Consider the following 202,479-nt stretch of genomic DNA (forward strand, 5'->3'; position numbering starts at 1 on the left):
CCCTCACCCCCTCCGAGACCCGCCACATCCTCACCCCGGCGCTGCGCGCGGCGCTGGCCCCGAGGCCGCGCACCGGGGCAACCACCCGAGCGGGCCGTCGGGGCTCGCCGACCTCTGGTTGAGGGCGGGTGGTCGCAGTGTGGCTGCAGCAGGTGCCATCGGCCGGGGCAGGTTGCCGCCCCGGCCGACGGTCCTTGGATCAGTCCTCGATTCGCGGCAGGAGCGAGACGATCCTGCTGTCGTGCCGGGCGACCAGAACGTCCTCGTAGAGCAGGAGCTGGGGCGGATTCCCGAAGGAGGGCTCCGGCTTCTGGCTGCCGGTGTCGGAGTGGCCGCGCCAGACCTGCTTGCCCGTGCGCACGTCGAGGCCGGACAGGTCTCCGGTCGGGCCCACGAAGTACAAGACCCACTGGCTCGCCGACAGGACGGGCGCCGCGAGGCCCGTGATCGCGTCCTTGCCGGGCATCTTGACGCCCACCGGGACGGTCCACAGGGTCTTTCCCGTGGTCAGCGAGTAGGCCGAGGCCTTGCCCTGCCAGGACACGGAGATCAGAAGATCACCGACGATGTCCGAGTTGGCCGGCTCTCCCTCGATCCGATAGGAGTGTGTGGTCTGCTCGCCGGAGCCGCTGACGTTGGTCAGCCGCAGGTCCTTGGTGCCCACGCTCTTCGCCGCGACCAGAACCATCCGGTCGCCCGAGGTCCCGACGAGCTGCTGCCTGCCGGGCATGGTCACGACCTTCTCGGCACTTCCGGTGGCGGGATCGAGACGGAAGATGTCGGTGTCGCCCGGCTTCTCGGTGTCCTGAGTGCACAGGAGATAGGGCACCCCGCTCAGCACCGCCCGCTCGCACACGATTCCCTTGTCCCAGGTGTGGCGCCACTTCTCCTCACCGGTCCGCGGATCGAGGGCCGACATGGTGCGGAGCGAAGGGGTGTTCGCCAGGACCGCGCCGTCGATGAGCATGGCGGCCTGGTCGGTGCGGTCGTCCTGCGGCATCTCGGCCGTCCACAGCACCTTGCCGGTGTCGGCGTCCACCGCCATCAGGTCCGTACCGCCGATGTAGTCACCGTTCGGCTCCTTGTCCGCGGTGTGATTGCGGTAGGCGTAGACCACGCCGTCCCGCACGGCGAACGCGTGGTCGGGCCCGTCGCCCTCGCGATTGACCTTGACGGTCCACAGCCGCTCGCCGGTGTTGGCGTCGAACTTCGCGACGTCGTACTTGGACCCGCTGCAGTACAGCGCGGAACCCTCCACCACGCAGCCCCGCTCGGCGGCGCCCGGGGCGCTGCTCTTCCATGGTTTCCAACCGTCCGGTGACGCCGCCGGCCGCGCGGGCCGGTCATGCTCGGCCGTACCGCCGCCGAAGCCGAACACCGCCCCCACGGTGATCGCGGCAACGGCCACCGCCGCCCCCGCGGCCTGCGAGTAACGGCGCCGACTGCGCCGCCGCACCACCGTTTCGGCCAGGTCCCCGGGCGCCCGTACCCGGTCCAGGGCGACCGCGCGCAGTGTCTCCCGGACCTTCTCCTCCACCTGCTCCGTCGTCATCCCTGGACCTCCTTCGGCGTGTAACTGAGCGACTGCACCTGTTCCGCGGGACTTTCGGGCCCGAGCTCCGGTACGAGCAGCCGGAGCTTGGCGAGCGACCGGTACGCCGTACTGCGCACCGTGCCGACCGGGCATCTCAGCAGCGCCGCGACCTCGGCCTCCGGCAGGTCCTCGAAGTAGCGCAGTACGACCACGGCCCGCTGCCGTTTCGTCAGCTTTCCGAGCGCCGCCCACAGCGCGATCCGCAGTTCGGTGTCCGACGCGGTGCCGGCGTCGCCGCCGGACTCGGGCAGTACGGGCACCGTCGTCTCGGCGCGGTGCCTGCGCAGCCGCCAGCGGTTGACCTGCTGGCGGTACATGACCTGGCGGACGTACGCCTCGGGCTGCTCGATATGAGCCCAGCGTCCGTAGGCCTTCATCAGCGCAATCTGCAGCAGGTCCTCCGCGGCATGCCGGTCCCCTCCGGTGAGCAGCACCGCGAGCTGCAGCAGCGCGGTGGAGCGCATCGCTACGAACTCCCGGAACTCGTCGTGACTTGTGGCCTCCATCGACCCTCCCCTTCTCGCAACCACCACGACGTGATGAACCACCCGTCGCTATCCCTCAGCGAGCGAGATTGTGTGTTCACACATGCCGTCGCCCCCGCGCGCGCCCCTGCCGTCTCCCGCGCCTTCGCCCAGGGCAAGATCGCACGTACCGTCACCGACGAACCGAAGACCCACGGGAATGGAGCCGCAAGCGTGACCGACCCGTTGCAGGACCCGCGGTTCTTCGCCGATCCGTACCCGGCCTACGCCCGGCTGCGAGAGGCGGCGCCGGTGCGGAAGGTGCCCACCGGTTCAGGAGGGCGCGACAGCTACCTGGTCACGGGCTACGCGGAGGCCCGGGAGGCGTTCGCCGATCCTCGGCTCTCGAAGGACACCGTGCGGTTCTTCGCCGGGCGGCCGTCGCAGCGCGACCTCCATCCGGCCGTCTCCCGGAACATGCTTGCCACCGACCCTCCGCGGCACGCACGGCTGCGGGCCCTGGTGACGAAGGCGTTCACCACCGGGGCCGTCGCACGGATGCGTCCGTACATCGCCGGCCTGGTCGACGAGTTGCTCGACGCCTGGCCCGACCGCGGACCGGTGGACCTCGTCGCGAGTCTCGCCGTCCCGCTGCCGGTCACTGTCATCTGCGAGATGCTGGGGGTACCCGAGTCCGACCGGCGGCTCGTGCGCACCTGGTCGAGCGAGCTGTTCGCCGCCGGAGATCCCCGACGGATCGACGCCGCCTCCCATGCCATCGGCGGCTACATGACCGACCTCGTCGCCGCCAGACGGAATTCGCCCGGCGAGAGTCTGCTCGACGACCTCATCGCCGTACGCGACGGCCAGGATCAGCTGACCGAGGACGAACTCGTGTCGCTCGCCGTGCTCCTGCTCGTGGCCGGCCACGAGACCACCACCAACTTCATCGGCAACGCGGCCCTGGCGCTTCTCCAACACCCGGAGTCCCTCGCGCGGTTGAGGGCCGGGCCGCAGCTCCTCGGGAGTGCGCTGGACGAGTTGCTGCGCTTCGACTCGCCTGTCGGGATCGCCACGTTCCGTTACAGCACCGAGGAGTTCACGCTCGGCGGGACCGTGATTCCCGAAGGCGTTCCGGTACTCATCGCTCCCGGCGCCGCCAACCGCGACCCGAACCGATTCCCCGCACCGGACCAGCTCGATCTCGACCGCGGTGCCGCTGGGCATCTGGCTTTCGGCCACGGAATTCACAGATGCCTGGGAGCACCTCTCGCGCGAGCCGAAGGCGAACTCGCACTCCGGGCTGTCATTTCCCGCTTCGACGACATTCGACTGGCCGTTCCCGCCGAGGAACTGGAATGGCGGCACACGCGATTGATGCGCGGCCTCGCGTCCCTGCCCCTCATCCTGTGAGGACGCGGGCGCGCGGGTTCACGTCGTGTCGAGCGAGCGGTAGAAGTCGAGGTGGCTGTGGGCCGCGGAGGCCCAGGTGTGGCGGGCGGCCAGGGCGCGGCCGGCCTCACGTCGCGCGGGGGCGTCCGTCGTGAGGGCGTGACCGAGTTCGGTGGCCAGGTCGTGGGGCGTGGCGGCGAAGCGGGCGGTGGGGCCGAAGACCTCGCGCAGGACGGGCAGGTCGCGTACGACGAGCGGGACGCCGGCGGCCAGTGCCTCCATCGCGGCCAGGCCGAAGCCCTCCTTGACCGAGGGGAAGGCGAAGGCATCCGCGGCGGCCACCAGCGACGGCAGTTCGTCCTCGGCGACCTGGCCCAGCACGAGCGGTTCGACGCCGAGTTCGGCCGCCCGGTTCTCCCAGCGGGTCCGGTAGTCGCGGTAGTCGAAGAGGGTCTCGCCGCCCGCGATCACGAGCCGTACGGCCGGGTGCTCGGCGCGCAGGAGGGCGTACGCCTCCAGCAGGTCGAGGGAGCCCTTGCGGGGTTCGATGCCGCCGACGGTGAGGACGTAACCGCCCAGGCGGGAGCGCCAGTTCGCGCGGGCGGCCGGATCGGTCGTGGCGAAACGGTCGTACGCCACTCCGTTGGGGACGACCTCCGCCTTGATGCCCCAGCCGTCGGTGAGTTCCGCGGCGACGGACGCCGACACGCAGATGTGCGCGTACGGCTCGACGATGGCGCGCTCGTGGCAGGCGGCCAGTTCGGGCGTGGTGAAGTGGTCGATGTGGTGGACCGTGCGGACGCAGCGGCCGTCCACCGCGTTGGCGCTGATGCAGTCCTGGGCATGGACGATGTCGTACGCCGCCGCAAAGGGCTCGAAGGCCTCGCCGAGTACGGCGATGGAGCGCAGGATCCGCTCGCCGACGGACTCCTGCGGTGGGCCGTCCGGGAAAGGGACGATCCGCAGCCGTACGGCGGGATCCACGGGCCGGAAGAAGCCCGAGTCGCCGCCGCGGCCCAGCGTCCACACCGTGACGTCCTGCCCGGTCGCGGCGAGCGCCTCGGCGAGGGCGAGGGTGTGGACGACACCCCCGCGAGGCTTGGTGGAGTAGCTGAGCAGGGCGATCCCGAGCCCCGTCACGAGGAGGTCTCCCGGTAGGCGTCCGGTCGCCGTTCGTCCAGGTGGCGCAGGATGCGGCGGGCGCGGTCGATCTCCTCCGCGACGTCGACCTCGGCGACGGCGAGGCCGGCCTTCGCCCAGGTGCGGGCGAGGATGTCGCCGCCGGGGCCGACCACCTTGGACTGGCCGAGGAAGCGCATGCCGCCCATCGCGCCGGTCTGGTTGGAGGAGGCCAGGACGACCTGGTTCTCGGCGGCGCGGGCCTGGTCGTACAGGTCGAAGAGCTTGGCCTGGCGGTCCTGCGCCATGCGCGGGGCGCGGTTGGTGATGCTGGTGGGCCAGGCGGACAGACAGGCGAGGATCTCGGCGCCGTCCAGGGCCAGGGAGCGGGCCGACTCGGGGAAGGTCTTGTCGTAGTCGATGAGCATGCCGAGACGGCCGACCGGGGTGTCGAAGGCGTCGAAGCGGTCGCCGGGGGAGTAGGCCGCCACCTCTCCGGCGGGCAGGTGGACCTTGCGGTGGCGGCCGAGGATCCCGTCGCCGCTGACACAGACGGCGGCGTTGTAACGCTCGGTGCCGCCGTCCTCGCAGTAGCCGACGCAGACCACCATCTCGGCCGCCAGGCGCGCGACTTGGAGGATCAGCGGGTCGTCGGGCTTCAGGGCCGGAGGCAGGGCCTCGGGGTCGGGGTGACGCAGGTCGGCGAGGTAACCGCCGAGGGCGGCGTCGGGCAGGACCAGCAGACCGGCGCCGGACCCCCTGGCGTCGTCGACGAGTTTCGCGATACGGGCCAGGTCGAACTCCAGGTCGCGGCCGAAATGGGCGGCCGCGGCCGCGATCCGGATGGTGCTCATGCGCTGACTGCTCCCGGGGAAAGGTCGTAGGTCTCGGGCCGCCGGTCGCGCAGATGCCCCATCGACCGGCGTGCGGTGTCCAGGGCCTGTACGACGTCGAGTTCGGCGACGGCGATGCCGGCCGTGACGCCGGTGTCGGCGAGGATCTCGCCGCCGGGGTCGACGACCTTGGCGCTGCCGACGAAGCGTAGCGACCCGAAGGTTCCCGACTGGTTGGCGGAGAGCCACACGATCTGGTTCTCCAGCGCGCGGGCCCGGTCGAACAGGTCGAAACGACGCTTCCACCGGTCCTCTTCGAGGCTGGCGGCCGCGTTCGTACGGGATCCGGGCCACGCGGAGACGCAGACCCCGAGCTGCGCCCCGTCCAGGGCCAGTGCGCGGGCGGACTCCGGGAACGCCTTGTCGTAGCAGATCATCATGCCGATCCGGCCGGCCGGTGTGTCGAAGGCGTGGAAACGGTCGCCGGAGGCGTAGCTGGCGTCCTCGCCCAAAGGCTGGTGCACCTTGCGGTGGTTGCCGAGGACGCCGTCGCCGGTGACGCAGACGACGCTGTTGTAGCGCCGCCCGTCCGCCCCCGCCTCGCAGTAGCCCGCGACGACCGTCATCTCCCCGGCGAGGGCGGCCAGTCGGCGGATCTCGGGGCCGTCGAGAGCGAGGGCCGGCGGGCCCCCGTCCAGTTCCGTGTCGTCGTCGAGGCTCAGCAGATACCCGCCCAAGCACGCCTCCGGGAGCGCGAGCAGCCGTACGCCCTCCTCCCGGGCCTCCTTGATCAGCCGTTCGGCGGTCTGGAAGTCCTCCTCCAGGTCGCGGCCGAACTCGGCGGCGACGGCCGCCATGCGCAGGGCGGTCATGCGGTCCCCATCCCGGTCACGCTGGACGCGACCACTTCGGTGATCTCTCCGTCGGGCCAGCGCAGCCCGACCCCTTGTCCTTCGGCGAGTTCCCCGCAGACGCCGCCCGTGGCGGGTCCGGCCGGCAGGGGCGGTGCGCCCGGCTCGTCGGCCGTGAGCATCGCGAAGCCCGGGAAACAGGTGAACCAGTCGCCCACGGTCGCGGCCCGCGGTCGGGGCACGGCCGCCACATCGAGCACCGCGCGACAGCCGCTCGCCTCCGCGAGCATGCCGAGCGTGCCGGCGATCCCGGCCATCGACACGTCCTTGGCGGCGGCGGGCCGGGCGGCGGCCACCGAACCGGTCATCGCGCGCAGTTCGTCCGTACGGCGGTGGGTGGACGAGTCCCACTGGCGGCCCCGGTATCCGGGGCGCCAGCCGCCACCGAGGTCGGCGGTCAGCCGAACGGCGTGTCCTGGGCGTCCGCCGCCGCCCGGAACCGGGCGGTCGGTGCGACCGAGAGCGGTCACCGACAGGGCGGCCGGGACGCCGAGCTGGGTGTGTCCGCCGAGCACCGGCACGTCGTACGACCGCGCTGCCCCGGCCAGTCCGGCGAGGACCCGAGCGGCGTGCGCCGCGTCGCGAGCGCCCACCGCGTCCAGCAGCCCGAGCGGTGAAGCACCCATCGCCGCAAGGTCGTTGACATTGACGAGGACCGCGCACCAGCCCGCCCACCCGGGGTCTCGCTCGACCATCGACGGCACGATCGCGTCGCACGCGGCGATCATGTCGGTGCCGGGGACGGGAGCCCCGTCGTCACCGACGAAGCCGGTACCTCCGAGGACGGCTCGCGCCGCGGTGCGCAGGGCCCCGCCGACAGGGTCCTGGGCGGCGGCGCGAACCGCCGGTTCACGGAGGGCCGTCAGGAGCGGCCCCAGGGCGGACTTCGTGCCCGCCGTGAGGGCGGCGATGCGGCCGATCGGCCAACGCATCAGTACATGCGGGGTGTTCGCGACCTCGACGTCCCGGACCCGCTGCCAGCCGAGGCGCCGGAACAGCGTCTCGCTCGGGGCCTGGACGGTCGCGTCGAACCGCAGCACGCCCTCCGCCTCCGCCCGGGCGCAGGCGGCTCGGACGAGCGCCGCACCGATGCCGTGCGGGCCGCGCGCCCGGCGGGCGACGACCAGGCGACCGCCCTGCCACCAGCCGATGTCGGGGCCGTCGTCGACCGGGCCGAGACGCACCCCGCCGACCACGGCGCCCGCCGGATCCTTCGCGACCAGGACGACGGTCCGGGGGTCGCTGTCGCGGTCGTCCAGATCATGGCGGGCGAAGAGCCCCTGCTCGTGGACGAAGGCGTCACGGCGCAGCTGCCGGTAGGCGGCCACGTCCGTCGTGCCCTCCGCCTCCTCGATGCGGAAGGTGGGCAGCCGGGCGAGCGTGCTGCGGTCGCCCAGCAGAGCCAGGATGTCCTGCGGCCCGTCCACGGCGGGCCCGACGACGGAACCGTCGAGGTACACGCCGCTCACCCGCCCGCGGCCCGGAGCACACTGCACGCCCCGCAGGCCGCGCAGCCGGCCTTCTGGTCGGCGCCGCTCATTCCGGCGGCACGCAGCTTCGCGGCGACGCCCTCGGTGACGTACGTCAGGAGTTCCGCGCCGGGCGCCGGGACGCCGTCGCGGGCGGCGAGCGTGCCGCTCATCGGGCGGAAGGGGACGACGAACGGATACACCCCTCGGTCGATCAACCTGCCCGCTCCCGCGATGAGTTCGCCGGGGTCCTCACCGAGGCCGACGAGCAGGTACGTGGAGACGCGGTTCGGTCCGAAGACACGCACCGCCTCGTCCCACGCCGCCTCGTACTCGGCCATCGGAACCGTGGACTTGCCGGGCATCCAGCGCCGGCGCACCTCGTCGTCGAGGGACTCGACGTGGATCCCGACGGCGGTGGCCCCGGCGTCGTGCAGGGCGCGGATCCAGGCCAGGTCGCCGGGTGGTTCGCACTGCACCTGGATCGGCAGACCGGGTACGGCCTGCAGAACCGCGCGGACCGACCGTACGAGGTTGCGGGCGCCGCGGTCGGGTCCCGTGGTGGTGCCGGTGGTCATGACCATCTGCCTGACGCCGTCCAGCCGTACGGCGGCCTCGGCGACCTCGGCGAGCTGTGCCGGGGTCTTCGCGGCCACGGTGGCGTCGGAGCGCAGGGACTCCTCGATGGTGCAGAAGCGACAGCGGTCGGACTCGACGTAACGGATACAGGTCTGGACGACGGTGGTGGCCAGGACGTCCGAGCCGTGCAGGCGGGCGATCTGTTCGTAGCGGGTGCCGTCGGAAGTGGTCAGGTCGTAGAACCTCGGTCGCTGGACGGGGGTGAGGGAGATGCCGGTGTCCTGGAGACGGCCGTCCTCGTCCCCCAGCCACACCTTGCCGTCGCGTACGGAGAAGGGGCTGTCGGGGTTGCGGGGGAGTGCGGCGTTGACACCGTCGGCGTGACCGTGCCCGATCAGGAAGTGTCCGTCGTCGCTGGGCCCCGCGCCGTCCGGCCGCCGCACGGGCGCGTCCGACGCGACGCCGCGCAGGGCGAGTTCGGCGCGGGTCATGATCCGCACATCCACCGCCGTACTGCTGGTACCGGTGCCAACGCTCACGGCGTGCTCCCTACAGCTGGTAGGTGGAGTTGATGATGGCGCCCTTGCGCGCGTAGTGGATCAGCGCGTCCTGGACGTCGAGCGGATGGGTGGGGATGACGCCCTCGATGAGGTCCTCCTCGCGGGCGCCGTGCAGGGACAGACCGAAGCGGCAGCAGAAGACCTTGCCGCCCTCCGCGATGAACGTCTTGAGCTGGTTGTTGATGTTGTGCTCGCCGGGGAACGCGGAGTTGCCGACGGTCGGAAAGCCGCGGGTGGCAAGGCAGTTGAGCGAGCCCGGCCCGTAGAAGTAGATGGCGGTCTCGAAGCCCTTGCGCAGGGCGCGGGTGGCTTGCAGGACGGCGACGAAGGACACCGACGACTCGTGGGCTATGCCGTGCACGAGGGTGAAGTAGGTCTCCCCGTCCTCGGCCCGGTAGTCGGGGAAGACCTTGGTGGAGCCGTAGATGCTGGTGCCCTCGGGGAGCGAGGGGTGCGGGATCTCGTCGAGGGACTTCTGCTCGACGTCGGAGAGTTCGGCGGTGACGACGGATTCGGACATGGCTGTCTCCCTGTACGTGGTGTGGTCGTACGCGGTACGTGGCGTGGTCGGGATCGGTGGTCAGTCGTAGAGCGCGGCGAAGGTGTCCCGGAAGACCAGGTCGCCGAGTTCGCCGTCGCCGGTGGCCGCGGCGAGGCGGGCGTACTCGCCGGTGAAGTCGCCCCACGGCTGGTCGCTGGCGAAGAGCACCCGGTCATGGCCGATGCCGCGGCGCTCGATCTCCTGGGCCAGCCAGCGGGGAGTGAAGCCGATGGCCCAGGAGAGGTCGGTGTAGACGCGCTTGCCGGCGTCGATCCAGTCGAAGAACCGGGAGCCGGCGAGCTTGATGTGGCCGCTCATCCCGCCGCCGAAGTGCACGAGATGGACGGGGACCCGGTCGGCGTACCGGTCGACGAGGTGACCGACCTCGTCGATGTCGGAGGCGGCGCCGGGGGAGGTGTGGACGTGGACGACGAGGTCGTGCCGGGCGGCCTCGGCGAAGATGCGGTCGAGCAGGGGGCGGCAGTCGGCGTCCGTGGGGGCGCCGCCCAGCAGGAAGCTGAGCTTGAGCGCCTTCACACCGGGTTCCCCGGCCAACTCCAGTGCCTGTGCGGTGCGTTGTTCGTCCTCGGGGCGCGGTGAGACCCACAGTCCGGCGCGGATCCGGTCGTCGGTCTGCGCGGCCTCGATCGCCAACTCGTTGAAGGAGAAGGCGATGGCGGGATCGGGGACGCCGTAGTTGGGGATGACCAGGGCGCGTTCGGTGCCCTCCGCGTCCAGGTCGGCGATGAGCTGCTTGACGGTGGCGCGGGCGGTGGTGTCGGGGTTGACGGGCGGGCCGCCGTAGAAGGGGTACGCGGGCAGGACGCCGATGTGGCGGTGTGCGTCGTGGACCATGTCTCCTCTTCCTCCCCCTCAGCCGATCGGGAGGGCGGAGGCGAGTTCGCTGGGTGCGCCGGTGAGCGTGCCGCACACATCGGCCAGGCGGCGCGAGGCGTCGATGTGGTCGGCGAGGAACCCGGCGTCGCGGCCCACCGCCTCGAAGCGGCCCGAACCCCACGAGTGCTGCCAGGGCAGACCCAGGAAGTGCAGACCCGGCGTGCTCGTCGCGCCGCGCCAGTGCATCGGGTAGCCGCGGCCGTCGAAGACGGGTGCCTCGATCCACCGGTGGTCGCGACGGAAACCGGTCGACCAGACGACGGAGGTGATCCCGGCGGCCTCCAGACCGAGAGAGCCGGGCTGCTCGGCGGGCTCCCACACGGGTACGTACCGGGGCTCGTCGGGGGCGGCGATGTCGTGTGCGCCGATGTACGCGTCGATGGCGTCCTTGATTCCCTCGGCGACCGCGTCCGCGTGGTCCAGGTTCACCTTCAGGTCGTCGGCGAACTCCAGTCCCGTACCGCTGATGCCGGTCAGCCGCCCGTACAGTCGCATGCCGTCGCGGGCGAAGGCGCGCAGGTCGATGTCGCGGCCACCGTCGCGCCCGGTCACGTAGTGGTTGACCCGCATCCGTACGGCACCGGCGTCGTCGAACTCGTCGATGCTCCTGTCGTAGTGGCCCATCTCGTCGAGCCAGGCCACACAGTCGCGTCCGCGGTAGAAGCGGGCCACGCGCGGGGCGCTCCCCACGGCCAGGTGCACGGGCCGCCCCGCCAGATGCAGGTCCTCGGCTATCTGGCACCCGGACTGGCCGGTGCCGACCACCAGGACCGCCCCGTCGGGGAGTTGGGCCGGGCCGCGGTATCGGGAGGAGTGGACCTGGACGACGTCGTCGGGCAGGCGCTGGGCCATCGGCGGGACGGACGGCGTGTGGTACGGGCCGGTCGCGACCACCACCTGATCGGCGGTGAAGTCCCCTGCGGTGGTGGAGAGTTCGAAGACCCCGGCCGGTGTGCGCCGCAGCCGGGTGACCGACACCCCCTCGACCAGCGGCGGTTGGAAGAAGGCCACATAGTCCTCCAGGTACCGGACGATCTCGTCGCGGACCATGAAGCCGTCCGGATCGTCGCCCCGGTACGGGTAACCAGGCAGCTTGCACTGCCAGTTGGGGGTCACCAGACAGAAGGAGTCCCAGCGGCGCTCCCGCCACTCGTGCCCGACCCGGTTCGCCTCGATGACGACGTGCTCGACACCGCGCTGCCGCAGGCAGTAGCTCATCGACAGGCCCGCCTGCCCGCCGCCGACCACGGCCACCGGGAAGTGGGCACCGGCCGGCCGTATCGCCCGGCTCACCGGGCCCTCCCGTCGGCGCCGGTCAGGGACTCGACCGCGACCTTGGCCCCGCCGACGGCGCTGTAGGAGGCAGCGGTCCGCTCGATCTGCGCGAGCTGGTCGGAAGCGCCGGTGCAGAAGAAGCCGAACTTCTCCTTCACCCGCTCCCCGGCGATACCGAGTGCCGTGCGGCTGCGCTCGACGAATTCCGCGAGCTCGTATTCATCGCCGGGGGTGAAATAGTCTTCGACTACCGTGGAGGGGGAATAACAGCGCTGTGTCACGCCGTCGGGCCAGCGCACATGGAAATACATCTCGGGCATGACATCCTCCATGCCGGGCGCCGAGGTCTTGACACCTCGCCGCTGTCCGTGGAGAACAACTCCAGCCCTCGGAGATTTCCGAACGAAGTCATCCGGAATAAAGGGGAGTTGCCAGAATCTCACGCCGCAATGGAGATTGAGAAGCTGTGTCGGGGCCCGAGTTCGCGTGCCGGGCATCGGTTCATACGGTCGCGAGGGACACCTCGGTCGACTTGATCAGGGCGATGACGGCGGTACCGGTTCCCAGACCGAGGTCGGTGACGGCGTCCTTGGTGATCGCCGAGGTCAGGTTGCCGCCTTCGACGCTCACCTTCACGGAGGCCATGGCGCCGCCCGTGGCGATACCGGTGACCGTGCCCGGGAGCCGGTTGCGGATGGACAGGCCGTCCACCGGGCCGGTGGCCAGCGAGATCTCGGTGGACTTCACCAGGGCGCGGACGGCGGAACCCTCGGCGAGACCGAGTTCCTCGACGGCCTCCAAGGTGATCGCCGCGGTGAGCTCCTGCCCGCCGTCGAGACGTACTTTGACGGTCGCCATGGCCTCGCCCGGGGTGACGGCGGTGACGGTGCCGGGGAGCTGGTTGCGGATGCTCAGACTCATGACGGGATGCCTCACAGACTGCGTAGTTGATATGTCTCACTTTGCGGTGGTTGTGGGTTTCACCGTAGCCGGGTGGGGCGTGAGCCGTGGTGAGGCAGGTCGCATCCGCCGGGCGAATGACGTCGAAGACCTCGCGTGCCGTGGTGAGCGGGGGAGTGTCAGGCCGGGTAGGCGTGGGTCTGGGCAGCCTTGACCGTGGCCCAGACGATGGCCCCGGGGTGGAGGTCGAGTTCGGCGGCGGCGACGGTGGTGAGGTCGGCGGCGAGCGGGAGTTCGCCGGTGAGGGCGGCCCGGATCTGGTCGCCGTGGGTCTCCAGACCGGCGACCTCGCACTGCCAGAGGTTGCGGGCGCTGGAACCGGTGGGGCGGTCCCTGTGGAGGGTGACCGCGCTCGGCGGGAAGGCGACGAAGACCGGGCCCGTCAGATCCTCCGTGGTGGTGATCGCCGGGCCGTCGTCCACGTGGACCGTGTGGTCCTCGGCCCGTCCCTTGTAGAGGTTCAGACCGACCAGGTGCGCGATGTAGTCCGTGCGCGGGTGGCGTGCGATGTCGGCGGGGGTGCCCTCCTGCACGACGCGGCCGTCCTCGATGACGACGAGACGGTCGGCCAGCACCATGGCGTCGAGCGGGTCGTGGGTGACGAGTACGGCGACGGCCTCGAACTCGGCCAGGTGGCGGCGGAGTTGGGTCCGGACCTCCAGGCGGGTGCGGGCGTCGAGGGCGGCGAGGGGCTCGTCGAGGAGGAGCAGCCGGGGGTTGGTGGCGAGGGCGCGGGCGAGGGCGACGCGCTGGGCCTGACCGCCGGAGAGGCGGCGGGGCTTGGCACCGGCATGCTCGGCGAGGCCCATCCGCTCCAGCCACTCGGCGGCCTGGGCGCGGGCCTCCGCCTTGGTCGCGCCGTGGCAGCGCGGGCCGAACGCCACGTTGTCCAGGGCCGTGAGGTGCGGGAAGAGCAGGTAGTTCTGGAAGACGACACCGACCGGGCGCGACTCGGGCGCCGTACGCTCCAACGCCGCACCGTCCAGGCGGAGATGGCCGCCGTTGAGCGGCGTCAGGCCGGCCAGCGCGCGCAGGGCGGTGGTCTTTCCGGCGCCGTTGGGGCCCAGCAGCGCGACGACGTCGCCGGGTGCGGCGGTGAGCGCCACGTCGAGCCGGAACGAGCCGCGGTCGACGACGAGATGGGCGTCCAGCCCCGCCGGAGCCCCTGCCGGAACCTCCGACGGACCCGGGCCGGGGACGCCCGTGGCCTCGTACGCGCCCTTCTCGCCCTTTTCACCCTTCTCGGCCTTCTCGGTGTTCTGAGTCTTCTGGGCCTTCTGGGTCTTCTCGGTGTGGGTCATGAGGCGGTCATCCAACGGTCGCGCAGCCCGGCCAGGACCGCGACGGACACGGCGAGGAGCACCAGGCTGAGGGCGATGGCCGCCTCGGGATCGCTCTGCAGGGCGAGGTAGACGGCCAGTGGCATGGTCTGCGTACGGCCGGGGAAGTTGCCGGCGAAGGTGATCGTCGCGCCGAACTCGCCGAGCGCCCGTGCCCAGGCCAGGACCGCGCCCGCCGCGATACCGGGCGCGATCAACGGAAGCGTGACGCGGCGGAAGGCGGTGAAGCGGGAGGCGCCGAGGGTGGCGGCGGCCTCCTCGTAGCGGGGGTCGGCGGCGCGCAGGGTGCCCTCGACGCTGATGACGAGGAACGGCATCGCCACGAACGCCTCGGCGATGACGACACCGGTGGTGGTGAACGGCAGCGTGATCCCGAACCACGCGTCCAGCCACTGCCCGACGATGCCGTTGCGGCCCAGCGCCATCAGCAGTGCCACACCGCCCACCACCGGGGGCAGCACGAGCGGCAGGGTGACCAGGGCCCGTACGAGCCCGCGTCCGGGGAACTCGACCCGGGCCAGCAGCCAGGCCAGCGGCACCCCGATCACCAGGCTCACCGCGGTCGCCGCCGTGGCGCACAGCAGGGACAGCTTCAGCGCCTGCCAGACCTCGGGGCTGGTCAGCTGGTCCGGCAGGCTGTGCCAGGGGGTGCGGACCAGCAGGGCGATCAGCGGCAGCACCAGGAACGCCAGGCCGAGCAGCGCGGGCACCAGCAGGGGCAGCGGTACGCCCCGGCCGAAGCCCTTCCGGACGCGCCCGCGCCCGCGCCGCGGCCCACCCCGGAGGGTGTCGGCCGCGGCGGCGGGCGTGTCGGGCGCGTCGGTCGGGGAGCTCACGGCTTGAGGAACCCGGCCTCGGTCAGGACCTTCTGGCCGTCGGCGGACTGCACGAGTGCGATGAACGCCTTGGCCGCCTCGGCGTTCGGGGCGTCCTTGAGCTGGACGATCGGGTAGTCGTTGATGGCGTCGGCCGACTCGGGGAAGTCCACGCCCTCCACCTTGTCACCGGCGGCGTTCACATCGGTCTTGTAGACGACGGCCGCGTCGGCCTCCTTGAGTTCGACCTTGGTCAGGGCGGCCTTGACGTCCTGCTCGTACGAGACCGGTGTGAGTTTGAGCTTGCTGGCATCCAGCGCCTTCTGGGCGGCGGCGCCGCAGGGCACGGTCTTGTCGCAGAGCACGACCTTCAGGCCCGACCTGGTGAGGTCCTTGAGGGAGGCGATCTTGTCCGGGTTGCCGGGCAGGGTGGCGATCTCCAGTTGGTTGCGGACGAAGGTGGCGGGCGTGCCCGACGCGTCGCCCTTGTCCGTGACGATGGCCATCGTCTTGGGGCTGGCGGAGGCGAACACGTCGGCCGGGGCGCCGCCGGTGATGCTCGCGGCGAGAGAGTCGCTGCCGCCGAAGCTGAAGGTCACCTTCGTGCCGGGGTGCTCCTGCTCGAACTCCTTGCCCAGCGCGGTGAAGCTCTCCTTCAGGGAGGCCGCGGCGAACACCGTCACCGTGCCGGACAGCTTGTCCGACGAGGACGCCGACGCGGAGGAGCCGGACCCCGTCGACGAGTCGTCGGAGGAGGAGCAGGCGCTCAGAGCCAGCAACGCGGCGGCTCCCGCACCGGCCACCTGCAGGGTCCGGCGGGTCCGGCGCGCGGAACGAGTCATCACGGATCTACTCCCTCTATTACTGGCATGGGCGGCGAGGACCGGCCCGGGGATGATCCGGCGGCCCGTCCCGTCGCGCTCGGCGGCGAGCTTCCCACCGTCGACCAGGCGCCTCACGGTGTCGGCGCTGATACCGAGCAGGGCGGCGGCGTCCCCGATCCGGTAGACGTGCAGTGCAGATGATACTGCCGCAAATGCAAGGCCAAAGCCTACTGTCTCATTGCATGAGCCGGATCATTGATTCGCAGAGCTGGAATGTGCGTTTGTACGAGACGGCTGCCCGGGCGCGGTCTTCCGGGAGCCGGTCGCCGTGACGAATCCGGTTGCCGGACGAAGATCCACCCGCCTACGGTCGGACGCATGGCGGACGACGAATCCACGCGCGCGGCGCGCCTGCTGGGCGCCCAGGCGAAGGCCGAACGGCTCTTCGCGGAGATCGAGGAGCGCGGGCTCATCGCGCCGGGACAGGGGGAGCGGGCGGTCAGCGACCGGGTCCGGGACCTGGCGAACGAGCTGTTCGGCACGACCCGCCACTGGCACAAGCGGATCGTGCGCTCCGGCCCGAACACACTGAAGCCCTACCGGGAGAATCCCCCGGACCGCGTGATCGGCGCGGACGACATCGTGTTCGCCGACTTCGGACCGATCTTCGAGGAGTACGAGGCCGACTTCGGGCGCACCTTCGTACTGGGCGACGATCCGGTCAAGCGGCGGCTGAGGGACGATCTGCCGAGGCTCTTCGCGGCCGGGCGGCGGTTCTTCGAGAGCGAGCCCGACATCACCGGCAAGCGGCTGTACGCCGAGGTCGAGCGGCTCGCCACCGACGCCGGGTGGGAGCTGGGCGGCTGGCACGCCGGCCACCTGGTCGGCGAGTTCCCGCACGAGTGGATCGACGGCGCTGACGTGGAGTCGTACATCGCGCCGGGCAACGACACCCCGATGCGGCGCACGGACAAGGCCGGGCGCCGCTGCCACTGGATCCTGGAGATCCATCTCGTCGACCAGGAGCGCGGGTTCGGCGGCTTCTACGAAGAACTGCTCGACCTGGGCTGATCCGTCATGCCAGCGACGCCGCGGGGTTCCCGCGCCTCGGCCCGTCGAATTCGGACGCCGCGCGGTGTCAGCCGCCGCCGTCGAGGTCGGCGCGTCGACGGAGCACCCGTAGCTCGTGGCCGCTGAGTTCCATCTCGTACAGCTTGCCCCGTGCGTTCTCGAAGGGGCGGTGGAGGATCATCATCAGCCGGCCGTCGAAGGTGTGGAAGAGCATGCCGTGGCCGCTGTCCTCGCGGACCAGCGGCCGGTGCTGCTGCCACGGCCCGGTGATGCTGCCGGACCTGGAGGTCGCGTAGGTCTGCACATAGCCGCCGCTGATGGACCCGTCCTGGCCGACCACGTTCTTCTCGTACGTCGACCACAGCATGAGCAGGGACCCGTCGGGGGTGCGGTGGAGCTGGGGGCCGTCGGTGACGTAGGGCGGGAGCTGGTTCGGCAGGCCGGCGGGGATCTGCTCGGTGATCCAGGACGCGTCCGAGGCCTTGAACAGGAGGACCGGGTCGCCGATCGTCCGGGTCAGGTCCGGGGCCAGCCGGATCGCCTCCATGGTTCCGTCGATGGTCTGCAGCCACTCGTGCGCGTACACCATCCAGGGTTGTCCGGACGGGTCGACGTGGAGCGTGCCGTCGAGGGTCATGAGGTTCTCTGGCGGGGTGGGGCGTGCGGGGTCGACGACGGTGAAGGGGCCCAGCAGCGAGTCGGAGACGGCCGTGATCGTGCCGCGCATGTAGGCCGGGATCTGGAACGGCACACCCCACTGGTTGGGCGGAGGCACCGGAATCGACCGGTCCTGGTTGTGCAGCGTGGTGAACAGGTAGTACCTGCCGCCCCATTCGTGCACTTCCGGCGCCCAGCCGCCGTCGGTCGCCCAGAGTTCCCGCTGCTCGGCGGCCAGGAAGACCACGACGGGACGTGTCCAGTCGCGCAGGTCGTCGCTGCGGTAGACCATCGTGCCGGTGCCGTCCACGCCCGATACGGAAGGGTCGTTGGACGTGTAGAGGTGGTAGGCGCGCGTCTTCGTGTCGGCGACGACGAAGGGGTCGTGCAGCGGCATGTCGGGAAGGCGCATCAGTTCGCTCTCGGCCACGGCCGAAGACTACGTCGACAGGAGCCGAGAGCGGCCGGTTCGCCGGACGGACTCGACGCCGTCAGCCGAGACACACCACGAGCAGGCATATCTGCGACGGCGAGGTCGCGGTCGGCTCGGGGCTCGTCGACTGCGGCGGCTGCGAACTCGGCTCGGTGGCAGAGGGCGTGGGCGTCTGACTGGGCTGCGCCTCGTTGCGGTCGGAGGGCGTGTCCTCGGGGGCGGGCGAGGTCGGGGACGTCGTCTGCGGCTGAGCGGCCGACTCCGTCGTCGTACGCGGCGGCGCGGCCGAGTCGGTTCGCAGGTTCGAGGGCGTGCTCTGTGGCGGGGCGGCGGTGCGCTGTCGGCTGGGGCGCTCGGGCGCGGCCGATGTGGGGGAGGAGGCGCCGGTGTCCGGCCGTGTCCCGGTCGACGGCGTGTAGGGCGTCGACGGTTCGTCCACGGTGTCCGTACTCGTGCCGGCCGACTCCGGTGCCGTGGCCGCCTGTGCGCGGTCGCCGGACTGCTGGTTCATCGCGGACACCGTCAGGCCGCCACCGACGAGTGCGACGGCGGTCGCCACGACGGCCCGGCGCTGGTTCTTCTTCCAGCGGGCCCGCTGGCGACGCCGTGCCGCCCGTCCCTGCGGGGCGGACGGCACGGGTACGAGGTCGTCGCCCGGGTCGGTCCGCGGGGCCTCCCAGACTGGCGCCGTGCCCGTCGTCGCCGAGGTGGGCGGGGCCGGGACGGTGTGACCGCCGGCGGTGATCGGGGCGATGTCCGGGGCGTAGGCGCCGCACCCGGGACACACCAGGGCGCCGTTGAGATGCCGGCGGCAGGAGGTGCAGTAGTCCATCTGGGGTCTTCCTGGGTTGACGCACCGTCGACCCTCCGGGCCGCGGCCCGGGCACGTTCGTACGTGGGATCGAGCGGCCTGCAACGCTAACGAGGCTTTCGAGGGACTGTGTGCAGTCTGTGTGAGACTCCTGCACGGGTTCTCCGGGGGGTGTGTGGGTTACAGCGGTGTGCTCCGCCCGGCCGGAGCGGGCTCACCGGGGACCCTGCTCCGGCTGAACTGCTTCGTGCCCGTTGAGTGCTTCGGCCATCTGGCGCTGCGTCTGCTCGGCCGCCACGCGGGCTTCCTCCACGACGTCACCGCGCTCACGCACCAGGCTCTCGTAGACCGGCAGATGGTCGTTCCGGGTTGAGCTGGGTATCACAGGGCTGGTCCTTCTTCGTGTCGTACCCGGGTGAACGAGCGGTGTCGATGGAGCCATTCAACCGGCCGGACTGAGATTCGCACGCAATTATGCCCGCCAATTGGTGAGGCAATCCCATGGCCCGGCCCGGTGGACAAATCGCGGTGGGCGGAACGCAATTGAGGAGAACGCGAAACAATTCTGTGCCCGTGGTGAAAACATTCTGCGGTGGTCCATTCCGCGTGTGCCGCCTCTGACGTGTCTGCCGCCTCTACCGCGTGTACCTGACGCGCCCCGGTGGCGGTGAGGGAGGCGCCACCGGGAAGTACCGGCGCGCACGCGGGCGTACGGCGGCACACCGGTAGGCGGCGGGCCAATGGCTGAGAAAAACGCTTGGACTCCGGGGGTTCCGGCGCGGGACGATTTGGTTCCAGTCGGCACACAACACCACAGGGTTGGAATGGGATCGCCCGAATCGCGAGAGGTTCCGCGGAGCAAGGGGTCGGTGCTCCTTGCACTCCGATACTACGGACGGGAGTTGGCCCGGCTCAGATGGCTGACGGCACCCGCGATGCTGCTGCCCGCACTGGGCAACATCGGCATCAACTACATCGCGCCGCTGATCGTCGCGAAGCTCGTCGGCCGCATCGCCGGTGACGCAGGTATCGACCTCGGCTCGACGCTGCCGTACGTTCTCGGCTTCGCCGGTGTCCTGCTGCTCGCGGAAATACTGTGGCGCATCGGCCTGCACTGTCTGAACCGCCTTGCCGCCCGCGGTATTGAGCGGCTGTACGTGGTCGGCATGGACGAGTTGTTCGCCAAGGACGCGGCGTTCTTCCACGACAACTTCGCCGGGGCGCTGACCAAGCGGGTGCTGAGCTTCGCGTCCCGCTTCGAGGAGTTCGTCGACACACTGACGTTCCAGGTCGTGGGCAGTCTCGTGCCGCTCGTGTTCGGGTCGGTGGTGCTGTGGCGCTATGAACCGCTGCTCGTCGTCGGCCTGTTGACGATGATCGCGTTCACGGCGCTGATCGTGGTGCCCCTCATCCGCCGCCGTCAGGTGCTCGTCGACAAGCGCGAGGAAGCGATCGCCAGGGTGGCGGGCCATGTCGCCGACAGCCTGATGAACATGGACACGGTCCGGGCGTTCGCGGCCGAGGAACGTGAGGCCGCCGAGCACCGCTCCCGCGTCGCGCAGTCGCGACGGCTCACGCTGCGGTCGTGGGACTACGGCAACCTGCGCATCGACACGCTGGTCGCGCCGATGTCCGTACTGACCAACGCGCTGGGCCTGCTGCTCGCGGTCGCGCTCGGCGGGGGCAGCCTCGGCGTGGAGGCGGTCGTGGTCGCGTTCACGTATTACACGAACGCGACGCGGATCATGTTCGAGTTCAACCAGATCTACCGTCGCCTGGAGAGCTCGATGACGGAGGCCTCGCAGTTCACCGAACTGCTCCTTGCGCCGCCCACCGTGCTCGACCCGCCGTCGCCGGCGCCGCTGCCCGGGGCCGCCGACGTCCGCTTCGAGCAGGTGACCTTCGCCCACGGGGGTGGGCGGCCCCTCTTCGAGGACCTGGACCTGGCCGTGCCCAGCGGGACGAAGATCGGCCTCGTCGGACGGTCCGGCGGCGGCAAGACCACGCTCACCCGGCTGCTGCTGCGGATGACGGACATCGAGGCGGGCCGGATCCTGATCGGGGGCCAGGACATCAGCAGGCTGCGCCAGGCCGACCTGCGCGGTCTGATCGCCTATGTGCCGCAGGACCCGGCGATGTTCCACCGCACACTGCGGGAGAACATCGCGTTCGCCCGGCCGGACGCCACCGACGCCGAGATCCGCCGGGCGGCCGAGGCGGCGCACGTCGCCGAGTTCGCCGACGCGCTGCCGGACGGCTTCGACACGATGGTCGGCGAGCGCGGCGTGAAGCTGTCCGGCGGACAGCGCCAGCGGGTCGCTCTCGCGAGGGCGATCCTGCGCGACGCGCCGATCCTGCTGCTCGACGAGGCCACCAGCGCGCTGGACTCCGAGAGCGAGATCCTCGTCCAGGAGGCGCTGTGGCGGCTCATGGAGGGACGGACGGCACTCGTGGTGGCGCACCGGCTGAGCACGGTCGCCACCATGGACCGGCTCGTCGTCCTCGACCGCGGACGCATCATCGAACAGGGCACACACCAGGAACTGCTCGCCTCGGAGGGCGCCTACGCGAAGCTCTGGCAGCACCAGTCGGGCGGCTTCCTCGACGAGGACGCCATCGACCCCGCCGACGACCCCCTCGACGGCAGCCCCGCCCGGGCCGACCTGCTCTGAACGTGATGTGGTCGGATGCTCTGAATACGAGCCGGTCGGTGCTCTGAAGGCGTGCCGGTCGGGCGTCAGGCGGCGAAGACCTGGGAGTCGTCGGCGAACGCCTTGAACTCCAGGGCGTTGCCGGCCGGGTCGAGGAGGAACATCGTCCACTGCTCGCCGGTCTGCCCCCGGAAGCGGACGTAGGGCTCGATGACGAACTCTGCGTCCGCCGCGCGCAGCCGGTCCGCCAGCTGCTGGAACGCGGGGACCGTGAGGATCAGCCCGAAGTGCGGCACGGGTACGTCGTGGCCGTCGACCGGGTTGTGTATCCGCTGGGCACGCTCCGGCGCGAGGTGCGTGACGAACTGGTGGCCGTGCAGGTTCCAGTCCACCCAGGTGCCCGAGCTGCGGCCCTGCTCCAGGCCCAGCACCTCGCCGTAGAAACGGCGGGCGGCCGTCAGGTCGTCGACCGGCATGGCCAGATGGAAGCGCGGGACCGGGGAGTCGAGAACGGTCATGGACGTCTCCTGCCTCTCAGCGACGCGGGTCCGGCCCGCGCCTTCGAAGATTGTCCAGGGTCTCGTCAACGGCCCGGCTGCGGATGGGCAGCCGTATCGGTCGCCTGGATGACGCCTGGACGAGCAGCCGTGTCGCCTGCCTGTAGGCGGCTGACGGCATCTGTCGGTGATCTGTCGGAGGCCGTCGGGATCTTGGGGATGTGGGTGACGGGCCGTGAACGTACGGCCCGTCCGCCACCGCCAGATCGTCCCGAGCGCAAGGAGCGTGCCATGTTGTCCGCAGTCCAGTCCCGACCGTGGTCCGTTCACCGGCTGCCGCGTGCCGACGGCAAGACCTTCCTGGTCACCGGCGGCAACGCGGGCATCGGGTACTTCGTCGCCGAGCAGCTCGCCGGCACCGGCGCCACGGTGGTGCTCGGCAGCCGCGACGCGGCCAGGGCCGAAGCGGCCATGGTCTCCATCCGCTCCCGCGTCCCCGACGCGCGCGTACGTCGGCTGAGGCTGGACCTCGCCGACCTGTCCTCACTGCGGGCCTGTGTGGACGCCCTGGAGGTGGACCGCCTGGACGCGGTGGTCCACAACGCGGGGGTCCTGATCGAAGAGCCGGAGCGCCGGGAGACCGCGGACGGCAATGAGTGGATGTTCGGCATCAACCACCTCGGGCACTTCGCGCTGACAGGATGGCTCGCGCCCCTGCTGGAGGCCGCGCCCGCCGGCCGTGTCGTCACCACCGGAAGCTTCACGGGCAAGTCCGTGCGGCTGGACCTCTCCGACCTGCAGAGCACCCGGGACTACCGGCCCAAGCGCACCTACTCCCGCTCCAAACTCGCGCAGATGCTCTTCGGCTTCGAGCTCGACCGCCGGCTGAGGGCCGCCGCGAGCACGGTGTCGAGCGTGGTGACCCACCCCGGCGGCGCGCTGGACTCCCTGACTCCCGAACGCGCGGACGTGCACCGGCGCACCACCGGCGAACGGCTGCGCGGCCTGCCCGCGGGTCTGCTCGTCCAGGGCAAGGAGCACGCGGCCTGGCCTGCGGTACGGGCCGTTCTCGACCCGTCCGTGAGCGGCGGGCAGCTGTGGGGACCCCGGGTGCTCGGCCTGCGAGGCGCGCCCGGACTCGAACCGGTCGGCGACCGGCTGGCCGACCGGGACACCGCGGCACGACTGTGGGAGGCCAGCCGCGACCTGACCGGGATCGATCCGACCTTCGGGCCCGCGTGACTGTGCACCCCGTATCTGGGTAGCCGCCCGACCGCTCAAGAAGTTGACCGGTGGCCCGCTGTGCCACTCACCGGGCGTCCTGCCCGGGTATCCGGCTGCTCCGGCGGCCGGAGGCATCCGGACGAGTGGCCCGGCTCACATGGCGCGGGGCGGGCGGGGCCGACACGATGGTGCGCGTCACCGGGCAGGCTGAAGGGATCCAAATGTTCCGCAAGGTGCTGGTCGCCAACCGTGGTGAGATCGCTATTCGTGCGTTCCGTGCCGGCTTTGAGCTGGGCGCGCGAACCGTGGCCGTCTTCCCGCACGAGGATCGCAATTCACTGCACCGGCTGAAGGCGGACGAGGCTTATGAGATCGGGCAGCCGGGACACCCGGTCCGGGCCTACCTCTCCGTCGAGGAGATCGTCCGCGCGGCGCAGCGCGCGGGAGCGGACGCGGTCTACCCGGGATACGGGTTCCTCTCGGAGAACCCCGACCTGGCGCGCGCCTGCGAGGAGGCCGGCATCACCTTCGTCGGCCCGAGCGCGGACACGCTGGAGCTGACCGGCAACAAGGCGCGCGCGGTGGCCGCCGCCCGCGCGGCAGGCGTGCCGGTGCTCGGCTCCTCCGCCCCCTCCAACGACGTGGACGAACTCGTCCGCGCCGCCGAGGACATCGGCTTCCCGGTGTTCGTCAAGGCCGTCGCGGGCGGTGGCGGGCGTGGCATGCGGCGGGTCGAGGAGCCCGCCCAGCTGCGCGAGTCCATCGAGGCGGCGTCCCGCGAGGCGGCGTCCGCGTTCGGCGACTCCACGGTCTTCCTGGAGAAGGCCGTCGTCGAACCCCGCCACATCGAGGTGCAGATCCTCGCGGACGGGGAGGGCAATGTCATCCACCTCTTCGAGCGCGACTGTTCGGTGCAGCGCCGCCACCAGAAGGTGATCGAGCTCGCCCCCGCGCCGAACCTCGACCCCGAGCTGCGCGACCGGATCTGCGCCGACGCCGTACGGTTCGCCCGGGAGATCGGCTACCGCAACGCGGGCACCGTGGAGTTCCTGCTCGACCGCGAGGGCAACTACCACTTCATCGAGATGAACCCGCGCATCCAGGTCGAGCACACGGTGACCGAGGAGGTCACCGACGTCGACCTCGTGCAGTCGCAGCTGCGCATCGCCTCCGGCCAGACCCTGGCCGACCTCGGGCTCTCCCAGGAGACCGTCACCCTGCACGGCGCCGCACTCCAGTGCCGTATCACCACCGAGGACCCGGCCAACGGCTTCCGCCCCGACACCGGGAAGATCAGCGCCTACCGCTCGCCCGGCGGTTCGGGCATCCGGCTGGACGGCGGCACCACCCACGCCGGTACGGACATCAGCGCGCACTTCGACTCGATGCTGGTCAAACTCACCTGCCGGGGACGCGACTTCAACACCGCGATCGGCCGCGCCCGCCGTGCCGTGGCCGAGTTCCGCATCCGCGGTGTGGCCACCAACATCCCCTTCCTGCAAGCGGTGCTGGACGACCCGGACTTCCGGGCCGGCCAGGTCACGACGTCGTTCATCGAGAAGCGTCCGCACCTCCTCACGGCCCGTCACTCCGCCGACCGCGGTACGAAGCTGCTCACCTACCTCGCCGACGTCACGGTGAACAAGCCGCACGGCGAACGGCCCGAGCTGAGCGACCCCGTCACCAAGGTGCCGCCCGTGTCGGCCACGGAGCCGCCTGCCGGGTCCCGGCAGCGGCTCGTCGAACTCGGCCCCGAGGGATTCGCCCGGTGGCTGCGCGAGTCACCGGCCATCGGCGTCACCGACACCACGTTCCGCGACGCCCACCAGTCGCTGCTCGCCACCCGGGTGCGTACCAAGGACATGCTCGCCGTCGCGCCCGTCGTGGCGCGGACCCTGCCCGAGCTGCTGTCCCTGGAGTGCTGGGGCGGCGCCACCTACGACGTCGCGCTGCGCTTCCTCGCCGAGGACCCCTGGGAACGCCTGGCCGCGCTCCGCGAGGCCGTGCCGAACATCTGTCTGCAGATGCTGCTGCGTGGCCGCAACACCGTGGGCTACACGCCGTACCCGACCGAGGTGACCGACGCCTTCGTGCAGGAGGCCGCGGCGACCGGTATCGACATCTTCCGGATCTTCGACGCGCTGAACGACGTCGGGCAGATGCGCCCCGCCATCGACGCCGTACGGGAGACGGGAACGGCGATCGCCGAGGTCGCCCTCTGCTACACCTCCGACCTGTCCGACCCGTCCGAGCGGCTCTACACGCTGGACTACTACCTCCGCCTCGCCGAGCAGATCGTCGAGGCAGGGGCTCACGTCCTGGCCGTCAAGGACATGGCGGGCCTGCTGCGCGCTCCGGCCGCCGCGACCCTCGTATCGGCGCTGCGCCGCGAGTTCGACCTGCCGGTGCACATCCACACCCACGACACCGCGGGCGGTCAGCTCGCCACCTACCTCGCCGCGATCCAGGCCGGCGCGGACGCGGTCGACGGCGCGGTGGCCTCGATGGCGGGCACCACCTCGCAGCCCTCGCTGTCGGGCATCGTCGCCGCGACCGACTACACCGAGCGGTCCACCGGGCTGAGTCTCCAGGCCGTGGGCGACCTGGAGCCGTACTGGGAGAGCGTCCGCAAGATCTACGCGCCCTTCGAGGCGGGGCTTGCCGCGCCGACCGGGCGGGTCTACCACCACGAGATCCCCGGCGGGCAGCTCTCCAACCTGCGCACCCAGGCGGTCGCGCTCGGCCTCGGCGACCGCTTCGAGGAGATCGAGGCGATGTACGCAGCCGCCGACCGCATCCTCGGCCATCTGGTGAAGGTGACCCCGTCCTCGAAGGTGGTCGGTGACCTCGCGCTCCACCTGGTGGGCGCCGGCGTCTCACCGGCGGACTTCGAGGCGACCCCGAACAGGTTCGACATCCCCGACTCCGTCATCGGCTTCCTCCGCGGCGAGCTGGGCAACCCGCCCGGCGGCTGGCCCGAGCCGTTCCGCACCAAGGCACTTGAGGGCCGCGCCGCCCCCAAGCCGGTCGAGGAACTGACCGCGGACGACCGCGAGGGGCTGGTGAAGGAGCGCCGCGCGACACTCAACCGGCTGCTGTTCCCCGGCCCGACGCGCGAGTTCGAGACACACCGTCAGACCTATGGCGACACCAGCGTGCTGGACAGCAAGCACTTCTTCTACGGGCTGCGTCCGGGGAAGGAGTACGCGGTCGACCTTGAACAGGGCGTACGGCTGCTCATCGAGCTGGAGGCCGTGGGCGAGGCCGACGAACGCGGAATGCGTAGCGTGATGTCCACCCTGAACGGCCAGTTGCGGCCGATCCAGGTGCGCGACACCTCGGTCGCCTCCGACGTCCCGGCCACGGAGAAGGCCGACCGGGCCAACCCAGGCCATGTCGCCGCGCCGTTCGCCGGAGTCGTGACCCTCGCGGTCGCCGAGGGCGACGAGGTGGCGGCCGGTGCCACGGTGGCCACCATCGAGGCCATGAAGATGGAGGCCTCGGTCACCGCCTCGAAGGCCGGAACAGTGTCCAGGCTGGCCATCAACAAGATCCAGCAGGTGGAGGGCGGCGACCTGCTCGTCGAGATCAGCTGAGCCTCCCGGCGGTCCCGGTCGGCGAGTTGGGTGAGCTTGGAGGGTCGGCGGGTTCGGCGGGAATCGATGGGTCCCGGGGGCGGTTCGCCGTCGGGCATGATCAGCGGCGAACCCGTGGGCTCGTACCTCCACCGGCCGCTGGGATCACTGCCGGGCCGTGAGCCAGCCCGTGTCCGACCAGACCGCCGTCGACGGGATCCGGTCCGCGTAGCCCGCGTCCTTCTCCAGCCGCGCGCGGACGCTCTCGTGCACGTGCGCGCCCTGGGGGAGTCCGCGGCGCCGGTAGGTGAGCAGGGCCCAGATCCAGCCCATCCGGTGCACGTTGCCCAGGGCGTCCTCGGGCACGAGGGTCACCTCGCGCTCGTAGGCCCGGGGTTTGAGGAGGAGGCGCGCTTCGGGCTCGCCGTCCCGTTCTTCGAGGGCGCCGTCCACGACCCACTTGAGGGTGATCGTCGGGAGCCGGGGATCGTCGTCGAAGGTCCCGCCGACGTCGGAATGGACCCCGGCGAACCACACCTGCTCGACCGTCGACGGCACGGCCGGCTTCCTGTCCCCGTCGGCGGGGGTGACGAGGTACTCGCGGTAGGGCCTGCGCTTCTCGTCGATGGACACGGCGTGGCGGATGCGGCGGACGTTCGGGGCCTGTCGGGTGTACGGCCACCGCAGGTTCCAGCGCAGGAGGCCCGCGGCCTTCACGGAGTCCCAGATCCCCAGGTACTCGACGCGGATGCCGACCCGCCCGTCGACCGCGTTGCTGAACGCGCCCGCGAATCGGTGGAGTTGGTCCCAGTCCTGTCGCGTCCAGTCCTTGTTCCTCGCGTAGACGGACACGGCGTACGGGACGAGGTTCTCCATGCCGGGCCGCATCAGGCCGACCGCCTTGAGCATGCCCACGAGGGCGCGGGCGGTGTAGGCCCCGCGGCTGAAGCCGAACACGTAGATACGGTCGCCCGGTTGGTAGTGCCGCATCAGATACGTGTAGGCCTCGGCGAGGTTGGCCCGCATTCCGGAGCCGAAGGCGAGACCGAGGAGTTTCGACAGATGCCGGCCCACAGGTGTCCAGGCGCCCGCGGCCGAGAACGTGCCGACACCGGGGTCGTAATAGGCGATCTGCCGGGCGGGATCGCTGAGGTCCAGCATTTCGTAGAGCCGGACGACGTTGGTGTTCCCTTTCGCCTTCAACTGATTGCCCGTGCCGTCCAGACAGACGACGAGATTCTTGGCCATGAGGGGCCTCACGTTCACCGGGGAACACGGTCACTGGTGACATCTCGGGACATATTGGATGTCTCAGGAATATAATAGGGAAAATGCTGCCTGCGGGCATGCTCCGGTGCGGTAGTAGGGGTTCCGGAGGATCCATGGCCGGTTCCGTGGTCCACCTCGATGAGCACGCCGGTTCTCCGTGCACCCACGCACTGGTCATCGGCGTCGGGAAGTATCCCCACCTCGCCGGGGGCGAGGCACCGGTCGCCGATTCCGACGGAATGCGGCAGCTCAGTTCGCCGCCCATCTCGGCCCGCACTCTCGCGACCTGGCTGCTGGCCGAGTACCACGACCCCGGGCGACCGCTCGGCAGCGTCGCCCTGCTGCTCAGCGAGGAAACGCCGGCCCCGTTCGTGAACCCCCGCACCCAGCAGGCCCACGAGGTCGAGACGGCCACCATCGACAACATCCTCACGGCGGTCACCGAGTGGTACGACCGCGGCGACAGCCATGTCGACAACCGGCTCGTCTTCTACTTCTGCGGCCACGGCGTCTCGCAGGGCGACGACATGGCGCTCCTGGCCGCGGACATCTTCGCCGACGAGCACAACCCCCTCAACAGCGCACTGGACTTCGCGGGCCTGATGAACGGCCTCAAGCGGTGCAGGGCCAGCGAGCAGGTCTTCTTCGTCGATGCCTGCAGGTCCAACTCCGATGTCCTCATCGAGCGTTCGGGCGCGCGCTTCGCGGGGCGCTCGCCGCTCGGCGCCGGGACACGGCCCCTCGATCTGCCCCGCCGCTTCCACATCCCGTACTACGCCACCCTGTCCGGCGACCGCTCGCACGCGCGGCCCGGTCAGGTGAGCCTGTTCACCGAGGCCCTCCTGAAGAGCCTCGACGGCGCGGCCAGCGACGATCCCGAGGGCGACTGGCGCGTCGACACCTCCGACCTGCTGAAGGCCATCGACCACTTCATGCGCCAGCCCCGGTTCGCCGGGGCGGTCGCGGGCGTCCAGGTCCCCTCGGTCGGCGAACTGCCCGTGTTCGTCCTCCACCAGCTGCCAGGTCCGCCGGTCGTCCCGGTGTACGTCGGCTGCGATCCCGCCGAGGACAACGCCGAGGCCGAGTTCGTCTGCCGTGAAGACGGTCTTGAACGGCTGCATCGGGCCGCGGGCGACATCGACGGCGAGGACCCCCAGAGCGAGTGGGCCATCGAACTGCGCTTCGGGGACTACGACTTCGAGGCCAGACTCGGCGACCAGGACGTGCGGACCAAGTCCGTCACCGTACGTCCGGTGTTCCGCCGCGTGAAGTTGGAGAAGCCATGAGCGCGGGCCTGAGCGTCAACGTCGAACTGAGCCTCCACGAGGCCGACCTCGCCGACGGGGCCAAGGTGGTCGGCAACATCTACCCGTCCGAGGGCAGCGGCCCCGGCCACCGCGCCGTCCTCTTTCCCTGCGGGACCACGGCTCCTCCGGCGCGGTTCGAGGTCGCCCCCGGCCACTACATCGTGTCCGCCACACTGCCCTCCGGTGTCGTGCTCTCCAAGGACGCCGAGGTGGCGGACGGCGAGGAGAAGCAGGTGACGCTCCGCCCGGCGGCCTCGCCCTTCGAGTCGCACTCCTGGCAGCACCTCATGGGCAACATCGAGTCCTACGGCGCCTACCACGACGGGGCCCCGATCCCCGTGCCCCGCTCCCTGGGCTCGCGGTCCGGGACCTGGGAGCGCGGCGCGTTCGTCGAACCCGGACACGCGGCCTGGGTCGGCGACCCGAAGCCGACGAGCTGGCAGTTCCCGTCGATGCTCCGGCTGACCGACGGGCCCGCGAAGCAACTGGTCGCGTTCGAGATCGCCCGCTCCGAACCGCACTCCGTCGCCAGTCTCGAACTGGGCGACGCCGCCGCGCGGCTGTACCGCTTCGGCGAACACGGCCCGGTCGACGAGCGGGGCAGGCCGGTGCTCGACGTGCCCCTGGGCCCACGCCAGTTCCTGGTCGTCTCGCTGGCCGGCACCGAGTACGTCGTGACCCTGCCCGCGCCCTGGGGTGCCGCGCAGATCGAGGTCCTGGTCAACGAACGGCAGAGCCCGACCGGCAGCGCTGTCTCGGTGTCCGTACGCGACAGCCGGGTGGGGCCCGCCCTGGCGTACATGGCCCGGGGCGCCTTCGACGCGGCGGCGACGCTGGTCAGGGACGCGGAGGCCATGCTCTACGACGGCAGGATGACCAACCCGCTCGCGGCGGTGGCGGGCGCCTACGTCCTGGTCGGCAGCGAGCTGACCGAGCAGCCGCACCGCTGGGACCCGTGGCTGTCCCGGCTGAGGCACGAGTTCGACTGGATGAGCGACGGATCCCTGCTCTGGGCCATGCGGCACCTGCGCCGGGCCCACACCGAGCCGGAGCGGGAGGCGGCGCGGGACGCCCTGGTCGAGGCCTTCGACCGCGGAGTGCCGGTCTTCACTCTGGGGCTGAGCCGCCTCATCCACGGACTCTCCGAGTTCCCCGACGACCCCGGGTGCGCCGCGCGGCTCGAACAGGCCCGCCGCCTGTCGTGGCGGGTCGACATGCGCGAGCCGTTCGTGATCGCCGCTCTGCGAGGGAGTCAGCAATGATCCGGTTCATGATGATGCCCGGGGAGGACGGCGACTGCCTGCTCCTGGAGTACGGCGACGGCGGCTTCGTACGCCGGATCCTCGTCGACGGCGGCCGTTCGGGCACGTACCCGCTGATCAAGCCCACGCTCGCCGGGCTCGACGGTCAGGTCGACCTGCTCGTCGTCACCCATGTCGACCAGGACCACATCCTCGGGGTGCTCGCCCTGCTGGACGACCCGGACCGGTCGGTGGAGTTCGGGGACGTGTGGTTCAACGGCTTCGACCATCTCCTCGACGCCGAGGGGTTCGGCGCCCAGGACGGGGAGAAGCTCACCAGCGCCCTGCTGGAACAGAAGGTGCCGTGGAACGACGCGTTCGGCGGACGAAGTGTCGAGGTCGGCCGGGAACTCGCGTGGTTCGACGACGGATCCACGATGGACGTGCTCTCACCCGACCGCAGGCAACTGGAGAAACTGGCGCCCGCCTGGACCGCGGAATGCGCCAGACACGGTCTGATCCCCGGCAGGGATCCCGAGGAGAACGCCCCGGTCCCGGGCTTCGAGCACTTCGGCGGCGTGAACGTGGACCGGCTGGCCGCGTCGGTGTTCAAGCCGGACACGTCGAAGACGAACGTGTCGAGCATCGGTCTGCTCTTCGAGTTCGAGGACAAGCGGGTCGTCCTCACCGGTGACGCCGACGACCGCCGGCTCGTGGCGTCGATACGGCCCCGGGCCGAGGCGGAGGGCGGACGGATGCACGTCGACCTCCTCAAGGTCGCCCACCACGGCAGCGACCACAACCTCTCGAACGATCTCCTCGACCTGATCGACTGCGACCGCTACCTGATATCGACCAGCGGCGCGCGGCACGACCATCCCAACGAGATCGCGATCGCCCGGATCCTCAAGCACGGCGGGGTGGAGAAGGAGCTCGTCTTCAACTACCGCGACCGTGCGGCGCTGTGGGACGTCACGGGCCTGAAGGATCGCTTCGGCTACACCGTGAGGTCCCCGGCACCGGACGAGCCGGACGGGTTCGTCACTCTCGAACTCTGAGGACGGGCGCCCGCCGTCAGGACAGGTGGCCGATGTGCGCGAGGGCCTGCTTGAGGAGGGCTCCGGTGCCGCCCGGCATCTCGTTGATGACCACGGGCGACGCGGCCTCCTCGGGGCTGAACCAGACCAGGTCGAGAGCGTCCTGCCGCGGCCGGCAGTCACCGGACACCGGGACGATGTAGGCGAGGGACACCGCGTGCTGGCGGGGGTCGTGGAACGGCGTGACCCCGAGCGTCGGGAAGTACTCGGCGACGGTGAAGGGCTGCAGCGAGGCCGGGACGCGGGGGAGTGCGACCGGGCCGAGGTCCTTCTCCAGGTGGCGCAGCAGGGCGTCCCGCACCCGCTCGTGGTGCAGCACCCGGCCGGAGACGAGCGCGCGGCTGACCGTCCCGTCCGACCCGATGCGGAGCAGCAGTCCGATGCTGGTGACTTCGCCGCTGTCGTCGACGCGGACGGGTACGGCCTCCACGTACAGGATCGGCATGCGTGCGCGCGCCTGCTCCAGTTCGTCGTGCGGGAGCCAGCCGGGCGTGGTTTCGGTCATGTCAGACATTGGTTGATCATACTTTCAGGGTCTCGTGTCGCGAGCGTGTCGCGTGACACAGCCGGGGCCGGGGTCACGTGCGTGCCACAGCGGGTCCGGGGCCACGGATCGTCCGTGGCCCCGGACCTCTGTATACATGCGCCGGGTGTCCGTGCGGACGTCGTCAGGACGTCGGCTCGGTGACCTTCGTGGCCGTGTCGCCGTCGACCGCCGCGCTCAGCTGCGGGACCAGGCGCTCCAGCATGTACGGCAGGCTCAGCACCGACACGAACGAGACGGCGTTGCCGTAGTCGCCCGCCTCCTTGACGAAGACCTCACGCCCCTGCTTCACCACGTTCAGGTCGGCGTAGAGGGCGTTCTTGTGAAGCGTGGCCGCGTCCTTGGTGGTGTCGCCGACGATCCACACGATCGCGTCGGTGTCCAGCAGGTCGGTGCGCTCCTTGCTGATGTTGGCCCCGAACTCGTCACCGATGACCTTGTCCAGGTCCTTGGGCAGCTCGAAGCCGAGGTCGGTCAGGATCCGCGAGCGCGGGTCCTGGCTGCCGTAGACGAAGATGCCCTCGTACGGGGTCGCCATCACGCCGGTGGACTCGGCGAACTCGGGATTGTCCTCGGCCGTGGTCGCGATGTCGTCCTGGACGCCCTTGACCAGGTCCTTTGCCTTGCTCTCCTGGCCGAGCGCCTTGCCGATGATCCCGGTCTGCTTCTGCCACGGCACACCGAAGTCGTTGTACTCCTTCGGCTGGGCCACGACCGGGGCGAACTTCGACAGGGTCGTGTACTGGTCCTTCGTCAGACCGCTGTAGACCGCGAGGATCAGATCGGGGCGGAGCGCGGCGATCCTCTCCGTCTGCGGGCCCGTGCCGGTGTCCTTCAGCACGGTCGGGGCCTCGGCGCCTCCCAGTTTGCCGGCGGCCCAGGGGCCGATGGCGCCCTTGTAGTCGCCGAGCCACTGGGTGGTGCCGACGGGCACCTTGCCCAGCGCGAGCACGGGGTCCTGGTCGGTCAGCCCGACCGTGACGATCCGCTTCGGCTCGGACTTGATGGTCGTGCTGCCGTACTTGTGGGCGATGGTCACCGGGAAGGCGCTGTTCGCGGACGCGGACGAGTCCGGGCCCGCCTCGGAGCTGTCGTCCTCGGAGCCGCAGGCCGCGGCGGTGGTGAAGAGGAGGAGTGCCGACGCGAGCGCCGCGACGAGGCGTGTGCCTCTTCTGGAAGAGCCGGGCATCAGTGGTCCTTCAGGGTGGTGGTGTCAGGGCGGTGGTGCGTGGGGGTCTGGTCGGCCGTGGCGCGGGTGCCGGACCACGCCTCCCACAGGGAGGCGTAGACGCCGGCCGCGGCGCACAGCTCGTCGTGGGTGCCGCTCTCCACGATCCGGCCGCCGTCCATGACGACGATCCGGTCCGCGGTGGCGGCCTGGGTGAGGCGGTGCGCGACGACGAGCGCCGTACGGCCGTCCACCGCCCGGTCCGCCGCCTGCTCCAGGAGACGGGCGCCGGTGCTCCCGGCCTCGGCCGTCGCCTCGTCCAGCACGGCCACCGGCGGATCGGCCAGCACGAGCCGCGCCAGGGCGAGTTGCTGGACCTGCGCGGAGGTGAGGCGGTGTCCGCCCTCGCCCACGACCGTGTCCAGGCCCTCCGGCAGCGCCACGACCCAGTCCAGAGCGGACACCGCTGTCAGTGCCGTGCGCAGTTCGGCGTCGGTGGCGCCGGCCCGCGCCAGGCGCAGATCGTCCGCGAGCGGTCCGGCGAAGACGTGCGTCTCCTGGGTGACCAGCGCGACCGGCACCCCGTCGCGGGACTCCCCGGCGCCGTTCGTCGTCACGCGCACCGAGCCGGCCGTCGGACGGTGCACGCCCGCTATGAGCTTGGCCAGGGTGGTCTTGCCCGCGCCGCTCGGGCCGACCAGGGCCACGCGCTCGCCCGCCCGGAGTGTGAGGTCCACGTCGTGCAGGACGGGGCGGCCCGGCTCGTACGCGTGATGGATGCCCGTCACGGTGACCGTGCCGCCCGCCTTCGCCTCGGCCTCAGCCGCTGTCCGGGGCCGCGGTGCGTGGGCCCGCTTCTCCGCTTCGGACTTCCCTGCTTCGGGCTTCTCCGGTTCGGGCGACGGCTGGTCGGCGACCCCGACGAGACGGGCCAGCGCCGCGGTCGCCGACTGCGCGTCGTCGAGGAGGACGAGCGCCGCGTTGACCGGCGTGAACAGGCTGTGGAAGTAGAGCGCGGCGGCCGTCGCGGTGCCGATGGACACCGACCCGCCGCGCACGAGCAGGAACCCGGTGACGAGGACGGCCGCGAGCCCCGCGTACTCGGCGATGTGCAGCCGGTTGTAGAAGTCCAGCACCAGCCGCACGCCACGCAGCGTCAGTTCGACCGCCGCCGACGACCGCCGGGTCACCCGCTCGGTGTGCTCCTCCTCCAGCCGGAACGCCCGTACGGTGCCGGCGCCCGCGACGGTGTCCAGGAGCTGCTGTTGCTGGGACCCGGTGGCGATCCGCTGCCGGCCGTAGAGCGGCACGGCGTTGCGTACGTACCACCGCGCGGTGGACGCCTGGACGGGCACCGCGATGAGCGCGGCGAGGAAGAACCGCCAGTCCAGGGCCGCCATCGCGGCCAGGGTCAGCGCGATGGCCAGCAGGGAGCGGGCCAGTTCGGGCAGCGCGTCGCGCACCGCCTCGCCCACCACCGAGACGTCCCGGGTGACCCGGGCGGTGAGGTCTCCGGCGCCCGCCTTCTCGACCTGTTCCAGGGGCAGCCGCAGCGCCTTCTCCACGAAGCGTTCGCGCAGCCGCGCCAGTACGGTCTCGCCGAGCCGGGAGACGAGGGACAGGCCCAGCGCGGTGGTCGCGCCCTGGGCGAGGGCGACCAGGACCAGCAGGACGACCGGGAGAGTGATGTCCCCCGGCGGGCGGTGGTCGGCGACGATGTCCACGATGCGGCCCAGCAGCGGCTGGACCAGCAGGCCCACACCGGTGGCCACGATCATCGCCGCGAAGCCGGCGACCGCCAGGCCCCGGCGCGGACGCACGAGTTCGCGGACCGCGGCGCGGGTGCGGGCCGGGGTCGCGGTGGGGAGCAGCTCGCGGCCGGCGGGCTCCGAGCCGAAGTCAAGCGCCGAGCCGTCGTCGGGGGCCGCGCCGGTCGGGCCCGTGGCCGGTGTGTCGGGGGAGTCGCTCATGCCAGCACCGCCGTGCGGTAGGTCTCATGACGGGCTATCAGGTCGGCGTGCGGGGCGGTGTCCGTGACCCGGCCGTCGTCGAGCAGCACCACCCGGTCGGTGACGGAGAGCAGCGCGGGACTGGTGGTCACCAGGACCGTGGTGCGGCCCTTGCGGATCTCCCGGATGCCGGACGCGATGCCCGCCTCGGTCACCGCGTCGACCGCGGTGGTCGGATCGTGGACCACCAGGACGGGCCGGTCGGCCGCCAACGCACGGGCCAGGGCGACCCGTTGGCGCTGTCCGCCGGAGAGCGAGCGACCGCGTTCACCGACCGCCGTGTCCTCGCCGCCGGGCAGTGTCTCGGCGACCTGTGCCACCCCGGCCGCGGTCATCGCGGGTTCGGGATCGGCGGAGTCGGGGGCGCCGGCCGTGACGTTGTCGCGGACCGTGCCCTCGAAGAGGTCCGCGTCGTGCTCGGCCACCAGCATCGCCGTACGCAACTCGGCGGGATCCAGGTCCCGCAGGGCCACGCCGTCCAGCTCCACCGTGCCGCTGTCCGGGTCGGCCCGCCGGGCCAGGCAGCGCAACAGGTCGGTGGCGTGCGCGGGGTCGGTCGCGACCACGCCCAGCAGCTCGCCGGACGCGATGTCCAGGTCTACCTCGCGCAGGCCCCCGTGGCTGACACCGGTCAGCCGCACCGCGCCGCGCACCGGCTGAGCCAGGATCCGGTCTCCGGCCGTGACGGTGTGCGGGGTCGCCAGGACCTCCGCGATCCGGGTGGCCGAGGCGCGGCCCTGGGCGAGCCCGGCGTTGACCCACGCGAGCACCTGAAGTGGTCCGAGCAGGAAGAGCGCGAGCCCCACCGCCGACACCAACTGGCCCAGGCTGATGGTGCCCTGCGCGGCCAGCCGCCCGCCGACCAGGGCGACGACGGCGATCAGGCATCCCGTCAGGGTGAGCACCATGCCGCTCTGGAAGGCCTGCGCGCGAGCGGCCTTGAGTGTGGCCTGCAACGAGTCGCGGCTGGTGGTGCGGTAGCGGGCGATGGCCGTCGACTCGCCGCCGATGCCCTTGAGAATGCGCAGCCCGGCCACCAGATCCGCGGCGACGGCCGAGGCGTGCGCCGCGCGCTCCTGCTCGGTCGCGCTGCGGGTCTCCAGCGGCTTGCTCAGCAGATGCCCCAGCCAGAGCAGCACGGGCGTGCCGAGCAGGACGACCAGGCCGAGCGTCACCGACGTACGCAGCAGGACGACAGCGGTGGTGAGGATGCCGACCAGGGCCGAGATCCCGTACATGACCGCCATGTTGACGGCGCCGACGCGCTTGGCGTCCTCGGTGGCGATGTTGGCGAGGGCGCCGGGCAGCCGGCCTTCCTCGGCCCCGCCGCCGGGATGCAGTACCCGTCGTACGAGGGCGATCCGCAGGGTGTGTTCCGCCCGGGCGGCGGAGCGGTCGCCGGACCAGGCGCCGAAGCGCCAGCTCAGCGCCAGCCCCACGTAGACCACGGCGAGGACGCCGAGCCACAGGACGAGGGCGCCGGTGTCGGACTTGGTGACGGCACGGTCGATGACCACACCGATCAGGACCGGGACCAGCGCCTCGCCCAGCTGATGCCCGGAGCCGAGGAGCGAGCCGAGGGCGACGTCCCGCCGTTGCCCTCTTACCGATTCCCGCAGGACGTCCCGCCCCGACGGAGTTGAAGGACTCACCCGTATCCCTCCGGGACTAGGACGCAGAAAAGTTAGGTGAGGCTACCTTAAGTTAATCGGTATTGCCCGGTGAGGGGGCGTGGAGTCGACGGCGGCCGTGCGGGTGGGACGACACATGGATCCGTGCCGTCCCACCCGGCCGTCGAGGGCGTCCTCAGCCGGTTCGCGCGGTGAGGTCGTCCGCCAGGTCGGCCGTGCGGTGGGCGAGCAGGGAGTCGAGGATCTCCCCGGACCGGACCGCCGTGGTGGACAGCAGGGTCGAGGTCAGTCCGTGCGTGTGCTCGGTCGCGCCCTGCAGATAGATGCCCGCCGTGACGTCGGGCGTGAGCTCGACACGGTGATCGCGGCCGACGCGCACGGCGTCCTTGTCGTCCCGCAGGCAGAGTTTCGCGGTCCTGCCCAGGAGGGTGTCGAGATCCCTGGGGCGGTAGCCGGTCGCGTGGACGAGCAGGTCCGCGGAGATCACCTCCCGTTCCCCGGTGGGGAGATACTCGACGGTGACCTCAAGGTGGTCGTCGAGACTGCGCACGTCCCGGATGCGGGACACGTTCCGCAGGCGCAGCCGCTCACGGCCCTGCACCTTCTCGCGGTACATCGTCGCGTACAGCGACTCGATGAGATCCATGTCGACCACCGAGTAGTTGGTGCTGCGGTGGTAGTCGACCAGGGACTGCTTCACCTCCGGTTTGGAGCGGAAGTAGACGTCCACCGCCTCCGGGTCGAAGATCCGGTTGGCGAACGGGCTGTCGTCGGCGGGCGTGTACCCGTACTTGGCGAAGATCGCGCAGATCTCCGACTCGGGGAAGGACTGGTGCAGATAGTCCACGGCCTCGGCCGCGCTCTGGCCCGCGCCGAGCACCAGGACGCGGCCCACCGGGGTACCGGACTCGTTCAACTCGCGTACCCGCGGAACGAGTTGGCTGTTGTGCCAGATGCGGTCGGACAGGGCGGTGTCCGGTGGCAGGTGCGGCTCCAGACCGACGGCCACCGAGATGTTCCGGGCCCTGCGGGTGATGGTCCGCTCGGGGGCGCCGGGCACGCGGCTGACCACATCAAGCCAGCGGACCTCCCCGTCGGGTCCGGCCACCGGGTCGACCGACACGACCTCGTCGGAGTAGTCGACGAGGTGGGCGACCCGGGCGGCGGCCCACTCGAAGTACTCGTGGAACTCGATCCGCAACGGGAACAGCGTCTTCGCGTTGAGGAAGTCGACCATCCTGCCCCGCTCCCGCAGGAAACACAGGAAGCTGAAGTCGCTGGTCGGGTTGCGCATGGTGACCAGGTCCTTGAGAAAGGACACCTGCATCGTGGCGTCTTCGATGAGCATTCCCCGGTGCCAGCCGAACGACGGCTGGCGCTCCAGGAATCCCGCGCGGATCCGGTGCTCCGGAGCGACTTGGGCGTTGTGTTCCTCAACCGCAATGGCCAGTGCGAGATTTGACGGCCCGAAACCTATACCGAGCACGTCAAGGATGGCGTCCGGCTCGTCATGCAGTGCGTTCACCGCAACTTTCCTTCCCCTAGGCGCCACTGATGTTAAATAAGGTTAGCCTTACCTTGCAATGGTGTGTCCTAGGAGAGGATCGACGATGCGGGTCGTCATGTTCGGCCATCAGACATTGGGGCGCCGCACGCTCCAGGCTCTGCTGGACTCCGGCCACGAGGTGGTCACGGCCGTGGCCCACCCGAAGAGCGACCACGTATACGAGAAAATCTGGGACGGCTCCGTGGCGGCCGACTGTTTCCGCACCGTGGGCGGCCACCTGACGGCACGTCCGTGAACGGGGCCGTCGTGGCCGAATCGGCCACCTCCCTCGATGCCGCGTCTTCCGAGGTCACGTCCTCCGCGGCCGATCTCACCGATCGCCTCGCGGCGCTGGAACCCCTGCGCGGACACACGGTCGTCGTCAAGTACGGCGGCCACGCGATGACCGACGACACGCTCCGGCGGGCCTTCGCACAGGACGTCCTCACCCTGCGGCGGGCCGGTGTCAGACCGGTCGTCGTGCACGGCGGCGGTCCGCAGATCGGCGCCCACCTGGACCGGCTCGGCCTCAAGTCGTCCTTCCTGAACGGGCTCAGGGTCACCACTCCGGAGACCATGGAGGTCGTCCGCATGGTGCTGTCCGGCAAGGTCCAGAAGGAACTCGTCGGCCTGCTGAACGAGGACGGCCCGTACGCCGTCGGCCTCAGCGGCGAGGACGGGCGCACCCTCACCGCCGTCAAGCGGTATGCCGAAGTGGCCGGTGAGCCCGTCGACATCGGGCTCGTCGGGGACGTGGCACGGGTGAACACCGCGGTCGTACGCATCCTGCTCGACAGCGGTCACATCCCGGTGGTCTCCTCCGTCGGCCGGGGCGAGGACGGGCAGGTCTACAACGTCAACGCCGATACGGCGGCCGGGGCGTTGGCGGCGGCCCTGGGGACGCGGATCCTGGTCGTCCTCACCGATGTTCCCGGGCTGTACGCCGACTGGCCCGAGAGCGACCAAATCGTCGACCGGATCGGCGCGGGTGAGCTGGAGCGGCTGCTGCCGGGGCTGAACGGCGGCATGGGACCCAAGATGGAGGCCTGTCTGAGGGCCGTCAGGGGCGGGGTCGGAGCGGCCCGGGTGCTCGACGGGCGTGCGCCGCACGCGCTGCTCGACGGGCTGGCCGGTGTCGTCGGAACGGGGACGACGATCCTGCCCTGAAGCTCCGCAGGGAGCGGGGCTGTTCGGCTGCGGGTGTGTGGGGCCGGCCACGCCCCGCGGCGGAGCCGCACATCGGCACAGCCCCGCGCCCCTAACGGGCCCGGGCTCCATGGTGGCGCCCTATCGGGATCACCAGCGGGGTGCCGCTGACCGGGTCCGTCGTGATCTGGCAGGTCAGGTCGAAGACGTCCTCGACGGTGGCGGCGGTGATGACCTCCGCGGGACTGCCTTCGGCGACGATCCGTCCGGACTTCATCGCGACGACGTGATCGGCGTACCGGCAGGCCTGGTTGAGGTCGTGGAGCACCATGACGACCGTGCGGTTCTCGCGCCGGTTGAGGTCGGTGATCAGGTCCAGTACGTCGATCTGATGGGCCAGGTCCAGATACGTCGTCGGCTCGTCGAGCAGCAGTACGGGGGTGCCCTGGGCGACCGCCATGGCGATCCAGGCACGCTGGCGCTGGCCGCCGGACAACTCGTCGACGGGCCGGTCCGCGAGGTCCGTCATGCCGGTGGCGTCCAGGGCTCGGCGCACGGCCTGCTCATCGGCCTTCGACCACTGCCGCCACCAGGTCTGATGTGGTGAACGGCCGCGGTTGACCAGGTCGATGACGGTCAGCCCCTCCGGCGCGAGCGGACTCTGCGGCAGGATGCCGAGGCGCTGGGCCAGCTCCCTGCTCGGTATCGACCGGATGGCCCGGCCGTCGAGGTGGACGGCTCCCTCTTTGGGCGCCAGCAGCCGGGCGAGGGCGCGCAACAGGGTGGACTTGCCGCACGCGTTGGCGCCGACGATGGCCGTGATCCGGCCCGGTGGTACGGCCAGGTCGAGGCCGTCCACGACGAGCCGGTTGTCGTAGGCCAGCCGCAGACCGCTCGCGCGCAGGTCCGGGTCGGGGGCCGGCACGCGGCCGGCCGGCCGGGGATCGGCCGGCGTGGGATCAGCCGACATGGGTTCAACCTCCTGAACCCGCGCGGTTGGCGCGGGCGAGCAGCCAGAGCAGGACCGGTGCGCCGAGCACTCCGGTGACGATTCCGACCGGCAGTTCCGTGCCGGGGACGAGCGTACGGGCGACGAGGTCGCCGCCGAGGACCACCAGCGCCCCGGTCAGTCCCGAGGCGACGGTCGGCGGCCAGGCCGTACGGGCCAGCCGCTGGGCGATCTGCGGCGCGGCGAGCGCCACGAACGCGACGGGACCCGCGGAGGCGGTGGCGAACGCGATCAGTCCGACACCGGCGAGCAGGATGGCGAGACGGACGGGCTGTACGCGCGTACCGAGGCCGGTGGCCACGTCGTCGCCGAGCTGGAGGGTGCGCAGCAGCCGGCCGAGCAGCAGTGCCGTCGGCAGCAGCACCGCCAGCGCGACGGCGAGCGGGCCGACCTGGTCCCACGTACGGCCGTTGAGGTTGCCGACCAGCCAGCCGAGGGCGGCCTGTGCCTGGAAACGTCCGCCCTTGGCCACCAGGTAGTCGGTGGCGCTCGTGCAGATCCAGGCCACGCCGATGCCGACCAGGATGATGCGGTATCCGGTGGTGCCGCGCCGCCAGGCCAGCGCGTAGACGATCAGGGCCGTGGCCAGGGCGCCGAACAGTCCGAGGGCCTGGGTGCCGAGGCCGCCGTCCCAGCCCAGCACGATGCCCGCGACCACGGCGGTGCCCGCGCCCTGGGTGAGGCCGATCATGTCGGGGCTGGCCAGCGGATTGCGGGTCATGGTCTGGAACAGGGCGCCGGAGACACCGAAGGCGATCCCGGCCAACAGTCCGACCAGGGCGCGCGGCAGCCGCAGTTCCCGCACCACGAGGACGGTTCCGGGGTCGCCGGAGCCCACCAGGGCTCGTACGACGTCGGTGAAGCCGATCGGATAGTCGCCGGTCGTCAGGCCCCAGCAGAACAGCAGGAAGGTGGCGGCGGTCAGCACCGCGCACAGGGCCACCAGCCGGGGGCGGAAGACACCGGAGACGGGCGGCAGGGTCAGCCGGTAGGTGCGGAAGCGGGGGCCACCGGGCGAATCGTCGGGAACCGGGCGGGATTTGAGCGCCTGCTTCGGGTTCGGCACGTTCACACCTCCGCCAGATTGCGTCTGCGGACCATGGCGATGAAGAACGGGCCGCCGATGAAGGCGACCAGTACGCCCGCCTGGATCTCGGTGGGCCGTGCCACCAGGCGTCCGAGGATGTCGGCGGTGAGCAGCAGGCTGGGGGCGAGCATCGCGGACAGCGGCAGCAGCCAGCGCTGGTCGGGGCCGATGCCCGCCGACTGGGCGAGCACACGCGCGACATGGGGGACCACCAGGCCGATGAAGACGACCGGGCCGATGACCGCGACCGAGGCCCCCGTCAGCAAGGTGACCGCTGCGACGCCCGCGAGCCGGACCAGGCCGAGGCGCCGGCCGAGCGAGGCCGCGACGTCGTCGCCGAGGGCGAGGCTGTTGAGGGCCGGAGCGCAGGCGAGCGCCAGCACCGCGCCGATGACGAGGAAGGGCAGGACCCGCCACACCATGCCGTTGTCCGCGTCCGCGAGCGAACCCGCGGACCAGAAGCGGAACTTGTTGAGCGCGTCCACGTCGGTGAGCACGATGGCCTGGGTGAACGACCACAGCATCGAGGTGACGGCGATTCCCGCGAGCGCCAGTTTCACCGGGGTCATCCCGGACCGCCCGAGACCGCCCAGCAGATAGACGGCCACCGTGGCGATCAGCGCTCCCGCGAACGCGAACCACACATACCCGTACAGCGAGTTGATCCCGAGCACGCCGACGGCCAGCACGATGGCGAAGGAGGCGCCGGCGCTGACCCCGAGCACCCCGGGGTCGGCGAGTGGGTTGCGGGTCAGGGCCTGCATCAGTGCACCGGCCAGGCCGAGAGCCGCGCCCGCCGCGAGCGCGAGGGCGGTACGCGGGACGCGCGCGGTCCAGACGACGTTGTCCACGAAACGGCTCGGAGCGTCGCCGAACAGGGCCCGGATCACCTGGTCCGGCGGGATGTTGGCCGCGCCGAGCGCGAGCGACAGCAGGCAGAGGACGGCCAGGACGACACCCAGCAGCGCCACGAGAAGGGCAGGGCGCGCTCTCTTGCCTGTCACCTTGCTGTCTTCTCCAACGGCCGACTCCCTTGGGTGGGGCGGGCCCGAATCGTAGAGGGAGCGCCCCCGCCGTGCGGAGACGGGAAGTTCCGCACGGCGGTGGCGTCCGGCCGGCCCTCGGGACCGTGCTGGGGCCGGGGTATCAGGGGCGGGTGGTGAGGTAGCCGCCCATGGAGGTGAAGTACTGCGTCGCGGGCAGCTCGCGGCCGTCCTCGGTCCGTACGCGAGTGATGGCCAGGCCGTGGTTGCGGCCGGTGCGGGCGTCGGCTCCGGCGACGATCACCACGCCCTCGCCCTCGCGGTAGAAGATGCGGCCGGGCGTACCGCCGTAGCGGCCCTGGGACACCACGGCGGCGAGGACCTCGATGCGCTTGCCCTTGTGGAAGGTGAAGGCGCTGGGGTACGGCTCGGACTGGGCGCGGACCAGGCGCTCCAGGTCTTCGGCCGGCCAGGCCCAGTCGATGCGGATGTCCTCGGCGGCCCGCTTGTGGAAGAAGCTGGCCTGGGACCGGTCCTGCTTGGTGAACTCCGTCTGCCCGGCGGCGATGAGGTCGAGCGCGCCGACGGTGACCGGGGCGATGAGGTCGACGGTCTTGTGGAAGAGGTCGGTGGCGGTGTCCGTCGGTCCGACCGGAACGGCCTCCTGGCGGACGATGTCACCCGCGTCGAGTTCGTCGTTCATCATGTGCGCGGTGACGCCCACTTCGGGCTCGCCGTTGATCAGGGCCCAGATCAGCGGGGAGAAGCCGGCGTACTTCGGCAGCAGCGAGTCGTGGACGTTCAGTGTGCCGTGGCGCGGCAGGTCGAAGATGCGCGGAGGGATCCAGGTCCGCCAGTTGTTGGCCACAAGGATGTCCGGGTCGGCCGCCTTGAGGCGCTCGAACAGCTCGTCGTCGTCGGGGCGGTTGCGGATCAGCACCGGGACGCCGTGCTCCTCGGCGAGGTCGGCGACGGAGTCGCTCCAGATTTTCTCGTACGCGTGCTCGCTCTTGGGGTGGGTCACGACCAGCACCACGTCGTGTTCGGAGTCCAGGAGGGCTTGCAGGGTGCGGTGCCCCCAGGTCTGGTAACCGAACATGACGACCCGCATGGGGTTCCTCCTCGAAGGCAGGGGATGGACCGGGGTCAGTAAAGCAAGGCTTACCTTAGTATGCAACGGGGGTGCGTACTGCCCCAGTTGGCGACCGCCGGTGCCGGATTGCCCGGTTCGTCCGGTCGACAGCCTTATGAGATTAGCTTAGGCTAACCTAAATTCCCGGTGGGCTCGGCCCGTTGGCATGCCCGCCTTTCGCACCTCGTACCTTCCCCCCCGCCTGACAGGCGACTGCCCCGCACGATGGGAGTGACATGTCACAGGTTCTTCCTGATGACGCACCACTGGTCCACGACCTCATTGGCATCGGTTTCGGACCGTCCAATGTGGCCATGGCGATCGCACTCGGCGAGCACAACGCCCGAGCCGGCGAGCAGGAGGCGATCACCGCTCACTTCTTCGAGCAGCAGCCGTGCTTCGGCTGGCACCGGGGCATGCTGATCGACGACGCGACCATGCAGGTGTCCTTCCTCAAGGACCTGGTGACGCTGCGGAACCCGGCCAGTGAGTTCAGCTTCCTCTGCTACCTGAAGAGCAAGGGCCGGCTGATCGACTTCATCAACCACAAGAACCTCTTCCCGCTGCGGGTCGAGTTCCACGACTACCTGGAATGGGCCGCGGCCCAGGTCGAGGACGCGGTCTCCTACGGCCACGAGGTCGTCGGCGTCGCGCCCGTCGTCCGTGACGGAGTCGTGGAGCACCTGGAGGTGACGGTCCGGTCGGCGGAGGGTCTCGCGGTCCACCGGGCCCGCAACCTGGTCCTCGGCACAGGGATGCGTCCGCTCATGCCGGAGGGTGTCGAGACGGGCGACCGGGTCTGGCACAACTCCGAACTGCTGGCGAAGGTCGACCAATTGGAGGGCACCTCGCCCTCCCGGTTCATCGTCGTGGGCGCCGGTCAGAGCGCCGCCGAGAACGTCGCCTACCTGCACCGCCGCTTCCCCGAGGCCGAGGTCTGCGCGGTCTTCTCCCGCTACGGCTACAGCCCCGCCGACGACAGCAGCTTCGCCAACCGGATCTTCGATCCCGCGGCGGTCGACGAGTACTTCGCGGCGCCCGAGAACGTCAAGCGGCGCCTGATGGACTACCACGGCAACACCAACTACTCGGTGGTGGACATAGACCTGATCGAGGACCTGTACCGGCAGACGTACCAGGAGAAGGTCCTCGGCACCGAGCGGCTGCGCTTCCTCAACGTGTCCCGGCTGACCGACGTCAAGGAGACCCAGGACACGGCCCGTGCCACCGTGACGTCCCTCGTCACCGGCGAGGAGACCGTCCTGGACGCGGACGTCGTGGTCTTCGCCACCGGCTACAGCCCCGCCGACCCCCTCGGACTCCTCGGCGAGGTCGCGGACCACTGCCTGCGCGACGACGAGGGCCGCGTCCGCGTCGAGCGCGACTACCGCATCGTGACGGACCCCGAACTGCGCTGCGGCATCTACCTCCAGGGCGGTACGGAGCACACGCACGGCATCACGTCGTCCCTGCTGTCCAACACCGCGACCAGGGTCGGGGAGATCCTGGACTCGCTCCTCGCCCGGGGAGTGAAGTCCCCCTCGGACGAGGCCCGGACGGTCGCCGCGTGAAACGCCCAGGCCATGCTTCTCCGGTGGATCAATAGGGATAACGTACTTCGCCATGGGCACGACTGCGGTTGAGCGCCCCGCGCCCAGGGGCACAGACGCCCGCCGGCGGCGGGTGGTGGGTTTGGGCATGCTGGTGGTGGTCCTCGTGGCCGCGGGGGTGGTGTCGTTGGCTGTCGGTGCGCGCGCGTTGACCCCCGCCGAGGTGTGGCACGGGCTGTTCGCGGCGCCCGACTCCGACCAGCGGCTCACCGAGATCAGGCTCATCGTGCGGACCGTGCGGGTGCCCCGGACGGTGCTCGCGATCGTGGCGGGCATCGCGCTGGGGGTCGGCGGAGCGCTGATCCAGGGGTACACGCGCAACCCCATCGCGGACACGGGCCTGTTGGGCGTGAACGCCGGTGCCTCGTTCGCCGTGGTGTCGGTGATCGCCGTGTTCGGGCTCTCCAACCCGTTCCAGTACGTCTGGTTCGCGTTCCTGGGAGCGGCGGTCGCCGGCGTCGTCGTGTTCGGCCTCGCGAGCATCGGCCGGGGCGCCGGCAATCCCCTGACGCTCGCGCTGGCCGGGCAGGGGATCACGGTGTTCCTCGCGGCGATGACCACCGCGGTCGCGCTGACGGACCTGGCGTCGCTGAACGCGCTGCGGTTCTGGAACGCGGGCTCCGTGGCCGGCGTCGGATTCGACGTCATCTGGCCGGTGACCGCGTTCATCGCGGTCGGGCTGGTGCTGGCCCTGGCCATGCTGCCCTCCCTCAACCTGCTCAACCTGGGCGACGACGTGGCGCGGGGCCTGGGAGTGAACATCGCGCTGAGCCGGACCGTCGGCATCGTCGCCATCACCCTGCTCGCGGGCGCGGCGACGGCGGCGTGCGGCCCCATCGCGTTCCTCGGGCTCATGGTGGCCCACGTGGCCCGGTACCTGACCGGTCCTGACTACCGCTGGCTGGTGCCGTACGCGGGACTGCTCGGCGCCATCGTCCTGCTGGTCTGCGACATCGTGGGGCGACTGGTGGTGCGGCCGGGCGAGTTGGACGCGGGTGTCCTCGTCGCCCTCCTGGGCGCTCCGTTCTTCGCGGTCCTGGTGTGGCGCGGAAAGTTCAAGAACGCATGAACGGGCCTGATGTGAAGAAGCCTGACGTGAAGCCAGACGTGAATCCATCGGTGGCGCCGGGTGTGCGGCTCGGCCAGGTCTCGTTCGTATGGCGGCCGTTGATCGTGTTCGTCACGCTGCTGCTGGCGGCGGCGACCTTCCTGGTGTTCTGCGTGTCCATTGGCGTGGGGGACTTCCCCATCGGCCTGAACCGGGTGATCGCCACGATCCTCGGCCGGGGCGAACGGGTCGACGAGTTCGTGGTCATGGACCTGCGGATGCCGCGCGCCCTGGCCGGGCTCGTCGTGGGCATCGCCCTCGGGGTGTCCGGCGCGATCACGCAGTCCATCGCGCGCAATCCGCTGGCCAGCCCGGACATTCTGGGGGTCACCGGGGGCGCCAGCGCGGTCTCGGTGTTCCTGGTGACGGTGTCGGGCGGGACCGCGACGGCGATCGTCAGCTCCGTGGGCCTGTCCGCGGCGGCGCTCCTGGGCGGGCTCGGCACGGGTCTGCTGGTGTACTTCCTGGCGTGGCGGCGCGGGGTCGACGGCTTCCGGCTCATCCTCATCGGCATCTCGGTGAGCGCGGTGATGGAGGCGATCACGACCTGGCTGTTGGTCACCGCCGACATCCGGGATGTGGCCAAGGCCCAGGCGTGGCTGGTCGGTTCGCTGGACAACCGGTCGTGGGGCGAGGTCCGGATCGCGCTCTGGTGCACGCTCGTCCTCCTGGTCGTCGTGGCGAGCGTCGCGTTCCAGTTCAAGCCGATGCACTTCGGCGACGAGATCGCCGCGGGCCTCGGCGTCCGGTACTCGATGGTGCGGGCCGTCCTGCTGCTGTGCGCGGTACTGCTGGCCGCCGCGGCGGTGAGCGCGGCGGGCCCGGTGCCCTTCGTCGCGCTGGTGGCGCCGCAGGTGGCGATGCGGCTGGCGAGATGTCCGACGCCGCCGATGGTGGCCTCGGGGCTGGTCGGGGCGCTGCTCCTGATCGGTGCGGACCTGGTGGCACGTACGGCACTGCCCATCAGTCTCCCGGTCGGTGTGGTGACCGCCGCGATCGGCGGCCCCTTCCTCGTCTATCTCCTGGTGCGGGCGAATCTCAGATAACTGGTACAAAGAGTTAGGCAGACCTAAGTAGGCAGAGGGGGATTCGTGGCCGCGCAGCACATCGCCGAGGTCGAGGCCGGGGTCGGTGACACCTCGCGGCTGGCAGCAAAGGGCGTCACGGTCGGGTACGGCGGCCGGATCGTCATCGACGAGCTCGACGTGGCCATACCCCCAGGGGTGATCACCACGGTCATCGGCCCCAACGGCTGTGGGAAGTCGACCCTGTTGAGGACCCTGTCGCGACTGCTCAAGCCGACCAGCGGGACGGTCGTGCTCGACGGCGACGACATCGTCAAGCTCAGGACCAGGGACGTGGCCAAGAAGCTCGGGCTGCTGCCCCAGGCGCCGGTCGCGCCCGAGGGGCTGACGGTGTCCGACCTGGTCGCCAGGGGCCGCCATCCGCACCAGAGTTGGCTGCGGCAGTGGTCCTCGGACGACGTCGCCGTCGTGGAGCGCGCGCTGGCCATGACCGGGGTGTCCGACCTCGCCGACCGTCCGGTCGACTCGCTGTCCGGCGGACAGCGGCAGCGCGTCTGGATCTCGATGACCCTGGCCCAGGGCACCGACCTGCTGCTGCTCGACGAGCCGACCACGTACCTGGACCTGGCGCACGCGATCGACGTGCTCGACCTGGTGGACGACCTGCACGAGTCGGGGTGCACCGTGGTCATGGTGCTGCACGACCTCAACCTCGCCACGCGCTACAGCGACAACCTCGTCGTGATGAGGGAGGGGGCGATCCTGGCGCAGGGGCATCCGCGTGACGTGATCACCGCCGAACTGCTCCATGAGGCGTTCGGACTGCGCGCCAAGGTGATCGACGATCCGGTCGGCGACCGGCCGCTCATCGTGCCGATAGGCCGCGCTCACGTCCAACTCGACTAGATCCGCATAAAGATGATGAAGTTAGGCTAGGCTAACCTCACTTCGCCAGGATAAGGTTTGCCTGCCCTAAGACAGGGTGCAGCGGACGGCGCTAAAGCAAGGGATCTGGGATGTTCCTCCTTCGAACGACGCGTATGAAGCCCTGGCGGCGGTTGGCGGCGACGGTTTCCGCGGCGGCGCTCGGCGTCGGTCTTCTCGCGGGATGTGGTTCCGACTCGAAGGACGAGTCCGACGACAGCGCCCCGGCTGCCAAGTCCGGCGCGTTCCCGGTCACCGTGGAGCACGCGTTCGGATCCACGAAGGTCGCCGAGGCCCCCAAGCGCGTGGTCACCGTCGGCTACACGGACGACCAGAGCGTCCTGGCGTTCGGCATCAAGCCGGTCGGCATGGTCGACCAGTACCCGAACCCGGCGGGCCAGAGCCCCGACATCAACACCCAGTGGCCCTGGGTGAAGGACAAGTGGGGCGACACGAAGCCCGAGGTCATCATGAAGAACGGTGACGCCGGCCCCAACTACGAGAAGATCGCGGCCCTGCGGCCGGACCTGATCATCGCGGTCTACTCCGAGGTCGACAAGGCCGCCTACGACAAGCTCTCCCAGATCGCCCCGACGGTGGGCCGTACCAAGGCCGAGAAGGAGCCGTTCAGCGCTCCGTGGCAGGACAACGCGCTGCAGATCGCCAAGGCGCTCGGCAAGGCCGACGAGGGCGAGAAGATGGTGGCGGCTATCCAGGCCCAGCTCGACACCGCCAAGAAGGAACACCCGGAGTTCGCCGACCAGAAGGCCGTCGCGCTGTCCTGGTACAAGGACGCGGTCAACCCCTTCACCTCCACCGACGTGCGCGGACAGCTGCTGACGGGCATCGGCTACAAGTACCAGACCGAGATCGACAAGGTCGCGGACGGCAGCTTCTCCGTCGCGCTGTCCCCCGAGCGCATCGACCTGGTCGACGTCGACCGCATCTTCGTCATCAACGACAAGGCGGACACGGCCGCCCTCAAGAAGTTCAAGCTGTTCACCAACCTGGACGCCGTGAAGAACGGCAAGGTCACGTACCTGCTGGACAGTGAGGGTCCGGCGATCGGCGCGGCCATCTCCCAGGGCACCCTGCTGTCCATGCCGTACGCGGTCGACGAGCTCGTCAAGTCGGCGGCCGGCTAAGGATGTCGATGGTCAACGGATCCCGTCCCCGACCCGATCTGGTTGTGGTGTGAGCACTACCGACACACGCGTCGCCCCGGCAACTCTGCGTACGGCGACCGGGGGTGAAGCCTCCCGCTGGGTCGCGGCACACTGCCGCGAGGTGCCGTGGCTGACCCTCTCCACCGTGCTCACCACGGTGGTGGGGGCGGCGCTCCAGGTACTCCCGGTGCTCCTGCTCGGCCGGGTGGTCGACGGGGTGGTCGGGGGCGAGTCCCGCTCGATCCTGGTCAGGATCGGGGTGTTGATGGTGGCCGCCGCGGTGTTCGGCGCGGTGGCCACCGCGGTCTCGACGTATCTGATCGGGCGGCTGGGCGCGGATCTGCTCGCGCGGCTGCGCGAAGGGGCCGTCCGGGCGGTGCTCGGGATGCCGAGCGAACGGATCGAGCAGGTCGGCCGGGGAGACGTACTGTCCCGGGTCGGCGACGACGTCGCCGTGATCTCCAAGGGCATCCGGACGGCCATCCCCACGGTGTTCTCGGCGGGAGTGCTGGTCGCCATCGCCACGGTCGGCATGTTCGGCCTCGACTGGCGGCTCGGCCTGGCGGGCGCCGGCGCACTGCCCGCGTACGCGCTGGCCCTGCGCTGGTATCTCCCGCGGTCCGCCCCGCTCTACCGGAAGCAGCGGGTGGCCCAGGCCGACCGCGCGCAGGCGTTGATCAGTGGCCTGAACGGGATCGACACGGTCCGGGCGTACCGCCTGGAGGGTGCCGTCCGCGAGAAGGTCACCAGCGAGTCGTGGCGGGTGCGCGAACTCGGCATCGAGGTGTTCCGGTTCTTCGGCCGGTTCGTCGGCAGGGAGAACCGCGCCGAGTTCATCGGCCTCGTCCTGATCCTCGTGGTCGGGTACGCCCTGTTGGAGGCCGATGCCGCCACCCTGGGCGAGGTGTCGGCGGCCCCGCTGATGTTCCACCGGCTGTTCACCCCGTTGGGCGCCATCATGTTCACCTTCGACGAGGCGCAGAAGTCGGGCGCGAGTCTGACCCGGCTGGTCGGGGTGCTGGGGGAGGACGCGGAGGACCGGCTGGTGGGCGACGAGGCCGTCACGCCCGCGGACGCCGTGTCCTACCAAGTGACGGTGGAGGGGCTGACGTTCAGCTATCCCGACACCGAGGAACCGGTCCTGAGGGATGTCGGTCTGACGATCCCGGCCGGTGGTTCGCTCGCGCTGGTGGGGGCCACGGGCGCGGGCAAGTCGACCCTGGCCGCGCTCATCGCCGGCATAGGGACCCCGCAGGCCGGGTCGGTGCGCGTCGGCTCGACCGACCTCGCCGGTCTGGACGAGGCCGGGGCGCGGGCCCTGGTGAGCATCCTGACGCAGGAGACACATGTGTTCTCCGGTCCGCTCGCCGACGACCTGCGGCTGGCCGCGCCGGAGGCGACCGACGCCGAGCTGATGGACGCGTTGCGCACGGTCGGCGCCGGCGGCTGGGGCGACGCGCTGCCAGAAGGGCTGAACACCCTGGTCGGCGAGGGCGGCGAGCGCCTGGACGTCACCAAGGTCGCCCAGATCGCCCTGGCCCGCCTGGTGTTGGGCCGCGCGCCGGTGGTCGTGCTCGACGAGTCGACCGCGGAGGCGGGCAGTGAGGGCGCCGCAGAGCTGGAGCGGGCCGTGCTGGCCGCGTGCGCGGGCCGGACCACGCTGTTCGTGGCGCACCGGCTGACCCAGGCGATGGCGGCGGACCGCATCGCCGTGCTGGACGCGGGACGCGTCGTTGAGCAGGGAACTCACGAGGAGTTGGTGGCTCTGGGCGGCCGCTACGCACGACTGTGGCGGGCCTGGCGCGAAGGCAGTTAGGTAAACCTAATTTAGGTTAGGCTAACTTTCATTACCTGGAAGGGACGCTGAGTCTTCGATGATGGAACCGAGTGCTCGTCTCGTACTGCTTTCTCCCACACGCCTTGCCGACGTACGCAGGCGGACCGGCGACTTCTCCGACCGGACCATCGTCGAGGCGTGCGCCATCGGCCTGTCGTACTGGGCCACGGGTCAGAGCCCCGACGGCATCGACCTCACCCCCGGCACGCTGTTCGCCGACGTGCTCGCGTGGGTCGACAACGGCGGGGACGCCCCCGGCGGTGGGGAGAGCGGCGCTTGGGAGGCCGGCAGGGACGGCTGGAGCATCGCCGTCCCGGCGGGCACCATGCAGACCGACGCGCAGCTCGCGCTCGACGACCTGGCCGACTTCCCGGACCGGCCCATCGGCACCATCGGCCCGTCCGGCGTGGCGGCGCGGATCGAGGCCCTGGCCGAGTGGAACGACACCGAGGCCGACCGGGTCCGCCCGACCATGGTGGAGATGTTCCGCGAGCAGGCGCGTACCAGGCCGGACGCCGTTGCCATCGTCGACGAGCACCGCTCCCTGACGTACCGTCAGGCAGCTGAGCTGTCCAGCCAGTTGGCGCACCACCTGATCGAGCGCGGACTCACCGCCGAACAGGTCGTCGGCATCTCGCTGGGCCGCTCCGCCGACATGGTGATCGGGCTGCTCGGTGTGCTCCAGGCCGGGTGCGCGTTCGTCCCGCTCGATCCGCAGTGGCCCGCCGCACGCCGGGCCGTCGTCATCGAGGACGCCCGGGTCGTGCTGCAGCTCAACGACTCCGGCGAGCAGGCCCCGGGCGAACCCGACGCCGTGCCCGTCGACCTCGGTGACTGGAAGTTCGGCGCCTATCCCACCGACGGGACCGGGATCGCCGTCCAAGGCGACGCCCTGGCGTACGTGATCTTCACGTCCGGTTCGACCGGGCGGCCCAAGGGCGCGATGATCCGTCACGAAGCCATCAGCGAGCGCCTGTTGTGGCAGGTCGACGAGATCCTCGGCTTCGGCCACGACGACGCGTCGCTGTTCAAGGCGCCGCTGTCCTTCGACATCTCCATCAACGAGATCTTCCTGCCGCTGGTCAGCGGCGGCCGGCTGGTGGTCCTGCGGCCGGGCGGCGAACGCGACCCGCACCACCTGCTCGGCGTCATCGCCGAACACCGCGTCACCTTCACCTACTTGGTGTCGTCCATGCTCGACGTACTCCTTGAGATCGCCGGCGACTCCGGAGACCTGGACAGCCTGCGGCACGTGTGGTGCGGCGGCGAGGTGCTGACCCCGGAGCTGTACGAGCGGTTCCGCACCCGGCTCGACATCCCCATGTACCACGGCTACGGCCCGGCCGAGACGACGATCGGCGTCTCGCACGTCATCTACCGGGGCGAGGCGGAACGCCTGTCGACGTCCATCGGCAAGGCCAACCCCAACACCCAGTTGTACGTGCTGGACGACGAACTGCGCCCGGTCCCGGTCGGAGTCGGCGGCGAACTGTACGTGGGCGGGTTCCTCCTGGGACGCGGCTACGTCAACGCGCCCGGCCTGACGGCCTCCCGGTTCGTCGCGAACCCCTTCGCCGCGGACGGGTCCCGGCTGTACCGGACCGGTGACCTCGCGAGGTTCGCCCCGGACGGTTCGCTGGACTTCCTCGGCCGGGCCGACAACCAGATCAAGATCCGCGGTATGCGGCTGGAGATCGAGGACGTCGAGGTCGGTCTCGCCGAACACCCCGGCGTACGGCACACCTGCGTCGTCGCGAAGAAGAACGCGGCGGGCGGCACCTACCTCGTGGGGTACGTGATCCCGGCCGCCGGGAGCGAGACCCTGCGCGCGGACGAGGTCAAGGCGTGGGCCACCGAGCACATGGTCGAGTACATGGTGCCCGCCCATGTCGTCGTGATGAAGGAGTTCCTGCTCACCGCGAACGGCAAGCTCGACCGGAACGCGTTGCCCGAACCCGCCGTCGGGACGGGCTCGATCGTCCCGCCCACCACCGAGAACGAGCGCGCGGTGTGCGCGGCGATCGCGGCGCTGCTGCAGCTGGACGAGGTCGGGGTCGACCAGGACTTCTTCCAGCTCGGCGGCGACAGCATCCTGGCGATCTCGCTGCTCAGCGCGCTGCGCGACGCCGGTCTCTACGTCACGACACGGCAGATCTTCACCCACACCCTGGTGGGGGCACTGGCGGCGGTGGCGAGCCGTGAGGACGTCTCCACCGTGGACCACGGGGATGTCGCGACCGGTGCAGTCGTGGGATCGCCCATCGTGCAGTGGCTCGGCGAGACCACGGACGCGATCGACGGCTTCGTCCAGTCGGTGGTGCTGAACACCCCGGCGGACCTGACCGGCGACGCTCTCGACGAGATCCTCGCCGCCGTGGTCGGCCGGCACGACATGCTGCGCGCCGTGCTGGTGCACGGCGAGCGCTGGAGCTTCGAGATACCGGAGGCGGGCCAGGCCGCCCCGGGATGGCAGGAGAGCGACCGGCCGCTCGACGAGTGCGTCTCCCTCGCCACCGACGGACTGGACCCGGCGAACGGCGCGATGCTGCGTGCCGTCTGGCGCCGCGAGGCCCGCCAACTCGTCCTGGTCGCCCACCACGTGGTGATCGACGGTGTGTCCTGGCGTGTCCTGATGGAGGACCTGGCCACGGCATGGCGGCAGTTCTCCTCGGGCACGCCGATCGACCTGCCCCCGGTGGGTACGTCCTTCCGGCGCTGGACGCAGCTGCTGGACCGCGCCGCCTTCGACGCGGACAGCGCCTACTTCCGGCGCCCCCTGCCGGGAGCGGACGAACCGGTGGGCAGGCGCGCGCTGTCCGAGGCCGACACCGTCGCACGCGAGCGGCTCCGGACCGTCTCGGTCGGCCCCGAGGTCACGGCCGCGCTGCTGGGCGAGATCCCCGCGAAATTCCACGCGGGCGTCAACGACGTACTGCTGACCGCACTCGCCGTCGCCCTCGCCCGCCGTCGCCGCGACCTCGGGCAGGACCAGACGTTCGCGCACATCGAACTCGAAGGCCACGGCCGCGAAGGACAGTTCGTGGCAGGCAGCGCCGGCTTCGAACCCGAACTGTCCCGGACCGTGGGCTGGTTCACCACGCTGTTCCCGGTGACCGTGGACCCCGGCGCGGCGAGCGACCTCACCGCACCCGAGTACCTGGCCGCCGCACTCAAGGCGGTCAAGGAGGACCTCGCCCGGGTGCCGGACAACGGCGTCTCCTACGGCGCCCTGCGCTACCTGGCCCAGAGCGAGTTCGACGCGCCCGCACCCCAGGTGCTGTTCAACTACCTGGGCCGCTTCGACGCGGGCTCCTCCGGCGACTGGCAACTCGCGGGCACCACGGGCCAGTTGGGCGAGAAGCGCGACCCGAGGATGCGCCTGCCGCGCGCCCTGGAGTTCAACGCGATCGCCGAACCCGCCGCCTCGACCGGCGAGTACGAACTGGGCACCACCATCTCCTGGCCCGACGGGATGTTCACCGACGAGGACATCACGACGCTCGGCGAGTACTTCCGGCTGGCCCTGGCTGGACTGGCCGCGCTCGACCAGGGCGGCCACACGCCCAGCGACTTCCCCCTGGTGCCTCTGACACAGGCCGACGTCGACGCCCTGGACGGCCCGGAGCTGCGGGACATCCTGCCGTTGACCCCGCTGCAGGAGGGCCTGTACTTCCACTCGGTCTTCGACGACGACTCCGCGGGCAGCTATGTCGAGCAGCAACTGCTCACGCTGGACGGCGAGGTGGACGCCGACCGGCTCGCCGCGGCGGCCACCCGCCTGCTCGCGCTGTACCCGAACCTGGCCGCACGGTTCGTGGCCCTCACCGACGGCCGCGTGGTCTCCGTACTGGACAGCGGTGTCGAGGCGCCCTTCACCACGCTGGACCGCCCCGGCATCACCGACGACGAGATACGCGACCACGCGGAACGCGACCGCCGCGCCGGGTTCGACCTGGCCACCGGACCGCTCATGCGGTACACGCTCGTCCGCGCGGGCTCCGGCCGCAGCGTCCTGGTGCAGACCGTGCACCACATCATCGCCGACGGCTGGTCGGTGCCGCCGATGCTCCGCGCGCTGCTGGCCGAGTACCACGCGCCGGGGACCGTGTACGCGATCGGCGGCTTCCCCGACTACGTGCGCTGGCTCGCCGGACGCGACGCCGACGAGAGCGACCGGGTCTGGCAGGAGGAGCTCGCCGAGCTGCCCGGCCCCTCCCTCGTCGCCGAGGGACACACCCCCTCCGACCGGTTCGACGACACCGCGGTGGAGCCGACGGACGACATCGACGCGGCCGTCCGGTCCGCCGGGGTGCCGCTGAGCGCGGCCGTGCACAGCGCCTGGGCTGTGACGTTGGGCGGCATCCTGCACGGCAAGGACGTCGTGTTCGGCTCCACGGTGTCCGGGCGCGACGCTGAGGTGCCCGGCATCGAGAACATGGTGGGTCTGTTCATCAACACGATCCCCGTACGCGCCCGTTGGGCCGGAACCACCACGGCGCGCGACCTGCTCACCTCGGTACGGGAACACCAGAGCGCGGTGCTGCCCCACCAGCATGTCTCGCTGGCGAGGATCGGCCGCCAGGCCGGTGCCGGCTCCCTGTTCGACACCCTGGTGGTGTTCGACGTCGCGACCGACGTGGACGCGCTGCGCGGGCCCGACGACGACCTGGTCATCACCGACATCGTGAACGAGGGCGCCCCGCACTACCCGTTGACCCTGGTGGTGGAGCGCGCGCTCGACGGCCGCCCGCGCTTCAACCTGATCTACGACGGCGAACTGCTGCGGGAGGCGAGCGCCCAGGCGATCCTGCGTACGTTCACCCGGACCCTCACCGACCTGCTCACCCGGCCCGACGCCCTGGTCGAGGACCTGGCGCCCGAGGACGGCAGGCGTCCCGCGCGCATCACTCCGACCACCCTGGGCGGACTCTTCGACGCCGCCGCGCGCCGGGACCCGGCCGCCACCGCCGTCACCCAGTGCGGTCTCGACGGCGGCACCAGGTCACTGACATACGGCGAACTGTCGGACGCGAAGGACGAGTTGGCCTCGGTGCTGCGTGCGTCCGGGGTCGGCCCGGGCAAGCGCGTCGCCGTCGCCGTGCCGCGTTCTCTTGAGCAGGTCGTCGCCCTGGTCGCGATCGTCGGCGCGGGCGGTGCGTATGTGCCGCTGGACCTGGCGTACCCGGACGAACGGCTGGAGTACATCCTCGCCGACTCCGCTCCGCAGGTCGTTCTCGTGGACCGCGAGCAGCGGGAACGCTTCACCCAACTGCTGGCCCGGGCGGGCGTGCCGGCCCGCGTGCTCGTACAGGGGGACAAGTCACAGGGGGATCAGCAGGCGCAGGGAGATGGGCAGGCGCCGGGCCCCAACGAGCCCGTTCCGGCGGTCAGTTGGCGCGACCCCGCGTACGTGATCTACACGTCCGGATCGACCGGTCGACCCAAGGGGGTCGTCGTCCCGCACTCCAGTGTGGTGACGCTGCTCGCGAACACCCGGCCCGACATGGGCTTCGGTCCGTCCGACGTGTGGGTCCAGTTCCACTCCTTCTCCTTCGACTTCGCGGTCTGGGAGCTGTGGGGGGCGTTGGCCCATGGCGGTGAGCTCCTTGTCCCGGAGTACGGGCTGACCCGCTCCCCGGTCGACTTCCACCGGCTGGTCCGCGAGCGCGGAGTCACCGTGCTCAACCAGACTCCGTCGGCGTTCTACCAGTTCATCGAGGCCGACCGGCATGCCGGCGAGCCCGTCACCGCACTGCGCCGGATCATCTTCGGCGGCGAGGCGCTGGATCTCGGGCGGCTGCGCGGCTGGGTCGAGCGGCACGGCACCGGTTCGCCCGAGCTGGTCAACATGTACGGCATCACCGAGACCACCGTCCACGTCACCCACCGGGTGCTGACCGACGAGGACTTCGGCCTCGGCGACGACATCAGCCCCATCGGCGGTCCGATTCCCGGCCTCGCCACCTACCTGCTCGACGACCGGCTCCTGCCGGTGCCGCCGGGCCGGGTGGGTGCCATCTACGTGGCCGGCGACCAGGTGTCCCTCGGCTACCTCGGCAGGCCGGGGCTCACCGCGGGCCGGTTCGTGGCGAACCCGTTCGCCGACGACGGCTCCCGCATGTACCACACGGGCGACCTCGCCCGCCGTACGCTCGACGGCGAGCTGGAGTTCGCGGGCCGAGCCGACGACCAGGTCCAACTCAAGGGCTTCCGGATCGAGTTGGGCGAGGTCGAGTCCGCGATCAGGGAACTCGACGGCGTGGTCGACGTGGCCGTCACCGTGGCGGACAGCGGCGACCATCTCGTCGCGCACGTCGTGGGTTCGGTGCCCGGTGACCTCACCGGCCTCCTGTCCACGAAGTTGCCCGTGCACATGGTGCCGGGGCGGGTGCTGTCGGTCGACGCGCTGCCGTTGACGGTCAACGGCAAGCTGGACCGCAAGGCCTTGGCCGAGCGCGCGGGTGCGCCCCTCAGTGGCGCGGGGCCGCATCGATATGTGGCTCCGCCGCGGGGCGCGACCAGCCACGACGCACTCGCGGACAGCAACTCCACGCTCACCGAACTGGTCGGCATCTTCGCGGAGGCCCTGCCCGGCTCCGCCGCCGACGCCGTGGACGCCGACACCGACTTCTTCATGGCCGGAGGCGACAGCATCGTCGCCATCACCGTGATCAACCGGGCCAGGGCGCTGGGCCTGCCGATCGCGCCCCGGGACGTGTTCCTGTTCAGGACTCCGCGCGCGCTCGCCGAGCACGTGGGCACGCGCACACCGCAGGCCACGGCGACGGACCCGGCACCCGCCCGCCGCGAGGACGGCCCGCTGACGCCGACGCCGATCATCCTGCGCCAGCGCGAACTGGGCGGATCGCTCGCCCGGTTCGCCCAGGGGAGGACGCTCGTGGCCCCCGAGGGCACCGGTTTGGCCGATGTCGAGCGCGCCGCGAACGCCGTAGTGGCCGCGCACCCGGCCCTCCGCCTGCGGCTGCGTGCCGAGCACGGGGTGTGGGCGCTGCGCACCGAGCCCGCCCGCGAGGTCACCGTCGTGGAGTCGGACGCGACCGACACGAAGGCCGCGACGACCGCGGCGAACGAAGCCGCCGGTCGGCTCGATCCCGAGTCCGGGGACGTCATCGCGTTTACGTGGCTGGCGGCGAGCCGGACCCTGGTCGTCACCGTGCACCATCTCGCCGTCGACTCGGTGTCCTGGCTGATCCTCCTCGACGACCTGGCCGCCGCCCTGCGCGGGGCGCCCCTGGCACCGCCGACCACGTCCTACGCCGAGTACGCCGAAGCACTGACGCTGCAGGCCACCTCGGCGATCGACGACCTCGGGCACTGGGTCACCACGCTCCAGGCGCCCGAACTGCTCCCCGCGGTAGAGAGGTTGCGCGAGATCACGGTCGTACTCGCGCCAGACGTGAGCGACCGCGTGACCCGTACCGCGCCCGCCGCACTCGGCGTCGGTCTCACCGAGCTGCTGTGCGGCGCCCTGCGCACCGCGCTGACCCGCGTCCAGCCGTCACCCACCGACCTCGCGGTCGAGCTGGAGCGGCACGGCCGGGTCCCGGCCCTCGACCACCACGACTACACCCGTACGGTCGGCTGGTTCACCTCCATCGCGCCCGTGCGGCTCACGGCGCACACCGACCCCGTCGCGGCGGCGCGCGAGCTCGCCGAACGCCAGCCGGACGAGTGCGGACACGTCGCCTACGGCGGGCTCAGGTACCTCAACCCGCAGACGGCACCGCTTCTGACCGCCCGCCCGCAGGTGCTGTTCAACTACCTCGGCCGGGGCAGCGAGTCCCAGGCGCTGCACATCACCGGCGGCGATCAGGGCAGCGCGTACGCCGTCGAGGTCAACGCCTGGATCGACGAGGCATCCGGGAGCCTGCGCGCGGAGTTCGTCCTCGCCGAGGGCGTACCCGACGAGATCACCGAGCACTGGCTCGGCGCGCTGAAGGACATCGCGGACGCCTCCGTGACGGCCGAGCGCACGGCACCGGTCACTCCGCTCCAGCGGGGCCTGTTCTTCCAGGCCCAGATGGCGGGTTCGGCCGGACACTACGTCGCGCAGAGCTGGTTCACCTTCGACCGGCGGCTGGACACCGACGCGCTGGCCGAGGCGATGGCGTACGTGATCGGGCGCCACCCGGTCGTGGGCGCCGGCTTCTCCACCGACGACGACGGAAACCCGGTCCAGGTCCTCAGGGCGGGCCGACGGGTCGACGTACACACGGTCGAGCTGGCGACGGACGCCGAGGTCGACGCCCTGCGTGCCCGGGACCGGGACACGGGATTCGACCCGGGGGAGCCGCCGCTGATCCGGCTGACCGTGGTGCGGCTGCCCGACGGCCGCGACGGTCTGCTGCTGAGCTACCACCTGCTGCTGTGGGACGGCTGGTCCCGCGAGATCATGCTTCGGGACCTGTTCGACGCCTACCGGGCCGTCGTCGCGGGCGAGCCACTGGACGCGGCTCCGGCCACTCCGAGCTTCGAGGACTACGCCCGGGCGCTCGGCGCCAAGGACCCCGCCGTTTCGGAACGCTTCTGGGCGGAGCACCTGGCGGGCCTCGCGGGCCCGACGCTGCTCGCCGGACCGGCGCCGTCCCTCTCGGACGACCTGCCGCAAGCGCTCGTGCACCAGATGTCCGAGGAGCAGTCGGAACTGCTGCGGGAAGCGGCCAGGACGCACGGCGTCACGCTGAACTCGGTGCTGACCGGCGCGTTCGGCCTCCTGCTCGGCGCCCGTACGGGCCGCAGTGACGCCGTGTTCGGCGTGACCGTCTCCGGCCGGGAGGGCGAGGGGCTGTCCGACATCGTCGGCGTGCTGCTCAACACCGTGCCCATGTGGACTCGGGCACGGCCGGACGACACGGTCCGCCAGTACCTGTCGGCCGTGCAGACGGCCAGGGTCGAGGCGATGGAGCACGAGCACCTCGGCCTCGGCGAGATCCAGCGGGCCAGCGGGCACGACACCCTGTTCGACAACCTGTTCGTGCTCCAGAACTTCCTGGACATGGACGCGTTCGCCGAGATGAACGCCAGACACGGCATCACCTCGGTGAAGGCCGACGACTCCACCCACTATCCGTTCACCTGGGTCGTCACGCCCGGCGACCGGCTCACGGTCAAGCTGGAGCACCGCTACGGCGACACCGACAACGCCCGCCGTCTCCTCGACGACTACCTGAGCGCCCTCGAAGACCTGGCCCGGTCGACCGGACCGGTGGGTGCACTGCGGGGCTTGGGCGCGGAGCCCGAGCCGGGCGAACGTACCGACGTCGGCACGGACACCGTGGTCGACCGGTTCGACCGGGCGGCCGACCGCGACCCGGAGCGGGTGGCGCTCGTCGCCCATGGCTCGACCATGACCTTCGCCCAACTGCGGGACCGCAGCCGCGCGGTGGCGGGCGTGCTCGCCCAGCGGGGCATCGGCACGGAGACGAACGTGGGGCTCGCGATCCCGCGCTCCCTCGACTCGATCGTGGCGCTGTTCGCCGTGCTGCGCGTCGGCGCCGCGTACGTGCCGCTGGAACTGGACCACCCGGACGAGCGGATCGCCGCGATCGTCGAGGACGCCCGCCCGGACGTGATCCTCACCGTGAGCGCCGTCTCGCCCCGGCTGACCGGCGACCTGATCGAGCTGGACCGACCCCTGCCGGAGGCCGAGCCGTTCGTGACGTTCGCGCCGGACGACCCGGACCGGCTGCGGCACCCCGCGTACACGATCTACACCTCCGGTTCGACCGGGAAGCCCAAGGGCGTGGTGACCGAGTACGCCGGGCTCACCAACATGCTGATCAACCATCAGCGCCGCATCTTCGAGCCGGTGTTGGCGGAGCACGACCACCGGGTCTTCCGGATCGCGCACACCGTTTCGTTCGCCTTCGACATGTCGTGGGAGGAGCTGCTGTGGCTCGCCGACGGGCATGAAGTTCACATCTGCGACGAGGAGTTGCGCCGCGACGCGCCCCGACTGGTCGAGTACTGCCTCGAATTCGGGATCGACGTCATCAACGTGACCCCGACCTACGCACAACAGTTGGTCGCGGAAGGGCTGTTGGACAACCCGGACCGACGGCCGGCGCTGGTGCTGCTGGGCGGCGAGGCCGTCACCCCGACGCTGTGGCAGCGGCTCGCCGAGACCGAGGGAACCGTCGGCTACAACCTGTACGGGCCCACCGAGTACACGATCAACACCCTCGGCGTCGGCACCTTCGAGTGCCAGGACCCGGTCGTGGGCGTGGCGATCGACAACACCGACGTGTACGTACTGGACCCGTGGCTGCGCCCGCTTCCGGACGGGGTTCCCGGTGAGCTGTACGTGTCGGGCATCGGCATCGCGCGCGGCTATCTCGGGCAGCCCGCCCAGACCGCGCACCGCTTCGTCGCCTGCCCGTTCGGCGAACCCGGCGAGCGCATGTACCGCACCGGGGACCTGGTGGTCAGGCGGCCCGACGGCAACCTGATGTACCTGGGCCGCACCGACCAGCAGGTCAAGATCCGCGGACACCGGGTCGAACTGGGCGAGGTCGAGGCCCTGTTCGCGGCCCACCCGGCGGTGCGGTTCGTCGCCGCGGTCGCCCAGCCCGACCCACAGGTCGACGGGGCGTACCGGCTGGCCGCCTATCTCGTGCTCGACGGCTCCGACCTGGCGGCCGTCGCAGCCGAAGTGGGCACCGGGCTCCCGGACTTCCTGCGCCCGACGCACTACGCGGAGGTCGACAGCATCCCGCTGACGGTGAACGGGAAGGCTGACACCAAGGCGCTGCCGGAGGCCAAGCCGCTGGGCGCGCTGACCACGGCGGGGGAGCGCGGACCGGAGACCGAGACCGAGACCACGGTGTGCGAGTTCTTCGCCGAGGCACTGGACCTGGACGACGACGAGGTGAGCGCTGTGAGCGACTTCGTGTCCCTCGGAGGGCACTCCATGCTGGCGGTACGGCTGATCGGGATGCTCCGCCGGGAGTACGGTCCTGTGATCACCATCCGAGACCTGTTGACCCTGCGAACCCCGGAAGCGATTGCCCACCATCTCGATGACAACTCCTGACACGCAGCGGCCCCGACCGGGGTCCGACATCCTCCGTACCGCTCTGCGCCGCAACATCGGCGCCATGGTCTGGGGCACCGTCCTCATGGGCCTTTACCAGGCGGGTGAGACGGCCTTTCCCATCGCGCTCGGCCTGATCGTCGAACACACGATGCAGGGCGACCGGACCCTGGGCGCGCTCGGCCTGTCGATCGGCGCGCTGGCCGTGATCATCACGACCGTGTCGCTGTCGTGGCGGTTCGGGATGCGCGTCCTGCAGAAGGCCAACACGACCGAGGCACACCGCTGGCGGGTGCGGGTCGCGGCCTGCGGACTCCAGCCGGTGGCCAGGGACGTCGACCTCAAGTCCGGCGAGATCCTGACCATCGCCACCGAGGATGCCGACCAGACCGCCGACATCATCGAGGTGGTCCCGCTGCTGATCAGCTCGCTGGTCGCGGTGGTGGTCGCGGCGGTCGCGCTGGGCCTGGCCGACATCCGGCTCGGTCTGCTGGTGATCGTGGGAACCGTCGCGATCCTGTCCGTCCTGAGCGTGATGTCCAAGCGGATCGGCGCCAGCACCCAGGAACAGCAGGCCCGGGTCGCACGGGCCGGGGCGAAGGTCGCCGACCTGATCATCGGCCTCCGCCCGCTGCACGGCTTCGGCGGCAACCACGCGGCGTTCCGCTCCTACCGGAAGGTCAGCACGGAGGCCAAGCACCAGGCGATCACCGTCGCCAAGGTGAACGGCGTCTACGCGGGCACCGCGCTGGCCCTCAACGCGGTCCTCGCCGCCGCCGTGACCCTCACGGCCGGCTGGCTCGCGTTCGGCGGCGAGATCACCATCGGTGAACTCGTCATGGCCGTGGGCCTGGCGCAGTTCATCATGGAACCCCTCAAACTGTTCTCGGAGATGCCGAAGTACGTGATGATCGCGCGCGCGTCCGCCGAGCGGATGGCGCTGGTCCTGACCGCGCCGCCGGTGACGACGCCGGGCCCGGAGCGCCCGTCCGAGGGCGGAGCCCTGGAGATCGACTGTGTCCGGTACGGGACCCTGCGCGACGTGAAGTTCCAGGTGCCGGCCGGCGAGTTCGTGGCGATCGCCGTCTACCAGCCCCGCTCGGCGGCCGACCTCGCGTCGGTCCTGGCCGTGAACGTCCCGCCCGAGGCGTACGAGGGAGCCGTGCGGGTCGGCGGGCAGGAGCTCGCGGACCTGTCGGTCGAGGCGGTGCGCGAGCACATGCTGGTGAACCCCTACGACGGGGAGATCTTCGCGGGCACCCTCCGCACGAACATCGACCCGTCCGGCACCAGCCGGACCGTCCCCGAGGCCGTCGAGGCGTCCCTGCTGACCGATGTCGTCGCCCTACACCGCGAAGGCCTCGACCACGGCGTCCGCGACCGCGGCGCGAACCTCTCAGGAGGACAGCGCCAACGCCTGTCCCTGGCCCGCGCGTTGGCCGCCGACACCGACGTCCTCGTCCTGCACGACCCGACGACGGCCGTCGACGCGGTCACCGAACAACTCATCGCCCGCAACATCGCGAAACTCCGCCGAGGCCGCACCACCGTCGTCCTCACCAGCAGCCCGGCCCTCCTCGACGCCGCCGACCGAGTCCTGGTCCTGGACGACGGCGTAATCACAGCAGAAGACACCCACCGCAACCTCCTCGCCAAGGACGAGACCTACTGCTCGGCGGTGGCCCGGTAACTTCCTGACAGGCCTGCGGCTTTCTAGGGGCGCGGGGAACGGCGCAGTCTTTTGCCTTTAGGGGCGCGGGGAACGGCGCGGTCTTTGAGGGACGCGGGGAACGGCGCGGTCTTTTAGGGGCGCGAGGAACTGCGCGGCCAGCCCCCGCCGACCCCGCAGAAAATCACGGCGCTCACCGCGGAGCGTCAAGCGCCCAGGCCACATCCCTCAACAGGGCATGTCGCCAGCCGGCCCGATCGTGCCCCGCGGGCGATCGCGAAACCCGTACGGTCGCCCCGGCTTCAGAGGCCAACGCCTCAACCACCTCACAGTGCGGCAACATCCGCCCCTCGTGCTCCCCCACATCGAACGCAACCCGCAGCCCAGTCAGTTCGGCCCCCCGGTCCCGCAACCGCGCCGCGATGGCCCCACCGAGCGGCCCGCCGAACGGATCCGCCAGACCCATCGCGTCGGGCGTCCACCAGAACGACCCGGACTGACAGGCGACGCGCGACACCAACTCCGGGAACTCCAGCGCCGCGTACACCGCGCTGAGCCCGCCGAGGCTCTGCCCGGCGACCACCAGCCGATCCGGGTCGGAGGGGACGTCGGACTCCGCCACCAGCGGCAGCAGTTCGTCCCGGACCGCCTCCCAGAGCTCGCGCCCGCACGCGAACTCGGCCGCCCTGTCCTTGCTCGGAAGGAAGACGAGGGTGACGGGGGGCATCTCACCACTGGCGACGGCCGAGTCGAACGCGGTCATGGCCGGGTGAAGGTAGAGCCAGTCGTCCCCGTCGAGCAGCAGGACCACCGGTCCGCCGCCGCCCACCGGATGGATCCGTACGGTACGCCGCCCGCCGAGCCGTTCACTGGTCCAACGGAGCCGGGTGAGCGGGAGGGGCAGTACGACATCGGCGCCGATGACGGGCCAGTGCGGCTGGGCCGGGGCGTCCGGGGTCGCGGCGATGGACCGGTCACCGCCCGCACCGACCGGGTTGAACGGGTCGGCGTACGCCTCGTCGCCCGAGAGGAACCGGTAGGTCACCCGCAGCCGCGCGGGCATGGGCACCTCGGCGTACCAGCAGTCCGTGTCGCCCCACTGGCGCAGGGGTACGGGCTCCGACCAGCTCTCGAACTCGATGCTCGCCGGAGAGCCGCGCCACAGGAACAGGGTCACCCAACTGCCGTTGTCGTCAGGGACCGACGCGGGTGAACCCGCCGCCGCCCAGAACTCGTCGGAGCCGGGTTCGCCGGGCAGTCCGTACGCGACGAAGGCGCTCTCCCTGTCGGCCGCGAGGCCGGGAACGGCATCGGTCACGGCCGGACCCCTTCGATCGCCAGGCGCATGCAGGTCTCCTTGTGAGAGGGAAGGGGAGAAGGATAAGCTCGCTTCTAATTAGGCGAGCCTAACCTAATCATGGCATTCCTCTCCATCCCTGATTCCACCCCGGCTCCCTCCCCGATGCGCTTCCTGAAAGGGCCACCGAACATGAGCACCAACCCTTTCGACGACACCGAAGGCCGCTTCCTGGTCCTGGTGAACGACGAGGGCCAGCACTCGCTCTGGCCGTCCTTCGCCGAGGTGCCCGGGGGTTGGACGGTCGCCTTCGACGAGAACACCCGAGAGGCGTGCCTGGACTACATCGAGGCGCACTGGACCGATCTGCGCCCCCGGTCCCTCGCGACGTCCAGGGACGCGTGACCCTGCCGACCACTCCGGGGGGACACCGCTGATGCTCTGCGCCAGACTGACGAACGCCCGCTTCCTCACCATGGATCCGGACCACCCCGTCGCTCATGACCTGGGCATCTGGCGGGGCCGGATCGTGGGCCTGGACGAAGCCGTGACCTCCCTGCCGGCCCGTGAGGTGATCGACCTTCAGGGTGCCACCGTGCTGCCCGGGTTCATCGACAGTCATGTGCACCTGGCCTGGACCGGCTTCAAGGCGGGGACACCGAGCGTCGCCCCGTGCTCCTCGGTCGAGGACGTGCTCGCCGCCGTGGCGGAGGCGGTGGCTCGTACGCCGGAAGGGGGCTGGGCGGATCTCGCGGGGTACGACCAGCGTGGCCTCGGGCGCCATCTGACCGCCGCCGAGCTGGACAAGGTCAGCGCCGGGCGAAAAGTCTTCATGATGCACGACTCCGGACACGGCTGCATGGTCAACACGGCCGTCCTGGACCTGCTGCCCGCCGAACTCCCGCATGAGGAAGGCTTCCTGGCAGAGGGTGCCATGGGAGCGGCGCGGGCGCTTCGACTGCCGTTCTCCCAGCAGGAGTTGGCCGACGCGATCGGGCTGGCCGCCCGGACCTGTCTGGCGGAAGGGGTGACGGCCTGCGCGGAGGCGGGTATCGGCGGCGTGCTGTTCGGTCACAGCCCGGTCGAGCTCGGCGCCTATCAACTCGCCCAGGAACAGGGCAAGTTGCCGCTCCGGGTGCAGCTCATGGTGTCCGCGGACCGGCTGCGCCCCGTCACCGCGCACGCCGACGACGGCATTCCCCGCGCCCTCGACCTCGGGCTGCGTACCGGGTTCGGCGACGACCGGCTCTCCGTGGGCGCGCTGAAGATCTACACCGACGGCGGCATGATGGCCCGTACGGCCGCGCTGACCGCCCCGTACCAAGGACTCGACCACACGGGCCAGTTGCAGGACGACCCCGAGACCCTCGCCGACACGATCGTCGACGGCCATCTCGCGGGCTGGCAGCTCGCCGTGCACGCCATCGGCGACCGGGCGGCCGATGTCGCCCTGGACGCCCTGGAGCGGGCACAGCGGATCCGGCCGCGACCCGGCGCCCGGCACCGCATCGAGCACGCGGGCCTGATCCGGCCCGACCAGCTGGAGCGCTTCGCGCGGCTGGGCGTGACGGCCGTGATCCAGCCGAACTTCCTGCGCTACTTCGGCGACGACTACGCGGCGATCATGGGGGAGGAGCGGGCGCCCTGGCTGTACCGGGGGAGGGGCTTCCTGGAGCACGGGATCACGCTCGTGGGCAGCTCCGACCGGCCGGTCGCGGACGGATCGCCGCTCAGGGCCGTGCAGTTCATGGTCGAGCGCGCGTCCACGTCGGGTCAGGTCATCGGTCCGGACGAGGGCATCACGGTCGACGAGGCCCTGCGCGCGTACACCGTGGCCGGCGCCTTCGCCTGCCACTGGGAGGACAGCGCGGGGAGCCTGACCCCGGGGAAACGCGCCGACCTGGTCGTCCTGGGCGACGACCCGAGGAGCGTCGACGTCTCGGGCATCGGCGACATCGAGGTGGTCGCGACGTTCGTCGACGGCCGTGACACCGAGGAGGCCGCGTCGTGAGCACGCGGACGGACAACGACAACACCCGGTACGCCCACCTGTGGCAGGGGTCGCCCTACCCGCACCGGTGGGTCCTCTGGGACACCGCCGACGACATCCTGGTGTTCGACCGGGACGCCAACGGCCTGGTGGACATCGACGACGAGCGTGTCCGGCAGGAGGTCGTACGCAGGATGCGCGAGGCGGGCGTACCGGAGAGCGACGACTACCCGGGTCGCCCCTGCTCGTGAACGACCCGCGTCGGCGAAGGTGAGGGCGAGGGCAGACGCGAGGGCTAAGGCATCACATGCTCCGTGCCGCGGCATCACATGCTCTGTGCCGCCCTGCCGTGCAGGAGCTGGCGGATCAGCTGGTCGGTGGTGCACACGACGCTGGTGCGTCCGATCCACCGCAGCGCCATGGAGTGGTCCTCGGCGGAGAAGTCGGCCACCGCGTCGGCCACGACGAACGGCTGGATGTCGTTCATGAAGGCGTCCGCGGCCGTCAGCAATATGCCGAGATGTGCCCGCACCCCGCAGAGGATCAACTGGTCGCGCCCCTCGGAGCGCAGCAGCCGGCCCAGATGACTGCGGAGGAAGGCGTTGTGGCGGACGTTCACCAGCACGTGTTCTCCCACTCTGGGCGTGAGTTCCGTGACGATCGCCGCGTCGTCGCCGGGCTCCTGACCGATGCCGGGGCCCCAGATGTCGGTCATCAGCCCTCGCTGGCCCGGGCGTTGGGCGGCCGGCTCGGCGCTGAACACCACCGGCATGCCGAGCGTCCCCGCGAGCTCGCGCAGGGTGGCGCTGTTGTCGAGCAGCTCCACGACGGGCGAGCAGTCCGGCGGGAAGGCCTGGACGAAGTGGTTCTGCATGTCGTGGATCAACAGCGCGGCCCGTGCCGGATCGATCGTCCAGGGCGGGCCCGACGGGGGCACCGCGGAACGGTCGGGCATGGGATAGGAGTTGATGACCGGCAAGCCCATGGGCGGACTCCTCCCTGATGGCGTGTGCGCCGAGTCCGATTGAGGGAAGTTAGCTTAGCCTAAGCTAACTTGATGAGTGGTGGATCGTCAGGTGGCCGGTTCGGCCCAGTTACCAGGAGTTCGAGGAGCGAGGATCATGGCGAGCAGTACGTACCGGGACGCCTGGGGCATCCCGCATCTCCGTGCCTCCGATCCGCTGCGACTGGCCTTCGCCCAGGGGAGGAACGCGGCGCGCGACAGGGCCTGGCAGATCGAGACCGAAAGGCATCGCTCGCAGGGCACCACCGCCTCCTTCCTCGGGCCGTCCGCCGTCCCCTGGGACCGTTTCGTCCGCCGGGCCCGGCTCGACGACACGGCCCGGCGCTGCTTCGAGACGCTGGAGGAGGAGACGGCGGCCTGGGTGTCGGCGTACGTCGACGGCGTGAACGCCGGCCTTGAGCGGGGAGCCGCCGAAGCGCCGGAGTTCGCGGCCACGGGACTGACCCCGGGAACCTGGCAGAAGTGGACACCCCTCGGCGTCTGGCTCGCCCACCACATCCTCTTCGCCGGATTCCCGACCAAGCTGTGGCGCGAGGAGGTGGCACGCCGGCTCGGCGACGAGGCCCTCGAACTCTTCGCCGCGGACGGCCCCGCCACCTCGGGCTCCAACGGCTGGCTGGTCGCGGGCGACCGCACCGCGTCCGGGGCCGCGCTCATCGCCGGCGACCCCCACCGCTTCATCCAGGACCCGGGCTTCTACCAGCAGATCCACCTCTCGTGCCCGGAGTACGACGTCGTCGGCTTCGCCGTCCCCGGAGTGCCCGGCATCGCGCACTTCGGCCACACCGGGACCGTGGCATGGGCCATCACCAACGCCATGTCCGACTACCACGACCTCTACCGGGAGCGGCTGCGCACTTCGGACGACGGCATCGAGGCGCTGGGGCCCGAAGGCTGGCGGCCGGCCGCCCATCACCGGGAGACCATCGAGGTCGCGGGCGGCGACCCGGTCGAGATCGACGTGATCGAGACGGAGCGCGGGCCGGTCATCATCGACGGACCCGCCGAGGGGGCCGAGGGCGACTCGGGACCCACCGCGCTCTCCGAAGGCATCAGTCTCCGCTACCCGCCCCGCGTCACCGAGGACCTGGGGTTCGACGTGCTCCCGGCCCTCCTCCGGGCCCGAACGGTCGCGGACGTGGACCGGGCGCTCGACCGCTGGATCGAGCCGGTGAACGTCGTGCACGCAGCGGACACGTCCGGCGGGCTGCTGCACCGCGTTGCCGGATACGTGCCCGTACGCCATCGGGAGAACGGGCTGCGAATCGTGCCCGCCTGGCGGGGCGGGCGCGAGTGGCAGGGCCGCCACGACACACCTCGCGCCGAGGTGGACGGCATCGCGGTGATGGCCAACGAGCGTGGCCTCGCGGCGCCGTTGGGCACGGAGTTCGCCCCGCCGTACCGCGCCGACCGTATCCAGCACCTGCTGCGCGCGTCACGGCAGTGGGAGCCCCACGACATGGCCGCCATCCACATGGACACCCAACTCGCTTCCGCCGCGCCCCTGTTGGGGCGAGTGGCACGGCTCGACGGACTCGGCCCCGAGGCGGAGCGGCTGAGGGCTCGGCTGCTGGCCTGGAACCGGCACATGGACGCCGACAGCACCGCCGCCGCGGGCTACGCCCGGCTGCGCTCCGCGGTCGTACAACGGGTAGCGGCAGCCCCCGAGTTGAAGAGTCTCGCCGTGCCGCCCCTGCCGTATCCCGTGGTGTTCGAGCCATGGCTGAACCTGACCGCGAAGGTCGCCTCCGCGCTGGAGAACCTGCTGGCCACCGAGCTGCTCCCGGGGCTGGACAGCGAGGCGGTGGTCCGGGCGGCTCTGGAGGAGACGGCGCGCCTGGAGCCCGTCACCTGGGGCGAACTGCACCGGCTCGCCCCCTCCCGGATCCTCCCCGTCGCTGAGGGCGAGGAGTGGCCCGGCCTCGGCGGGGACCACGACTGCGTGCTGGCCACGTCGAGCACGCCAGGCCTGACGGATCTCAGCTCCCGAGGGCCGTCCGCCCGGTACGTCTGGGACCTCGCCCGCCGCGAGAACAGCCTCTGGACCGTGCCCCTGGGCGCACGCGGAATTCCCGGAGATCCGCACCGGCGGGACCAGCTTCCGCTGTGGCTGACCGGTCAACTCGCCCCTGTCGTCACCGATTTCGCGCTCCTCGTCGAAGAACCGGAGCACGGTTCCCGAAGTCTCGGAATGTGATCGTCCGTTCTTCATGCGGACGAATGAAAGGCGAAGCACCCTGGTTTTTCGCTCTCCCCGCTCGGACAGACCGGGGTCATGGTTCACGGGAATTGGGCGGAGACTTCAGATGTGTCCGGGATCGGCGACCCGGAACTCCATGAATCCCAGGAGGAGTTACAGAGGGCCTTGTCCTGGGAGGTGATCGCCGGCCACCGGGAGCGGCTGATGGGACTTGTCCGCCGGCGGCTTCCGAACACGCAGGACGCGGAGGACTGCGTACAGGAGGCGATGCTGAGGACGGCCGCCTGTGGCGATCTGGACCGGGAGCGGATCGGTCCCTTTCTGACCTCGGTGGCTCTGCGCCTCTGTGCCGACAACCACCGCGAACAGGAGCGCAGCAGACGGCTGTTGCACCACACCGCCGATGTCCGTACGCCCGAGACCCCGGACGAGGGCGTCTGCGACCGGGACTTCGGGCGCTGGCTGCTCCGCCAGGTACACCTGCTGCGGGGCCGGGAACGGCAGGTCGTGCTCGCCCGCGCCCATGGCATCTCCACTCTGGAATTCGCCCGCATCCACCAGATCTCGGTCAAGGCGGCCGAGGGCGCGTTCACCCGCGGTCGGGCGCGGCTCCGCCTGATCTGCGCCAGGGCCATGGACGGTGTCGTGGCGTAGTCGGCGTACGCCGATTTCGAGCAACGCTCCCGATTTCTCCCGTCACGCTGTTCAATGAGCGTGAACGTATCTGTGAAAGGAGCCGTCCGTGTCCCCTGTGGTCGTGCCGCCCGTCGGCGCGCGCATCCGGCAGGCGCGCACGGCGCGGGGGATGAGCCTGCGCGGCCTCGCGCGGGAGATCGGGGTCTCCGCGAGCCTGATCTCCCAGATCGAGACCGGCAAGAGCCAGCCCTCGGTGAGCACCCTGTACGCGATCACCACCGCGCTCTCCATCCCGGTCGAGTCGCTCTTCGACGCGGAGGGGGAGACGGCCCGGACCCCGGCGACCGCGGCCGTGGGCACACCGCCCGACACCGTGCTGCACGCCCTCGCCGCCTTCGCCGCCGACCCCGGTCGCAGGATCGGACCGCTGGTCGGAGGTGGTGAGCGGGAGGTGCTGGAACTGGACTCGGGTGTTGTGTGGGAGCGTCTCGGCCATGTTCCGGGAGCGGACGTCGACTTCCTGCGCGTGACCTACCGGCCCGGCGGGACCTCATCCAGCGCGGGAGGCCTGATGCGGCACCCCGGGACGGAGTACGGCTATCTGACCTCCGGCGAACTCGTCCTCACGCTCGGCTTCGAGGAGCATGTGATCCGGCCCGGCGACGCCGTCTGCTTCGAGTCGACGACCCCGCACCGCTATCGCAACGACGGCAGCGAACCCGCTGTCGGCGTCTGGTTCGTGTTCAGTATGGGTTGACACTTTCCCCGGACGGTCGTTCACTCCGGATGAGGGTGGTGGTCGTCATGGCAATCCGCACATTCGGACCGAACGCCGTCGACTGGGAACAGCGCATCGACCTCGACCGGCTGCGCGGGCAGCGGCTGGCCCGGCTCCACGAGGCACTGAACCGCTCCGAGCTGGGAGCGCTGCTCAGCTTCGACTTCGCCAACATCCGCTACATGTCGTCCACCCACATCGGCACCTGGGCGATGGACAAACTGATCCGCTTCGCGCTGCTCGTCCGCGGCGGCGAACCGATCGTCTGGGACTTCGGCTCGGCCGCCCGCCACCACCAGCTCTACAACCCCTGGCTCGACTACGGCGACGGCAAGGAAGGCAGCCCGCCCACCGGCGCCCGCGCCGGCATCTCCACCCTCCGCGGCGCCTTCCACCCGGACGCCGGCATCGGCGCGGACGTCGCGGCGAAGGTGGCCGCGGAACTGCGCGAACACGGCCTGGCGGGCGAGCCGTTGGGCGTCGACCTCGCCGAGATGCCCGTCCTCCACGCCCTCAAGGAACAGGGCATCGACGTCGTCGACGGCCAGCAGGTCTTCCTGGAGGCCCGCCGCGTCAAGACGCCCGACGAGATCTCCCTCCTCACCCAGGCCTGCTCGATGGTCGACGCCGCCTACGAGGAGCTCTACGCCCACCTGCGACCTGGCATACGCGAGAACGAGTGCGTCGGACTCGTCAGCAAGGTCCTCTACGACCTCGGCAGCGAGTACGTCGAAGGCGTCAACGCCATCTCGGGCGAGCGCTGTTCACCGCATCCGCACGTCTACAGCGACCGGCTGATCCGCCCCGGCGACCCCGCCTTCTTCGACATCCTGCACAGCCACCTCGGCTACCGCACCTGCTACTACCGCACGTTCGCCGTCGGCAGCGCCTCGCCCGCCCAGCGCGACGCGTACATCCGCTGCCGCGCCTACATGGACGAGGCCATCTCCCTGGTCCGCCCCGGCGCCACGACCGCCGACATCGTCCAGGTCTGGCCGCGAGCCGAGGAGTTCGGCTTCCCGGACGAGACGGCCGCCTTCGCACTCCAGTACGGGCACGGGGTGGGCCTGTCCATCTGGGAGAAGCCGATCTTCAGCCGACTCGTCTCGCTCGACCATCCCGAAGTCCTCGAAGAGGGCATGGTGTTCGCCCTGGAGACCTACTGGCCGGCGGCGGACGGCTGGTCGGCGGCGCGCATCGAGGAGGAACTCGTCGTCACGGCCGACGGGTGCGAGGTGATCACCAAGTTCCCGGCCGAGGAACTCCTCGTCGCGGGCCGCAAGTACTGGACCGTCGGCGGCGAGCTCAACACCCGGCGCGAGTCCCAGTCCCACCTCAACACCCGCGAGGGCAGGGGGGAACGATGACGCACGCCCCTCATCCGGACGCCTCCCGGCCGGAAGCCCACCAAAAGAAGGCCGGCGGCCCGGACGCCGCCCAACTCCTCTCGCTGTACGAGCAGATGGCCGTCATCCGGCGTACGGAGAAGGCCGCCCACGACCTGTTCATGTCCGGCCTCGTCAAGGGAACCACCCACCTCGCCGCCGGACACGAGGCCATTGCCGTCGGCGCGAGCGCGGCCCTGCGCGACGACGACTACGTCTTCGCCACCTACCGCGGCCACCACCACGCACTGGCCCGCGGTGCGACCCCCGAGGAGTGCCTCGCCGAACTCATGAGCCGCGCCACCGGACTGTGCGGGGCCAAGGGCGGCTCGATGCACCTGACCAAGGCATCGCGGAACATGCTCGGTTCGTACGCGATCGTCGGCGCCCATCTCCCGATGGCCGTCGGCGCCGCCTGGTCGGCCCGGCTGCGCGGCACCGAACAGATCGCCGTGGCCTTCTTCGGCGACGGCGCCACCAACATCGGCGCGTTCCACGAGGCGCTCAACCTCGCCGCCGTGTGGAAGCTGCCCGTGCTGTTCGTCTGCGAGAACAACCTCTACATGGAGTACACCCCGATCGCCGACGTGACCGCGGTGGCCAACCCCGCGGCCGACCGGGCGCCCGCCTACGGCATCCCCGGTGAGATCGTCGACGGCAACGACGTGGTCGCCGTCCAGGAGGCGGTGATCCGGCTCGCGGGTCGGGCCCGGGCAGGAGACGGGCCCAGCCTGCTGGAGGCGCAGACCTACCGGCACTTCGGCCACAGCCGCGCCGACCCGGCGACGTACCGCCCGGCGGAGGAGGTCGAGCGCTGGCTCAAGCACGACCCGCTGGACGTGGCACGCGGCCGGCTCGCCGAACTCGGGGTGCCCGCAGGCACGGTCGCCGAGGCCGACGAGCGCGCAACCAGCCTCGTACAGGCGGCGGTTGAGGCCGCCAAGAACGCGCCCGCGCCCGATCCCCGGGAAGCGCTGACCGACGTGTGGGCCGACGGAGGTGCGGCGTGGCGGACGTGATCACCTACCGGCAGGCGGTCGCCGAGGGCATCGCGCGGGAGATGCGGCGCGATCCGACGGTGGTGTGCCTGGGCGAGGACATCGGCGCGGCCGGCGGGGTGTTCAAGACGACCGCCGGACTGCACGAGGAGTTCGGGTCCGGGCGGGTCTGGGACACGCCGATCTCCGAACAGGCCATCGTCGGGGCCGCGATGGGCGCCGCCATGACCGGCATGCGACCCGTCGCAGAGATCATGTTCTCCGACTTCCTGGCCTGTTGCTGGGACTACCTCGCCAACGAGATACCCAAAGTGCGGTACATGACGGGTGGTCAGGTCACCGTGCCGCTCGTGGTGCGCACGGCCAACGGCGGTGGACTCGGCTTCGGCGCACAGCACTCGCAGGCCACCGAGAACTGGGCGCTGACCGTCCCCGGGCTGAAGATCGCGGCACCCGCCACACCCGCAGACGTGACCGGCATGATGGCGGCAGCCATCCGCAGCGACGACCCCGTGGTCTTCTTCGAGCACAAGGGACTCCTCGCGACCAAGGGGGCGCCCGCGCCGCCGGACCACGTCGTCGAACTGGGGCGGGCGGCCGTCGTGCGCGAGGGCGCCGACATCACGCTCGTGGCCCTCGCCTCGATGGTGCCGGTGGCGCTCACCGCCGCCGAACGGCTGGCAGAGGAGGGCATCGACGCGGAGGTCGTCGACCTGCGCTGCCTGGTGCCGCTCGACACCCGGACCGTACTCGGCTCCCTCGCGAAGACCTCACGGCTCGTGACCGTCGAGGAGAACCCGTACCAGGGCGGTTGGGGCGGCACGCTCGTGTCGGTCGTCGCCGACGAGGGATTCGGCCTCCTCGACGCGCCCGTGCGCCGGGTCGCCGCCGAATGCGTGCCCCTGCCCTTCGCGGACGCGCTCGAAGAGCAGGTGATCCCCACCGTCGACAAGGTCGTGACCAAGGTCCGCGACCTCACCGCGTACTGAACTCGGCAAGGAGAGAGGCGAGTAGGGCGATGACGAATCGGATGCTCCTGCGCTCGGGCCACGTGATCTCGATGGACCCCGACATCGGGGACCTGCCCGGCGGTGACGTCCTCATCGAGGACGGAAAGATCGTGGCGGTCGACCGCGACATCAGCGCGGACGCCGAGGTGCTCGACATGACGGGCCGCATCCTCGTGCCCGGCTTCGTCGACACCCACCGCCACACCTGGGAGGCGCCCATCCGCGGCTGCGCCCCCAACGCCACCCTCGACGACTACTTCGTGGAGGTCCTCGACACCTTCGCGCCCGTCTACACACCCGAGGACGTGTACGCGGGCAACCTGGCCGGTTCACTGGAGTGCCTGAACGCGGGCATCACCACGCTCGTCGACTGGTCCCACATCAACAACACCCCCGAGCATCCGGACGCCGCGGTCCAGGCACTCGGCGAGACCGGCATCCGCGCCCAGTACGCGTACGGCAGCGCCAACACCTCGCTCGCCGACTACTGGTACGAGAGCAAGATCTCGATTCCCGGGGACGACGTGCGCAGAGTGAGGGACCGTCACTTCGCCTCGGACGACGGGCTGTTGACCATGGGCCTCGCCACGCGTGGCCCCGGCTTCTGCATCAATGATGTCGTCGAGGCCGAATGGCGCCTCGCACGCGAACTGGGCATCCCCATCACCGTGCACGTCGGCATGGGACGGCTGGCGGGCCGGTTCGGAATGGTCAAGCAGCTCCACGATCTCGGGCTGCTCGGCTCCGACACCACCTATGTGCACTGCTGCTACTTCAGCGAGGAGGAGTGGCGGATGGTCGCCGACAGCGGCGGCACGGTCTCCGTCGCACCGCAGGTGGAGCTGCAGATGGGGCACGGCTGGCCACCCGTGGCGAAGGCCATCGAACACGGGCTGCGGCCGTCCCTGAGCATCGACGTGGTCACCACCGTGCCCGGCGACATGTTCACCCAGATCCGTGCGGCCTTCGGCTCCGATCGGGCACGGGTGAACGCCGAATGCTGGCAGGCCGACATCCCCGTCCCCGAAACGATGTTGACGGCACGTCAGTTGCTGGAGATCGCGACGGTGAACGGCGCGCATGTCGCGGGACTTGAGCACCGCACCGGTTCACTGACCCCCGGCAAGCGCGCCGACGTCGTCGCGATCGACGCGACCGCGCTCAACGTCGCGCCGCTCATCGACCCGGTGGCCGCCGTGACGCTGAGCGCGGACGTGTCCAACGTCGAGACCGTCATCGTCGACGGCGTCGTCCGCAAGCGCGACGGCAGGCTGCTCGCCGACGTCGGGCGGGCCCGACGCCTGGTCGAGGAGTCCCGCGACCGCCTCGCGACAGCCGTCGAGGCACGCGGGAAGCAGCAGGCATGACGCACCACGTGATCCGGCGGGCGGCGGACGTCACGTTCGCCGCCCCGCCCCAACTGCCCTACAGGAGCACGGGATTCACACGGCGGACCGTGGTCGGCGAGGAGGACGGCTCCGTGCACACGGGCTTCGGCGTCTGCGAACTGACGCCGGACGGGGCGATCGGGGCCCACGTCCACTCGTACGAGGAGTCCTTCCATCTGCTCGCCGGGACGGTGATCCTCGATACGCCCGAGGGCTCGTACCTCCTCGAAGAAGGCGACTACGGGCTGCTGCCGACGGGCGTGCCGCACGCCTGGCGCGGAGCCGGGGACACCGCCGCACGCTGGGCGGACATGCTCGCACCGGTGCCGAGGGCGCGCTACGGACACGACACCCGGGCGGTGCCCGCGCTGCCGGACCGCGAGTCGTTCCGCGAGCCGGTCCGGATCGACGTCCGGGACCCCCGCACCCGCTCGTTCGGCCACTTCGAGGCCGCCCAGATGGACCCCGGCAAGCAGTCCCAGGACCTCCTCGCCGTGTCGGCCAGCATGCGCACCGCGCTGCTCGTCTACAGCGGGATCACCGTGAAGATGATGGTGGACGCGGACCTGGGCGCGGTGGCCTCGACGATGTTCATGGTGCAGTACGCGGCCGACGGCGTCGCGGGCGCGCACGACCACCCCTTCGAGGAGACGTATCTGATCGTCGAGGGAACCGTGGACGCCGCCTTCGACGGCGAGCGGTACCGGCTGGGCGTGGGCGACGCCGCCTGGGCGGGCGCCGGTTGCGTCCACAGTTTCACCAACGCCGGTACGGGACCGGTGCGTTGGCTGGAGACCCAGGCGCCGCAGCCACCGTCGCGCCACTCCTACCGGTTCGCCCGCGACTGGGACCATCTGCGCGACGCACTGGGGGCAGAAGAAGGGGAGAAGAAGCCGTGAGCCGTGACGTGCCGGGGGAGAGGCCATGAGCAGTGTTGTCGTCATCGGCGGTACGGCCGGCATCGGCCGCGAGTTCGCCCGCACCCGCGCGGAACGCGGCGACGAGGTCGTACTCACCGGCCGCGACGCCCACCGCGCCGACACGGCCGCCAAGGAGATCGGCGCGCACGGGCTGGCCCTGGACCTGTCCCGGCCGCGCGAGATCGCGGGCGCCCTGGCGGGCGTCGAGCGCGTCGACCACCTCGTCCTCGCGGGCATCTCCCGCGACCAGAACACCGTCACCGACTACGACATCGACGCCGCGCTGCACCTGGTCACCCTCAAGCTCGTGGGCTACACCGAGGCCGTTCACACACTGCTGCCCAGGATGACCGAGGAGAGCGCCGTCGTGATCTTCGGCGGGCAGGCCAAGGAACGGCCCTACCCCGGCGCCACGACCGTCGCCACGGTGAACGCGGGCGTCACGGGCCTGGTACGCACTCTCGCGAGCGAACTCGCCCCGATCCGCGTCAACGCCCTCCACCCGGGCATCGTCGGCGACAGCCCCTTCTGGGCGGGCAAGCCCCCGGAAGTGCTGGAGAACTACCGCGCCCAGACGCCCACGGGACGGCTCGCCCGCATGCGGGACGTCGTGGACGCGGTGGACTTCCTGCTGCGCAACGAGGCGGTCAACGGCGTCAACCTGAGCGTGGATGGAGGGTGGCTGCTGCGATGAGCAAGCGTTGCTCCAGCACGGGGGAGTTCCTCAGGAGGTCTTGAACCCCACACCCGCGTACAGCGGCACCGGCGCCTCGCCCTTGAGCCGCTCGCCCGCCGCGAGTTCCGGATGCCATTCCGGCAGCGGGACGACCCCCGGCTCGACCAGCTCAAGTCCCGTGAAGAAACGGGTCACTTCGGCGTGCGAACGGGCCACGAGCGTGACGCCGCCCGCCGCGTACGACCGCACCGCCCGGTCCATGTTCTCCGGATCGTAGTCCCCGGTGATCATCGACAGTACGAGGCAACTGCCGGTCGGCAGCGCCTCGACCAGGGCGCTCACCAGGTCGTACGCCCCGTCCTCGTCGGCGACGAAGTGCAGCAGCGCGACCAGCGACAGCGCGATGGGCCGGTCGAAGTCGAGGACGGCCCTTGCCTGTTCCAGGATCTTGTCCGTGTCGCGCACATCCGCCTGGATGTACTCCGTCACCCCCTCGCGAGTGCCGTGCAGCAGCGCCGCGGCATGGGCCAGCACGATGGGGTCGTTGTCGACGTACACGACCCGCGCGTCGGGCGCCGCGGCCTGCGCTAACTGGTGGAGGTTGGGCTCCGTCGGGATACCCGCACCGATGTCCAGGAACTGACGGATGCCCGCCTGCTGGACCAGCCACCGCGTCGCGCGGTGCATGAACCAGCGGTTGTTGAGCGCGGAGTGCCTGGCATGCGGTTCCAACGCAAGCATCTGAAGGCCCAGTTGCTCGTCGACCGGGTAGTTGTCCTTGCCGCCGATGAGCCAGTCGTACACCCGCGCGGGATGCGGTCTGCTGGTGTCGATCCGGTGCGCGGAAGGCTCTGTCCCCGGCATGCGGTGCTCCTCTGCTCATCGATGTGTGCGAGCAGTGTGCCACCGGTCACCGGATCTTCGAATGCCTTTTCCGGGCTCTACAAGGGCGGTTTGAGGGGGTCGTGGCCCAACGCCATCAGCCGATGCCGGCGCTGTGTGTCCTCGGCGCCGGGACCGGCCAACGGTTCGCCCTCCGGGTCCGTCTCGGCGGTGACGGTGTCCACGACCTCGTACATCACGTCGAGGTCGTCGTCGGTGAGGTCGGTGCGGCGCTTCTGGAGGATGGCCAGCACATGCTCACCGGTGGGCGAACCCGCGTGCTCCGGCAGCGGTTCCGTCTCCTCGGAGGCGTCGCTCACCCGCAGCCACGCGGCCAGCTCCTGCGAGGTCATGTTCACCGCGCGGTGGAACTCGTCCCACAGCGCGTCGAGTTCGAGGGCGTCGGTCATGACGTACCCCTTTCGGTCGTGCGCTTGTCGCTCTCCACGAGGCCTACGAGGCCTACGAGGCCTACGAGGCTTGCGTGGCCTGCGCGCTTCCTGCCACGCCCGCCCGCGGGCCTCAGGCGCGCCGCGGCCAGTCCTCGGCCTGGAACATCCAGCGGTGCTTCTCCAGCTCCGCGGTGAGACCGATCAGCAGGTCCTGGGTGACGGGGTCGGGCTCGGCGGTCGCGGTGATCCGCTCCCGCAGCAGTCCGATGGTCGTCTCCAGCGCCTCGACGAGCACGCCGACGACCTCGGTGTCCTGGACCCAGCCCTCCTTCGGGCCCTGCGGGGCGGCCGTCGTCGCGACCGTCTCGGGCCGGCCGTCGGGCGGCACACCGAGCGTCGCCGCGCGCTCGGCCACGGTGTCGGCGTACGTACGGGCCGTGTCGACGACCTCGTCGAGCTGCAGATGGATCGAGCGGAACCGCGGGCCCACGATGTTCCAGTGGGCCTGCTTGCCGATGAGCGAGAGCCCGAGCAGATCCACCAGAGTGCCCTGCAGGGCCTCCCCGACGACCTGACGAGCAGACTCGGACAGGGTGCTCTTCACCACGGTCATAGTGCACTTCTCCTTGACGTTTGCGATGTTCGCGACGTTTGCCGACGGCGGGCCGTGCGGAGCAGTGCGGCGCGCTCCTCCTCGCCCGTGCCGCCCCACACACCGGAGGTCTGTCCGGTGGAGAGCGCCCACGCGAGGCACTGGCCGGACACCGGGCAACGGGCGCAGACGCGCTTGGCGGCGGCGATGTCGTGCCGTGCGGGGCCGACCGTACCCACGGGGAAGAACAGTTCTGGGTCCTCCTCCGCGCAGGCCGCTCGCCGCAACCACTCCATGTGGGGGCGGGTGCCCAGGGCGGATCAGCGAAAACACCCGATTCCGAGGCCGCGGGGCCCGTCGCCCTCAGCCGGCGAGAACGCGGTCTCCGCCCTCGGCCGGCGACGACCCGGTCTCTGCCCTCAGTCCGCGAGGACCCGGTCCACGAAGGCGGTCACGTGCGCGAGGACCGTGTCCCTGTTCGTCTCGTTGAACACCTCGTGCTGAGCGCCCGCGTACACACGCTCGGTCCAGTCGGCCCCGCGCAGCTCCTCGATGCCCGCGCGGCTGGCGGGCAGCGGCACGATCCGGTCGTCGTCCCCGTGCAGCCAGAGCAACGGCAGCGCACCCACGTCACCGCTCTTGGCGATGGTCTCCAGGGTGCGTACGAAGGCTTCCAGGGTGGGGCGCTTGAACGGCCCGTGCCAGACCAGCGGATCCGCCGCGTACGCCGCACCGACCGACGGGTCGCGCGAGAGCGTCGTCGGGTCGATGGGGATGTCGGGCAGCGGATCGAGTGCCAGCAGCTGGGGCAGCAGGTCCCAGCTGCCGATGACCGGCCCGGAGAGGACGAGCGCGGCCAGGCCGGCCCCGTACCGCTGGGCGTATCGCGCGGCGATGAGGCCGCCCATGGAGTGGCCGATGAGCACGACCGGTACGTCCGGATGGGCGGCCCGGGCCAGCCGCTCCACGGCGTGGACGTCGCTCACCACGTCCTCGAAGTCCTCGACCAGCACACGCTCGCCCGCCGACCTCCCGTGCCCCATGTGGTCGGGGCCGAACACGGCCGCGCCATGGCCGTGCAGTACGTCGGCCACGTACTCGTACCGGCCGATGTGCTCCCCGTAGCCGTGCACCAGCAGCACCACGTACCGTGGCCGCTCCCGTGGCCACTCGCGTGCGGTGATCGTGCCCCGGGTGCCCGTGAGGGTGTGCTCGCGGGAGTCGGCCATGGGTCCTCCATCGGCGTCGGCGAAGGGTCGGGGGCGATCTTTCCAGGGGGCGGGGGAGCGGTCCATAGCGCGCGGCCGGTGTCGGCGGCAGGGGCCACCTGTCGAGACGGTCCTGACGCGACCGGATACGTGGGCATAGCATCGGTCCCCGCATGAACACGATGACGCTCTGGCACATATCCCTGTGGGAGTTCGCCGCACTCGCCGCCGCGGCCCTGCTCGTCGGCTTCTCCAAGACAGCCGTCAGCGGAGCCAACACCGTCAGTCTCGCCATCTTCGCGGCCGTCCTGCCCGCGCGGGCGTCGACCGGAGTCCTGCTGCCGATCCTCATCGTCGGCGACGTGCTCGCCGTGCTCACCTACCGGCGGCACGCGCACTGGCCGACGCTGTGGAAACTGTTCCCGGCGGTCGCCGCGGGAGTGATCGTCGGCACGGTGTTCCTGATGTGGGCCGACGACCAGGTCGTACGGACGTCGATCGGCGCGATCCTGCTGCTGATGGCCGGGGTCACCATCTGGCGCCGCCGCAAGGCCGAGGCGGAGGAGGAACCCGACTCGCTGGCCACGCGGACCGGCCGCGTCAAGGCCCGTTCGTACGGCGTGCTGGGCGGCTTCACCACGATGGTCGCCAATGCGGGCGGCCCGGTGATGTCGATGTACCTGCTCTCCGCGGGCTTCCGGAAGCTCGGCTTCCTGGGGACCTCCGCCTTCTTCTTCCTGATCGTCAACGTCTCCAAGGTCCCCTTCAGCGTCGGCCTCGGCCTGATCGACGGCAACTCGCTGCTGCTGGACGCGGCCCTCGCCGCCTTCGTCGTACCGGGGGCGTTCATCGGGAAATGGGCCGTGAACCGGATCAATCAGCGGCTCTTCGAGCAGCTGGTGATCGCGGCGACGGTGGTGGGCGGAGCGCAGCTGCTCCTGCGCTGAGCCCCGTCGCCCGTCGCCCGGCGCGCGCGGTCGCCTAGTACGCCGATTCCGTGGCGTCCCCGTCCGGCCGGACCTAGGCTGGAGGCGTCAACAGTGTGTTCCCGGGGCAGGGAGGCTGCGGCCATGTCCGAGGCGTCCGGTCACGAGGATCCACCGGCATCCGCCCGCTATCTGCCGATCGCCGAGCACGGTCTGATCGGTGATCTGCGCAGCGTGGCCCTGGTGGGCACGAACGGCACGATCGACTGGTACTGCTGTCCGTCCTTCGACGCCCCCAGCGTCTTCGCCTCGATCCTCGACGCCGACCGGGGCGGCTCCTTCGAGCTGGCCGCCGCCGTGCCCGCCCGGACCAAGCAGTTCTACTTCCCCGACACCAACGTCCTGGTCACCCGGTTCTTCACCGAGGACGGCGTGGGTGAGATTCAGGACTTCATGCCGGTGGACGGCGACGAGACCGAGGCGGACCGGCACCGGCTCATCCGCCGCGTGCTGTGCGTACGCGGCTCGATCCCCTTCCGCGCGCGCGTGGCCCCCCGGTTCGAGTACGGAGCCCAGCCGCACACCGCACGGCTGCACGACGACATGGTGATCTTCGAGTCCGAGAACCTGGCTCTCGCGCTGACCGCCACGGAGCCGCTCGAATGCGACGGGCTCGACGCGCGAGTGGACTTCAAGCTCCAGGAGGGCGAGTCCGCGGTGTTCGCCCTCGACCAGGTCAGCGGCGCCATCCAGCCCCGCCGCTGCCCGCGCGCCGAGGCCGAGGCGCTGTTCAACTCCACGGTGGCCTTCTGGCGGCACTGGCTGACCGCCTCCCAGTACCGCGGCCGGTGGCGGGAGATGGTGCACCGCTCCGCGCTCACCCTCAAACTGCTCACCTACGCGCCGACCGGCGCGATCGTGGCCGCGGCCACGACCAGCCTGCCCGAACAGCTCGGCGGCGAGCGCAACTGGGACTACCGGTACGTGTGGGTGCGCGACGCCGCCTTCTGCGTGTACGCGCTGCTGAGGCTGGGCTTCACCAGCGAGGCCGAGTCCTTCATGGCCTTCGCGGCCAGGCACATCACCCCGGGCGACGGCCACCCCGGGGGCCCACTGCAGATCATGTACGGCATCGACGGCCGCACCGACCTGCCCGAGCGGGAACTGTCCCACCTGGAGGGATACCAGGGCTCCGCCCCCGTCCGGGTCGGCAACGCGGCGTCCGACCAGCTCCAGCTCGACATCTACGGGGCGCTCATCGACTCGGTCTACCTCTACGACAAGTGGGCCCAGCCGATCTCCAGCGACCAGTGGGACAACATCTGCGGACTGGTCGACTGGGTCTGCGAACACTGGGACCAGCCCGACGAGGGCGTCTGGGAGACCCGCGGCGGCCGTAAGAACTTCCTCTACTCCCGGCTCATGTGCTGGGTGGCGATCGAGCGGGCCATACGGCTGGCCACCCGCCGGGGCCTGCCCGCGGACATCGTGCGCTGGCGCGACGCCCGCGACACGATCTACCGGCGGATCATGAAACGCTGCTGGTCACCGGCGCGCCAGGCGTTCGTCCAGCACGAGGACGACGACGTCCTGGACGCCGCGGTGCTGATGATGCCCCTGGCCAAGTTCATCTCGCCGACCGACCCGAAGTGGCTCTCCACCCTCGACGCGCTCACCGAGGACCTGGTCTCCGACTCGCTGGTCTACCGCTACGACCCGAACGCGAGCCCCGACGGCCTGCGCGGCGAGGAGGGCACCTTCTCGATCTGCTCCTTCTGGTACGTCGAGGCCCTGACCCGGGCCGGACGGCTCGACGAGGCACGGCTGGCCTTCGAGAAGATGCTCACCTACGCCAACCACCTCGGCCTGTACGCCGAGGAGATCAGCCACACCGGCGAACAGCAGGGCAACTTCCCGCAGGCCTTCACCCATCTCTCCCTGATCAGCGCGGCGTTCAACCTGGACCGGGCCCTGGGCTGACAGCGGCCGGGCCGGAGGACGGACGGGCGAGCCGGAGGACGGACGGGTGGATCGGCGAAAAAGTGCGGCCCCGTACGCTCGGTGCCATGTCCCCGCATGTCCTGGTCCTCGGCGGGACCACCGAGGCGCGTGAACTGGCCGCGTCGCTCGCGGCCCGCCCCGGCACGCGCGTGACCACGTCGCTCGCGGGCCGCGTGTCCCGGCCCGGGGCCCTGGACGGGGACGTACGCGTCGGGGGGTTCGGCGGGGCGGAGGGCCTGGCCCAGTGGCTGCGCGCCGAGCACGTGGACGCCGTCGTCGACGCCACGCACCCCTTCGCGACGGGCATCACCGAGAACGCGGCACGGGCCGCGGCGGCCACCGGAGTCCTGGCCGTCGTCCTGCGCCGCCCGGGCTGGACCCCCGTCCCCGGCGACCGCTGGCACCCGGCGGCCTCCCTCGCCGAAGCCGCCGCCCTGCTCCCGCCCCTGGGCCGGCGCGTCTTCCTCACGACGGGCCGCCTGGGCCTGGCGGCCTTCGCCCGGGAGCCCGAACTGCACTACCTCGTACGCTCGGTGGAACCCCCCGAGCCGCCGATGCCGCGCCACACGGACGTCCTGCTGGCGCGCGGCCCGTTCACGGTGGAGTCCGAGACGGCCCTCCTGCGCGACCATCGCATCGACGTCCTGGTCACCAAGGACAGCGGCGGCTCGGCCACCTCGGCCAAACTGACGGCCGCCCGGGAACTGGGGCTGCCGGTCGTGGTCGTACACCGCCCGCCCCTCCCGGAGGGGGTACGAGCCGAACCGGACGTGGCGTCGGTGCTGGCCCGGCTGGGCTTCGGGGCGGGGCGGGAAGCCGGGTAGGAGGCGGGACCGGACGGCTCGCGGGGCGTGCTCGTCAGGTCTCCTTCGTGGCCGCCGCCAGGGACTTGGGGCGGTTCTCCGTGAGGATGTCGTGGGTCAGGTCCTCTACCAGGAGGCGCTTGGCGATGGTGTCGACGGCGGCGCGGAGGTCCGAGCCGGAGGGGCGGCCGATGTCCTGTTCGACGCGTGCGGCGAGCGCCGTGGACAAGGCCTCGCCGATGACGTGGGCCTCGCGGTCACCCGCCTCGGTGTGGGTGAAGAGGGTGCCGTGGCGCGTCAGGTAGCCCTCATCGACCATGCGCTGGAAGACCGGGACCAGGACCTCCGGAGGCATGCGGCGGCGGGCGGCGATCAGGCCGAGGCTCGCGTGGCCGACCATCCGGTTGAACAGCTCGACCTGCATCACGGCCCAGGCGCCCGCGATGTCGAGACGGGTGTCGGACTCGGTGACGAGCCGGCGCATGGCGTCGGGACTCGTACCGCCGATGATCTTTCCGACGGCGGTCTCCAGGCGCCGCTGGTTGTCGGCCGGGGAAGGGGTGCCGAAGCCCTCGCCCAGGTCCGTGGACCCCATCCGGGCGCTGTCGCGCAGCTCCACCTGCTTGAGGAACAGCGCGACCACGAAACCGATCAGCGTCACCGGCACGGTCCACAGGAAGACGGACTGGAGCGTGTCGGCGTACGCCTCCACGATGGGCGCGGCGGTCGCCGACGGCAGTTCGTGCAGCCCCTCGGGGCTGGTCGCGGCCTTCATGAGGGTCGCGGGGTCGGTCCCGCTCGTCCGGGCCGCCTCCGCGACACCGTCCGTGAGCTGGGGCGCCAGCGTGTTCGTGTAGATCGTGCCGAACACCGCGGTGCCGAACGAGCTGCCCAGCGTACGGAAGAAGGTCACGCCGGACGTCGCGGTGCCCAGGTCGGTGTACTCGACGGTGTTCTGTACGGCGATGGTGAGCACCTGCATGCACAGGCCGATCCCGGTGCCCAGGACGAACATGTAGAACGACGCGAGCCAGGCGCTGGTGCCGGGGCCCATCAGGGAGAGCAGATACAGGCCGACGCCCATGACCAGGGACCCGACGATCGGGAAGACGCGGTAGTGGCCGGTCTTGCTGACGACGTTGCCGCTGAACACCGACGCGATGAGCAGCCCGATGACCATGGGCAGGGTGCGCACGCCGGAGACCGTGGCCGAGTCGCCGTCCACGTACTGCAGGAACGTCGGCAGGAACGTCAGCGCGCCGAGCATCGCGAAGCCCACGATGAAGCTGAGGATCGAGCAGACCGTGAAGACGGGGTTGCCGAAGAGCCGCATCGGCAGCATGGGCTGGTCCGCGCGGGTCTCCACCCAGCAGAACACCGCGAGGGCGAGGACGCCGCCCGCGAAGAGGCCGATGATGACCGGCGAGCTCCAGGCGTACTCGTTGCCGCCCCAGCTGGTCGCCAGGATCAGGGCGCTGGCGCCGACGGCCACGAATGCGATGCCCAGGTAGTCGATGACCGGGCGGGAGGGCGACTTCACCACCGGGATCGTGCGGGCCGCGGCCACGACGACGAGGATCGCGATGGGGACGTTGACGTAGAAGCACCAGCGCCAGGTGAGGTGGTCGGTGAAGAGGCCGCCGAGCAGCGGGCCGATGACGGTGGCGACACCGAAGACGGCACCGATGGCGCCCTGGTACTTGCCGCGTTCGCGCAGCGGGATCACATCGGCGATCAGGGCCATCGCGGTGACCATCAGACCGCCCGCGCCGATGCCCTGCACGCCCCGCCAGACGATCAGCAGCATCATGTTCGAGGCGAGGCCGCAGAGGAACGAGCCGGTGATGAAGATGATCGCCGACGCCTGGAAGACCACCTTGCGGCCGAACAGGTCACCGAACTTGCCGACCAGCACCGTCGCGACGGTCTCCGCCAGCAGATAAGCAGTGACCACCCACGACATGTGCTCCGCACCGCCGAGGTCCGACACGATCGTCGGCAGGGCCGTGCCCACGATCGTCTGGTCCAGCGCGGCCAGCAGCATGCCGAGCATGATCGTCACGAAGACGACATTGCGGCGGCGCTTGTCCAGCACGGGCGGCTGCGCGGGGCCCGCCTGAGCCCCGGACGGCGGCTCGGCGGTGTCGGTGGTCGTCACATCCGTCAGCTTCACACCGGGGGGTGGCGCGTGCATGCGGGGCCGTCCGCACGGGTGCGGGCCCGCTGCCGCGGTGGTTCGGGGCGGAGGTGGGGTGCTTGGGGCAGGGGTGGGGTGTTCGGCGTCCCCTGAACGCTCGCCGCTGGAAGGCGGGTGCGTCGGCTGCGGGTCCGCCGTGGCTGGGCGCGCAGTTCCCCGCGCCCCTTTGGGGCGCGCGTCTGCCGGACGCGTCTAGTCCCGGGGGCGTCTGCGCAGCAGGTACGTGTCCATGATCCAGCCCTTGCGGTCGCGGGCCCGTTCGCGCAGTTCGGCGATGCGTGGGGCCGTTTCCGCGAGGGGGCCGGAGGCCAGGATCTCGTCGGGTGTGCCGATGTAGGCGCCCCAGTAGATGTCGATGTCCTGGTCGGCGTACCGCTGGAAGGCCTGGTGGGCGTCGAGCATGACCACCACGTCGTCGACGTCCTCCGGGAAGCCCTGGGCGAGCCGGCGGCCCGTGGTGATTTGGACGGGACGGGCCACGCGGTTGAGCCCGGTGCGGTGGCGGGCGACCAGCGCCGAGACGCTGCTGATGCCCGGCACGACGTCGTGTTCGAAGGAGACCGCGCCCCGGTCGAGGATCTCCTCCAGAATCCCCAGCGTGCTGTCGTACAAGGAGGGGTCGCCCCAGACGAGGAACGCCCCGCTCTCGTCCTCGCCCAGCTCCTCGGTGATCAGCCGCTCGTAGATGTCGGCCCGCGCACTGCGCCAGTCGCCGACGGCGGGGGAGTAGCCCGCGCCCCCGGCGGCCCGGTCCCGCTCCGGGTCGCGCGCCTCCACCAGTCGGTACGTCCCCTCCGGCAGATGCGCGTCGAGAATGTCACGGCGCAGCTGGACGAGATCCGACTTGGCCTCGCCCTTGTCGAGGATGAAGAACACGTCCGTGCTCCTCAGCGCCTTGACCGCCTGCAGGGTCAGTTGGTCGGGATCGCCCGCCCCGATGCCGATGACATGAATCTTTCGCACGCCCCGAGTCTGCCCCACGCCACCGACAGTCCCGTCACCGCATCCGACGGAGGCGGGCCGGCTCCGGCCCCGAGCCGCCGTCAGCCCTCGTCGCCCCGCAGTCGCGGCGCCCACACCTCCGCGTCCACGGCCGCCCCGTCCTTCTCCACCGTGTCCGCCAACTCCCGTGCCCACGCGGCCAGTTGGGCCAGCTCCAGCCCGTACGGCCGCGACCGCCCGGCCTCCGCACCCCACTCCTCGACCGCCCCGGCGCCCCGCCGCAGCAGCCGCGCCCCGCCCGTCACGTTTCCCCGGGCCGCGTGCGTGAGCCCCACCGCGAGCTGGGCGAGCCCGCGCCACAGTGCCCGCTCCTCGTCGGGACCCGACTTCCACGCGTCCTCGAAGACCTCGTGCGCGTGGAACGGTTTGCCCGCCGCCAGCAGCGCCTGCGCCTCGGTGACCGAGTCCTCGGGCGCGCGCACCACCCCTTCGGGCTGCCGCTCCACCCCGTCGGTCCCGTACGGCAGGGGCCGCCCGAGCCCGTCCCGGGGCCGCGCGTTGCGCGCCCGCCCCTCCGCGTCCCGGTCCCGCCTGTCGTCAGAAGCACTGCTCATGCAGCGATTGTCCCTCCCCTCACGCCACCTTCGAAGCAGCACCGGGGGTGGGGTAGTGTTCTGTCTGCGCGATCACGTGGTTCTGCCGCAATGAAGCGCATCGGGACGTGGCGCAGCTTGGTAGCGCACTTGACTGGGGGTCAAGGGGTCGCAGGTTCAAATCCTGTCGTCCCGACTCGTACGAGTCGTAGGTCAGGGCAGGATCGAGTCGATGTAGCCCCCGTCGACGCGCAGGGCTCCGCCCGTCGTGGCCGAAGCCTGGTCGGAGCTGAGATAGACGACCATGTGGGCGATCTCCTCGGGCTCGATCAGCCGATGCAGCAGGGACTGCGGCCGGTGCTTCCGCATGAACTCGCGCTGGGCCTCGTCCCAGGGCAGATCGCGGTCGACGAGCTCGTAGACGAAGTCCTCGACGCCGCCGGTGTGGGTGGGCCCTGCGATGACCGAGTTGACCGTCACCCCCGTGCCCGCAGCCTGCTTCGCGAAGCCGCGGCCGACCGCGAGGAGCGCCGTCTTGGACATGCCGTAGTGGATCATCTCGGCCGGGATGACGACCGCCGAGTCGCTGGCGATGTTCTGGATCCGGCCCCAGCCGCGCTCCGTCATGCCCGGCAGGTACATACGGATCAGCCGTACCGCGGCCAGCACGTTCACCTCGAAATAGCGCCGCCACTCCTCGTCGCTGATCTCCAGCGGGTCGGCGGAGCCGAAGATGCCGAGGTTGTTGACGAGGATGTCCACCTCCGGCAGCGTCTCCAGGACGCGCTGCGCGCCCTCCTCGTTCGACACATCGGCGGCCACCGGGACGAAGTCCGCACCAGGCACCTCCGCCGCCAGCCGCTCCACGCCCTCCGCGACCCGCTTCTCGTTCCGGCCGTTCACCCCCACCCGGGCGCCGGAGCGCGCGAGTCCGGCGGCGATCGCCGCGCCGATGCCCTGCGTCGAGCCCGTCACCAGGGCGGTGCGACCCGTCAGATCGATCTGCATGTGGAACCAGTCCCCTTGTGCGTCTGTCCGTCCTGCGTGCCGGTACGTCTGCCGTCAGCCTGGTGGCAGGGCGATCGCCCCGCCACTCCGGTCGACGCCGGCGGACACGGCCTCGGCTGCGTATGCCCGCTCGGCGACGGGTGACACTCGGGCCGGGCTCGCGTCCCCGCGACGCGCCGACAGGCCCTTCGGGGCATTCGGCCGGCCACGGCAGGATGGCGGTCATGCGATTTCGACTGCTCGGCCGCCTGGAGCTGGTGAATGCCAACGGCGCGGTCGTCCCTCCCGGCGCCGTGTCCCGGGCGATCGTGGGACGGCTGCTGCTCGCCCACGGGGCGGTCGTGCAGCGCGACACCCTCGTCGACGAGTTGTGGGCGGAGCGCGAGACCAAGAACCCGGTCGGCGCGCTTCAGGTCCAGATGGCCAAGCTGCGCGCCGCCTTCGCGGCGCGGGGCGAGGACGCCCGCCTGCTGTTCGGCCACGGCGGCTATCGGCTCGTCCTGGGACCGGAGGACGAGGTCGATGTGCCCGTCTTCGAGGCCGCGGTCCGGCAAGGCCGTGAGCACCTGGCGGCCGAGGAGTACGAGAAGGCCGAGAGCAACCTGCGGCTGGGGCTGTCGATGTGGCGTGGCCGCGCCCTGGACGGCCTGGAGGGACGGGTCTTCGAAACCGAGCGGACCCGCCTCGAGGATCTGCGGCTGGGCGCTCTGGAGGACGTCGCCACCGCGGGCCTCGAAGTCGGCCGCGCGGAGGACCTGGTCCCCGAACTGAAGGCCCTGGTGTCCCTCGCACCGCTCCGCGAGCGGTCCCGGACCCGCCTCATGCTCGCGCTCTACCGCTGCGGGCGGTTCACGGAAGCCCTGGAGGTCTACGAAACGGGCCGACGGTTGCTGAAGTCCGAGCTCGGTGTTGTTCCCTCGCTGGAGCTGCGCTCGCTGCACGCCGCGATCATCCGCCACGATCCGTCCCTGCAAGGGCCGGCCTCCACGTCGTACCGCCTGACGTCGACGCGCACGGATGTCCGGCCGGCACCCGGCGAGGGCAATCCGATCCGGCCGCTCGGCCCGTTCGTCGGCAGGCGCAGAGATCTCGGCGCGCTGCGTGCGGTCGTCGACCGCGAGCGGCTGGTGACCGTGCTGGGCCCGGGAGGCGTCGGCAAGACACGCCTGGCGCGGGAGGTGTGCGCACTGGTCCAGCCGTCCCGCGGCAACGTCTGGTGGGTGGATCTGGCGCCGGCCGACGACGCGAACGTGCTGGCGGTGGTCGCCTCCGTGCTCGGACTGTCCGACACCTCCGTCCGGCCGGACCAGCCGCCGTACGACCATCTCCACCGGCTCACCTCGTTCCTGGCCGGACGCCGGGCGGTCCTCGTGCTCGACAACTGCGAGCACCTGCTCGACGCGGTCGCCCCGCTCGTGGCGACGCTGCTGGGCCGGTGTCCCTCGCTGACCGTCCTGACCACCAGCAGAGCACCGCTGGAGGCCCCCGCCGAGGTGCTGTACCCCTTGGCGCCGATGCCGGACGAGGAGGCCGCGGACCTGTTCGGTATGCGCGCTGCCATGATCGATCCGTCCTTCGCCCCGGACGAGGCGGCGCTGCACGACATCCGCCGCCTCTGCCGCAGGCTCGACGGACTCCCGCTGGCGGTGGAACTCGCCGCCGCACACGTACGGCTCCTGACCGTTCGTGAGATCGAGGCCCGTCTCGACAACCGCTTCACCCTGCTGACCAAGGGGGAGCGCACCGCGCCGGCCCGACACCGCACCCTGCGTGCCGTCCTCGACTGGAGCTACGCCCTCCTCGACTCCACCGAGCAGACGCTGCTGACGGAGCTGGCCCTGTACGTGGGCGGCTGCTCCGTCGACCTCATGGAAACGGTCATGCCGCTGCCCGGGGCGGACAGTTCCGAACTGCTGCACGTGCTGGGGCAGTTGGTCGACAAGTCCCTTCTCGTACCGGTCTCCACGCCCGACGGGAACCGGCTGCGGATGCTGGAGACGGTCCGCGAGTACGCGCTCACCCGGCTCCGGGAGGAGGGCCGGGCGCCCGAAGCCGAGGAACGCCTCATGACATGGGCCGCACGCCTCGTCCGTGAAGGCAGCGAGGGAATCTCGTCCCGCGACCAGAAGGAGTGGGCCAGGCGCCTCACCGAGGAGTCCGCCAACATCAGGGCGGCCTCGGACCTGATGGCGGCCAGGTCAAGGGGGGCCGAGGCGCTGCTCCTTGAGGCGCGGCTCGGCTACTTCTGGTTCATCAGCGGCCGCGAGGAAGAGGGGATCGACCGACTCCAACGCACTCTGCAGGCATACGACTTGACGGTAGGACAGCGGCATGCGGAGCCCAGCGAGGAGGACGAATGGGCGCTCTTCTACACGATCGCCTGGCTCACCTGGCTCAACCATGTCGCCGGACATCACGCGGAAGCCGGCTCCACGACCACGGCCCTGGCCGGACCTCAGGGCTCGCGACCACCGCAACTGGACGCACTGGGCGCGGACACGGACGTGGTCACCCTGACCATGGGCGGCAACGACATCGGCTTCTCCAGGAACCTGTCCACCTGCGCCGGACTGACGTCCCAGGACCCGACTGGCAGCCCGTGCAAGACCTTCTTCACGAGCGGCGGCACCGACCAGCTTGAGCAGCGCGTCAACGACACCGCTCCCAAGATCGCAGCGGCGCTGGACGCCGTCCGGCAGCGGGCTCCTCACGCCAAGGTCCTGGTGGTCGGCTATCCCGGCCTGTTCCCGGACGACGGGGTCGGCTGCACCAGCTCCGCCGTACCGCTCGCGGCCGGTGACTTCGCCTATCTGCGGGACACCGAGAAGAAGCTCAACGCGATGCTCGCGAGCCAGGCGTCGGCGAAGGGCGTGGGCTACGTCGACACCTACACCTCGTCGGTAGGACACGACATGTGCAAGCCGGCCGGAGAGCGCTGGATCGAACCCCTGGTCGCGGCGGCTCCGGCCGCGCCCGCCCACCCCAACGCCCGGGGCCAGCAGGCCATGGCCGCCGCGGTGGAGCGTGCCGTCCACTGCCGCGCGAACCGCCGATGACGTGAGAGGGAGGGGACACCGGCTGTCCTGGGGAGGGTCGGTGCCCCCGTCCCTCGAGCGGCCCGGAAAGAACGCTTGGTCGGCCGGGGCCCATGTCTTCGCCCTCTTGTCGGAGGAGTGGCGAACCGTGAGAAGTCGCCGAAGTCCGGCGATGTCTCGACCCGATACGACGAAGGTCACAGTTATATATCGGACACTTCGCACTTCAATCTTCACACGAGGTGCACATGTTGGCTAAGTTGACGGACAGGACGCACGACTCCCTCCGGTGAACCTCGCCGGGTCGCGCGGCCTCCGCCGAATTCGGTGGCCCTCGTGGCGACCGGAACCGGGGACCCAACCGAACTTTGGGGTGAATCGGCCCAACCGCCCGACAGGGCAAGGGCCGTAGGGCATACCTTCCGGATTCCTCGCCCGAACCCGACAGCTAACTCGGTAGGCGGAGCACGGAAGGAGTACGGCTCCCATCGCGCCGGAACGAACCCCGCGCCCCGGAGGCAGCAACCTCCCGGGTATACCCCGGCCCGCCCTCGCGACGGCGGCCGCCACCTCAGTGGACCTCTACTCCTCGGCCGGCGGTTCCTCGCCGGCGAGAGAGGACGACAAGCCGAGTCGCGAAGAGGTCCAGCAGCGGATCAGCAGCCTCTACGACCAAGCAGAGACCGTCAGCGGGAACTACAACGCGACCCGGGCGATGAGTTCGGGGCGCACGCGCGAGCGTGTGATGCCCGGATCCGACACCGGGCGTGGGCGCGCCGACACGGTTGCCGCCCCTGCTCCCGCTCTGAACGACCGCGCCAAGCAGTGGTTCGACGTGGGGCGTTCGCAACTGGGGCCCCTCATCCCCGCCGTGCTGCCGCCCGACAGGATGCCGGACCGCGACCAGGCCGCGACGCGGCCCAAGAGCCCCGGTGGCCGTTCGGGAGAACGGTCGCCCGACCGCTCGGGCGACCGCGCGCTGGAAGCGCCGAGCAAACCGCTCCTGGAGCTGACCGCCGGACCCGGCGCCGCGTCAACCGCCCGACCGGTGGCGGAGTTGACCGCAGGGCCCATCGCCGCGCTGCCCGCCGTGCCGCAGGCGCGCCAGGAGGCCACCGCGATCCTGCCCGCGATCGCCGCCGATCCGCGGCAGTCGCTGAAGACCTCCAAGCAGCGGAACCAGAGCAAGCTCGCGAAGGCCCGTGAACTGCTCTCCGCACACACTGCCCGGCGGAGCGCGCCGGTGGCGGCGATCGAGCCCCCGCCGGCGGAGACCGTCTGGGCCACCACCGAGGGGCAGGGCTACCGCCAGGCCGAGGCCGAATGGTGGCAGCCGCAGCAACAGTTCGAGCCGCAGCAGCAGTTGCAGCCACTGCAGCAGTCGCAGTCGGCCGGTTATTACGGCACACAAATGTCCGTCGACGCCCTGGGCGGCCCGGACCTGACGCTCGGCATGGGGCTGCCCGCTGCCCCGGCTCCGATTCCGACTCCGTCAATCGCTCCGGCTCCGGTACCGGCTCCTGCTCCTGTTCCGTCGATCGGCATGGACCTGCCCATGGGCCCGGACCTCACGTTCGGTATGGCTCCGGCCATCGACGTCCGTACGCCGATGGGCACGGGCCTGCCCATCGGTTCGGACGGTGCCGCGAACCCGGGATACGGCGCATCGAACCCCGGCTACGGCGCCGCGACCCCGGCATACAGCGGGGTGTCGACCCCGGGATACGCCGGATCGGCCCCCGGATACGGCGGAAAGGCGGCGACAGCCGTCGACTTCGCCCGTGGGCAGATCGGCAAGCCCTGTGTGTGGGGAGCGATGGGGCCGGGGTCGTACGACTGCTCCAGCCTCACGCAGGCGGCGTGGAAGGCGGCGGGGGTCGCACTCCCGCGTACCGTGAACGATCAGGCGGTCGCCGGCATGGCGGTCCCCCTCTCCGACATCCGTCTCGGCGACCTGGTCCTCTTCCACGGGCACGTCGGCCATGTCGGCATCTACAGCGGCAACGGCATGATGGTCCACGCGCCGAGCCCGGGGGCGGCCATCCGCGAGGAGTCGATCCACTGGGCCGGCGAGTCGGCGATCCACAGCGTGATCCGGCCTGCCTGACCCTGACCCGGAGGCCGTATCGGTGGGCGCGCGAGGCGCCGCCCGATACGGCCTCCGATCGTCTCGTTCCGGAGACGGCAGGTCTGCGAAAGTGTCAGCTCATGTCGAGCGAGACGGCGACGTCGGTGATGGCTATGGGGAACTGGTCCACACTGGTCGTGGCTCCGGTGAGCACGTCGACGGTGTAGAACGTCGACGTCGAGGCACCGGCCGGGGTCAGGGTGGCGAAGGCCGTGTTCGAGATCGTCTTGCCGGCGCTCAGATCGCTGAAGATGTCGAAGCCCGCGTTGACACCGGCGTCGAAGCCCAGTGAGCCGGTCGGCACCAGCAGGCCGTTGGCGGGCGGCGACTGGATGACGACCTGGTCCGAAGTCGTGTTGATGTCGAACAGCGTCGTCGCGGTGGCCGAGTTCAGGTCGTTGTTGGTGTAGGCGGCTCCCGTGACGCCGTGGGTCGTCGCCCCGTCCGTGGTCAGGGGGGTGTTCGTGGCGGTGCTGCTGTTGGCGAGGTTGTGCGCCAGGTTCTGACCGGTGTCACTGATGATCCGCAACCGGTCGGCCGCGGGGTTGAAGTCGACACCGAAGTTCGTGCCCTGCAGCGGAACACTGAGCTGCGAGACCTTGGTGACAAGCGGGTTCGGGACGGCGGGCGGGATCTGGACCGTGTAGATGCCGCCCTTGTTGCCGACCAGGTACAACAGTCCGTTCTGTACGCGGAAGTCGAGCCCGACGACGGCGGTGTCGCCGACGAGCCCGTCGATGCGCTTGAACCAGTTGAGCGTGCCGGGGTCGTCGGTGTTGAACGCGGCCATCAGCGTACCGTCGGCCGAGATGCCGAACGCCAGCAGACGGGGCGGCGCCGCGTGGCTGGTGCCCGGCGTCGCCACGACGAGTGCCGCCATGGCGGACGCGGCCGCGACCGCCGCGGCCATTCTCTTCTTGAGCCCTGCTTTCATCGCTACTTCCCTCTCGGTCGGCGTGAGCTTGAGCGTGGATGTGAGCGCGAGCGTGTGCTGTGTCAGAGGTGTTGCCGCCTGGTCCGTCAGGCCGGATCGACAGGCGGCGACGGCAAGCTATGGGGCAGGACTGGACATCCACTGGACGGTGGTTGAACGGCGGATCGGCCGCTCGGCGGGGCTCCGCGGGCTCACGGCCCCGAAGTGGTCGACGACGCGGTGGCTGGCACCCACGGCCCCAGGGCCCGGCGGGCGCGCTCGACGCCTGCATGCGCTCGTGCCAGCTGGTCGTGTTCACCGGTGACGGACGCGACCGTCGCCGCGGTGGAGTGGTGGTCGAGCGCCTCGTCGTGACGGCCGCTGCCGTACAGCGCCTCGGCGAGGCCGTTGAGCGCCGACGCCTCGCCGTAGCCCTCACCGTTCTCACGGAACAGTTCGAGGGCCCGCCGCTGACAGGCGACGGCGGCCACGAACTCGCCCTGCCCCAGCCGGATTTCGCCGAGCCCGGACAGCGCGTACGCCTCTCCGCCGTGGTGCCCCAACTGCCGGAAGAGCGTGAGGGCTTGCTCCTGGCACTCGGCCGCGGACTCCGAACGGCCCAGCCTCAGAAGGGCGTTGCCGAGGTGGGAGAGGGTGCGGGCGCGGCCGATCCGGTCACCGGTCAGATCGTGCAGGGCGAGGGCGTGCCGTTGGTGGTCGGCCGCCTGCCCGTACTCGCCCAGCCGCAGACAGACATTGCCGAGGTTCGTGAGGGTGCGCGCCTGGCCCACCTGGTCGCCGGTCTCCCGGTAGAGGGCGAGGGCCTGTTGATGGTCGTGCGCGGCGTCGCGGAGGCTGCCCAGCCGCCAGTGGACGTTGCCGAGGTTGGACAGGGTTCTGGCGCGCCCCGCCCGGTCGCCCGTCCGGCGGTGCAGTTCGAGGGCCCGTACGAGATGGTCCTCGGCCGATCCCGCGTCGGCGAGCCGCCAGTGGACGACCCCGAGGTTGGTCAGCGCGTGGGCCTGTCCGCCCAGGTCGCCGATCGTCTCGGCGGCCCGCAGGGCGTGGCGGTGGATCTCCAGCGCCTCGGTGTGGTGACCGGAGTCGAGGTGGCGGAACAGGAGGGCCGCCAGGCGGACGGCGTGCCGGGGGCTGCCGCGGTCCGCGGCCACCGCGCAGACGGCGGCCAGTGTCGGCCGCTCGGCGTCCAGCCAGGCCCGTGCCACGTCCGCGTCGCCGAGGGCCGGCGAGACATGGACGGTGGCCGCGACCGCGGGCCTGTGGTGCCGCTCGGCCGGGTAGAGCGTGTCCATGGCCGCCGCGGCCGTGCCGAGGTAGTGGTCGAAGAGACGGACCAGCGCGGCCTGCCGTTCGGCCTCGGAGTCATGCGTACGGGTCAGGCGGTACGCGTAGGCACGCAGCAGGTCGTGCGTGCCGAACCGGCCCGGCCGGGCGGGCTGAAGGAGGTGGGCACGGGCCAGCAACGCCAGGGTCCCGGCGGCGTGGACCGGACCCTCACCGGGGCCCGCGGGCTCATCGCCTGGTACGGCGTCTGGCATGTGGGCCAGCACGTGCTCTGGTGTGTGGGCCGACGTCCGACCCGGCATGTGCTCTGGTGTGTGGGCCGGTGTCCGTCCCGGCCCGCGCTCCGGCATGTGAGCCGGTGTCCGGCCCGGCACCTGTACCCGCTCCGGCGTGTGGCGTGGCACGCTGCCCGGCACCTGGCCCGACGAGGCGCCAGGCACGTGCCCGGGTCTCTCGTCCCGCGCGGCGTCCGGCGCACGGGGCGGCCCTTCGCCCGGCGCATGGGTTGGCCCTTCGCTCGGCGCAGGGGTCGGCACATGGGTCGGCCCCTCGCCCGGCACCCGGACCGTCGCTTCGTCCGGCGTTTCGCCGATCAGCGCCGCGACCGCATGGGCGTCCGCCTCCGGTCCGGGGTGCAGGCTCAGCAGGCGGAAGGTGCGGGCGGCCGGGGCGGGGAGGCGCTCGTACGACCAGGAGAACACCGCCTCCACCGCCGCGCGCCGGTCGCCGCCCGCGTCCAGGAGATCGAGCCGCCGATGCTGGTCGGCCAGTTCCGCCACCAGGTCCGCCAGTCGCGACGACGGGTGGGCGACGGCGAGTTCGGCCGCGACCCGGAGCGCCAGCGGGAGACGCGCGCACTGTTCGGCCAGGGCGGCGGCAGGACCCGGCTCGGTGTCGACGCGCGTACCGACGAGTGCGCGCAGCAGGGCGACCGCGTCGGGCGGCGGGAGGGGGCCCAGACCGATACGGCGGGCGCCGTGCAGGGCCACCAGTCCCGCGAGGCTGTCCCGGCTGGTGACCACGACCGAACAGGCCGGCGAGCCGGGAAGCAGCGGGCGGACCTGCTCCTCGGACAGGGCGTTGTCCAGGACCAACAGCATGCGCCGGTCGGCCAGTTCGGTCCGGAACCGGCTCGCGCGGTCGTCCACGTCGAGCGGGACCGCGTCACCGGGGACCCCGAGCACGGTGAGGAACCGAGTCAGGGCGTCGCCGGGAGGCATGGGGCGGTCCGGGTCGTAGCCGCGCAGGTTGACGTAGAGCTGGCCGTCGGGGAACCGGTGCCGTGTGCGGTGCGCCCAGTGCACGGCCAGCGCGGTCTTCCCCACCCCGGCAGTGCCGGAGACGACCGACACGGCCCCGGCCGTCGGGCTGTCCGCCGCCGCGGCCAGCAGCCGGTCCAGTGCGGACAGTTCGGGGTCACGGCCCGCGAAGTCGGGTACGTCCGCGGGGAGTTGCGCGGGTAATCGGTGCGCCGAAGGCGGGTACGGGGGTACGTGGGCGGGCACCTGCGCGGGCAACTCGCCAGGACCCTCGGCCGTGTTGCCGGCGGGAGCGTGCCCGGTCCCGCGAGCGGAGAGCCGGGTGCGGCGGCGCAGCAGGGCGGCATACGCCTCGGCCAGCGCGGGGCCGGGGTCGACGCCGAGTTCGTCGGCCAGCCGACGGCGGCTCCGCCGGTAGACGGCGACCGCCTGGTCGCGTCGACCGACGGCCTCGTACGCCCGGACGAGCCGGGCCTGGGCGTCCTCGTCCAGCGGCTGCGCGACCGCGGCCTCCTCCAGGACGGGCAGCGCGTCGGCGCTCCTGCCCGCCGCGATCATGGCCTCGCCGTACTGGGCGACCGCCCCGCGACGTTCCTCCGCCAGCGCGACGACCACCGGATGCGCGGAGAGGAAGGGCAGGTCCGCGAGGGGCGGTTGCTGCCACAGCCCGAGCGCGTCGGCGAGCAGTGCGGCGGCCCGCTCCTGGCCGCCGCCCCGCCCGTCCCGTCGTACGGTCACCGCCCCGGCGACCAGGTCCCTGAAGCGCAGCAGGTCGATGGCGTCGTACGGGACGCGCAGCGCGTAGCCGTCGCCGAGCCGGGGGAGCAGCGCACTTCGGGCGCGTGGTGGCCGGTCGGGCTCCAGCAGGTGGCGCAGGTGCTTGATGTGGGTCTGGACGACGTTCGACGCGGTCGCCGGCGGGTGCTCGCCCCACAGCGCGTCCGCGAGTCCGAAGAACGGCAGTTGCTGTCCACGGGACACGGCGAGCAGGGCGAGTACCGCGCGGCGCTGGGGCGAACCGAGGTCGAGGCGGGTGCCGTTCCGCCAGGCGCAGACCGGCCCGAGTACCTGAATGCGCATGCGTCCCCCGCCCGCCGTTTTACAACTCCCTCACCATTCCCTTTCTCTATCCTCGTTTTCGGCATATCCGGAAGGCGTATTCAGGCCCACTGCCGCGCAGTTGTCACACCGGACCGTGGGCCGGCGCTCAGGGTTCCGCGCTCAACGCTCGTCGACGGAGAGGTCCGGGTGATCGCCGAGGCGTCGTACGTACTCCTCGATGTGGCGGTACGCGGCGAGCGTTCCGGCCGCGTCGAAGTGGTCGAGGTGGGTGAGTGTCACCCAGAGGTCCTTGTCCGCGGTGCTGAGCTCAGCGCCCAACACGTAGGGGTGTAGGGCGAGTTGACGGTCGAGCCGGTCCAGTGTGGACTCGCATGCCCCGTCGGCGAGCAGTCCGGCGAGGTCGCGGAGGATGTCGGGCGCGTGGTTGCTGACGACGCGTCCGCTCCAACGGTCGCACAGCGCGGGCGCGGTGAGCGGGCCGTCGTAGTGGTGCCAGGTCGCCTCGTAGGCGCCGCGCAGCGATGCGAAGGCCTCCGGCGTCTCGGCGGGGAGCTTCAGGACCGTGGTGGTGAGCGAACCCGTGAGGCCGAGCAGGTCGAGGACGACCGCTACGCGCCCCGAGTAGGGACAGGCCTCGGACAGGTACAGCTGATAGCGGTGCGGCGCAGGGTAGAAGCCGCCCGCGAGACCGACGCCGATACGGCCGCGGAAGCGCTGCGGACGGGCCGCCGGAGCGGGGACGGACGCGCCACCGGTGGTCGTGCCGCGGCCGGACGAGTGGGGGGAGGATGCGTGGGGGCCGGACGAGTGGGAGGCGGTCGCGCGGGAGGCCGTCGTGGTGAAGGTGTCAGTGCTGCTGGAACCGCGGGAAACTGTCTCGGGCATGACTCTCCAGGGGGAACGCGGAGGCCCTGGCCGCCTCGTGGGCGCCAGTGGCGGAACGGAGTGACTGCGCTGCCGTACAGGTCCGGATCGGTCGGACGCGTAGCGGATCAGTAAGCGCTGGAGACACGCGACAAATCGATGTGCAGGCGCCTCGTCAAGCCGTTCCTGGACAATTCCCACCGGTCCTGCCGTCGGGGCTCGCGAGACGCGAGACCACGCTTGCCCCGCCGCTCCGGCGGAACCCGGTCGTCACCCGGGGCACCCCGTCGCGGTGGAAGGGTTGCCTGCCAGCGGGCCGGGGCCGATGACCGCACGAACGGGGAATCCCCCGCACGACGGGCGCTGGCAATCGTGACCGTCTCCGTCAGTGTTGATGCGCTCAGCGTGACCGTCAAGACGGCGTCTCAACAACTGGGCATCCGGCCGCCGGACCGGGTTCGCACCTCGTGATGGGAAGCCTCCCGACAAGAACTCCCGATGGCAGGAAGAAAAGGCACAGCCGTACTGTTGTGGTCGTTGACGACGAGGCGGTGCCCGATCGAGGGCCCGCGAACGCGAGGTCGGCCGGACCCCTGGTCCGCCGAGCCGGAAGGGCGGAGGTGACGCACGTGCCAGCGCGAACCGTGTCCCGCCGCAGCGTCCCGAAGGCCGCCCCGCTCCATCGCGTACGCCTCTACTCCCGGCCGCACATCGACCTGCTGCGCGTTGCCGGCGCGCTCTGTTGCTCCTGACCTGTATCCCACGCGGTCGCGCCCTCCGATGAGGGCCGGCCTTCTCGTACGGTCGATCAGGAAGGCACACCTCTCGTGTCCTCAGTACCTTCTGCCCTGCCCTCTTCCGCGCAGCTGCACCTAGCCGTGGCGCTCGACGGCGCCGGCTGGCACCCCGCCGCCTGGCGCGAACCGGTGGCCAGGCCCCGCGAACTGTTCACGGCCCAGTACTGGGCCGACCTCGTCGCCGAGGCCGAGCGCGGTCTCCTCGACTTCGTGACCTTCGAGGACGGACTCGGACTGCAGTCCTCGCACTTCATCGAGCCGGACGGGCGGACCGACCAGGTCCGCGGCCGGCTCGACGCCGTTCTCGTCGCCGCGCGCATCGCACCGCTGACCAGCCACATAGGTCTGGTGCCGACGGTGGTGTCCACGCACACGGAGCCGTTCCACATCTCCAAGGCCATCGCCACTCTCGACTATGTGAGTTCCGGACGGGCGGGCCTGCGCGTGCAGTTGACGGCACGACAGAACGAGGCGGCGCACTTCGGCCGCCGTACGCTGCCCCGCCTGGACGCCTACGACAGCCCGGCCACCCAGGACGTGGTGACCGAACTCTTCGACGAGACGGCCGACTACGTCGAGGTCGTACGCAGACTCTGGGACAGCTGGGAGGACGACGCCGAGATCCGGGACGTGGCCACCGGCCGCTTCGTCGACCGCGACAAGCTCCACTACATCGACTTCGAGGGCCCGCACTTCAGCGTCAAGGGCCCCTCCATCACCCCGCGTCCGCCCCAGGGCCAGCCCGTCGTCAGCGCCCTCGCACACCAGAGCGTCCCGTATCGGCTGGTGGCCCGCGCCGCCGACATCGGCTACGTCACCCCGCACGACACCGAGCAGGCCCGCGCGATCGTCGCCGAGATCCGCGCCGAACAGGCCCTCGCGGGCCGCGCCTACCAACCCCTGCACGTCTTCGGCGACCTGGTGGTCCTTCTCGACGACGATCCGGCCGCCGCGTCCGCCCGCAAGGACCGCCTCGACGCCCTCGCGGGAGAGGCGTTCACCAGTGACGCCCGCGTCTTCACCGGCACCCCCGCCCAACTTGCCGACCTGCTCCAAGAGTTGGCGTCGGCCGGGCTGAGCGGCTTCCGGCTGCGCCCCGCAGTCCTCGGCCACGACCTGCCGGCCATCACCCGGGGCCTGGTCCCCGAACTCCAGCGCCGGGGTGTCTTCCGCCGCGCCTACGAGGCCGACACCCTGCGCGGACTGCTCGGGCTCGCCCGCCCGGCCAACCGCTACGCCGCCAGCACCACCGGCGCTGCTGCCGCCGCCGACACCGCTGCCAACGCCACCGCCTGAGCCGGACGGAGACCGCACGACCATGAGCAAGCCGCTGAAGCAGATCCACCTGGCCGCCCATTTCCCCGGCGTCAACAACACCACCGTCTGGAGCGACCCGGAGGCCGGCAGCCACATCGAGTTCAGCTCCTTCGCGCACTTCGCGCGGACCGCCGAACGCGCCAAGTTCGACTTCCTGTTCCTCGCCGAAGGGCTGCGGCTGCGCGAACAGGGCGGAAAGATCTACGACTTGGACGTCGTCGGCCGACCCGACACCTTCACCGTCCTCACCGCGCTCGCCGCCGTCACCCAGCACCTCGGCCTGACCGGCACCATCAACTCCACCTTCAACGAGCCCTATGAAGTGGCCCGCCAGTTCGCCAGCCTCGACCACCTCTCGGACGGGCGCGCCGCCTGGAACGTCGTCACCTCCTGGGACGCCTTCACCGGCGAGAACTTCCGCCGCGGCGGCTTCCTCCCACAGGACGAGCGCTACTCCCGGGCCAAGGAGTTCCTGGCCACCGCGAACGAACTCTTCGATTCCTGGCAGGGCGACGAGATCGTCGCCGACCAGGACACCGGCACCTTCCTGCGCGACGCGAAGGCCGGCGCCTTCGTCCACCAGGGTCAACACTTCGACATCGAGGGGCAGTTCAACGTCCCGCGCTCCCCGCAGGGCCGCCCGGTGATCTTCCAGGCCGGCGACTCCGAGGAGGGCCGCGAGTTCGCCGCCGCCGGCGCCGACGCGATCTTCAGCCGCTACGCCACCCTCAAGGACGGCCAGGAGTTCTACACGGACGTCAAGGGACGCCTGGCCCGCTACGGCCGTACGCCCGACCAGCTGCTGATCCTGCCCGCCGCGACGTTCGTCCTCGGCGACACCGACGCCGAGGCGGAGGAACTGGCCCGCGAGGTGCGGCGCCAGCAGGTCAGCGGGGCGACCGCCATCAAGCACCTTGAGTTCGTCTGGAACCGCGACCTGTCCGCGTACGACCCCGAAGGGCCGCTGCCCGACATCGACCCCGACCTCGGCGAGCACACCATCGCGCGCGGCCGGGCCCAGGTCCGTATGTACCGCGACCCGCTGGCCACCGCCCGCGAGTGGCGGGAGCGGGCCTCCGCCAACAACTGGTCCATCCGCGACCTGGTCATCGAGACCGGCAACCGCCAGGCCTTCGTCGGCTCCCCGGCCACGATCGCGGCCACCATCGACGACTTCGTCCAGGCCGACGCCAGCGACGGTTTCATCCTCGTCCCGCACATCACCCCCGGCGGCCTCGACGCCTTCGCCGACACGGTGGTCCCGCTGCTCCAGGAGCGCGGTGTGTTCCGTACGGAGTACGAGGGCACGACCCTGCGCGACCACCTGGGCCTGGCCCATCCCGATGCCCGTACGAATGCCGATGCCGGTGGCGCCGACCTCGGTAAGCGGGGTGAGCGGGTGGCCTCGTGAACGTACGGGAGGTCACCCCGATCGGGTAAGCACGAGACCACGGCACGAGACCGCGGAGTGGGGGTCGAAACCGGTCATCTGGCTTGATGCGGATGCCGAAAGGGACCATTCTTGTACATATGGTGACATTGCCGCGCGACGGAGGACCGGCGGCCACGGCCGGTGACGCCATGGCGGTGGTCGACGCGAGCGGCGATGTCACGGGCTGGAGCGAGGGCGCGCGGCTGCTGACGGGGCACACGGCCGAGGACGTGACCGGGCGGCCGGCGTCGGAGCTGGTGGCGGGGGACCCCGCGGCGGCCCGGCGGGCTCTGCTGACACACGGCGACGCGGTCGTTGCCGTACGCCACAAGGACGGGCGGCGGCTGGAGCTGGCGCTGCGGATGTGCTCGCTGCAGGGCGGGAAGGAGCGGCGGCCGGGGTTCGTCGTCACCGCGACCCCGGACGCGGGCCAGGGAATCCCCGGCGAGCGGACCCTGGGCGAGCTGGCCTTCACGCAGGCGTCGATGTCCATGTCGATCTTCGACACCGGGCAGCACTACCTGCGGATGAACGACTTCGCGTGCCGGGTCATGGGGCAGCCCGAGACGGCGTTCCGGCACCGCTACTTCCCCGACACCGTGGAGAACGCCGAGCACAGCCGGGGTTTCCTGCGCCATCTGGAGATCGTCGCCGAGACCGGGCAGCCGGTCCACTACGAGAGCTGGACCCGCTCACCGTCGGGCCGTCGCATGCACGCCTGGAGCTTCGAGATGTGGCCGGTGCGGGACCGGGCCGGAGAGCTGCTCGGCACCGCGCTGGCCGGGTTCGACAGCAGTGAGCAGTACTGGGCGAGACAGCGGCTGGCCCTGCTGAACGAGGCCGCCGGGTCCATCGGCACCAAGCTCGACGTGATCCAGACCGCCCGTGAACTCGCCGAACTGGCCGTGCCCCGGCTCGCCGACTTCGCCAGCGTCGACCTGCTGGACTCGGTGCTCCAGGGCGAGGAACCCGTGAAGGGGCCGGTGGAGGGCGGTGTGGAGCTGCGCCGGGTCGCCCACCACTCCGGCACCCCCGGTGTGCCGGAGGCGGCCATCGACCTGGGTGCCGCCGACATCTACCCGGCTTTCTCCCCGCCCGCCCGCGCCCTTGCCACCGGCGAGCCGGTGCTCACCCGGAGCGGCGACAGCGGCCTCGACACCTGGTTCGCCCAGCACGGCGCCCGCTCCGCCAAGCTGCGCGAGAGCGAGGACCACGAGCTGTCGCTGATGGCCGTACCGCTGGTGGCACGCGGCACGACACTGGGCGTGGCCGTCTTCGTACGGATCCTCACGCCCGAGCATCCCGACGCCTTCGACCTGGACGACGTGTCGCTGGCCGAGGAACTGGCCAGCCGGGCGGCCGTCTGCGTCGACAACGCCCGCCGCTACACCCGGGAGCGCACCACCGCGCTCGCCCTGCAGCGCAGCCTGCTGCCCCAGGTGATGGCGGTGCAGGCGGCCGTCGAGTTCGCCTCCCGCTACCTTCCGGCGCTGTCGCAGGCGGGCGTGGGCGGCGACTGGTTCGACGTGATCCCGCTGTCCGGGACCAGGGTGGCGCTGGTCGTCGGGGACGTCGTCGGACACGGCCTCCACGCCTCCGTGACCATGGGCCGACTCCGTACGGCGGTCTGGACCCTCGCCGATGTCGACCTGCCGCCGGACGAGCTGCTCACACACCTGGACGACCTGGTCGGACACCTCGCGGCCGACGAGAGCGCGATGATCGGCGAGATCGGCGCCACCTGCCTGTACGCGGTGTACGACCCGGTGTCCCGCCGCTGCACCGTCGCCTCCGCAGGCCACCCGCCGCCCGTCGTGCTGCTCCCGGACGGGACGGTGAAAGTCGTCGAAGTCACCGCGGGACCGATGCTCGGCGTCGGCGGGCTCCCGTTCGAGGCCACCGAGCTGGACGTGCCCGAAGGCGCCGTACTCGCCCTCTACACGGACGGTCTCGTCGAGGCCCGCGATGTCGACGTGGACGTGGGCACCGCCGCCCTCTGCACCGCTCTGGCCGCCCCGGCCCGGAATCTGGAGGACGCCTGCGACAACGTCCTCAAGGCCCTGCTCCCGCAGCGCCCCGCCGACGACGTGGCGCTGCTCCTGGCCCGTACCCGCGCCCTGGACGCCGACCAGGTGGCCGTCTGGGACCTGGAGTCCGATCCGGCGCTGGTCGGCACGGCCCGGCAGTACGCCACCGAGCAGCTGACCCGCTGGGGGCTCGACGAGGCCGCCTTCGTCACCGAACTCGTCGTGAGCGAACTGGTCACCAACGCCATCCGCTACGGCGGCTCCCCGATCCAGCTCAGACTCATCCGCGACCGTACGCTCATCTGCGAGGTCTCCGACGCCAGCAGCACCTCGCCCCATCTGCGCCGGGCCCGCACCTTCGACGAGGGCGGCCGGGGCCTGCTGCTCGTGGCACAGCTCACCGACCGCTGGGGCACGCGTCCGAGCGGCACCGGAAAGACGATCTGGGCGGAACAGGCGCTGCCGGTCCAGTGAGCACCGGTCCATTTGAGTACGGGGGCAGTGAGCCCCGGGCCAGTCAGCCCCGGGCCGGACTCAAGAACCGGCCGGCCTCAAGAACCAGGTCCTACTCAAGAACCAGGCCCTACCGAAGAATTCGGGCGGCTCGGCTCAGTCGAGGCCCACGTAGTCGCGCAGGGCCTGGGAGCGGGACGGGTGGCGCAGCTTCGACATCGTCTTGGACTCGATCTGGCGGATGCGCTCGCGGGTGACGCCGTAGACCTGGCCGATCTCCTCCAGGGTCTTCGCCTGCCCGTCCAGCAGCCCGTAGCGCAGAGTGATGATGCCTGCCTCGCGCGGGGTCATATGGGCGAGGATCTCCTGAATGGTGTCCTTGAGCAGGAGGAACGTCACCGCGTCGAAGGGGGAGATGCTCTCGCTGTCCTCGATGACGTCGCCCAGTTCGCTGCCGCCGTCCTCGCCGAGCGGCAGGTGCAGGGAGACGGGGTCCTTGGTGTAGCTGTCGAGCTCGATGACCTTGGAGACGGGCAGCTCCATCCGCTCCGCCACCTGCCCCACCGTGGGCTCGACGCCCAGTTCCTGAAGCATCTCCCGGCGGAGCCTGGCCATTCTGTTGATGACCTCCACCGCGTGGACCGGAATGCGGATCGTGCGGCTCTGGTCGGCCAGGGCCCGTGTCAGTGCCTGCCTGATCCACCAGGTGGCGTAGGTCGAGAACTTGAAACCCTTGACGTAGTCGAACTTTTCAACGGCCCGAATCAGACCTGTGTTGCCCTCCTGGATCAGGTCCAGAAAAGTGAGACCCCGTCTCGTATAACGCTTGGCGATGGAGACGACCAGGCGGAGGTTGGCCTCGATGAGGTGGGATTTCGCCCGGTGGCCATCCTCGACGAGGATTTCCAGCTCGTGCCGGAACGCCGGATCGAGATCGGGTTCTCCGTCGAGCCTGTGCTCGGCGAACAGGCCGGCCTCGATCCGCTTGGCGAGGTCGACCTCCTGTGCGGCGCTGAGGAGGCGGACCCGGCCGATCACCTTCAGGTAGTCCCGGACCGGATCGACGGAGGCACCGTCGGAGCCGAGCCGGGGCTCGGGAGCGTCGGCGTCGTAGTCCGGAGACACCAGAAGAGTCTCCTGCCCTTGTTCTGGGGTATCCGTCTCCATTGCGGTCAACATCTCTTCCCGTGCCTCAGTTCTTTGTGCAAACTCAACAATGTCGAGCAAGACCTTCGGTCTTCAGGAATCCTGAATTCTTGTCGTCCACGGTGCTGATTGCTCGGCGTGGGAAATCTTCATCAGGCTCGCCCCATTACGGTACACCCGCCGGAGCCCCGGTCGGCGGCCCCGCATTGCCTCGAAATGTGGGTGACATGAATCACGTCGTCCGCGCTGTTGATTTTCCCGACGGATTCTGAACGCCCAATATTCCGTGGCCCGCAGGGGCGGCGTGAGGTCATACTCCGACACCGATGAGCACACAGACTTCCGGGGAGATCCCCGAAAAGTTCGCCGCCGGGCACTTCCTGGACCGCTGGTCACTGACGCCGGACGGCCCGACGGCACGCGGTATGGCCTCCGTCGTCCTGCCGGTGACCCGCGCGGACGGCACGCCCGCGGTCCTGAAGTTCCAGGAACCGAGCGAGGACAACGCGGGCGCCACACTGGGACTGCGGGTGTGGAACGGCGAGGGCGCGGTGCGTCTGCTCGACCACGACCCGCACACCGGCACCATGCTGCTGGAGCGACTGGACGCGGCGCGGCCACTGTCGTCGCTGACCGACGACGACGCCGCACTGCGGATCCTCGCCGACCTGTTGGCGCGCCTGGTCGCGGTGCCCGCGCCGGACGGCCTGCGACGGCTCTCCGACATCGCCGCCGCCATGCTCGACCAGGTACCGCACGCGCTGCCTGCCCTCCGCGACCCCGCCGATCGGAGTCTGCTGCGCACCTGCGCGTCCGCCGTGGCCGAACTCGTCGGCGAGCCGGGCGACCGGCTGCTGCACTGGGACCTGCACTACGACAACGTCCTCGCCGGACAGCGGGAACCCTGGCTCGCCATCGATCCCGAATCCCTCGCCGGAGACCCGGGGTTCGACCTGTGGCCCGCGTTGGACAGCAACTGGGACGCGGTGACGGCGACCGGCGACGAGGCCCGCGCGGTGCTCCGCCGCTTCGACGTGCTGACCGAGACGGTTGGCCTGGACCGGCAGCGGGCGGGTGGCTGGACGCTGGGGCGCATCCTGCAGAACACCCTGTGGGACATCGAGGACGGGAAGACGGCGATCGACGGCCCCCAACTGGTCATCGCCTCGGTGGCGTTGGGCCGCTGGGCCGGAAGGGGTAGGGGATGACTCCGGGACGTATGGCGCGTGCGGGCTGTACGTGGCCGGTCGCGCAGTTCCCGGCGCCCTTGGCTGGGCGCGCCCAAGTGCTCAGCGTGCCCAACGTGCCCAGCGAAAGTTTCGAATAGCACCGCTTTCACGATGGGAGCGTTGACCCCGTGGCAACCGGTTCCTACATTGAGCGCGCCTCAGCGAGGCGTCGCGGACTCCGTGTGAAGGGAACCTGGATGACCGTGGGCCACATCAGCAACCCGGTGCTGCCGGGATTCCACCCGGATCCGAGCATCCTGCGGGTCGGCGCGGAGTACTTCCTCGCCACCTCCACCTTCGAATGGTTCCCGGGCGTGCCCGTGCACCGCTCGACCGATCTCGTCCACTGGGAGCGGGCCGGCCACATCCTGGACCGGCCCGAGCTGCTCGACCTGCGCGGAGTCGCCGACTCGGCGGGTGTGTGGGCACCCTCGCTCTCGTACCACGAGGGCCGCTTCTGGCTCGTGTACAGCATCGTGCGGACCATCGGGCACCCGTACAAGGACGTCGACAACTACCTGATCACGGCCCCGTCGATCGACGGCCCGTGGTCCGATCCGGTGTTCCTCAACTCCTCCGGCTTCGACCCGTCGTTCTTCCACGACGAGGACGGCCGCAGCTGGCTGCTCAACATCCAGTGGGACCCGCGCGACGGCCGCCCGTCCTTCGCCGGGATCCTGCTCCAGGAGTACGACGTCGACAAGCGTGCCCTGATCGGCCGGCCGCGCACGATCCTCACCCACGAGGAGCTGATCGAGGGGCCCAACGTCTACCGGCGCGACGGCTGGTACTACCTGATGCTCGCCGAGGGCGGCACCGGCTGGAACCACGGCATCCTGATGGCCCGCTCGCGCGAGCTGACCGGACCGTACGAACTCGACCCGGACGGCTCGCTGTTGACGACCCGCGACACCCCGGAGTGGCCGCTGCAGAAGGCAGGTCACGGTGAGCTGGTCGAGACGCCGGAGGGGGAGTGGTACCTCGCCCACCTGGCCTCCAGACCCGTACGGACACCTGACGGGCCGCGCTGCGTCCTCGGCCGGGAGACCTGTCTGCAACGCGTGACCTGGACGGACGACGGCTGGCTGCGACTGGCGGACGGAGGGCGGCGGCCGAGTCCGGAGGTCCCGGCGCCCACGGGGGTGGAGCCGAGCCCGGTCGCCCAGCCTGCTGCCAGGGACGACTTCGACTCGCCGTCCCTGGAGGGGAGTTGGAGCACACTCCGCGTACCCGCCACCCCCGACTGGCTGACCCTCCGTGAACGTCCCGGGCATCTGCGGCTGCGTGGCAGGCAGAGCCCGCACTCGCGGTTCGACCAGAGCCTGGTCGCGCGGAGGCTCACCTCGGTGCGCTGCGAGGCGACGACGGTCGTCGACTTCCGCCCCTCGCACTTCAGCCAACTCGCGGGCCTCATCTGCTGGTACGACACGTCGACGCACTTCTATCTCCGCCTCACCCATGTCGAGGGCCGGGGTCGCGTCCTGGGCGTGGTCCTCACCGACGACGGCGCGTACAGAGAGCTTCCGGGCAGCGAACTCGCCACGGACGACTGGCCGTTGGTGCATCTGCGGGCCCGATTCGACGGCGCGGAACTCCGCTTCTTTGCATCGCCCGACGGCACGGACTGGCATGCCGTGGGCCCCGTCATGGACGCGAGCAAGCTCTCCGACGACTACGGCGACCGGCTGCGGTTCACCGGCGCCTTCGTCGGCATCTGCGCGCAGGACCTGGGCGGGACCCGCACCCCGGCGGACTTCGACTGGTTCGAGATGCGGGAGCTCGACGGCCGGGAGTAGGAGATCCACCGACCTGCCGACCCCCTGCTCACCGGTTCCTTTCGAAAGTCGGCGAAGACCCTTGACGCCGTTTCCGGACGGGCAGAAGCTCTGCGCATCCACTCATGACAACCGGTTGTCAAAATCGCCACCGCACACAACCCGAAGCAGGAGATGACCAGTTGATGCGCTCACCCGCCGTCGCTCCCCTCGGCCGAGGCCCCTTCCTCACCCGCTCGGCGGTCGGCACCGCCGGAGCGGAGGACACAGCCGAGGGCGCAGCAGAGGACGGAGCGGAGGACGGGCCAGGGGCAGCCGACCGGCTCGTGGTGCATCCCGTCCCGACCGGGTTGCCGCTCAACACCAGCTTCTCCGTCAAGGCCCGCAAGCCCGGCGGCGGGTGGCGGACGGTGCCGGTTCTGCGCGCCCGGACGAGGACCGTCGACGAGACGACCGGCGCTGGCATCGTCAGGAACACCTCGGTCGCCAACCTGGACTTCACCGGCACGGTCGAGGTCGAGGTCACCGCCGCCAAGGGCGCCATCGGCTCCGTAAGAATCCGCCCCTTGTCGTACGCCGTCGAGCACGAGGTGAGTGGCGACACCGTCCGCTTCAGCCTCACCCGACCGCGCAACCTCTCCATCGAGATGGACGGCGACCTCTACGACAACCTCCACCTGCACGCCAACCCGATCGAGCGGCAGCGGCCCGACGCCGACGACCCGGACGTCCTCTACTTCGGCCCCGGTATCCACACCGTCGCGGGCAACGTGCTGCAGGTGCCCAGCGGGAGGACGGTCTACCTGGCCGGCGGCGCGGTGCTCAAGGCCCGGGTGGACTTCACCAACGTGGAGAACGCCCGGCTGATCGGCCGGGGCATCCTGTACGACGCGGACGGCGGCACCACGGTGGCGTTCTCCAGGAACATCGAGATAGACGGCATCCTCGTCCTCGACCCGAGGACCGGCTACTCCTGCGCCATCGGCCAGTCCCAGCAGGTCACCGTCCGCAACCTGCACTCGTACAGCTGTGGGCAGTGGGGCGACGGCATCGATGTGTTCAGCAGCGAGGATGTCCTGATCGAGGGCGTCTTCATGCGGAACAGCGACGACTGTGTCGCCGTCTACGCCCACCGCTGGGACTACTACGGGGACTGCCGCAACATCACCGTCCGCGATTCCACTCTGTGGGCCGATGTCGCGCACCCGGTGAACATCGGCACGCACGGCGATCCGGAGAAGCCCGAGGTCATCGAGAACATCGTGCTGAGCGACATCGACGTCCTCCAGCACCGCGAGCCGCAGGTGCTCTACCAGGGCTGCTTCGCCCTCAATCCCGGTGACGGCACCCTCATCCGGAACGTCCGTATCCAGGATGTCCGGGTCGAGGACTTCACCCGTGGCCAGCTGATCAACCTGCGGGTCATGGCCAACCGGTACAACGCCTCACCCGGCCGGGGCATCGAGGACGTGTACGTGCGGAATCTGACGTACGACGGCACGCACGCGGACACGGCGATCCTGGCCGGCTACGACGCCGACCGGCCCGTCAAGAACGTCACCTTCCAGAACCTGACGGTCAACGGCACGGTCGTCCACGACCGGATGGAGAAGCCGGGCTGGTTCCTGACCACCGACATGGTGCCGATGTTCGCCAACGAGCACGTGCGGAGCCTCCGCTTCCTCGACGAGTCGACGGCCGCCTCCACGGTGGCCCCGGAGATCACCGGCGCGGGCGAGGCGACGGCCACCACGAACCGCGCCTTCAACCACCTCGTCACCGCGACCGCCCTGCCGACGTCGTTCGACGCCGAGGGGCTGCCCGAGGGCCTGGTGATCGACAAGGACACGGGACTCGTCTCCGGGACCCCTGAGGCGCCCGGCACCAGCACGGTCACCGTCTCGGCCACGAACGCGGCGGGCACGGCGACCAAGTCCCTCAGGCTCACCGTCCGGAACGTGTGAGGGGGAGTCGCTCGTGTCGGGATCGGAAACGCCTTCTGTGCGAACCGAGCAGTACGGGCGGGCCGTACGTACTACTGCACGGTCTCCGCCACCAACCCGCAGGAGGCAAGCGGCAGCAGCTCGGGGTGGGTGGCGGCGACCGTCAGCCTCCCCGCTGTGCCGCGATCGTGCCGCGACCGACGTGCACCGGGACTGCCTCCGGCGCGGCCGTTTCCCCCGATGACGGCGTCGCCCGGACCCCCCTCGCCGAGGGAGAGATCCCCGGCTTCGGCGACGCCCCCACCTGAGCGGTCCCCCGCAGTGCGGGTGTGCTCCCGTGCTGCCTCCGGGCCACTGATCCTTCCCAGGGTTGGAGATGCACAGAATGAGCCGCACATCCCCCCACCAGCACCTCCCCAGCACGGAGTTGAGCCGCCGCGGTCTGCTGAGGACCGCCGGTGGCCTCACCGCCGCCCTCGCCGTCGGCGCCTCCGCCACGGCCCTCACCGGCAGTACCGCGGCGGCGGCCCCGGCCACCTTCACCCACCCGGGCATGCTGCACGCGTACGGCGAACTCAACCGGGCCAAGGTGCGCGTCGCCGCGGGGAACGAACCCTGGCTGTCCGGCTGGAACCGGCTGACCGCCAACTCGCACTCGGCCGCGACCTGGACGGCGCGTCCGCAGGCCACGATCATCCGCGGCGGCACCGGCGAGAACTACGGCATCCTCTACAACGACATCCACGCCGCCTACCAGAACGCCCTGCGCTGGAGGATCGCCGGCACCACGGCCCACGGCGACAAGGCCCGCGACATCCTCAACGCCTGGTCGGCCACGCTCACCACGGTCACCGGCAACGCCGACCGTTTCCTGGCCGCCGGGATCTACGGCTACCAGTTCGCCAACGTCGCCGAACTCATGCGCGGCTACAGCGGGTTCGACCTCGACCGGTTCAGGACGATGATGCTCAACGTCTTCTACCCGCTCAACAACCAGTTCCTCAACAACCACAACGACGCCTGCATCACCAACTACTGGGCCAACTGGGACCTGTGCAACATGAACTCGGTCCTCGCCATCGGCATCCTCTGCGACGACGCCGCCAAGTACGACCAGGCCGTGAACTACTTCAAGAACGGCGCGGGCAACGGCTCCATCACCCACGCCGTCCCGTTCGTGTACGACTCGCAGGGTCTCGCCCAGTGGCAGGAGAGCGGGCGCGACCAGGGCCACACCATGATGGGCATGGGCCAGATGGGCGCCTTCTGCGAGATGGCCTGGTCGCAGGGCGAGGACCTGTACGGCTACGGCGACAACCGGTTCATGAAGGCCGCCCAGTACGTCGCCAAGTACAACCTCGGACAGGACGTGCCCTTCACGACGTACACCTGGGGCACCGGGCAGAACTGTGCCCAGCAGTCGCACACTGTGATCTCCGCGGCGAGTCGGGGGCAGGCCAGGCCGGTCTGGGACCTCCTCCACTACCACTACGCCCGTCGGCGCGGGCTGTCCGTCCCCTACATCACCGCCATGGCCGAGAGCGTGCGGCCCGAGGGCGGCGGGGGTGACTACGGCGCCAACAGCGGGGGCTTCGACCAGCTCGGCTTCGGGACGCTGATGTACGCCAAGTAGCCGCTGCCGACTGGCACTTGAGAGTGACCGGCGGGTGCCGGCTGCCGGTCACTCACGTGTCTCCGACGGCGGCGCCACCGAAGCTCGTACGACCACGTGCGTGCCCAGGAGCAGGTGTTCGTCGGGGGCGTCCGGGGTGCGGGTCAGGGCCGTGCGGACCGCGAGCCGGCCCAGGTCCTCGTAGGGGACGTGGACGGTGGTCAGCGGCGGGTTGAGGTCCCGGGCGAAGGGGATGTCGTCGTAGCCGACCAGGGAGACGTCCTCCGGGACGGAGAGCCCTGCCTCGTGGAGGGCGGTCAGAGCGCCGGAGGCGACCATGTCGGTGGACGCCATGACCGCGGTGAAGTCGAGGCCCTGGGCGAGGGCCTGACGGATGAGGCGGTGGCCCGAGTCGCGGGTGAAGTCCCCGAAGAGGCGGAGAGTCGGGTCCGCGGTGACGCCGCGGGCCCGGTGGGCCGCCAGGTAGCCCTGCTCGCGGCCCTGGGCCGTGGTGTTGGACGGTTTGCCGCCCAGGAAGAGGACACGGCGGTGGCCCTGGGCGAGGAGATGGGCGCAGAGTGCGTACGCCCCGCTCTCGTTGTCGTACTCGATGACGGTCACCGGAGTGCCCGGGTCCAGGGGCGGACGGCCGCAGAGGACCAGGCGGGAGCCCGCGGAGGCCAGGGAGTCCGCGATACGGGCCATGCGTTCGCGGTACTCGGCGGTGTCCGCGGTGCCGCCGACCAGGATCACCGCGGCGGCACGCTGGGCGCGCATCATCTCGATGAACTCCAGCTGGCGTTCGGCGTCGCCGTCGGTGCTGCACACGAGGGACAGATGGCCGAGCCGGGTCGCCTCGCGCTCCACGCCGTGTGCCATGTGCGCGAAGGACGGGCCCGTGATGTCGTCCAGGACGAACGCGAGCGTGGGAGTGCCCGCCCCCGCGATGGCCTTGGCGCGGGCGTCCGCCACGTAGTCGAGGTCGCGGACCGCCCGCATCACGCGGGTACGGGTCGAGGTGCTGACCGGGTACTCGCCGCCGAGGACACGCGACACCGTGGACGCCGATACACCGGCTCGTGCCGCCACGTCCCGGATGGTGCGTCGGCCCCCGACGTCGCCGGTGGTCTTCCTGGTCATGACCCGCCCCTCTGCTCCGCCCCGGAACCGACTCGTCCGCCGCCCGGGTGCGCCCCACCCCTGGGAAGTGCGGTAACGCTCGTGGCAACCGGTTCCCGGGCCGGAGGCTAGCAGGGGGAACGGCGGACGGGGAGGGGGCGGAATTCCGCTGTCACAGGGAAGAGCCCCTGTCACAGGGAATAGCCCCGCAGCTTTCGGTACAGCGTCGCGCGGGCGATGCCCAACGCCGCCGCGGCACGTGCCTTGTTGCCGCCGTGGCTGCGCAGCGACTCCAGGATGGCGGTGCGTTCGGCGAGTTCCATCGGGCTCAACTGCCTTGTCGCGGGGCCCTCCCGGACGAGGTCCGGGAGTTCGGTGCGCCGCACCGGGCCTGCCACCTGGCGGTGCTCGGCCAACGCCCTGACGAGATGGGCGAGTTCCGTGATGTTCCCGGGCCACGGATGGCGTTCCAGGGCCCGTAGTGCGTCCAGTGTCCAGGTGAGCGGCGGCCGTCCCGGTACCGGCTTCGGTGCCAGTTCGGGGAGCAACTCCCGTATGTCGTCCGGGCGTTCGCGCAGCGCCGGGAGAGTCACCGAGCGGGCGGCCAGGGTGTCGAGCAGCCGCTGGAGACAGGGACCCGGGGGAGTGCCGGGTGTGAACGTGAGGAGCAGAGGTGCGTCCGGGCGTTCGTCCAAGAGGGAGTTGAGAGCGGCGACGTCGGCCTGGGCGAGGCGCTCGGCGTGCCGGAGCAGCAGCGCGTGGTCGCTCGCCAACGCCGTTGCCCAGATGCCGGGTTCATCGACCGGGCCCTCCGCCGCGTCCACGACCACCGGATCCAGGTCCCCGCGCGCCCTCAGCAACTCCCTTGCCAGGGCGGTCTTTCCGGTCCCGCGTTCCCCGGTCAGGAGCAGGGGCTCCCGGGAACGGGCCAGTTCAGCGGCCTTCGCCGTCGCGTGACGCCAGGGCACCGAGCGCCCGGCGAGCGCGACACGGGGATGCTGCGCGTGCGGTCGCACGGCTTCGTCGGCGGGCGGCTCGACCACGGCGACCACACCGATGACCGCGCCCTCGTGGCGTACGGGGGTGACATGGGCCGTGCCCGTGCCGTCGGGGAGTTCGAGGTCGAAGGCGACGGAACTGTTCCTGTGCCGCGCCGAGTCGTACGGCTCGGACGGACGGGCCGGCTCAGAGAGGCCGTACGGCTCAGAAGTGCCCGTCGGCTCAGAAGCGCCGGCCGGTTCACAGGGGTCGTACGCCTCGGAGGGGTCGGTGTCGTCCCGCCCCGAGCCGTTCGCCGCCGCGGTCCGCTCCAGGACCGCCACCGCGCCCGGCGACAGCATTCCCGCCGCCGCGTCGCTCAGCAGCCGGTTCTTGCCGTCGAGCGCCACGACCGCGGCCCCGGGTCGTGCGGCGGCCCGCTGGAAGGCGTCGAGCAGCACGCGCTCCGTCGTGCGGGACCGGGCCAGCAGCTCCGCCTCGACGGCCGTCGCCGTGGCCTCGGCGAGGGCGGCGCCGGGATGCGGCGTACACCCGGTGCACAGGCCGCACGCGACGGTCACCGTGCCCAGGACCTGGCCGTTCTCCGGGGCCAGCACCGGCACACTGACGGCGGACACGTCCTGCCACAGGTCGAGGAAGTGCTCGGGGCCGTGCACCTCCGCGCGACGCCGGGTGCGCAGGGCGAGGGCCGCGCTGTTGTGCCCGACCTCCTGCTCGGACAGGTCGTGGCACTTCTCGTCGCCGGGCCCGCTCCCGGCCGACCAGAGCACGCGCAGCCGCTCGTCGGTGAGGACGAGGGACGACTGCCCCGAGGCGAGGGCGGGGGCGAGCCGTTCGAGCACGGGCCGCGCGGCGGTCAGCAGGGCCGACCGTGCGGGAGGCAGGGGCTCGGAGGGTTCCGTCAGGTCGTGCCGTACGCCGAAGAAACGGGCGCGCCGCCAGGCGGCGACGATCTCGTCAGGTACTCCGTCGGGCAGCGGGCGTCCCGTCAGGAACCGCTCTCGCGCCTGGCGCAGCGGCATGAGAGCGGGTCGGGCTGGGGACTCTTCGGTGGTCGTCACGGCGCCTCCCACCGTACCGGGCATGGTTGAAGAGGTAACAAAGGGGCGCACTCGCTGTGTTCCGCGCCCGCGCCGGTGTCCCCTTGAACCCGCGCCGGTGTCCCGCAAACCAGCACCTGTGTCCCGCAAACCAGCACCGGTGTCTCGTAATGAGACACCCGCGTTCCCGCGTATCGCACCATGATCATGAATGGTTGGTGCTGTTCTCATCCTCTGGAGCGTGCCCGTGCACAACGTCGAGCCCGTAGTCGAGACCGACGTACTCATCGTGGGCAGCGGCCCCGCGGGCGCGTCGGCCGCCCTGGCCCTGAGCACCTACGGCGTGCCCAACATCGTGGTCACCCGCTACGCGAGTCTCGCCGACACACCCCGCGCCCACATCACCAACCAGCGCACGATGGAGGTCCTGCGCGACCTCGGTGTCGAGCAGGAGGTCGTCGCGCAGGCCACGCCCCAGCACCTGATGGGCAACACCACCTTCTGCACCAGCCTGGCCGGCGAGGAACTCGGCCGCGTCCGCTCCTGGGGCAACGACCCCCTCGTACAGGCCGCGCACGACCTCGCCAGCCCGACCCGTATGTGCGACATGCCCCAGCACCTCATGGAGCCGGTGCTCGTCGAAGCCGCCGTCGCCCGCGGCACCCACCTCCGCTTCAGCACGGTCTACAAGTCCTTCGTCCAGGACGCCGACGGAGTCACGGTCACCGTCGAGGACCGGCTGCGCGGCGACGAGTACACCATCCGCGCCAAGTACCTGATCGGCGCCGACGGGGGCCGCTCGAAGGTCGCCGAGGACGCCGGGCTGCCGATGGGCGGCCAGATGGGCGTGGCCGGCAGCATCAACATCGTCTTCGACGCGGACCTGAGCAAGTACACCGCGCACCGGCCGTCCACGCTCTACTGGGTGCTCGCCCCGGGCGCCACCGTCGGCGGCATCGGCGCGGGCCTCGTCCGCAACGTCCGCCCCTGGAACGAGTGGATGATCGTCTGGGGCTACGACGTGACCGCGGGCGCCCCGGACCTCACCACCGAGTACGCGGAGTCCATCGTCCGCAGACTCGTCGGCGACGACGAGATCCCCGTGACCATCAAGTCCTCCTCGGCGTGGACGGTCAACGAGATGTACGCCGAGACGTACTCGAACGGCCGCGTCTTCTGCGCGGGCGACGCCACGCACCGCCATCCGCCGTCCAACGGCCTCGGCTCCAACACCTCCGTCCAGGACGCGTACAACCTGGCGTGGAAACTCAAGCTCGTCCTCGACGGCTCCGCCTCGCCGAAGCTCCTCGACACGTACACCGCCGAGCGCGCCCCGGTCGGCAGGCAGATCGTCACCCGCGCCAACAAGTCGATCGGCGAGACCGCGCCGATCTTCGAGGCGCTCGACGGTCTCTCCCCGCAGAGCCCCGAGCAGCTGTGGGCCAACATCGCCGCCCGCAAGGACGCCACCGAGGCCGCCGAGAAGCAGCGCGCCCGCCTCCGTGAGGCGATCGCCTTCAAGGTGTACGAGTTCAACGCGCACGGCGTCGATCTCAACCAGCGGTACGCGTCGGACGCGGTCGTTCCCGACGGTACGGAGGATCCCGGGTTCGAGCGGGACCCCGAGCTGTACCACCAGCCGTCCTCGCGGCCCGGTGCCAAGCTGCCGCACGCGTGGATCACGGCCGGGGACCGGACCCTGTCCACGCTCGACGCGGCCGGGCAGGGGCGCTTCACCCTGTTCACCGGTATCGGTGGGGACTGCTGGGTGCGGGCCGCCGAGGCCATCGGCCTCGATATCGCCACCGCCGTTGTCGGGCCCGGGCAGCAGTACGAGGATCCGTACGGTGACTGGGCGCGGCTGAGCGAGGTCTCCGACTCGGGTGCGCTGCTCGTGCGGCCCGACGGGTACGTGGCGTTTCGGTACGCGACGGCCGCCGGGGACGCGGAGGAGCTGCTGGGGGCCGCGGTGCGACGGATTCTCGGTCACGGGTAGCTCCGCGGGTCGTGCCGCTGAAGGGGCTCCCCGTACGGGCGGAGTAGGACAATGATCGTCGGGAAGCGGGACACGGCGAATCGGGACACAGCGGATCAGGAGTCGTCATGACCATCGATGCCAGCGAGACCGCGGTCACCGAGGAGGCCGTCGGGAGCCTCGGTGCGGGTACCGATCCGCGGTTGCGGGAGCTGCTCACCGGGCTGATCCGGCACCTTCACGACTTCGCGCGGGAGACGCGGCTCACCCAGGAGGAGTGGGAGCGGGCGATCGGGTTCCTGACGGCGACCGGGCAGATGTGCACCGACACCCGGCAGGAGTTCATTCTCCTGTCGGACGTGCTCGGCCTTTCGATGCTGGTCGAGACCCTGAACGCAGACCGAGGCCCCGGCGCCACCGAGTCGACCGTCCTCGGCCCCTTCCACATGACCGAGTCCCCGGTCCGTGAACTCGGCGCGGACATCGACCTGGTGGGCAGCGGCGAACCGTGCGTGGTCAGCGGCCGGGTGCTCTCCCAGGACGGCACCCCGCTGCCCGGCGCGGTCCTCGACGTCTGGCAGGCCGACACCGACGGCTTCTACGACGTGCAGCAGCCGGACCTCCAGCCACCGGGCAACGGCCGCGGCCTGTTCACGGCGGACGCGGCGGGCCGCTTCTGGTTCCGCACCTGTGTACCGAGCCCGTACCCCATCCCCACCGACGGCCCGGTCGGCGGCCTGCTCCGCGCCACCGGCCGGCACCCTTACCGCCCCGCCCACATCCACTTCATCGCCACCGCCGAGGGCCACGCGCCCGTCACCACGCACATCTTCGTGGCGGGCAGCGACTACCTCGACTCTGACGCGGTCTTCGCGGTGAAGAGCAGTCTGGTCGAGGACTTCGCGCAGACCGACGATCCTTCCCTGGCACGGGAGTTCGGCATCCCGAACCCCTTCCGGCACGCCCGGTTCGATCTCGTGCTGACTCCTGGGGCGAAAGCGTGAACTTCTCGTACGAGGCCCAGCCCATGCGGGTCGTCTTCCGGCCCGGCGCCTCGGTGAGCGCGACGGCCGGGGAGGTCCAACGCCTGGGTCTGCGGCGGGTGTTGGTGGTGTCCGGCGCGCGCGGCGAGGACACCGCGCGGGCGGTCGCCGACTCGCTGGGCGAGCTGTGCGCGGGACTGCACGCCGAAGCCCGGATGCACGTCCCGGTGGAGGTCGCCGACCGGGCCGTCGAGGTGGTTCGTAAGACCGGTGCCGACGGCTGCGTCGCCGTGGGCGGCGGTTCGTCGATCGGCCTGGGCAAGGCGATCGCGCTGCGGACGGGCCTGCCCCTGATCGCCGTGCCCTCCACGTACTCGGGCTCCGAGATGACCCCCGTGTGGGGCCTCACCGAGCACGGCGCGAAGCGCACGGGGCGCGACCCGTCGGTCCTCCCGCGCAGCGTGGTGTACGACCCCGAGCTCACCCTCTCCATGCCCGTGCCCCTCTCCGTCACGAGCGGTGTCAACGCCGTCGCGCACGCGGTCGAGGCGCTGTACGCCCCCGACACCTCGCCCCTCGTCTCCCTGATGGCCGAGGAGGGCGTACGGGCGATGACCTCGGCCCTTCCGGAGATCGCCGCCGAGCCCTCGTCCCTGGAGGCCCGCGGGCGCGCCCTCTACGGGGCCTGGCTCTGCGGTTCCTGTCTGGGCGCGACCACCATGGGGCTGCACCACAAGCTCTGCCATGTGCTGGGCGGCACGTTCGGCCTGCCGCACGCCGAGACGCACACGGTCGTCCTCCCGTACGCCCTCGCGTACAACGCGCCGGCCGCTCCCGAGGCGATCGGCGCCCTCGAACGCGCCCTCGGCACCGACAACGCCCCGCTCGCGCTGTGGACCCTGTCCGGACAGCTCGGCGCACCTCGCTCCCTCGCTCAACTGGGCCTCACCGAGGCCGACTTGACGGTCGCGGCCGAGCAGGTCGCGGGCCAGGCGTACGCCAATCCGCGCGAGGTCACGCACGAGGGTGCGCTCGCCGTGCTGAGGGCGGCGTTCGCGGGGGACGCCCCTCGCGTCTAGGTCTCCATGTCTTGACATACGCCTGAAACGATTCTTAGCTGGCTGCGCGCCATCTAGATTCATGAAGCAGGTTCATGGATGTGAATGGATGTGTGTCAAGCTCATCGACCACGGCCTGGAGGCAGTCCGCGCATGACCACCCCCGACAGTCGGATCCGTGAACTGATCGTCACGCCGATCGCCTTCCGCGACCCGCCGCTCCTCAACTCCAGCGGTGTGCACGAGCCGCTCGCCCTGCGGCTCATCCTCCAACTCGTCCTGGAGGACGGCACGGTGGGCCTCGGCGAGTCGACCGGCGGCGACCTCCGTATCGAACGGCTGCGGGCCGCGGCGCAGGCGGTCGTCGGCATGGACGTCTTCGACACGACCGCCGTCGCCGCCGCGATCGACACCGTCCTGCTTCCCACCGTGCCCAGCTCCCACGAGCGCGGCTGGACCACCTCCGCCGTGGAGGTCGCCTGCCTGGACGCCCAGGGCAAGCTCCTCGGACGCTCGGTCAGCGATCTGCTGGGCGGCGCGGTCCGCGACGCCGTGCCCTTCGCCGCGTACCTCTTCTACAAGTGGGCCGAACATCCGGCGCTCGACGGACGCCCGGCCGTCGGTGACGAGTGGGGCGAGGCCCTCGACCCGGCGGGCATCGTCGAGCAGGCCCGGCTGATGCAACAGCGGTACGGATTCAGCTCGTTCAAGCTCAAGGGCGGTGTCTTCCCGCCCGACGAGGAGATCGCCGCGATGAAGGCGCTCGCCGAGGCATTCCCGGGGCAGCCGCTGCGGCTGGACCCCAACACGGCCTGGACGGTGGAGACTTCGCAGTACGTGGCGCGGGAGCTGGACGGCTGCCTGGAGTACCTGGAGGACCCCACCCCCACGATTCCCGGTATGGCGGAGGTCGCGAAGACCTCTCCCATGCCGCTGGCCACCAACATGTGTGTGGTCGCCTGGGAGCACCTGAAGCCGGCCGTCGAGCAGGACGCCATCCAGGTCCTTCTCACCGATCACCACTACTGGGGCGGTCTGCGCCGCACCCGTGAACTCGCAGCCGTCTGTGAGGCGTTCGGGATCGGTCTGTCCATGCACTCCAACTCCCACCTCGGCATCAGCCTCGCCGCCATGACCCATGTGGCCGCCGCGATCCCGAACCTCGACACCTCCTGCGACACCCACTACCCGTGGAACTTCGCGGACGACGTCGTCGTCCCCGGTGTGCTGGAACTGCGGGACGGCGCGGTCAAGGTCCCCACGGGTCCAGGTCTCGGCGTCGAACTCGACCACGACGCGCTGGAACGGCTCCACCGGGTCTATCTCGACTCGGGCATGAAGGGCCGCGACGACACCGGTTACATGCGGCGCGTCCACCCGGAGTACGGGCTCAAGCTCCCTCGTTGGTGAACCGGCGACCGTAGAAACTATCGAAACAGAAAGCGCTGTCACGCGTCTCGACAACCGTTTGCCCCCGCCTCATTCTTCAACCAGGTTGTGGCATGAGCGCGACAGGAGACCTCCATGATGAAGCGCAGATCCCTGCTGGCGGCGGCCGGGGGCACGCTGCTGGGCAGTGCGCTGGCGACGGGCACCGCCCGCGCCGACGCGACCATCAGTGTCAACCCCGGTACCAGCTACGGGAGTTGGGAAGGCTGGGGAACCTCGCTCGCGTGGTGGGCCAACGTGTTCGGCGCGCGGGACGACTTCGCCGACATCTTCTTCACCACCAAGTCCGTGGCGTACGGCGGCAGGACGCTGCCGGGCCTCGGCATGAACATCGCCCGCTACAACCTGGGCGCGTGCAGCCCGAACAGTGTGGGCGGCCAGTCCATGGTCGCCTCGCCCAACATCCCGGCCTTCAAGCAGATCGAGGGCTTCTGGCAGGACTGGAACAACGAGGACCCCACCTCCTCCGCCTGGGACTGGACGGCGGACGCCAACCAGCGCGCCGCCCTCGTGAAGGCCGTCCAACGCGGCGCCGTCACCGAGCTGTTCGCCAACTCGCCCATGTGGTGGATGTGCCTCAACCACAACCCGTCGGGCGCGTCAGGGGGCGGCAACAACCTCCAGTCCTGGAACTACCGGCAGCACGCCTCCCACCTGGCGGCTGTCGCCCTGCGCGCCAAGAACAACTGGGGCGTGAACTTCGCGACCGTCGACCCCTTCAACGAACCCTCGTCCTCCTGGTGGACCGCCACCGGCACCCAGGAGGGCTGCCACATGGACGCCGCCGTCCAGGCCGCCGTCCTCCCGTACATGCGCAGCGAACTCGACACACGGGGCCTGTCCGGCATCAGGATCTCGGCATCCGACGAGACGAGCTACGACCTGGCCCGTACGACCTGGAACTCCTTCGGGGCGTCGACGAAGGCCCTGGTCAACCAGGTCAACGTGCATGGCTACCAGGGCTCGGGCGGACGCCGAGACCTCCTCCACACGGACGTCGTGACGACCGCCGGCAAGAAGCTCTGGAACTCCGAGACCGGTGACAGCGACGGCACCGGCCTGACCCTGGCGAGCAACCTGTGCCTGGACTTCCGCTGGCTGCACCCGACCGCCTGGGTCTACTGGCAGGTGATGGACCCCTCCACCGGCTGGGCGATGATCGCGTACAATGCCAGCACCCTGCAGCCGACCACCGTGCAGACCAAGTACTACGTGATGGCCCAGTTCAGCCGCCACATCCGGCCGGGGATGACCATCCTCGACACCGGCGTCGGCTACGCGGTCGCCGCCCACGACGCCACGCAGAAGCGCCTGGTCGTCGTGGCCGTCAACTCCGGTGCCGCGCAGACGCTCACCTTCGACCTGTCCCGCTTCACCACGGTCACGGGCGGCAGCGGCGGGCTCGTACGGCGCTGGAACACCCTCACCTCGGGCAGCGGCGACCTCTACACGGCACGCTCGGACACCTACCTCAACGGCAAGAGCCTGAGCGTGCCGTTCGCCGCCGCCTCGGTGCAGACCTTCGAGATCGACGGTGTCACCGTGTGAGGGCAGCCCCGCCCGCACCGGTGACCTTCAGGTCGCGCATCCGTCCGATGTTGTCGAACGAGCCGAAGCCCACCCGGCCGGAGGAGAGCGTGGTGTCGACGGCCGTCATCAAGGGCTGTTTCGACCCGTCGAGGTAGACCGCGATCTCACCGGTGCCGGGGCAGTGCACCACCCGCACCTTGTGCCAGGCCGAATCGGTGACGGCCGGTGGCGCACCGGTGGTGCCGTTCCACTGGTCCTCCAGGCGCAGCCGGTCGGCGTCGTTCACGACGAAGATCCCGTTGTGCGGATAGATGGTGTTGTCGGTCGACAGGTGCGCGTAATAGAACTTCGTGTCCGACTGGTGGCCGAACACGATGATCACGTCCCGGTTGGTGACCTCGACGGGTGTGTCGAGACGGACCTGCGCGTCGATCCGTACGGAGCCGAAGGCCGGGGGACCCGCGGTCAGTACGGCGTACTCGAAGGGGCGGCGCGGGCCGGGGCGAGCCACTCCCGCCTCGGCGAGGATCGCCTCACGGCCCGGGAACTGCCACTTGGACGGGGTGACCGGGGCCCAGTTCCGTCCGGCCATGACGTTGGTGACCTTCGTGCCGTCGGTGTCGCAGGAGGCGAACTTCCGGGTGCCGGTCACCTTCCAGATCCTGCCGTTGGCCTTGGAGAGGAGATAGAGCCCGCCGTCGGCGTCCTGCCCGAAGCGCAGGTCGACCCGGCTGTCCCCGGCGAGGTCCTGCAGGGTCACCCGGGTGCCGCTCTCGTCGTACAGCATCAGGTCGTACAGCTTGGCCAGGTCCGTGCCGCCCCGGCGCATGTCCTTGGTGTCGGCGTAGAGGAGCCGGCCGTCGACGAGGTCGCCGAAGACGTACTTGCCGTACAGCTCGGGCAGGTCGCGGTCGCGCAGGACGAAGCCGCCGACGATGGCCCTTCCGACGTCGGAGGTGCAGTTCCAGTTGGCGGGCGGGTCGTGGTCGTAGGCGGCGACGGGATACGTGTAGCCGTACTTCTCGTCGTCGGCGGGCAGCGGCTGGATCTTGGCGCACGGATCGGTGGCGGCCTTGTCGAAGACGAAGGCGCCCTCACGTTCGCTCCAGCCGAGGTTGTCGCCCGCCCTCACCTCGTAGACGGCCTCGATGGCGTGCTCACCGATGTGGCCGAGGTACATACGGTTGCGGCCGCCGGAGTCCCAGCTGAACCGGTGCGGGTCGCGCATGCCGTACGCGTAGATCTCGCCGAGGGCGCCAGGGGTGCCGACGAAGGGGTTGCGGGACGGGATGCCGTACTTGCCGTTGGCGCTGTCGCTGCCCCGCGGGTCGATGCGCAGGATCTTGCCGTGCGGCACGGACAGGCTCTGCGGCTCGCCGCTCCTGGCGCCCTGGCCGCCGTCGCCGACGGCGAGGTAGAGCAGCCCGTAGTCCTTGTCGTGGGGCCGGGCGGTGGGGTTGAAGTCGATCTGCTGGATGCCGTGGACGCGGCCCGTGAAGCCGATCCGGAGCACCTCGCGACGCGTGCCCTTGAAGGTGTCGGCCGAGGGGTCGTCGGCCGTCCACTCGGTGACGATGCCGTGGTACACCGTGTTCGACGCCTGCCGCATGTCGGGCACGGCGGTGGTGGCGGAGGCCAGTTCGGTGTGGACGGTGTAGAAACGGCCGTTCTTCTTGAAGCGCGGGTCGAAGGTGACGAACCCGAAGCCCATGCCGAGACCCTGGCTGCCGAAGAACGCGGGGGAGAAGGTGCCCGCGACGTCGAGGTATTCGCGAGGGGTGCCGTTCTCGACCAGATACAGCTTGCCGTTGAGGTCCGGCACGGCCATCCGGCCCGAGCCGTCGGGCAGTTCGCTCAGGTAGTTGATACGGGCGTGCCGCCTCAGGCGTGGATCCGTTACGGGCCCGTCCGGCGGCACGCTCTTCGGGAAGGCGGCGAACTCCTCGACGGTCAGCCCGATGCCGGAGGTCGTGGGCCGCTCGGGGATCGGATCGGTGATCGGTTCGGCCGCGTGGGCCGTGGCGCCGGGCAGGGCGACGAGAACGGACAGCAGCAGGGCGAGAACGAGTAACGGTGTCAGGAGAATGGGCCTGGGGCCTGGCATGGGGCTGGGCCCGAGTCTGGGTCTGGTGCCGGGGGATCCGGTCATGGCTGTCACTCCTCTGCGGCCTTGTGCGTGACCAGTCGGTACTGCGCTCGGACCAGCGCGGCGTCCACCGCGCGGTCGAGGAACATCAGGCTGTCCATACGGCAGTTGCAGGGATTGCCCTCCCGGATGTTCTGCGGGAAGCTGCCGCCGATCTTGATACCTCGGGGGTCGGTGGCCGAGGTGCGGTGCGGGCCGGGGCCCGAGAGGTCCCAGGGGTCACCGGGCACGGTGTAGAAGCCGTCCAGCGGCCTGCCGTTGCGGTAGAGCGCCATCTCACCGCTGTCGAAGTCGAAGGTCGCGGAGAGGAACACCCACTTGCCGGGCGGCAGCAGGGTCCGCCAGTCCTGGGACGCCGCGAAGGTCTGGGAGGCGGCCCCGTCGATCCGCCGGCCGAGGGCGACCAGCCGGAGTTCGCCGTTCACGTTGATGAGTTCCAGCAGGGCGCGCACACCATGTCCGTCGGAGTCGCCGGAGAGCACTCCGGCAAGACCGATCGCGCCGTAGAGGTCGTCGGGGGCGGCCGTGTTGGTGTTGGGGCTCGGGTTCTGCCCGGTCATCCTGAACCACCCCATGACGGTGGCTCCCTCGACCGCGTTGAAGGCGTTCAGCGTCGGCACGCCGGACGCGGAGTACACGCCCGCCTTCCAGTCGTCGTTGCCCGCCGCGTCCGGGGTGACCTGCCGCACCTGAAGCGAGGTCCGGCTGCCGCGGTGCGCGCCGTCCGGTGCCCGCATCCGCGCGCCGCCGCCCACGAGGTCGATGTCGGTGCCGGAGAAACCCCGGTCGCGTTCGCGGCCCGGATTGCCGCGTACCGGGTGCTCGAAGTCGTAGTGGGCGGCCAGGTGGGGTCTGAGTCCGGGGTGCACGGTGGGTGGTGGCCGGTGGTGGCCGCTCGCCCCGGCCGGGGCCGCGGCGAGAGCCGTGAGAACTGTCAGGAGAACGGCGAGGGCCGCTCCCGCGTACCGTCTGCGTTTGACCATGTCGCTCGCTCCTTTGCGAGGCGTGTCATGACATCGATGTCCTTGCCTGTCATCGCGGGTCCCCGCCGGGTCACCGCTTGGGCGCGGCCGGCGGCTGGGCCGGCCTGCCCCCGAGATACAGCTCGCCCAGCTGCGGATCGGCCAGCAACTCCCTTGCCGGACCCGATATATGGACCCGCCCGAGGTCGAGTACGCAGCCGATGTCGGCGGTCTCCAGGGCGCGGCGGGCGTTCTGCTCGACCAGCAGTACGGCCGTGCCCGCCTCCCGCATCCGCGCGATCTGCTCGAAGACCACGCCCGTCGTCTTCGGGTCGAGGCCCATGGACGGCTCGTCGAGCAGCACCACCCGGGGCCTGACCATCAGCGAGCGGGCGAACTCCACCTGTTTCTGCTGGCCGCCGGAGAGCAGCCCGGCCAGGCTCGTCCAGCGTTCGGCGACGAGCGGGAAGAGATCGCGTACGAAGTCGGCGCGTTCGGCGACGACCGCCTTGTCCTTGATGGTGTAGCCGCCGAGGAGGACGTTCTCGGCGACCGTCATCTCCCGGAAGACGCTGTGCCCTTGGAGGACATGGGCGACTCCGGCGGCGAGCAGTTGCTGCGGTCCGCGGCCGGTGACGTCCTCGCCGTCGACCAGGACCCGGCCGGAGCGCGGCGCGAGCAGCCCGCTGGCCACCTTCAGCACGGTGGACTTGCCCGCGCCGTTCGGACCGACCAGGCACACCACGCCCCCGGCGGGAACCCGGACCGTCAGACCGCGCAGCACCAGGGCCGCCCGTCCGTATCCGGCGCGGATGTCGTCGAGTTCGAGCAGGAATCCGGAGTCGGAGCGCGGGGAGGGGACGGTGGGGGAGCCGGAGTCAGACGCCAAGGTAGGCCTCCAGGACTCGTTCGTCGGACTGGATCACCGAGGGCGGGCCCTCCGCGATCGGCCGTCCGCGGTCGAAGACCACGACGTGGTCGCTGAGGGACATGACCAGGTCCATGTTGTGCTCGACGATCAGGAACGTCCTTCCCTCGGCGTTGAGTTCGCGCACCAGGTCGCAGATGCGGTCGATCAGTGCCGGATTGACCCCGCCCGCCGGTTCGTCGAGCAGGATCAGCTCGGGCTCGCTCATCAGGACGCCCGCGAGTTCCAGCAGCTTCTGCTGCCCCCAGGACAGGTTCCGCGCCTCCGCCCTCTCCAGGTGGTCGATGCCCATCCGGGTCAGCCAGTACCGCGCCCGTTCCGTCTCCTCCCGCTTTCGGGCACCGGCGAGTTGGGCCAGCAGGTTCGGCGGGCGTACGGCGACGAGCAGGTTGTCCAGGACCGTCATCCGGGGGAAGACACGGCAGAGCTGGAAGGAGCGGCCGATCCCCGCCCGGGCGATGCGGTGCGGCGGCCTGGCGGTGATGTCCCGGCCCCGGTACGTCGTACGGCCCGCGTCGGGACGGATCATGCCGGTGACGCAGTTGAAGAACGTGGTCTTGCCGGAGCCGTTCGGCCCGATCAGGGCGTTGACCCTGCCGTGCCGGAAGGACACGGTCGCGCCGTCCAGGGCGGCCACCCCGCCGAAGGTCTTGGTGAGTCCGACGGTCGCCAGGCTCTGCTCACCCTCGTCCGCGCTCACTGCCTCACCTCTCTCTTCCCGTCCGGTCTTTTCCCGTCCGGCCGGTGGTCCGGCCGGACGTCCGCCTCGCGCTCGTCGCGCTCGTCGCGCAGTTCGGCCGCGGTGACCTCGCGGATCGACGTCTCGCCGGTCCCGAGGACACGGGCGACCAGTCCGGTCACCGCCGGGATGACACCGTCCGGCATGAACATCACGACGACCCCCAGCAGCAGGCCCGCGAAGACCAGGTGCAGCGGGGTGTCCCCGTATTCGAGCTTGGAGTACTCAAGCCCGTACCCGACGACCACCGCCCCGAGCAGCGGCCCGTACAGATGACGTACGCCCCCGAGCAGCGCCATCAGGACCATGTAGGCCCCGCTCAGGATCGAGAACTGGAAGACGGGGTCGAGGTCGCCGAACCACAGCCCGTAGAGCCCTCCGGCCAGAGCGGTGAAGGCCGCCGAGACCACGAAGACGACGAGCTTGTACGTGTATGTAGGAGTGCCCAGTGACTGGGCCTTGTCCTCGTCCTCGCGGATCGCCTTCAGGCCCATGCCGAACCTGGAGCGGTCGATGATCCACCAGGCGAGCAGGGCCAGCGCCAGCAGCCCGAGGAACAGGAAGTAGAAGATCTCGTGGTGCTCGGAGCGCAGCTTGCCCGGGAACGGCCGCGGGACCACCAGACCGCGCGAGCCGCCGGTGAAGGAGGCCCAGCTCTGGAAGACCAGCAGCATGATCAGCACCAGTGCGATCGAGACGATGACGAAGGACGCGCCGCGCACCCGCAGCGCCGCGTAGCCGACGGGTATCGCGAGCACGGCGACCAGGGCGGCCGACACGAACAGCGCGACGAACGACGGCAGTTCCCCCTTGGTGACGAGCAGCCCGGTCGCGTAGGCGCCGAGCCCGGCGAACGCGCCGTGTCCCAGGGAGATGTAGCCGGTGAAACCGCCGACGAAGTTCCAGGAGGTGGAGAGCACCGCGAAGTTGAGGATGGCGATGCCCACGGTCAGTTCGTACGGACTCGGTGCCATGGACGGGAAGGACAGCGCGACGGCGATCCCGGCTAGCAGTGCTCCCAGCCGTAGCAACCTGCCGGTGTGGCGCGGGCGTTCAGAATCTCTGGGCAAGCCGACCCCCGAAGAATCCCTGCGGCCGGACGGCCAAGGTGGCGAAGAGCGCGACATAGAAGACCGTCTGCGCCCAGGTCGTGCTGAGTTCCAGCTGCAACAGGCTCTGTGTCAGGCCGAGGGTCATGGCGGCGATCGCCGCGCCCGGCACGCTGCCGAGGCCGCCGACGACGATGATCGCCATCAGTGGGCCGATCCAGTGCCAGTGCAGCGACGGGTAGATGGTCGTGTCGAGCGAGAGTGCCGTACCGCCGACCGCCGCCGTGGCGAGACCGAGTCCGAAGCCGTACCCGGCGATCCGGTCGGTGTCGATGCCGACCAGGGCGGCGGCCTCCCGGTGCTGGATCGTCGCCCGCAGCGCCTGGCCGAACCTGCTGTGCCGCATCAGGAGATACAGCCCGAGCAGTGCGGCGGCAGCCAGGCCGAACGCGATGAGCTTGACCACCGCGACGCGCGCCCCGAAGAACTCCAGGCTCGCGGAGGAGTAGCCGAGCCTGATGCGGCGCTGGGTGCCGGAGAAGGCGTACCCGAGGAGCCCCTCGATGACGAGGGCGACGGAGAACGTCAGCAGCACCGACATCATGGTCAGGGTCGCCGGGCGCAGCCGGGTCAGGAGCAGCCGTTGCATGGCCACGCCCGCGACGAAGAACAGCGGCACGGTGACGAGCAGGGTGAGCAGCGGGTCGACACCGGTCTCCCGGTGGGCGTACCAGGCGAGGTAGGCGGCGAGGATCAGGAACGCGGAGTGGGCGATCATCACGACGCGCATGACGCCGAAGTAGAGGGTCAGGCCGGCCGCCAGGAGGGCGTAGAGCCCTCCCAGCAGCACGCCGAGGACGATGCTCTGGAAGACGAGGCTCGCGGAGGGCACGCAGGCATCACCACTTCGGCTTGGGATGGACCAGGTCGGCTTCCTTCTGTTCCTCGGGCAGGACGATCTGGATCTCGCCGTCCACCCACTGCTGGATCATGTGCGCGCTCTGCGGGCGCCCCTTGTCGTCCCACTTGAGGGGCCCGACGACGGTCTCCACCTCGTTGCCGCGCAGCCACTTCACGAGCTTCTGCTGGCATTCCTCGTCCTGGGAGGCGCACTTGGCGGCCTCGACGGCCGCGGCGACCACCTGTCCCGTGGTGTAGGCGTTGGCCTCGTCCTCCTCCGGGGCCTTGCCGAACTGCTCGGTGTACTTCTCGACGAAGTCCTTGTTGCTCGGGTAGTCCGCGTGCTGGGTGTAGCCGGTCGGCGCGAGGATGCCCTCGGTCTTGTCGCCGATGGCCTTGGCAAACTCCGGTTCGGTGGGGGCGGTGGAGAAGGCGGCCATCTTCGGCTGGTAGTTCAGCTGTTGGAGGGCGACGATCAGGTTCACCCCGTCCTGGTACTGCGAGCCGCCCACCACCATGTCGGCCTTGGAGGAGGCGATCTGCGCGGCGATCGAGCCGAAGTCGGTGGTGTTGGGCGGGTAGACCTCGTCGACGACGGTCTTGATACCGCCCTTCTCCAGCTTGTCCTTCAGCCCGTACGCCGTTCCCTGGGCGAAGGGGTCGTCCATCGCGGCGTACGCCACGGACTTGGGACGCTCCGCCTCGGGCAGCGCCAGGATGTAGTCGGCGAGGTGGTTGTAGTGGTCGTTGGCGACCGCCGGGGCCGCGTAGAAGAGGTTCTTGAAGCCCTGGTCGAAGACCTCCGGGGCCGCGCCGGCCGGCTCGACGAAGAGCAGACCGTACTCCTCCGCCACCCGGGCCGCCGGCACCACGAGCCGGGTGGAGAACGGGCCGAAGACCAGGTCGACCTGGTCCCTGCCGATCAGTTGCTCGTAGTCGGAGACCACTCGGTCGGCGTTCGACTGGTCGTCGAGGATCTTCAACTCGACCTTGCGGCCGAGCAGTCCGCCCTTGTCGTTGACGATCTTCGCCCATGCCTTGTAGCCGCGCTCCACACCCTTGCCGGGCTCCGAGAAGTCCCCGGTGAGCGGCAGTGAGACACCGATGGTGATGGGGTCGTCGGGTGAATCCTCCGAGCCGCCGCCCGAGCCGCAACCGGCGGCAGTGAGTGCCGTGGCGGACGCGAGGGCGGCAACTCTCCATGAAAGGCGCTGTGTTGTGCTCATCGCTGGACTCCCCTGTCCGCAGGCACTCTCTTCGCCGTTCGAAAGCGCTTTCGCGAGCGCTTGCGTACTATGTAAGCCACGTCACATGAGTTGAGACAAGCGTCGTGCACGGACCGATTGACAAGGCCCTGTTCGGAGGCGGTGACGAATGCCCAGGCCCCGTTCACGACTGCGGCTCGCCGATGTGGCCGAGCGCGCGGGAGTTTCACTGACCACGGCGTCCCGGGCGCTCGCCGGACGGGACGGGGTTCGTGAGGAGGTCGCCGAGCGGGTCCGTCGCATCTCGCGCGAACTCGGCTATGTCGCCAACCCCCATGCGCGCACCCTGGCGGGCGGTACGGCGTCGACGGTCGGGCTGATCGTCCATCAGATCGACGACCCGTACTTCTCGGAGATCGCGGGCGGCGTCGTACAGGTGGCGGGCGAACGGGATCTGATCGTCCAGATCTGCCACTCCGGCCGCAATCCGCAGAACGAACTGCGGCAGATCCGCCATCTCGTCGACCAGCGCGTCGGCGTCATCATCATCGCGGGCTCCGGGTACGTCGATCCCCGCATGGAGGCCGAGTCCAGGGCCGAACTGTCCGCCTTCCAGGAGGCCGGCGGGCGGCTCGCGGTGATCGGCCGTCACTTCCTCAACGCGGACGCGGTACGGCCCGACAACAAGGAGGGCGCCGAGACCGTCACCGGGCATCTGCTGTCGCTCGGGCACCGCCGGATCGCGGTGGCGGCGGGGGAGATGCTGCTGTCCACGGTCGCCGACCGGTTCGCCGGGGTGGCGGCGGCACTGACGGAGGCCGGACTGCCCACCGACGAACTACCGTTGGCACAGGCCGAGTTCACCCGTGACGGCGGGCGCGACGCGGCCGAGCGGATCCTGCGCGACCACCCGGACACCACCGCGATCGTCGCCCTCAACGACGCCATGGCCATCGGTGTCCTCTCCGCGCTCCGCGCCCACGGCGTACCGGTCCCGCACCGGATGTCGGTCGCCGGATTCGACGACGTGTCGTTCGCGGCGGACCTCGCCCCCGGCCTCACCACCGTCCGGCTGCCCCTCGCCGAAATGGGCCGCCAGGCCCTCTCGATGGCCCTCAGGCCGCCCGCCTCCCGGCCTCGCCGCAAGTCCACCGGTCATGCGCTGGTGGTACGCGACTCCACGGGGCCCGCGCCCTCGCGGTGAGACACCGGGCCGCGCACTGTCTCGATTGTGACGGCGCGCACTGTCTCGTATTGAGACACCCACGCCGTGGACGGCTGGATCACGATCATGAGCGGCTCACGTCCCGGTTCGCCGTGCCCGTGTCCGTGCGGCCCACGGGCCTGCCGGGTGCGTGGGAGGGCGTCGAGCCGTGGCACGCAACGGAATTGAGAAGACAGGTGAACATCATGGCCCTCGGACTGCTTCGGCGCCGGCGTTCCAGGGACGCCTCCGCCGCCGCCTCGGGCCTCACAATGCCCCTGCCGCCCGGCGCGGGCGCGGTCGGCTGCGAGGTCGCGGACCCCATGGGGCAGCCCATGGGCGGCGCGGACGTCACGATCACCGCGCTCGACTCCCATCGCGTCGCGGCCCGCGGCACCACCGACCCGTACGGCTTCTTCATGGCCGTGCTGCCGCCGGGCGGCTACAGCGTGATGGTCATGGCCGAGGGGCTCTCCCCGGTCCGCGAGACCGTCGAGATCGTCGCCGGTGTCACCCTCCCCACCCTGTACGCCCGCCTGGAACCGGCCCGTCAGCTCGACCTGCCGCCGACCGGCACCTGGCTCTTCGACCCGCCCCACACGGCGATCCGCTTCATCGCCAAGCACGTCGGAATGGCCCATGTGCACGGCCGCTTCGAGCGCTTCGACGGCGGTATCCAGATCGTTCAGGACATCACCGAGTCCCGGGTCCATGTCCGGATCGACGCGGCGAGCATCACGACCGGCAACACGACCCGCGACAACCACCTCCGGTCGGCGGACTTCCTGGACGTCAAGCGGTTCCCCTTCATCGACTTCCACAGCACGCGGTTCGCCTACCGCGGCGGCAGCAAGTGGACCCTGCAGGGCTCGCTGACGATGCACGGGGTGAGCCGCTCGGTGGCTCTGGACACGACGTACCTCGGCATGGTGAACGGCGGTTACGGCGAGGAACTGCGCTGTGCGGCCCTGGCCAAGGCCGAACTGCACCGCGAGGACTACACCCTCAACTGGCGGAACATGCTGGCCCGCGGCATCGCGGTGGTCGGCCCGACGATCCAGCTCGAACTGGATGTCCAGGCGATGTACCGCACGCACGACACGCCGACGCCGCCGGAGTAACGGGCCCTCTCCGAACTCACCTACCGTCCGATCGAGTTGAGGGCGTCGAGCAGCCGGGGGCTCGCCGGGGAGCCCTCGTCGGGCGGCCCGGCCGTGCGATGGAGTTCGCCGTCGACGATCTCGTAGTGCCCGATGGCCTCGATCGGCGGCGAGTAGACGTGGATGGTCACGGCGCCGGCGTCGTGGTCCATCCGATGAACACCGGAACCCGGGAACGAGAACGACTCGCCGGGCCCGTACCGGTGGGCGCGGCGCGGGCCGCCCACCGGCAGCCCCTCCTGCCAGGCGGCGCCCTCGATTACGTGCACGCCGACGCACGACCCCTGGTGGTCGTGGTAGCCCGTGTCGCGCGACTCCCACCAAGTGTTCAGCCAGGCCTCGGAGTTGTCGTTCCGCCACAGCAGCAGGTACGAGCCGGGGCCGGAGCGGTCGAGCGCGTCGGTGTCGACGAACGCCGCCGCCCGGCGGGCCCGTTCCGCACACTCCTCGGGCCGGAACGGCCGGTCGGACGCGCCGAGTTCGGCGAGCGCGGTCATGTCGATCGGGGTCGGGTTCATGGTCATCCCCCTTGTGCCGGTTGCGTGTTGGACGACGGCCGCGGGTGGCCCGCCGCGTGAGGCCGTCGGGCGCGGTCAGTCCTCTCCGGTGAGCAGGCGGCGTGGATTGGTGATGCGGAAGGCGTACGCGGTGGCCCCGCCCAGGCCGAACCCGGGCTGCTGCGGCGGTTCCGCGTAGGGCCGGTCCGAGCCCATCACGACGACTTCGGTACCGAGGACGCGGACGACCGAGTCGACGGCACGCGGACCGTACGAGGACGTCTCGACGAACACATCGGGATCGACCCCCGCGCGGCCCTCGTCCCCGCCACGGGCGGCGAAGCGCTCCCCGTGCAGCGGGGCGAGCCCGGCGAGCAGCGCGAAGCACACCCGCAGCCGGGGATGGCGGGGCCGGCCGAATGCCCGGAAGGCGAACCAGGCGGAGTGCATCTGCTGCACGTACGGCACCATCGCGGGCCACCAGCCGGGTCCCGGGGAGGCACCGGGCGCCGGGCCGGGGTGGACGAACAGCGGGAGCCCGCGCGCTTCGAGCAGATCGAGCAACGGGGCGCAGCGCGCGTAACCCGCCTCGTCGGTCAGGGCGTTGGCCGGGAGCTGGAGCCCGGCGAACCCCCGGTCCAGGTCCGCGGCGGTCGCGTCGGCGTCGATGTCCCGGACGCAGGCGGCGGCCCAGGCCCCGAACGGCTCGGGCAGGCCGGCCGCGTCCTCGTGGTAGGCGGCGAGCAGCGGGCGTGCCTCGTCGGACGGCAGCCACTCGATGCCGAGCGGGGCGGACAGCGAGACGAGCGCCCTGCCGAGCCCGTCCGCGGCGGCCAGTTCGGCACGCGCGGCCACATCGTGCTGGGCGGCCGGGACCTCGTAGGGCGGCTCACCGGCGGTGTGCAGGGTCCAGCCGTCCAGGAACGGCGGCTCGTCACGCGCGCGGAGGGCCGCGAGGAACGAGGCGGTCCACAGATGCTGGTGTACGTCGACGTTGGTCACGAAGGTCCTTCCACCAGAGCGTGCAGAGCGCTTCGTACCTCGTCGGACCCCAGGACGTCATCGCTCACCCGGTCCACGTCCACCCCGCAGGGCCGGTCGTCGTCCAGGCGCGGGACCAGTTCGCGGATCGCGCGGTGCAGGAGACCGGGGCCGCGTCCCATGGTGGCCGGGGCTGCCAGATCCACGGCCTGCGCCGCTGCCAGGGCCTCCACGGCGAGCAGTTGCCGCAGCCTGACCAGCATCGTCGTCAGCCGTCGTGCCCCGAGCGCCGCGTTGGTCGAGTCGTCCTCGACCGCGTCCGCGCCGTGCCGGGGGTCGGTGCACACGGGCGCGGACAGGGCACGGATCTCGGCGACGAGCGCCTGCGCGGTCTTGGCCAGCGGCGCGAAGCCCGAACGCTCAGGACCGTACGGCGAGAGGTTCGCGGGCAGTCCGCTGACAGCGGGATTCAGCAGCCGCCGCATGCGCTCGGCCGAGATCGCCGCGGTCTGCGTCAGCGCCAGCGCGACGGTGTCGAAGCCGAGGGCCAGGGCCGGGGTGTGGAAGTTGCCGGACGAGAGGATCTCCCCGGTGTCGGCCAGGACCACCGGGTTGTCACCGCAGCCGTTGAGCTCGGGTTCCAGCGCGGCACGGGCGAAGTCCAGGGCGGCGTGCAGCGCCCCGTGCACCTGGGCGGCACAGCGCAGGCTCACGGGGTCCTGGACGCGCCGTGCGTGCCGGGGATCGGCCAGCTCGCCGCCGTCGAGCAGCGCGAGCAGTTCGTCCGCCGCCCGGGCCTGACCGGGGGCCGGACGCAGGCCCAGTACACGGGTGTCGAGCGGGCTGGTGTTCGCCCGGAACCCCTCGAAGGTGAGCGCCGTGACCGCCTGGGCCAGGGCGAGTACGGCAGCCGCTTCATGAAGGGCGAGGGCGCCGACGCCCGCGGCCAGCGGGCTCGCGCTGCACAGCACATGCCCGTCCTTCGGCCCCAGTTCCGCGGGGGTCAGCCCGGCCCGTCGCAGTGCCTCCGCCCCGTCGAGCAGTTCACCGGAGACCTCGGCACGGCCCTCGCCGATGACGACCAGACCGGCATGGGCCATCTGGCACAGGTCGGAGGCGCCGATCGACCCCACCTCGGGGATCACCGGGTGCACCCGTGAGTTGAGCATGGAGACCAGTAGCGGCACGATCTCCGGCCGCACTCCGCTGCCACCGCCCGCGACGCCGTTCACCCGGGCGAGCAGCGCGGCGCGTACGACGGGGACCGGCAGCGGATCGCCCACCGCGTTGGCCCGTCCCCGCACCGTGCGCACGCTGAACTCGCCGAGTTCGGCCCGCGGCAGCGCGTACGACGAGCGGCTGCCGAGCCCTGTCGTGAGGCCGTACGTCGGCACCTCACGGTCGACGATGTCGTCGACGACCGCGCGGTCGCGCTCCAGCCGGGGCAGGACCCCCTCGGCCAGCACGACGTGGGCGCCGCGGAGTGCGACGGCGGCGACGTCGTCGCAGGTGAGGGAGCGCCCGTCGAGGACCACGGCGTCAGTTGCGACGGGCGGGGTAGGAGCGGGAGGCGTACCGGTCATGAGAACCGCAGGTTCTGCCCGAGGCCACGTTCTTCGGCCTTCTTGAGCATGGCCGCGCCCAGCGCGATGTCGGACAACGAGAGGCCGCGATGCCAGAACAGGATGGTCTCGTCGTCGCGCTCACGGCCGGGCTTGTCGCCGACGACGATCTCGCACAGCTCGCCGTGCAGGGTCTCCTCGCTGAGCCGCCCCGACTCGACGTGCGCGCGCAGGGCACCGAACGGCCCGGACCGGCACTGGCCCCAGTCGTCGACGACGACCTTGTCCATGATGTCGGTGAGGGAGAGTTCGACCGCGCTCATCGTTCCGTACGGTACGACAAGCGCTCCCGGCGCGATCCACTCCGTCCTCAGCAGCGGCTCGGGCCGCTCCAGCCGGGACGCCTCCACGACGATGTCCGCGCCCTCGACGCAGGACTTCCAGTCCTCGGTGACGGTCACCGGCTTCCCGAGATCGTGCTCCAGCCGCTCGGCGAAGGCCTCACGGCTCTCCGGGCGGCGCGAGTGGACACGTATCTCGTCGAAGTCGAAGATCCGGTCGAGCAGGCGGACGTTCCAGTACGAGGTGGCGCGGGCGCCGATGTGACCGAGCACCTTGGAGCCGGGGCGGGCCAGGTGCCGGGCCCCGAGCGCGGTGAGCGCGCCGGTGCGCATCTCGGTGATGGCGGTGGCGTCGACCACGGCCACCGGCATGCCCGTACGCGGGTCGAAGAGGTTGAGCAGCGCCATCTCGGAGGGCAGCCCGGCCTTGTAGTTGCCGACGTAGTCGCCCACAATCTTGACTCCGGCCAGCCCCAGTGGCGCGATATAGCCGCGCAGGACGTTGAAGTGGCCGTTGAACGAGGGATCGGGCGTGAGGTGGACCCGTGGTTCGATGACCGTCTCCCCGCGGCCCTGAGCACGCAGCCCCTGCTCGACGGCATCGAGCACCTCGGTGTCGTCGAGTTCGAGCTGTTCGATGTCCGAGCCGTTCAGAAACGTGAACCAAACCGGGTCAAACGCCTGCATTCCGGGCGCCCTTTCACTTTCTTCGGACGAACGTAACGTCCCGTTTACAAAAGGGGATTGACTGTAATTCAGCCACACACAACTCTGCATGACCATATGCAGTCGGGTAAGGGGCAGCTTTGATCAGATTCGACGCGGTGAGCAAAAACTATCCCAACGGCACGACAGCCGTGGACGAGCTGTCGCTGGAGTTGGCGGAGGGCGGCATCACGGTCCTGGTCGGCCCTTCCGGCTGCGGCAAGACCACGACTCTGCGCATGGTCAACCGCATGGTCGAGCCGACGGCCGGCACGGTGAGCCTGCGCGGCCAGGACATCCGGGAGATCGCCGCCCCGGAACTGCGCCGGGGCATCGGCTATGTGATCCAGCACGCGGGGCTGTTCCCGCACCGCACGGTGCTGGACAACATAGCCACCGTGCCCCTGCTGCTCGGCTGGGGCAAGAAGAAGGCACGTTCGCGGGCGGCTGAGCTGCTGGAGCTCGTGGGGCTGCCGTCCTCCATGGCCAAGCGCTATCCGTACCAGCTCTCCGGCGGGCAGCAGCAGCGCGTCGGGGTGGCCAGGGCGCTGGGCGCGGACCCGCCGGTGCTGCTGATGGACGAGCCGTTCAGCGCGGTCGACCCCATCGTCAGGGGGGAGCTGCAGGCGGAGTTCATCCGGCTGCAGAAGGAACTGCACAAGACGATCGTCTTCGTCACCCATGACATCGACGAGGCGATCAAGCTCGGCGACCACATCGCGGTGCTCCGCACCGGTGGCAAGCTCGCGCAGTTCGACACCCCGGAGCGGCTGCTCGCGCATCCCGCCGACGACTTCGTGGCCGATTTCGTCGGCCAGGACCGCGGCATCCGCCGCCTGTCCTTCGTCAAGGCCGCCGATCTGCCGCTGCGGGACGGGCTGGTCCTGCCGGCCGACTCCCCGGTGGCCCGGGCCCGGGCGGCGGACGAACCCTGGGTGCTCGTCGTCGACGGGGACCGGCGTCCCCTCGGCTGGGCCGCGGTCGCCGACCTGCCGTCCGGCGGCACGCTCGCGGACGCCGCACTGACCCCGCTCGGCCACACCTTCAGCCTGGCCGGCGACTCGGCCCGGGCCGCCCTCGACGCGGCCCTGCTGTCGCCGTCGCGGCTCGCGGTGGGTGTGGACCCACAGGGCGCGGTGGTGGGGGTCGCGGACGCGTACGAGCTGTCGGCGGCGATGACCGGGGACGGGACGGCCGTCGACGCGGCGGCCGAGGAGGGCACGGCCGAGGAGCCGACGCCCGGCGATGCGGCGGTCGAAGAGGGCACGGCCGAGGAGGCGACGGCGGGCGACGCGGTGACGGCCAAGGACGCGGTGTCCAAGGTGACGGTCGTCAAGGGTGAGACGGACGGCGGCAGCGGTGACGACGTCGACGGCACGGGCGCGGGCGGTGACGGGCGATGAGAGACGGCGAACCCCTCATACGCTGGGACTGGATCGGCGATCACATCGGCGAGCTGGCCGACTACACCGGTGTCCATCTGCGGCTCGGACTTCTGCCGGTGCTGTTCGGACTGATCATCTCCGTACCGCTCGGCATCCTCTGCCACCGCTGGCGCTGGATCTACCCGCCGACCCTGACCGCGGCCAACGTCCTGTACTCGATCCCGTCGCTGGCCCTGTTCATGATCTTCGTCCGCTACACGGGTCTGACCGAACGCACGGTCATGATCCCCCTGACGCTCTACACGCTGTCGGTGCTCATACCCAACGTCGTGGACGGACTGGCCTCGGTACCCGAACCGGTACGGCAGGCGGCCACCGCCATGGGCTTCAGCACGGTACGCCGTGTCGTCCAGGTCGAGCTGCCGATCGCCGTACCGGTCGTCGTGGCCGGCGTCCGGGTCGCCGCCGTCTCGTCCATCAGCCTCGTCGCCGTGGGGCAGCTGATCGGACAGGGCGGCCTCGGCTACTACATCACCCGCGGGCTCCAGCTCGACTTCCCCACCCCGATCATCACCGCGACCGTACTGATCATGCTGCTGGCCCTCGTCACCGACGCACTGCTCGTGCTGGCACAGCGGCTGCTCACACCATGGGCGCGCGGCAAGGGGGCGACGGCGTGAACGACTTCCTGAACCAGATCGAGCTCGTGGGCGACTGGCTGACGTCGTCCCAGCAGTGGAGCGGTGACGACGGCATCCCCCACCGGCTCTCGGAGCACCTGACCTACAGCGGCATATCGCTGGTTTTCGCCACCCTGATCGGGCTGACCTTCGGACTGCTGGTCGGGCACACCGGCCGGGGCGCGTTCGCCGTCGCGAGCGTGGCGAACCTCGCGCGGGCCATCCCCACCTTCGGCCTGGTCGTCCTCGTCGTCACGGTCGCCGGACTGAGCACCACGCCGGTGCTGGTCGCCCTGGTCGCGCTGGCGGTCCCGCCGATCCTCATCAACACCTTCGAGGGCGTACGAGGCGTGGATCCCGACACCAGGGACGCGGCGCGCGGGATGGGCATGACCGGCTGGGAGGTCCTGCTGAAGGTCGAGGTGCCGATGGCGCTGCCGCTGATCCTGCTCGGGCTGCGGGTCGCCGCGATCCAGGTCGTGGCCACGGCGACCGTCGCCGCGTACCCGGGTCTCGGCGGTCTGGGGCGGTTCATCGTCGACGGACTCGCCCGCAACAACTACGAACTGGTCATCGGCGGCTCCGCCGTCGTCGTCATGCTGGCGCTCGTCGTCCAGGCCGTCTTCACCGCGCTGCGGCGCCTCGTCGTCTCGCCGGGGCTGCAGCCTTCGGCGACCAAGTCCTGATGTCCCGAGTTCCCGAGTTCCCGAGTTCCCGATTTTCCGGGCTCCCGGGGCTCCCACGCTCCTGAAGGCCCCGAGAGCTCCTGAGGGCTCCTGAGGTCTCCCAAGAAAGGAAACACCCATGAATGCCAAAGCCATCGCCCGCGCCACCGCGTTCGGCCTCATCACCACGTTCGCCCTGACCGCCTGCGGAGGCGGCGACGACAGCGACGACAACCCGCTGACGGGCAGCAGCGGGGACAGTGGAGGCGGCAAATCCATCGTCGTCGGCTCGGCGAACTTCCCCGAGAACCAGCTCCTCGCCGAGATCTACGCCCAGGCCCTGGAGGACAAGGGCCTGAAAGTGACCCGCAAGTTCGACATCGGTGCCCGCGAGGTGTACTACGACCAGGTGGTCAAGGGCGGCATCGGTGTCTTCCCCGAGTACAACGGCGCGCTGCTGTCCGTCGCGGTCGACAAGAAGAGCACCGCCACCAGCACGGAGGAGATCAACGCGGAGCTGAAGGCGAAGCTCCCGAAGTCCGTGGAGATACTCGACTCCGCCGCGGCCGAGGACAAGGACTCGGTCACGGTCACCTCCGAGACCGCCGCCAAGTACAAGCTCAAGACCCTGGCCGACCTGAAGCCGGTCGCGAAGGACATGACCATCGGAGCCGGCTCGGAGTTCAAGACCCGCACCCAGGGCGGTGTCGGTCTGAAGACGGTCTACGGCGTCGAGTTCGGGAAGTTCCAGCCGCTGGACGCGGGCGCCCAGAGCACCCTGCTGAAGCTGCTGAAGGACAACAAGGTGCAGGCCGCCAACCTGTACACGACCGACCCCGCCATCGTCGAGGACAAGCTGGTCGTCCTGGAGGACCCGAAGAACCTCTTCTCCTCGCAGAACGTCACACCCCTCGTCTACAAGTCCGCGGTGAACGACAAGGCCAAGACGGCGCTCAACGCCCTCTCGGCCAAGCTCACCACCGAGGACCTGCTGGAGATGATGAAGAAGCTCGTCAACGACAAGGAGGACGCCTCCGACGTCGCCAAGGAGTGGCTGACGAACGCCGGTCTCGCCGGCTGACGCAGACGGTCGCCCGGACCGTCCGCAACCTGTGCGGACGGTCCGGTACGCCCGGCAGGGAGTCAGGCAGGACCGGCAACGAGTCCGGTACGCGCGCGACAGGGAGGGGGACCAAGGTGACCGACACGGATGGGGCCGGCGTCGGTGTCGACGCGCCCCAGGGGGCCGTCGAGCCCGCGCGGCTGCACCAGCTGTTCGAGGGGCGACGGCTGACGCCCACCCAGCGCCGCATCGCCCACTGTCTGGTCCGGCAGACCGCGGCCGCCCCCTTCCTGTCGAGCGTGGAACTGGCCCAACTGGCAGGCGTGAGCCAGCCGTCGGTGACCCGCTTCGCGGTCGCCCTCGGCTTCGACGGCTACCCGGCCCTGCGCAAGCACCTGCGGGACGTGGCACCCGCCGGGCCTTCCGTGGACGCGCGGCCGGCCAACCCGTACCAGCAGGCGGTACGCGCCGAGATCCACCACCTGCTCCAACTCGCGTCCCTGCTGGCCGATTCCGGGCCCGTGGAACGCGCAGGACGGCTGCTCGCCGCCTCCCGTCCGCTGCCGGTGCTCGGACTGCGTGCCTCCGCGGCCCAGGCCCGCGGCTTCGCCTACTTCGCGGCCAAGGTCCACCCGGACGTACGTCTCCTCGACGAGGGAGGCTCACGGCTCGCCGACCGCATCGACATGGCCAGGAACGCCGGCGCGAGCGCTCTCATGTGCTTCGCCCTGCCACGCCACCCGGCCGAACTCCTCGACGCCCTCGACCACGCCCGCGCGACAGGCCTGACCGTGGTGACGATCGCCGACGGCACCTTCGCCCCGGTGGCCGCCCACAGTGACCTGCTCCTCCCGGCCGCCGTCGGCACCGACCTGGTCTTCGACACGGTGAGCGCCCCCATGCTCCTCGGCCAGGTCCTCCTGGAAGCCATGTGCGACGCCCTTCCCGACGCCCAGGCCCGCCTGGAGGAGTTCGACGCACGGGCAGCCGCGCGGGGCCTGTTCGTCGACTGACCGCCTCGGCCGCCGGACCGGCCTCGGTCACCGGGCGCGTACGATAAGGTTCACCTGCGTGTTCACGCGGAACTCCGCGACGAAGCGCATCGGGACGTGGCGCAGCTTGGTAGCGCACTTGACTGGGGGTCAAGGGGTCGCAGGTTCAAATCCTGTCGTCCCGACAGAGCGAAGGGTCTTCGCAGGCGAGAGCCTGTGAGGGCCCTTTTCGTGTACGTGTGTTGTCGCGTGCGGGCCTTGTGCCCCGATGCTCAGCATCGGCGGGGGAGAGGCGCGTGCCTCTGGCTGGAACCGGTCATCATCAACGTCCGATATTTCGTTCGTGGTTCGAAGTTTCGGTGCCGAAAATAGAGCCGTGCCAGAAGCGCGTCAAGCCCCTTGCCATGAACCCGTGTTGTGGGCCGCCGGCCCGACACCGCGTGCTTCCGCCGCGTTACTCAAACGTGACGTCCTCCTGCTGTTCGAACCCTTGACCGGCATGAATTGTTAGCGCTCACAATGACCTCCGCAATCACCGGCCGAGTTCCAGGGAGGTACGACATGGCGTTCGCGACGCCTCAACTCGCCTCCGTGGCAACTGCCGTGGTCGTGGAGCTCCCGCCCGGAGAGTTACCCGGCTCTCCGGCGGACCGGTTGCCGTTGTCGCGGGCCGGGCCCCACCGCACGGAGACGTCCACGGGTGTCACAGGAATCTTCCGGTATACGACCGCCAAGGAGGTGCGGCCATGGCACAATCGCAGCTTCGGCCGCCCACCATGGCCGATGTCGCGCGACTGGCGGGCGTGTCCCACCAGACTGTTTCCCGTGTGCTGGGGGATCACCCCAACGTGCGGGACGAGACTCGGGCCAGGGTGCTGCACGCGATCGAGGAAATGGGCTACCGCCGCAACTCCTCCGCACGAGCCCTGGTCACCCGGCGCACTCGGACCCTGGGTGTCGTCGCCTCCGACACGACGCTCTACGGACCGGCCAGCACCCTCTTCGCACTCGAAGAGGCGGCGCGTGCCGAGGGCTACCTCGTCTCCACCGTCAGCCTGCGCAAGCTGACCGTCGAGACGCTGTCCGAAGCCCTGGACCACCTCAGTGAGGGCGGGGTGGAGGGAGTCGTCGCCATCGCCCCGCAGCGGTCGGCGGTCGAGGCCCTCGCCGAACTCCGCCACCCCTTCCCGGTGGTGACCGTGGGCAGCGGACCCGGCGTGGGCATCCCCTGCGTCAATGTGGACCAGTACATGGGCGCACGGCTGGCCACCGGTCATCTGCTGGCCGCCGGCCACCGTACGGTCTGGCACCTCGCCGGACCCGAGGACTGGCAGGAGGCGGCCGACCGGGCCGCCGGCTGGCGGGCGACCCTCGAAGAGGCCGGTGTCGAACCGCCGATGTCCCTGCGCGGGGACTGGAGTCCGCTGTCGGGCTACCGGGCGGGCCAGGAACTGGCCGGCTGGGTGGGCCGGGGGCTGACCGCGGTCTTCGTCGCCAACGACCAGATGGCACTGGGGGTGTTGCGGGCCCTCCGGGAAGCGGGCGTGCGAACTCCCCAGGACGTCGCGGTGGTCGGCTTCGACGACATACCGGAGTCGGAGTTCTTCGCCCCACCGCTCACCACCGTCCGGCAGGACTTCTCGGCGGTGGGAAAACGGAGCATCGCCCTGCTCCTGGACCTGATCGAGGGCCGTGACCCGGCCGGGACACCCCGGTTCGCCATCGAGCCCCAACTCGTGGTCCGCGCAAGCACTTTCCCGTACACCGCGGACCCGGGCGCAGCGCCCACCTGACACCGCGCACAGCACATGACGGCCGATTTTCACCGCATCCGTATGGCCGATATGTCGAACAATGATCGACAGGCTGGACGAGGGCAGCCTGTCCCGGCGAGTAGCACGGCGTACCAGCAGGTCCCCCAGGGACCGGCTCTTCAAAGGAGAAGACACATGCTCAACAGAAGGAACTTCCTCACCGCGGCGGTCGGCGTGGCGGCGGCGGGCGGCCTGGCGGCCTGTGCCAAGGAGGACGAGGGCGGCTCGAGTTCCTCCGACGGCAACGGCGGTGGCAAGAAGATCACCCTCGGCTTCGCGCAGGTCGGTTCGGAGAGCGGCTGGCGCACGGCCAACACCAAGTCGGTCAAGGCAGCGGCCAAGGACGCCGGTTACACCCTCAAGTTCTCCGACGCCCAGCAGAAGCAGGAGAACCAGATCTCGGCGATCCGCAGCTACATCGCGCAGAAGGTGAACGTCATCGCCTTCTCGCCGGTGGTCGTCACCGGCTGGGACGCGGTGCTCAAGGAGGCCAAGACCGCGAAGATCCCGGTCATCCTCACCGACCGCTCGATCGAGACGTCCGACGACTCCCTGTACGTCTCCTTCATAGGCTCCGACTTCACCGACGAGGGCCGACGCGCGGGCAAGATGCTGGAGACGGTTCTCGAGAAGGCCGGCCACAAGGGTGCGGTGAAGATCGCCCAGCTGGAGGGCACCACCGGCGCCGCCCCCGCGCTCGAACGCGCCAAGGGCTTCAAGGAAATCATGGACGCCGACCACAAGGACGACTGGAAGATCGTCGTCAGCCAGACCGGCGACTTCACCAGGGCCGGCGGCAAGCAGGTCATGGCGGCCTTCCTGCAGTCCAACCCGGACATCAACGTGCTCTACGCGCACAACGACGACATGGCCCTCGGCGCCATCCAGTCCATCGAGGCGGCCGGCAAGAAGGCCGGCAAGGACATCCTGATCATCTCGGTCGACGGCGTGAAGGACGGCTTCGTCGCGATGTCCGAGGGCAAGATCAACGGCATCGTCGAGTGCAACCCGCTGCTGGGCCCCCAGCTGATGGAGCTCGTGAAGAAGGTCAACGACGGCGAGACGGTCGAGCGCCGGATCAAGACCAAGGAGGGCGACTTCCTGCAGGAGCAGGCCAAGGACGCGCTCCCGACCCGCAAGTACTGACCTACGGGTGGCGACCCGCAGGTACTGAACCTTCGGGTGCCGACCCGCAGGTACTGACCTGCGGGTGACCGACTCGCAGGTACTGACCCTCGGGTGCCGGTCCGCACGTACCGATCCGCACATACGGATCCGCGGGTGTCGGCCCGCACGTACTGACCGACCGCACCCACCGCCAGGGAGCCTCCGTCCGGCCGAAGACCTCGGCTCAGGGGGCTCCCTGCGGGACTGAACGAAATCCATGAGGAGCGCTGCCATGGCAGAGCCGCTGCCCGTCCTGGAGATGACGGGCATAGTCAAAGAGTTTCCGGGGGTACGGGCTCTGTCGGGTGTCGACTTCCGGCTTTTCCCCGGCGAGATCCACGCACTGCTCGGCGAGAACGGCGCCGGCAAGTCCACCCTCATCAAGGTGCTGACCGGGGTCCACTCCCTGGACGGCGGCACCATCACCCTGAGCGGCACGACCGTACGGTTCGCCAGCCCGTCGCAGGCGCAGCAGGCCGGCGTCAGCACGGTCTACCAGGAGGTCAACCTCTGCCCCAACCTGTCGGTGGCGGAGAACATCTTCATCGGACGCGAACCCACCCGCTTCGGCCGCATCCAGTGGAAGCGGCTGCGTCGTGAGGCCGCCGAGCTGGTCGACCGGCTCGGCCTCGACATCGACGTCACCGCGCCCCTGTCCTCGTACCCGCTGGCCGTGCAGCAACTGGTCGCGATCGTACGGTCGGTGGGCACCGGAGACGCCGACGGCCAGGGGGCGGGCACCAAGGTGCTCATCCTCGACGAGCCGACCTCCAGCCTCGACCGCGACGAGGTCCTCGAACTCTTCGCCCTGATGCGGCGGTTGAAGGACGAGGGCGTCGCGATCCTCTTCGTGTCGCACTTCCTCGACCAGATCTACGAGGTCTGCGACCGGATGACCGTCCTGCGCAACGGCACCCTGGTCGGCGAGCACATGGTCCGCGACCTCGACCAGGTCGGCCTCGTCCAGCTGATGATCGGCAAGGCCCTGGACCAGCTGGAGGAGCTGCACGACCAGCAACTCCACTCAGACGTGGGGGAGTTGCTGCTCAAGGCGGACGGCCTCGGCCGCGTCGGCGGCATCGCCCCCTTCGACCTGGAGATCAAGAAGGGCGAGGTCATCGGACTCGCCGGACTCCTCGGATCGGGCCGCACCGAACTCGCCCGGCTGCTCTTCGGCGCCGACCACCCCGACAGCGGCAAGCTGACCATCGGCGGCAAGCAGGTCTCGATGAGCGCCCCGAACGACGCGATCGCCGCGGGCGTCGCGTTCTGCTCGGAGAACCGCAAGACCGAGGGCCTCGTACCGGACCTGACGGTGCGCGAGAACATCATCCTGGCCCTGCAGGCGACCCGCGGCTGGACCCGGCCCATCCCGGTCGCCCAGCGCGACGAACTCGTCGCCAAGTACATCAAGGCCCTGGACATCAGGCCCGCCAACCCCGAGGCCAGGGTCGGCCAGCTCAGCGGCGGCAACCAGCAGAAGGTGCTGCTCGCCCGCTGGCTGATCACCCAGCCGAAACTGCTGATCCTGGACGAGCCGACGCGCGGCATCGACATCGGCGCCAAGGCCGAGATCCAGAAGCTCGTGGTCTCGCTCTCCGAGGAGGGCATGGCCGTGCTGTACATCGCGGCCGAGCTGGAGGAGGTCCTGCGGCTCAGCCACACCATCGGAGTGCTGCGCGACCGCAAGCTGGTGGCGCAGCTCGCCAACGGGCCCGAGATCACCACCACCCGGATCCTGGAGACCATCGCGAGCGGAGAGCACCAGTGACCACCACTCCCCGATGGCGAGCGCTGACGCACCATCACCTGTTCTGGCCGGTCGCCGTGCTGGTCATCCTGCTGCTCGTCAACGTTCCCTTCACACCCGACTTCTTCGCGATCAAGATGACGGACGGCCACCTCTACGGCAGCCTCGTCTCGATCGTCCTGTTCGGCTCGCCCCTCATCCTGGTCGCGGTCGGCATGACCCTGGTCATCGCCACCGGAGGCATCGACCTCTCCGTCGGCGCCGTGGTCGCCATCACGGGCGCCCTGACCTGTTCGTACATCAGCGACCAGGCCGACCAGAGCGCCCTGTCCGGGGTGTTCCTGGCCCTGGGCATCGGACTGGCCGCCGCCATCGTCTGCGGCCTCTGGAACGGCTTCCTGGTCGCCAGGATGGGCATCCAGCCGATCATCGCCACGCTGATCATCATGGTCGCGGGCCGCGGTGTCGCCCAGCTCATCACCGACGGGCAGATCATCACCGTCAACAGCGAGCCGTACAAGCTGATCGGCGGCGGCTACTGGCTGACGCTGCCCTTCTCCATCTTCATCGTGGCCGCCGTCGTGGCCGTCACCGTGGCAATCACCCGCCGCACGGCCCTCGGCCTGCTCGTCGAGTCCGTCGGCGGCAACGCCGAGGCCAGCCGCCTGGTCGGCATCAGGTCCATGCGGATCAAGATCATGGTGTACGTGTTCTGCGCGCTGTGCGCCGGAATCGCGGGCCTGATGATCAGCTCCAACACCTCGGCCGCGGACGGCAACAACGCCGGTCTGTGGATCGAGCTCGACGCGATCCTCGCCGTGGTCATCGGCGGTACGTCACTGCTCGGCGGCCGGTTCTCCATCGGCGGCACGGTCGTCGGCGCCCTCGTCATCCAGACCCTGACCACCACGATCTACACCATCGGCGTGCCGACCCAGACCAACCTGGTCTTCAAGGCCGCCGTCGTCATCATCGTCTGCCTGATGCAGTCGCCGAAGTTCCGCGCCAAGGTGTTCGGCGCGAAGTTCGGCGGCAAGCGGGCCGCGGTACCGGCACCGGCGGAGACCGCCCCGGCGGCCGAGGCCTCCCCCAAGATGGAGGTGTCGTGATGAGCACGACCACCCAGCGGCCGACGGCGGCGGACAGCCGCACGACCGGCAAGGCCGCGCGCGTACTCGGCGACCGGCGGCTGCCCGTCCTGGTGACGGCCGGCCTCTTCCTCGTGATGTACGGCGTCGGCCTGAGCCGGTACCAGAACTACGGGTTCGCCGAAGCGCAGGTCTTCCTGAACCTGTTCATCGACAACAGCTATCTGCTGGTCGCCGCCGTCGGCGCCACGTTCGTCATCCTGTCCGGCGGTATCGACCTGTCGGTGGGGTCGGTGATCGGCTTCACGACCATGTTCACGGCATGGCTGGTGGAACGTCAGGGCCTGCCGATCGTCGTCGTCATTCCCATGGCGCTCGCCGTGGGAGCCTTCGGCGGCTTCCTCATGGGCTATGTGATCCAGAACTTCGAGATCCAGCCCTTCATCGTGACCCTCGCCGGCCTCTTCCTCTTCCGGGGCCTGTGCCTGGTCATCAGCAAGGAGTCCATCTCCATCGGCGATGCCTCCGTGAGCAGCATGGCCCAGACACAGGTGTCACTGGGCGGGGCCTTCCTCTCCATCGGGGCCATCGTGGCGCTGGTGGTACTGGCCGCGGCGTTCTACGTCCTGCACTACACGCGCTTCGGACGCCGGGTGTACGCCATCGGCGGCAACGAGCAGTCGGCCCTGCTGATGGGCCTTCCGCAGGGCGGCACCAAGATCGCCGTCTACACGATGAGCGGTTTCTGCTCGGCGCTCGCCGGACTCCTCTTCACCCTCTACATCCAGTCCGGCGACCCCCTGCACGCCACCGGCATGGAGCTCGACGCGATCGCCGCGGTCGTCATCGGCGGCACGCTCCTCACGGGCGGCTCCGGCTACGTGATCGGCACCCTCTTCGGCGTCCTCGTCCTCGGCCTCATCAAGAGCCTCATCCAGTTCGAGGGCACACTGAGCTCGTGGTGGACGAAGATCGCGACGGGCGTGCTGCTGTGCGCGTTCATCCTGATCCAGCGGGCGATGACGAGCCGCAGGAAGACCTGACCCACCGTCCGTTCCTCGCCTTTGGGCCCGCCCGGAAACACTCGGGCGGGCCCAAAGGCGTGCGTGGCGGGCGAGTCAGGACAACGGCGGCAGTTCTCCGCCGCGTTGGGCCGAGTCGTCCGAGGCCAGCGTCTCCTTGATGGCGCCGAAGAGGGAACGCCGTGCCACGACCTGAGCGCCCCGCATGTCCGCGAGCGGCTCGGGGCGATCGCCGAAACCGGCGGGCAGCGGGGGCAGTCCGAGCAACGTGAACGTCTCCCCGACCTGCTGCAGTGGTGCGCCGGTGCCGCGCAGGGCGGCGGTGAGCGGCCGGTGGTCCGCCACGCTGTAGCAAGCCGCCAGTGCCGCCGCCCGCTTCGCCGCTTCCTCCTGCGTCGGCATCTCGGCCGGGTCGGTCCACCAGGCGTGGGCGGTCAGCTCCCGGCCGTCGCGGTACAGGCGGAGGGTGTAGTCGGCTCCTTCCTTCGCCACCACGAGGACCGGCCATGTCTCACCCCTGCTGAACGCGCGGGCGAGCCTGGGCAGTTCGCCCTCGCCCAGCAGAGTCCTGCGCATGCCCTTGCGGCGGGCCGGCGGATCGGCCGAGGGCGCGGTCTCGACCAGGGTGGTGCCACGAGGTGCCGGGGCAAGGCGCATGGTCGTACCGGTGATCAGGACCGCCTCGCGGACCTCGCGCATCGGGGCACGGACGACTGCCAGGGCCATGGCTGCGGCCGTGGGGACGGTCGCGGTCGTGCCCGGATCCAAGGTTTCCGACGGGACCTCGGCCACCGGGGAGGGGCTGGAACCGCCGAAGTACGGGGTGGATCGGGAGACTTGGACGCGGACCCCCTTGCGCAGCAGGAGGAAGATCTCACGGGCGTCGCCGAGGTACGCCCAGGGGAAGGTGCGCGCGTCGGTGCCTATGAGCCGGAAGACCTCCAGGGCCTCGTGGTGGCGCTCGCAGCGGATCAGCGCGAGGGCGAGATGGTTGCGGAACCCGGCGGCCCGCCGGTCGCCCGGCCCGTACGCGGCGGAGAGTTCGAGACCCGCCTCGACGAGGGCCTCGATACGGGACCAGGCGATCGGCCCCCGGTCGATCCCCGCTTCGTGCTCCAGCGCGTACTCGGTGACCGCCTGCAGGGGCAGACCGCGCAGCAACGAGCCCTTGGGAGCCGCGGCGGCGGCCGACTCCGCGAAGTCGAACATCTCGGCATGCGAGCCGTACCACTTCTGCGCCAGGTACTGCACCGCACGGGTGTGCAGGCCGAGGTCGTGCGGGTCGCAGTCCCTGCCCCGCGCCAGATACTCGTCGAACACCTCGCGGGGCGCGCCGAGGCCCATGGCATGGCCGATGAGGATCCGCCAGGGAACGGGGTCGCCCGGGTTCAGGTCGGCGGCCGTCCGCAGGACCGGCGTGGCGTCGTTCAGGAGGGTGCGGAACGCGTGGAACTGCTCCTGTGACACATGGCGCGCGCGTGCCGCCGTACGGATCTCCCAGGCGCGGTCGATCTCCAACTCGGCCAGTACCAGGGCCAGATCGGGGTCGCCCGGCCTTGCACGGTTCCAGTCGTCCAGCCACCCGTGGTGGTGCAACGCGAGTTCGGCGAGACCGGCGCTGAACTGGCCGCGCCGGTACCAGTCCTCGGCGGAGCGAGTCTCCGACAGAAGGGCCGCGGCCGGCTCCCAGGTCCCGGACCTCGCGGCGGAGAGTACGGCGCGGAGTGCGTCGTCCGGGGCGTCCACCTCCACCGCGCCGTCCTCGGGGAGCCCTTCACCGGTGGTCGCGAAATGACGGAGCATCCGAGGCAGCGCCAGCACGCCCGGCAACTTGGCCACAGCAGTCCTTCCCCCAGCGGTCCGGGGACCGCGCACATGTGATCGTCGACAACGTGGACGCACCCTACCGAGGGGGCGGCGCCCGGGCGCCGCCCCCTCGGTGGTACGTCAGCCGTCAGCCGCCAGACCTCAGCCGAGCACGATGCCGTACGCCTTCGAGCCGGTGCGGTTGTCGTAGACGACGTCGCCCGTGGACTTCTTCCAGATCCTGATGCGGTAGGTGTCGGGGGAGTCGGTGATGGTGATGCGGAAGGTGTATCCGCCGGTGCCGTTGACCGTGCCCGAGCCCTGGTACTGGGCTTCGGAGCGGGTGACGACCAGCCAGTCGGAGCCGGTGGAGCGGAACTTGACCTTGCCGGCCGCGAAGTCGAAGGTCGCGTTGCCGCTGGGCACGGTGTCCTTCGCCTTCTTGTACGCGGCACCGAAGGAGAAGCCCGCAAGGCCGGTCAGCGAGGGCTTCGCCGGATAGGCGCCCGCCGGGGAGGAGATGACCCCGACGCCGGCGATCGGACCGGCCGCACGGTCGTAGACGACCAGTTCGGGCAGCTGGGTGCTGTCCTTGCCGCCGTCGTCGTCGGTGACGGTGACCACCGGACGGTGGATGCCCGCCTTCTTGTACGTGTGCGTGGCCGTGCAGCCGTCAGTCGTCACGGTGCCCTTGGACGGCTCCGTGCCGTCCTGCCAGTCGACCTTGCACGTCTGGGTGTCGCCGGACCCCAGGTCGGTGAACACGGCCTTGACGGACGCGTTCCTGCCGACCGACACGGGGGCGCTCGGGCCCGTCGCCGACGTGATCACCGGCGCCGCGTTGTCCACGGTCACGGTGAGCGTGTCACTGCTGCGGCCCCCGGTCAGCGTCACCTCGTACGTACCGTCGTCGGTGCAGGTGACCGAGGTGAGGACGGCGTCGGGGTCGGCGAAGGTGCAGGGCGCTCCGTCCTCGACCGTCCACCGGGGCCTGCCCGCTCCTGAGATCGTGCCGGCGACCGGGATCGCGCTCCCCTCGGTACCCATCGCGTCCGGACCCGCCCGGACGATGGTGACCGGGTCGATGCTCGACAGCGTCGGGACGACCTTCTTGATCAGCCCGTCGGCGTCGAACTCCAGCTTGTCGATGGTGGTTTCGCGGTTCGTGCCGTCACCGCCGGGGATGGCGAAACGGTGGTAGGCGATGTACCAGTCGTCGGTGTTCGGCACCTTGACCACCGAGTGGTGGCCGGGGCCCTTGATGCCCAGGGACAGGTCCTTCTCCAGGATCACGCCCCGCTTGGTCCGGGGGCCCGTGGGCGAGGAGCCGGTCGCGTAGGCGACGCGGTAGTTCTCGTCCCGGGTGTCGTTCTCCGACCACATGAAGTAGTAGGTGCCCTTGCGCTTGATGACGAAGGTGCCTTCGTTGTAGCCGCTGGGAGTCATGTCGGTGACCTTCGACGCGTCGAAGGAGACCATGTCGTCGTTCAGCGGGACGGCGTACGCCCTGCCGTTGCCCCAGTAGAGGTACGGCGTGCCGTCGTCGTCCGTGAACACCGCCGGGTCGATCATCTGGCCCGGGTACTGGCCCGCCTTCAGCAACGGCTTGCCCAGCACGTCCTTGAACGGGCCCGTGGGCGAGTCCGAGACCGCGACTCCGATGTTCGCGTCGGCACAGAAGTAGAAGTAGTACTTGCCGTTCCGTTCCTCGATCGCCGGCGCCCAGGCCCTGCTGTCGGCCCAGCTGACGTCCGGACCGAGGTCGAGGATGACGCCGTGGTCCTTCCAGTGGACCAGGTCCTTGGAGGAGTACGCCTTGAACTGCGTGCCGCTCCAGCCCGGGAAGCCGTCGGTGGTCGGGTAGATGTAGAAGGTGTCGCCGAACCTCGTGATGTTCGGGTCGGCGTTGAGGCCCGGCAGCACCGGGCTCTTCATCTCCACGGCCCGGACCGTCCAGGTGCGCTTCTTGCCGTCCGAGCCGGTGACCTCGTACGTCACGGGCTCGGTGAAGTCGTGCAGCGAGCCGGACGCGGGGCTGATCGTCGCCCCGTGGGCGAGCCCGAACTCCGGTGCCAGCGCGGTGAGATCACTGCCCTCGGCCAGCGGGAGAGTGACCTTGCTGTCCGCGTCGTCGATGATCGCGTCGACCTTGAGCGCGGGGTGCGTCGCCGTGGCGATGCCCGTGGTGTTCCCGCTCAGCTCCAGGACCTCGGTGGGCGACAGCGCCCGGTTGTAGATCCGGAAGTCGTCGACCTCGCCGCCGAAGTACGGGTCGGGGGAGTACATGGACCTGCCGATGTAGCCGGAGTAGCCCTTCGACGCGTCGTACAGCTCGGACGGCTTGATGGTGACGCCGGTCGCCCGGGCCGCCTCGACACCGTCCACGTAGAGGATCGCCGTCTCGGTCGCGCTGTTCACGGTCACGGTGACGTGCTGCCACTCACCGGGGGTGAGCTGCGAGCCGCCGGTCATCTGCTTCTCGCCCGACCAAGTGGCCTTGGTGATCGCGGAGAAGAGCTTGCCGCCACCGTTGGACGGGGTGGCGAAGAGGTACTTGTCGCTGTCCGGGCCCAGACCGAAGAGCCACTGGAAGTTGTCCCCGCCCTTCCACTTGGCGTACGTGGAGACGGTGACGCTGTCGGCGCCCTTCAGCACGCCGTTGGGGATCCTGACGTACGGCGAGGTGGTCGAGGTGCTCGAACCGCCGGACATCTTGAACGAGCCGCCGTCCACGCCGGTCCCGAAGTCGGGCGTACGGACGTACGTGCCGTGGTAGCCGTGGCCGCTGGAGTCACGGGCGATGCTGCCGCCGGTCTCGTCGAAGCCGTAGTGCAGGACCAGGTCGGCGGGTACGTCGGGGCCCTCCGCCGAGACTGTCACCTCGGCCTTGGCCTGGAGCGCGGCTCCGTCGGGCAGGCTGCCCTTCACGGTGAAGGTGCCGGCCTGCGCGTACTCCGAGGCCGGTACGTCGTCCCAGGCGACCGAGACGGGCCGCTTGACGCCGTCGGCGTACTCGGCGATGACCGTGCCCGGCAGGACCGGGGCGTCACCGATGCCCGTAGTCACCTTGACGTCCTCGACCGACTCGACGATCTGGTCCGGCTGGTACGCCTTCAGCAGCCGGTCGTACTCGGCCTGCGTGACCGGAAGTACCGTGCCGTGGCGGGGTCTTGACGGCAGGTCATATTCCGTGGACGGCGTCCAGTTGCCGGAGGCGAGGTTCGTCGTCTCGAAGGGGATGTAGCCGCGCCCGCCGAACTCGTCGAGGAACGCGTACCACTTCTCCTCGGTGTTGGACTTGAACACCAGCGGTCCCTCGGCGGCGCTCATCGCGCCCTTGCCGATGCCCTCGGCCACGAAGTCCCAGGACTCGTCGAGGATCGAGTCGCTCTTCTCCTGGAAGATGAACTTGCTGTTGGGGGTCGACGAGGAGTTGTTCCGCTCGTCCTTCGACAGCCGGTAGTAGGTGTCACCCTGCTTGATCATCGTGGAGTCGATGACCGAGTAGCCGCGGTCGATCCACACCTTGGGCTCGCTGAAGGTACGGAAGTCGCGGGTGGTCGCGTACATCATGCGGTTGTACGTGTCGCCCGAGTGCTCGGCGTTGTCGTACAGCTTCGACGCCCAGAAGACGACGTACGAGCCGAGCTTCTCGTCGTAGAACGCCTCGGGCGCCCAGGTGTTGCCGGCCGAGTCGGGCGAGACCTTGACCAGGCGCTGGTCGGTCCAGTGGACCAGGTCGGTGGACTCCCAGACCATGATGGACTTGCTGCCGGTGCGCTGGGACGCGTCCCAGTTGCCGTTGCCGTAGATCCGCAGGTCGGTGGCTATCTGGTAGAACTTGTCGCCCTCGGGGGAGCGGATGATGAACGGGTCGCGCAGGCCCTTCTCACCGAGCGTGGAGGTCAGGACGGGCTTGCCCTCGTTCAACTCCCGCCATTTCAAAGGGTCGTCGCCCTTGCTGAGGGCCGCGTAGAGCTGCTCGCCGTCCGAGGTGCCCTCGCCCGTGAAGTAGCTGAACATATAGCCCTTGAGGGGCGCCTCGGCGGGGAGTTCGGGCACCTTCGCGGTGAGGACACGGGTCGCCTGCGCGTCGCCCTTGGTGACGGTCGCGGTCAGCTCGACGGTCGTGCCGCCGTCGCCGTGCGCCGGGCGGTGGACGATGCCGTCGGCGGAGACGACGTCCGGCTTCGCGGAGGTCCAGCCGACCTTCGTGCCGTACGAACCGGTCGCCGGCAGGGTGATGTTGCCGCGCACGTCGTCGAGGTTGTCGACCTTCAGCGCCTCGGCGGCCTGTTCGGTGGCCGTGTCGTCGTCGAACGCGGCCGGGACCGTGATGTCGAAGGTCCTGGTGTCCGTCACCGAGCCCTTCTTCAGGGTCGCGGTGAGCTTCGCGTGACCGTCCGGCTCACCTGCGGCGGGGCGGGTCACGGCACCGGAGTCCGACACCACCGAGGGGGTGTCGCTCTTCCAGCTGATCGAGGAGCCGCCCGCCGTGCCGGTGGTGGGCAGCGTCAGGTCCGCGACGACGGCGCTCGTGTCGCCGAGGGTGAGGGCGGCCTTGTCGTCGGCGACGCCCCGAGTGGCGACGGGGAGGGAGAGCTGCTCGACCTCCGAGCCGGCCAACGCCCGGTCGTAGACCCGGAAGTCACGGATGCTGCCCTTGAAGAGCTTGTCGCCCGGGTACACCGACTTGCCGATGTAGTTGGCGGTCGTCGTGCCGGAGCCGATGGAGCCGGGAGTGATGGTGACCGCAGTGTTGCGGGCGACCTCCACACCGTCCTCGTACAGGACACCCGTGTTGCCGGTCTGCGTGTACGTGACCTGCTTCCACACGGCACGGGTCATGGCGCGTGCCGGAGTGGGCTGGGTGGTCTGTTCCGTCGACCAGTTGCCGGAGGCGATGGAGGTCCGGAAGGTGCTGCCGGTGGTGAACAGATAGCCGTTGCCCGCCGAGCCGCTCGTGTTGCCGAAGCCGTAGATGAAGTACGGGGTGCTCTGCGCGGAGTCGACCTTCACGTCCATCGAGACGGAGATCGAGTTCATGCCGCTCATGATGTTGTCCGGCACCTTGACGTAGGTGTCGGAGCCGTTGAACGAGAGCCCCTCGCCGGTGTCGGACCAGGTGGCGGTGCCGTTCACCGTGCCGGTCCTGCCGTTGCCGGAGGCGTCGGCAACTGCCGTGCCGGAGGCGGCGTCGAGCTTGTACCAGAGGGCCAGGCCGTCGGTGATGTCCGCGCTCTCGGCCGCGTGGGCGGGGGCGACGGGCCCGGCCAGTCCGAGGAGCAGCGAGGCCGCGGTCAGTCCCGCGAGCCCTCCTGCCCAACGTCTTGTACGGCTAAGGGGTCTCGCGAGTTGCATCGTTTCAACTTCCTCTGCTGAGACATGCCGGAAGGAAAGGACCGCGAGGTCTCAGCAGCGGGCTCGTGCCGTTTCGCGTGTGTGACGTCGCGTTGCGAGAGTGTGAAGCGGTGTGAACGGGGGCGTCAAGAGGTTCCGAACAATGTCCGACGGGCCGAACGGCTGCGGATGTGGTGCAACACCCGTAGGCCCGCGTGGCGTTCGTGGTTTTACGTCACGGAAAGCCGACCGGAACCAAACGCGTCAGAAGCGTTGACGCGTACCTCGTGCGTCCATATCTTCTGGTCGAAGTTACGCACGCTGTGCGGGATTTCGAACATTACGGGTGTCGCTGTTCATCGTGTTCATCGGAAGGGGATCCACCGTGTTCCGTGTCCGCCACTGGTGCACCCTCGTGGCAGCGCTGCTCGTGATGCTCGCCGCCGTCGCCACGCAGCCCTCCACGGCCGCGGAGGGGCGGCCGTACACGAACCCCGTCAAGGCGCAGAAGGGCGCCGACCCCTGGCTGGAGTACTACAACGGCAACTACTACCTGGTCACCACGTCGTTCACCGGTGTGCTGACCATGCGGAAGTCGCCGACCCTGGCCGGTCTGTCCGTGGCCCCCAGCGTCCAGGTGTGGAGCGACACCACCTCCACCCGGAACACCAACTTCTGGGCCCCCGAACTGCACTTCTTCGACGGGCACTGGTACCTGTACTACTCCGCCGGGCAGGGCGGAGTCGCCTGCTGCGACTCCCAGCGCACCTACGTCCTGGAGAGCGCGGGCACCGATCCGATGGGCCCGTACACCTTCAAGAACCAGCTCACCGGCTCCAACCTCACGCCCGGCGGCTGGCTCATCGACGCCAGCGTCCTGAAGCAGGGCAACAACCTGTACCTGGTCGGCAGCGGCTTCATCAACGGCAGTACGCAGAGCCTGGTCATCGCGCCGATGAGCAACCCGTACACGCTGAGCAGCTCCACCTTCAGTGTCATCTCCAGCCCGACGCTGAGCTGGGAGACCTCTGGCGGCGCCGTCAACGAGGGGCCCGAGCCGCTGTACCACGACGGCCGCACCTTCCTCACCTTCTCAGCCAGCCACTGCCAGACCGCGGACTACAAGCTCGGCCAGCTCGAACTGACCGGCACCAACCCGCTGTTGGCGTCCTCCTGGACGAAGAAGCAGACCCCCGTCTTCCAGCGCAACGACGCGGCGGGTGTCTACGGCCCCGGCCACAACGGGTTCTTCACCTCGCCCGACGGCACCGAGAACTGGATCGTCTACCACGGCAACAACACCGCGAACGGCGGCTGCGGCAACGGCCGGACGACCCGCGCCCAGAAGTTCACCTGGAACGCGGACGGCACGCCCAACTTCGGAACCCCGGTCGCGCTCGGCACCACCCTGCCCGGCCCGGCGGGGGAGACCGCGGTGACCCCGACGGCGTACACCCTGGTGAACCGCAACAGCGGCAAGTGCCTGGACGTGGCCGGCGGCAGCACCGCGGACGGCGCCAACATCTTCCAGTGGACCTGCACCGGTGGCGCCAACCAGAAGTGGCGGATCGAGGACCAGGGCAACGACACCAGCCGACTGGTGAACGTGGCCACCGGCAAGGTCATGGACACCGCCGGGTGTGCCGCCGCCGACGGAACCGACATCGCCCAGTGGTCCTGGCTGAACAACAACTGCCAGAAGTACCGCCTCGTGTACACCGCGACCGGCGACTACGTGCGGATCGTCAACGAGAGCACCGGCAAGGTCGCCGACGTCGCCAACTGCGGTACGGCCGACGGCGTCGACGTACGCCAGTGGACCTGGCTCAACAACACGTGCCAGCAGTGGCAGTTCAAGCCCACGACGTGACGGACGACGTGACCGAGGCGCGTCCGGCTCGACCGACGCGTTCGACGTGATCGGGACGCACGTGATCGAGAGACATTCGATGTGATCGAGAGGAACTCAGTGAGACGCACGATCGCAAGGGTGGTCACGGCGCTGCTCGTCACCCTGGCCGCCCTGACCTCCGGCATCGCCGAGGCCGCCGCCCCCGCCTCGCCCGCCGTCACCTTCACCAACCCGATCGCCGAACAGCGCGCCGACCCGCACATCTTCAAACACACCGACGGCTACTACTACTTCACCGCCACCGTGCCCGCGTACGACAGGATCGTCATGCGGCGGGCCACCACGCTCCAGGGCCTGTCCACGGCCGCCGAGACGACGATCTGGACGAAGCACGCCAGCGGTGAGATGGGCGCGCACATCTGGGCGCCGGAGATCCACTTCATCGACGGCAAGTGGTACGTCTACTTCGCCGCCGGCGCTTCCAACGACATCTGGAAGATCCGGCCGTACGTCCTGGAGACCAGCGCCGCCAACCCGCTGACCGGGACCTGGACCGAGAAGGGCCGGATCGCCCTGCCGCTGGACACCTTCTCGCTCGACGCGACGACCTTCACCGTCGGCGGCACCCGCTATCTGAGCTGGGCGCAGAACGACCCGGCGGTCGGCACCGGAACCAGCGTCTACCTCGCCCCGATGTCCAACCCCTGGACCATCAGCGGCACTCCGGCGCGCATCTCCACTCCGACGCTCTCCTGGGAGATCGTCGGCCACCGCGTCAACGAAGGACCGGCCGTCATCCAGCGCAACGGCAAGGTCTTCATGACCTTCTCGGCCAGTGCCACCGACGCCAACTACTGCCTCGGCCTGCTGACCGCCAACGCCACCGCCGACCTGATGAACCCGGCCTCCTGGACGAAGACCCAGACCCCGGTCTTCAGGAGCAACGACGCGACCGGCCAGTACGGTCCCGGCCACAACACCTTCACCACGTCCGAGGACGGAAAGTCCGACATCCTCGTCTACCACGACCGCAACTACAAGGACATCAGCGGCGACCCGCTCAACGACCCCAACCGCCGTACCCGCTACCAGAAGCTGTACTGGAACGCCGACGGCACGCCCAACCTCGGCATCCCCGTGGCCGACGGTGTCACCCCGGTCCGCTTCTCCTCGTACAACTTCCCCGACCGGTTCATCCGGCACTGGGAGTACCGGGCGAAGATCGAGCCGAACGTCACCAACCTCGCGGACTCCCAGTTCCGTGTCGTGACCGGGCTTGCCGGTACCGGGACGGTTTCCCTGGAGTCGGCGAACTTCCCGGGGTACTACCTCCGCCACCGGAGCAACGGCGAGGTGTGGGTGGACAAGAGTGACGGGAGTACGGCCTTCAAGGGCGACGCGAGCTTCTATCGGCGGGCGGGGCTGGCCGATGCGTCCGCGGGGGTTTCGTTCGAGTCGTACAACGTGGCGGGCAGCTATGTCCGGCACTACAACTATCTGCTGGTGACGCAGCCGGCCGATACGACGACGGCGAAGGCTGACGCCACCTTTTACGCCGAGTAGGCGGGGCCTCAGGGGGCCAAGGGAAGCCTCATTGTGAACGTCGTCGCGCCCGGTCTGCTGGTCAGGTCGATCGTGCCCCCGTGGGCCTGGACCAGGGAACGGGCGACCGCCAGGCCGAGGCCGCTGCCTCCGCGGTCCCGGCTGCGGGCCTTGTCGATGCGGAAGAAGCGGTCGAAGACGAGCTCCTGGTCGGCGGCCGGAATGCCGGGACCGGAGTCGGTGACCCGGACGACCGCCGCGTCGGCCACGACCGAGACCTCCACGGACACCTCCGTACCGGCCGGGGTGTGCACGGCGGCGTTGGTGAGGAGGTTGTCCAGGACCTGGCGGATGCGCAGGGCGTCGAGGCGCAGCCGCACCGGACCGGAACCGGCAGTCACTGCCAGCGGATGGTCCGGGCGGGCCGCGCGGAAGGCCTCCGCGGCCTGGCGCACCAGCTCTGCGAGATCCGCGTCCTCCAGCCGGACCGGCGCCTCCACCTCGGCGGCGTCCAGCCGGGCGAGCAGCAGCAGGTCGTCCAGGAGGATGCCCATCCTGGCCGCCTCGGCACGCAGCCGGGCCAGGTGCTTCTCCCGCTCCTCGGGCTCGTTGGCCGCCGCGTACTGGAAGAGGTCCGCGTAGCCGCGTACCGACATCAGGGGCGTACGCAGTTCGTGCGAGGCGTCCGCGACGAACCGGCGCAGCCGCTGCTCGGCCTCCGTGCGGACGGCCAGCGAGTCGTCGATGTGCTCCAGCATGGTGTTGAAGGCGGTGCGCAGTTCCTCGACCTCCGGGCCGCCGTTCCCGCGGTCGGCGCGCACCGGAAGCCGCGCCGAGTCGGTGAAGTCGTGCGAGGTGATGCCCCGGGCCGTGTGCGCCATGTCGCTGAGCGGCTTCAGGCCCCGCCGCAGCACCGCTCGGCCGAACACCACGAGCCCGACCAGCGCGAGGGCGAACGCGACGACCTGGACCGTGGCCAGCTGGTCCATGGTGTCCTCGATGTCGTCCATGGGCGCCGCGGTGACCAGGACCACCCCGGGTTCGGCCTCGCAGGCACGCAGTCGGTACGTTCCCTTCCCCTTGATGTGCGCGGTGCGGAAGAGCGGGTCGTGGCCCGAGGCCTGCAGCGCCTCGGCGACGGTGGCGAGCTCGTCGGCGTCCGCCGGTACGTCCGCGGGCTTGCGGAGGACGGCGGAGTCGGCCGAGACCTCGTACGAGGCGGTGTACCAGCCGTAGTACGGCTTGCCCTGCACGGTGCCGTACGCCGTGACGTCCTTGGACTGGGTGATCTGGACGAGCTTCATCTGGTCGTTGAGCTGGCGTTCCAGATAGCCCCGCATGTACATCGACAGCGACGCCCCGACGACGGCGAACACGACCAGCGAGAGCACGCCCATGCCCAGGGCCAGCCGGGTGCCGAGGCGCAGCCTGCGGTAGGTCTCCGCGAAGCGTCGGATCACTCGGCGACCTGCCGCACCACGTACCCGACGCCCCGCACGGTGTGGATCAGCGTGGTCTCGCCCTCGTCCGTGCCGTCGAGCTTGCGGCGCAGCCGGCTGATGACCAGCTCCACCACGTTCGACCGGCCGCCGAAGCCGTACTCCCAGACATGGTCGAGGATCTGTGCCTTGGTGAGCACGGTCGGCGACTTCCGCATCAGATAGCGCAGCACCTCGTACTCGGTCGGGGTGAGCGTCAGCAGCCGGTCGCCCCGGCGCACCTCGCGGGTGTCCTCGTCCATCGTCAGGTCCGCGACACTCAGCACCGACCGCTGGAAGGCCGGTCCCGCGCTGCGGCGCAGCACGGTCCGCAGCCGGGCCATGAGCTCCTCCACCGCGAACGGCTTCACGAGGTAGTCGTCGCCGCCCCTGGTCAGGCCCGCGACCCGGTCGGCCACGCCGTCCCGCGCGGTCAGGAACACCACGGGCACCATCGTCCCGGACAGCCGCAGCCGGTCGAGCACGGCGAAGCCGTCGAGCCCGGGCAGCATCAGGTCGAGCACCACGATGTCCGGATGGAAGTCCGCGGCACGGTGCAGCGCCTCCTCGCCGGAGTTCGCGGTCACCGCCTCCCAGCCCTCGTAGCGGGCGACCGTCGCGACCAGGTCGGCGATGGGCGGGTCGTCGTCCACGACGAGAAGTCGTACTTTTTCCACGTGCCCATAGTGCTTCACGCGCCTCCTGACGCCATAGCCGCGGGCCTGTCTACTTCATATCGATAAAAACTTGAAAGTTGACCGACAGGAAAACGACAGCACCCGGAAGGCAGGCTCGGAGTCCCAGGACCCGATCAAGGAGTTGCCGACCCCGTGACTACTGTCCAGACGACCGTTCCGCCACCTTCCGCGGCCGTACGCCCCAAGGTGGTGGCCCGCGCCGGCCTGTACGGCGTGCTGGCCGTGAACGTAGCCGTGGTGACCGTGTTCTTCGTCCAGGCCGGGTTCGCCTCGAACGCCCTCATCGTCATCGGCCGGCTCCTCGGCCTGTACGGCGCGCTCCTGATGGCCTTCCAGCTGCTGCTGGTCGCCCGGCTGCCGTGGCTCGACCGCCGCATCGGCATGGACCGGCTGACCTCCTGGCACCGCTGGGTCGGCTTCGGCCTGCTCTGGACGCTGCTGGGCCACGCCGTGTTCATCACCTTCGGCTACGCCGACTCCTCCGGCATGGACCCGGTGAGCCAGCTGGTGGACCTCGCCGAGACCGTCGAGGGCGTGCTGCGCGCCGTCGTCGCGCTGGTGCTGATCCTCGTGATCGGCGGCGTCTCGGCCCGCTACGCCCGCCGAAGGCTGGCCTACGAGACCTGGCACTTCATCCACCTCTACACGTACCTCGCGGTCGTGCTGGCCTTCACGCACCAGGTCGCGGTGGGTACGAGCTTCACCGCGTCGTCCTTCGCCACGGCGTACTGGTACGGCGTGTGGGGCGTGGCGCTCGGTGCGGTCGCCCTGGGCCGGCTGGTGCTGCCGCTGTGGCGGAACATGCGGCACCAGCTGCGGGTCTCGGCCGTGGTGCCCGAGTCCGACGACGTCGTGTCGATCTACATGACGGGGCGCGACCTGGATCGGCTGCCGGCCCGCGCGGGCCAGTTCTTCCTGTGGCGGTTCCTGACCAAGGACCGGTGGTGGCAGGCCAACCCGTTCTCGCTGTCGGCGGCGCCGGACGGCCGGACGCTGCGGCTCACCGCCAAGACGGCGGGTGACGGCACCGCGGGCCTGCGGCACCTGAAGGTCGGCACGCGGGTCTTCGCCGAGGGCCCGTACGGCGCCTTCACCGCGATGCACCGCACCCGGCCGGAGTCCGTGCTCATCGCCGGCGGCGTGGGCGTCACCCCCATCCGGGCCCTGCTGGAGGAGGTGGAAGGACACGCGGTGGTCATCTACCGGGTGTCCACGGACCGGGACGCGGTCCTCTTCGACGAGCTGCGCGAACTCGCCCAGGCGAAGGGCGCCGAGCTGCACCTGGTGTCCGGGCCGGTCAGCCCCGACAAACTGGCGCCGCACGAGCTCGTACGGCTCGTGCCGGACATCGGCGACCGGGACGTCTTCCTGTGCGGACCGCCTCCGATGATGAACGCGGTGCTGGGCAGCCTGCGCGAGCTGAACGTGCCCAAGCAGCAGATCCACTTCGAGCGCTTCAGCCTGGCGGGATGAGAGAGACACCGTGAAACGAGCCATTCCTGTCCTGGTCCTGACCGTCGCGGGTCTGATCCCGGTCTGGCGTTACGCGCCCTCGACCGACACGTCGTCCACCACGGAGGTCGCCGAACCCGCCTCGACACCTTCCACGTCCGCTTCCGGCGGTACCTCGAACCAGGTCGTCGCCGGTTCGACCATCAAGACCGAGAAGGGTCCCGTCCAGGTCGAGGTGACCTTCGACGGCGACAAGATCAGCTCCGTACGGATGCTGCAGCAGCCGAACCATCCGCAGACCAAGGCCGCGGTCCCGAAGCTGATCGCGGAGACGCTCACCGCGCAGAGCGCCGACATCGATGCGGTGTCCGGCGCCACGATCACCAGTGAGGGGTACGTCGAGTCCCTCCAGGCCGCCATCGACGCGAAGCCGGCGTCTTCGTCGTCGTCCTCTTCGTCCTCGCCGTCCGCCTCGGCCGCCGCTTCCCAGGTCGTCGCGGGTTCGGCCGTCGGCACCGAGAAGGGCACCGTGCAGGTGGAGGTGACCTTCGAGGGCGACAAGATAGACGCGGTTCGGATGCTGCAGCAGCCGAACCACCCGCAGACCAAGGCGGCCGTGCCGAAGCTGATCGCGGAGACGCTGGCGGCCCAGAGCGCCGACATCGACGCGGTCTCGGGCGCCACGATCACGAGCGACGGGTACGTCGAGTCCCTCCAGGCCGCCATCGACGCGAAGGGCTGATCGCGATGTCGACGGATGGGGAAGTGCGTCGCGTCGAGCACATCATGGGGCTGCCGATCTCCCTGCGGATCGACGCCGCCGACTCCGACGGGGGCGCGTCTGTGGCCGCCTCCGTGGCAGCGGACCGGGTGTTCGCGTGGCTGCGCGAGGTCGACGCGCGGTTCAGCCCGTTCATCGCCGACAGCGAGGTGTCCCGGTTGGGCCGGGGAGAGCTCGAACTCCACGAGCTCAGCCCTGACCTCGTCGAGGTGCTCGACCTGTGCGAGGAGTACCGGGTCGCGAGCGGGGGCGCGTTCCAGGTGCGGCTGCCCGGCCGCGGCCTCGACCCCTGCGCGATGGTCAAGGGCTGGGCGGTGCAACGGGCGGCCGAGCTGCTGCTCGCCGAGGGCGTGACGACGTTCTGTCTGAACGCCGGCGGCGATGTGGTCTCCGCCGGCCGCCCGTGGCGGGTGGGAGTGCGTCACCCGGAACAGGCCGACCGGCTGTGCGCGGTCCTGGAGATCACCGACGGAGCGGTGGCGACCTCCGGGCGGTACGAGCGGGGTGACCACATCCTCGACGGCCGCACCGGACGTCCGGCGACCGGACTGCTCAGCCTGACCGTCGTGGCCCCTTCCCTGACCGAGGCGGACGCGACGGCGACCGCGGCGTTCGCGATGGGCGCGGACGGGATCGACTGGGCCGCCGCGCGCGAAGGCTGCGAGGTGTTCGCCGTGGACGCCGAGCGCCGCGTCTTCCGCACGGCGGGGTTCCCTGTGGCCGCCTGATCGCGGGGAACCGCTCGTACGAATTCCCGAGGGCCCTGATATCCGCAACTGCGGATATCAGGGCCCTCGTTGGTGTGTGGCCGTGTGTGGCCGTGCCATATGGAAAACAAAATTGTTGACAATCTTGTTCGTCTAGATTTAGGTTCGACAGGCACTCACCACCCAGGGAGAGCACACATGCCGAAACAAGCCCGTCCGAGCACCGGAGAGCAGGCCAGGCAGCACGCGCTCGCGCAGCTGCGGCAGGCCATCCTGCGCGGCGAGATGGCACCGGCCCAGCGGCTGGTGGAGAACGAACTCGCCGAGCAGTTCGGTGTGACACGGGCCAGTGTGCGGGCGGCACTGATCGAGTTGGAGTCGGAGGGTCTGGTCGAGCGGATCCGCAACCGCGGTTCGCGGGTGCGGGTGGTGACCGTGGAGGAAGCGGTCGCCATCACCGAGTGCCGCATGGCCCTCGAAGGGCTGTGCGCGGCCAAGGCGGCCGTCGCGGTCACGGACGAGCAGCTGACCCGGCTGGTGGCCGTGGGCGAGGCGATGTCCAAGGCCGTCGCCGACGGCGAGCCGGTGACCTACTCCGACCTCAACCACGAACTGCACGCCCTCATCAGGCAGTTCTCCGGCCAGCAGACGGCCGTGGAGTTGCTGGAGCGGCTCAACGGGCAGCTGGTGCGCCACCGTTTCCAGCTCGCGCTGCGACCGGGGCGGCCCCAGAAGTCCCTGGGTGAGCATCTGGCCATGATCGAGGCGATCAGGGCCCGGGACCCGCAGGCGGCCGAAGCGGCCGTCCGCGCCCACCTTTCGGGTGTGATCGACGCGTTGCGCGAGTGACACCGCGGGGGTGGGTCAACCGGCTTGTCCACCAAGGAGATTGCAACAATGACGCATGGCAACGCGGCCGGTACCGCACCACCGTCGACGCCCGCCACCCCACGATCCACGCTCGTGGTCACCGCGCACGCCGGGGACTTCGTGTGGCGGGCGGGTGGGGCCATCGCCCTCGCCGCCTCACGTGGTGAGAAGGTCACCATCGCGTGCCTGACCTACGGCGAGCGCGGCGAGTCCGCGAAGGCCTGGCGTGAGGGCAGGTCGCTGGAGGAGATCAAGGAGATGCGCCGCGCGGAGGCCGAGGCGGCAGCCGCCACCCTCGGCGCCGAGGTCGTCTTCTTCGACGCCGGCGACTACCCCCTGACCATCACCCCCGAGCTGACGGACCGGCTGGTGGCCGTCTACCGTGCGGCGCAGCCCGACGTCGTCCTCACCCACCCGCTCGAAGACCCGTACAACGGCGACCACCCGGCAGCCGCCCGGATGGCGCTGGACGCCCGCGTGCTCGCCCAGGCCATCGGCTACCCGGCCGAGGGGGAGATCATCGGCGCCCCGCCGGTGTTCTTCTTCGAGCCGCACCAGCCCGAGATGTGCGGCTTCAAGCCTGAGGTCCTCCTCGACATCTCCGAGGTGTGGGAGACCAAGCGCAAGGCCATGGAGTGCCTGGCCGCCCAGCGGCACCTGTGGGACTACTACACCGACCTCGCCGTCCGCCGCGGTGTGCAGCTCAAGCGCAACGCGGGCCCCAACCTCGGTCTGCCGCACACCACTTACGCCGAGGCGTACATGCGCCCGTACCCGCAGGTCACGGGGGAGCTGGCATGAGCGGCCTGATCGTCACCAACCCTCCGAAGGCCGCCGAGAAGGACGTCGAGGCGCTCTCCGCGTACGGCGTGGCGACCGTCCACGAGGCCCTCGGACGCACCGGCCTCCTCGGCAGCGACCTGCGCCCGATCCAGCAGGGCGTACGGGTCGCCGGCACCGCCGTCACCGTGCTGAGCTGGCCCGGCGACAACCTCATGATCCACGCGGCGGTCGAGCAGTGCGGCGAGGGCGACATCCTCGTCGTCACCACCACCTCGCCCTCCACGGACGGCATGTTCGGCGAACTCTTCGCCACCGCCCTGCGACGCCGGGGCGTACGCGGCCTGGTGACCGGGGCCGGAGTGCGCGACACCGAGGAACTGCGCGCGATGGGCTTCCCCGTCTGGGCGGCGGCCGTCTCCGCGCAGGGCACCGTGAAGGCCACCGGCGGATCGGTCAACGTACCGGTGGTGCTCGGCGGACACAGCGTCCGGCCGGGCGATGTGATCCTTGCCGACGACGACGGAGTGATGGTCGTTCCGCGCGAGCGGTCCGGCGAGGCCGTCGACGCGTCCGCCGCGCGCACCGCGAAGGAGGAGGCGACCCGCGCCGCCTTCGCCGAGGGCCAACTCGGCCTGGACCGCTACGGGTTGCGCGAGACACTCGTACGACTGGGAGTGCGCTACCAGTCGTACGAGGAGTACCGGCGGGAGCGACAGGAACGGCCGGAGGGGCCGGAGCGGCGGAATCCGTGGGACGGGGCCGGGACGTGACCGGGCGCAGGAATGGAGACGGGCCGTGACCGGGCACCGGGTCGGAGTGGGCTCGTGACCGGGGCCGGGGCCAGGGCCGGGGTCGACGCCAGGTCCGTGACCGGGGCCGGGCCCGAGGAGGTGCGCTGCATGCTCATGCGTGGCGGCACATCCAAGGGTGCCTACTTCCTGGCCGGGGACCTGCCCGCCGAACCCGCCCCGCGCGACGACCTGTTGCTGCGTGTCATGGGCAGCCCCGACCCGCGCCAGATCGACGGCCTGGGCGGGGCGCATCCCCTGACCAGCAAGGTGGCCGTGGTCTCCGCGTCGGCCGACCCCGAGGCGGACGTCGACTACCTGTTCCTCCAAGTCGGCGTCGACACGCCGGAAGTGAGTGACCGTCAGAACTGTGGGAACCTCCTCGCCGGGGTCGGCCCGTTCGCCGTCGAACGCGGACTGGTCGCCGCCCGAGACGGCCGTACGTCGGTGCGGATCCGCATGCTCAACACCGGGGACCTCGCCGTCGCGTCCTTCGCCACCCCGGAGGGGCGTGTCGACTACAGCGGCTCCGCCGAGATCTCCGGGGTGCCGGGGTCCGCGGCGCCGGTGGTCATCGAGTTCCCGCAGAGCGGCAGCCCGCTGTTGCCGACCGGCCGGGCGCGGGACCTCGTCGCCGGCGTACCGGTCACCTGCGTGGACAACGGCATGCCGACGGTGCTGATCGCCGCGTCCTCGCTCGGCGTCACCGGGTACGAGACCCCCACCGACCTGGAGGCGGACCAGGCCCTCGCGGAACGGCTCCGGGAGATCCGGCTGGAGGCCGGAAAGCTGATGGGGCTCGGCGACGTCGAAGGCACCACCGTGCCCAAACTCAGCCTGCTGGCACCGCCGTTGGACGGTGGCGCGGTCATGACCCGCACCTTCATCCCGGTGCGCTGCCACACCTCGATCGGGGTCCTGGGCGCCGCGAGTGTCGCAGCAGGACTGCGGATCGAGGGCGGCGTCGGCCGGGCGGTCGCACGTCTGCCGGCCGGCGGCGACCGGGTGCGCATCGAGCACCCCACCGGATTCCTCGACGTAGAAACGACCTTCGCGTACGACGAACCGGGCGCTGTCCCGGTGGTCCGCCGTACCGCCGTCGTCCGCACCGCACGCAAGATCTTCGACGGCACGGTCTTCCCCCGGCCGGCCGGAGCCGCACTACACCCCTGAGGAGGCCCCATGGCCCCGCCGCTCGGCGACATCGCCCACCTCGGGCACGTCGAACTGCTCACCCCCGACCTGGACGCCAGCGTCCGGTTCTTCACCGACTACCTCGGCCTGACCGAGAACGGCCGCTCCGGGGACTCCGTATACCTGCGGACCTGGGACGACTACGAGCACCACAGCGTGACCCTGACCGCCCACACGACGTCCGGGATCCGCCGCACGGCCCTGCGCGCCTCCAGCGAGGAAGCCCTCCAGCGCCGGGTCAAGGAGACCGAGAACGCGGGCCGCCCCGGCCGCTGGGTCGAGGACGAGCCGGGCATCGGCCCGCTGTACGTCACCACCGACCCCGACGGCCATGAACTCGCCCTCTACTGGGAGAGCGAGTGGTACCGGGCACCGGACGAGCTGAAGCCGGGGCTGAAGAACCAGCCGCAGGCCAAGCCCGGCCACGGCGTGGGCGTACGCCGCCTGGACCACGTCAACTTCCTCGCCGCCGATGTCGGGCCCAACGGAGACTTCGTCCACGAGGTGCTCGGCGCCCGCCCCACCGAGCAGATCCGGCTCGACAGCGGGCGGATCGCCGCCCAGTGGCTGACCTTCAGCAGCAAGTCGTACGACCTCGTCTACACCGAGGACTGGACCGGCTCCAACGGACGCCTGCACCACATCGCGTTCGCCACGGACACCCGTGAGGACATCCTGCGGGCGGCCGATCTCGCCCTGGACACCGGTGTGTTCATCGAGACGGGCCCGCACAAGCACGCGATCCAGCAGACGTTCTTCCTGTACGTCTACGAGCCCGGCGGCAACCGTGTCGAGCTGTGCAACCCGCTCACCCGTCTCGTCCTGGCGCCCGACTGGCCGCTGATCACCTGGACCGAGGAGGAGCGGAAGAAGGGTCAGGCCTGGGGTCTGAAGACCATCGAGTCGTTCCACACCCACGGCACGCCGCCGGTCGGCTGACACCGGTATCCCCACCGCGCGGACGGCACACCACCGCTGTGTGCCGTCTCGGCGCCGCTCATTGTTCCTGAGATTGTTGACAAAAACGTTGACAATCGTGAAGCGGATTTCTAGCGTCATGCGCATCACAGGGTCGGCCGCACGAACCGCTCGCCTCGCGCGCTCCCCGCCTCCCCGATCCCCTCCAGGGACACGACTCCTGGACGAGAGGAAACAACGATGTCCTCCTCCTTCGCCCTGTCCGCCCGTGGCGGCAGACTGGCGGCACTGGCCGTCGGTCTGTGCTGGCTGGCCGTGCTCTTCGACGGCCTCGACATGTTCATCTACGGCTCGGTGCTGCCGCACATGCTGGCGGAGAAGTCCCTCGGCATCACCCCGGACCGCGCCGGTGACCTGGGCAGTTACGCCACCTTCGGCATGCTGGTCGGCGCGCTCACCGCGGGGACGGTCGCCGACCGCATCGGCCGCAAGAAGCTGATGGTCGCCTGCGTCACGCTCTTCTCGCTGGCCTCCGGCCTGTGCGCGATGTCGGGCAGCGTCGCGGTCTTCGGCCTCGGCCGCACCCTCGCCGGTGTCGGCCTCGGCGGGCTCCTGCCCACCGCGATCAGCATGGTCTCCGACTACGCCCCGCGCGGCCGCACCGCCCTCACCATCGGCATGCTGATGACCGCCCACCACGCCGGCGGCATCCTGTCCGCCTATGTGGCCCTGTGGATCGTGGAGCCCTTCGGCTGGCGTGCCGCCTTCTGGGTCTGCGTGGTCCCGCTGCTCTTCGTCCCGGTGCTCGCCAGGTTCATGCCCGAGTCGCTGAGCTTCCTGGTCGCCAAGGGCCGTACCGAGGAGGCCCGCGAACTGGCCGGCCGCTTCGAGGTCGAACTGCCCGCCGTGGCGGGGAAGAAGGCCCCTGCCGACCGCTGGAACGCCCTCGTCAACCTGTTCCGCGGCGGCGAGTGGACCCAGACCCTGCTGTACTGGCTGGCCTCCTTCGGCGGGCTCCTGCTCGTCTACGGCGTCGCCACCTGGCTGCCCACCCTGATGCGCAGCGAGGGCTACGAACTGGGCTCCGCGCTCACCTTCGTCGTCCTCTTCAACCTCGGCGGCATCGTGGGCATGCTGGTCGCGGGCCGGGCCGCCGACCGGTTCGGGGCGCCGCGCATCTCGTCGATCTGGTTCGCGCTGACCGCCGCCGGAGTCTTCCTGCTCAGCGTCCACATGCCGCTCGCGGTGACCTTCACGGTGGTCTTCCTCACCGGCGTGTTCCTCAACAGCGCCCAGACCATGATCTACGCGACGGTCTCGATCCGCTCCACCCCCGACAACCGCGCCACCGCCGTCGGCTGGACCTCCGGCATGGGCCGCTTCGGCGCCGTGTTCGGCCCGTGGCTCGGCGGCCAACTTCTCGCCGCAGGCAACGGGGACTGGGGCTTCACCGCCTTCGCGATCGCGGGCCTGTCGTCGATGGTCTTCATCGGCATCGCGGCGCTGCGCAGCTCGCGGCAGACGCCGAAGAGCGGCGCGCGGCAGGAGCTGATCACCAGCGGCTGACCGGCCACGGGGACGTGTGCCTGGGCCGGGTTCGAGGACGACGCCCGCCCAGGAGCGTAACGACACATCCGGACAACCCCGGGCCGCCTCACCCGTCCCTGAAAGTGTCAACAATTACGTTCCGCATCTTGCCGACGCATTGGTCACGCGGTTACGTTCACCGCCACGGAGCCGGCCCTCGCCGCCCACCGGTACCGCCCTCAACAAGCCCACCCCTCCTGGTTGTTCATGCCCGGCACGTCAACAGGAAGCAGGGATCGATGAGACGCATGAGACCGCTCGGCTCAGCCGTGACCGCCCTGGTGAGCGCGAGCCTGATCGGCCTCGGGCTCCTGTCCCCGGGGGTGGCGCAGACACGGTCCGCGGAGGACTCGGCCCGGCCCACGTCCACGCTGGTGGAGACCACGAACGGCAAGGTGCGCGGCCGTAGCCAGACCGGGTACGACCAGTGGCTCGGCATTCCGTACGCCGCCGACCCGACCGGGAAGTCGCGCTGGACCGCTCCCCGGCCCGCCGCGCGATGGACCGGGGTGCGTGACGCCACGAGGTTCAGCGACCGCTGTGCCCAGGCGAGTGGCTGGGACCCCGGCTACGAGGACCCGACGCTCACCGAGGACTGCCTGTCGCTCAACGTCTACACGCCGGAGGGGACGCGGGGACGGCTTCCGGTGCTCGTGTGGATCCACGGCGGCGGCTTCACGGGCGGCGCGGGGCAGGACACCAACCCCCGCAAGTTCGCACAGCAGGCGAACGCGGTCGTCGTCACCGTCAACTACCGCCTGGGCGCCCTCGGATACCTCAACCTGCCCCAGCTGCGGAAGGAGAACGCCGATGGCCCCGGCACCTTCGGGCTGCTCGACCAGCAGGCGGCCCTGCGCTGGGTACAGGCCAACATCGGCCACTTCGGCGGTGACGCACGGAACGTCACCATCGCAGGCCAGTCCGCCGGCGGTTCGTCGGTCTGCGCACAGCTGGCCTCACCGACCGCCAAGGGACTCTTCTCCCGGGCGGTCATCATGAGCGGCGGCTGCAGTCTGCAGTCCGCCGGCGCGGGGGAGACGTCAAGTCTCGCGTTCGTCAAGGAGGTTGGCTGCTCGACCGCCTCGGACGTCCTCGCGTGTCTGCGCGCCAGGCCCGCCGCCGACATCGTCACCGCCCAGCAGAAGGCGGGCATCCGGCCCTCGCTCGGAGGCGCCGCCTTCCCCGCCGATCCCGCTGTCGCCGTCCCGGCCGGGAAGTTCAACCGCGTCCCGGTCATGCTGGGACAGGTCAGCAGCGAGCGGTCGCTGTTCACCTTCCAGAACTACGACTACCTGGGCAAACCCCTGACCGCACCGCAGTACGAGGCACTGGTGAAGTCGACGTACGGCACCGACGCGGAGCTGGTCCTCGCCGAGTATCCCGTCACCGAGTTCGACTCCCCAGGGGTGGCGTGGACCACCGTGCAGAACGACTCGACCTCGTACACCCGTCAGCAGGTCATGGGACAGCTGGCGCGGTATGTGCCCACGTACGCCTACGAGTTCACCGAGAGCGACACCCCGCAGTTCACGTCCATCCACCTGATCCAGCAGAAGAGCGAGGTCGCCCGGAAGTTCCCGTTCGGCGCGACCCATGTCGACGACCTCGGCTATCTCTGGGAGTACCTCGGGCAGACCGTGCCCTACAGCGACGACCAGCTTGAGCTGTCCGACCAGATGATCCGGTACTGGGGCAGGTTCGCGGCGAAGGGTGACCCGAACGGCGAACACACCCCGAAGTGGCCGAAGTACGACCCCGGGACCGACGCGATGATGTCGCTGTCGGCCTGCGACACCTCACCGGCCACCGATCGGCCTCCGGCCGCGTGCTCCAGGACCACCGACCGGTTCGGCACCGAGCACAACACGGCGTTCTGGAGGAGTCTTTCCTCCTGAACCCGGGACATGGTGCCTCACCCCATCTGGTCCTCCGCCGACAGGTGTTCCACGGTTACCCCGGTCTCGGTGAACGTGCGGGTCACCGTCCCCGACGTATAGACACACAGGATGCGCAGAGGCGTGACGCCGGTGTTGCGGAAGAGATGGGGGAGGGGAGAGGGGACGTACGTCGTGTCGAACCGCTCCAGCTTCGTCACCTCTCCGTCCACCACCACCTCCGCCTCCCCTTCGAGGACCGTCACGTGCTCGTCGCAGTTGTGCGAGTGCAGCGGCGCACCGGAGCCGACCGGATACACGCTCATCCCGCTGGTGATCCGGTTCTCCCCGCCCGCCGATGTCGTCGTGATGAGTGGTGTGCTCACGACGGCACCGCCCCGGCTGAGCGGGGGGACGGACGCGACTTTGACGATGGTGGTCATCCGGGGTTCCTCACCGTTCTCTGGGGTCTCTCGGTTCTCCGGGGCCTCTCGGGTCTCCCGACTCCGCGTCGAACGACGTTAGGTCGCGCGCCCGTGAATGGGTGCCCTCCGGCGTGCAGTTTTACGTTGCATTCCCGGAGGGGTGAGCTTCTCGAACCCGGTTGTACCGTCGGCTGCCATCGCACGGCTTCTCGATCCGTGACGTAAACGCGCCGGAAAGAAAAGGCAGGTATCGGCCACATGAGGCTCCCCGTTCTCAGCGAAGAGGAAATGAATCCGCGGCAGCAGGAGCTGGCCGCCCGTATCGCCGGCCGCCGCGGCGCCGTCCGTGGACCGTTCCGGGTCTGGCTGCACAGCCCGGAGATGTGTGAACGCGCCGAGTCCCTGGGCGCGTTCGCCCGGTTCGACTGCGGCCTGCCGGAGCACCTGCGCGAACTCGCCCTGCTGATGGCCGCCCGGAACTGGGACGCGCAGTACTCCTGGAACGCGCATGTGCGCCAGGCCATCGAGGCCGGCATCCCGGAGGCCGCCGTCAAGGCGATCGCCGAGAAGCGCGAGGCGGTCTTCGACACCGAACCGGACCAGGCCTTCTACCAGTTCTGCCGCGAGATCCTCGACGAGCACTTCGTCTCCGACGAGACCTTCGCCCGCGCACTGGACCACTTCGGCGCCAAGGGTCTTGTCGACACCATCGGCGCGCTCGGCAACTTCACCATGCTCGGCATGTGCCTCAACACCTTCCAGGTGGATCTGCAGGCCGACCGCGAGCCCCCCTTCCCGGACATCCGCGGCTAGTGCGCCGATCTTCTCCGCCTTCCACTCGGACGACCCCAAGGCCCGCAAACACCGGCAGAACGCCCTGCTCATCGCCCTCGACCCGGCGGCCTTCGGCGACCCGGACCGCTTCACGGCGGATGTCGACACCACCCTGAGCACCCTCAAGGGACTGCCGTCGGCGGACGGCGCGGCAGGAGTCTTCTACCCGGGCGAGCGCAGTGCCGCCGTGGCCGCGGAACGGGCCGAGAAGGGAGTGCCGGTCACTCCGAAGGTGTGGCGCGAACTGACGGAGAGCGCGGAGAGGTTCGGGATCGCTCCGCCGACGCCGGTTGCCTGACGGGAGAGCGGCGGCCTCCCTCGCTTCCCGCCCTCAGTCGGCGGTGTGCCGCCGGTGCTCGGCCAGTTCATGGGCGATGTCCCGCGTCGCCGGGTAGAGCCGGAGGTACAGCGCGTACAACTTGTCATAGCCGGACCGCAGTTGAGGGTCCGGGACGACGTGTTCGCGCACCGGGTTCCACTCGTCGATGAGCGGGCCGCCGACCGCGCTCGCCGCGAGGAACGCCGCGCCGTAGCTCGCCCCGAGTGTGATGGTCCTGATTTCCTGCTCCAGGCCCGTCACGGCCGAGACGATCCGGGTCCACAGGCCGCCCCGAGTGCCTCCGCCCACGGCGACGACACGGCGGATGTCCGCGCCCGCCGCGCGCATCGCCTCGACGTTGTGCCGCACCCCGAAGGCCGTCGCCTCCAGGGCGGCACGGTAGAGGTCGCCGCGAGTGTGCTCCACCGTCAGCCCGGCGATCACCCCGCGGGCGTGCGGATCGGCCACCGGCGTCCGCTCGCCCGCGAAGTACGGCAGCATCAGCAGCCCCCGCGCACCGGGCCCGGACGCCTCCGCCCCGGCGAGCAGCTCGCTGTGCTCGGGCGTGCCGAACAGCTCCCGCAGCCAGTCGGTGATCATTCCGGAGGTGGCCATGCCGCCCGCGAGACTCCGAGTTCCGGGCAACGCCCCGACGGTGCTCCACAGTTGGGGCACGAGCAGACGCTCGGACAGGGTGTTGATCAGGAACATCGTGCTGCCGTACATGAGCATGAGGTCACCCGTGCGCTGCGCGCCCACGCTCAGCGCCTCGGACCAGGCGTCGATGGTGCCGGCGATCACCGGGATCCCGGCGGGCAGACCGGTGGCGTCGGCGGCCTCGGCCGTGACCTGGCCGGCGATGTCTCCGGGCCAGAGCAGGCGGGGGAGTTCGAGCCAGGGCGCGATGTGCCGGGCCCACGGCTCGTACCACTCCTGGGCCACGGAGTCGTACAGCGGAACGGCCTGGCTCGCCGAGTGGTGGTCGAGCACATAGGTCCCGGTGAGCCGGACCACCAGGTACGAGCTGGGCATGTAGAGCCGCCGGGCCCGGTCGACCACGCTGGGTTCGTGCTCCGCCAGCCAGGCGATCTTGGGGCCGACAGCCTGGGTGGAGAGCAGCGACCCGCAGCGTCGCAGCACGGCGTCACGGCCCAACTCGTCGTCCAGGCGGGCGATCTGCTCGGTGGCCCGGGTGTCGACGCCGTACAGGATCGCCGGGCGCAGCGGCGTGTCCGTCGCGTCGGCCAGAGCGACGCATGGGCCCATGCCGCTGACGCCGACCGCGGTGACGGGAGTGCCGTCCGGCGCGGACTTGAGCAACTCCCGGGTGATGGAGGCGAGTTCGTCCCACCACACCCGTGCGTCCATCTCGACGTGACCGGGGAGCGGACGGTCGACGGTGTGCGGGCGTACAGCCGTCGCGAGGACGCTTCCGTCCTCGTCCACCAGCACGCCCTTACTGCTGGACGTACCGATGTCGACCCCGATCACCGTCATACGCTCACGTCTCCCCGCTCACTCGTCGACCGGCCCGGCACAGGGCGGCCCGGCCCGGTAGGGGGCGGCCTTCGCGGACCGCCCCACCCCGATGTTCTACGGGATCGACAGGGATCCGTCGCGCTGCGGCGGAATCGCCACGCCGTTCTGCTGGAGGGCGACCGTGCGCGCGGGAGAGGGGATGCGGATGCCCTCCACGTGGTACCGCTTGTGCAGCCGCTTCACGAACTCGTGCTTGATCCGGTACTGGTCGCTGAACTCCCCGACGCCCAGGATGACGGTGAAGCTGATCCGCGAGTCCCCGAACGTGTGGAAGCGGATGGCGGGTTCGTGCTCGGGAACCGCGCCCTCGATCTCCGTCATGACCTCGGTGACGACCTCGGAGGTGACGCGCTCGACGTGGTCGAGGTCGCTGTCGTAGCCGACGCCGACCTGCACAGTGAGGGTCATCTCCTGTTCGGGACGGCTGAAGTTGGTCATGTTGGTGCTGGAGAGCTGGGCGTTCGGGATGATGACGAGGTTGTTGGAGAGGTTGCGCACGACGGTGTTGCGCCAGTTGATGTCGACGACGTACCCCTCCTCCCCGCTGGTCAGACGGATGTAGTCGCCGGGCTGGATCGTCTTCGAGGCGAGGATGTGGATGCCCGCGAAGAGGTTGGCGAGGGTGTCCTGGAGGGCCAGGGCGACCGCGAGACCGCCGACGCCGAGGGCCGTGAGCAGCGGGGCGATGGAGATGCCCAGGGTCTGCAGGACGACCAGGCAGCCCATGGCCAGCACGACGACCCGGGTGATGTTGACGAAGATCGAGGCCGATCCCGCGACCCCGGAACGGGACTGGGTGACGGCCCGCACCAGGCCGGCGACCACGCGTGCCGCCGTGATGGTGGCGGCCAGAATGAGCAGGACCGTCAGGATCTGGTTGACGGTGTGGTTGACCTTGCCGGTCAGCGGCAGCGCCGCCGCGGCGGCCGCGATGCCGCCCGTGAGGGCCGCGACCGGTATCAGCGCGCGCAGCGCGTCGACGAGGACGTCGTCGCCGCTCCAGCTGGTGCGGGTCGCGTGCTTGCCCAGCCAGCGCAGGAGGAGGCGCAGCAGGACGCCCGCCGCGAGCCCGACGGCCAGCCAGACACCCGCGACGATCCAGTCGTGCACAGTGAGGTCCCGGTTCACCAACTGCCTCCCGTCGTGCCGCGAAGGGCGTTCGCACCCGGTATGTGATGTGTCGTCACCTTGTTGCCACCTGCTGCTCGATTCCTGGATGTGCGACCCGCCGGGAACGACGAGTCGTTGACCGAGTCGTTGACCGGCGGGTTCGCTCATCTTGCTACATGCGCACAGGTGTTCCGTGCCAGGACCGCTCGGGTCAGGCCAACTCACACCAGCATCGTCGCCAACTCGCCATGCCCGCAGGCGTGTTGGCGTCCTCCCCGCCTCGGACGAGCGTCGAGGCACCCTCGCCTTCCGGTCCGGCGGACATCCCCCGGCCCCCCTTGGGGATCCCGCCCCAACTTGGCCTGGATACGTCGTCGGGGACGCTCAGATCTCGCCGAACGAACCGTGCCGCCCCGCCCCCGCCGAGAACCGCGCCGCTCCCTCAAGGCTCTCCTCCAACACGCCTGTCCCGTGACGGAATTCACCCCGCATGGCGGTGCGCTCGTTCACCCCTTCCTGGTCGAGGACGGAAGCGCGGTCGCCGCGGAGACAGGCCTGCGGGAAGCGGGCGATCGACGCGGCCAGCGCCTCCGCCTCCGCACGGGCCCGGCCCGGCGGGACGACCCGGTTCGCGAGGCCCATCTCGTACGCCTCGGGAGCCGCCACCGGGCGGCCGGTCAGGATCATGTCCATCGCACGGCTGGTGCCGATGAGACGGGGGAGCCGAACCGTGCCGCCGTCGATGAGAGGCACACCCCAGCGGCGGCAGAACACTCCGAAGACCGCGTCCTCCTCGGCGACCCGCAGATCGCACCAGAGGGCCAGCTCCAGACCACCCGCCACGGCATGACCCGCGACCGCGGCGATCACCGGCTTCGACAGCCGCATCCGCGTGGGGCCCATCGGGCCGTCGCCGTCCTCCGTCACATGGTTGCCGCGTTCCGTGCCGAGCGCCTTGAGGTCCGCGCCCGCGCAGAAGGTGCCGCCCTCGCCCCACAGCACGGCCACCCGGGCCGTCTCGTCGCTCTCGAACGCGCGGAACGCGTCGGCGAGGTCGGCCGCCGTGGGACCGTCCACCGCGTTGCGGACCTCGGGGCGGGAGAGGACGACGGTGGTGACGTGTTCCTGGCGCTCGATCCGGACCGGCATCGCTCGGACCCCTTCGTATGGCGACCTGGTGTGGCGACGCCAGCAGGTTACTCCCGAGTCACACCGACGAGTTCAGGCCGTCCCCGCCAGCCGCCAGCCGCCAGCCGCCAGCCGCCAGCCGTCAGGCGCCCCCGTTGCCGTCGCCGTGAGTCGTCTTCGCCGCCCGCCCCGTCAACTTCCGGGCGGAATGAGAAGAGTGCTTTCGGGAGGGCCCGGCGGCCGACGCGCTCAGATCATCTTCAGCCGCACGAGGGCGCCGAGAGTCAGCGCGCCCGGCAGCAGCGGCAGCCACACCGTGATGATGCGGTAGGCGAGCACCACCGCCGTCGCCACGGCCACCGGACCGCCCGCCGCCACCAGCGCCAGGATCAGCGCGGCCTCCACCGAGCCGATCCCGCCCGGCGTCGGCACGAGGGCGACCGCCACCGTGGCGGCCAGATACGCGAGCGCCATGTGCAGCGGCGGCACCGGCAGCCCGAGCGCCTGCCCCACCGCGGCCAGTCCGGCCGCCTGGAACATCGGGAAGGAGAGCGAGCCGCCCCACAGTGCGAGCGCGCGGGCCGGTCGCATGTGTACGGACCGGGCCTCGCCCAGCGCGGTCCGCAGGAAGGTGAACACGACGGTACGCACCTGTCGTACGAGCAGAAGCACCGTCACCGCGACGCACACCACCGCTCCGACGACGAGCAGCAGCGGGCCGACCGCGCCGTCCGGCAGGAGCGCGCCGACCCGCAGTGCGTCGGGGAAGGCGATCAACAGGGCCAGCAGCAGCCCGACCCGGGCGATGGACTCCGCCAGCAGATAGAGCGCGAGCGCGGACGACGAACGGGCCAGCGGCACCCCGCACACCGTCATGAACCGCAGATTGACGGCACTCGCGCCAAGACCCGTCGGCAGCAGATGGTTGGCGGCGCCCGCCGCGAACTGCGTGGCCAGCAACCGCCGTTTGGGCAGCCGTTCGACGAGCGCGCCCTGCCGGGTGACGGCTGCCGCCACCCAGGTCAGACAGGTCGCGGCGACCGCGGCCAGCAGCCACGGCCACTTCGCCGACGCCAGATGCCCGAAGCCCTCCGCGAGCACGGACCGGTGCTGCACCGCGACCACGGCCACGAGGGCGAGCGGGAGGAGGCAAAGGATCTGCCGGACCGGAAGGCGTCTGGCGAAGCCCTGGGGAAAGCGTTCGACCGTCACATCGGGAGAGGGTTTCCACACCGCACCAACGTGGGGTTGCGGGCACGGGGACAGCGGCTGACACGCCGGGCACGGCAGAGGGTCGCCGGGCCCGGTGAGAGATTTGGTGCCGGTGAGCGCCGCTGTTTCGGTGGGATCCGCTGCCCCGGTGACGGGAGTGGGTTCGGTCAATGTCATCGATCACCCCTTGACCTAAAGATTGCTTGAGGTTCTACGGTCGGTCCCATGAGTATGGAGACCACGGCCTGGACGCAGCTCCACAGCGTCATGAACGCCCAGCAGGAACGCCGCCCCTTCGCGCGAGCGACCCTTCGTCGCATCGCCGGATTCGCCCGCCCGCACCGCCGCCGCATGGCCCAGTTCGTGGTCCTCAGCGTGGTGACGGCGCTGCTCGCCGTGGCCACCCCGGTCCTCGCCGGACGCGTCGTCGACGCGATCGTGTCCGGCGGCGACGAGAGCACGGTCGTACGACTCGCCCTGCTCATCGCACTGATCGCGTTCGCGGAGGCGGCGATCGGACTGGTGGGCCGCTGGCTCTCGGCGAACCTCGGCGAGGGACTCATCCTGGATCTGCGGACAGCGGTCTTCGATCATGTACAGCGCATGCCGGTCGCGTTCTTCACACGCACTCGTACGGGCGCGCTCGTCAGTCGACTCAACAACGACGTGATCGGCGCCCAGCGGGCGTTCAGCAACACCCTCTCCGGAGTGGTGAGCAATCTGGTGACCCTGCTGCTCACTCTCGCCGTGATGCTCACCCTGTCCTGGCAGATCACCCTGCTCGCGCTCGTACTCCTCCCGGTGTTCGTGGTGCCCGCCCGCCGGATGGGCAGCCGGATGGCGAAGCTCCAGCGCGAGGCGGCCGACCTCAACGCGTCCATGGGCACCCGGATGACCGAGCGCTTCTCCGCGCCCGGCGCCACCCTGATCAAGCTCTTCGGCCGGCCGGGCCAGGAGTCCGCGGAGTTCGCGGTGCGCGCCCGGCGGGTGCGGGACATCGGGGTGCGCACGGCGATGGCGCAGACCGCGTTCATCACGGCCCTGACCCTCGTCTCCGCGCTCGCGCTCGCCCTGGTCTACGGCCTCGGCGGCTGGTACGCCCTGCGCGGCAGCCTGGAACCGGGCGCCGTCGTCTCGCTCGCCCTGCTCCTGACCCGCCTGTACGCGCCGCTGACCTCCCTCGCCGGCGCCCGCGTCGAGGTCATGAGCGCCCTGGTCAGCTTCGAGCGGGTCTTCGAGGTCCTCGACCTGAAGCCGCTGATCGACGAGAAGCCGGACGCCCGCGCGGTCCCCGAGGGCCCGGCCTCCGTCGAGTTCACCGACGTCCGCTTCGCCTACCCGTCCGCCGACAAGGTCTCCCTCGCCTCCCTGGAGGAGGTCGCCGCACTCGACACCCGCGGCGGCGCCGAGGTCCTGCACGGCATCTCCTTCCGCGCCGAACCCGGCCAGACCGTCGCCCTCGTCGGCTCGTCCGGCGCGGGCAAGTCCACGGTCGCCGCACTGCTGCCACGGCTGTACGACACCGACGGGGGCTCCGTACGCATCGGCGGCGTCGACGTCCGTGACCTGAGCGCCGAGTCGATGCGGGCCACCCTCGGCATGGTCACCCAGGACGGCCACCTCTTCCACGACTCGGTCCGCGCCAACCTGCTCCTCGCCCGGCCCGACGCCGACGAGGAGGAACTGTGGGACGTCCTGCGCCGGGCCCGCCTCGACGACCTCGTGCACTCCCTGCCCGACGGCCTCGACACGGTCGTCGGCGAGCGCGGCTACCGCCTCTCCGGCGGCGAACGCCAGCGCATGACCATCGCCCGGCTCCTCCTGGCCCGCCAGCGGGTGGTCGTCCTCGACGAGGCGACGGCCCACCTGGACAACACCTCCGAGGCCGCGGTCCAGGAGGCACTCGCCGAGGCCCTCCAAGGCCGCACCGCACTCGTCATCGCCCACCGCCTCTCGACGGTACGGGCCGCCGACCAGATCCTCGTCGTCGAGGCCGGCCACATCGTGGAACGCGGCACCCACGACCAACTCCTCACGGCGAACGGGCGATACGCCGAGCTGTACCGGACGCAGTTCGAGAAACCGGCACGGACCGACGGGACCGAGGCCGGCACGACCGAGGCCGGCGTGACGGAGATCGCCGTGGCGGAGGAGGCGGAGAAGGCGGAGGAGGCGGTGGCATAGGCGCCGCGCACGACGCCGCCGTACATGATGGAGTCGCTCGGGTCAGCAGACGGTCAGCATGCGGTGCCGAAGCGTCCCGGTGTGCTGACTGGGTGACTGCCATGGTCGCGGGCCTGGGCCGAGCCGCAGCTCCTCGGGAGGGCGCTGGACGAGTCGCTGCGCTTCGACTCGCCTGTCGGGGTCGCCACGTTCCGCATGGCCCTGCGAATCGTCGGGGACATCAGGTCTCTCCGAGACCGCGCCCCAGGACTCCTTATGGGGCGCGGGGCCGTTCAGGCGTCGGCTTGTTCCGGCGAGAGTTCTGCGTGTGGAGGTAGCGCGTGCTTTGCGGTGGCCAACGGTGTCCTGGGTGTGCCTCGGCTCGCTGCTTTCCGATTCGGCGAGGAGACAGCGACACGCACTGGGTCAAGTAGACGCAGTCATGTGTCTGCCAGATCGAGGGCGTATGCATGTCGGTGCACAGTTGCATGTACGAGTAGGCAAAACAGTCGCGCCAGTGTGGCGATTCCGGCCGTTTCAATATATGAGTGGTGGCCGCGGAAGGGGAAAATGGTTCGATTTGGCCGTTGTGAAACAACATCAAACGCCCATTGATTTCCCAATTCGCCCAGAAGGTTGACAGTGTCCAGTTCGACTTGAGAAGGTCAAGCGGATCAGCATTGTTGTTCAAATTGATTAATTTTGTTGCTCCTGATGTGGGGCGTGAGCGCTGACCGAGGTGTGGGAATGTCTGAATCGCATGATGGCCGTCGTGAACTGATGTCCGGACAGCTTGGCCTATGGCATGCGCAGCAGCTGAATCCGGATAACCCGATCTACAACATGGGTGAATACATTGAGATTCACGGAGCGGTGGACACGGACTTGTTCGAGGCTGCTGCGCGAAGAGCCGTCCTAGAATTCGACTCCTTCTGTCTGCGCTTCGAGGGAGCTGCGGACGAAATTCCGCGGCAGTATTTTGACCTGCGGAACGATTGGCTGTTTCACGTGATCGACGTGAGCCGTGACGGAGATCCCCGTTCCAGCGCGGAGAGCTGGATGCGCGCGGACATGAGACGTCCAGTGGATCTCCGGGACGGCGAACTCTTCACCCAGGTCATGTTCAAGTTGGAAGAAGATCTCTTCCTCTGGTATCAGCGAGTTCACCACATCATCGCAGACGGACTTGCGGGATCCCTGATGGCCTCTCGAGTGGCTGCGGTCTACTCGGCACTGTTGGCCGGGGAATCCCTCACGGACAGTGGGCCGCCATCGAGTTCCGTACTGATGGATGCCGACGCCGAATACCGGGCGTCCGAGGAATTCGAACTGGACCGGCAGTACTGGACGGAGCGTCTTTCAGATCGCCCGCAACCGGTCAGCCTGAGTGGCCAGGAACCTTCCACCACGCCCCATGAACTGATACGGCATACGCTCCATATCCCTGCCGAGGCCGCTGTGGAACTCAGAGCCTCCGCACGTCGGCTGGGAACGAGCCTCTCAGGTCTGGCCGTAGCCGCGAGCGCCGCCTACCTGCATCGCGCGACCGGGCAGGAGGACATCGTTCTCGGGATCCCCGTAATAGGCAGAAAAACAGCACTGCGGGACATCCCCGGAATGACGGCGAATATCATTCCTCTGCGCCTCACGGTGCAGCCGAAGGCCACAGCGAGGGAACTCGTGAAGCAGGTGTCTCGCGGAGTGCGAGATGCCTTGCGGCATCAGCGATACCGCTACGAGGACATCCTCAGAGACCTGAAACTCGTAGGGCGCAGCGGACTCTACCCTCTACTGGTCAATATCGTCTCATTTGACTACGATCTGAGATTTGGTGACGCCTCCAGCAATGTGTACGGGCTCGGTGGCATAAATTTCAATGACCTGTCGATTTCGGTGTACGACAGGTCGTCCGACGGACGTATATCCGTGGTTGTGGAGGCCAATCCGGATCTTTACAGCCGGGGAGCGGTGCATGAGCATGCTGCGCAATTCCTTGACGTGATGAACTGGATGGCGCGTTCCACCGCCGAGGAACGTGTACACCGGATCACGTTGATGAGCGGCTCCGAGGAGCGTCAGGTCGTCGAGGAGTGGAACGACACCGCCCGGGAGGTGCCCGCGTCGACCCTGCCGGAGCTGTTCCAGACCCAGGCCGCCCGCACTCCCGACGCGGTCGCGGTGGTCTTCGAGGGTGCCGAGGTGACCTATGCGGAGCTCAACGCGCGGGCCAACCGTCTCGCCCGATTACTGATCGACCGGGGTGCGGGACCCGAGTCGCTGGTCGCGGTGATGATGCACCGCTCCGTCGACCTGGTGGTCGCCCTCCTCGCGGTGGTCAAGGCCGGCGGGGCGTACGTACCCATCGACCCGGACTACCCCGCCGAGCGGATCACCTACCTCCTCGCCGACGCCCGGCCCCTCCTGGTGCTCACCAGTACGGACCTGGCCTCCCGCCTCACCGACAGCCACCCGCCCCATGTGGCCGTCGACGACCCCCGGACCACCACCGCACTCGAAGACCTCGACGACACCGACCCCACCGACACCGAGCGCCGTGCCACCCTGCTGCCCGCCCACCCCGCCTACGTCATCTACACCTCAGGATCCACCGGACGGCCGAAGGGCGTGGCCGTACCCCACGCGGGTGTCGTCAACTGGCTGTCGTGGCTGCAGGGGACCTACAACTTGGCTGCCTCGGAACGGGTGTTGCAGAAAACACCCTTCGGTTTCGACGTATCGGTACGGGAGTTCTTCTGGCCGCTGCTCCAGGGTGCGACGTTGGTGGTCGCCAAGCCCTCGGGCCACCGCGACCCCGCGTACCTGGCCGAGTTGATCCAACGCGAACGTGTCACGATCGCGCACTTCGTCCCGTCCCTGCTGCAGGTTTTCCTCCGCGAACCGGCCGCCGCTGCCTGTACCGACCTGCGAGCTGTGTTCTGCAGCGGCGAAGCGCTCCCCAGCGACGTCGCCGGACAGCTGAGGAACGTACTCGACGTTCCGCTTCACAATCTCTACGGTCCCACCGAGGCGTCGGTCGAGGTCACTGCATGGACGTATGACAGCGACATCGACAGGAGCAGTGTCCCCATCGGCCGCCCGGTGTGGAACACCCGGGTCTATGTGCTGGACGGGGCGTTGCGCCCGGTGCCGGTGGGTGTCGCGGGTGAGCTGTACCTGACCGGTGTCCAGCTGGCGCGTGGCTATCTCGACCGGCCGGGGCTGACGGCGGAGCGGTTCGTGGCGAACCCGTTCTCCCCGGGTGAGCGGATGTACCGCACCGGCGATCTCGCCCGCTGGAACGCCGACGGGCAGGTCGAATACCTCGGGCGTACCGATGACCAGGTGAAGATCCGGGGTTTCCGTATCGAGTTGGGTGAGGTCGAGGCCGCGTTGACCGCGCATCCGTCGGTGGGCCAGTCGGCGGTGGTGGTGCGTGAGGACCGTCCCGGGGACAAGCGCCTGGTCGGTTACCTCGTGCCGGCGAGTGGTCCGGAGGGTGCGGACATCGCTGTCATACGTAGGAATCTGCGGGGTGTGCTGCCGGAGTACATGGTGCCGTCGGCCCTTGTGGTCCTGGATGCGCTGCCGTTGACAGTGAACGGCAAGCTTGACCGCAGGGCGCTGCCTGCTCCGGACTACCAGTCGGCGGACCGCGGCCGGGGGCCGGCGACGGTGCAGGAGGAGCTCCTGTGCTCGGTGTTCGCCGAGGTCTTGGGCCTGCCCACGGTCGGCGTGGAGGACAACTTCTTCGAGCTGGGTGGCCATTCGCTGCTGGCGACCCGGCTGGTGAGCCGTATCCGGTCGGTCTTCGGGGCGGAGGTGCCGATCCGGGCGTTGTTCGAGGCGCCCACTCCGGCTGCCTTGGCGGGCCGGTTGACCTCGTCCGGTGCGAGGCGGCAGCCGCTGGTGCGGGTGGAGCGGACGGAGCGGGTGCCGGTCTCGTTCGCGCAGCAACGGTTGTGGTTCCTGGGGGAGTTGGAGGGCCCGTCGGCGACGTACAACATTCCCGTGGCTCTGCGGATGACCGGGCCGCTGGATGTCGACGCTCTGAAGACTGCCTTGGGCGATGTGGTGGGCCGGCACGAGGTGCTGCGGACGGTGTTCGCCACGGTGGACGGACAGCCCTACCAGCGGATCCTCTCGGTCGAGGAAGCCTCGGTGTCCCTTGCGGTCGAGCAGGTGGCTGACCTTGCGTCGGCGATCAACGAGGTCGCGGGTCATCGCTTCGATCTCGCCACCGAGGTTCCGTTGCGGGCCTGGCTGTTCGAGGCAGGTCCCGACGAGCATGTCCTGGTGATCGTGGTGCACCACATTGCGGGTGACGGATGGTCCCTGGCCCCGCTGGCGCGTGATCTGTCAGCTGCTTACACGGCTCGGTCCACCGGCCGGACGCCGGAGTGGGCAACGTTGTCGGTGCAGTACGCCGACTACAGCCTGTGGCAGCGTCAACTGCTGGGCGAGGAGGATGACGCGGCCAGTGTGCTGGCCCGGCAACTCGGCTACTGGCGCGAGGCACTGGCCGACCTGCCCCAGGAACTGACGCTGCCGTTCGACCGGCCACGCCCGACGATCTCCTCCCACCGGGGTGGAAGCGTGGAGCTGACCATCGACGCCGACACCCACGGCGCCCTGGTGGAGCTGGCCAGAGCGCAGGGTGTGACGGTGTTCATGGTGGTGCAGGCGGCGTTGGCCGTCCTGCTGCACCGGCTCGGGGCCGGAGACGACATTCCGGTCGGCACCCCGATCGCCGGCCGCACCGACGAGGCACTGGACGACCTGGTGGGGTTCTTCGTCAACACCCTCGTCCTGCGCTCGGACCTGTCCGGGGATCCGGCCTTCCTGCAACTGCTGGCCAGAACACGGGAAGCGGACCTCGGCGCCTACACGCACCAGGATGTGCCCTTCGAGCGGCTGGTGGAGGACCTGGCCCCGGCCCGGTCGATGGCCCGCCACCCGCTCTTCCAGGTCATGCTCACCCTGCAGAACACCGCCGAGGCCCGTCTCGACCTGCCAGGGCTGACCGTCGAGGTACTGCCTGCGGGCGTCCTTCCCGCCAAGTTCGACCTGGACTTCCAGATCGCCGAGCAGATCACCGACGACGGCACCCCGGCGGGCCTGACCGGACTGATCATCTATGCCACCGACCTGTTCGATCCGGCGAGTGCCGAGGCGATCGCACGGCGCCTGCTCATGGTCCTGGAGACGGTGACCGCGGATCCGTCGGTGCCGGTCGGCCGCGTCGATGTCCTGGACACCGCGGAGCGCGAGCGGATCCTGTCCGGGTGGAACGACACCACCCACGAGGTTCCGCAGGCCACGCTGGTCGAACTGTTCGAAGCCCAGGTCACGCGCACCCCCGACGCGACCGCGGTGGTCTTCGACGGCACCGAGATGACCTATGCGGAGTTGAACGAGCGTGCCAACCGACTGGCCCGCGTCCTCGTGAAGAGAGGCGCCCGGCCGGAAGAACGCGTTGCGGTGATGATGGACCGCTCCGCCGACCTCGTCGTCTCACTCCTCGCAGTGGTCAAGACCGGAGCCGCGTACGTCCCGATCGACCCGGCGTACCCCGCCGACCGCATCACCTACATGCTCAATGACGCGCAGGCCACAGTGCTGGTTACACGCCAGTCCGTGACAGGCGCAGCGGATGACGGCGTTACACGCATCGTGACGGATGCTCCGGACACCACGGCGGCCCTGTCCGCCATGGCCGGGGAGAACCTCGCGGACCACGAGCGAGGAGCGGCACTCCTGCCCGCCCACCCCGCCTACGTGATCTACACCTCCGGCTCCACGGGTCGCCCCAAGGGCGTCGTGGTGAGCCACGCAGCGGTCTCCTACTACCTCGACTGGGCAATCGGCGCGTACCCCGGGCTGAGTGGTCGGACCGTGCTGCACTCGTCGGCTGCGTTCGACCTGACCGTTACACCGTTGTACGGCACGCTGATCTTGGGCGGCGCCCTGCATATCGCGGATATCCAGGACGGGCTTCCCGCCGAACTGGCGCCCACCTTCCTGAAGGTGACGCCGAGCCACCTGGGCCTGCTGTCCGAAGGGCCCGCCGGATCCTTCGCCCGGGGAGACCTCGTCGTCGGCGGCGAAAGCCTTACGGGCGAGCAGCTCATACGGTGGCGGTCCGCGCACCACGATGTCCTGATCACGAATGAGTACGGTCCGACCGAGGCGGCCGTCGGATGTGTCACCTTCACCATCCGTCCCGGCGACCCGGATGTACTGGGTGGCGTCCCCATCGGCCGTTCCGTTCCGAACACGAGAGTCTTCGTCCTGGACGCAGCCCTGCGGCCGGTACCGCCGGGGGTGGCGGGTGAGTTGTACCTGGCCGGTGTCCAGCTGGCGCGTGGCTATCTCGACCGGCCGGGGTTGACGGCGGAGCGGTTCGTCGCCAACCCCTACGGCGGGTCGGGCGAGAGGATGTACCGCACCGGCGACCTGGCCCGCTGGAACGCCGACGGGCAGCTGGAGTATCTCGGGCGTACCGATGACCAGGTGAAGATCCGGGGTTTCCGTATCGAGTTGGGTGAGGTCGAGGCCGCGCTGAGCGCGCAGCCGGTTGTGGCTCAGTCGGTGGTGGTGGTGCGCGAGGACCGCCCCGGTGACAAGCGCTTGGTCGGCTACTTCGTCCCCGCCAGTGGCAACGGCGGCAGTCACGACAGTACGGAGCTTGCCGCGCTGAGCGCTCGTCTTGGCGAGGTGTTGCCGGACTACATGGTGCCGTCGGCGTTGGTGGTGCTGGATGCGCTGCCGTTGACGGTGAACGGCAAGCTGGACCGTAAGGCGCTGCCTGCTCCGGACTACCAGGCGGTGGACCGTGGGCGGGGGCCGGCGACGGTGCAGGAGGAGCTCCTGTGTTCGGTGTTCGCAGAGGTTTTGGGCCTGTCCACGGTCGGGGTGGAGGACAACTTCTTCGAGCTGGGTGGCCATTCGCTGCTGGCGACCCGGCTGGTGAGCCGTATCCGGTCGGTCTTCGGGGTGGAGGTGCCGATCCGGGCGCTGTTCGAGGCGCCCACTCCGGCCGGCTTGGCGGGTCGGTTGACCTCGTCCGTTGCGGCACGTCCTGCGTTGGTGGCGATGACACGGCCCAAGGCGGCGCCGTTGTCGTTCGCGCAGCAACGGTTGTGGTTCCTGGGGGAGTTGGAGGGCCCGTCGGCGACGTACAACATTCCCGTGGCTGTGCGACTGACTGGGCCGCTGGATGTTGAGGCGTTGCGGTTGGCGTTGGGCGATGTGGTGGGTCGGCACGAGGTGCTGCGGACGGTGTTCGCCACGGTGGACGGACAGCCCTATCAGCGGATTCTTTCGTCTGAAGAGGCTTCGGTGTCTCTTGCGGTTGAGCAGGTGGCTGACCTTGAGTCGGCGATCAGCGAGGTCGCGGGTCAGTGTTTCGATCTCGCCACCGAGATCCCGTTGCGGGCCTGGCTGTTCGGGGCCGGTCCTGACGAGCATGTCCTGGTGATGGTGGTGCATCACATTGCCGGTGACGGGTGGTCGATGGGGCCGTTGGCGCGCGATGTGTCGGTCGCGTACACGGCCCGTACCGCCGGGCGGGCACCTGGTTGGGAGCCGTTGGGGGTGCAGTACGCGGACTACACGCTGTGGCAGCGTGAGCTGCTCGGTGAGGAGGCCGACCCGGACAGCCTGCTGAATGAGCAGTTGGGGTATTGGCGCACGGCTTTGGACGGGGTGCCGCAAGAGCTCGTGTTGCCGTTCGACCGGCCGCGGCCGGCGGTGGCTTCGTATCGCGGCGGCCGGGTGGAGGTCCGTGTACCGGCCGAGGTGCATGCCCGGATGGTCGAGCTGGCCCGTGCCCGGGGTGTGACGGTGTTCATGGTCGTGCAGGCGGCGCTGGCGGTACTGCTGTCCCGGGTGGGCGCGGGCCGTGACATCCCGGTGGGTACTCCGGTGGCCGGACGCACCGATGAGGCGTTGGACGACCTGGTCGGGTTCTTCGTCAACACGTTGGTGATGCGCACCGATCTGTCTGGTGATCCCACGTTCGCCGGTCTGTTGGAGCAGGTGCGGGAGAACGGTCTGGCGGCGTTCGCGCATCAGGACGTTCCCTTCGAGCGGCTGGTCGAGGACCTCGCACCGGCCCGCTCGATGGCCCGCCACCCGCTCTTCCAGGTCATGCTCGCCTTGCAGAACAACGCCCAGGCGCTACTGGACCTGCCCGGCATCGACGCCGAACTCGTGCCCGCCGGTGAACCGGCAGCCAAATTCGACCTGTCCTTCGCCCTGGTCGAGACCTTCCACACGGACACGGACACGGACACCGCCACCAGCACCGCCACCCGTGCCGAGACGGATACGGGCAGCGGCAATCGCCCGGCCGGTCTGCACGGCGGTATCGACTACGCCCTCGACCTGTTCGACCGCGAAACGGTCGAGAGCCTGGCCGAACGGTTCGTCCGCGTCCTGGACACCGTCACCGCCAACCCCGACCAGCACATCGACGCGATCGCGGTACTGGACCCGGCAGAGCGGGAGCGGATCCTGGTCGAGTGGAACGACACCGCCTGTGACGTGCCCGCGGCGACGCTGCCGGAGCTGTTCCAGGCCCAGGCTGCCCGTACCCCCGACGCAACCGCGGTGGTCTTCGCCGACGTCGAGGTGACCTACGCCGAGCTCAACGAGCGTGCCAACCGCCTCGCCCGCCTGCTGATCGATCGCGCAGTGGGCCCCGAGTCGCTGGTCGCAGTCATGGTGCACCGCTCGGCCGACCTCGTCGTCGCCTTCCTCGCGGTGACGAAGGCAGGCGGTGCCTACCTGCCCGTCGACCCGGACTACCCCGCCGAGCGGATCACTTACCTCCTCGCCGACGCCCGGCCCCTTCTGGTGCTCACCAGCACGGACCTGGCCTCCCGCCTCACCGACAGCCACCCGCCCTACGTGGCTGTCGACGACCCTCGTACAGCCGCCGTACTTGAGGATTTCGACGACTTCGACCTCAGCGACATTGAGCGTCGTAGCACCCTGCTGCCCGCTCACCCTGCCTACGTGATCTACACCTCCGGGTCCACCGGACGGCCGAAGGGTGTGGCTGTCACCCATCAAGGGCTGCCGAGCCTGACCGCCGTGCAGGCGGAGGAGTTCGGGATCGCGGCGGGTAGCCGGGTGTTGCAGTTCGCCTCGGCGAGTTTCGACGCGGCGGTCTGGGAGATGGCGATGGCCCTGTGTAACGGGGCCTGCCTCGTGTCGGCCGCGTCGCCCGACCTGCTGCCGGGCCAGGCGCTCGTCCGCCTGGCCGCGGAGAACTCGGTCACGCACGCACTCCTGCCTCCCGCCGCTCTGGCCCTCCTGGAACCGGGCAGTCTGCCGTCGATGACGACGCTCATCACCGGCGGCGAAGCCCTCAGCCAGAACCTGGTTGCCGGTTGGGCCGAAGGACGTCGTCTCGTCAACGCCTACGGACCGACGGAATCCACCGTCTGTGCCACCACCACCGGCCCCCTGTCCGCCGACGACCACGGCACCCCGCCCATCGGCACACCCGTCCCCAACACCCGGGTCTACGTGCTGGACTCGGCTCTGCGGCCGGTTCCGCCAGGGGTGGCGGGGGAGTTGTACGTCGCCGGTGCGGGCCTGGCCCGCGGCTACCTCGACCGGCCGGGGCTGACCGCGCAGCGGTTCGTCGCCAACCCCTTCACCTCGGGTGAGCGGATGTATCGCACCGGCGACCTGGCCCGCTGGAACGCCGACGGGCAGGTCGAATACCTCGGGCGTACCGATGACCAGGTGAAGGTTCGTGGGTTCCGTATCGAGCTGGGTGAGGTCGAGGCCGCGCTGACCGCGCACTCGTCGGTGGCCCAGTCGGCGGTGGTGGTGCGTGAGGACCGTCCCGGCGACAAGCGTCTGGTCGGCTACCTCGTTCCCGCCACCGCTCACACAGGTGGTGTCGACACCGCTGCTCTGCGCGCCTATCTGGGCGCGATGCTGCCGGAGTACATGGTGCCGTCCGCGCTGGTGGTCCTGGATGAGTTGCCGCTGACGGCGAACGGCAAGCTTGACCGCAGGGCCCTGCCCGCTCCGGACTACCAGGCGGCCGACCGCGGCCGGGGCCCGGCCACCGTGCAGGAAGAGGTCCTGTGCTCGGTGTTCGCCGAGGTTCTGGGCCTGCCCACGGTCGGCGTGGACGACAACTTCTTCGAACTGGGCGGCCACTCACTGCTCGCGGTGCGGGTGGTCGAGCTGCTGCGTGCTCGGGGGATATCGGTTGACGTGCGGTCGTTGTTCGCGGCGCCCACGGCTGCCGGACTGGCGGTGTCGGGTGGCCGGGCCGAGGTGGTGGTGCCGGAGAACCGGATTCCGGACAACGCCCTGACCATTTCTCCCGACATGCTCCCCCTGGTGGATCTGACCCGCGGGGAGATCGACCGGATCGTGGCCCGGGTTCCCGGCGGAGCGGGCAACGTGGCGGATGTCTACCCGCTGGCTCCGCTGCAGGAAGGGATCCTCTTCCACCACCTGATGGGTGACTCCGGGGACCGGACCGATGTGTATGTGCTGCCGGTGCTGTTGGGGTTCGATTCCCGGCAGCGGCTCGACGGGTTCGTGGACGCACTGCAGAAGGTCGTCGACCGGCACGACATCCTGCGGACCGCCGTCGTATGGGAAGGACTGCGCGAACCGGTTCAGGTGGTGGTGCGCCGTGCTGCGATCCCGGTGGAGAGCGTCGACCTGCCCGAGGGGCCTGACGATGAGGTGACCGGCCGGATGCTGGCCGCGTGTCCTGGATCGATGGACATCGGCCAGGCACCGCTGATCCGCGTGTACACGGCGACCGACCCGGTGAACGGTCAGTGGCTCGCACTCGTTCAGGCCCATCACCTGATCTCGGACCACACCACCCTGGACGTGCTGCTGCAGGAGGTGCGCGCGTTCATCACGGGCCGCGAGGACACCCTGCCCGCTCCTTTGCCGTTCCGGAACTTCGTTGCCCAGGCCCGCCTGCGGGTGACCCAGGAGGAACACCAGAGGTACTTCTCCACCCTGCTGGGGGACGTGACCGAGCCGACCGCGCCGTTCGGCCTGCTCGACGTCCGTGGCGACGGCACCGGCGTGGCGGAGTCCCGTCGCGTGATGGACGCGGAACTCGCGCAGCGACTGCGGGACCAGTCACGCCGGCTGGGCGTGAGCCCGGCCACGGTCCTGCACGTGGTGTGGGCGCGGGTTCTGGCGGCCACCGCGGGCCGGGACGACGTCGTCTTCGGCACCGTCCTGTTCGGCCGCATGGCCGCGGGAAGCGGCGCGGACCGCGTTCTGGGCCTGTTCATCAACTCCCTGCCGGTACGGGTGCAGACACACGGCGCGCAGGTGATGGACACGGTCCGGTCGGTGCAGAACCAGCTGGCGGACCTGCTCGTCCACGAACACGCCCCCTTGAAACTCGCCCGGCAGGCCAGCGGCATCAAGGCGGACACCCCGCTGTTCACCTCCCTGTTCAACTACCGGCACTCCAGGAGCACCGAGCCGGCAACGGACAGCCGCCTCGACGGCATCGAGTTGCTGTACGACCAGGAGCGGACGAACTACCCGATCGGGCTGAGCGTGGACGACACCGGTGACGGTTTCACCTTCACCGTGCAGGTCGCCGAACCCGTCTCGGGTGCATCACTGTGCGCCATGGTCCACACCGCCGCCGAAGGCGTCGTCACCGCCCTGGAAACAGCACCACACCAGCGGATCAGCACGGTGGACGTCCTCGATCCCGCGGAGCGGCACCGGATCCTGGCCGAATGGAACGACACCGCCCGCGACGTGCCCGCTGCGACGCTGCCGGGACTGTTCCAGGCTCAAGCCGCCCGCACCCCTGATGCGACCGCCCTCCTCTTCGAGGACGTGGAGCTCAGCTATACGGAACTCAACGCCCGTGCCAACCGCCTCGCCCGGCTGCTGATCGACCGCGGAGTGGGCCCCGAGTCGCTGGTCGCAGTCATGCTGGTGCGTTCCATCGACATGGTCGTCGCCTCCCTCGCGGTGACGAAGGCAGGCGGCGCCTACCTGCCCATCGACCCCGACTACCCCTCCGACCGCATCACTTACATGCTCACCGACGCCGAGCCCCTCCTGGTGCTCACCAGCATGGATCTGGCCTCCCGCCTCACCGACAGCCACCCGCCCCATGTGGCCGTCGATGACCCCCGAACCACTGCCGCACTCGCGGATTTCGACGACTCGGATCCCACGGACGCCGAGCGCCGTACCGCCCTGCTGCCCGCTCACCCCGCGTACGTCATCTACACCTCCGGATCCACCGGGCAGCCGAAGGGTGTGGCTGTCACCCATCAAGGGCTGCCGAGCCTGGCTGCCGTGCAGGCGGAGGAGTTCGGGATCGCGGCGGGTAGCCGGGTGTTGCAGTTCGCCTCGGCGAGTTTCGACGCGGCGGTCTGGGAGATGGTGATGGGCTTGTGCAACGGGGCCTGCCTCGTGTCGGCCGCGTCGCCCGACCTGCTGCCGGGCCAGGCGCTCGTCCGCCTGGTCGCGCAGCGTTCGATCACACACGCCACCCTGCCTCCCGCCGCACTGGCTCTCCTGGAACCGGACAGCCTGCCGTCGATCACGACCCTCATCACAGCCGGCGAAGCCCTCAGCCAGAACCTGGTTGCCGGTTGGGCCGAAGGCCGTCGTCTCATCAACGCCTACGGACCGACGGAATCCACCGTCTGTGCCACCACCACCGGCCCCCTGTCCGCCGACGACCACGACACCCCGCCCGTAGGCACACCCATAGCCAACACCCGGGTCTACGTGCTGGACCCGGCTCTGCGACCTGTTCCGCCGGGGGTGGCGGGGGAGTTGTACCTCGCCGGCGCGAGCCTGGCCCGCGGCTACCTCGACCAGCCGGGGCTGACCGCACAGCGGTTCGTCGCCAACCCCTTCACCCCGGGCGAGAGGATGTACCGCACCGGCGACCTGGCGAAATGGCGACCGGACGGTGTCCTGGACTTCCTGGGCCGTGCGGATGACCAGGTGAAGGTTCGTGGGTTCCGTATCGAGTTGGGTGAGGTCGAGGCCGCGTTGACCGCGCATCCGTCGGTGGCCCAGTCGGCGGTGGTGGTGCGTGAGGACCGCCCCGGTGACAAGCGTCTGGTCGGCTACCTCGTCCCGGCGAGCGGTCCGGAGGGTGCGGACATCGCTGTCATACGTAGGCATCTGCGGGGTGCGCTGCCGGAGTACATGGTGCCGTCGGCGTTGGTGGTGCTGGATGTGCTGCCGTTGACGGTGAACGGCAAGCTGGACCGCAGGGCCCTGCCCGCTCCGGACTACCAGGCGGCCGACCTCGGCCGGGCGCCGGCCAACGTGCAGGAGGAGCTCCTGTGCTCGGTGTTCGCCGAGGTCCTGGGCCTGCCCACGGTCGGCGTGGACGACAACTTCTTCGAACTGGGCGGCCACTCACTGCTCGCGGTGACGCTGATCAACCGGATCCGGACGGCTCTGGGGGTGGAAGTTGCGATGCGGGCCCTGTTCGAGGCGCCGACCGTGGCCGGACTCGCGCAGCGGCTGACGGATTCGGGTGCGGCACGTCCCGCGCTGGTGGCGATGACACGGCCCGGAGCGCTACCGGTCTCGTTCGCGCAGCAGCGGTTGTGGTTCCTGGGGGAGTTGGAGGGTCCGTCGGCGACGTACAACATTCCCGTGGCTCTGCGGTTGACCGGTGATGTGGACGTCGAGGCGTTGCGGTTGGCGTTGGGCGATGTGGTGGGCCGGCACGAGGTGCTGCGGACGGTCTTCGCGTCCGATGAGGGCAGGCCGTATCAGCAGGTCCTTCCCTCGCCTGCCTCCTTTGATCTGCCGGTGGTCGAGGTGGTGGAGGAGGATCTGGCGGGGGTGGTTGCCGAGTTGGCGGGCCATGCCTTCGATCTGGCGGCTGAGGTTCCGTTGCGGGCGTGGCTGTTCGAGGCCGGTCCCGACGAGCATGTCCTGGTGATCGTGGTGCATCACATTGCCGGTGACGGGTGGTCGATGGGGCCGTTGACGCGGGATGTGTCGGTCGCGTACACCGCTCGTACTACCGGGCAGGTACCCGGTTGGGAGCCGTTGGCGGTGCAGTACGCGGACTACACGCTGTGGCAGCGCGAGCTGCTCGGTGAGGAGGCCGACCCGGACAGCTTGCTGAACGAGCAACTGGCCTACTGGCGCAAGGCTTTGGACGGGGTGCCGCAGGAGTTGGTGTTGCCGTTCGACCGGCCGCGTCCGGCGGTGGCTTCGTATCGTGGGGGCCGGGTGGAGGTCCGTGTGCCGGCCGAGGTGCATGCCCGGGTGGCCGAGCTGGCCCGCGCTCAGGGTGTGACGGTGTTCATGGTCGTGCAGGCGGCGCTGGCGGTACTGCTGTCCCGGGTGGGCGCGGGCCGTGACATCCCGGTGGGTATCCCGGTGGCCGGGCGCACTGACGAGGCGTTGGACGACCTGGTCGGGTTCTTCGTCAATACGCTGGTGATGCGCACGGACCTGTCGGGTGATCCCACGTTCGCCGGTCTGTTGGAGCAGGTGCGGGAGAACGGTCTGGCGGCGTTCGCGCATCAGGACGTTCCCTTCGAGCGGCTGGTCGAGGACCTCGCGCCGGTCCGGTCGATGGCCCGCCACCCGCTCTTCCAGGTCATGCTCGCCTTGCAGAACAACGCCCCAGCCGTCCTCGACCTGCCCGGCATCGACGCCGCATCGCTGCCCATCGGCGAACCGGCAGCCAAATTCGACCTGTTCTTCAGCCTGAGCGAGACCTTCACCGACACCGACACCGACAACCGTGCGGAGACGGGTACGGGCAGTGGTAATCGCCCGGCCGGTCTGTACGGCGGTATCGACTACGCCCTCGACCTGTTCGACCGCGAAACGGTGGAGACCCTGGCCGAACGGTTCGTCCGCGTCCTGGACACCGTCACCAGGGAACCGCACCAGCGGGTCAGCGGCGTGGAGGTGCTGTCGGCGGAGGAGCGGCACCGGGTTGTGGCGGGGTGGAACGACACCGTCCAGGAGGTGCCGAGGGTGGCGCTGCCGGAGCTGTTCCAGGCCCGGGTCGCGAAGAATCCTGATGCGGTCGCGGTGGTCTTCGGTGGCGCTGAGGTGACTTACGCGGAGCTCGACGAGCGTGCGAACCGGCTTGCCCGGTTGCTGATTCGTCGCGGTATCGGTCCCGAGCGCATCGTCGGGCTGGCCGTGCCTCGCTCGGTGGACCTGGTCGTCGGTCTGCTGGCGGTGCTGAAGTCGGGCGCCGGTTACGTGCCGATCGATCCGGAGTACCCGGCCGAGCGGATCGCCTTCATGCTGGCCGATGCCGTCCCCTCGCTGACGCTGACCACCACAGAGGTCGCCGGGCGCATGGCCACCGGGCCCGCGCTGCTGCTGGACGACCTTGCGGTGGTCGCCGAACTCGCCGCACTGCCGACCGACGCTCCAGGCGATGAGGAGCGGACCGGTCCGCTGCTGCCGGAGCACCCCGCGTACCTGATCTACACCTCCGGCTCGACCGGGCGTCCCAAGGGTGTGGTGATGTCCTGTGGCGCGCTGGTCAACCTGATGTCCTGGCACGCTTCCGCCATCCCTGCCGAGGCCGGTTCGCGGGTCGCTCAGTTCACCGCGATCAGCTTCGACGTCTCGGCCCAGGAGATCCTCTCGGCCCTCCTGGACGGCAAGACCCTCGTGGTTCCGGACGAAGAGATCCGGCGTAACCCGGAAGAGTTCGTGGCATGGCTGAGGGAGCAGAAGGCCACTGAGCTGTACGCCCCCACCATGATGGTGGACGCCCTGGGTGAGGCTGTGGCGGAGCAGGGCACGGACCTGCCGTGGCTACGTCATGTCTCCCAGGCCGGCGAGGCCCTCGTGCTCAGCGATCGGGTCCGTGACCTGTGCGGGGCGGCCGGGACGGTGCTGCACAACCACTACGGTCCGTCCGAGACTCATGTGGTCACCGCCCATACCCTGCCTGCGGACCGGGCGGCATGGCCCGGGGGTGCCGCGCCGATCGGCCGTCCGGTGTGGAACACCCGGGTCTACGTCCTGGACCCGGCCCTGCAGCCGGTGCCGGTGGGCGTCGCGGGGGAGTTGTACGTCTCCGGTGCCCAACTGGCCCGCGGCTACCACGCCCGGCCGGGGCTGACCGCGCAGCGGTTCGTCGCCAACCCCTTCACCCCGGGCGAGCGGATGTACCGCACCGGCGACCTGGCCCGCTGGAACGCTGAGGGACAACTGGAGTATCTGGGCCGTACGGATGGCCAGGTGAAGGTTCGTGGGTTCCGTGTCGAGCTGGGTGAGGTCGAGGCCGCGCTGAGCACACATCCGTCCGTGGCCCAGGCAGCGGTGATGGTGCGTGAGGACCGCCCCGGTGACAAACGCCTGGTCGGCTACCTCGTCCCCGACAGCGGCAACACCAGCAGCGACGGCGAGACCGCCGACGTCGACCGGGCTGCCCTGCGCGCCCATCTCGGCGCGATGCTGCCGCAGTACATGGTGCCGTCCGCGCTGGTGGTCCTGGAGAGTCTGCCGCTGACGGCGAACGGGAAACTGAATCGACGGGAACTCCCGGCGCCGGACCACACCGCGTCCGCGCCGAGCCCGGAGCCCTCCTCGGTCCAGGAGGAAATCCTGTGCAGACTCTTCGCCGAAGAACTGAATGTGCCTCAAATCGGCGTCGAGGACAACTTCTTCGAACGCGGTGGACATTCACTTCTCGCGGTCAAGCTGGTGCGTCGGATTCGTACGGTCATGGGCGTCGATGTCTCCCTTCGGATGTTGATGGAAGCACCCAGCGTCGCAGGACTCGCACATCGGCTCAGTCTTCCCGAGATAAACGAATCCCTTCGTACGCTTCTTCCCATCAGGACGCACGGGAGCCGGTCACCCCTCTTCTGTGTCCACCCACGATCCGGGCTGAGCTGGTGCTTCGCGCCCCTGGCTGGATTCGTACCGCCTGGCATCCCCCTGTACGGCCTGCAGGCGCGGGATGTCGACGGTGCGGGTGAGTTGCCGGGATCCATCCGGGAAATGGCGGAGGAGTACGTAAAAGAATTGCGTACCGTGCAACCGTCCGGTCCGTATCATCTGCTGGGGTGGTCAATGGGGGGCCGCGTGGCGCAGGAGATGGCTGTGCAACTGCAGGAAGACGGCCAGCAAGTGGCACTCGTCATCATGGGCGGCTATGCACCCGCCCCACTCGACACTCTCGACTCGGACAAGACCGTCCGGGACGATCGTGAGAGTGCGTCGGACGTGCTCGACGAGGCGCCTGCTCTCCGTGATCTCGCCGGACTTCCGGACTACTTCCGCAGCGAGATTTCAGACGAAGATGCTGAAGTGCGGGCGAGAATCATCGCAAACAATACCCGCATCTACGTGAATCATTACCCTCGCAGATTCCACGGCGACCTCCTCTTCATCTCGTCGGACGAACTGGAGGACGGTTGGGGCCGTGCCATGTGGCAGCCTTATGCTTCCGGTCACATAAGCGAGTCACGGTTGCCTTGTTCTCACGACGAAATGGCGGACCCTCCCATGCTCTCGCTGCTGTGGAATGCCATTGCTGATTGGCTGTCCACGGAAAAGGGCAGAGAATCGTTCGGCTGAGCTGATCCCGCGTACTTCCACCTTCGATTGAGAGAAAGGACCGAATAATGACGAACCCTTTTGAGGACGAGGACGCCAACTATCTTGTTCTGAAGAACGAGGAGGGTCAGTTCTCGCTCTGGCCCACATTCGTTGACGTGCCGGACGGGTGGGAGCTGGTCTTCGGAGAGGCAGAGCGTCAGGCGTGCCTTGACTTCATCGAGACGACCTGGACCGACATGCGCCCCAAGAGCTTGATGGATGCCATGAACGCCGACTGAGCAGGGTCGGGGACTGACTGGCACGGCGGGTGCCTCGGACGGCACGACGGAGAACGGCGTGACGGAGATCGCTGTGGCGGAGGAGGTAGTGGCATAGGCACCGCGCACGGCGCCGCCGTACCCTGACGGCGTCGGCGCGTACCCGCACCCCGGGACGCGACCCTCTCACCCCAGGAGCAACGCCTCATGCTGCGCACCATGTTCAAGTCCAAGATCCATCGCGCCACGGTCACCCAGGCCGACCTGCACTACGTCGGATCCGTGACCATCGACGCCGATCTCCTCGACGCGGCCGATCTGCTGCCCGGCGAGCTGGTCCACATCGTCGACATCGACAACGGTGCCCGCCTGGAGACGTACGTCATCGAGGGGGAGCGCGGGTCCGGTGTCATCGGTATCAACGGGGCTGCGGCGCACCTCGTGCACCCCGGAGACCTGGTGATCATCATCAGTTACGCTCAGGTCTCCGACGCCGAGGCCCGGTCGCTGAGGCCGCGGATCGTGCATGTGAACGCCGGGAACCGGATCGTGGCCCTCGGCGCGGATCCGTCCGAGCCGGTGCCGGGATCGGACCAGGAGCGCAGCCCGCAGGCCGTCCCGGCCTGACCGCGATCCGCATCCGTAACGGCATCCGCATCCGCATCCGCATCCGCGAGGAGAGACCATGAGCGAGACCGCGATCCGCGACGACCGGGCGGCCGGCCGCCTGGAGGCGTACGCCGGTGACGAAGTCGTCGGCCACATCGAGTATTTCGTCCTCGAAAGCCCGGCTCGCGCACTCGTCCCGGTCCACACGATCGTGGAGCCCGCCCATGAAGGGAAGGGCATCGCGGGCTCCCTCGCCCGCGAGCTGTACGCCATGTCGGCCCGCGAGGGAGTCCCGGTCGCCCCGCTCTGCCCGTACGTCGTCAAGTGGGCCGCACGCCACCCCGACGAGGCTCCGGCGGCCGACCCCGAGCTGCTGAGCGCGGCGAAGGCATGGCTGGTGGCACACCCGGGCCGGTTCTGATGGGACCGCTCGCCCTGCTGCACACCTCGCCCGTCCACATCCCCGTCTTCGACGCGCTCCGTGACGAGGACCACCCGGCCCTGGAGCTGCGGCACTTCGTGTCCGAGGAGCTCCTGGAGCGGGCCCGGGCGGAAGGACCGGAGGCGGTGGCCGACGAGGTGCGCGCGATGCTGGACCGGGCCGTCGCGGACGGGGCGGTCGCGGTTCTCTGCACCTGTTCCACCATCGGCGCGGTCGCCGAGGCCGCCCGCCCCGGTGTGCCCGTGCTCCGGGTGGACCGTCCGATGGCGGCTGCCGCGGTGGCGGCGGGGCCGCGCGTCGTCGTGCTCGCCACGGTGGAGAGCACCCTCGGCCCGACGGTGGCCCTCGTCGAGGAGGAGGCCGCCTGCGCGGGATCCCCGACCGTCGTACGCACCCTGCTGGCGGCCGACGCCTGGGACCACTTCGCGGCGGGCGACATGGACGCGTACGCCCGGGCCGTCGCGTCCGCCGCCGACAGTGTCACGGACGCCGACGCGATCGTCCTCGCCCAGGCCTCGATGACCCCGGCCCAGCACCTCACCACGACCGCCGTACCGGTGCTGTCCAGCCCGCGCCCCGGGCTGGCCGCGGGAGCGGTGGCGGCCGGCGGGACGTAGGCCCACCTGGTCCCGAGTTCGTCCCGCGACGGGGTGAGTGGGCGCGCGGGGCACGGGTACGCGTGGGAGAAGTCCAGGGCCGACGTACCGACTGGCTGGAGGACGCCATGACGCACCCGTACCCCGACCCCGTGAAGCCGGGCCCCACACCGGGCCCGGGCCCCGACCACCCGCAACCCTTCCCGGAACCGGACCCGCTCCCGTCCCCCAAACCCCACCCGCTCCCGGAACCGCCCCCGTC

At 70.2% G+C, this 202,479-nt stretch carries 143 protein-coding genes, 2 tRNA genes, 4 pseudogenes and 2 riboswitches; of the genes and pseudogenes, 82 read left to right on the forward strand and 67 right to left on the reverse strand.

The annotated features are described in order from the left end of the window. Nucleotides 1–199: 199 nt before the first annotated feature. The gene (locus AOK17_RS12560; protein WP_055612501.1) at nucleotides 200–1,552 is read right to left on the reverse strand and encodes an outer membrane protein assembly factor BamB family protein; all 1,353 of its coding nucleotides are present in this window, start codon (nucleotides 1,550–1,552) and stop codon (nucleotides 200–202) included. Next, the gene (locus AOK17_RS12565; RefSeq protein WP_055612502.1) at nucleotides 1,549–2,100 is read right to left on the reverse strand and encodes a SigE family RNA polymerase sigma factor; all 552 of its coding nucleotides are present in this window, start codon (nucleotides 2,098–2,100) and stop codon (nucleotides 1,549–1,551) included. Before AOK17_RS12565 ends, AOK17_RS12560 begins: the two co-directional genes overlap by 4 nt. A gap of 192 nt (nucleotides 2,101–2,292) precedes the next feature. On the opposite strand from AOK17_RS12565, the gene AOK17_RS12570 reads away from it, so the two are divergent. Then, complete coding sequence (locus tag AOK17_RS12570) at nucleotides 2,293–3,471, forward strand: cytochrome P450 family protein (protein ID WP_055612617.1); 1,179 nt, start codon at nucleotides 2,293–2,295, stop codon at nucleotides 3,469–3,471. An 18-nt stretch (nucleotides 3,472–3,489) separates the two neighbouring features. Here AOK17_RS12570 and AOK17_RS12575 read toward each other — a convergent pair whose 3' ends face one another. The 14 genes and pseudogenes from AOK17_RS12575 to AOK17_RS53940 all read right to left on the reverse strand — a co-directional run. Beyond that, the gene (locus tag AOK17_RS12575; protein ID WP_055612503.1) at nucleotides 3,490–4,590 is read right to left on the reverse strand and encodes an MSMEG_0565 family glycosyltransferase; all 1,101 of its coding nucleotides are present in this window, start codon (nucleotides 4,588–4,590) and stop codon (nucleotides 3,490–3,492) included. Then, on the reverse strand, nucleotides 4,587–5,423 hold the full coding sequence (locus tag AOK17_RS12580) for a carbon-nitrogen hydrolase family protein (protein WP_055612504.1): 837 nt from the start codon (nucleotides 5,421–5,423) through the stop codon (nucleotides 4,587–4,589). The genes AOK17_RS12575 and AOK17_RS12580 overlap by 4 nt, the downstream gene beginning before the upstream one ends. Continuing rightward, entirely contained in the window at nucleotides 5,420–6,274 is an 855-nt protein-coding gene (locus tag AOK17_RS12585) for a carbon-nitrogen hydrolase family protein (protein ID WP_055612505.1), read from the reverse strand. Before AOK17_RS12585 ends, AOK17_RS12580 begins: the two co-directional genes overlap by 4 nt. After that, nucleotides 6,271–7,773, reverse strand: a complete 1,503-nt coding sequence (locus AOK17_RS12590) for an MSMEG_0567/sll0787 family protein (protein ID WP_079052973.1) — start codon at nucleotides 7,771–7,773, stop codon at nucleotides 6,271–6,273. Before AOK17_RS12590 ends, AOK17_RS12585 begins: the two co-directional genes overlap by 4 nt. A gap of 5 nt (nucleotides 7,774–7,778) precedes the next feature. Continuing rightward, complete coding sequence (locus AOK17_RS12595) at nucleotides 7,779–8,900, reverse strand: MSMEG_0568 family radical SAM protein (protein WP_245697117.1); 1,122 nt, start codon at nucleotides 8,898–8,900, stop codon at nucleotides 7,779–7,781. A gap of 10 nt (nucleotides 8,901–8,910) precedes the next feature. Continuing rightward, complete coding sequence (locus AOK17_RS12600) at nucleotides 8,911–9,441, reverse strand: MSMEG_0572/Sll0783 family nitrogen starvation response protein (protein ID WP_055612506.1); 531 nt, start codon at nucleotides 9,439–9,441, stop codon at nucleotides 8,911–8,913. A gap of 60 nt (nucleotides 9,442–9,501) precedes the next feature. Then, nucleotides 9,502–10,317 carry an amidohydrolase family protein gene (locus AOK17_RS12605; protein ID WP_055612507.1) on the reverse strand — a complete coding sequence of 272 codons (816 nt, stop codon included), beginning with the start codon at nucleotides 10,315–10,317 and terminating at the stop codon, nucleotides 9,502–9,504. A gap of 18 nt (nucleotides 10,318–10,335) precedes the next feature. Next, entirely contained in the window at nucleotides 10,336–11,652 is a 1,317-nt protein-coding gene (locus AOK17_RS12610) for an MSMEG_0569 family flavin-dependent oxidoreductase (protein ID WP_079052974.1), read from the reverse strand. Beyond that, on the reverse strand, nucleotides 11,649–11,954 hold the full coding sequence (locus tag AOK17_RS12615; protein WP_055612508.1) for an MSMEG_0570 family nitrogen starvation response protein: 306 nt from the start codon (nucleotides 11,952–11,954) through the stop codon (nucleotides 11,649–11,651). Before AOK17_RS12615 ends, AOK17_RS12610 begins: the two co-directional genes overlap by 4 nt. 181 nt (nucleotides 11,955–12,135) lie before the next feature. Next, on the reverse strand, nucleotides 12,136–12,555 hold the full coding sequence (locus AOK17_RS12620; protein WP_055612509.1) for a TOBE domain-containing protein: 420 nt from the start codon (nucleotides 12,553–12,555) through the stop codon (nucleotides 12,136–12,138). 158 nt (nucleotides 12,556–12,713) lie between these two features. After that, entirely contained in the window at nucleotides 12,714–13,895 is a 1,182-nt protein-coding gene (locus AOK17_RS12625; protein ID WP_079052975.1) for an ABC transporter ATP-binding protein, read from the reverse strand. Beyond that, a complete protein-coding gene (locus tag AOK17_RS12630; protein WP_055612510.1) occupies nucleotides 13,892–14,770 on the reverse strand; it encodes an ABC transporter permease in 879 nt (292 codons plus the stop codon). The genes AOK17_RS12625 and AOK17_RS12630 overlap by 4 nt, the downstream gene beginning before the upstream one ends. Further along, the gene (modA, locus tag AOK17_RS12635; protein ID WP_055612511.1) at nucleotides 14,767–15,591 is read right to left on the reverse strand and encodes a molybdate ABC transporter substrate-binding protein; all 825 of its coding nucleotides are present in this window, start codon (nucleotides 15,589–15,591) and stop codon (nucleotides 14,767–14,769) included. Before modA ends, AOK17_RS12630 begins: the two co-directional genes overlap by 4 nt. 66 nt (nucleotides 15,592–15,657) lie before the next feature. After that, nucleotides 15,658–15,765, reverse strand: a pseudogene (locus AOK17_RS53940) (helix-turn-helix domain-containing protein); the annotation flags it as partial. A gap of 186 nt (nucleotides 15,766–15,951) precedes the next feature. Here AOK17_RS53940 and AOK17_RS12640 point away from each other — a divergent pair. Continuing rightward, the gene (locus AOK17_RS12640; protein WP_055612512.1) at nucleotides 15,952–16,644 is read left to right on the forward strand and encodes a M24 family metallopeptidase; all 693 of its coding nucleotides are present in this window, start codon (nucleotides 15,952–15,954) and stop codon (nucleotides 16,642–16,644) included. Between the two features lie 67 nt (nucleotides 16,645–16,711). On the opposite strand, the gene AOK17_RS12645 is transcribed toward AOK17_RS12640, so the two are convergent. The 3 genes from AOK17_RS12645 to AOK17_RS50720 form a co-directional block, all read right to left on the reverse strand. Continuing rightward, nucleotides 16,712–17,713, reverse strand: a complete 1,002-nt coding sequence (locus AOK17_RS12645) for a glycoside hydrolase family 43 protein (protein ID WP_079052990.1) — start codon at nucleotides 17,711–17,713, stop codon at nucleotides 16,712–16,714. Between the two features lie 79 nt (nucleotides 17,714–17,792). Then, nucleotides 17,793–18,566, reverse strand: coding sequence for an SCO2400 family protein (locus AOK17_RS50715; RefSeq protein WP_055612514.1), 774 nt, complete (start codon nucleotides 18,564–18,566; stop codon nucleotides 17,793–17,795). Between the two features lie 193 nt (nucleotides 18,567–18,759). Beyond that, nucleotides 18,760–18,930, reverse strand: a complete 171-nt coding sequence (locus AOK17_RS50720; RefSeq protein WP_157881317.1) for a hypothetical protein — start codon at nucleotides 18,928–18,930, stop codon at nucleotides 18,760–18,762. A gap of 439 nt (nucleotides 18,931–19,369) precedes the next feature. Here AOK17_RS50720 and AOK17_RS12660 point away from each other — a divergent pair, with 439 nt between their 5' ends. Then, nucleotides 19,370–21,217 (forward strand): ABC transporter ATP-binding protein, encoded by a 1,848-nt coding sequence (locus tag AOK17_RS12660; protein WP_055612516.1) that lies wholly within the window; start codon nucleotides 19,370–19,372, stop codon nucleotides 21,215–21,217. Nucleotides 21,218–21,282: 65 nt separating this feature from the next. Here AOK17_RS12660 and AOK17_RS12665 read toward each other — a convergent pair whose 3' ends face one another. After that, nucleotides 21,283–21,714 carry a VOC family protein gene (locus tag AOK17_RS12665; RefSeq protein WP_055612517.1) on the reverse strand — a complete coding sequence of 144 codons (432 nt, stop codon included), beginning with the start codon at nucleotides 21,712–21,714 and terminating at the stop codon, nucleotides 21,283–21,285. 270 nt (nucleotides 21,715–21,984) lie between these two features. On the opposite strand from AOK17_RS12665, the gene AOK17_RS12670 reads away from it, so the two are divergent. Both AOK17_RS12670 and AOK17_RS12675 read left to right on the forward strand, forming a co-directional pair. Beyond that, entirely contained in the window at nucleotides 21,985–22,935 is a 951-nt protein-coding gene (locus tag AOK17_RS12670; RefSeq protein WP_055612518.1) for an SDR family NAD(P)-dependent oxidoreductase, read from the forward strand. A gap of 203 nt (nucleotides 22,936–23,138) precedes the next feature. Then, complete coding sequence (locus tag AOK17_RS12675; protein ID WP_055612519.1) at nucleotides 23,139–26,513, forward strand: pyruvate carboxylase; 3,375 nt, start codon at nucleotides 23,139–23,141, stop codon at nucleotides 26,511–26,513. 144 nt (nucleotides 26,514–26,657) lie between these two features. Here the strand turns inward: AOK17_RS12675 and AOK17_RS12680 are convergent, their stop codons facing one another. Beyond that, nucleotides 26,658–27,740, reverse strand: coding sequence for a DUF2235 domain-containing protein (locus AOK17_RS12680; protein ID WP_055612520.1), 1,083 nt, complete (start codon nucleotides 27,738–27,740; stop codon nucleotides 26,658–26,660). A gap of 134 nt (nucleotides 27,741–27,874) precedes the next feature. On the opposite strand from AOK17_RS12680, the gene AOK17_RS12685 reads away from it, so the two are divergent. The 3 genes from AOK17_RS12685 to AOK17_RS12695 are packed head-to-tail and all read left to right on the forward strand — an operon-like array spanning nucleotide 27,875 to nucleotide 31,367. After that, nucleotides 27,875–29,047, forward strand: coding sequence for a caspase family protein (locus tag AOK17_RS12685; RefSeq protein WP_055612521.1), 1,173 nt, complete (start codon nucleotides 27,875–27,877; stop codon nucleotides 29,045–29,047). Further along, on the forward strand, nucleotides 29,044–30,330 hold the full coding sequence (locus AOK17_RS12690) for a hypothetical protein (protein WP_055612522.1): 1,287 nt from the start codon (nucleotides 29,044–29,046) through the stop codon (nucleotides 30,328–30,330). Before AOK17_RS12685 ends, AOK17_RS12690 begins: the two co-directional genes overlap by 4 nt. After that, nucleotides 30,327–31,367, forward strand: a complete 1,041-nt coding sequence (locus AOK17_RS12695) for a ComEC/Rec2 family competence protein (protein ID WP_055612523.1) — start codon at nucleotides 30,327–30,329, stop codon at nucleotides 31,365–31,367. The genes AOK17_RS12690 and AOK17_RS12695 overlap by 4 nt, the downstream gene beginning before the upstream one ends. Nucleotides 31,368–31,383: 16 nt before the next feature. Here the strand turns inward: AOK17_RS12695 and AOK17_RS12700 are convergent, their stop codons facing one another. From AOK17_RS12700 to AOK17_RS12720, 5 genes are all read right to left on the reverse strand, one after another. Further along, complete coding sequence (locus AOK17_RS12700) at nucleotides 31,384–31,911, reverse strand: NUDIX hydrolase family protein (protein WP_055612524.1); 528 nt, start codon at nucleotides 31,909–31,911, stop codon at nucleotides 31,384–31,386. A 163-nt stretch (nucleotides 31,912–32,074) separates the two neighbouring features. Further along, nucleotides 32,075–33,139: an iron-siderophore ABC transporter substrate-binding protein gene (locus AOK17_RS12705; protein WP_055612525.1), complete on the reverse strand. Its 1,065-nt coding sequence runs from the start codon at nucleotides 33,137–33,139 to the stop codon at nucleotides 32,075–32,077. Continuing rightward, a complete protein-coding gene (locus AOK17_RS12710; RefSeq protein ID WP_079052977.1) occupies nucleotides 33,139–35,088 on the reverse strand; it encodes an ABC transporter ATP-binding protein in 1,950 nt (649 codons plus the stop codon). Before AOK17_RS12710 ends, AOK17_RS12705 begins: the two co-directional genes overlap by 1 nt. Next, nucleotides 35,085–36,779 (reverse strand): ABC transporter ATP-binding protein, encoded by a 1,695-nt coding sequence (locus AOK17_RS12715; protein ID WP_055612526.1) that lies wholly within the window; start codon nucleotides 36,777–36,779, stop codon nucleotides 35,085–35,087. The genes AOK17_RS12710 and AOK17_RS12715 overlap by 4 nt, the downstream gene beginning before the upstream one ends. 154 nt (nucleotides 36,780–36,933) lie before the next feature. Further along, nucleotides 36,934–38,283, reverse strand: a complete 1,350-nt coding sequence (locus AOK17_RS12720; RefSeq protein ID WP_055612527.1) for a lysine N(6)-hydroxylase/L-ornithine N(5)-oxygenase family protein — start codon at nucleotides 38,281–38,283, stop codon at nucleotides 36,934–36,936. Between the two features lie 85 nt (nucleotides 38,284–38,368). Between AOK17_RS12720 and AOK17_RS12725 the strand changes: the two are divergent. Both AOK17_RS12725 and argB read left to right on the forward strand, forming a co-directional pair. After that, nucleotides 38,369–38,512: pseudogene (locus AOK17_RS12725) on the forward strand (methionyl-tRNA formyltransferase); the annotation flags it as partial. A gap of 143 nt (nucleotides 38,513–38,655) precedes the next feature. Then, a complete protein-coding gene (gene argB, locus AOK17_RS12730; RefSeq protein WP_281198602.1) occupies nucleotides 38,656–39,471 on the forward strand; it encodes an acetylglutamate kinase in 816 nt (271 codons plus the stop codon). Between the two features lie 91 nt (nucleotides 39,472–39,562). Here the strand turns inward: argB and AOK17_RS12735 are convergent, their stop codons facing one another. From AOK17_RS12735 to AOK17_RS12750, 4 genes are all read right to left on the reverse strand, one after another. Then, nucleotides 39,563–40,420, reverse strand: a complete 858-nt coding sequence (locus AOK17_RS12735; protein WP_055612529.1) for an ABC transporter ATP-binding protein — start codon at nucleotides 40,418–40,420, stop codon at nucleotides 39,563–39,565. Between the two features lie 4 nt (nucleotides 40,421–40,424). Then, complete coding sequence (locus AOK17_RS12740; protein ID WP_245697127.1) at nucleotides 40,425–41,444, reverse strand: FecCD family ABC transporter permease; 1,020 nt, start codon at nucleotides 41,442–41,444, stop codon at nucleotides 40,425–40,427. Between the two features lie 83 nt (nucleotides 41,445–41,527). Continuing rightward, a complete protein-coding gene (locus AOK17_RS12745) occupies nucleotides 41,528–42,550 on the reverse strand; it encodes a FecCD family ABC transporter permease (RefSeq protein ID WP_245697119.1) in 1,023 nt (340 codons plus the stop codon). Between the two features lie 142 nt (nucleotides 42,551–42,692). Further along, nucleotides 42,693–43,640: a methionyl-tRNA formyltransferase gene (locus AOK17_RS12750; protein ID WP_055612532.1), complete on the reverse strand. Its 948-nt coding sequence runs from the start codon at nucleotides 43,638–43,640 to the stop codon at nucleotides 42,693–42,695. A 257-nt stretch (nucleotides 43,641–43,897) separates the two neighbouring features. Between AOK17_RS12750 and AOK17_RS12755 the strand changes: the two genes are divergently transcribed. From AOK17_RS12755 to AOK17_RS12790, 8 genes are all read left to right on the forward strand, one after another. Further along, on the forward strand, nucleotides 43,898–45,232 hold the full coding sequence (locus AOK17_RS12755) for a lysine N(6)-hydroxylase/L-ornithine N(5)-oxygenase family protein (protein ID WP_079052978.1): 1,335 nt from the start codon (nucleotides 43,898–43,900) through the stop codon (nucleotides 45,230–45,232). 52 nt (nucleotides 45,233–45,284) lie between these two features. Next, on the forward strand, nucleotides 45,285–46,340 hold the full coding sequence (locus AOK17_RS12760; protein ID WP_055612534.1) for a FecCD family ABC transporter permease: 1,056 nt from the start codon (nucleotides 45,285–45,287) through the stop codon (nucleotides 46,338–46,340). Next, the gene (locus AOK17_RS12765) at nucleotides 46,337–47,425 is read left to right on the forward strand and encodes a FecCD family ABC transporter permease (protein WP_055612535.1); all 1,089 of its coding nucleotides are present in this window, start codon (nucleotides 46,337–46,339) and stop codon (nucleotides 47,423–47,425) included. The genes AOK17_RS12760 and AOK17_RS12765 overlap by 4 nt, the downstream gene beginning before the upstream one ends. A 45-nt stretch (nucleotides 47,426–47,470) precedes the next feature. Then, nucleotides 47,471–48,310, forward strand: coding sequence for an ABC transporter ATP-binding protein (locus AOK17_RS12770; protein ID WP_055612536.1), 840 nt, complete (start codon nucleotides 47,471–47,473; stop codon nucleotides 48,308–48,310). A gap of 110 nt (nucleotides 48,311–48,420) precedes the next feature. Next, nucleotides 48,421–49,473, forward strand: coding sequence for an iron-siderophore ABC transporter substrate-binding protein (locus AOK17_RS12775; protein ID WP_055612537.1), 1,053 nt, complete (start codon nucleotides 48,421–48,423; stop codon nucleotides 49,471–49,473). Between the two features lie 49 nt (nucleotides 49,474–49,522). After that, nucleotides 49,523–51,310 (forward strand): ABC transporter ATP-binding protein, encoded by a 1,788-nt coding sequence (locus AOK17_RS12780; RefSeq protein WP_055612538.1) that lies wholly within the window; start codon nucleotides 49,523–49,525, stop codon nucleotides 51,308–51,310. Nucleotides 51,311–51,368: 58 nt separating this feature from the next. Beyond that, nucleotides 51,369–62,384 carry a non-ribosomal peptide synthetase gene (locus tag AOK17_RS12785; protein WP_055612539.1) on the forward strand — a complete coding sequence of 3,672 codons (11,016 nt, stop codon included), beginning with the start codon at nucleotides 51,369–51,371 and terminating at the stop codon, nucleotides 62,382–62,384. Further along, a complete protein-coding gene (locus AOK17_RS12790; protein ID WP_055612540.1) occupies nucleotides 62,371–64,074 on the forward strand; it encodes an ABC transporter ATP-binding protein in 1,704 nt (567 codons plus the stop codon). The genes AOK17_RS12785 and AOK17_RS12790 overlap by 14 nt, the downstream gene beginning before the upstream one ends. A gap of 172 nt (nucleotides 64,075–64,246) precedes the next feature. Here AOK17_RS12790 and AOK17_RS12795 read toward each other — a convergent pair whose 3' ends face one another. Beyond that, nucleotides 64,247–65,371 (reverse strand): alpha/beta hydrolase-fold protein, encoded by a 1,125-nt coding sequence (locus AOK17_RS12795; protein WP_055612541.1) that lies wholly within the window; start codon nucleotides 65,369–65,371, stop codon nucleotides 64,247–64,249. A gap of 171 nt (nucleotides 65,372–65,542) precedes the next feature. Here AOK17_RS12795 and AOK17_RS12800 point away from each other — a divergent pair, with 171 nt between their 5' ends. Genes AOK17_RS12800 through AOK17_RS12810 form a run of 3 tightly spaced genes read left to right on the forward strand, consistent with a single transcriptional unit; the run spans nucleotide 65,543 to nucleotide 67,591 of the window. Further along, nucleotides 65,543–65,755, forward strand: coding sequence for an MbtH family protein (locus tag AOK17_RS12800; RefSeq protein ID WP_055612542.1), 213 nt, complete (start codon nucleotides 65,543–65,545; stop codon nucleotides 65,753–65,755). Between the two features lie 31 nt (nucleotides 65,756–65,786). Then, the gene (locus tag AOK17_RS12805) at nucleotides 65,787–67,361 is read left to right on the forward strand and encodes an amidohydrolase (RefSeq protein ID WP_055612543.1); all 1,575 of its coding nucleotides are present in this window, start codon (nucleotides 65,787–65,789) and stop codon (nucleotides 67,359–67,361) included. Beyond that, on the forward strand, nucleotides 67,358–67,591 hold the full coding sequence (locus AOK17_RS12810; RefSeq protein ID WP_055612544.1) for a hypothetical protein: 234 nt from the start codon (nucleotides 67,358–67,360) through the stop codon (nucleotides 67,589–67,591). Before AOK17_RS12805 ends, AOK17_RS12810 begins: the two co-directional genes overlap by 4 nt. Nucleotides 67,592–67,665: 74 nt before the next feature. Here the strand turns inward: AOK17_RS12810 and AOK17_RS12815 are convergent, their stop codons facing one another. Next, a complete protein-coding gene (locus tag AOK17_RS12815; protein WP_055612545.1) occupies nucleotides 67,666–68,325 on the reverse strand; it encodes an isochorismatase family protein in 660 nt (219 codons plus the stop codon). 136 nt (nucleotides 68,326–68,461) lie between these two features. Here AOK17_RS12815 and AOK17_RS12820 point away from each other — a divergent pair, with 136 nt between their 5' ends. From AOK17_RS12820 to AOK17_RS12860, 9 genes are all read left to right on the forward strand, one after another. Then, complete coding sequence (locus tag AOK17_RS12820; RefSeq protein ID WP_055612546.1) at nucleotides 68,462–70,561, forward strand: penicillin acylase family protein; 2,100 nt, start codon at nucleotides 68,462–68,464, stop codon at nucleotides 70,559–70,561. A gap of 168 nt (nucleotides 70,562–70,729) precedes the next feature. Beyond that, a complete protein-coding gene (locus AOK17_RS12825) occupies nucleotides 70,730–71,218 on the forward strand; it encodes an RNA polymerase sigma factor (protein ID WP_245697121.1) in 489 nt (162 codons plus the stop codon). 88 nt (nucleotides 71,219–71,306) lie between these two features. Next, nucleotides 71,307–71,957 (forward strand): helix-turn-helix domain-containing protein, encoded by a 651-nt coding sequence (locus AOK17_RS12830; RefSeq protein WP_055612547.1) that lies wholly within the window; start codon nucleotides 71,307–71,309, stop codon nucleotides 71,955–71,957. A 47-nt stretch (nucleotides 71,958–72,004) separates the two neighbouring features. Continuing rightward, a complete protein-coding gene (locus AOK17_RS12835) occupies nucleotides 72,005–73,345 on the forward strand; it encodes a M24 family metallopeptidase (RefSeq protein ID WP_055612625.1) in 1,341 nt (446 codons plus the stop codon). Between the two features lie 95 nt (nucleotides 73,346–73,440). Beyond that, nucleotides 73,441–74,382: a thiamine pyrophosphate-dependent dehydrogenase E1 component subunit alpha gene (locus AOK17_RS12840; RefSeq protein ID WP_055612626.1), complete on the forward strand. Its 942-nt coding sequence runs from the start codon at nucleotides 73,441–73,443 to the stop codon at nucleotides 74,380–74,382. Continuing rightward, the gene (locus AOK17_RS12845) at nucleotides 74,370–75,350 is read left to right on the forward strand and encodes an alpha-ketoacid dehydrogenase subunit beta (RefSeq protein ID WP_055612548.1); all 981 of its coding nucleotides are present in this window, start codon (nucleotides 74,370–74,372) and stop codon (nucleotides 75,348–75,350) included. The genes AOK17_RS12840 and AOK17_RS12845 overlap by 13 nt, the downstream gene beginning before the upstream one ends. Nucleotides 75,351–75,379: 29 nt before the next feature. Further along, nucleotides 75,380–76,738, forward strand: a complete 1,359-nt coding sequence (locus AOK17_RS12850) for an amidohydrolase family protein (protein WP_055612549.1) — start codon at nucleotides 75,380–75,382, stop codon at nucleotides 76,736–76,738. Further along, nucleotides 76,735–77,658, forward strand: coding sequence for a cupin domain-containing protein (locus tag AOK17_RS12855; RefSeq protein WP_055612550.1), 924 nt, complete (start codon nucleotides 76,735–76,737; stop codon nucleotides 77,656–77,658). The genes AOK17_RS12850 and AOK17_RS12855 overlap by 4 nt, the downstream gene beginning before the upstream one ends. Nucleotides 77,659–77,683: 25 nt before the next feature. Beyond that, complete coding sequence (locus AOK17_RS12860) at nucleotides 77,684–78,373, forward strand: SDR family NAD(P)-dependent oxidoreductase (RefSeq protein ID WP_055612551.1); 690 nt, start codon at nucleotides 77,684–77,686, stop codon at nucleotides 78,371–78,373. Between the two features lie 30 nt (nucleotides 78,374–78,403). On the opposite strand, the gene AOK17_RS12865 is transcribed toward AOK17_RS12860, so the two are convergent. The 5 genes from AOK17_RS12865 to AOK17_RS12880 form a co-directional block, all read right to left on the reverse strand. Continuing rightward, nucleotides 78,404–79,219, reverse strand: a complete 816-nt coding sequence (locus tag AOK17_RS12865) for an SAM-dependent methyltransferase (RefSeq protein ID WP_055612552.1) — start codon at nucleotides 79,217–79,219, stop codon at nucleotides 78,404–78,406. 77 nt (nucleotides 79,220–79,296) lie between these two features. After that, nucleotides 79,297–79,647, reverse strand: a complete 351-nt coding sequence (locus AOK17_RS12870; protein WP_055612553.1) for a DUF3140 domain-containing protein — start codon at nucleotides 79,645–79,647, stop codon at nucleotides 79,297–79,299. Between the two features lie 112 nt (nucleotides 79,648–79,759). Further along, nucleotides 79,760–80,242, reverse strand: coding sequence for a Dps family protein (locus AOK17_RS12875; protein ID WP_055612554.1), 483 nt, complete (start codon nucleotides 80,240–80,242; stop codon nucleotides 79,760–79,762). Beyond that, nucleotides 80,239–80,517: a WhiB family transcriptional regulator gene (locus AOK17_RS48355; RefSeq protein WP_079052980.1), complete on the reverse strand. Its 279-nt coding sequence runs from the start codon at nucleotides 80,515–80,517 to the stop codon at nucleotides 80,239–80,241. The genes AOK17_RS12875 and AOK17_RS48355 overlap by 4 nt, the downstream gene beginning before the upstream one ends. A 123-nt stretch (nucleotides 80,518–80,640) precedes the next feature. Beyond that, a complete protein-coding gene (locus AOK17_RS12880; RefSeq protein WP_055612555.1) occupies nucleotides 80,641–81,450 on the reverse strand; it encodes an alpha/beta hydrolase in 810 nt (269 codons plus the stop codon). A gap of 152 nt (nucleotides 81,451–81,602) precedes the next feature. Here AOK17_RS12880 and AOK17_RS12885 point away from each other — a divergent pair, with 152 nt between their 5' ends. The 3 genes from AOK17_RS12885 (at nucleotide 81,603) to AOK17_RS12895 (ending at nucleotide 85,180) form a co-directional block, all read left to right on the forward strand. Beyond that, nucleotides 81,603–82,376 carry a sulfite exporter TauE/SafE family protein gene (locus AOK17_RS12885; RefSeq protein ID WP_055612556.1) on the forward strand — a complete coding sequence of 258 codons (774 nt, stop codon included), beginning with the start codon at nucleotides 81,603–81,605 and terminating at the stop codon, nucleotides 82,374–82,376. Nucleotides 82,377–82,499: 123 nt separating this feature from the next. Further along, entirely contained in the window at nucleotides 82,500–84,335 is a 1,836-nt protein-coding gene (locus AOK17_RS12890) for a glycoside hydrolase family 15 protein (protein ID WP_055612557.1), read from the forward strand. An 86-nt stretch (nucleotides 84,336–84,421) separates the two neighbouring features. Further along, nucleotides 84,422–85,180: a cobalt-precorrin-6A reductase gene (locus AOK17_RS12895; RefSeq protein ID WP_055612558.1), complete on the forward strand. Its 759-nt coding sequence runs from the start codon at nucleotides 84,422–84,424 to the stop codon at nucleotides 85,178–85,180. Nucleotides 85,181–85,214: 34 nt separating this feature from the next. Here AOK17_RS12895 and AOK17_RS12900 read toward each other — a convergent pair whose 3' ends face one another. The 3 genes from AOK17_RS12900 to AOK17_RS12910 all read right to left on the reverse strand — a co-directional run bounded on the left by AOK17_RS12900 (nucleotide 85,215) and on the right by AOK17_RS12910 (nucleotide 88,912). Continuing rightward, nucleotides 85,215–87,353 carry an MDR family MFS transporter gene (locus AOK17_RS12900; protein ID WP_079052981.1) on the reverse strand — a complete coding sequence of 713 codons (2,139 nt, stop codon included), beginning with the start codon at nucleotides 87,351–87,353 and terminating at the stop codon, nucleotides 85,215–85,217. 195 nt (nucleotides 87,354–87,548) lie between these two features. Beyond that, nucleotides 87,549–88,319 (reverse strand): precorrin-6A synthase (deacetylating), encoded by a 771-nt coding sequence (cobF, locus tag AOK17_RS12905; protein WP_055612559.1) that lies wholly within the window; start codon nucleotides 88,317–88,319, stop codon nucleotides 87,549–87,551. Nucleotides 88,320–88,399: 80 nt separating this feature from the next. Continuing rightward, nucleotides 88,400–88,912 (reverse strand): DUF309 domain-containing protein, encoded by a 513-nt coding sequence (locus AOK17_RS12910; RefSeq protein ID WP_055612560.1) that lies wholly within the window; start codon nucleotides 88,910–88,912, stop codon nucleotides 88,400–88,402. A 101-nt stretch (nucleotides 88,913–89,013) separates the two neighbouring features. Between AOK17_RS12910 and AOK17_RS12915 the strand changes: the two genes are divergently transcribed. Next, nucleotides 89,014–89,087, forward strand: a tRNA-Pro gene (locus AOK17_RS12915). Between the two features lie 17 nt (nucleotides 89,088–89,104). On the opposite strand, the gene AOK17_RS12920 is transcribed toward AOK17_RS12915, so the two are convergent. Continuing rightward, entirely contained in the window at nucleotides 89,105–89,899 is a 795-nt protein-coding gene (locus AOK17_RS12920; RefSeq protein ID WP_055612561.1) for an SDR family NAD(P)-dependent oxidoreductase, read from the reverse strand. Nucleotides 89,900–90,123: 224 nt separating this feature from the next. Here AOK17_RS12920 and AOK17_RS12925 point away from each other — a divergent pair, with 224 nt between their 5' ends. Both AOK17_RS12925 and AOK17_RS52160 read left to right on the forward strand, forming a co-directional pair. Then, the gene (locus AOK17_RS12925; protein ID WP_245697122.1) at nucleotides 90,124–92,955 is read left to right on the forward strand and encodes a BTAD domain-containing putative transcriptional regulator; all 2,832 of its coding nucleotides are present in this window, start codon (nucleotides 90,124–90,126) and stop codon (nucleotides 92,953–92,955) included. Nucleotides 92,956–93,240: 285 nt separating this feature from the next. Next, nucleotides 93,241–93,413, forward strand: a riboswitch (cyclic di-AMP (ydaO/yuaA leader). Between the two features lie 95 nt (nucleotides 93,414–93,508). After that, the gene (locus tag AOK17_RS52160; RefSeq protein WP_245697123.1) at nucleotides 93,509–95,041 is read left to right on the forward strand and encodes a C40 family peptidase; all 1,533 of its coding nucleotides are present in this window, start codon (nucleotides 93,509–93,511) and stop codon (nucleotides 95,039–95,041) included. Between the two features lie 94 nt (nucleotides 95,042–95,135). On the opposite strand, the gene AOK17_RS12935 is transcribed toward AOK17_RS52160, so the two are convergent. From AOK17_RS12935 to AOK17_RS12945, 3 genes are all read right to left on the reverse strand, one after another. Beyond that, complete coding sequence (locus tag AOK17_RS12935; protein ID WP_079052983.1) at nucleotides 95,136–95,996, reverse strand: DUF4394 domain-containing protein; 861 nt, start codon at nucleotides 95,994–95,996, stop codon at nucleotides 95,136–95,138. A 191-nt stretch (nucleotides 95,997–96,187) separates the two neighbouring features. Further along, nucleotides 96,188–99,619 carry an AfsR/SARP family transcriptional regulator gene (locus AOK17_RS12940; protein WP_055612563.1) on the reverse strand — a complete coding sequence of 1,144 codons (3,432 nt, stop codon included), beginning with the start codon at nucleotides 99,617–99,619 and terminating at the stop codon, nucleotides 96,188–96,190. A gap of 141 nt (nucleotides 99,620–99,760) precedes the next feature. Beyond that, a complete protein-coding gene (locus AOK17_RS12945; protein ID WP_055612564.1) occupies nucleotides 99,761–100,486 on the reverse strand; it encodes a glutathione S-transferase family protein in 726 nt (241 codons plus the stop codon). 210 nt (nucleotides 100,487–100,696) lie between these two features. After that, nucleotides 100,697–100,843: riboswitch (SAM riboswitch) on the reverse strand. A gap of 251 nt (nucleotides 100,844–101,094) precedes the next feature. Between AOK17_RS12945 and AOK17_RS53550 the strand changes: the two genes are divergently transcribed. From AOK17_RS53550 to AOK17_RS12960, 4 genes are all read left to right on the forward strand, one after another. Beyond that, nucleotides 101,095–101,217, forward strand: coding sequence for a putative leader peptide (locus AOK17_RS53550; protein ID WP_257678064.1), 123 nt, complete (start codon nucleotides 101,095–101,097; stop codon nucleotides 101,215–101,217). Nucleotides 101,218–101,292: 75 nt separating this feature from the next. Continuing rightward, entirely contained in the window at nucleotides 101,293–102,558 is a 1,266-nt protein-coding gene (locus AOK17_RS12950) for an LLM class flavin-dependent oxidoreductase (RefSeq protein WP_055612565.1), read from the forward strand. A 22-nt stretch (nucleotides 102,559–102,580) separates the two neighbouring features. Continuing rightward, complete coding sequence (locus tag AOK17_RS12955; RefSeq protein WP_055612566.1) at nucleotides 102,581–103,990, forward strand: NtaA/DmoA family FMN-dependent monooxygenase; 1,410 nt, start codon at nucleotides 102,581–102,583, stop codon at nucleotides 103,988–103,990. 119 nt (nucleotides 103,991–104,109) lie between these two features. Further along, entirely contained in the window at nucleotides 104,110–106,512 is a 2,403-nt protein-coding gene (locus tag AOK17_RS12960; protein WP_055612567.1) for a SpoIIE family protein phosphatase, read from the forward strand. Between the two features lie 135 nt (nucleotides 106,513–106,647). Here AOK17_RS12960 and AOK17_RS12965 read toward each other — a convergent pair. Then, nucleotides 106,648–107,703: pseudogene (locus AOK17_RS12965) on the reverse strand (RNA polymerase sigma factor); the annotation flags it as partial. Between the two features lie 260 nt (nucleotides 107,704–107,963). On the opposite strand from AOK17_RS12965, the gene AOK17_RS12970 reads away from it, so the two are divergent. From AOK17_RS12970 to AOK17_RS12985, 4 genes are all read left to right on the forward strand, one after another. Next, nucleotides 107,964–108,845, forward strand: coding sequence for an aminoglycoside phosphotransferase family protein (locus AOK17_RS12970; RefSeq protein WP_055612569.1), 882 nt, complete (start codon nucleotides 107,964–107,966; stop codon nucleotides 108,843–108,845). Between the two features lie 218 nt (nucleotides 108,846–109,063). Continuing rightward, complete coding sequence (locus AOK17_RS12975; protein ID WP_055612570.1) at nucleotides 109,064–110,662, forward strand: glycoside hydrolase family 43 protein; 1,599 nt, start codon at nucleotides 109,064–109,066, stop codon at nucleotides 110,660–110,662. 164 nt (nucleotides 110,663–110,826) lie between these two features. Beyond that, nucleotides 110,827–112,605: an Ig domain-containing protein gene (locus tag AOK17_RS12980; RefSeq protein WP_063997207.1), complete on the forward strand. Its 1,779-nt coding sequence runs from the start codon at nucleotides 110,827–110,829 to the stop codon at nucleotides 112,603–112,605. Between the two features lie 364 nt (nucleotides 112,606–112,969). Beyond that, a complete protein-coding gene (locus tag AOK17_RS12985; RefSeq protein WP_055612571.1) occupies nucleotides 112,970–114,217 on the forward strand; it encodes an alginate lyase family protein in 1,248 nt (415 codons plus the stop codon). Between the two features lie 48 nt (nucleotides 114,218–114,265). Here the strand turns inward: AOK17_RS12985 and AOK17_RS12990 are convergent, their stop codons facing one another. Both AOK17_RS12990 and AOK17_RS12995 read right to left on the reverse strand, forming a co-directional pair. Then, nucleotides 114,266–115,336, reverse strand: a complete 1,071-nt coding sequence (locus tag AOK17_RS12990; protein ID WP_055612572.1) for a LacI family DNA-binding transcriptional regulator — start codon at nucleotides 115,334–115,336, stop codon at nucleotides 114,266–114,268. Nucleotides 115,337–115,506: 170 nt separating this feature from the next. Next, nucleotides 115,507–117,375, reverse strand: coding sequence for a helix-turn-helix domain-containing protein (locus AOK17_RS12995; RefSeq protein ID WP_245697124.1), 1,869 nt, complete (start codon nucleotides 117,373–117,375; stop codon nucleotides 115,507–115,509). Between the two features lie 226 nt (nucleotides 117,376–117,601). Between AOK17_RS12995 and AOK17_RS13000 the strand changes: the two genes are divergently transcribed. The 5 genes from AOK17_RS13000 (at nucleotide 117,602) to AOK17_RS13020 (ending at nucleotide 124,367) form a co-directional block, all read left to right on the forward strand. Beyond that, the gene (locus AOK17_RS13000) at nucleotides 117,602–119,350 is read left to right on the forward strand and encodes an FAD-dependent oxidoreductase (RefSeq protein ID WP_055612574.1); all 1,749 of its coding nucleotides are present in this window, start codon (nucleotides 117,602–117,604) and stop codon (nucleotides 119,348–119,350) included. A gap of 107 nt (nucleotides 119,351–119,457) precedes the next feature. Further along, nucleotides 119,458–120,333 carry an intradiol ring-cleavage dioxygenase gene (locus AOK17_RS13005; protein WP_055612575.1) on the forward strand — a complete coding sequence of 292 codons (876 nt, stop codon included), beginning with the start codon at nucleotides 119,458–119,460 and terminating at the stop codon, nucleotides 120,331–120,333. Between the two features lie 23 nt (nucleotides 120,334–120,356). Then, nucleotides 120,357–121,391 (forward strand): maleylacetate reductase, encoded by a 1,035-nt coding sequence (locus AOK17_RS13010; RefSeq protein ID WP_055612628.1) that lies wholly within the window; start codon nucleotides 120,357–120,359, stop codon nucleotides 121,389–121,391. A 132-nt stretch (nucleotides 121,392–121,523) separates the two neighbouring features. Further along, complete coding sequence (locus AOK17_RS13015) at nucleotides 121,524–122,780, forward strand: glucarate dehydratase family protein (protein ID WP_055612576.1); 1,257 nt, start codon at nucleotides 121,524–121,526, stop codon at nucleotides 122,778–122,780. A gap of 114 nt (nucleotides 122,781–122,894) precedes the next feature. After that, a complete protein-coding gene (locus tag AOK17_RS13020) occupies nucleotides 122,895–124,367 on the forward strand; it encodes a glycoside hydrolase (protein ID WP_055612577.1) in 1,473 nt (490 codons plus the stop codon). Here AOK17_RS13020 and AOK17_RS13025 read toward each other — a convergent pair. The 7 genes from AOK17_RS13025 to AOK17_RS13055 form a co-directional block, all read right to left on the reverse strand. After that, nucleotides 124,357–126,498: a PQQ-dependent sugar dehydrogenase gene (locus tag AOK17_RS13025; RefSeq protein WP_245697125.1), complete on the reverse strand. Its 2,142-nt coding sequence runs from the start codon at nucleotides 126,496–126,498 to the stop codon at nucleotides 124,357–124,359. The two genes, AOK17_RS13020 and AOK17_RS13025, sit on opposite strands and share 11 nt — an antisense overlap. 5 nt (nucleotides 126,499–126,503) lie before the next feature. Beyond that, nucleotides 126,504–127,478 carry a hypothetical protein gene (locus AOK17_RS13030; protein ID WP_055612578.1) on the reverse strand — a complete coding sequence of 325 codons (975 nt, stop codon included), beginning with the start codon at nucleotides 127,476–127,478 and terminating at the stop codon, nucleotides 126,504–126,506. A gap of 70 nt (nucleotides 127,479–127,548) precedes the next feature. Continuing rightward, nucleotides 127,549–128,346, reverse strand: coding sequence for an ABC transporter ATP-binding protein (locus AOK17_RS13035; protein WP_206190745.1), 798 nt, complete (start codon nucleotides 128,344–128,346; stop codon nucleotides 127,549–127,551). After that, nucleotides 128,336–129,085, reverse strand: a complete 750-nt coding sequence (locus tag AOK17_RS13040; RefSeq protein ID WP_055612579.1) for an ABC transporter ATP-binding protein — start codon at nucleotides 129,083–129,085, stop codon at nucleotides 128,336–128,338. Before AOK17_RS13040 ends, AOK17_RS13035 begins: the two co-directional genes overlap by 11 nt. Next, nucleotides 129,082–130,194 (reverse strand): branched-chain amino acid ABC transporter permease, encoded by a 1,113-nt coding sequence (locus AOK17_RS13045; RefSeq protein WP_206190746.1) that lies wholly within the window; start codon nucleotides 130,192–130,194, stop codon nucleotides 129,082–129,084. Before AOK17_RS13045 ends, AOK17_RS13040 begins: the two co-directional genes overlap by 4 nt. After that, nucleotides 130,178–131,065: a branched-chain amino acid ABC transporter permease gene (locus AOK17_RS13050; RefSeq protein WP_055612580.1), complete on the reverse strand. Its 888-nt coding sequence runs from the start codon at nucleotides 131,063–131,065 to the stop codon at nucleotides 130,178–130,180. The genes AOK17_RS13045 and AOK17_RS13050 overlap by 17 nt, the downstream gene beginning before the upstream one ends. Nucleotides 131,066–131,072: 7 nt before the next feature. After that, the gene (locus AOK17_RS13055) at nucleotides 131,073–132,299 is read right to left on the reverse strand and encodes an amino acid ABC transporter substrate-binding protein (RefSeq protein ID WP_055612581.1); all 1,227 of its coding nucleotides are present in this window, start codon (nucleotides 132,297–132,299) and stop codon (nucleotides 131,073–131,075) included. A gap of 148 nt (nucleotides 132,300–132,447) precedes the next feature. On the opposite strand from AOK17_RS13055, the gene AOK17_RS13060 reads away from it, so the two are divergent. Continuing rightward, entirely contained in the window at nucleotides 132,448–133,482 is a 1,035-nt protein-coding gene (locus AOK17_RS13060; RefSeq protein WP_055612582.1) for a LacI family DNA-binding transcriptional regulator, read from the forward strand. A gap of 206 nt (nucleotides 133,483–133,688) precedes the next feature. Continuing rightward, the gene (locus tag AOK17_RS13065; protein ID WP_055612631.1) at nucleotides 133,689–134,603 is read left to right on the forward strand and encodes a YceI family protein; all 915 of its coding nucleotides are present in this window, start codon (nucleotides 133,689–133,691) and stop codon (nucleotides 134,601–134,603) included. A 20-nt stretch (nucleotides 134,604–134,623) separates the two neighbouring features. Here AOK17_RS13065 and AOK17_RS13070 read toward each other — a convergent pair whose 3' ends face one another. The 4 genes from AOK17_RS13070 to AOK17_RS13085 all read right to left on the reverse strand — a co-directional run bounded on the left by AOK17_RS13070 (nucleotide 134,624) and on the right by AOK17_RS13085 (nucleotide 138,710). Next, nucleotides 134,624–135,160 (reverse strand): cupin domain-containing protein, encoded by a 537-nt coding sequence (locus tag AOK17_RS13070; protein WP_055612583.1) that lies wholly within the window; start codon nucleotides 135,158–135,160, stop codon nucleotides 134,624–134,626. A gap of 75 nt (nucleotides 135,161–135,235) precedes the next feature. After that, nucleotides 135,236–136,141, reverse strand: coding sequence for an amidohydrolase family protein (locus AOK17_RS13075; RefSeq protein ID WP_055612584.1), 906 nt, complete (start codon nucleotides 136,139–136,141; stop codon nucleotides 135,236–135,238). After that, a complete protein-coding gene (locus AOK17_RS13080) occupies nucleotides 136,138–137,703 on the reverse strand; it encodes an HAL/PAL/TAL family ammonia-lyase (protein WP_055612585.1) in 1,566 nt (521 codons plus the stop codon). Before AOK17_RS13080 ends, AOK17_RS13075 begins: the two co-directional genes overlap by 4 nt. After that, on the reverse strand, nucleotides 137,700–138,710 hold the full coding sequence (locus AOK17_RS13085; protein ID WP_055612586.1) for an ornithine cyclodeaminase family protein: 1,011 nt from the start codon (nucleotides 138,708–138,710) through the stop codon (nucleotides 137,700–137,702). Before AOK17_RS13085 ends, AOK17_RS13080 begins: the two co-directional genes overlap by 4 nt. Nucleotides 138,711–138,829: 119 nt before the next feature. On the opposite strand from AOK17_RS13085, the gene AOK17_RS13090 reads away from it, so the two are divergent. The 11 genes from AOK17_RS13090 (at nucleotide 138,830) to yjfF (ending at nucleotide 150,375) form a co-directional block, all read left to right on the forward strand. Next, the gene (locus tag AOK17_RS13090) at nucleotides 138,830–140,131 is read left to right on the forward strand and encodes an ABC transporter ATP-binding protein (RefSeq protein ID WP_079052986.1); all 1,302 of its coding nucleotides are present in this window, start codon (nucleotides 138,830–138,832) and stop codon (nucleotides 140,129–140,131) included. Next, entirely contained in the window at nucleotides 140,128–140,793 is a 666-nt protein-coding gene (locus AOK17_RS13095; protein ID WP_055612587.1) for an ABC transporter permease, read from the forward strand. Before AOK17_RS13090 ends, AOK17_RS13095 begins: the two co-directional genes overlap by 4 nt. Further along, nucleotides 140,790–141,479, forward strand: a complete 690-nt coding sequence (locus AOK17_RS13100; protein ID WP_055612632.1) for an ABC transporter permease — start codon at nucleotides 140,790–140,792, stop codon at nucleotides 141,477–141,479. The genes AOK17_RS13095 and AOK17_RS13100 overlap by 4 nt, the downstream gene beginning before the upstream one ends. A gap of 118 nt (nucleotides 141,480–141,597) precedes the next feature. Then, on the forward strand, nucleotides 141,598–142,539 hold the full coding sequence (locus tag AOK17_RS13105; protein WP_245697126.1) for an ABC transporter substrate-binding protein: 942 nt from the start codon (nucleotides 141,598–141,600) through the stop codon (nucleotides 142,537–142,539). A 116-nt stretch (nucleotides 142,540–142,655) separates the two neighbouring features. Next, entirely contained in the window at nucleotides 142,656–143,534 is an 879-nt protein-coding gene (locus tag AOK17_RS13110; RefSeq protein ID WP_055612634.1) for a MurR/RpiR family transcriptional regulator, read from the forward strand. Between the two features lie 90 nt (nucleotides 143,535–143,624). Continuing rightward, nucleotides 143,625–143,698: transfer RNA gene (locus AOK17_RS13115), tRNA-Pro, on the forward strand. A 561-nt stretch (nucleotides 143,699–144,259) separates the two neighbouring features. Next, nucleotides 144,260–145,306: a LacI family DNA-binding transcriptional regulator gene (locus AOK17_RS13120; RefSeq protein ID WP_055612588.1), complete on the forward strand. Its 1,047-nt coding sequence runs from the start codon at nucleotides 144,260–144,262 to the stop codon at nucleotides 145,304–145,306. A 156-nt stretch (nucleotides 145,307–145,462) separates the two neighbouring features. Then, entirely contained in the window at nucleotides 145,463–146,473 is a 1,011-nt protein-coding gene (locus tag AOK17_RS13125) for an ABC transporter substrate-binding protein (protein WP_055612589.1), read from the forward strand. A 253-nt stretch (nucleotides 146,474–146,726) separates the two neighbouring features. Beyond that, complete coding sequence (locus tag AOK17_RS13130; protein ID WP_055612590.1) at nucleotides 146,727–148,265, forward strand: sugar ABC transporter ATP-binding protein; 1,539 nt, start codon at nucleotides 146,727–146,729, stop codon at nucleotides 148,263–148,265. Further along, entirely contained in the window at nucleotides 148,262–149,353 is a 1,092-nt protein-coding gene (locus tag AOK17_RS13135) for an ABC transporter permease (protein WP_055612591.1), read from the forward strand. The genes AOK17_RS13130 and AOK17_RS13135 overlap by 4 nt, the downstream gene beginning before the upstream one ends. Beyond that, entirely contained in the window at nucleotides 149,353–150,375 is a 1,023-nt protein-coding gene (gene yjfF / locus AOK17_RS13140) for a galactofuranose ABC transporter, permease protein YjfF (RefSeq protein WP_055612592.1), read from the forward strand. Before AOK17_RS13135 ends, yjfF begins: the two co-directional genes overlap by 1 nt. Before the next feature lie 75 nt (nucleotides 150,376–150,450). Here yjfF and AOK17_RS51635 read toward each other — a convergent pair whose 3' ends face one another. Next, nucleotides 150,451–152,193, reverse strand: a complete 1,743-nt coding sequence (locus tag AOK17_RS51635; RefSeq protein ID WP_206190747.1) for a hypothetical protein — start codon at nucleotides 152,191–152,193, stop codon at nucleotides 150,451–150,453. 129 nt (nucleotides 152,194–152,322) lie between these two features. After that, nucleotides 152,323–157,521 (reverse strand): family 43 glycosylhydrolase, encoded by a 5,199-nt coding sequence (locus AOK17_RS13150; protein WP_055612593.1) that lies wholly within the window; start codon nucleotides 157,519–157,521, stop codon nucleotides 152,323–152,325. A 412-nt stretch (nucleotides 157,522–157,933) separates the two neighbouring features. Between AOK17_RS13150 and AOK17_RS13155 the strand changes: the two genes are divergently transcribed. Both AOK17_RS13155 and AOK17_RS13160 read left to right on the forward strand, forming a co-directional pair. Then, the gene (locus AOK17_RS13155; protein WP_055612635.1) at nucleotides 157,934–159,370 is read left to right on the forward strand and encodes a family 43 glycosylhydrolase; all 1,437 of its coding nucleotides are present in this window, start codon (nucleotides 157,934–157,936) and stop codon (nucleotides 159,368–159,370) included. Between the two features lie 120 nt (nucleotides 159,371–159,490). Then, entirely contained in the window at nucleotides 159,491–160,915 is a 1,425-nt protein-coding gene (locus AOK17_RS13160) for a family 43 glycosylhydrolase (RefSeq protein WP_055612594.1), read from the forward strand. 8 nt (nucleotides 160,916–160,923) lie between these two features. Here the strand turns inward: AOK17_RS13160 and AOK17_RS13165 are convergent, their stop codons facing one another. Then, nucleotides 160,924–162,354, reverse strand: a complete 1,431-nt coding sequence (locus tag AOK17_RS13165) for a sensor histidine kinase (protein ID WP_055612595.1) — start codon at nucleotides 162,352–162,354, stop codon at nucleotides 160,924–160,926. Then, complete coding sequence (locus AOK17_RS13170) at nucleotides 162,351–163,049, reverse strand: response regulator transcription factor (RefSeq protein WP_079052994.1); 699 nt, start codon at nucleotides 163,047–163,049, stop codon at nucleotides 162,351–162,353. The genes AOK17_RS13165 and AOK17_RS13170 overlap by 4 nt, the downstream gene beginning before the upstream one ends. 153 nt (nucleotides 163,050–163,202) lie before the next feature. Here AOK17_RS13170 and AOK17_RS13175 point away from each other — a divergent pair, with 153 nt between their 5' ends. From AOK17_RS13175 to AOK17_RS13220, 10 genes are all read left to right on the forward strand, one after another. Further along, nucleotides 163,203–164,543: a ferredoxin reductase family protein gene (locus AOK17_RS13175; RefSeq protein ID WP_079052988.1), complete on the forward strand. Its 1,341-nt coding sequence runs from the start codon at nucleotides 163,203–163,205 to the stop codon at nucleotides 164,541–164,543. 10 nt (nucleotides 164,544–164,553) lie between these two features. After that, nucleotides 164,554–165,264, forward strand: coding sequence for an FMN-binding protein (locus AOK17_RS13180; RefSeq protein WP_055612597.1), 711 nt, complete (start codon nucleotides 164,554–164,556; stop codon nucleotides 165,262–165,264). Between the two features lie 23 nt (nucleotides 165,265–165,287). Then, the gene (locus AOK17_RS13185) at nucleotides 165,288–166,031 is read left to right on the forward strand and encodes an FAD:protein FMN transferase (RefSeq protein WP_055612598.1); all 744 of its coding nucleotides are present in this window, start codon (nucleotides 165,288–165,290) and stop codon (nucleotides 166,029–166,031) included. A 177-nt stretch (nucleotides 166,032–166,208) separates the two neighbouring features. After that, on the forward strand, nucleotides 166,209–166,859 hold the full coding sequence (locus tag AOK17_RS13190) for a GntR family transcriptional regulator (RefSeq protein ID WP_055612599.1): 651 nt from the start codon (nucleotides 166,209–166,211) through the stop codon (nucleotides 166,857–166,859). A 48-nt stretch (nucleotides 166,860–166,907) separates the two neighbouring features. Then, complete coding sequence (locus AOK17_RS13195; protein ID WP_055612600.1) at nucleotides 166,908–167,681, forward strand: PIG-L deacetylase family protein; 774 nt, start codon at nucleotides 166,908–166,910, stop codon at nucleotides 167,679–167,681. Beyond that, a complete protein-coding gene (locus tag AOK17_RS13200; protein WP_055612601.1) occupies nucleotides 167,678–168,433 on the forward strand; it encodes a 4-carboxy-4-hydroxy-2-oxoadipate aldolase/oxaloacetate decarboxylase in 756 nt (251 codons plus the stop codon). The genes AOK17_RS13195 and AOK17_RS13200 overlap by 4 nt, the downstream gene beginning before the upstream one ends. Before the next feature lie 129 nt (nucleotides 168,434–168,562). Continuing rightward, nucleotides 168,563–169,624, forward strand: a complete 1,062-nt coding sequence (locus AOK17_RS13205) for a 4-oxalomesaconate tautomerase (RefSeq protein WP_055612637.1) — start codon at nucleotides 168,563–168,565, stop codon at nucleotides 169,622–169,624. A 9-nt stretch (nucleotides 169,625–169,633) separates the two neighbouring features. Further along, entirely contained in the window at nucleotides 169,634–170,584 is a 951-nt protein-coding gene (locus AOK17_RS13210) for a catechol 2,3-dioxygenase (protein ID WP_055612602.1), read from the forward strand. A 219-nt stretch (nucleotides 170,585–170,803) separates the two neighbouring features. Next, nucleotides 170,804–172,129: an MFS transporter gene (locus AOK17_RS13215; protein WP_055612603.1), complete on the forward strand. Its 1,326-nt coding sequence runs from the start codon at nucleotides 170,804–170,806 to the stop codon at nucleotides 172,127–172,129. A gap of 260 nt (nucleotides 172,130–172,389) precedes the next feature. Then, the gene (locus AOK17_RS13220; RefSeq protein ID WP_055612604.1) at nucleotides 172,390–174,045 is read left to right on the forward strand and encodes a carboxylesterase/lipase family protein; all 1,656 of its coding nucleotides are present in this window, start codon (nucleotides 172,390–172,392) and stop codon (nucleotides 174,043–174,045) included. Between the two features lie 17 nt (nucleotides 174,046–174,062). Here AOK17_RS13220 and AOK17_RS13225 read toward each other — a convergent pair whose 3' ends face one another. Further along, complete coding sequence (locus tag AOK17_RS13225; RefSeq protein WP_055612605.1) at nucleotides 174,063–174,467, reverse strand: cupin domain-containing protein; 405 nt, start codon at nucleotides 174,465–174,467, stop codon at nucleotides 174,063–174,065. A gap of 270 nt (nucleotides 174,468–174,737) precedes the next feature. Between AOK17_RS13225 and AOK17_RS49970 the strand changes: the two genes are divergently transcribed. Together AOK17_RS49970 and AOK17_RS48370 are read left to right on the forward strand one after the other, a co-directional pair. Then, nucleotides 174,738–175,262 (forward strand): carboxymuconolactone decarboxylase family protein, encoded by a 525-nt coding sequence (locus tag AOK17_RS49970; RefSeq protein WP_107102376.1) that lies wholly within the window; start codon nucleotides 174,738–174,740, stop codon nucleotides 175,260–175,262. Further along, nucleotides 175,147–175,581, forward strand: coding sequence for an Ldh family oxidoreductase (locus AOK17_RS48370; protein WP_107102377.1), 435 nt, complete (start codon nucleotides 175,147–175,149; stop codon nucleotides 175,579–175,581). Before AOK17_RS49970 ends, AOK17_RS48370 begins: the two co-directional genes overlap by 116 nt. Nucleotides 175,582–175,614: 33 nt before the next feature. Here the strand turns inward: AOK17_RS48370 and AOK17_RS13235 are convergent, their stop codons facing one another. The 4 genes from AOK17_RS13235 to AOK17_RS13250 form a co-directional block, all read right to left on the reverse strand. Next, entirely contained in the window at nucleotides 175,615–177,099 is a 1,485-nt protein-coding gene (locus AOK17_RS13235; RefSeq protein ID WP_055612607.1) for an FGGY-family carbohydrate kinase, read from the reverse strand. A 96-nt stretch (nucleotides 177,100–177,195) separates the two neighbouring features. Beyond that, the gene (locus AOK17_RS13240) at nucleotides 177,196–178,269 is read right to left on the reverse strand and encodes a mechanosensitive ion channel family protein (protein ID WP_055612608.1); all 1,074 of its coding nucleotides are present in this window, start codon (nucleotides 178,267–178,269) and stop codon (nucleotides 177,196–177,198) included. A gap of 366 nt (nucleotides 178,270–178,635) precedes the next feature. Beyond that, the gene (locus AOK17_RS13245) at nucleotides 178,636–179,400 is read right to left on the reverse strand and encodes a crotonase/enoyl-CoA hydratase family protein (protein ID WP_055612609.1); all 765 of its coding nucleotides are present in this window, start codon (nucleotides 179,398–179,400) and stop codon (nucleotides 178,636–178,638) included. A 228-nt stretch (nucleotides 179,401–179,628) separates the two neighbouring features. After that, entirely contained in the window at nucleotides 179,629–180,591 is a 963-nt protein-coding gene (locus AOK17_RS13250) for a lysylphosphatidylglycerol synthase transmembrane domain-containing protein (protein ID WP_055612610.1), read from the reverse strand. 225 nt (nucleotides 180,592–180,816) lie between these two features. Between AOK17_RS13250 and AOK17_RS13255 the strand changes: the two genes are divergently transcribed. From AOK17_RS13255 to AOK17_RS13280, 6 genes and pseudogenes are all read left to right on the forward strand, one after another. Beyond that, nucleotides 180,817–182,775: an ABC transporter ATP-binding protein gene (locus AOK17_RS13255; protein WP_055612611.1), complete on the forward strand. Its 1,959-nt coding sequence runs from the start codon at nucleotides 180,817–180,819 to the stop codon at nucleotides 182,773–182,775. A gap of 726 nt (nucleotides 182,776–183,501) precedes the next feature. Then, nucleotides 183,502–200,331 (forward strand): non-ribosomal peptide synthetase, encoded by a 16,830-nt coding sequence (locus AOK17_RS13260; protein ID WP_169801915.1) that lies wholly within the window; start codon nucleotides 183,502–183,504, stop codon nucleotides 200,329–200,331. A gap of 47 nt (nucleotides 200,332–200,378) precedes the next feature. Further along, nucleotides 200,379–200,591 carry an MbtH family protein gene (locus AOK17_RS13265; RefSeq protein ID WP_055612613.1) on the forward strand — a complete coding sequence of 71 codons (213 nt, stop codon included), beginning with the start codon at nucleotides 200,379–200,381 and terminating at the stop codon, nucleotides 200,589–200,591. A 186-nt stretch (nucleotides 200,592–200,777) separates the two neighbouring features. Beyond that, nucleotides 200,778–201,197 carry an aspartate 1-decarboxylase gene (gene panD / locus AOK17_RS13270; protein WP_055612614.1) on the forward strand — a complete coding sequence of 140 codons (420 nt, stop codon included), beginning with the start codon at nucleotides 200,778–200,780 and terminating at the stop codon, nucleotides 201,195–201,197. 49 nt (nucleotides 201,198–201,246) lie between these two features. Then, nucleotides 201,247–201,600: pseudogene (locus tag AOK17_RS13275) on the forward strand (GNAT family N-acetyltransferase); the annotation flags it as partial. After that, the gene (locus AOK17_RS13280; protein ID WP_206190748.1) at nucleotides 201,570–202,238 is read left to right on the forward strand and encodes an aspartate/glutamate racemase family protein; all 669 of its coding nucleotides are present in this window, start codon (nucleotides 201,570–201,572) and stop codon (nucleotides 202,236–202,238) included. The pseudogene AOK17_RS13275 and the gene AOK17_RS13280, both read left to right, overlap by 31 nt. Nucleotides 202,239–202,479 lie beyond the last annotated feature (241 nt).

The sequence above is a fragment of the Streptomyces phaeochromogenes genome (assembly GCF_001418655.1).
Lineage (GTDB): Bacteria > Actinomycetota > Actinomycetes > Streptomycetales > Streptomycetaceae > Streptomyces > Streptomyces phaeochromogenes.

What these genes read in the sequence shown, in the direction of transcription:
- AOK17_RS13280 (WP_206190748.1), top strand. Translation starts at nt 201,570, where the DNA reads ATGGCTGGTGGCACACCCGGGCCGGTTCTGATGGGACCGCTCGCCCTG.
- AOK17_RS12890 (WP_055612557.1), top strand. Translation starts at nt 82,500, where the DNA reads ATGTCCGAGGCGTCCGGTCACGAGGATCCACCGGCATCCGCCCGCTAT.
- AOK17_RS12945 (WP_055612564.1), bottom strand. Translation starts at nt 100,486, where the DNA reads ATGCCCGAGACAGTTTCCCGCGGTTCCAGCAGCACTGACACCTTCACC.
- AOK17_RS12970 (WP_055612569.1), top strand. Translation starts at nt 107,964, where the DNA reads ATGAGCACACAGACTTCCGGGGAGATCCCCGAAAAGTTCGCCGCCGGG.
- panD (WP_055612614.1), top strand. Translation starts at nt 200,778, where the DNA reads ATGCTGCGCACCATGTTCAAGTCCAAGATCCATCGCGCCACGGTCACC.
- AOK17_RS12920 (WP_055612561.1), bottom strand. Translation starts at nt 89,899, where the DNA reads ATGCAGATCGATCTGACGGGTCGCACCGCCCTGGTGACGGGCTCGACG.
- AOK17_RS12690 (WP_055612522.1), top strand. Translation starts at nt 29,044, where the DNA reads ATGAGCGCGGGCCTGAGCGTCAACGTCGAACTGAGCCTCCACGAGGCC.
- AOK17_RS13205 (WP_055612637.1), top strand. Translation starts at nt 168,563, where the DNA reads ATGCTCATGCGTGGCGGCACATCCAAGGGTGCCTACTTCCTGGCCGGG.
- AOK17_RS12885 (WP_055612556.1), top strand. Translation starts at nt 81,603, where the DNA reads ATGAACACGATGACGCTCTGGCACATATCCCTGTGGGAGTTCGCCGCA.
- AOK17_RS12750 (WP_055612532.1), bottom strand. Translation starts at nt 43,640, where the DNA reads ATGCGGGTCGTCATGTTCGGTTACCAGACCTGGGGGCACCGCACCCTG.
- AOK17_RS12985 (WP_055612571.1), top strand. Translation starts at nt 112,970, where the DNA reads ATGAGCCGCACATCCCCCCACCAGCACCTCCCCAGCACGGAGTTGAGC.
- AOK17_RS12960 (WP_055612567.1), top strand. Translation starts at nt 104,110, where the DNA reads ATGGTGACATTGCCGCGCGACGGAGGACCGGCGGCCACGGCCGGTGAC.
- AOK17_RS13150 (WP_055612593.1), bottom strand. Translation starts at nt 157,521, where the DNA reads ATGCAACTCGCGAGACCCCTTAGCCGTACAAGACGTTGGGCAGGAGGG.
- AOK17_RS12840 (WP_055612626.1), top strand. Translation starts at nt 73,441, where the DNA reads ATGGCCGTCATCCGGCGTACGGAGAAGGCCGCCCACGACCTGTTCATG.
- AOK17_RS12580 (WP_055612504.1), bottom strand. Translation starts at nt 5,423, where the DNA reads ATGAGCACCATCCGGATCGCGGCCGCGGCCGCCCATTTCGGCCGCGAC.
- AOK17_RS12880 (WP_055612555.1), bottom strand. Translation starts at nt 81,450, where the DNA reads ATGGCCGACTCCCGCGAGCACACCCTCACGGGCACCCGGGGCACGATC.
- AOK17_RS12815 (WP_055612545.1), bottom strand. Translation starts at nt 68,325, where the DNA reads ATGGGCTTGCCGGTCATCAACTCCTATCCCATGCCCGACCGTTCCGCG.
- AOK17_RS13235 (WP_055612607.1), bottom strand. Translation starts at nt 177,099, where the DNA reads ATGACGGTGATCGGGGTCGACATCGGTACGTCCAGCAGTAAGGGCGTG.
- AOK17_RS12800 (WP_055612542.1), top strand. Translation starts at nt 65,543, where the DNA reads ATGAGCACCAACCCTTTCGACGACACCGAAGGCCGCTTCCTGGTCCTG.
- AOK17_RS12990 (WP_055612572.1), bottom strand. Translation starts at nt 115,336, where the DNA reads ATGACCAGGAAGACCACCGGCGACGTCGGGGGCCGACGCACCATCCGG.
- AOK17_RS13215 (WP_055612603.1), top strand. Translation starts at nt 170,804, where the DNA reads ATGTCCTCCTCCTTCGCCCTGTCCGCCCGTGGCGGCAGACTGGCGGCA.
- yjfF (WP_055612592.1), top strand. Translation starts at nt 149,353, where the DNA reads ATGAGCACGACCACCCAGCGGCCGACGGCGGCGGACAGCCGCACGACC.
- AOK17_RS12925 (WP_245697122.1), top strand. Translation starts at nt 90,124, where the DNA reads ATGCGATTTCGACTGCTCGGCCGCCTGGAGCTGGTGAATGCCAACGGC.
- AOK17_RS12785 (WP_055612539.1), top strand. Translation starts at nt 51,369, where the DNA reads ATGATGGAACCGAGTGCTCGTCTCGTACTGCTTTCTCCCACACGCCTT.
- AOK17_RS12790 (WP_055612540.1), top strand. Translation starts at nt 62,371, where the DNA reads ATGACAACTCCTGACACGCAGCGGCCCCGACCGGGGTCCGACATCCTC.
- AOK17_RS13015 (WP_055612576.1), top strand. Translation starts at nt 121,524, where the DNA reads ATGACCACCCCCGACAGTCGGATCCGTGAACTGATCGTCACGCCGATC.
- AOK17_RS13190 (WP_055612599.1), top strand. Translation starts at nt 166,209, where the DNA reads ATGCCGAAACAAGCCCGTCCGAGCACCGGAGAGCAGGCCAGGCAGCAC.
- AOK17_RS13095 (WP_055612587.1), top strand. Translation starts at nt 140,128, where the DNA reads ATGAGAGACGGCGAACCCCTCATACGCTGGGACTGGATCGGCGATCAC.
- AOK17_RS12670 (WP_055612518.1), top strand. Translation starts at nt 21,985, where the DNA reads ATGTTGTCCGCAGTCCAGTCCCGACCGTGGTCCGTTCACCGGCTGCCG.
- AOK17_RS50715 (WP_055612514.1), bottom strand. Translation starts at nt 18,566, where the DNA reads ATGGACTACTGCACCTCCTGCCGCCGGCATCTCAACGGCGCCCTGGTG.
- AOK17_RS13225 (WP_055612605.1), bottom strand. Translation starts at nt 174,467, where the DNA reads ATGACCACCATCGTCAAAGTCGCGTCCGTCCCCCCGCTCAGCCGGGGC.
- AOK17_RS13010 (WP_055612628.1), top strand. Translation starts at nt 120,357, where the DNA reads ATGCGGGTCGTCTTCCGGCCCGGCGCCTCGGTGAGCGCGACGGCCGGG.
- AOK17_RS49970 (WP_107102376.1), top strand. Translation starts at nt 174,738, where the DNA reads ATGAATCCGCGGCAGCAGGAGCTGGCCGCCCGTATCGCCGGCCGCCGC.
- AOK17_RS12805 (WP_055612543.1), top strand. Translation starts at nt 65,787, where the DNA reads ATGCTCTGCGCCAGACTGACGAACGCCCGCTTCCTCACCATGGATCCG.
- AOK17_RS13070 (WP_055612583.1), bottom strand. Translation starts at nt 135,160, where the DNA reads ATGAACCCGACCCCGATCGACATGACCGCGCTCGCCGAACTCGGCGCG.
- AOK17_RS12760 (WP_055612534.1), top strand. Translation starts at nt 45,285, where the DNA reads ATGGGCACGACTGCGGTTGAGCGCCCCGCGCCCAGGGGCACAGACGCC.
- AOK17_RS12695 (WP_055612523.1), top strand. Translation starts at nt 30,327, where the DNA reads ATGATCCGGTTCATGATGATGCCCGGGGAGGACGGCGACTGCCTGCTC.
- AOK17_RS13265 (WP_055612613.1), top strand. Translation starts at nt 200,379, where the DNA reads ATGACGAACCCTTTTGAGGACGAGGACGCCAACTATCTTGTTCTGAAG.
- AOK17_RS13195 (WP_055612600.1), top strand. Translation starts at nt 166,908, where the DNA reads ATGACGCATGGCAACGCGGCCGGTACCGCACCACCGTCGACGCCCGCC.
- AOK17_RS12765 (WP_055612535.1), top strand. Translation starts at nt 46,337, where the DNA reads ATGAACGGGCCTGATGTGAAGAAGCCTGACGTGAAGCCAGACGTGAAT.
- AOK17_RS12585 (WP_055612505.1), bottom strand. Translation starts at nt 6,274, where the DNA reads ATGACCGCCCTGCGCATGGCGGCCGTCGCCGCCGAGTTCGGCCGCGAC.
- AOK17_RS13080 (WP_055612585.1), bottom strand. Translation starts at nt 137,703, where the DNA reads ATGACCGGTACGCCTCCCGCTCCTACCCCGCCCGTCGCAACTGACGCC.
- AOK17_RS12940 (WP_055612563.1), bottom strand. Translation starts at nt 99,619, where the DNA reads ATGCGCATTCAGGTACTCGGGCCGGTCTGCGCCTGGCGGAACGGCACC.
- AOK17_RS12640 (WP_055612512.1), top strand. Translation starts at nt 15,952, where the DNA reads ATGGCGGACGACGAATCCACGCGCGCGGCGCGCCTGCTGGGCGCCCAG.
- AOK17_RS12680 (WP_055612520.1), bottom strand. Translation starts at nt 27,740, where the DNA reads ATGGCCAAGAATCTCGTCGTCTGTCTGGACGGCACGGGCAATCAGTTG.
- AOK17_RS12625 (WP_079052975.1), bottom strand. Translation starts at nt 13,895, where the DNA reads ATGACCCACACCGAGAAGACCCAGAAGGCCCAGAAGACTCAGAACACC.
- AOK17_RS13155 (WP_055612635.1), top strand. Translation starts at nt 157,934, where the DNA reads ATGCTCGCCGCCGTCGCCACGCAGCCCTCCACGGCCGCGGAGGGGCGG.
- AOK17_RS13105 (WP_245697126.1), top strand. Translation starts at nt 141,598, where the DNA reads ATGAATGCCAAAGCCATCGCCCGCGCCACCGCGTTCGGCCTCATCACC.
- AOK17_RS12735 (WP_055612529.1), bottom strand. Translation starts at nt 40,420, where the DNA reads ATGTCGGCTGATCCCACGCCGGCCGATCCCCGGCCGGCCGGCCGCGTG.
- AOK17_RS12705 (WP_055612525.1), bottom strand. Translation starts at nt 33,139, where the DNA reads ATGCCCGGCTCTTCCAGAAGAGGCACACGCCTCGTCGCGGCGCTCGCG.
- AOK17_RS12835 (WP_055612625.1), top strand. Translation starts at nt 72,005, where the DNA reads ATGGCAATCCGCACATTCGGACCGAACGCCGTCGACTGGGAACAGCGC.
- AOK17_RS13120 (WP_055612588.1), top strand. Translation starts at nt 144,260, where the DNA reads ATGGCACAATCGCAGCTTCGGCCGCCCACCATGGCCGATGTCGCGCGA.
- AOK17_RS13200 (WP_055612601.1), top strand. Translation starts at nt 167,678, where the DNA reads ATGAGCGGCCTGATCGTCACCAACCCTCCGAAGGCCGCCGAGAAGGAC.
- AOK17_RS13085 (WP_055612586.1), bottom strand. Translation starts at nt 138,710, where the DNA reads ATGCAGGCGTTTGACCCGGTTTGGTTCACGTTTCTGAACGGCTCGGAC.
- AOK17_RS12660 (WP_055612516.1), top strand. Translation starts at nt 19,370, where the DNA reads ATGGGATCGCCCGAATCGCGAGAGGTTCCGCGGAGCAAGGGGTCGGTG.
- AOK17_RS13260 (WP_169801915.1), top strand. Translation starts at nt 183,502, where the DNA reads ATGTCTGAATCGCATGATGGCCGTCGTGAACTGATGTCCGGACAGCTT.
- AOK17_RS13210 (WP_055612602.1), top strand. Translation starts at nt 169,634, where the DNA reads ATGGCCCCGCCGCTCGGCGACATCGCCCACCTCGGGCACGTCGAACTG.
- AOK17_RS13125 (WP_055612589.1), top strand. Translation starts at nt 145,463, where the DNA reads ATGCTCAACAGAAGGAACTTCCTCACCGCGGCGGTCGGCGTGGCGGCG.
- AOK17_RS13005 (WP_055612575.1), top strand. Translation starts at nt 119,458, where the DNA reads ATGACCATCGATGCCAGCGAGACCGCGGTCACCGAGGAGGCCGTCGGG.
- AOK17_RS12910 (WP_055612560.1), bottom strand. Translation starts at nt 88,912, where the DNA reads ATGAGCAGTGCTTCTGACGACAGGCGGGACCGGGACGCGGAGGGGCGG.
- AOK17_RS12605 (WP_055612507.1), bottom strand. Translation starts at nt 10,317, where the DNA reads ATGGTCCACGACGCACACCGCCACATCGGCGTCCTGCCCGCGTACCCC.
- AOK17_RS12870 (WP_055612553.1), bottom strand. Translation starts at nt 79,647, where the DNA reads ATGACCGACGCCCTCGAACTCGACGCGCTGTGGGACGAGTTCCACCGC.
- AOK17_RS13055 (WP_055612581.1), bottom strand. Translation starts at nt 132,299, where the DNA reads ATGAGCACAACACAGCGCCTTTCATGGAGAGTTGCCGCCCTCGCGTCC.
- AOK17_RS12935 (WP_079052983.1), bottom strand. Translation starts at nt 95,996, where the DNA reads ATGAAAGCAGGGCTCAAGAAGAGAATGGCCGCGGCGGTCGCGGCCGCG.
- AOK17_RS12755 (WP_079052978.1), top strand. Translation starts at nt 43,898, where the DNA reads ATGTCACAGGTTCTTCCTGATGACGCACCACTGGTCCACGACCTCATT.
- AOK17_RS13245 (WP_055612609.1), bottom strand. Translation starts at nt 179,400, where the DNA reads ATGCCGGTCCGGATCGAGCGCCAGGAACACGTCACCACCGTCGTCCTC.
- AOK17_RS48355 (WP_079052980.1), bottom strand. Translation starts at nt 80,517, where the DNA reads ATGGAGTGGTTGCGGCGAGCGGCCTGCGCGGAGGAGGACCCAGAACTG.
- AOK17_RS12645 (WP_079052990.1), bottom strand. Translation starts at nt 17,713, where the DNA reads ATGCGCCTTCCCGACATGCCGCTGCACGACCCCTTCGTCGTCGCCGAC.
- AOK17_RS12615 (WP_055612508.1), bottom strand. Translation starts at nt 11,954, where the DNA reads ATGCCCGAGATGTATTTCCATGTGCGCTGGCCCGACGGCGTGACACAG.
- AOK17_RS13060 (WP_055612582.1), top strand. Translation starts at nt 132,448, where the DNA reads ATGCCCAGGCCCCGTTCACGACTGCGGCTCGCCGATGTGGCCGAGCGC.
- AOK17_RS12860 (WP_055612551.1), top strand. Translation starts at nt 77,684, where the DNA reads ATGAGCAGTGTTGTCGTCATCGGCGGTACGGCCGGCATCGGCCGCGAG.
- AOK17_RS12620 (WP_055612509.1), bottom strand. Translation starts at nt 12,555, where the DNA reads ATGAGTCTGAGCATCCGCAACCAGCTCCCCGGCACCGTCACCGCCGTC.
- AOK17_RS12675 (WP_055612519.1), top strand. Translation starts at nt 23,139, where the DNA reads ATGTTCCGCAAGGTGCTGGTCGCCAACCGTGGTGAGATCGCTATTCGT.
- AOK17_RS13065 (WP_055612631.1), top strand. Translation starts at nt 133,689, where the DNA reads ATGGCCCTCGGACTGCTTCGGCGCCGGCGTTCCAGGGACGCCTCCGCC.
- AOK17_RS12975 (WP_055612570.1), top strand. Translation starts at nt 109,064, where the DNA reads ATGACCGTGGGCCACATCAGCAACCCGGTGCTGCCGGGATTCCACCCG.
- AOK17_RS12875 (WP_055612554.1), bottom strand. Translation starts at nt 80,242, where the DNA reads ATGACCGTGGTGAAGAGCACCCTGTCCGAGTCTGCTCGTCAGGTCGTC.
- AOK17_RS12980 (WP_063997207.1), top strand. Translation starts at nt 110,827, where the DNA reads ATGCGCTCACCCGCCGTCGCTCCCCTCGGCCGAGGCCCCTTCCTCACC.
- AOK17_RS12900 (WP_079052981.1), bottom strand. Translation starts at nt 87,353, where the DNA reads ATGCACGCGCCACCCCCCGGTGTGAAGCTGACGGATGTGACGACCACC.
- AOK17_RS12955 (WP_055612566.1), top strand. Translation starts at nt 102,581, where the DNA reads ATGAGCAAGCCGCTGAAGCAGATCCACCTGGCCGCCCATTTCCCCGGC.
- AOK17_RS13130 (WP_055612590.1), top strand. Translation starts at nt 146,727, where the DNA reads ATGGCAGAGCCGCTGCCCGTCCTGGAGATGACGGGCATAGTCAAAGAG.
- AOK17_RS12565 (WP_055612502.1), bottom strand. Translation starts at nt 2,100, where the DNA reads ATGGAGGCCACAAGTCACGACGAGTTCCGGGAGTTCGTAGCGATGCGC.
- AOK17_RS12600 (WP_055612506.1), bottom strand. Translation starts at nt 9,441, where the DNA reads ATGTCCGAATCCGTCGTCACCGCCGAACTCTCCGACGTCGAGCAGAAG.
- AOK17_RS12560 (WP_055612501.1), bottom strand. Translation starts at nt 1,552, where the DNA reads ATGACGACGGAGCAGGTGGAGGAGAAGGTCCGGGAGACACTGCGCGCG.
- AOK17_RS12665 (WP_055612517.1), bottom strand. Translation starts at nt 21,714, where the DNA reads ATGACCGTTCTCGACTCCCCGGTCCCGCGCTTCCATCTGGCCATGCCG.
- AOK17_RS12685 (WP_055612521.1), top strand. Translation starts at nt 27,875, where the DNA reads ATGGCCGGTTCCGTGGTCCACCTCGATGAGCACGCCGGTTCTCCGTGC.
- AOK17_RS13220 (WP_055612604.1), top strand. Translation starts at nt 172,390, where the DNA reads ATGAGACGCATGAGACCGCTCGGCTCAGCCGTGACCGCCCTGGTGAGC.
- AOK17_RS12700 (WP_055612524.1), bottom strand. Translation starts at nt 31,911, where the DNA reads ATGACCGAAACCACGCCCGGCTGGCTCCCGCACGACGAACTGGAGCAG.
- AOK17_RS13030 (WP_055612578.1), bottom strand. Translation starts at nt 127,478, where the DNA reads ATGGTCAAACGCAGACGGTACGCGGGAGCGGCCCTCGCCGTTCTCCTG.
- modA (WP_055612511.1), bottom strand. Translation starts at nt 15,591, where the DNA reads ATGACTCGTTCCGCGCGCCGGACCCGCCGGACCCTGCAGGTGGCCGGT.
- AOK17_RS12710 (WP_079052977.1), bottom strand. Translation starts at nt 35,088, where the DNA reads ATGAGCGACTCCCCCGACACACCGGCCACGGGCCCGACCGGCGCGGCC.
- AOK17_RS12775 (WP_055612537.1), top strand. Translation starts at nt 48,421, where the DNA reads ATGTTCCTCCTTCGAACGACGCGTATGAAGCCCTGGCGGCGGTTGGCG.
- AOK17_RS12850 (WP_055612549.1), top strand. Translation starts at nt 75,380, where the DNA reads ATGACGAATCGGATGCTCCTGCGCTCGGGCCACGTGATCTCGATGGAC.
- AOK17_RS12820 (WP_055612546.1), top strand. Translation starts at nt 68,462, where the DNA reads ATGGCGAGCAGTACGTACCGGGACGCCTGGGGCATCCCGCATCTCCGT.
- AOK17_RS13020 (WP_055612577.1), top strand. Translation starts at nt 122,895, where the DNA reads ATGATGAAGCGCAGATCCCTGCTGGCGGCGGCCGGGGGCACGCTGCTG.
- AOK17_RS12855 (WP_055612550.1), top strand. Translation starts at nt 76,735, where the DNA reads ATGACGCACCACGTGATCCGGCGGGCGGCGGACGTCACGTTCGCCGCC.
- AOK17_RS12895 (WP_055612558.1), top strand. Translation starts at nt 84,422, where the DNA reads ATGTCCCCGCATGTCCTGGTCCTCGGCGGGACCACCGAGGCGCGTGAA.
- AOK17_RS13025 (WP_245697125.1), bottom strand. Translation starts at nt 126,498, where the DNA reads ATGACCGGATCCCCCGGCACCAGACCCAGACTCGGGCCCAGCCCCATG.
- AOK17_RS13255 (WP_055612611.1), top strand. Translation starts at nt 180,817, where the DNA reads ATGAGTATGGAGACCACGGCCTGGACGCAGCTCCACAGCGTCATGAAC.
- AOK17_RS12865 (WP_055612552.1), bottom strand. Translation starts at nt 79,219, where the DNA reads ATGCCGGGGACAGAGCCTTCCGCGCACCGGATCGACACCAGCAGACCG.